176 protein-coding genes and 1 tRNA gene (1 of these 177 cut by a window edge) are annotated in these 230,686 nt (G+C 59.4%); 128 read left to right on the top strand and 49 right to left on the bottom strand.

Annotation, left to right across the window (positions count from 1 at the left end):
• The 10 genes from GT003_RS18620 to GT003_RS18575 form a co-directional block, all read left to right on the top strand.
• Positions 1 to 1,820, top strand: partial view of a glycoside hydrolase family 95 protein gene (locus tag GT003_RS18620; RefSeq protein ID WP_338045974.1) — the 3' portion only. 559 nt of this gene lie to the left of the window's left edge; the window shows 1,820 of its 2,379 coding nt (coding positions 560–2,379); its start codon lies beyond the left edge, outside the window; its stop codon occupies positions 1,818 to 1,820.
• Between the two features lie 368 nt (positions 1,821 to 2,188).
• Positions 2,189 to 4,498 carry a helix-turn-helix domain-containing protein gene (locus GT003_RS18615; RefSeq protein ID WP_161700535.1) on the top strand — a complete coding sequence of 770 codons (2,310 nt, stop codon included), beginning with the start codon at positions 2,189 to 2,191 and terminating at the stop codon, positions 4,496 to 4,498.
• 403 nt (positions 4,499 to 4,901) lie between these two features.
• On the top strand, positions 4,902 to 6,548 hold the full coding sequence (locus GT003_RS18610; RefSeq protein ID WP_161700533.1) for a type 2 periplasmic-binding domain-containing protein: 1,647 nt from the start codon (positions 4,902 to 4,904) through the stop codon (positions 6,546 to 6,548).
• A gap of 402 nt (positions 6,549 to 6,950) precedes the next feature.
• A complete protein-coding gene (locus GT003_RS18605; RefSeq protein ID WP_420831463.1) occupies positions 6,951 to 7,850 on the top strand; it encodes an ABC transporter permease in 900 nt (299 codons plus the stop codon).
• Between the two features lie 16 nt (positions 7,851 to 7,866).
• Positions 7,867 to 8,763, top strand: coding sequence for a carbohydrate ABC transporter permease (locus tag GT003_RS18600; protein WP_161700531.1), 897 nt, complete (start codon positions 7,867 to 7,869; stop codon positions 8,761 to 8,763).
• Positions 8,764 to 8,890: 127 nt separating this feature from the next.
• Entirely contained in the window at positions 8,891 to 10,600 is a 1,710-nt protein-coding gene (locus tag GT003_RS18595) for a type 2 periplasmic-binding domain-containing protein (RefSeq protein ID WP_239565955.1), read from the top strand.
• Between the two features lie 160 nt (positions 10,601 to 10,760).
• A complete protein-coding gene (locus GT003_RS18590; RefSeq protein WP_161700528.1) occupies positions 10,761 to 15,611 on the top strand; it encodes a X2-like carbohydrate binding domain-containing protein in 4,851 nt (1,616 codons plus the stop codon).
• Between the two features lie 103 nt (positions 15,612 to 15,714).
• Entirely contained in the window at positions 15,715 to 16,920 is a 1,206-nt protein-coding gene (locus GT003_RS18585; protein ID WP_161700526.1) for an SGNH/GDSL hydrolase family protein, read from the top strand.
• Between the two features lie 248 nt (positions 16,921 to 17,168).
• The gene (locus GT003_RS18580; protein ID WP_161700524.1) at positions 17,169 to 17,465 is read left to right on the top strand and encodes a hypothetical protein; all 297 of its coding nucleotides are present in this window, start codon (positions 17,169 to 17,171) and stop codon (positions 17,463 to 17,465) included.
• A 33-nt stretch (positions 17,466 to 17,498) separates the two neighbouring features.
• Positions 17,499 to 18,143 carry a peptide-methionine (S)-S-oxide reductase MsrA gene (locus tag GT003_RS18575; protein ID WP_161700522.1) on the top strand — a complete coding sequence of 215 codons (645 nt, stop codon included), beginning with the start codon at positions 17,499 to 17,501 and terminating at the stop codon, positions 18,141 to 18,143.
• 48 nt (positions 18,144 to 18,191) lie between these two features.
• On the opposite strand, the gene GT003_RS18570 is transcribed toward GT003_RS18575, so the two are convergent.
• The gene (locus GT003_RS18570; RefSeq protein ID WP_161700520.1) at positions 18,192 to 18,821 is read right to left on the bottom strand and encodes a YfbR-like 5'-deoxynucleotidase; all 630 of its coding nucleotides are present in this window, start codon (positions 18,819 to 18,821) and stop codon (positions 18,192 to 18,194) included.
• A 131-nt stretch (positions 18,822 to 18,952) separates the two neighbouring features.
• On the opposite strand from GT003_RS18570, the gene GT003_RS18565 reads away from it, so the two are divergent.
• The 3 genes from GT003_RS18565 to GT003_RS18555 all read left to right on the top strand — a co-directional run bounded on the left by GT003_RS18565 (position 18,953) and on the right by GT003_RS18555 (position 21,051).
• On the top strand, positions 18,953 to 19,555 hold the full coding sequence (locus tag GT003_RS18565; RefSeq protein ID WP_161700518.1) for an ankyrin repeat domain-containing protein: 603 nt from the start codon (positions 18,953 to 18,955) through the stop codon (positions 19,553 to 19,555).
• Positions 19,556 to 19,705: 150 nt separating this feature from the next.
• Positions 19,706 to 19,966, top strand: a complete 261-nt coding sequence (locus GT003_RS18560) for a cold-shock protein (RefSeq protein ID WP_161700516.1) — start codon at positions 19,706 to 19,708, stop codon at positions 19,964 to 19,966.
• 236 nt (positions 19,967 to 20,202) lie between these two features.
• Positions 20,203 to 21,051, top strand: a complete 849-nt coding sequence (locus GT003_RS18555; protein WP_161700514.1) for a hypothetical protein — start codon at positions 20,203 to 20,205, stop codon at positions 21,049 to 21,051.
• A gap of 60 nt (positions 21,052 to 21,111) precedes the next feature.
• On the opposite strand, the gene GT003_RS18550 is transcribed toward GT003_RS18555, so the two are convergent.
• Positions 21,112 to 21,507 (bottom strand): VOC family protein, encoded by a 396-nt coding sequence (locus GT003_RS18550; RefSeq protein ID WP_161700512.1) that lies wholly within the window; start codon positions 21,505 to 21,507, stop codon positions 21,112 to 21,114.
• 192 nt (positions 21,508 to 21,699) lie between these two features.
• On the opposite strand from GT003_RS18550, the gene GT003_RS18545 reads away from it, so the two are divergent.
• The 24 genes from GT003_RS18545 (at position 21,700) to GT003_RS18430 (ending at position 47,095) form a co-directional block, all read left to right on the top strand.
• Positions 21,700 to 21,921 (top strand): MerR family transcriptional regulator, encoded by a 222-nt coding sequence (locus GT003_RS18545; RefSeq protein ID WP_161700510.1) that lies wholly within the window; start codon positions 21,700 to 21,702, stop codon positions 21,919 to 21,921.
• A 108-nt stretch (positions 21,922 to 22,029) separates the two neighbouring features.
• Positions 22,030 to 22,749, top strand: a complete 720-nt coding sequence (locus GT003_RS18540; protein ID WP_161700508.1) for a PspA/IM30 family protein — start codon at positions 22,030 to 22,032, stop codon at positions 22,747 to 22,749.
• Complete coding sequence (locus GT003_RS18535) at positions 22,746 to 23,789, top strand: TFIIB-type zinc ribbon-containing protein (RefSeq protein WP_338045975.1); 1,044 nt, start codon at positions 22,746 to 22,748, stop codon at positions 23,787 to 23,789. Before GT003_RS18540 ends, GT003_RS18535 begins: the two co-directional genes overlap by 4 nt.
• Positions 23,786 to 24,589: a TPM domain-containing protein gene (locus GT003_RS18530; protein WP_161700506.1), complete on the top strand. Its 804-nt coding sequence runs from the start codon at positions 23,786 to 23,788 to the stop codon at positions 24,587 to 24,589. Before GT003_RS18535 ends, GT003_RS18530 begins: the two co-directional genes overlap by 4 nt.
• Before the next feature lie 56 nt (positions 24,590 to 24,645).
• Positions 24,646 to 25,665: an SPFH domain-containing protein gene (locus tag GT003_RS18525; protein WP_161700504.1), complete on the top strand. Its 1,020-nt coding sequence runs from the start codon at positions 24,646 to 24,648 to the stop codon at positions 25,663 to 25,665.
• Positions 25,666 to 25,964: 299 nt separating this feature from the next.
• Positions 25,965 to 26,765: a hypothetical protein gene (locus tag GT003_RS18520; protein WP_161700502.1), complete on the top strand. Its 801-nt coding sequence runs from the start codon at positions 25,965 to 25,967 to the stop codon at positions 26,763 to 26,765.
• A 28-nt stretch (positions 26,766 to 26,793) separates the two neighbouring features.
• Positions 26,794 to 27,450 (top strand): M48 family metallopeptidase, encoded by a 657-nt coding sequence (locus GT003_RS18515; protein ID WP_161700500.1) that lies wholly within the window; start codon positions 26,794 to 26,796, stop codon positions 27,448 to 27,450.
• Positions 27,451 to 27,743: 293 nt separating this feature from the next.
• The gene (locus GT003_RS18510; protein WP_161700498.1) at positions 27,744 to 29,063 is read left to right on the top strand and encodes an ABC transporter substrate-binding protein; all 1,320 of its coding nucleotides are present in this window, start codon (positions 27,744 to 27,746) and stop codon (positions 29,061 to 29,063) included.
• A 79-nt stretch (positions 29,064 to 29,142) separates the two neighbouring features.
• Entirely contained in the window at positions 29,143 to 30,072 is a 930-nt protein-coding gene (locus tag GT003_RS18505) for a carbohydrate ABC transporter permease (protein ID WP_161700496.1), read from the top strand.
• A 1-nt stretch (position 30,073) separates the two neighbouring features.
• Entirely contained in the window at positions 30,074 to 30,901 is an 828-nt protein-coding gene (locus tag GT003_RS18500) for a carbohydrate ABC transporter permease (RefSeq protein WP_161700494.1), read from the top strand.
• A 34-nt stretch (positions 30,902 to 30,935) separates the two neighbouring features.
• Positions 30,936 to 32,111 carry a trans-sulfuration enzyme family protein gene (locus tag GT003_RS18495; RefSeq protein ID WP_161700492.1) on the top strand — a complete coding sequence of 392 codons (1,176 nt, stop codon included), beginning with the start codon at positions 30,936 to 30,938 and terminating at the stop codon, positions 32,109 to 32,111.
• Between the two features lie 44 nt (positions 32,112 to 32,155).
• The gene (locus GT003_RS18490) at positions 32,156 to 32,833 is read left to right on the top strand and encodes a FadR/GntR family transcriptional regulator (RefSeq protein ID WP_338045976.1); all 678 of its coding nucleotides are present in this window, start codon (positions 32,156 to 32,158) and stop codon (positions 32,831 to 32,833) included.
• A 192-nt stretch (positions 32,834 to 33,025) separates the two neighbouring features.
• Positions 33,026 to 34,147 carry a macro domain-containing protein gene (locus GT003_RS18485; RefSeq protein WP_161700490.1) on the top strand — a complete coding sequence of 374 codons (1,122 nt, stop codon included), beginning with the start codon at positions 33,026 to 33,028 and terminating at the stop codon, positions 34,145 to 34,147.
• Positions 34,148 to 34,303: 156 nt separating this feature from the next.
• Complete coding sequence (locus tag GT003_RS18480) at positions 34,304 to 34,978, top strand: vWA domain-containing protein (protein ID WP_161700488.1); 675 nt, start codon at positions 34,304 to 34,306, stop codon at positions 34,976 to 34,978.
• A 185-nt stretch (positions 34,979 to 35,163) separates the two neighbouring features.
• Positions 35,164 to 35,235: transfer RNA gene (locus tag GT003_RS18475), tRNA-Lys, on the top strand.
• 302 nt (positions 35,236 to 35,537) lie between these two features.
• Positions 35,538 to 36,638: a glycosyltransferase gene (locus GT003_RS18470; protein WP_161700486.1), complete on the top strand. Its 1,101-nt coding sequence runs from the start codon at positions 35,538 to 35,540 to the stop codon at positions 36,636 to 36,638.
• Positions 36,635 to 37,252, top strand: a complete 618-nt coding sequence (locus GT003_RS18465) for a glycerol-3-phosphate acyltransferase (RefSeq protein ID WP_170312265.1) — start codon at positions 36,635 to 36,637, stop codon at positions 37,250 to 37,252. Before GT003_RS18470 ends, GT003_RS18465 begins: the two co-directional genes overlap by 4 nt.
• 583 nt (positions 37,253 to 37,835) lie before the next feature.
• A complete protein-coding gene (hflX, locus tag GT003_RS18460; protein WP_161700484.1) occupies positions 37,836 to 39,125 on the top strand; it encodes a GTPase HflX in 1,290 nt (429 codons plus the stop codon).
• 229 nt (positions 39,126 to 39,354) lie between these two features.
• Positions 39,355 to 40,530 (top strand): cation diffusion facilitator family transporter, encoded by a 1,176-nt coding sequence (locus GT003_RS18455; protein WP_239565956.1) that lies wholly within the window; start codon positions 39,355 to 39,357, stop codon positions 40,528 to 40,530.
• A gap of 687 nt (positions 40,531 to 41,217) precedes the next feature.
• The gene (locus tag GT003_RS18450) at positions 41,218 to 42,486 is read left to right on the top strand and encodes an extracellular solute-binding protein (RefSeq protein WP_239565957.1); all 1,269 of its coding nucleotides are present in this window, start codon (positions 41,218 to 41,220) and stop codon (positions 42,484 to 42,486) included.
• Positions 42,487 to 42,510: 24 nt separating this feature from the next.
• Entirely contained in the window at positions 42,511 to 44,337 is a 1,827-nt protein-coding gene (locus GT003_RS18445; protein WP_161700482.1) for an ABC transporter permease subunit, read from the top strand.
• Positions 44,337 to 45,503 carry an ABC transporter ATP-binding protein gene (locus GT003_RS18440; RefSeq protein WP_161700480.1) on the top strand — a complete coding sequence of 389 codons (1,167 nt, stop codon included), beginning with the start codon at positions 44,337 to 44,339 and terminating at the stop codon, positions 45,501 to 45,503. The genes GT003_RS18445 and GT003_RS18440 overlap by 1 nt, the downstream gene beginning before the upstream one ends.
• The gene (locus GT003_RS18435; RefSeq protein ID WP_161700477.1) at positions 45,475 to 46,233 is read left to right on the top strand and encodes a PHP-associated domain-containing protein; all 759 of its coding nucleotides are present in this window, start codon (positions 45,475 to 45,477) and stop codon (positions 46,231 to 46,233) included. Before GT003_RS18440 ends, GT003_RS18435 begins: the two co-directional genes overlap by 29 nt.
• A 19-nt stretch (positions 46,234 to 46,252) precedes the next feature.
• Complete coding sequence (locus GT003_RS18430) at positions 46,253 to 47,095, top strand: MurR/RpiR family transcriptional regulator (RefSeq protein WP_161700474.1); 843 nt, start codon at positions 46,253 to 46,255, stop codon at positions 47,093 to 47,095.
• A 233-nt stretch (positions 47,096 to 47,328) separates the two neighbouring features.
• On the opposite strand, the gene GT003_RS18425 is transcribed toward GT003_RS18430, so the two are convergent.
• Positions 47,329 to 47,454: a hypothetical protein gene (locus tag GT003_RS18425; RefSeq protein ID WP_428842602.1), complete on the bottom strand. Its 126-nt coding sequence runs from the start codon at positions 47,452 to 47,454 to the stop codon at positions 47,329 to 47,331.
• 234 nt (positions 47,455 to 47,688) lie between these two features.
• Positions 47,689 to 48,219, bottom strand: a complete 531-nt coding sequence (locus tag GT003_RS18420; protein ID WP_161700472.1) for an SEC-C metal-binding domain-containing protein — start codon at positions 48,217 to 48,219, stop codon at positions 47,689 to 47,691.
• Positions 48,220 to 48,401: 182 nt separating this feature from the next.
• Here GT003_RS18420 and GT003_RS18415 point away from each other — a divergent pair, with 182 nt between their 5' ends.
• The 6 genes from GT003_RS18415 to GT003_RS18390 all read left to right on the top strand — a co-directional run bounded on the left by GT003_RS18415 (position 48,402) and on the right by GT003_RS18390 (position 53,653).
• Positions 48,402 to 49,811 carry an MATE family efflux transporter gene (locus tag GT003_RS18415; protein WP_161700470.1) on the top strand — a complete coding sequence of 470 codons (1,410 nt, stop codon included), beginning with the start codon at positions 48,402 to 48,404 and terminating at the stop codon, positions 49,809 to 49,811.
• Positions 49,812 to 50,260: 449 nt separating this feature from the next.
• A complete protein-coding gene (locus GT003_RS18410; RefSeq protein WP_161700468.1) occupies positions 50,261 to 50,689 on the top strand; it encodes a YciI family protein in 429 nt (142 codons plus the stop codon).
• A gap of 2 nt (positions 50,690 to 50,691) precedes the next feature.
• On the top strand, positions 50,692 to 51,951 hold the full coding sequence (locus GT003_RS18405; protein WP_161700466.1) for an RNA polymerase sigma factor: 1,260 nt from the start codon (positions 50,692 to 50,694) through the stop codon (positions 51,949 to 51,951).
• Positions 51,952 to 52,341: 390 nt separating this feature from the next.
• A complete protein-coding gene (locus tag GT003_RS18400; RefSeq protein ID WP_161700464.1) occupies positions 52,342 to 52,776 on the top strand; it encodes a YciI family protein in 435 nt (144 codons plus the stop codon).
• A gap of 105 nt (positions 52,777 to 52,881) precedes the next feature.
• The gene (locus tag GT003_RS18395) at positions 52,882 to 53,289 is read left to right on the top strand and encodes a VOC family protein (protein ID WP_161700462.1); all 408 of its coding nucleotides are present in this window, start codon (positions 52,882 to 52,884) and stop codon (positions 53,287 to 53,289) included.
• A 22-nt stretch (positions 53,290 to 53,311) separates the two neighbouring features.
• On the top strand, positions 53,312 to 53,653 hold the full coding sequence (locus GT003_RS18390; protein WP_161700460.1) for a DUF1801 domain-containing protein: 342 nt from the start codon (positions 53,312 to 53,314) through the stop codon (positions 53,651 to 53,653).
• A gap of 101 nt (positions 53,654 to 53,754) precedes the next feature.
• Here the strand turns inward: GT003_RS18390 and GT003_RS18385 are convergent, their stop codons facing one another.
• The gene (locus tag GT003_RS18385) at positions 53,755 to 54,672 is read right to left on the bottom strand and encodes an aldo/keto reductase (RefSeq protein WP_161700458.1); all 918 of its coding nucleotides are present in this window, start codon (positions 54,670 to 54,672) and stop codon (positions 53,755 to 53,757) included.
• 404 nt (positions 54,673 to 55,076) lie between these two features.
• Between GT003_RS18385 and GT003_RS18380 the strand changes: the two genes are divergently transcribed.
• The 3 genes from GT003_RS18380 to GT003_RS18370 all read left to right on the top strand — a co-directional run bounded on the left by GT003_RS18380 (position 55,077) and on the right by GT003_RS18370 (position 58,533).
• A complete protein-coding gene (locus GT003_RS18380) occupies positions 55,077 to 56,447 on the top strand; it encodes an MATE family efflux transporter (RefSeq protein ID WP_338045981.1) in 1,371 nt (456 codons plus the stop codon).
• A gap of 418 nt (positions 56,448 to 56,865) precedes the next feature.
• A complete protein-coding gene (locus GT003_RS18375) occupies positions 56,866 to 57,297 on the top strand; it encodes a DUF1641 domain-containing protein (RefSeq protein ID WP_161700454.1) in 432 nt (143 codons plus the stop codon).
• 57 nt (positions 57,298 to 57,354) lie between these two features.
• Positions 57,355 to 58,533, top strand: coding sequence for an NAD(P)/FAD-dependent oxidoreductase (locus GT003_RS18370; RefSeq protein ID WP_161700452.1), 1,179 nt, complete (start codon positions 57,355 to 57,357; stop codon positions 58,531 to 58,533).
• Positions 58,534 to 58,881: 348 nt separating this feature from the next.
• Here the strand turns inward: GT003_RS18370 and GT003_RS18365 are convergent, their stop codons facing one another.
• Together GT003_RS18365 and GT003_RS18360 are read right to left on the bottom strand one after the other, a co-directional pair.
• Positions 58,882 to 62,637: a DUF7507 domain-containing protein gene (locus GT003_RS18365; RefSeq protein ID WP_161700450.1), complete on the bottom strand. Its 3,756-nt coding sequence runs from the start codon at positions 62,635 to 62,637 to the stop codon at positions 58,882 to 58,884.
• 195 nt (positions 62,638 to 62,832) lie between these two features.
• Positions 62,833 to 63,279 carry a DUF4395 domain-containing protein gene (locus GT003_RS18360; protein WP_161700448.1) on the bottom strand — a complete coding sequence of 149 codons (447 nt, stop codon included), beginning with the start codon at positions 63,277 to 63,279 and terminating at the stop codon, positions 62,833 to 62,835.
• Positions 63,280 to 63,508: 229 nt separating this feature from the next.
• Between GT003_RS18360 and GT003_RS18355 the strand changes: the two genes are divergently transcribed.
• Positions 63,509 to 64,360, top strand: a complete 852-nt coding sequence (locus GT003_RS18355) for a patatin-like phospholipase family protein (protein ID WP_161700446.1) — start codon at positions 63,509 to 63,511, stop codon at positions 64,358 to 64,360.
• Between the two features lie 108 nt (positions 64,361 to 64,468).
• Here GT003_RS18355 and GT003_RS18350 read toward each other — a convergent pair whose 3' ends face one another.
• Together GT003_RS18350 and GT003_RS18345 are read right to left on the bottom strand one after the other, a co-directional pair.
• Positions 64,469 to 65,329, bottom strand: coding sequence for a glycoside hydrolase family 5 protein (locus tag GT003_RS18350; RefSeq protein WP_161700444.1), 861 nt, complete (start codon positions 65,327 to 65,329; stop codon positions 64,469 to 64,471).
• Positions 65,330 to 66,129: 800 nt separating this feature from the next.
• Complete coding sequence (locus GT003_RS18345) at positions 66,130 to 67,740, bottom strand: alpha-amylase family protein (RefSeq protein WP_161700442.1); 1,611 nt, start codon at positions 67,738 to 67,740, stop codon at positions 66,130 to 66,132.
• A 161-nt stretch (positions 67,741 to 67,901) separates the two neighbouring features.
• Here GT003_RS18345 and GT003_RS18340 point away from each other — a divergent pair, with 161 nt between their 5' ends.
• The 6 genes from GT003_RS18340 (at position 67,902) to GT003_RS18315 (ending at position 75,249) form a co-directional block, all read left to right on the top strand.
• Complete coding sequence (locus GT003_RS18340; protein WP_161700440.1) at positions 67,902 to 68,867, top strand: helix-turn-helix domain-containing protein; 966 nt, start codon at positions 67,902 to 67,904, stop codon at positions 68,865 to 68,867.
• Positions 68,868 to 68,974: 107 nt separating this feature from the next.
• Positions 68,975 to 69,505: a cysteine hydrolase family protein gene (locus tag GT003_RS18335; RefSeq protein ID WP_161700438.1), complete on the top strand. Its 531-nt coding sequence runs from the start codon at positions 68,975 to 68,977 to the stop codon at positions 69,503 to 69,505.
• Positions 69,506 to 69,671: 166 nt separating this feature from the next.
• Positions 69,672 to 73,301: an Npt1/Npt2 family nucleotide transporter gene (locus GT003_RS18330; protein ID WP_161700436.1), complete on the top strand. Its 3,630-nt coding sequence runs from the start codon at positions 69,672 to 69,674 to the stop codon at positions 73,299 to 73,301.
• 128 nt (positions 73,302 to 73,429) lie between these two features.
• Entirely contained in the window at positions 73,430 to 74,311 is an 882-nt protein-coding gene (locus tag GT003_RS18325) for a sugar phosphate isomerase/epimerase family protein (RefSeq protein ID WP_161700434.1), read from the top strand.
• Between the two features lie 241 nt (positions 74,312 to 74,552).
• A complete protein-coding gene (locus tag GT003_RS18320) occupies positions 74,553 to 74,972 on the top strand; it encodes a VOC family protein (protein WP_161700432.1) in 420 nt (139 codons plus the stop codon).
• 130 nt (positions 74,973 to 75,102) lie between these two features.
• Positions 75,103 to 75,249 carry a hypothetical protein gene (locus GT003_RS18315; RefSeq protein WP_161700430.1) on the top strand — a complete coding sequence of 49 codons (147 nt, stop codon included), beginning with the start codon at positions 75,103 to 75,105 and terminating at the stop codon, positions 75,247 to 75,249.
• 128 nt (positions 75,250 to 75,377) lie between these two features.
• On the opposite strand, the gene GT003_RS18310 is transcribed toward GT003_RS18315, so the two are convergent.
• A complete protein-coding gene (locus GT003_RS18310; RefSeq protein ID WP_161700428.1) occupies positions 75,378 to 75,860 on the bottom strand; it encodes a GNAT family N-acetyltransferase in 483 nt (160 codons plus the stop codon).
• Positions 75,857 to 76,228 (bottom strand): winged helix-turn-helix transcriptional regulator, encoded by a 372-nt coding sequence (locus tag GT003_RS18305; RefSeq protein WP_161700426.1) that lies wholly within the window; start codon positions 76,226 to 76,228, stop codon positions 75,857 to 75,859. Before GT003_RS18305 ends, GT003_RS18310 begins: the two co-directional genes overlap by 4 nt.
• A gap of 140 nt (positions 76,229 to 76,368) precedes the next feature.
• On the opposite strand from GT003_RS18305, the gene GT003_RS18300 reads away from it, so the two are divergent.
• The 9 genes from GT003_RS18300 (at position 76,369) to GT003_RS33040 (ending at position 88,311) form a co-directional block, all read left to right on the top strand.
• Positions 76,369 to 76,722 carry a DoxX family protein gene (locus GT003_RS18300; protein WP_161700424.1) on the top strand — a complete coding sequence of 118 codons (354 nt, stop codon included), beginning with the start codon at positions 76,369 to 76,371 and terminating at the stop codon, positions 76,720 to 76,722.
• 146 nt (positions 76,723 to 76,868) lie between these two features.
• Entirely contained in the window at positions 76,869 to 77,603 is a 735-nt protein-coding gene (locus tag GT003_RS18295) for an HAD family hydrolase (protein WP_161700422.1), read from the top strand.
• Between the two features lie 594 nt (positions 77,604 to 78,197).
• On the top strand, positions 78,198 to 79,586 hold the full coding sequence (locus GT003_RS18290; RefSeq protein WP_161700591.1) for a polysaccharide deacetylase family protein: 1,389 nt from the start codon (positions 78,198 to 78,200) through the stop codon (positions 79,584 to 79,586).
• A 40-nt stretch (positions 79,587 to 79,626) separates the two neighbouring features.
• The gene (locus GT003_RS18285) at positions 79,627 to 81,063 is read left to right on the top strand and encodes a polysaccharide deacetylase family protein (protein WP_161700420.1); all 1,437 of its coding nucleotides are present in this window, start codon (positions 79,627 to 79,629) and stop codon (positions 81,061 to 81,063) included.
• A gap of 33 nt (positions 81,064 to 81,096) precedes the next feature.
• Positions 81,097 to 82,425: a nucleotide sugar dehydrogenase gene (locus GT003_RS18280; RefSeq protein WP_161700418.1), complete on the top strand. Its 1,329-nt coding sequence runs from the start codon at positions 81,097 to 81,099 to the stop codon at positions 82,423 to 82,425.
• A 69-nt stretch (positions 82,426 to 82,494) separates the two neighbouring features.
• Entirely contained in the window at positions 82,495 to 84,435 is a 1,941-nt protein-coding gene (locus GT003_RS18275) for a glycosyltransferase family 2 protein (RefSeq protein ID WP_420831460.1), read from the top strand.
• Between the two features lie 39 nt (positions 84,436 to 84,474).
• Positions 84,475 to 86,301: a polysaccharide deacetylase family protein gene (locus GT003_RS18270; RefSeq protein WP_161700415.1), complete on the top strand. Its 1,827-nt coding sequence runs from the start codon at positions 84,475 to 84,477 to the stop codon at positions 86,299 to 86,301.
• Between the two features lie 116 nt (positions 86,302 to 86,417).
• A complete protein-coding gene (locus GT003_RS18265; RefSeq protein ID WP_161700413.1) occupies positions 86,418 to 87,581 on the top strand; it encodes a glycoside hydrolase family 18 protein in 1,164 nt (387 codons plus the stop codon).
• Between the two features lie 16 nt (positions 87,582 to 87,597).
• Positions 87,598 to 88,311 carry a GNAT family N-acetyltransferase gene (locus GT003_RS33040; protein ID WP_346266595.1) on the top strand — a complete coding sequence of 238 codons (714 nt, stop codon included), beginning with the start codon at positions 87,598 to 87,600 and terminating at the stop codon, positions 88,309 to 88,311.
• Positions 88,312 to 88,428: 117 nt separating this feature from the next.
• Here the strand turns inward: GT003_RS33040 and GT003_RS18255 are convergent, their stop codons facing one another.
• The 3 genes from GT003_RS18255 to udk all read right to left on the bottom strand — a co-directional run bounded on the left by GT003_RS18255 (position 88,429) and on the right by udk (position 90,874).
• A complete protein-coding gene (locus GT003_RS18255; protein WP_161700587.1) occupies positions 88,429 to 88,839 on the bottom strand; it encodes a GNAT family N-acetyltransferase in 411 nt (136 codons plus the stop codon).
• An 861-nt stretch (positions 88,840 to 89,700) separates the two neighbouring features.
• Entirely contained in the window at positions 89,701 to 90,120 is a 420-nt protein-coding gene (locus tag GT003_RS18250; RefSeq protein WP_161700409.1) for an ester cyclase, read from the bottom strand.
• A gap of 136 nt (positions 90,121 to 90,256) precedes the next feature.
• Positions 90,257 to 90,874 (bottom strand): uridine kinase, encoded by a 618-nt coding sequence (gene udk / locus GT003_RS18245; protein ID WP_161700406.1) that lies wholly within the window; start codon positions 90,872 to 90,874, stop codon positions 90,257 to 90,259.
• Positions 90,875 to 91,217: 343 nt separating this feature from the next.
• On the opposite strand from udk, the gene GT003_RS18240 reads away from it, so the two are divergent.
• From GT003_RS18240 to htpG, 4 genes are all read left to right on the top strand, one after another.
• On the top strand, positions 91,218 to 92,141 hold the full coding sequence (locus GT003_RS18240) for an AraC family transcriptional regulator (protein WP_161700404.1): 924 nt from the start codon (positions 91,218 to 91,220) through the stop codon (positions 92,139 to 92,141).
• Positions 92,142 to 92,160: 19 nt separating this feature from the next.
• Positions 92,161 to 94,704: a discoidin domain-containing protein gene (locus GT003_RS18235; protein ID WP_161700402.1), complete on the top strand. Its 2,544-nt coding sequence runs from the start codon at positions 92,161 to 92,163 to the stop codon at positions 94,702 to 94,704.
• A gap of 480 nt (positions 94,705 to 95,184) precedes the next feature.
• Complete coding sequence (locus GT003_RS18230; protein ID WP_161700400.1) at positions 95,185 to 97,443, top strand: glycoside hydrolase family 76 protein; 2,259 nt, start codon at positions 95,185 to 95,187, stop codon at positions 97,441 to 97,443.
• 219 nt (positions 97,444 to 97,662) lie between these two features.
• Positions 97,663 to 99,555 (top strand): molecular chaperone HtpG, encoded by a 1,893-nt coding sequence (gene htpG / locus GT003_RS18225; protein WP_161700398.1) that lies wholly within the window; start codon positions 97,663 to 97,665, stop codon positions 99,553 to 99,555.
• 697 nt (positions 99,556 to 100,252) lie between these two features.
• Here htpG and GT003_RS18220 read toward each other — a convergent pair.
• Positions 100,253 to 100,534 carry an HIT family protein gene (locus GT003_RS18220; protein ID WP_420831461.1) on the bottom strand — a complete coding sequence of 94 codons (282 nt, stop codon included), beginning with the start codon at positions 100,532 to 100,534 and terminating at the stop codon, positions 100,253 to 100,255.
• Between the two features lie 258 nt (positions 100,535 to 100,792).
• On the opposite strand from GT003_RS18220, the gene GT003_RS18215 reads away from it, so the two are divergent.
• The 8 genes from GT003_RS18215 to GT003_RS18185 all read left to right on the top strand — a co-directional run bounded on the left by GT003_RS18215 (position 100,793) and on the right by GT003_RS18185 (position 107,208).
• Positions 100,793 to 101,461 (top strand): MgtC/SapB family protein, encoded by a 669-nt coding sequence (locus GT003_RS18215; protein ID WP_161700396.1) that lies wholly within the window; start codon positions 100,793 to 100,795, stop codon positions 101,459 to 101,461.
• Between the two features lie 141 nt (positions 101,462 to 101,602).
• On the top strand, positions 101,603 to 102,730 hold the full coding sequence (locus GT003_RS18210) for a phosphodiester glycosidase family protein (protein WP_161700394.1): 1,128 nt from the start codon (positions 101,603 to 101,605) through the stop codon (positions 102,728 to 102,730).
• 257 nt (positions 102,731 to 102,987) lie between these two features.
• Positions 102,988 to 103,770 (top strand): polysaccharide deacetylase family protein, encoded by a 783-nt coding sequence (locus GT003_RS18205; RefSeq protein ID WP_161700392.1) that lies wholly within the window; start codon positions 102,988 to 102,990, stop codon positions 103,768 to 103,770.
• 5 nt (positions 103,771 to 103,775) lie between these two features.
• On the top strand, positions 103,776 to 104,288 hold the full coding sequence (locus GT003_RS18200) for an acyl-CoA thioesterase (protein WP_161700390.1): 513 nt from the start codon (positions 103,776 to 103,778) through the stop codon (positions 104,286 to 104,288).
• A gap of 23 nt (positions 104,289 to 104,311) precedes the next feature.
• A complete protein-coding gene (locus tag GT003_RS32870; protein WP_275589176.1) occupies positions 104,312 to 104,446 on the top strand; it encodes a hypothetical protein in 135 nt (44 codons plus the stop codon).
• Positions 104,447 to 104,523: 77 nt separating this feature from the next.
• Positions 104,524 to 104,937: a hypothetical protein gene (locus GT003_RS18195; protein ID WP_161700388.1), complete on the top strand. Its 414-nt coding sequence runs from the start codon at positions 104,524 to 104,526 to the stop codon at positions 104,935 to 104,937.
• Between the two features lie 55 nt (positions 104,938 to 104,992).
• Positions 104,993 to 105,418 (top strand): PH domain-containing protein, encoded by a 426-nt coding sequence (locus tag GT003_RS18190; protein WP_161700386.1) that lies wholly within the window; start codon positions 104,993 to 104,995, stop codon positions 105,416 to 105,418.
• A 161-nt stretch (positions 105,419 to 105,579) separates the two neighbouring features.
• On the top strand, positions 105,580 to 107,208 hold the full coding sequence (locus GT003_RS18185) for a stalk domain-containing protein (protein ID WP_161700384.1): 1,629 nt from the start codon (positions 105,580 to 105,582) through the stop codon (positions 107,206 to 107,208).
• Between the two features lie 173 nt (positions 107,209 to 107,381).
• Here GT003_RS18185 and GT003_RS18180 read toward each other — a convergent pair whose 3' ends face one another.
• Complete coding sequence (locus tag GT003_RS18180; protein ID WP_161700382.1) at positions 107,382 to 108,230, bottom strand: AraC family transcriptional regulator; 849 nt, start codon at positions 108,228 to 108,230, stop codon at positions 107,382 to 107,384.
• Positions 108,231 to 108,358: 128 nt separating this feature from the next.
• Between GT003_RS18180 and GT003_RS18175 the strand changes: the two genes are divergently transcribed.
• From GT003_RS18175 to GT003_RS18140, 8 genes are all read left to right on the top strand, one after another.
• Positions 108,359 to 109,231 carry a fumarylacetoacetate hydrolase family protein gene (locus GT003_RS18175; protein WP_161700380.1) on the top strand — a complete coding sequence of 291 codons (873 nt, stop codon included), beginning with the start codon at positions 108,359 to 108,361 and terminating at the stop codon, positions 109,229 to 109,231.
• Positions 109,232 to 109,248: 17 nt separating this feature from the next.
• Complete coding sequence (locus GT003_RS18170; RefSeq protein WP_161700378.1) at positions 109,249 to 110,154, top strand: aldo/keto reductase; 906 nt, start codon at positions 109,249 to 109,251, stop codon at positions 110,152 to 110,154.
• Between the two features lie 626 nt (positions 110,155 to 110,780).
• Entirely contained in the window at positions 110,781 to 111,536 is a 756-nt protein-coding gene (locus GT003_RS18165; protein ID WP_161700376.1) for an RraA family protein, read from the top strand.
• Complete coding sequence (locus tag GT003_RS18160) at positions 111,529 to 113,553, top strand: DUF8034 domain-containing protein (protein ID WP_161700374.1); 2,025 nt, start codon at positions 111,529 to 111,531, stop codon at positions 113,551 to 113,553. Before GT003_RS18165 ends, GT003_RS18160 begins: the two co-directional genes overlap by 8 nt.
• Positions 113,546 to 114,304 carry a hypothetical protein gene (locus GT003_RS18155; protein WP_161700372.1) on the top strand — a complete coding sequence of 253 codons (759 nt, stop codon included), beginning with the start codon at positions 113,546 to 113,548 and terminating at the stop codon, positions 114,302 to 114,304. Before GT003_RS18160 ends, GT003_RS18155 begins: the two co-directional genes overlap by 8 nt.
• A 176-nt stretch (positions 114,305 to 114,480) precedes the next feature.
• Positions 114,481 to 114,846 (top strand): DUF2089 domain-containing protein, encoded by a 366-nt coding sequence (locus tag GT003_RS18150; RefSeq protein WP_161700370.1) that lies wholly within the window; start codon positions 114,481 to 114,483, stop codon positions 114,844 to 114,846.
• Positions 114,847 to 114,860: 14 nt separating this feature from the next.
• The gene (locus tag GT003_RS18145; RefSeq protein WP_161700368.1) at positions 114,861 to 115,283 is read left to right on the top strand and encodes an SHOCT-like domain-containing protein; all 423 of its coding nucleotides are present in this window, start codon (positions 114,861 to 114,863) and stop codon (positions 115,281 to 115,283) included.
• 6 nt (positions 115,284 to 115,289) lie between these two features.
• Positions 115,290 to 115,634, top strand: a complete 345-nt coding sequence (locus GT003_RS18140) for a hypothetical protein (protein ID WP_161700367.1) — start codon at positions 115,290 to 115,292, stop codon at positions 115,632 to 115,634.
• Between the two features lie 34 nt (positions 115,635 to 115,668).
• Here the strand turns inward: GT003_RS18140 and GT003_RS18135 are convergent, their stop codons facing one another.
• The 8 genes from GT003_RS18135 to GT003_RS18100 form a co-directional block, all read right to left on the bottom strand.
• Positions 115,669 to 116,181: a hypothetical protein gene (locus GT003_RS18135; protein ID WP_161700365.1), complete on the bottom strand. Its 513-nt coding sequence runs from the start codon at positions 116,179 to 116,181 to the stop codon at positions 115,669 to 115,671.
• Positions 116,182 to 116,229: 48 nt separating this feature from the next.
• A complete protein-coding gene (locus tag GT003_RS18130; protein ID WP_161700363.1) occupies positions 116,230 to 116,919 on the bottom strand; it encodes a response regulator transcription factor in 690 nt (229 codons plus the stop codon).
• A complete protein-coding gene (locus GT003_RS18125) occupies positions 116,916 to 118,580 on the bottom strand; it encodes a sensor histidine kinase (protein WP_161700361.1) in 1,665 nt (554 codons plus the stop codon). The genes GT003_RS18130 and GT003_RS18125 overlap by 4 nt, the downstream gene beginning before the upstream one ends.
• 159 nt (positions 118,581 to 118,739) lie before the next feature.
• The gene (locus GT003_RS18120) at positions 118,740 to 119,924 is read right to left on the bottom strand and encodes an FAD-dependent oxidoreductase (protein ID WP_239565958.1); all 1,185 of its coding nucleotides are present in this window, start codon (positions 119,922 to 119,924) and stop codon (positions 118,740 to 118,742) included.
• A 132-nt stretch (positions 119,925 to 120,056) separates the two neighbouring features.
• Entirely contained in the window at positions 120,057 to 121,169 is a 1,113-nt protein-coding gene (locus GT003_RS18115; protein ID WP_161700359.1) for a Ger(x)C family spore germination protein, read from the bottom strand.
• The gene (locus GT003_RS18110) at positions 121,166 to 122,548 is read right to left on the bottom strand and encodes a spore germination protein (protein ID WP_161700357.1); all 1,383 of its coding nucleotides are present in this window, start codon (positions 122,546 to 122,548) and stop codon (positions 121,166 to 121,168) included. The genes GT003_RS18115 and GT003_RS18110 overlap by 4 nt, the downstream gene beginning before the upstream one ends.
• Positions 122,541 to 123,620 (bottom strand): endospore germination permease, encoded by a 1,080-nt coding sequence (locus tag GT003_RS18105; protein WP_161700355.1) that lies wholly within the window; start codon positions 123,618 to 123,620, stop codon positions 122,541 to 122,543. Before GT003_RS18105 ends, GT003_RS18110 begins: the two co-directional genes overlap by 8 nt.
• A gap of 600 nt (positions 123,621 to 124,220) precedes the next feature.
• Positions 124,221 to 125,501: an MDR family MFS transporter gene (locus tag GT003_RS18100; RefSeq protein WP_161700353.1), complete on the bottom strand. Its 1,281-nt coding sequence runs from the start codon at positions 125,499 to 125,501 to the stop codon at positions 124,221 to 124,223.
• Between the two features lie 257 nt (positions 125,502 to 125,758).
• Between GT003_RS18100 and GT003_RS18095 the strand changes: the two genes are divergently transcribed.
• Positions 125,759 to 126,547: a polysaccharide deacetylase family protein gene (locus tag GT003_RS18095; RefSeq protein WP_161700351.1), complete on the top strand. Its 789-nt coding sequence runs from the start codon at positions 125,759 to 125,761 to the stop codon at positions 126,545 to 126,547.
• Positions 126,548 to 126,666: 119 nt separating this feature from the next.
• Here the strand turns inward: GT003_RS18095 and GT003_RS18090 are convergent, their stop codons facing one another.
• The 3 genes from GT003_RS18090 to GT003_RS18080 form a co-directional block, all read right to left on the bottom strand.
• Positions 126,667 to 127,173, bottom strand: coding sequence for a stalk domain-containing protein (locus GT003_RS18090; RefSeq protein WP_161700349.1), 507 nt, complete (start codon positions 127,171 to 127,173; stop codon positions 126,667 to 126,669).
• 415 nt (positions 127,174 to 127,588) lie between these two features.
• A complete protein-coding gene (locus GT003_RS18085) occupies positions 127,589 to 130,612 on the bottom strand; it encodes a DEAD/DEAH box helicase (protein WP_420831464.1) in 3,024 nt (1,007 codons plus the stop codon).
• A 65-nt stretch (positions 130,613 to 130,677) separates the two neighbouring features.
• The gene (locus GT003_RS18080; RefSeq protein ID WP_161700345.1) at positions 130,678 to 132,369 is read right to left on the bottom strand and encodes an SWIM zinc finger family protein; all 1,692 of its coding nucleotides are present in this window, start codon (positions 132,367 to 132,369) and stop codon (positions 130,678 to 130,680) included.
• Between the two features lie 208 nt (positions 132,370 to 132,577).
• On the opposite strand from GT003_RS18080, the gene GT003_RS18075 reads away from it, so the two are divergent.
• From GT003_RS18075 to GT003_RS18045, 7 genes are all read left to right on the top strand, one after another.
• Entirely contained in the window at positions 132,578 to 133,879 is a 1,302-nt protein-coding gene (locus GT003_RS18075; RefSeq protein ID WP_161700343.1) for an NCS2 family permease, read from the top strand.
• Between the two features lie 671 nt (positions 133,880 to 134,550).
• Positions 134,551 to 135,228, top strand: coding sequence for a ribonuclease H (rnhA, locus tag GT003_RS18070; RefSeq protein WP_161700583.1), 678 nt, complete (start codon positions 134,551 to 134,553; stop codon positions 135,226 to 135,228).
• Between the two features lie 350 nt (positions 135,229 to 135,578).
• On the top strand, positions 135,579 to 135,893 hold the full coding sequence (locus GT003_RS18065) for a thioredoxin family protein (protein WP_161700341.1): 315 nt from the start codon (positions 135,579 to 135,581) through the stop codon (positions 135,891 to 135,893).
• Between the two features lie 1,050 nt (positions 135,894 to 136,943).
• A complete protein-coding gene (locus tag GT003_RS18060; RefSeq protein ID WP_161700339.1) occupies positions 136,944 to 138,026 on the top strand; it encodes a glycoside hydrolase family 172 protein in 1,083 nt (360 codons plus the stop codon).
• A gap of 342 nt (positions 138,027 to 138,368) precedes the next feature.
• Positions 138,369 to 139,649, top strand: coding sequence for a M48 family metallopeptidase (locus tag GT003_RS18055; protein ID WP_161700337.1), 1,281 nt, complete (start codon positions 138,369 to 138,371; stop codon positions 139,647 to 139,649).
• Between the two features lies 1 nt (position 139,650).
• Complete coding sequence (locus GT003_RS18050) at positions 139,651 to 140,370, top strand: hypothetical protein (RefSeq protein ID WP_161700335.1); 720 nt, start codon at positions 139,651 to 139,653, stop codon at positions 140,368 to 140,370.
• A gap of 17 nt (positions 140,371 to 140,387) precedes the next feature.
• Positions 140,388 to 141,266, top strand: coding sequence for an ROK family protein (locus tag GT003_RS18045; protein WP_161700333.1), 879 nt, complete (start codon positions 140,388 to 140,390; stop codon positions 141,264 to 141,266).
• A gap of 761 nt (positions 141,267 to 142,027) precedes the next feature.
• Here GT003_RS18045 and GT003_RS18040 read toward each other — a convergent pair.
• Positions 142,028 to 144,385: an alpha-L-rhamnosidase-related protein gene (locus GT003_RS18040; protein WP_161700331.1), complete on the bottom strand. Its 2,358-nt coding sequence runs from the start codon at positions 144,383 to 144,385 to the stop codon at positions 142,028 to 142,030.
• 289 nt (positions 144,386 to 144,674) lie between these two features.
• Positions 144,675 to 145,727, bottom strand: a complete 1,053-nt coding sequence (locus tag GT003_RS18035) for a LacI family DNA-binding transcriptional regulator (protein WP_161700329.1) — start codon at positions 145,725 to 145,727, stop codon at positions 144,675 to 144,677.
• 453 nt (positions 145,728 to 146,180) lie between these two features.
• Here GT003_RS18035 and GT003_RS18030 point away from each other — a divergent pair, with 453 nt between their 5' ends.
• The 5 genes from GT003_RS18030 (at position 146,181) to GT003_RS18010 (ending at position 153,145) form a co-directional block, all read left to right on the top strand.
• Entirely contained in the window at positions 146,181 to 147,959 is a 1,779-nt protein-coding gene (locus tag GT003_RS18030; RefSeq protein ID WP_161700327.1) for a sensor histidine kinase, read from the top strand.
• Positions 147,934 to 149,370 carry a response regulator transcription factor gene (locus GT003_RS18025; RefSeq protein ID WP_161700325.1) on the top strand — a complete coding sequence of 479 codons (1,437 nt, stop codon included), beginning with the start codon at positions 147,934 to 147,936 and terminating at the stop codon, positions 149,368 to 149,370. The genes GT003_RS18030 and GT003_RS18025 overlap by 26 nt, the downstream gene beginning before the upstream one ends.
• Positions 149,371 to 149,510: 140 nt before the next feature.
• Complete coding sequence (locus tag GT003_RS18020) at positions 149,511 to 151,259, top strand: type 2 periplasmic-binding domain-containing protein (RefSeq protein WP_161700322.1); 1,749 nt, start codon at positions 149,511 to 149,513, stop codon at positions 151,257 to 151,259.
• A gap of 82 nt (positions 151,260 to 151,341) precedes the next feature.
• The gene (locus tag GT003_RS18015) at positions 151,342 to 152,238 is read left to right on the top strand and encodes an ABC transporter permease (RefSeq protein ID WP_161700320.1); all 897 of its coding nucleotides are present in this window, start codon (positions 151,342 to 151,344) and stop codon (positions 152,236 to 152,238) included.
• Between the two features lie 19 nt (positions 152,239 to 152,257).
• Entirely contained in the window at positions 152,258 to 153,145 is an 888-nt protein-coding gene (locus GT003_RS18010) for a carbohydrate ABC transporter permease (RefSeq protein WP_161700318.1), read from the top strand.
• An 886-nt stretch (positions 153,146 to 154,031) separates the two neighbouring features.
• Here GT003_RS18010 and GT003_RS18000 read toward each other — a convergent pair.
• Positions 154,032 to 156,932 (bottom strand): Ig-like domain-containing protein, encoded by a 2,901-nt coding sequence (locus GT003_RS18000; RefSeq protein ID WP_161700316.1) that lies wholly within the window; start codon positions 156,930 to 156,932, stop codon positions 154,032 to 154,034.
• Positions 156,933 to 157,286: 354 nt separating this feature from the next.
• Here GT003_RS18000 and GT003_RS17995 point away from each other — a divergent pair, with 354 nt between their 5' ends.
• Positions 157,287 to 157,832 (top strand): hypothetical protein, encoded by a 546-nt coding sequence (locus tag GT003_RS17995; protein ID WP_420831462.1) that lies wholly within the window; start codon positions 157,287 to 157,289, stop codon positions 157,830 to 157,832.
• Between the two features lie 190 nt (positions 157,833 to 158,022).
• Here GT003_RS17995 and GT003_RS17990 read toward each other — a convergent pair whose 3' ends face one another.
• Positions 158,023 to 158,271 (bottom strand): hypothetical protein, encoded by a 249-nt coding sequence (locus GT003_RS17990; protein ID WP_161700312.1) that lies wholly within the window; start codon positions 158,269 to 158,271, stop codon positions 158,023 to 158,025.
• 260 nt (positions 158,272 to 158,531) lie between these two features.
• Between GT003_RS17990 and GT003_RS17985 the strand changes: the two genes are divergently transcribed.
• From GT003_RS17985 to GT003_RS17955, 7 genes are all read left to right on the top strand, one after another.
• Positions 158,532 to 159,458 carry an AraC family transcriptional regulator gene (locus GT003_RS17985; RefSeq protein WP_161700310.1) on the top strand — a complete coding sequence of 309 codons (927 nt, stop codon included), beginning with the start codon at positions 158,532 to 158,534 and terminating at the stop codon, positions 159,456 to 159,458.
• A 58-nt stretch (positions 159,459 to 159,516) separates the two neighbouring features.
• On the top strand, positions 159,517 to 160,530 hold the full coding sequence (locus tag GT003_RS17980) for a phytanoyl-CoA dioxygenase family protein (RefSeq protein WP_161700308.1): 1,014 nt from the start codon (positions 159,517 to 159,519) through the stop codon (positions 160,528 to 160,530).
• Between the two features lie 537 nt (positions 160,531 to 161,067).
• A complete protein-coding gene (locus GT003_RS17975) occupies positions 161,068 to 162,264 on the top strand; it encodes a WD40/YVTN/BNR-like repeat-containing protein (RefSeq protein ID WP_161700306.1) in 1,197 nt (398 codons plus the stop codon).
• Between the two features lie 356 nt (positions 162,265 to 162,620).
• Positions 162,621 to 164,360, top strand: a complete 1,740-nt coding sequence (locus tag GT003_RS17970) for a methyl-accepting chemotaxis protein (protein WP_161700304.1) — start codon at positions 162,621 to 162,623, stop codon at positions 164,358 to 164,360.
• 57 nt (positions 164,361 to 164,417) lie between these two features.
• The gene (locus GT003_RS17965) at positions 164,418 to 164,798 is read left to right on the top strand and encodes a VOC family protein (protein WP_161700302.1); all 381 of its coding nucleotides are present in this window, start codon (positions 164,418 to 164,420) and stop codon (positions 164,796 to 164,798) included.
• 228 nt (positions 164,799 to 165,026) lie between these two features.
• A complete protein-coding gene (locus tag GT003_RS17960; protein WP_161700579.1) occupies positions 165,027 to 165,773 on the top strand; it encodes a MerR family transcriptional regulator in 747 nt (248 codons plus the stop codon).
• A 136-nt stretch (positions 165,774 to 165,909) separates the two neighbouring features.
• Entirely contained in the window at positions 165,910 to 166,716 is an 807-nt protein-coding gene (locus GT003_RS17955) for a TetR/AcrR family transcriptional regulator (RefSeq protein ID WP_161700300.1), read from the top strand.
• A 188-nt stretch (positions 166,717 to 166,904) separates the two neighbouring features.
• On the opposite strand, the gene GT003_RS17950 is transcribed toward GT003_RS17955, so the two are convergent.
• The 4 genes from GT003_RS17950 to GT003_RS17935 form a co-directional block, all read right to left on the bottom strand.
• Positions 166,905 to 168,236 carry an MFS transporter gene (locus tag GT003_RS17950; RefSeq protein WP_161700298.1) on the bottom strand — a complete coding sequence of 444 codons (1,332 nt, stop codon included), beginning with the start codon at positions 168,234 to 168,236 and terminating at the stop codon, positions 166,905 to 166,907.
• 33 nt (positions 168,237 to 168,269) lie between these two features.
• The gene (locus GT003_RS17945) at positions 168,270 to 168,710 is read right to left on the bottom strand and encodes a MarR family winged helix-turn-helix transcriptional regulator (protein ID WP_161700296.1); all 441 of its coding nucleotides are present in this window, start codon (positions 168,708 to 168,710) and stop codon (positions 168,270 to 168,272) included.
• 201 nt (positions 168,711 to 168,911) lie between these two features.
• Positions 168,912 to 169,712, bottom strand: coding sequence for an ABC transporter permease (locus GT003_RS17940; protein ID WP_161700295.1), 801 nt, complete (start codon positions 169,710 to 169,712; stop codon positions 168,912 to 168,914).
• Positions 169,709 to 170,599 (bottom strand): ATP-binding cassette domain-containing protein, encoded by an 891-nt coding sequence (locus GT003_RS17935; RefSeq protein WP_161700293.1) that lies wholly within the window; start codon positions 170,597 to 170,599, stop codon positions 169,709 to 169,711. The genes GT003_RS17940 and GT003_RS17935 overlap by 4 nt, the downstream gene beginning before the upstream one ends.
• A 288-nt stretch (positions 170,600 to 170,887) precedes the next feature.
• On the opposite strand from GT003_RS17935, the gene GT003_RS17930 reads away from it, so the two are divergent.
• From GT003_RS17930 to GT003_RS17910, 5 genes are all read left to right on the top strand, one after another.
• Positions 170,888 to 171,976: a LacI family DNA-binding transcriptional regulator gene (locus GT003_RS17930; protein ID WP_275589177.1), complete on the top strand. Its 1,089-nt coding sequence runs from the start codon at positions 170,888 to 170,890 to the stop codon at positions 171,974 to 171,976.
• 3 nt (positions 171,977 to 171,979) lie between these two features.
• On the top strand, positions 171,980 to 172,915 hold the full coding sequence (locus GT003_RS17925) for a carbohydrate ABC transporter permease (protein ID WP_161700289.1): 936 nt from the start codon (positions 171,980 to 171,982) through the stop codon (positions 172,913 to 172,915).
• A gap of 13 nt (positions 172,916 to 172,928) precedes the next feature.
• A complete protein-coding gene (locus GT003_RS17920; protein ID WP_161700287.1) occupies positions 172,929 to 173,753 on the top strand; it encodes a carbohydrate ABC transporter permease in 825 nt (274 codons plus the stop codon).
• Between the two features lie 214 nt (positions 173,754 to 173,967).
• The gene (locus GT003_RS17915; RefSeq protein WP_161700285.1) at positions 173,968 to 175,440 is read left to right on the top strand and encodes an ABC transporter substrate-binding protein; all 1,473 of its coding nucleotides are present in this window, start codon (positions 173,968 to 173,970) and stop codon (positions 175,438 to 175,440) included.
• A 26-nt stretch (positions 175,441 to 175,466) separates the two neighbouring features.
• Positions 175,467 to 176,807 (top strand): sulfatase family protein, encoded by a 1,341-nt coding sequence (locus GT003_RS17910; protein ID WP_161700283.1) that lies wholly within the window; start codon positions 175,467 to 175,469, stop codon positions 176,805 to 176,807.
• Positions 176,808 to 177,642: 835 nt separating this feature from the next.
• On the opposite strand, the gene GT003_RS17905 is transcribed toward GT003_RS17910, so the two are convergent.
• Positions 177,643 to 178,425, bottom strand: coding sequence for an AraC family transcriptional regulator (locus tag GT003_RS17905; RefSeq protein WP_161700277.1), 783 nt, complete (start codon positions 178,423 to 178,425; stop codon positions 177,643 to 177,645).
• 117 nt (positions 178,426 to 178,542) lie between these two features.
• Between GT003_RS17905 and GT003_RS17900 the strand changes: the two genes are divergently transcribed.
• Positions 178,543 to 180,804 carry an FAD-dependent oxidoreductase gene (locus tag GT003_RS17900; protein ID WP_161700275.1) on the top strand — a complete coding sequence of 754 codons (2,262 nt, stop codon included), beginning with the start codon at positions 178,543 to 178,545 and terminating at the stop codon, positions 180,802 to 180,804.
• A gap of 98 nt (positions 180,805 to 180,902) precedes the next feature.
• On the opposite strand, the gene GT003_RS17895 is transcribed toward GT003_RS17900, so the two are convergent.
• Positions 180,903 to 184,508, bottom strand: a complete 3,606-nt coding sequence (locus tag GT003_RS17895) for a DEAD/DEAH box helicase (RefSeq protein ID WP_161700273.1) — start codon at positions 184,506 to 184,508, stop codon at positions 180,903 to 180,905.
• A gap of 48 nt (positions 184,509 to 184,556) precedes the next feature.
• A complete protein-coding gene (locus GT003_RS17890) occupies positions 184,557 to 185,525 on the bottom strand; it encodes a helix-turn-helix domain-containing protein (RefSeq protein WP_161700271.1) in 969 nt (322 codons plus the stop codon).
• A gap of 189 nt (positions 185,526 to 185,714) precedes the next feature.
• On the opposite strand from GT003_RS17890, the gene GT003_RS17885 reads away from it, so the two are divergent.
• From GT003_RS17885 to GT003_RS17875, 3 genes are all read left to right on the top strand, one after another.
• Positions 185,715 to 186,581, top strand: a complete 867-nt coding sequence (locus GT003_RS17885; protein WP_161700269.1) for a phytanoyl-CoA dioxygenase family protein — start codon at positions 185,715 to 185,717, stop codon at positions 186,579 to 186,581.
• Positions 186,582 to 186,747: 166 nt separating this feature from the next.
• The gene (locus GT003_RS17880; RefSeq protein ID WP_161700267.1) at positions 186,748 to 187,233 is read left to right on the top strand and encodes an NUDIX domain-containing protein; all 486 of its coding nucleotides are present in this window, start codon (positions 186,748 to 186,750) and stop codon (positions 187,231 to 187,233) included.
• Between the two features lie 70 nt (positions 187,234 to 187,303).
• Positions 187,304 to 187,813, top strand: a complete 510-nt coding sequence (locus GT003_RS17875; protein WP_161700265.1) for a GrpB family protein — start codon at positions 187,304 to 187,306, stop codon at positions 187,811 to 187,813.
• Positions 187,814 to 187,981: 168 nt separating this feature from the next.
• Here GT003_RS17875 and GT003_RS17870 read toward each other — a convergent pair whose 3' ends face one another.
• From GT003_RS17870 to GT003_RS17860, 3 genes are all read right to left on the bottom strand, one after another.
• Entirely contained in the window at positions 187,982 to 189,055 is a 1,074-nt protein-coding gene (locus GT003_RS17870; RefSeq protein ID WP_239565959.1) for an LLM class flavin-dependent oxidoreductase, read from the bottom strand.
• Positions 189,056 to 189,699: 644 nt separating this feature from the next.
• Positions 189,700 to 190,542: an aldo/keto reductase gene (locus GT003_RS17865; RefSeq protein WP_161700263.1), complete on the bottom strand. Its 843-nt coding sequence runs from the start codon at positions 190,540 to 190,542 to the stop codon at positions 189,700 to 189,702.
• A 140-nt stretch (positions 190,543 to 190,682) separates the two neighbouring features.
• The gene (locus tag GT003_RS17860) at positions 190,683 to 191,930 is read right to left on the bottom strand and encodes an MFS transporter (protein ID WP_161700261.1); all 1,248 of its coding nucleotides are present in this window, start codon (positions 191,928 to 191,930) and stop codon (positions 190,683 to 190,685) included.
• A 145-nt stretch (positions 191,931 to 192,075) separates the two neighbouring features.
• Between GT003_RS17860 and GT003_RS17855 the strand changes: the two genes are divergently transcribed.
• Positions 192,076 to 192,477, top strand: a complete 402-nt coding sequence (locus tag GT003_RS17855; protein WP_161700259.1) for a winged helix-turn-helix transcriptional regulator — start codon at positions 192,076 to 192,078, stop codon at positions 192,475 to 192,477.
• Positions 192,478 to 193,062: 585 nt separating this feature from the next.
• Here the strand turns inward: GT003_RS17855 and GT003_RS17850 are convergent.
• Positions 193,063 to 196,365, bottom strand: coding sequence for a DUF5060 domain-containing protein (locus GT003_RS17850; protein WP_161700257.1), 3,303 nt, complete (start codon positions 196,363 to 196,365; stop codon positions 193,063 to 193,065).
• 411 nt (positions 196,366 to 196,776) lie between these two features.
• On the opposite strand from GT003_RS17850, the gene GT003_RS17845 reads away from it, so the two are divergent.
• The gene (locus GT003_RS17845) at positions 196,777 to 197,208 is read left to right on the top strand and encodes an SRPBCC family protein (RefSeq protein ID WP_161700256.1); all 432 of its coding nucleotides are present in this window, start codon (positions 196,777 to 196,779) and stop codon (positions 197,206 to 197,208) included.
• Positions 197,209 to 197,271: 63 nt separating this feature from the next.
• On the opposite strand, the gene GT003_RS32865 is transcribed toward GT003_RS17845, so the two are convergent.
• The 6 genes from GT003_RS32865 to GT003_RS17820 form a co-directional block, all read right to left on the bottom strand.
• Positions 197,272 to 197,406 (bottom strand): hypothetical protein, encoded by a 135-nt coding sequence (locus GT003_RS32865; RefSeq protein WP_275589178.1) that lies wholly within the window; start codon positions 197,404 to 197,406, stop codon positions 197,272 to 197,274.
• Between the two features lie 9 nt (positions 197,407 to 197,415).
• Positions 197,416 to 198,213, bottom strand: a complete 798-nt coding sequence (locus tag GT003_RS17840; protein ID WP_161700254.1) for a VOC family protein — start codon at positions 198,211 to 198,213, stop codon at positions 197,416 to 197,418.
• A 16-nt stretch (positions 198,214 to 198,229) separates the two neighbouring features.
• Positions 198,230 to 198,808, bottom strand: a complete 579-nt coding sequence (locus GT003_RS17835; RefSeq protein ID WP_161700252.1) for an NADPH-dependent FMN reductase — start codon at positions 198,806 to 198,808, stop codon at positions 198,230 to 198,232.
• Between the two features lie 162 nt (positions 198,809 to 198,970).
• Complete coding sequence (locus GT003_RS17830) at positions 198,971 to 199,642, bottom strand: response regulator (RefSeq protein ID WP_161700250.1); 672 nt, start codon at positions 199,640 to 199,642, stop codon at positions 198,971 to 198,973.
• A 20-nt stretch (positions 199,643 to 199,662) separates the two neighbouring features.
• Entirely contained in the window at positions 199,663 to 201,342 is a 1,680-nt protein-coding gene (locus tag GT003_RS17825) for a GAF domain-containing sensor histidine kinase (RefSeq protein WP_338045979.1), read from the bottom strand.
• Positions 201,343 to 201,432: 90 nt separating this feature from the next.
• Positions 201,433 to 202,287, bottom strand: coding sequence for a helix-turn-helix domain-containing protein (locus GT003_RS17820; RefSeq protein WP_161700248.1), 855 nt, complete (start codon positions 202,285 to 202,287; stop codon positions 201,433 to 201,435).
• A 194-nt stretch (positions 202,288 to 202,481) separates the two neighbouring features.
• On the opposite strand from GT003_RS17820, the gene GT003_RS17815 reads away from it, so the two are divergent.
• From GT003_RS17815 to GT003_RS17765, 11 genes are all read left to right on the top strand, one after another.
• The gene (locus GT003_RS17815) at positions 202,482 to 204,392 is read left to right on the top strand and encodes a beta-L-arabinofuranosidase domain-containing protein (protein ID WP_161700247.1); all 1,911 of its coding nucleotides are present in this window, start codon (positions 202,482 to 202,484) and stop codon (positions 204,390 to 204,392) included.
• A gap of 180 nt (positions 204,393 to 204,572) precedes the next feature.
• A complete protein-coding gene (gene coaW / locus GT003_RS17810) occupies positions 204,573 to 205,385 on the top strand; it encodes a type II pantothenate kinase (protein WP_161700245.1) in 813 nt (270 codons plus the stop codon).
• Between the two features lie 437 nt (positions 205,386 to 205,822).
• Entirely contained in the window at positions 205,823 to 207,607 is a 1,785-nt protein-coding gene (locus tag GT003_RS17805) for a glycoside hydrolase family 36 protein (RefSeq protein ID WP_161700243.1), read from the top strand.
• 207 nt (positions 207,608 to 207,814) lie between these two features.
• Positions 207,815 to 209,908, top strand: coding sequence for an alpha-galactosidase (locus tag GT003_RS17800; protein ID WP_161700241.1), 2,094 nt, complete (start codon positions 207,815 to 207,817; stop codon positions 209,906 to 209,908).
• Complete coding sequence (locus tag GT003_RS17795; protein WP_161700239.1) at positions 209,889 to 212,063, top strand: alpha-galactosidase; 2,175 nt, start codon at positions 209,889 to 209,891, stop codon at positions 212,061 to 212,063. Before GT003_RS17800 ends, GT003_RS17795 begins: the two co-directional genes overlap by 20 nt.
• Before the next feature lie 134 nt (positions 212,064 to 212,197).
• A complete protein-coding gene (gene melA, locus GT003_RS17790) occupies positions 212,198 to 213,712 on the top strand; it encodes an alpha-glucosidase/alpha-galactosidase (RefSeq protein ID WP_161700237.1) in 1,515 nt (504 codons plus the stop codon).
• Positions 213,713 to 213,728: 16 nt separating this feature from the next.
• Positions 213,729 to 215,069, top strand: coding sequence for an amidohydrolase family protein (locus GT003_RS17785; protein WP_161700235.1), 1,341 nt, complete (start codon positions 213,729 to 213,731; stop codon positions 215,067 to 215,069).
• Entirely contained in the window at positions 215,066 to 217,690 is a 2,625-nt protein-coding gene (locus GT003_RS17780) for a glycoside hydrolase family 38 N-terminal domain-containing protein (RefSeq protein WP_161700233.1), read from the top strand. The genes GT003_RS17785 and GT003_RS17780 overlap by 4 nt, the downstream gene beginning before the upstream one ends.
• Before the next feature lie 933 nt (positions 217,691 to 218,623).
• The gene (locus GT003_RS32550) at positions 218,624 to 221,893 is read left to right on the top strand and encodes a fibronectin type III domain-containing protein (protein WP_338045980.1); all 3,270 of its coding nucleotides are present in this window, start codon (positions 218,624 to 218,626) and stop codon (positions 221,891 to 221,893) included.
• A gap of 69 nt (positions 221,894 to 221,962) precedes the next feature.
• Complete coding sequence (locus tag GT003_RS32545; protein ID WP_239565960.1) at positions 221,963 to 225,211, top strand: fibronectin type III domain-containing protein; 3,249 nt, start codon at positions 221,963 to 221,965, stop codon at positions 225,209 to 225,211.
• Positions 225,212 to 225,423: 212 nt separating this feature from the next.
• Positions 225,424 to 225,732: a hypothetical protein gene (locus GT003_RS17765; RefSeq protein WP_161700231.1), complete on the top strand. Its 309-nt coding sequence runs from the start codon at positions 225,424 to 225,426 to the stop codon at positions 225,730 to 225,732.
• A 142-nt stretch (positions 225,733 to 225,874) separates the two neighbouring features.
• On the opposite strand, the gene GT003_RS17760 is transcribed toward GT003_RS17765, so the two are convergent.
• Entirely contained in the window at positions 225,875 to 226,699 is an 825-nt protein-coding gene (locus tag GT003_RS17760; protein WP_161700230.1) for an AraC family transcriptional regulator, read from the bottom strand.
• 190 nt (positions 226,700 to 226,889) lie between these two features.
• On the opposite strand from GT003_RS17760, the gene GT003_RS17755 reads away from it, so the two are divergent.
• The 3 genes from GT003_RS17755 to GT003_RS17745 all read left to right on the top strand — a co-directional run.
• Positions 226,890 to 227,987 (top strand): FG-GAP repeat domain-containing protein, encoded by a 1,098-nt coding sequence (locus GT003_RS17755; protein WP_161700228.1) that lies wholly within the window; start codon positions 226,890 to 226,892, stop codon positions 227,985 to 227,987.
• Between the two features lie 5 nt (positions 227,988 to 227,992).
• The gene (locus GT003_RS17750) at positions 227,993 to 229,060 is read left to right on the top strand and encodes a Gfo/Idh/MocA family oxidoreductase (protein ID WP_204798938.1); all 1,068 of its coding nucleotides are present in this window, start codon (positions 227,993 to 227,995) and stop codon (positions 229,058 to 229,060) included.
• A gap of 1,187 nt (positions 229,061 to 230,247) precedes the next feature.
• The coding region (locus tag GT003_RS17745) for a family 4 glycosyl hydrolase (RefSeq protein WP_487247391.1) at positions 230,248 to 230,686 on the top strand (439 nt) is incomplete at its 3' end.

Genomic DNA, 230,686 nt, shown 5'->3' with positions numbered 1-230,686 from the left:
AAGGCCGCACGGACAGCTTTGCCGTGCAAGCGGCGGGCGACGATGCGCTGGCTTTCGACGGCCATGCGACGGAAACGATGCACAGCGACGGCACTTGCGGCGTGCAAAGCCGAGGCGCGGTCAAAGTCGTCGCGAAGGGCGGCACGGTCGCGGCGGCCGATGGCGCGATCGTCGTGGAAGGGGCCGACGAAGCATGGATTTATTTGGCCGTCGAGACGGATTATCGCCAGCCTGAGGGAGACGAAGCATGGGCGCATGCCGCTGCCGGACGGACGGAACGAGCCGCGGCGCAAGGGTACGCGGCGATCCGCGAGGCGCATGTCGCCGACTATCGGTCGTTGTATGCGCGGGTCGAGGCCGACTTCGGCCGATCGGATGCCTCGGCGCTGCCGCTGAACGAGCGGATGCGCCTGCTTCGCGCAGGCGGAGAAGACCCGGAGCTGTTCGCGCTCTTCTTCCAATACGGCCGCTATCTGACGATCGCCGGCTCGCGCGCGGACTCGCGGCTGCCGATGCATCTGCAGGGGATGTGGAACGACGGCGAAGCGAACCGCATGGCGTGGAGCTGCGATTACCATCTCGACGTCAATACGGAAATGAACTATTACCCGACGGAAGCCGCGAATTTGGCGGAATGCCATGTTCCCTTGCTGCGCTATATCGAGCGGCTCGCGGAAGCGGGAAGGGGGACGGCGCGCGACTATTACGGCTGCGAAGGCTGGGCCGCGCATGTGTTCTCGAACGCGTGGGGCTTCACGGCGCCTGGCTGGCATTACTCGTGGGGACTTAACGTCACGGGCGGCTTGTGGATCGCGAACCAGCTTCGCGAGCATTACGAATACGGACGCGATGACGCGTTCCTGCGGGAGACGGCTTATCCGGTGCTGAAGGAAGCGGCGTTGTTCTACCTGGACTACATGACGGTGCATCCGCAGACCGGCTGGCTCGTGACCGGTCCGTCCAATTCTCCGGAAAACAGCTTCTATGTCGGCGGCCAAACGGACCGGTCCTATACTCTCTCGATGGGGTCGACGATGGATCAGTCGCTGATCCGCGACTTGTTCGCCTTCTGCCTGGAAGCCGGGGAACGGCTCGGCGTCGACGAACCGCTGGGGGAACGGCTCCGCGGGGCGATGGCCCTGCTACCGCCGCTGCAAGTGGGCGCGAAAGGCCAGCTGCAGGAGTGGCTCGAGGATTACGGCGAAGCGCAGCCGGATCACCGGCACTTGTCGCATCTGTACGGTCTGTATCCGGGCAGCCGGATTACGCCGCATGGCACGCCGGAGCTGAGCGAGGCGGCGCGCGTCACGCTGACGTCGCGGATGCGCGGCGAAGGGCTGGAGGACGTGGAGTTCACGCTCGCGCTGTTCGCGGCCAACTTCGCCCGTCTGCATGACGGGAATCGCGCCTATGACCAGCTGTCGTATCTGATCGGCGAGCTGTGCTTCGATAATTTGCTTACCTACTCCAAGGCGGGCATCGCCGGCGCGGAGACGAATATCTTCGTCGCCGATGGCAATTTCGGCGGCACGGCCGCGATCGCCGAGATGCTCCTGCAGAGCCATGCGGGCGAGATTCATTTGCTTCCGGCGCTGCCGAGGCAGTGGAACACAGGCCGAACGACGGGCCTGCGGGCGAAGGGCGGCGCCGAGGTCGACCTGCATTGGCAGGACGGCGAGCTGGCCGAAGCGACGATCCGCGCGTTCGCTCCGCTGCGGACGTCCGTTCGCTTCGGGAGCCGTACGGTCCCCCTCGAGCTGGAAGCCGGCGGCAGCCGGACGTTTACGGCCCGGGAATTCCAGGAAGCGAAGCTCGCTTAACGGGGCAGGCGCTGCTGCCGGTTGATCGCCGATTGGTCGACGCGCTCGTCATCGCGTCGCACTTCAGCGTCGTGCGCATGATGCTTGGCATGCCGACCGGAACGGCGCTCGAACCCATGGCGTAACCGACGGATCAATTCGGCAGAAGCGACAATGGACAACCGCTGGCGGAGACGCCGGCGGTTGTCTTTCCTTTTGCAATCCAGTCGTACGCCTGCATATCCTATTTCTAGGATACGGCATTCGGGAGAACGGGAGCCATCGCCCCGCGAAGAGGAACGGATTGTCGATTTCGCTCCAGCCCCGGGATTGCAAGCGGCCGAACAGACGATATAATGGATGAGAAACGGAAAGGACGGGGGCGACGCGTGAGCAGGCATTCCAGGATTTTTCGCAATTTCTTAATCTCTTATATCGTCATCCTGATCATTCCGAGCCTGGCGGGGTACATGTCTTATCGAACGTCGATCAACGTGACGCAGTCCATCTCGATCGAGAACAGCGTGACGCAGCTTCAGAAGAGCCAGCAGATGCTGGAGCGGCGGATGGCCGAGGTCGAAGGCTTTACGCGGCAGCTCGCGCTCAATCAGGACCTGTACGTGCTGATGAACGAGAAGCAGGGCAGCGACGACGGCAACGTCTACGGCATTTGGAAGATCATGAAGGAAGTCATGGTGTTCAGCCAAACGAATGATTTTCTCAAAAATTATTATATCTACCTGCGCAATTACAACGTCGTGCTGACGCCGGGCTCCGCGTATTTCAGGCCCGAGCATTATTACGAAAATGCGCATTATACGGATATGACGCTCCAGCAATGGAAGACGGACCTGCTCGGGAAGACGCACAGCCGGGAGGTTTTGCCGCTGAAACCCTTCGCCATGAACGGCACGCAAACCTCGGTCATCTCGTATATGCAATCGCTTCCACTCGACAGCTTCGGGGCGCAGGCGCCCGCGACGGTCGTCGTGCTGATCGACCAGAAGACGATCGCGAGCCTGCTGGCGGGGGTGAAAGACCGTTACGGCGGCTGGACGTACGTCAGCGATGCGCAGGGTCAGGCGGTCAGCATGCTCGGCATCGGCGAGGAAGAGATCAAGACGATGAACGGGGACGGCGGCATCGACAAGGCGAAGCAGAGCCAGTTCTACCACGACGATCTTGTCATCACCATTCGTTCGGCCTCCACCGGCTGGATCTACCGGGCGGGCATTCCGCGCAAAGCGCTGATGGAGAACGCGAACGACATCAAATACATCTCGTGGTCCGTCACCGGCGGCGCGCTGCTGATCGGCCTGATCGTCGGCTGGTTCCTCTCGCTGCGCAACAGCGCGCCGATCAATCGGCTGATGGGCATCGTGCGGGAGCAATTCGGCAAGGACGCGCCGATCGGCCGCAATGCCTACGACTTCCTGCAAGGCAACATCTCGACGATCATCACGAGCAACCAGGCGCTCGAGCAGGAGCTGAACCGGCAATTGCCGCTCATACGCGATGCCTTCTTGAAAAGGCTGACCGCGGGCGAGTTCCAGACGCGGGAGGAAATCCAGGCCGCTGCGGCGCAGGCCGGCACCGGCTTGACGCTGAACGACGGCGGCGTCGTGGGGATCCTGCACATACACGGCTACACCGGGCTCGATGCGGCCGAAACCGTCGAAATCCTGAACGAGCTCAGCGCCGCGCGGCTGCTTCTGAAGCAAAGCCTGCGCGACATCACCGGCGGGATTCTCACGACGGATCTCGGCTCCGACCGGGTGGTGGCGATCTTCCCGTCGTGCGAGGACGGGGAGACGGACATAGACCGGTCGGAGGTACAGGCGCTGCTCGAACCGTTCGCCGCCTCCATGTTCAGCGACTACAAAATCACGGTCACCGGCGCGTTCGGCGATCCGTTCGCCTCGGGCATGGAAGTGAGCCGCTCGTACGAGCAGGCGAAGGAAACGATGGGGTACGCCGATTACATCATGCAGCGCAAGGGCTTCCTCTGGTACGCGGATATCCGCCAGGAGAGCACGACGTATTATTATCCGCTCGACATGGAGCTGCGGCTCATCAGCACGATCCGCGCCGGCGAGGAAGAAGAAGCGAAGCGCATCGTGCAGTCGGTCCTGCAGCAAAATACCGAAGACCGCGAGCTGTCGCCGGAGATGGCGAACCAGCTGATCGGCGAGCTCAAGGGGACGCTCTTGAAGCTGCTCGACCAGAAGGCGTTCGCGGAGTCCGAGGGGTTCGAGGACGCGAAGGACCGGATCATGGATATCCAATTGACCGGTTCGCTCGATCTCATTCGCACCGGGCTGAACGGGATTATCGAGTCGATGTGCGGCATGATCACCAGCAAGAAGAACGACCTGCATATCCGCACGGTCGAAGGCATCAAGCAATTTATCGCCGAGCGTTATTCCGATGCCGAGCTGACGCTCTATCGAATCGCGGAGCAAGCGGAACGGCCGGAGAAATACATCTCGCAACTGTTCAAAGAAGTGACGGGCACGAACCTGTCCGACCATCTCGAGAAAGTCCGCATGGACCGCGCCGCGGAATTGCTCCAGGAAAAGTCGCTCACCGTCGACGAAATCGCCGTGCAGGTCGGCTACAACAGCTCCCACTCGTTCCGCCGCGCCTTCAAGCGCGTCATGGGTGTAGCCCCAAGCGCATACAGGCAATCATTCGATTAAAGGTTTGGAAAGTTCCGCTTAGGAACAAGGAAGCGCAGCTGCCGACAATCCTCCGCTCAGGCAAGCCGAGCGCGATCCAAAAAAGGATGAAGTCCCAGGTAACCCTGGCGCGCAAAAGGAAAGTCTGTCCCGCAAGGGACATCGTGCCAACGCCGCACCAAGGCAGGAGCGCCTCTGCAACGCAAACGTTCCCCAGGACGAAGTCAGCCAGGTAACCCGGGAGCGCCAAAAGTTAAGTCTGTCCCGTAAGGGACATCGTGCCACCCACCGAACCCGGGCAGGAGCATCTCTGCAACCACGAACGTTATCCCATCCGGGTGTCCAGAGGGTGGAACCCTTGGAATCCCCCTTTCCAAGGGGGACTTAGGGGGATAGTCCCCATTATTGAAAGGAGCCACAAAGCATGAAGCTGCGCGTTCTACTAGCTGTTCTTCTCATCGGCACACTCCTGAGCGCATGCGCCTCGTCGCCGCCCGAGGAACCTCCGGAGCAGTCGCAGCCGGTAGCGGGCGCGATCCCGATTACCGTCTTCGCGCAGCAGGACGTCGGACAAAATCTGCCGACGAACGCGTTCTCGAAGTATCTCGAGCAGACCTACGGCGTCGATTTCCGTTGGCAGACGATACCGTACGACGGGGCCAGGGAGAAACGGCAAATTTCGCTCGCAAGCGGCAGCTATGCTGATACGTATATTTTGACCGCGTACATCGACCAATTCTCGAAGGCGGAAGTGCTGCGCTACGGCAAACAGGGGATTTTCCTGCCGCTGAACGAGCTGATCGACCGATACGCGCCGCATATCAAAGCCGCCTTCGCGGAGAATGCCGCGCTTCGCGAGCTGAATACCGCGCCGGACGGGAATATCTACGGCCTCGTCAGCTACGCGGACTGCTTCCACTGTTCCTATCCGAACAAAATGTGGCTGAACGCGAAGTGGCTGGACAAGCTGGGGCTTGCGATGCCGAAGACGACGGCGGAGTTCAAGCGGGTGCTCGAAGCGTTCAAGACGCGGGATCCGAACGGCAACGGCGAGGCGGACGAGATTCCGCTCAGCGGGTCGACCGAGGAATTCGGCGTGCATATCGTGCCGTTCCTGATGAACGGGTTCATCTACGACGACGACCGCGATTATTTGACGCTCCAGGGCGGCCGGGTCGATTCGGCGGCGAACAAACCGGCGTGGAAGGAAGGCTTGGCTTACATCAAGTCGCTCTTCGACGAGGGCCTCATCGATCCCGGCGCCTTCACGCAGAACGCGGAAGCGTACAAGAAGCTCGGCGACAATGCCGGCGAGGAGATACTCGGGGCGGGCGCGGCGATGCACCCGGATATTTTCGTCGCGGGCGCCGCGACCGGCAGCCGTTCGCGCGACTACGCGCCGGTTCCGCCGCTTGCTGGCCCGCATGCCTCGTATGCCACGCATGACGAAGGCGGCATCGCGCCGGGAGCCAAGTTCGTCATTACGAACAAAGCGACGCCGGAAGCGCAGATCGCGCTGATCAAGATGATCGATTACATCTATACGCCGGACGGGCAAATGCATGCGGATTCCGGCGAAGAAGGCGTCGGCTGGCGCAGGCCGGAGCCGGGCGAGCAGGCGCTCGGCAAGGGCGTCCTGCCGAAGTACGCCGGCGTGGACGCGAAGCCGGGGCAGCAGCCGAACAATTCCGGTTGGATCGGAACCGGGCATTTCTACATGCCCAAGTCGTACCGGGACAGTTGGGTGCAGGGGACCGATATGTATGCGGCGGACGGATACGAACGCCGGCTGCAGGCGGCGACGCAGCTGTACGCGGGGAAGGAGCCCAAGGAGCTCTTCCCAGCGTGGGACGTCTGGGTAAGCGATGCCGACGCGCAGCAGGCGAGCGTGCTGGAGACGAACCTCAAGAATTACATCGATCAGAGCACGCTGCAATTCATCACCGGCGCCAAGAGCTTATTGGTCGATTGGGACAGCTACGTGCAAGGGCTGGATGAGATGGGGCTGCAAGCGTACCTGTCCATCATGCAGCAAGGGTATGACGTGTACGTCCAGCAGCACGACCGTTAGGCTTAAGCTGTTGGAAAAGCGAAAACGGCAATCGAAGCTGGATAGCCACCAAGCCACTAAGTCATTAAAGCTGGAATGTCATTATGACAGGAACCCCTATCGCTTCGGCGGCAGGGGTTCTTTTTGTGCCCTAATATGAAAGCCCTTACCGTACCTTTCATGAAAATAGCTGAAAATGGCCGTAAGACGGGCAATTGTCCCCCGCAAAACGGAGCAACTGTACGCTCGAAACCTCAAGTGTACCTGTTCCGGCAGCCGCCCGGAAGGCTATTATCGGTCATGTGGAAAGCGCTATCATGCATCATTGGCAACGACCTGGGAGGGATTGTTTTGAACGTTGAAATCGCGGTAGACCAACCGGCGAAGATGCCGGCCAAACGGACGAAGCGAAGCTTATCCGGCATGGCGGCGAGGAGCTTCAAGAAACACTGGCAGCTCTATATCATCGTTACGCCGCCGCTGTTGTACTTCTTTATTTTTAAGTATTACCCGATGCTGAACGCGGTCCTGGCATTCAAGGACTACAACGTCATCAAGGGGATCTGGGGCAGCCCGTGGGTCGGGATGAGGAACTTCAAACTCTTCTTCAACAATCCGATCTTCTGGGATCTCATTAAGAACACGGTGTATTTAAGCGGTTACTTGCTGCTGGCGGGTTTTCCGATCCCGATATTGCTCGCGCTCATGCTGAACGAGGTACGGGGCAACAAGTTCAAACGGCTGGTACAGCTCGTGACGTTCGCGCCGTATTTCATCTCCACGGTCGTCATGGTATCGATCATCATGCTGTTCCTGGCGCCTCGGCTCGGCTTCGTCAACGTCCTGCTGAATCACCTGGGGCTGGATTCGATCAACTTCCTCGGAGAGCCGGGCATGTTCCGTTCCATCTACGTCTGGTCGGACATCTGGCAGACGGCCGGGTATTCCGCGGTCATCTATCTGGCGGCGCTCGCGGGCATCGACCCGACCTTGTACGAAGCGGCGAAAGTGGACGGCGCGTCCCGGTTTCAGAAGATTTGGAACGTCGATCTGCCCGGTCTGCTTCCGACCATCGTCATCGTGCTCATCCTGAACGTGGGCAACATCATGGCGATCGGCTTCGAGAAGGTGTACCTGCTGCAAAATCCGCTCAACCTCGTCAATTCGAACATTATCTCGACGTACGTGTACAGCATCGGCCTCTTGAATGCCAATTACAGCTTCGCGACGGCGGTCGGCCTGTTCAATTCCGTCATCAACCTCGTGCTGCTCGTGCTGGTCAACAGTTTGGCCAAACGGTTTTCAAACAACAGTCTGTGGTAGAAGGAGCATGAAACGCATGACAACGATGAATCAAAAAATCAGGGAGTCGGCAGGCGACCGCGTATTCATGTACGGGATCTATATCATCCTGACGCTCGTGCTGCTCGCCGTCATCTACCCGCTCATCTATATTCTGAGCAGCTCCATCAGCAGCCCGTCGGCAGTCACGTCCGGCAAAGTGTGGCTGTGGCCGGTGGACATCTCGTTCAAAGGGTTCAAAACCTTGTTCAATACGCCCCAAATCATGACGGGCTACGGCAACTCGCTGTTCTACACGGCGATGGGCACGTTCATCAGCGTGGCGCTCACTGTCATGATCGCGTACCCGCTGTCCCGCAAGACGTTCTTCGGACGGAGCCCGATCATGATGATCATCACCTTCACGATGATTTTCAGCGGCGGCTTGATTCCGACGTATATGGTCGTCAAGAGCCTGCATCTGATCGACACCCGCTGGGCCTTGCTCATTCCGAACGCCATCTGGGTGTGGCAGATCATCATCGCAAGGTCGTTCTTCCAATCCTCCATTCCGGAGGAGCTGATCGAAGCGAGCGAGATCGACGGCTGCAGCGACCTGCGCTTCATGCGAAGCGTCGTCATCCCGCTGTCGAAACCGATCCTCGCGGTGCTCGTGCTCATGTACGCCGTCGGCCAGTGGAACGCCTACTTCGACGCGTTGATCTATCTGAAGTCGGCCAACCTGTTCCCGCTGCAGCTCGTGCTGCGAAGCATCATTATCCAGAACAACAGCACCGGCATCATGGACGCGATGAAGCAGGTCGAGCGCCAACAGCTGTCCGAGCTGCTCAAATACGCGCTGATCGTGGTCGCCACGCTGCCGGTGCTGATGATCTACCCGTTCGTGCAGCGTTACTTCGTGCAAGGGATGCTGGTCGGCTCGGTCAAAGGCTGACGCAGCCGACGGTTAACGGGACTAATCGCCGCAAGGCGCGGTCCTTGCAAGTCTTGAAAGGGGAGATAGGTATGTAGCGTGGGGGTTGGCGGCAGTCATTCATACAAACAAAAAGGGAGCGATCAAGTTGAAAAAGAGAATCGGAAGCGCAGTAGCCATCCTTGCTGCTTGCAGCATGATCCTGGCGGCTTGCGGAAGCAACGACGCGAACAATAATAAAGCGGGGAACGCGGGCAGCACGAACGCGAATGGCGGCAACACGACCCAAGCGGCGGACAACGGCGGCAACGCGCCGGCCAATGCCGAACCGACGCAAGTCAAAATCTTCTCCATCCAAGAGACGAACATCGACCTGCCGACGAACAAATTCACGGCTTTCGTGGAAGATAAATTCAACATGAAGATCAACTGGGAAATGAATCCGACGGATGGCGCGAAAGAAAAACGCCAAATCTCCCTCGCGAGCGGCGATTATCCGGACGCGTACATGCTGCCGGCGTACATCGACCAATTCTCCCAAGCGGACGTGCTGAAATACGGCAAGCAAGGCGTGCTGCTGCCGCTGAACGACCTGATCGACCAATACGCGCCGAACATCAAGAAAGCGATGGAAACCGATCCGGAGCTGAAAGGCTTCAACACCGCGCCGGACGGCAATATCTACGGCCTGGTTGCCTATTCGCAATGCTTCCACTGCTCGTACCCGAACAAAATGTGGCTGAACACCAAGTGGCTCGACAAGCTCGGCTTGAAGATGCCGACGACGACCGAGGAATTCAAGAAAGTGCTGGAAGCGTTCAAAACGCAGGATCCGAACGGCAACGGCAAAGCCGACGAAGTGCCGCTGAGCGGCTCCATCGAGGATTTCGGCGTGCGCGTCGTTCCGTTCCTGATGAACGGCTTCGTGTATGACGACGACCGCAACTACTTGAACCTGACGAACGGCAAAGTGGAATCCGCCGCCGTCAAGCCGGAATGGAAAGAAGGACTGACATACATCAAATCGCTGTACGACGAGAAGCTGATCGATCCGGGCGCCTTCACGCAAAACGCGGAAGCGTTCAAGAAAATCGGCGAGAGCGCGGATGCCCAAATTCTCGGCGCCGGCGCGGGCATGCACCCAGCCATCTTCGTCAACATCGACCAAGGCAACAAATATTCCAAGGACTACAATCCGGTAACGCCGCTCCAAGGACCGCATGCGCAGTACGCGACGCATGACGCAGGCGGCGTAGCGCCGGGCGCGAAATTCGTCATCACGAACAAAGCAAGCAAAGAAGCGCAAATCGCGCTCATCAAGCTGGTTGATTACATGTTCACGCCGGAAGGCGAAACGAACGGCGCATCGGGCATGGAAGGCATCGATTGGGAAAAACCGGGTCCGGACGACGTCGCACTCGGCGAAGGCGTGCAAGCGCAGTTCAAACCGATCCCTGCCAAAGAAGGCGAAGCCCCGCATAACGCAGGCTGGAGCGGCGTAGCCCATTTCTACATGCCGAAAGCCTACCGCGACAGCTTCGTGCAGGCAACGGATATCTACGATCCGACAGGCTACGAGCGCCGTCTGTACAACGCGACGCTGCTGTACCAAGGCCATGAGCCGAAGGAATTGTTCCCGGCTTGGTCCGTCTGGATCGATCCGGCCGAAATGGACGAAGCAAGCATGCTGCAAACGAACATCAAGAACTACATCGAGCAGAACGAGCTGCAATTCATTACGGGCAACAAAGACCTGAACAAGGATTGGGATTCGTATGTGAAAGGCTTGAAAGACCTGAAGCTGGACCGTTACCTCGAAATCCTGCAAAAAGCATACGACGCTTCTACCCAAAAGTAAGCGAATGAGAGCGCGGGGCGTTCTGGCAAGCCAGGACGCCTTTCGCTTGCCCGCTGAACCGTACAAGCGGCCGCGGCATCGCCGGGCTTCCGATTACGCATGACTTACCCATTCCCTTGAAGCACGCGCATTAAACAATCCCTGTGAAGGAGATGTTTAGATGATTCGCAATAATAATCGAAGCACGTCCAAACGCAAGCTTGTCCAAAAAATCGGCACGGGGCTCCTGCTGACCGCGGTCGCGGTCGCCCAATTCGGCTTCGTTCCGGCCAAGCACGTCGCCGAGGCGGCGGATAACGGCCTGGCGCTCAAGCCTTACATGGGCTGGAGCAGCTACAGCCTGCAAGTTTACGACGGTCCATCCGGCAACTGGGTCTCGGCCGCCAAGCTCAAGCAGCAGTCCGATGCCATGCACGAGAAGCTGCAATCGCACGGCTACGAGTACATAAACATCGATGCCGGCTGGAACGGCGACAACGACCAATACGGCCGGCCGATCCCGAGCACGACGCAGTATCCGGACGGATTGCAGGACGTCATCGACTACATTCACCATAACGGGCAGAAAGTCGGCATCTATATGATTCCGAGCCTCTCGCCGCAGGCGTACAAAGACAATTTGGAAATCTTCGGCACGGACGGCAAATGCCACATGAAGGATATCGCGCTGCCGAATCGGCAGGGCGACTATTGGGGCTTGGGCTACAAGATCGATTTCGAATCCCCGGAGTCCAAGGACTGCGCCCAGGCGTACGTCGATTCCGTCGTGGATATGATCGCCTCGTGGGGCATCGATTTCGTGAAGTTCGACAGCGTGACGCCGGGCTCCGGCCACAACGACTTGTCGATCGACGCGCGCGCGGACGTCGCGGCATGGTCCAAAGCGCTGTCGGAGCATAAAATCTGGTTCGAGCTGTCGTGGGCGCTCGACCATAACTACGCCGACTACTGGAAGAAATACGCGAACGGCTGGCGGGTCGACTGGGACGTGGAGTCGTACGATCCGAAGATCGGCATGACGCAATGGGAGAACATCGCGCGCCTGTTCCCGGATGCGGCGCTGTGGTGGCGCGATGCCGGACCTGGCGGCTGGAACGATTTCGACTCGCTTAACGTCGGCAACGGCGCGATGGACGGCTTGACCAAGGACGAACGGCAGAGCGCGATGACGCTGTGGGCGATGTCTTCGGCGCAGCTGTATACGGGCGACGACCTGACGAAGCTGGACAGCTACGGCTTGTCGCTGCTGACCAACGACGAGGTGATCGGCGTCAACCAAGCCGGCCATCCGGCGCATCCATTGTCCATGGCCACGACGAATCAAGTCTGGTACGCGAACAACGGCGACGGGACGTATACGGTCGCTTTGTTCAATCTCGGCGACAAGAAGGACGCCGATGTCAGCGTTGATTGGAGCGACATCGGCTTAAGCGGGGGGGCGACCGTACGCGATCTGTGGAGCCATACGGATCTCGGTTCGTTCGCGAAGGGCTTTACCGCGACGGAGCTTGGTTCGCATGCTTCCCGTCTGTTGAAAGTAACGGCGAACGGCGGCGCTTCCTCCGGCGTCAACGACGACGACACGGGCATGAGGTACACCGGCGATTGGACGCGCAACGGCGGCAAAGAAGTCGCGCCGAGCTCGCAGGATCTCGAGATCGCGCTGAGCGATTCATCCGTTCAAGGCTTGACCGTCGACGGGGATGAGGACGGCAGCACAGAGAACGGCGGATCGGACGACAATGGCGAAGAGAACGTCGAAGAGAACGGTGATGCGCCGAACGGCTCGGATGCGGTTGCGATGCTGGCGGAGGCTGGGCATACCGTGACGATCAACGATAATGATCCGGGGATCGTGTATACGGGCGATTGGCATCATAGCTTCGACCGCTCTTCTCTTGAGGATTGGAATCACGACGTGCATTTCGCGCAGGCTGACGGCTCGCAGTTGACGTATTCGTTTACGGGAACCGGCATCGATTACGTGACGGAGAAGGAAAAAGAGCAAGGCAGCATCGATTTCTATATTGATGATGCTTTCCAAGAGACGGTAGATACGCAAAAATCCGATCCGCGCGAAGTGCAGCAGACGGTCTACAGCGCGACTGGACTGACATCCGGACGGCACACGCTTAAGGCCGTCAAGCACACCGACGCGCCGAACGATTACATGTTGATCGACGCGTTGAAGGTCACGGCCGACACGCTGCTCGGCACGACGAGCGCGACGTTCGACAACGCGGCTCCCGCCGACGTGACGACGACGCTGCCATTCGGCGCGAGTTCGCTCGCGGGCATCAAGAACGGTGCGGCGACGCTCGTGAAGGATACGGATTACGCCGTGAGCGGCAGTACGGTCGCGATCAAGGCAGCTTACTTGTCCCAGCAGCCGCAGGGCGCCGCGAATCTGAGCTTCGCATTCGCAGGCGGGGACAGCCAGACGCTTGCGGTGACGATTACCGGACAAGCCGTGCGCAACAGCACGATCAGCCCGACCTCCGCGGCGTTCGACCTGAAGGTCACGAAGCAGGCGGACGTGACGACGACGCTGACGCTGAACGACAATGCGCTGAACAGCGTCTCGAACGGCGCTGCGGCGCTGACGGCCGGTACGGATTACGCGGTCAACGGCAGCGTTCTGACGATCAAGAAGGCTTACCTCGCCAAGCAAGCGGTCGGCTCGCTGCCGCTGACGATAACGTTCAGCGCGGGTCAGCCGCAAACGTTGACGATCGCGATATCCGATACGACCGCCGAAGGCCGCTACGCGAATATCAACAACGACGATCCGTCGATCCACTACGATGGCTCATGGACTCTCAGCCGCGGCCGGAAATTAGGCGATTATATGGACGACGTGCAGTTTGCCGAGAAGAACGGCGACTCGTTCTCGTATACCTTCCGCGGCACGGGCATCAAGGTGGTCACGGAGATGGACGAATCGCAAGGCGAGATGGACATCTTGGTGGACGGCGTGCTCAAAGCCACGGTCGACACGCATCATAACGGACGGCTTGCGCAGCAGACCGTCTATGAAATCAACGGCTTGTCCAACAGCCAACACACGATTAAGGCGATTAAGAAATCCGGCAGCTACATGCTGCTCGATATGCTGAAGGTTCGCATTCCGGATCTGATCGGCCCGACCGTCGCCGCGTTCGACAAGAATCCGGACGCGCAGGCCGACCTGACCGTCACGCTGCTCGAGAATGTCGGCAGCTTCCGAGGCATCACGAATGGAGCTGATGCGCTGACGGCCGGCACGGATTATACGGTCAGCGGCGACAAGGTCACGATCAACAAATCCTACCTGTCCACGCTGCCGGCATCCGGCGTCGCCAAGCTGACATTCAGCTTCGACGGCGACTTCTGGCAGGACGTTCACACGACGGCAACCGACGGAGATTACTATACGTATACGTTCCGCGGAACGGGCATCGAAGTGCTGTCGCCGAAGGGTCCTTCCCAAGGCGACGTTGAAATCTTCATTGACGGCGTGTCCAAGGGAACGGTTAACGCGAACGGCGCCGATCGGACCGTCGGGCAGCGCTTGTACGGCATTGACGGTCTCCCTGGCGGCGAGCATACGATCAAGGTCGTGAAGGTATCCGGCGATGAGATGTACGCCGATCGGCTGAACTTTATCGTGGCGGACAGCGGTACGACGACGGGCCCGGGTAGCTCTTATCCGCCGGTCACGGGCGGCACGGAAGTCATTAAAGGCGAAGTGAACGGCAGCGGAGGCACGGAAGGCGTGCTGCAGCTCGATATTACGCGGACGACCGCAAGCGACGGCACGAAGTCGGACAGCGTGACGCTCGGTTCGGATGCGGCGAAGGAAGCCATCGCGAAGCTGAAGGCGGCCGGAGCGAAGGCGGCGACGATCGTCGTGCCGGACGAGAAGGGCGTTACGTCGGCGACGAACGTGACGATTCCGAAGGAGTCGAGCCAGGCGCTCGCGGGCAGCGGCCTCGACTTGGGCATCGAGACCGCGAACGGCGGCATCGTGATTCCAAATGCTTCCTTGGCGGGTTATGATGGAGAAGCCGCGTTTACGTTTAAGCCGATTAAGGATGCGGCAGCGAAGGGTCAACTGGAAGACCGCGCCGGCGGAGCGGCGGTCGTGAAGCTTGCGACCGGCGGCAGCGAGGTGTCGATCGTCGGCCAGCCAGTGTCGATCGAGACGAACTTCCAAGGCCGCGCGGTAGATGTCATCGTGCCGGTGGATGCGGCGCTGCTCGCAGGCTTGCAGCCTGGACAGCTCGGCGTTTATATCGAGCATGGCGACGGCACCACGGAATACAAGACGGGCACGATCGTGGAATGGCAGGGCGGCAAAGGCTTGCGGTTCACGGTCGATAAATTCAGTACGTTCGCGGTCGTGAAGCATGACGCGGTTTCCAGCGGCAGCCATACGGCGTACATGAACGGCTTCGAAGGCGGCCTGTTCAAGCCGGCGAACAACCTTACCCGCGCCGAGATGGCCGCGATCCTGTCCCGGATCATTACGCGGGACGGAACGGGCGACGCCATCGCGTACCGCGACGTGAAGCCGGGCCATTGGGCGGCCGGCGCGATCGCGAAGGTCACGAAGCTCGGCTTGATGCAGGGCTTCGGAGACGGCGTGTTCAAGCCGGATCAGGCGATTACGCGCGCCGAGATGGCCAGCCTGGCGGCCGCGATCGCGAAGAGCGGCGCGAAAGACGGCGCCGGGTTCTCGGATACGCACGGCAGCTGGGCCGAGGCGGCCATCGCACAGGTGCAGGGCGCAGGCATTATCCGCGGTTATGCGGACGGCACGTTCCGTCCCGCCCATGCGGTGACGCGCGCCGAAGCGGCCGCGATCCTCAATCGCACGCTTGGCCGCGGTCCTCTCTATGGCGACGCGAAGCTGCCGTGGACCGACGTGAAGAGCGGATACTGGGCGTACGGCGATATCGCCGAGGCTTCGGTAAACCATTCGTACGCGGCAAGGTCCGAAGGCGGAGAGCAATTCGTGCCCGAGAAATAGGGGCGCGAAGCAGAGGCAGGCAATAAGCCATACGTAAGATTGAATACCGCAAGCCCTTTCGATTCGATCGAAAGGGCTTGCTCATGCGAAAGGACGTGGAGGCATGCTGCAAGACAGACATATCCGGATGCGGGAAGGCCTGCCGCGGTTTGCCGCCAAGCTGCTGCGCGGCGAAGCCGTGACGGCAGCCTACTTGGGCGGGTCGATTACGGAAGGGGCTGGCGCATCCCTGCAGGACGAGAAGAGCTGGCGGGCATTGAACGGGAAGTATCTGAGCGAACGTTATGCGGATTGCCGGTTTACCTTCATTAATGCCGGCGTGGGCGGTACGAATTCGACGTTCGGCGCCCATCGGCTGCAGGCGCATGCGCTTAGCCAAGGCGAGGTCGACCTGCTGTTCGTCGAGTTTAGCGTCAACGACGGCGAGGATCGCGAGGAATCGATCCGGGGCATGGAAGGCATCGTGCGCCAGTGCCGCCGCTTGTCGCCGGAGACGGAGCTCTGTTTCGTCTACACGGCAGCGGACAAGAACCTCTCGGACGAGCTGCCATTCAACATCGCGAATCACGAAGAAGTGGCGGAGCATTACGGCATTGCATCCCTTAATCTTGCCGGCGGCGTACGGGATTTGGTTCGTGCCAGCGTGGTCGCGTGGGCCGAGCTGGCGCCGGATCGCGTCCATCCGAACGACGAAGGACATGCGCTGTATGCCGCGTATGCGGAGCAGTTCATAGAGCAGGCCGTCGCGGCGGTCGCTAACGCCGTGAAGGAAGAAGAGACAAGCACGAGCCCGGTTCCGTCGGAGATTCCGAATGCCTCCGTAGTGCCGGCGCCGATGATCCGGGGCGATGTCCCGGTCGGTGAGCTTCCGCGGCCGCTCGACGCGCGCAATTACGAGTTCGCGACGATGAAGGACATCGGTCTCGACGTTGTCTCGGACGGCTTTGCGCCGGCCAGGCTCGGGCCGGACGATCCAATGATGAATTGGCGTTTTGCCACCGAGCATCTGGCTGCGGAAGGCAGCCGCGGGGAGAGCCTGTCATTCGCGCTCGAGGGCCGCCGGATCGGAATTCTCCTGCTGCACGGACCGGACAGCGGCGCGCTTGAATATTCGCTGGACGGGGGCAAGAACTTTACGCCGGTCGACCCGTTCGACGAATGGTGCCTGCTGGCCTACAGGCCGATTCAGGTATCGTTCCAGGAACAGCCGGAACGCCAACTACAACAGGTCATCGTCCGCTGCGCGGGCACGAAGGACGAGCGAAGCAAGGGCACGGGCATTCGGGTCATGAAGCTGCTCAGCTCTTAAGCAAATCCTATTTAACCCGGAAAACACCATTCTCGCCGGCCTGACCCGGCATTACCCGACCGCTTAAGGTCGGGTTTTTGCCGCTTAACGGCTGCTTGAATCCAGAATCGCCTATGCTTGACGGCTGCATGCGGGCCTCCGGCGAACAAGGCGCTCCTGCTGCGCCCTTCCTGACCGTGCTCGCGCACCCTTGGGCAACTGTAGTAGAATGAGGTCAACGCAAAACTACAAACGAAGAGGTGCCACGCATGGCTATTAGTTTCACGCGCTCCATCATCGCTCGGCTGGAGAAAGAAATCGCCGATCTTCAGGCGCTCGCGCTTGAACAAACCAAGAAACGCGATCAAGCGGCAGCCAAGATAAAACAGCTCCAGCGCGATCAGAAATTGAGCCAATCGATCAACGATTTGAACGGCAAGCTTGCGCGGGAGACGAAGCTGAAGAAGAGCATCGATGAGATCAACGGCCTGCTCGCCAAGTCGTCCAAGCAGCTGACGGAGAAGAAAGCGCAGCTGGCTCAGCACCGGCAGCAGGCAGCGGAATAATGTCATCCCGAATAGGACTTGGAGGAAGACACGATGACCGATAACAAGACGGCGAGCAGCCTTCATACGATTACGCTCGGCATGGGATGTTACTGGAGTCCGGAGGCGTTGTTCGGCGCGATGCCCGGCATAATCAGGACGCGCGTCGGTTTTGCCGGAGGTACAACCGACGAGCCGAGCTATCGCGATATGGGCGACCATACCGAGACGGTCGAGCTGACGTTCGATCCTGCCGCGGTCTCTTACGATGAACTGTTGGAGACGTTCTGGAACAACCATAAGCCGATGAATATCAACGGATATAAGGATCGGCAGTATCAGTCGCTCCTGCTCTATCGCGACGAAGCGCAGGAGAAAGCTTTCCGAAGGATCAAGAGCCGGCTGGAAGGCGGGAAGGAGAGCCTGGATACGGAGCTGTCGCCATTTCGGAGCTTCTATCCCGCGGAGTCCAGGCACCAGAAGTATTATCTGAAACGATTCCCGGACGCCGTTGCGAAGCTGAGCGCGATCTATCCGTCCGAGGAGGAGCTGCAGAACGCGACCTTGGCTGCCCGGCTGAACGGGGTGGCGAAGGGCTTCCTGAGCGTGGAGCGTCTGCAGGGCGAGATGAAGCAATGGGCGTTAAGCCCGGACGAGCTGAGCGAGATGCTTGCGCTGGTCCGCAGTATCCGTTGGTAACGGAATAAAAGACGCCGCCGGCCACGAGCTCGCGGGAGGGACGTCTTTTCAGGCCGCCAGTGCTTCTTCGGTTATTTGATGAATATCGATCGGGGATCTTGCGCCTTCGCTGACGAGGTCGGGGAGGATATGCTGCAGGAAGTAATCGACGCAATGAAGCTTGATTTGTTTGATTTTGATCAACGCGGACCGGTACATCACGATAAATTCTTTCTCCGTGTTGCCGGCTCGGAGCTCGGCGAAGGCTTCGTAGATTTGGTCCATTTTATCGGCGACTTCCAGGATTTGACCTTCTACGGACTGGTCTTTGCCCTCGCGCAGCTGTCTGCGGAAGATCGATTTGAACGTCTCCGGAATATGCTCGTCGATAAAGTGGGCGACCATGCCCTCCTCCACTTGCTGCAGCATCGCGCGGAGCTCAAGCGAATAATGCTTCACGGGCGTCTTGATGTCCCCGATAAAAATCTCGCCGTAATCATGGCTGCTCGTGATCTCGTACAGCTTCTTCCAATCCACCGTCACGCCGTTGCTTTCTTCGATATCCGCCAAGGTCTTCGCATATTGAACGACTTTCCAGGAGTGGGCGGATACGCTGTGCTCTTGGAATTTGAACTTGCCCGGGCAGCGAATAATTCGTTCCAGGTCGGTTAACGACTGAAAATACGTATGAATTCCCATAGGCTGATTTCCTCTCTGCGGTGAGTAGTAGTAACAGGCACACCTCTAGTATAAGACGGAATTGTTAGTGGATCGTTAACTGCAGGCCGTCCGCAATATTTAGCAAAATTGGCGAAGAGGGGATGAGCAGGATGACCGACGATACGTATGATCGCAACGGCTATTTTGCCGCTATCGAGCGAGGCGATATGGCTTCGGTCAGAAGCTACTTGGAACGCGGAATAGACGTCAACCTGCAGAATGCCGCGAAGGAAACCGGAATCTGCAAAGCAGCGGATAGAAACGATATCGATATGGTGAAACTATTGTTGGACTTGGGTGCCGACGCGAACATGGCAAGCGATCAAATCGATAAGACGCCGATCATGATCGCGAGCGTACAGGGCAATGCCGATATGGTGCGGTTGTTGATCGAACGGGCGGATCCCGATATGACGATCGTCAACGGCTATGGCGGAACGGCGTTAATCCCGGCGTGCGAGAGAGGCCATGTCGAAGTGGTCCGATTATTGCTCGAACGAACGGATGTCCAAGTGGATCACGTGAACAAACTGGGCTGGACGGCCTTATTGGAGGCCGTCATCTTGTCGGACGGAGGCGTCAGGCAGCAAGAAATCATTAAGCTGCTGCTTGCGCACGGGGCAAATAGGCAAATCGCGGATCGGGATCGCATAACGCCGATCGAACATGCGGCAAGACGGGGATTTACAGAAATTGTAGCCCTTTTGTCTTAGAAAGAAGGCGTGTACCCTCGCTAATTCGGCGATTTTGTGTTATAATAAAGCTATCGTATTGAGACGAAATGTCACATTCCGAAAGGGACGCGAAGCATCCTTTTTGACATGTGGCTTTTTTTATGAAGTTACCATAGGGAGGACTTGCAGATGTATTTTTCCCGTAAGAGACCCATAGAGGATTATCCGGTTGAGATGACTGCCATTTGGTCGTGTACCAAGGAAGGCTGCAACGGTTGGCTCCGGGACAGTTTTTCATTCGAGGATGTTCCGACCTGCATGCAATGCAAGTCACCTATGCAAAAAGGCATGAAAGAGCTTCCGATTCTGCATGAGTCGACGCAAAGCCGCAACACGGCCGTGAAGAACATGAAAGCCAAGAGCAATCCGCCCGAGTCCGAATCCGAATAAGTTCGGGGACGATCGCCTTTACGAACACCTGACAACCAGAAGCGACAACATTAGATCGATACCATCAGAAGCAAAACCAACAGAAGGGACACCATGCCGGTGTCCTTTTTTGTTTTATAGGCCAATTTGCAGCAGCGTGTAACAATCGGGAGTTCCGCTTCGTTTACAGATATAGCAGTCCGATTGTATCGGTTATAGGGATAACCCGGTTAGGAATGGTTAGGAAAGGGATTGGGATGATGGCCAATTATAAGACGAGAGTGACCCGGCTTCTCATTGGCGCAGCGACCGTATCGATCATGCTGGCGGGCTGCTCCCCCGGGGGGCAGAGCGAGAAGTCCCCGCTCGCTGCAGAGAAAGAGCCCGGGCAATCGAACGTTGAGCGCTCGTCGGGGGCGGCAGACGAGGCTGGCGGATCCGAACGAGAGGCAGTTGCGGAGCCGGTTGCTTCGCTGCCGGAGAAGGACATTTATTTGTACCCCGGATTAAACGACGATCCGCGCTTGAGGATCGGCCAGAAGCAGCAAACGATGGATTGGACCTATGCGACGCCAAGGCAGATCCTGCCGGTGCTCCAGGCGGAAGACTATGACGGGGATGGGGAAGAGGAGCTCGCCGCCATCGTGGATATCGGGTCGGGTACGGGCGTTAGCCTGGAGGAACTGCATGTCGTCGAATACCAAGGCGAGAGCCCGCCTGCGGGGCAAAGCTTCGCCGATCATGAATTTCTCTCCGAGGATTACTTGGAACAGCTGGGCAAGCTGATGCAGATCAAGACGACGAATCGGAACGGGGAGCTGTTCGGCCAACTGGCCATCGGCAGTCGGCGCTACGAGGTGAGCTTCAAGAATTATCAGGCGGACTACGGCGAAGCGAAGATCAAGGATAAGCTCGGTTACGGCAGCATAATCTATTTTCAGGCCGAGCAGCATAAGCTGACGTTCTCGGCTGCGATCGGAATCGTAATCGCCGGGAACGCGCAGCCCGAGTATTTCGGGGATGTGGAGGCCGATGTCGCCTATGCTTCGGGCGGCAAGTTTAAGCTGGAGAATCTTCGGTTTCAACCGCATGAAGCCAGTTCATAACAACGAGAAGCCCGACCGCACGCGGCCGGGCTTTCGTCTGCGCCGAACGGGCGCGGCAATCTATTTGGCTTTCAAATCCGGCTGGTGAATGCCGAAGGTATTGCCTTCCGTGTCGATGTAATACCCTTGCCAGGCCATCCCCGGCAATGCGTATTTGGCCAAAGCGAGCTTGCCTCCATGCGCAAGGATTTTGGCTTCCGTCGCATCGTAGTCCCCGACGCCCAGGGTACAGGCATACCCGTTCAGAGGCTGGCCTTGCTGCGGGGAAGGGCCTTTGCGCTGCATCAGAGCGCCGTTGATTCCCATCGCGCCCGGGTCGCCCGTTATCGCTCCCCAATAAGGCATGCCGGCATAACCGCTCCAATCCTCGTAGGTCCACCCGAATACCTCTCCGTAAAACGCCTTGGCACGCTCCATATCGTCGACGTGAATTTCGAAATGCACGACTTTTCCCATCATGGCCTCCAGATTTTAGACTTCGATTTATGATGCTATTCGTATCATTACCTTTTCAAGGAAATCTAAAAACGCCTTCGGCATTCAAAGGAGTCGACCATTCCGGTTTAGGAGAAAACCCGGATTTCTGCTATACTAGAAGTATAAAGCCAAAAACGGACTGTCTACGAGCAGGAAAGGTTGCGCCGAACGATGCAAGCATTTGAAGACTGGAATCAGAAAGTAAAGAAGACCTTTAACGCGACAAGCAACGAAGTCGTCTTGACCGTTACGGAAGCAGGGAACATGCTGGGTCTGTCGAAAGATCAAATGAAGACCTATGCGGACAAGAACAGCCTTACCAAAGTGCCGATCATGAGAAGCGTTCACCGGTACCTTCTATTGAAGAGCGAGATCGAGGCGTTAGTGAAGTAATCCCAACTGTCGGGCATGAGAAGCCAGCCGAATTCGGCTGGCTTTTTCCCTTTTCGAAAGTAAGGTAGAATAGGACGTAATGGCAGGCTTTGGAAAGGGGAGCTCGTAATGGGAATGCTGGCAAGGTTCAGGGACGTAATGAAAGCCAATATGCACGGGTTGCTGGACAAGGCGGACGATCCGGAGAGGGCCGTGAACGCGTACATGCAGCGCTTGTCTAGCGATCTGGGCGGCGTGAAAGCGGAGACGGCTTCGGTGCTGCTCGAGGTGGACAGAGCCAGGCGGGCCTTGGACGAATGCAGGGCCGAGATCAAGAAGCTGCAGCGCTATGCCGAGAAGTCGGCGGAGTCGGGCGATGATGATCGGGCGCTCCAATTTTTGGCAGCCAAATCAAAGCAAACCGAGCAGCTTGACGAGCTGCAGGTCGCGCACGACCGTGCTTCGGCAAAAGCGGCGTTGATGAAACAGATGCAGGATAAGCTCGTGTCCGATCTGTCGCAGCTGGAAGCGCGGCATGCGGAGCTGAAGGGCAAGATGGCGGAAGCCAAGACGCAGCAGCACGTTAACGGCGGCAATCGGGCCGCGGACAAGGCGAGCGCTTCTTTCGACGCGTTGGAAGAGAAGGCGAACCAGGCGTTAAACGAAGCGATGGCGCTCGCCGAGCTTAGGGGCGGGACCGAGGAAGACGATTTGGACGCATTGATCGCGCAGGCGCAGCTTGCCAAGGAAGCGGAGGGCTCGGGAGGTCGACCGGGCAGCGCCGAGGCCGCTCCGATCAGCGCAGAAGAGGAGCTTGCGGCAATCAAAGAGAGATTAAGGTCGAGGTGAGCGGCGTGGAGGCGGTTATCGAGTATAAGTGTCCCAATTGCGGCAGCGGCATGGTTTTCGATGCGGCTGCGGGCACATTGTCCTGCCCCGGCTGCGGCCGGCAGGATAATATCGAGCAAATGATGGATCCGCTGAAGAGCCAGACGTTCACGGAACAGGACGTGAAGGAGTACCATTGCACCAGCTGCGGCGCCGTCATCGTGACCGAACCGGAGACCAGCGCGACCTCATGCAGCTTTTGCGGCTCGGCCGTGGTGCTGAGCGATCGTCTGTCCGGCCAGTTTGCTCCCGTGATGGTGATTCCCTTCACGATTGCCAAGGAAGCGGCGATGAAGGCGTTCAAGAAATGGTGCAGGAACGGCCTGCTTACGCCTCGCGGCTTCATGTCGGCGGACCGGGTTACGGGCATTACCGGAATCTATGTCCCCTTCTGGTTATACGATCTGCATAACGACATCGAGGTGCAGGCGCAGGGAACCAAGGTCAGGATCTATACGCAAGGCGACTACAGAATTACGGAGACGCAGCATTACAGCATCTATCGCAAGATTCAAGTGGACTACGTCCGGCTGCCGCTGGACGCCTCGGAGAAAATGAACGACGCGCTGATGGATAAACTGGAGCCGTTCCCGTACGATCAGCTGAAGGCATTCAAGACGCCTTATCTGGCCGGCTATCTGGCGGAGAAATACAGCTACGACGACGAACAGCTATTTCCGCGGGCCAAAGAAAAAACCAGTGCCTACGTCGACGCCTTTATTTCTTCGACCGTATCCGGCTATACGAACGTCAGCTACATCGACAAGCAAGTGGATACGACCATGAAGCGGGCCGATTACGTGCTCCTTCCCGTATGGATGGTGAGGTACAACTTTAACCGGGCGGAGTATACGTTCGCCATGAATGGCCAGACGGGCAAAGTCGTAGGCAAGCCTCCGATCAGCAAGGCGAAGGTAGCGGCATGGTTTGCGGGGATATCCGCCGTGTCCTTCGTGGCATTAAAGATCGTCTCCTGGACGATGGGAGGCGGGTTCCTATGAGAAGACCGTTTACGTTGCTCGCTGCCCTCTTGATGTTCGTCGTCTGCGCGGCAGCCTTGGCGATTCCCGGCCATTCGGAAGCGGCCGAAGCCGGGAGCGAGACGAAGAATCTGATCTACGATAAAGCCAATCTACTCACGCAGCAGGAGTGGGATGAACTGAATGCATTGGCGAATCGGTACGGGGCCAAGAGAGAGACGGACATTATTATTCTTACATCCACCAACGCGGAGAACCAAGACGTCCAGCTGAAGACGGAGAATTTCTACGACGACCAGGCACCAGGATACGACAAGCCCCACGGCAATGCCGTCATTCTGACGATGGACATGAGGAATCGGGAGGTGTACTTGGCCGGCTTCGGCAAGGCGGAAACCGCCCTCGACGACAGCAGGCTGGATAAGATTCGCAGCAAAATGACGCCGGATCTGACGCGCGCCGAATATGCGAAGGCCTTTGAAAGGTACATTACGCTTTCTTACACCTACATGGGGTATAAGCCCGGCGTAAATCCGGATAATATCTTGTTTGCCCTGTGGTTCCAACTGGGGGCGGCCTTAATCATTGGCGGAATTATCGTCACGGTCATGGTCTACCGTTCCGGCGGCCGGGTAACCGTGAGCGGAGCAACGTACGAGAATCGAGGCACGTCGGGCGTATTGGAGCATGCGGACCAGTATATCCGGACGACGGTGACCAAGACCAAGATTCCGAAGAACAACGGCAGTGGCTCCAGAGGGGGCGGCGGAGGGACCACCGGCGGAGGTTCCTCGCATAGCGGAAGCAGAGGTTCGTTTTAGTCAAACGATATCGCGCGAACGAGTCGAATACGGAACATAGAAGGGATGGGAATGACATGGGGCTTTTCGGGAATCAATTCGCAAACGTGGTGGAATGGGAAGAGTTCAGAGACGATATGATTTTCTGGAAGTGGAGCAACCAGGAGATCAAGAAGGGCAGCAAGCTTATTATCCGCGCCGGGCAGGATGCCGTCTTCTTGAATAACGGCAAGGTCGAGGGGGTCTTCAAGGACGAAGGCTCGTTCAATGTCGATTCGGACATTATTCCGTTCCTGTCGACGCTGAAAGGGTTTAAGTTCGGATTCAACAGCGGGATGCGGGTCGAGGTGCTGTTCGTGAACACGAAGGAGTTTACCGTTCGCTGGGGCACGCAGAGTCCGATCCTGATCCCGACGCCGCAGCTTCCGGGCGGCATGCCGATTCGCGCCAACGGCACGTTCAACTTCAAGGTGAGCGATTACATGGCCCTGATCGATCAGATCGCGGGGATCAAACAAAGCTACTTGGTCGAGGATGTCAAAATCCGGATGACGGCCGTGCTGGATCAGCTCTTGATGAAGTGGATCAGCCGAGAAGGCAAGGACATGTTCAATTTGCAGGCGAACGCCTTCGATATCGCGAATGGCATTCGCGAGGATCTGGACATGCAAATGATGGACATCGGCATCGCGATCACGGGCTTCCAGGTCATGAGCTTCAATTATCCGCAGGAAATCCAGGATATGATCACGAAGACCGCTTCGCATGAGATGATCGGCAATCTGCAGAAGTACCAGCAGGTGAGCATGACGGACGGCATTGCATCCGGTAAAGTGCACGGTGGCGGCGCTGCCGCGGATATGGCCGGCATGATGATGGGCATGAACATGGCCAATGAAATGATGAAGAACATGAACCGCGGTCAGGATTCCGGCGGCGGCGAGCAGCGGCAATCCGAGGCGGATAAAGGTGCGGCTTCAACGGCGCCGTCGCCTTCGTCCGCGGAAGGCGGCAAGAAGCCGAACTTCTGTCCCAACTGCGGAGCCAAGAACGAAGGAGCGAATTTCTGCCCGAACTGCGGTCAGAAGCTGGGTTAGGCGAAGTTCGGCAAGGCTGAGGGAAATAGGGGGATGTGCTCCCCTCGCGAGCATGCTGCTGCGAGGATACGCCGCACGAGCCTACCAAACTAAGCAAGCAACCCGACCTCGCTTGGTCGGGTTGCTTTTTGCTTCTCACGTTTGGCGGTTCGGCGGACATCGACTATACTTCAGATTAGGATTCATTATAAATAGCCGCTCTACTCTCATAAAATATCGGAGTGATCCGATGCTGAAAATAGTATCCCTCGAAACGGTAAAGAGCGACTTAAAGGCATTCATACGCAGCAATTCCGACCGTGGATTCTTGCCCTACGGCGCTTGCGATCGGGTTTGCGCTGCCATGGATACATTGCTGGAAGAATCGATTCGTCATCACGCACGGCATCATCGAGCACTTGGACGGACCGGAAGCGGCTAAGCGGTATCGAACAGAGCATCTGAACGTGCTGGATATCAGAGTGATCGCGGTGGATCGGGCATTGTCGGATCATCGATATGATGAGGCGAAGGAACTCTGCGAAGCGGCGCTCGAGCAGGATAAGCCTTATGGCAGGCCAACTCCATGGGCGAAGTATCTGGAACAAATCTATGGAGAGCTTGGCGACAAAGAAAAGCAGCTCGAGATGATTCTCCTGATTTTAAAGCGTGGCGAAAGCTCGTATTACTCCAAATTAAGGACTTTTTACGAGTCGGACGGGACATGGGAGCAGCGTAAATCAGGTGTGCTTGATGAATTATCGAAAGTTTACGCGGCGAGTCAATTTGCGGGGCTGCTTGGCGGCGCAGGCGAGTGGCCGCGGCTGTTGAATGTGGTGAAGGACAATGCGATATTCATTGAGCATTACGGCAAGCAGCTGGCTTCGAGGTTTCCGGCGGAAACGTATATGATTTACGAGCATTACATTATGAACGAAGCCGCGGCGGCAACCGAACGACGAAAGTATAAAGGCGTATGCAAGCTGCTCAAAAGCTATTACAATGCAGGGGCTAGGGAAGAAGCGATGGCATTGATCCGGCACTTGATTGAGAAGTACCCGCGCCGCCCCGCGATGTTGGACGAGCTTGAATCCTTAAGCCGAAGGCTGGTTAAGAAATGACAATCAAATGGATGGGCGTATGGAGATCATGAAGATTCAACTCGAGCACCGAATCATCGAATGCCATGTCGCTTACGGACCTGGACGCAAGATTACGATTCATATCAATCCGACCGGACTTATTACGGTGAAGGCGCCTAACGGAACGATCGACGAACGGATCGAATCCGCGGCGAGACAGCATGGGGAATGGATCGAGAAGCAGCTCCGCGCGATCGAGAGAGCCCGCGAAGCGCAGCAGATCAGAGAGTACGACGACGAGGAGCGCAAATTCCTCCACCTGGGCAAATACTGCTTGCTGAGCGAGTTGATCGACACGGCGGCAGCGGATGAAGAAGAGCTGCGGCAGCGGCTCAAGAAGTTTTATTTCGCAAGCTGCAAGAAGATCGTGTCGGAACGCATCCCGATGTATCAGAAGCAGCTGAAGGTAACGCCGAAGTCGATCGAGATCGTCGAGTCCATCACCAAATGGGGCAGCTGCAGCTCGAATAAGCAGTTAACCTTCAATTACCGCCTGGCGATGGCGCCGATCGAGGTGATCGATTATGTCATCGTGCATGAGCTGTGCCACCTTACGCATATGAACCATGACCGGTCCTTCTGGAGACGCGTCGGCAGCGTCATGCCGGACTACAAGGAGAAGGAAGCCTTCTTGGCGCGGTACGGGCAGGCGATGACGCTTTAATGGGCTTAACCTTATGGAGCTCGCCTTTCAATGCGAACGCAATAATTGACGTGAAAAACAGCAGACCGGAATCCCTTCGCATGGGGGTTCCGGTTTTTGTTGTTGATGCGATCGGCGCTGCCTGGCGATTAGTCGAATAAAAAATAAAATTCAAAAAAGCAAGAAAATGGGATTGAAATATAAAGCGCTTTCATTTACAATCTACCTATCAGACAGGCAGAGCATATGCTTGGATGATGAGTGTATGCGCGGCAGTCAGTTTGACGGCTTGTAAAAAAAAGGAGGCTATTTCAATGGCGGCAAAAAAAGAGAAAAAAATGTTGCTTGGCGCGGTTGCAGGCGTACTGCTCGTGGGTGTTCTGGCGGGCTGCGGCGACAACGGCAACGGGGGAAGCAACGAAGGCTCAGGAAAGAAAGTCACGCTTCGCATGATCGAGAGCTTGACGAGCCCGGCCCGCACGGCGGTGCTACAAGAGATGATTGCCAAGTTCGAAACAGCCAATCCGAATATCAAGGTCGACCTGATCTCTCCTCCTTTTGACCAAGCCGACAACAAGATCAAAACGATTCTTGGCGCCAAAGAAGAGCTCGACGTATTGGAAGTGCGTGATTCCACCATATCCGAGTTTTCCAATAACGGCTATCTGGAGTCGCTGAACGATTACGTGAAAAGCTGGCCGGATTACGCGACCGTCGTCGACGTTGCCAAATCGGTCGCCTCGCTGAACGATAACGTGTATTTCGTTACGAACGGCATGTATCAGCGTCAGATGTTCTACCGCAAAGACTGGTTCCAAGAGAAGGGCATCCAGCCGCCGACGAACTATGAAGAGATGGTGGCAGCCGCGATTAAGCTGACGGATCCGAGCAAGAACCGTTACGGTTTTTCGTTCCGGGGCGGAGCGGGCGCGAACGGCGTTCCGGACGCGATGATTCAAAACTACAACTTCGACAACATCGATCATGACGATTCGAACTTCCTGAAAGACGGCAAGTCGATGTACTCGACGCCGGAAGCGAAGCAAGCGCTTGATTTGTATGTGAAACTGTATAAAGAAGGCTCGCCGAAGGACTCGATCAACTGGGGTTATCAAGAGCAGGTTCAAGCGTTTACGTCCGGCGTAACCGGCATCCTGCTGCAGGATCCGGATGCGATCCCGTCCTTAATGGAGAAAATGGACGTCAACACGATCGGCACGGCTCCGATGCCGAAGGGTCCAAGCGGCAAGTCGTTCACGGCGACGGGCGGCGCCGGCTGGGGTATCGCCAAAAACTCCAAGCACAAGGACGAAGCATTCAAACTGATCGCGTTCCTGTCGAGTCCGGAACAAAATACGTACTTCGCCACGAAGACGGCACTGATTCCGATTCATACTTCGGCTAGCAAAGATCCATTCTTCCAAACGGACATGTACAAAACGCTGCTCGATATGGCCAGCAAGCCGGACGAGTTCGTGAACCTGAAAGCAAACACGAAATACCCGGGTATCGGCCAATGGGGCCAAGTCGCGATGGAAAGCGGCCAATCGCTGCTGCTCGGCAAAGCGACGGAAGAAGATACCCTCAAGAAATGGGATCAGTTCTGGGCGGACCAAAAAGCGAACCTGAAGTAGAACAGGCATGCAAGAAGGACGATGGGTGGCGTAAAGCCACCCATCGTTACCATTTCTCGCGTAAAAGGTGGTGCGGTTCATGAACGATGATCGGCCTTCCGTTATAGGGCGATTGCAGGCGAGCTTCCGCAATTCTCCGCGTGGATTCATCTTTTTCTGTTTGCTGCCCACGCTGGTTCTGATGCTGGTGTTTACATACTATCCCTTCTTCCGCGGCATCGTGATGGCCTTCCAGAACTATCAGCTCTTCGATCTGACCAACGTGCACTACATCGGCCTCGATAACTTCAAGAACATGTTCGAGGACGCCAAGTTCAAGTTTGCCGCCGTCAACAGCGTGTACTGGGTGTTCATCTCCCTGATCGCGCAATTCACGATCGGGTTGTCGGTGGCGCTGTTGTTAAACAAGCGGTTCCGCGGGCGCGGTTTTTTTCAGGGCTTTGTCTTCTATCCCTGGGCGTTGTCCGGATTCCTGATCGGCTTGATCTGGAAATGGATGTTCAACTCGCAGATCGGCGTCATCAACGATTTGCTGCTGCGAAGCGGCATTATTCATGAGCGAATCGGCTTCTTGTCGGATCCGAACTGGGCCATGGCATCGGTTATCATCGCGAACGTGTGGTACGGCATCGCGTTCTTCGCGATCATGCTGCTGGCCGCGCTGCAATCCGTGCCGTCGGAGCTGTACGAAGCGGGGAGCATGGACGGCGCGAACGGAGCGCGCAAGCTGTTGAACATTACGCTGCCCTACATCATGCCGACGGTCATCACGACGACCCTGCTGCGCGCGATCTGGATCTTCAACGATCCGTCGATCATCTACGGGCTCACGAACGGCGGGCCTGCCGGTTCGACGCATATCCTGTCCTCGCTGATGCTCGACAAAATCATGTACAGCGGCGATTACGGCGCGGCGTCTGCGATCGGCATTCTGATGATCGGCATCCTGCTGCTGTATACGATCTTCTACTTAACCGTGACCAGAGCCGCGAAATTGGGGGACTTCTAATATGCAGAGGCACCTATTCAAAGGATCGAAGGCCGTCTTCCTGGCGCTGTACTTAATCGTGATGGTGTTTCCGCTCTACTGGATCGTCATTACGTCGCTCAAACCGCAGAAAGAAATCTTCTCCTTCCCGCTGAAATATTGGCCCACCCATCTAACCTTCCAGAACTACATCAACATCATCAAGATATCCAAATTCCACATCTACATCTTCAATAGCCTGCTCATTTCGATCAGCGCGGCCTTGGTCGTCGTCGTTATCGCGGTTTTGAGCGCCTATGTGCTGGCTAGGTTCAAATTCCGCGCCCATAAGCATGTCATGCTGGGATTTTTCCTGACCCAGATGCTGCCCGGGTTCGTGGCGCTAGCGCCGCTTTACCTGCTGATGTCGCGGCTCGACTTGATCAATACGCGCGCTTCGCTGATCTTAATGTACACCGTAGGCTTGATTCCGTTCTCGACGATCCTGCTCAAAGGGTTCTTCGAACGAATCCCGTCCAGCCTGGAAGAGGCCGCGATGATCGACGGCTGCTCCCGCTTGTCGGCGCTTATTCGCGTCATCATGCCGGTGATGCTGAACGGAATCGCGGCAACGTTTATTTTCGCCTTCGTGCAGAACTGGAACGAGCTGTTCATGGCGGTGCTGTTCATCGATGACGAATCGTTGAAAACGCTTCCCGTCGCGATGAACTCGTTCGTGATGAAGTTCGACGTCGATTGGGGCGCGATGTCGGCCGGCACCGTGCTGTCCGTTCTCCCGACCATCGCGTTGTTCGCCATCGCGCAGCGCTTCATCGTCGAAGGTCTGACGCAGGGAGCCGTCAAAGGATAACCGGGCTCGTACAACGAGGAAAGGGGCATAAACGATGACCGAGAAGAACGACCGGGAATGGCAGTATACATCGGCAGCTCACGATGCCGTCGACGAACGGCATCACGGTTCGATTAATATGCCGATCTACCAAACCAGCCTGTTCGCCTTCGAGACGTACGATAAATTCACCGCGGCCGGGCAGAACCAACAGAACCTTCATGTGTATTCGCGGGGAAATAACCCGACGGTACGGTACCTGGAGGATAAGCTGGCCGAGCTGGAGCAAGCGGAGATGGCGAAGTGTTTCGCTTCGGGCATGGCTGCAATATCGGCAGCGATTCTCTCGACGGTAAGAACCGGCGATCATATCGTCTGCATGGATCAGGCATACGGACCGACGCGAATGCTCGTCACCCAGTACCTTCAGCGGTTCGGCATTGAATCGACGCTCGTGGACGGACGATCCATAGACAACATTCGCTCGGCGATTCGCCCGGAGACGAAGCTGCTCTATCTGGAAAGTCCGACCTCGGGGATGTTCCAGCTGCAGGACTTGAAGGCCTGCGCGGAGCTGGCGAGCAGCCGTGGCATCGTAACCATTATCGACAACTCCTGGGCGACGCCGGTATTCCAGCGGCCCTTGGAGCTGGGCATCGATCTCGTCGTTCATTCCTGCACGAAGTATATCTCCGGGCAGAGCGACAGCGTCGCCGGCGTCGTGCTGGGCTCCGAGCGTCTGGTCAGCCGGATTGCCGAGGATGAGTATATGCTGTTCGGCGGCATTATGACGGCTGCTACCGCGGCGCAGATTACCCGCTGCCTGCGGACGCTGCCGCTGCGGATGGAACGGCATGAGCGCAGTGCCCTGAAGGTCGCGAATCATATGCTCGGCCAGCCGTACGTGGCGGGAGTCAACCATCCCGCGCTGTCTTCGCATCCGCAGCACGAGCTGGGCTTGCGGCAAATGAACGGCTCGAGCGGGCTGTTCTCGTTCGAATCGACGGAGTCGACGGAGAAGATGCGGGAATGGGCAAGCCGGCTGAAGTATTTCAAAATCGGAGTCAGCTGGGGCGGCTTCGAGTCGCTCGTCACGGTTAACCCCGCCGGCGCAAGCTGCAGGGCGGGTGCCCGCAGCTTGATTCGCCTGCATATCGGACTGGAGAGCGCCGACGATTTGATCGACGACTTGGATCAGACCTGGGCAGCCGTGCAAGATCTGAATTTGTAACCTGGGAAGCGGATTGGATTCGCGCAAACGAGGAGTGATGCGATGTGGCTAAAATCCAAAGACAGTCGATGCCTGAACTGGTCTCGCAGGAAATTCAGAACTATATTGAAGAAAAAGAGCTTCAAGAAGGAGATCGGCTTCCATCGGTCGAGGCGATGACGCAGATGTTCGGCGTCGGCCGCTCTTCGCTCCGCGAAGCGCTGCGTTACCTGGAGGCAACCGACGTCATCACCGTATCCAACGGAAAAGGAATCTATGTCCGCGACGTGGGCACGTACCGGTTTGCCGGCAAGATCAAAATCGAAAAAGAAAAGCGTTTCCTGCTCTCGATTCTTGACGTGCGCCGGGCGCTGGAGGGCAAAGCGGTCGAATTGGCGGCGGAGCGGATCACGCCGGCGCAAATCGACGAATTGACGGCGTGCTTGCAAGAATACAAGCTGCTGAAGGAAGCGGGGAAATCGACCTCCCAAATCGACTTGGCCTTCCACCGCGGCGTGATGAAGGCGGCTTCCAACCCGATCCTCTACAGCGTGCTCGAGTCGATATCGGCCATGTACGAGCTGTTCTTCAACGAACCGCTCGGCGACCGTAAGCTGTTCGACGATACCTACGAATTTCACCATACGATGTTCGCGGGCATTGCGGCACGCGACCCGGAACGGGCCTTGGCCGAATTCAACAAGATGATGAATCGCATCGAGACGATCATCAGGGATTATTGAGCGGAATTTCCGCCCGGCCAGTGAATCAAGCCGAACGAAACCGAACCATTCAGCCGAAAGCCAGCCGTGAAGGCTGGCTTTTCTGTATTCCAACATGCAGGTATCGGAGTGCTTCCTGCGCCTTGAATAGAAACCGGAATTTGATAGACTAGAGGTACAAGAAAAGAACATTCCGAAGGAGCGAACATCATCATGCCGTTTACCATCGTCCGCAACGATATCACCGCGATGCATGTCGATGCCATCGTTAATGCCGCGAACACATCGCTCCAGATGGGCGGCGGCGTATGCGGCGCCATCTTCCGGGCGGCCGGCGCTCGCGAGCTGCAGCAGGCGTGCGAGAGGATCGGCGGCTGCGAAGCTGGCCAAGCCGTCGCCACTTCGGGCTTCAAACTGCCTGCGACTTACATCATCCACACCCCTGGCCCGGTCTGGCGCGGCGGCAGCAAGGGAGAAGAGACGCTCCTGCGAGACTGTTATGGGAACGCGCTCCGGCTTGCCGCACAGCTCGGCTGTGAATCCGTCGCATTTCCCTTGATCTCGTCAGGGTTGTACGGGTATCCGAAGGCGGAAGCGCTGCGCATCGCATCCGGCGCGATCCAGGACTTCCTGCTTGGCAGCGATATGGACGTGTATCTCGCCGTATTCGACAAGGCGGCGGTCGAGGTAAGCGAGCAGCTGCTCGGCAGCGTGGAAGCGTTCATCGACGAGCATTACGTAAGCGAAACGGAAATGGTATCGAAGCGCCGCAGTCTCCTGGACGCGGAGCGACGTGCCATTCATGACGACCGGGACGAAGGCCGTCATGAAGAGGAAGCTGAAGCCGTAGAGGAAGCTGAAGCCAGGGCGGAAGAGGTAGATGCCAGGACGGAAGATGCGGAAGCCAGAGCGGAAGCGGCTATGTCGCCGCCAATGGTGGCGGGGTACAGTTCGCTTTCGCCGTTGTCCAACTTAGAAGAAGTCATCGAGCGGTTGGACGAGCCGTTTGCCCTGACGCTCCTGCGGCTCATCGATGCCAAGGGCCGATCGGACGTCGAGGTGTACAAGCGCGCGAATATCGACCGCAAGCTGTTTTCCAAAATCCGCAGCAACAGCTCCTACATGCCGAGCAAGAAAACCGCCATCGCCCTGGCGGTCGCGCTCGCGCTCGACTTAGCCGAGACCGCGGACCTGCTGGAGCGCGCGGGTTACGCGCTGTCCCGCAGCCAGAAGTTCGACGTCATTATCGAATACTTCATCCTTCAGGGCCAATATGACTTATTCGCCATTAACGAGGTCCTGTTCCATTACGATCAGCCGCTTCTTGGCTCATGAATCCCGGCATGGCTAGCCGCTATCCGCATTCCATCGCGACTTCGCCGCCGTCTTGAGGACATCCGGAGTCCAATGTCGCTCCCGAAGCGACCTCTTCGTGTCTGCGCGGCGGTATCCTTAATTCAGATCGAACGATACTGAATGGAGGAACTTAACATGAACACGAACTTGACGGAACTGGTATTTATTTTGGACAAAAGCGGCTCGATGAGCGGGCTGGAGGCCGATACGATCGGCGGATACAACGCGATGCTGGCCAAACAGAAGGCCGTGGAGGGCGAGGCGCGCATCACGACGGTGCTGTTCGACAATAACTACGAGCTGCTGCATGACCGAATCGATCTGCGGGCCGTATCGACGATCAGCGGGAAGGAATACGCGGTTGGCGGCTCGACGGCGCTGCTCGATGCCATCGGCGCCACGATCAACAAGATCGGCAATGCCCAGAAGCATACAGCGGAGGCTTACCGGGCTGACAAAGTGCTGGTCGTCATTACGACGGACGGCATGGAGAATGCAAGCCGCGAATACGACTACGGCAGGATCAAAGCCATGATCGAGCGGCAAACGAGCAAGCATGGCTGGGAGTTTATCTTCCTCGGCGCGAATATCGACGCGCCTGAAGTAGCCGGACGCTTCGGGATTGCGCCAAGCCGGGCGCAGAACTATCACGCCGACAGCGAGGGAACGCAGCTCAATTACGCGGTCGTGGCCGATGCGATATCGGATTTCCGCAAGCGCGGCGCATTGGCGGAGAATTGGAGCCAGCCCATCGAAGCGGACTTCGCGGGCCGCGGCGGTAGCCGGAACGTCCGCAAACCGAGAGCCTAGCTAGCGGATGGGATGCAGGAATTGCGTATCGTGCGATTGGCTATAGAGCCGCTTCCGATCAAGGATGCGGTTCTATAGCCGCATGCGCTCGGCCCGAAGGTAAACCTGCAGCATGCCGGCAACAATCCGAATTTGCGGGACAGGTTGATAATTAATGTCATTTGTATTATAATACTGAGTATTGCAGGTCCGTAGCTCAATGGCAGAGCAACCGGCTCTTAACCGGTAGGTTGTGGGTTCGACCCCCACCGGGCCTATATGATTATCCGAGATCCCTCGCTAGCGGAGTTCCGCGGCGGGGGATTTTTTGTTCTTTACTATTTTTTCAAATCGGCCTTCGCAAGCCCATGCGAACCTGCGCGAACCCGTACTGAAGCGCGCGAACCCCCCGGCCTTGCCAGGTCGGGGTTATTTGTATTCGGAGGCAAGATAGGCGGGGGCAGGTGGCAGCGGGGGAACTTACGGCTGTTTTTGTTCCCTGTGCTTACAAACCGTGGAAGTTTCTAGCAATATCTCTTAAGATAGATTCATATCCTAAAATTAGACAGGGGGTGGGGGTATGGATTTGCTGATCATGGGGCTGCTGGCGGCTGCGTGCGCCTCGGGTCTGGTCTTATTCCGCCGTAAAACGATTCCCGCAAGCCGTCATAACCCTCCGCCTTCTCCGGGAAAGCTGTCCGTCATCATCCCGGCAAGGAACGAAGAACGCAACCTCCCTCATCTGCTCGGCTCGCTTCGATCGCAGACGGTTCAACCGTTCGAAATTATCGTGGTGGACGACGGCTCCGAAGACGGGACGAGAGCCATCGCGGAGCGCTATGGCGTCAAGGTCTTGGCCGGCATGCCGCTCCCGCCGGGATGGACAGGCAAGAACTGGGCCGTGTGGAACGGCTACAAGCAAGCGTCCGGCGATCTGATCGCGTTCCTGGATGCGGATGTCCGGCTCGCGCCGCAGGCGCTGGCGTCGCTGATCGCGGCAAGAGAACGAGCGGGCGGCGTCGTATCCGTCGTTCCGTACCACCACGCGGAGAAGCCGTACGAGAAGCTGGCGCTGATACCGAATATTCTGGGCTTGTTCGCGTTTACGTCGCCGTTCGAGCGAACGAATCCGATGAAGGGGCTTTACGGCTCCTGCATCCTTGCGACCCGGAAAGATTACGAGACGGCGCAAGGGCATGAAGCCATCAAGTCCGAGCTGCTCGACGACCTGAATCTTGGCGCCAAGTTCATGGAAGCGGGCATTCCGGTCACGAATTTTATCGGCCGCGGCATGGTCGAATTCCGGATGTACCCCGGCGGGATCCGCAGCGAGGTCGAAGGCTTCGGCAAAGGAGCCGTGCTGAGCACGAGCAGGCTGGACCTGCGGACGACGCTGCTTGTCGCCGTGTGGCTGATCGGATTAATCGCAGCGGAGGCGGCGCCTTTCGTCCTTGCTGCTTCGTGGTCGCTGCCGCTTATTGCCGGATACGTGCTGTATACGGCACAAATGTATTATTTTGTACGCTATACCGGGCGCTTCGGCAGATGGATGCCCGCGCTTCATTTCCTGAGCACCGCGTTTTTCCTTTATATCATGCTGTATTCGTTATACCGGGTCTTGTTTCTGGGACGCGTCGCGTGGAAGGGCAGGCAAATCGAAGTGGGAGGCCGGAAACGTTGATCATCCTCGTGTGGACGCTGCTGTCGTTTCTGTCTGGTTCGCTGATGTTCTCGTATTGGCTCGGCCTGGCCGCCAATCATAACTTGAAAACGGTCGGCGACGGCAACCCCGGCGCGCTGAATCTGTGGCGGGCTGCAGGATATACGTACGGATTGGCCGGGATCGCGCTTGATTTTCTGAAAGGCTACGTGCCGGTGTTTTGGCTGGCCGCATCCGGTTCCTTGGGAGGGATGGGCATCTTGCTTCCGTCCGCCGCCGCCGTCCTGGGTCATGCGTTCTCGCCTTTCATGGGGGGCAGAGGCGGCAAAGCGATCGCGGTTACCTTCGGCGTATGGAGCGCGCTGACGGGATTCGCGGCTTCGCTGGTCTACGCCATCATTCTGGCGGTCCTGCTTGCGGGTTCCCGCCTGTTCACGAGGGGCAGGCCGACGACGTCCGATGCCGACGGCTTTCAAGTCGTGCTCGGGATGCTGCTGCTGTCGGTGTTCTTAGTCATCGCTCAGTATCCGCGCGCGATTCTCGCCTTCGGGCTGGTCAGTTTCCTGCTGCTTGCCTACACGCACCGCAGGGAGCTGCGCCGGTTCTTCGCGATCGCGGGCCGGCAGCGATCCTGAGCGGGGCATCGGTCGTCGCTTCCAGTTGTTTGCATTTCCGCTTGTCCGTATGTTAAGATGGCTTTACTTCAAACCGGAACGGAGGGTTACGTGTGATAGACTTTATCCGAGTTCGCACTTTGCGCGGCTAATTGAATAGCGCCCAAGGCTCTGCCTGCGTGCAGAGGACTCAGGATAGGTCTGTCCATTAAAGGTAACCCATGCACCATCCGACGCGAGAGGAACCAGAACCGGTAGGGTTCGGTTCCCGTGTTGCCTTTAAACATTCGTATAGCGCACCCGCGATTGCAAGCACCCGCCGTACAGCGGGCTTCTTTCGCCGTATGCGCTCCGAAGCGACCTGCCTCCCGGTGAATAGCAGGTGATGGATTGCGTTGCAATCGGCGATGATGGCCGATCGATGCAGTTTTCGCCGCCGATTCGAGACGGAAAGCCCAGCGGCTTTTCGTCCGGGAGAATCCGAGTTCCTCGCTTTCGTATCCGCGAAACGCACAGGCCCAAGCGCCCGTGCGTTTTTTTATGCTCATGACAAGCGATACTTATGACAAGCGACTATCGCCATCCACGAAGGAGGAATTCCCCTATGGAAGAACAACAAGCAGCCATCAATCATAAAGCCGTCATCGTCGGCGTGAACTTGAACGACAGACCGGATTTTGCGTACTCGATGGAAGAGCTGCGCAGCCTTGCCGAAGCCAACAACATCGAAGTCGTCGGCGAGCTGACGCAGAATGCATCCAAGATCAACGGTCCTCATTATCTGGGCACGGGTAAAATTCAAGAGTTGGCCGCGTACGCGGAGGGATTGGACGCTTCGACCGTCATCTTCAACGACGAGCTGTCGCCGTCCCAGCTCCGCAATCTGGAGGGCGCGCTGGATAAGCGGGTCATCGACCGGACGATTCTGATCCTCGATATTTTCGGCGATCGGGCGCAGACCCGAGAAGCGCAGCTGCAGGTAGAAGTGGCGCAGCTGCAATATATGCTTCCGCGGCTCGTGGGCCTGCGGGAATCGCTCGGCCGCCAAGGCGGCGGCTCGGGCTTGAAGAACCGGGGCGCGGGCGAGACGAAGCTCGAGCTCGACCGTCGCCGCATCGAGGAGCGGATCTCCGCGCTGCAGGAGGATCTGGAGAAGCTCGTCTCGCGGCGGCAGGTGCAGCGCAAGCAGCGGCTGAAAACCGGAGCCGCCGTCGTCTGTCTCGTCGGCTACACGAATGCGGGCAAATCCAGTCTCATGAACGCGATTCTCGACCGCTACATGCCCGACTCGAACAAACAGGTGCTGGCCAAAGACATGCTTTTCGCCACGCTCGAGACGTCGGTTCGGAGCATCGAGCTGCCGGATAACAAGGCGTTCCTGCTGACCGACACGGTCGGCTTCGTCAGTCAACTGCCGCATCATCTCGTCAAGGCTTTCCGCTCCACGCTGGAGGAGGTCGCCGAGGCGGACCTGCTGGTTCAGGTCGTCGATTACTCCAACCCGGAATACGAGCGTCTGATCGAAGTCACCAATGCGACGCTGAAGGAGCTCGGCGCGGGTCATATTCCGATGGTCTACGCGTACAACAAGACGGACCTGACCGGAGAACGCTACCCTCGGGCGGAAGACGACAGGGTGTATCTCTCCGTCAAGGAGGGAGCGGGTCTGGAAGAGCTGGTCACGCTGGTAAAGGATCGGATCTTCCAGGATTACGTCCAGTGCGAGGTCATCATTCCGTTCGCGGAGGGCCGGCTGGTCTCGTACTTCAATGCCAACGCCCATGTGCAGGCAACCGATTACGAGCCGAACGGCACCCGTCTCACGATGGAGTGCAGGAGAGCCGATTACGAGAAATATAAGCATTTGTTCGCGGAGCCTTTGGCGGCGGAATAAGTGACTAGCTGGCTGGCCGGGCGGTTATTCCATGGCAGGATGCGCTGCCGGTCCGGAAGTCCCGCCTGGCGATCTGCCGAGCGTCACGTTCCGGACGAAGGGGTAATAACGAACAAGAGGAGCTATGCCATGCCGGCATAGCTTCTTGCTATGTCAGCTGCACACCCTGGCCGGCGGCGATCTGTTAAGTTGTTGCTCCAATTCCCCGTATGCTACACTGATGAGAATAATGGCTCATAGCGGAAGTACGGCAGGGAGCCGCGGACGGCATAAGGATGCGGCGGCACGGGCGTCGATCGAAGCCGTGCCGCCTCTGCGTTCGCGCAAGGTGAAAGGGGAATCGCAGATGGGTCACTCCCGGCCTCGCGGGCATCATCGCGAGCATGAACATGATCACGAGCATGAACATGATCACGAGCAAGAACATGGTCACGAGCAAGATCATGGCCATGGACACGGCCACAGCCACAGCCATAATCATGGCGACGTTTTTCATACGCATGCGCCGATCGGCAAGATGAAGCTGGCGTTCTTTCTCAGCTTCGCGATACTGGCCGTCGAGGTTGTCGGGGGCATCATCTCCAACAGCCTGGCGCTGCTCTCCGACGCGGGTCATGTGCTGACTGATATCGCGGCGATCGGCCTGTCCTGGTATGCGATGAAGCAGTCGCTCAAGGCGCCTTCGGAAGGCTATACGTTCGGGTACCATCGTTCGGGCATCCTGGCGGCCTTCATCAATGCGCTGTCGCTGATCGTGATAGCGATCATTATTTTATGGGAGGCCGTCAGGCGGCTGCAGGCCCCCGAAGAAGTCGGCAGCACGTGGTTGTTCATCAGCGCCGGCGTCGGACTGATCCTGAATTTATACCTGGGATTCGGACTTGGGCTCAATAAGGAAGACAATATGAACGTCAGAAGCGCCGTGCTGCACATGGTAGGCGATGCGGCGGCTTCGGCGGGCGTTATCATCGGCGGACTGATCATTCATTTTACCGGGTGGTACGTCGTCGATCCCATCCTCAGCGTGGGTATCGCCGTGCTGATCGCCTTCGGCGCCTTCGGCATCGTGAAGCAAACCATCCATATCCTCATGGAAGCGACGCCGAAGGACGTGGAGCTGCGGAAAGTCGCGGAAGCGATCTGCTCCATACCGGGCATCCATGCCGTCCATGATTTGCATGTCTGGAGCATTACGAGCGGCCGCAACGCGCTCTCCTGCCACGTGACGCTGGATGCCGATATGACCATCGGCCAAAGCCAAACGCTGCTAAGGGAAATCGAGCACCGCCTGCTGCATCTGAACATCGGACACTGCACGGTTCAAATGGAGGACGATGGCCACCCGCATCCGGCCTCGATGTTATGCGATGGGTCGGAGCCGGGTCATGCGCATGAGCATGGATAGTAGTGGGGCGGAATGGCTATCGATTGTCGCGAGGGGTATGTAATGCAAAGGGCCTTGGAAACTGCTTGTTATAAGCGGGGTTCAAGGTTCTTTGTTTTGTCCGGCAGGACATGCGGCTTGCGTGCCGCAGTCTCCAATTAGGCGAGCATTCGTAGAAAATGAGCTGAGGGGCAAGGGGGAGAGGGGGCTTTTTCCGTGCCTAGGGGGCGGAATTGTGTAAATGAGCAGCTTTTGGCGCGCGAAAGTCGAGTTTGGATCGAAATTGTGCACCACAGCAGCATTTGGAGCAAGAAGTGCCGAGTTTGGGCCGGAATTGTGCAATACAGCAGCTTTTAGAGCACAAAGAGACGAAATGAGCCCGAAATTGTGCAATACAGCAGCTTTTGAAGCGCGAAGTGTCGAGTTTGGGCAGGAATTGTGCAATACAGCAGCTTTTAAAGCACAAAGAGACGAAATGAGCCCGGAATTGTGCACGTGCGGCAGCTTTTGGCGTACGAAAGCACATTGAGCCTCAGCAGAACCAAAATGAACAAAAACTATCATTTTATGAACGAATAATAGTTTTTTACCAAACCTCCACATAGGAGAAACATGCCGCTTACAATTCGGATTTATAGTCATGAAGGAGATGAAAAAACCATACCGATGCGGCCCTACGACGCCGATCGCCCAGGAGGATATCCAACCATGTTGAACCGCCTACATCAGAATAAGCCCGCGAAGACGGTGCTCGCGCTCGCTGCGGCAGCAATGATTATGACAGCATGCGGACAAAACGCCGATAACGGCAATGCTTCCGCAAACGGAGAGGCCAGCGCGAATGCGGGCACGAACGCGAACGGTCAAGCGGCAGGGAACGAAGCGGGCACCAATGCTGCCGCGGGTAACGGAAGCGGCAATACGACGGGCGCATCGGCGTCCGAGGAATCGGTCGACGCGCTGTACGCCAAGGCCAAAGAAGAAGGCAAGGTTATCGTCTACTCCACGTCCGGGCGCGCCAACGACGCCGCCGAGACCTTCATGAAGCAATACCCGGGCATAAAAGTCGAAGTGAGCAAGGTCAAGTCCGACGAGATGATGGATAAAGTCATGAAGGAACAGGATGCCGGCCAGTTCAATCCGGATGTCATCGTGACCAAAGAAGTCAGCGGCGCCGTCGAGGAAGAGATGGTGAAGCCTGGCCGTTACATCAAATACTTGCCGGAAGATATCGCGCCGAAGGTCGACGAGCCTTACCGCACGCAAGCGGAGGCTTACGCCAACTACGTGGAATTCCGGACGATTTTCTACAACGCGAAACATTACGAGAAAGCGCCCGTGAGCAACTGGTGGGATCTGACGACGCCGGAATTCAAAGGCAAGGTCTATACCGCCGATCCGCTCAGCTCGCCGGCGTTCATGGATTTGTTCACGACGATGGTCACGAACAGCGACGACATGGCAGCGGCGTACAAGGAAAAGTTCGGCAAGGACATCGAGCTGCACGGCACGGAGAACGCCGGCTATGAATACATACAGGAGCTGTTCGACAACGGCCTGATCGTGCTGAAGGGCAGCGACGACGTCCTGGATGCGATCGGCAAAGCGGACAGCGAGGCGGTCGGACTGGCCGTGTCGGGCGATGTCTCGAAGAACGAAGAGAACGGCTGGACGATTCAGCCGATCTACGATATCAAGCCGAAGACGGCCGTTCCCGATGCCGGTTACTTCTTCCTGGCGAACAAAGCCCCGCACGAAGCGGGCGCGAAGCTGTTCATCCGCTGGATGATGGGCGAGACGGACGCCAAGGGAGCGGGCCTGGATCCGTTCAACGAGGTAGGCTCGTGGGTGCCGCGCTCCGACGTGCAGACGAAGAACGACATTTCGTTCGAGTCGCTCAACCTGTGGCCCTTCGACGGCGAAGCGCTCTACAATGCCGCGCCGAAGGTGCGCGATTTCTGGATCAAGCAAAAGTAATTCACAGCAAGGGCGGAGAGAACAGTGGCGAAAGTAACGGCCCCGATCAGCCAGCGGCCGCGTTGGCAGAACATCATCTTGAATCGGCTGCGGAATCCCGTTCATCTGATCGGGGCCGCGGCCCTTCTCTTCTTATCGTACATGGTCATTTGGCCGGTGCTGCGCATCGCTTGGTCGACGTTTATTTGGCGTCGGCAGGACATGCGATTGACGGGCGAAGCGGATCCGGGGCACTTCACCCTCTACCATTGGATTCGCGTGCTGGCGAGCGACATGAGCTACTCGTTGTTCTACAAACCGCTTCTGAACTCCTTGGCCGTGGGCGCGACCGTGTCCGTGTTGTCGATGGCGATCGGCTGCGGACTTGCTTGGCTCGTGACGAGGACGGACATTCCGCTGAAGCGGACGATATCGTTCCTGGCGGTCATCCCCTATCTGCTGCCGGCGTGGATTCTATCCCAAGCTTGGCTGACGTTCTTCAAGAACGGCAAGATCGGCGGGACGCCGGGCATCCTGCAGTCGCTACTCCATGTGTCGATGCCGGATTGGCTGTCGTACGGCTTCGTGCCCATCGTCATCTCGTTGTCCATTCACGACAGCGTGTTTTTCTTCCTGATCGTCGGCGCCGCGCTGAGTTCGATGAACAGCCAGCTGGAGGAAGCGGCGAGCGTGGCGGGGGCGAGCAGGCTGACGATTCTCCGCAGAATCGTCATGCCGCTCGTGCTGCCGTCGATTCTGTCCGGCTTTATCCTGATCTTCACGAAGGCGATCAGTTCGTACGGCGTCCCGGCGCTGCTCGGCACGCCCGTTAATTTCTACATGATCTCGACCATGCTGTATTCCAGCATGCGTTCGAGGCTGACGACCGAGGCGAACGTGCTCAGCCTGACGCTCATGCTCATCTCCATGCTGGCGATCTATGTCAACCACCGCGCCATCGGGCGCAGGAAGAGCTTCGTCACCGTGACCGGCAAGGGCAGCGCGCGCACGCTGACGCCGCTCGGCTCGTGGAAATATCCGGTCGCGACGCTTGCTTCGCTGGGGATGGCGATGGTGGCCGTCGTTCCGCTGCTGGTACTGCTGGCGCAATCGTTCATGCTTAAGGAAGGCACATATAGTCTAAGTAATTTTACGACGCATTATTGGTGGGGAGGCTCCGACCCGGCTATCAACACGGGGGAGAAAGGCGCGATGCAGAATCCGATCTTCACGCTGGCGCTCAAAAATTCGCTCGCCATTGCCGGCATCGCGGCCATCGCGGCTGCCGTGGTCGGCGTGGCGCTCGGCTATGTCGTCGCGCGCGGCAGGTTGAGCTGGCTGGGACGGGCGGTCGACCAAGCGTCGTTCCTGCCCTATCTGATACCGGGCATCTCGCTGGCCGCGCTGTACATCTCGATCTTCGCCAAGCCGACGTTCTTCCTGCCAGCGCTGTACGGCACGATGACACTGCTCATTCTCATCACCGTCGTGAAGGAACTGCCGTTTACCGTCAAGGCCGGCAGCGCCTCGATGCTGCAGATCGGAACGGAGCTCGAGGAAGCCGCGCAGATCAGCGGCGCTTCGTGGCTGACGCGCTTCCGGCGAATTCTGCTTCCGCTGAATCGCAAGAATCTCGTATCGATGTTCCTGCTCGTGTTCATCGGCGCGATGAAGGAGATGGAGCTGATCATCCTGCTCGTCACGCCAAGGACGGAGACGCTGACGACGCTAACGTTCTATTACGCGGAGAAAGGCTACGAGCAGTTGACCAACGTCATACTCATGATCATTATTTTCATCGTCATGGCGGTATACGCCGCGGCGGTCAAGTTCGGCAAAGCGGATCTCACGCAAGGGATAGGAGGGCAATGATGACGGCAATCGAGTTGAACAATATCCAAGTTCGCCTGCAGCAGAAGCAAGTCCTTAACGGCATTGATCTTGTCATCGAGCAAGGGGATTTCATCACCTTCCTCGGTCCTTCCGGCTGCGGCAAGACGACGCTGCTGCGTACGATAGCGGGCCTGCAGCGGGCCGATGCCGGTTCGATCCGCATCGGCGGCCGGGAAGTCGCGAACGGGGAGAGGGCTTACCATATGGAACCGTCCAAGCGCGGCCTCGGTCTGGTGTTCCAAAGTTATGCGCTGTGGCCGCATATGACGGTATTCGAAAATGTCGCATTCGGTTTGCAGGTGCGGCGAATGAGCAAAGCGGATATCAAGCGGAGCGTTCAGGCGGCGCTCGAGAACATGCGCATTCCGGAGCTCGCGGGCCGGTATCCCGGCGAGCTGTCGGGCGGACAGCAGCAGCGCGTAGCGATCGCGCGCGCCATCGTCACGCAGCCGGAGATTCTGCTGCTCGACGAGCCGCTGTCCAACCTGGACGCGAAGCTGCGGGTGGAGATGCGCGCCGAGCTGAAGCGGCTGCACCAAGAGCTGCATACGACGATCATTTATGTCACGCATGACCAGCAGGAGGCGTTGTCGCTGTCGACGCGGGTCGCGGTTTTCTTCGGCGGCCGCATCGTGCAGACAGATAAGCCACGGCAGCTCTACAAGCACCCGGCCACGCTGCAGGTGGCCGATTTTATCGGTAATTCCGGCCTGTATATGAATCGCTTGGACGGCGTCATCGCGCACCATGGCGGACGCGCAAGCTTGAAGACTTCGGTGACCGCGATTCCCCTCGAGGGCTGCGGCCCTGAAGCGAACGACAAGAAGGTCGTCGTGACGATCAAGCCGGAAGAGATCCGCTTGTTCGAGCAGCAGGGGCCAGGCCTATTTCCGGTCACGGTCGAGGCCATATTCCCCTCCGGTTCGGAGACGCTCGTGCAGCTGCGCGCCGGAGCCGCGGCCATGGCCGCGCGCGTCATGGGCGATGCGGATTACGAGCCCGGGACCGCGCTTTATGCCGACCTGCGCAAGGAACACATGAATATTTACGACGAGCGGACGGGCGCCAGGCTCGAGAAGCTAATTCCACAATCGAACCTATCGGAGGAATCGCATCATGAAAATCGACTTACACTTTCACGTTAAACTGTCCAAGAAAACAAACTTCGAGCGGGAGCACTTCGACAGCATGATCGGCGAGGCGCGGGCCAATGGCCTGGATGCCATCACATTGACGGAGCATTTCAATACGCATCGGTTCGAGGACGTATACGGCACGCTGGATACGATGTATCCGTGCAACAATCACTACTACGACGCCGACGGCTTCCGAATCTTCACGGGCATGGAAGTCGACGTCGCCGAAGGCGGACATATCCTCGTCAGCGGGCCGAAGGATAAGCTGCTGGAGATTCGCGCGGCGCTGGATGACCACACGGCGCCTGATCGCTTCATCGGGCTGGCACGGCTGTTCGAACTGTGCGAGCCGCGCGGAATGCTGGTCATCGGCGGCCACCCGTTCCGCGAATCCAACCATCTCTACCATATCGATCATGAGCTGCTGCGCCGCTTCGATGCGTTCGACTTGAACGGGAAGGACCTGCACCAGATCGGCATCCAGGAAAATATCGCGAAAGTGCTGCAGCTGGGCGCGGAGCTTGGCGTTCCGGTCGTGGCGGGCAGCGACGCGCATCAGATGTTCCAGGTCGGCTGCGTGCACAACGCATTCGCCGGCCGCATCGAGACCGTCGCGGAACTGAAGGAAGCCATCCGCTCGGGTGCGTACAAGCGCGAGATTTCGCCATCGCTTCATCTGCAGGTGCGCGCCGCGAATATGGTGAAGAAGCTGCTCAAGCACAAGAAGGAAGTCGTCTAATCGTCAAGGGGGAACGGGAATGCACGCGGAATCGCTTTGGGACGGCCGAACCCTTACGAAGGGCCATCAGCGGATCGCCGATTATATCAGCAAGCATATGGACGATATCGTCTTCATGGTCGAAGAAGATCTGGCGCAAGCGTGCCAGGTCAGCATCTCGACCGTGTCGCGCTTCTGGGCGGTGGTCGGGGCGAAGAATCTAAAGGAGTTCAAGCAGCGGGTGAAGGACGAGGTGCTGCTGTCGCCGTCGCGCAAGCTGCAGTCCGCTTTCGAGAAGGTGACGGACGGTACGGCTGCCGCGTCGCATGTCATGGCGTCGGCCGATTACCTCCGTCAGACGGCGGAGAGGCTGGAGCAGGCCGGCTTCGAAGCGGCTGCCGGACTGCTGGGGACGGCGGGGACCGTTCATATCTATGGTCCGGGCTCCGCCGAGGGCCTCGCCGCGCTCATGGATTTTCGCTTGACTCGCTTCGGCGTGCCCTGCCGCCGGCTGACTCGCGGCGGACATGAGCTGTTCGATCAGCTCATCCATGTCCGCGGGGAAGACGCGATCGTCATCTTCGGTTTCGTATCCGAATCCCCGGAGATGGCGGTACTGCTCGAGTTCGCGAAGGAGCGCGGCTGCAGGAGCTTGTTGATTACCGATCTTGCGGTCAGCGGCATGCTGGGCCAAGCGGACGTATGCCTCTATACGGCCCGGGGCGAATTATGGGAATTCCACTCCATGGTCGCGCCGGTCGCCGTCATCGAGGCGCTCTTCGCCGCGGTCGGAAAGCAGCGGGAAGCGCAGGCGCTGCACAACGGCGAGGAGCTGCACCGGCTGCGCCGGCAATACCGGAGCGTACTGCCGAAGAACGTGTGAGGGCAGGGTACGGGCCGACATTTGCGGTATTACGGTTGCCGGTGACTTTCTTTGCGGTATGCGGGGGTCTATAGCTGGAGGAGTAGAAATTAGGCAGGGTCGCGGAGGCATGCCGAAGAGCCCGCATCCGGATATCCGGGCGCGGGCTCTTCGGCGCGCTGCGGCAGCGCGGTTAACGACTGCTACATCCTCAGCCAGCCGGAACTTGTAAGCCTTTCCTCCTGGTCGCGCTCTCAGGTGGATGCGGCCGGAGGCATGATGCCGGGCGACCCTTGAGCATCTTCCGCGTAACGGGCCAGCGCCTTGGACGCGGCTTCCGCCATGCGGCGCTTCAAATAGTCGCCCCGGATCACTTTCACGCGCAATCCGAGAAATCGGATCTTCGAGAGCAGGAATTCGGCTTCGTCCGCGGGGTAGGAGAAAAGGGATCTACTTGGTCGGCACGACCAGCAGATAGGTTCGGATGCAGCCAAGTCCAGTCCGAGGCACCCGGACCGTCAATAAAAAATGGGGCTTCCGGCAACCATGCCGAAGAGCCCCTATTCATGAAAGTAGCTTGAGTGATTCCGGCAGCTGCCGTGCCTGCGCGTTCGTTACTCGCCGTTCAAGGCGGCTATGGCACGCTCCACGAAAGGCGATAGGTCGGCGATCCGCTTGGACACGCTGCCCGCGGATACCTCGTAGCGCTTCGCGACTTCTGCTTTGGTGACTTCGCTGCGCCCCGTCAGCTGAGCGAGGCTGTATTCCAGCGCGGCGAACACGACGCCGGGCTTCGGCACGACGGGCTCCTGCTCGCGCGAATAAGCGAACCAGAGAAGAATCGTCGCGTTGATCTCGTCCCACGTAAAGCGTTCGGAGAGGTGCTGAACCAAAGTTCTAGCCATAATGCCATATTGGGAATTGGACCAGGACATTCGTTCGATGGCCCCGTACATGTCTTCGATCGTTTCCGGCACGGCGCCGTATAGGTCAGCCTCCGTGCGCGTCTCGGCGCCTGCCGCAGTCAAAACGCTGACGTTTGCCATGCGGGCTGCTTCGTCTTGAGGGAGGCAGCACTTCTTGTATTTCATACCGCTGCCGCAGGGACAGGGGGCGTTGCGGCCCACTTTTGCTTTCTTCGTCATCGGGTAAATCGCTCCTTTACGTTAATCATGGTAACAGAAAGGTTCCCCTGTCATCAATCATATGCCCAAAAAGACATAAATATTGGACAAGCGGAGAAGAGTGCGATATGGCATAATGATCGAAGGCAAGAAATGCGCAAACGTCAGTGTTCATCACGAGAACGAAGGAGATTGACCTTTTTATGAAGCTGGGGGAACTGCCGGGAGAAGCGATGCCAACCTGGAAAAAATTAAGTTTATTCGCGCTTACGTGGCCGATCCTGATCGACTCCATTCTGCGGATGCTGCTGGGCACAGCGGACGTGTTCATGCTAAGCCGCATATCCGATAACGTGGCCGGTGCCGTCGGGTTGGCCAATGAATTGATCGTGTTCTGCATTTTAATGTTCGGTTTCGTCGCGATCGGCACGAGCGTGGCGGTTACGCAGCATTTGGGCGCGGGGAAGAAGGAGACGGCCAGCCGGATCTCCGCATTGGCGATTACGCTGAACGTCGTCTTCGGCCTCTTCATCAGCCTCCTGATCGTGGCGTTCAGCAAGCAGCTGCTGGAGCTGCTCAACCTGGACCCGGCCCAAATCGCGATCGCGAACAAGTATTTGAAGCTCATCGGCGGGTTCATCTGGGTCGAAGCGATATCCTATGCGGTATCTTCGATTCTCCGCGCGAACGGCAGGACGCGTGACGTCATGTTCGTCACGCTCGGCGTCAACCTGCTCCACGTGGCAGGAAATTACATGCTGATCTTCGGGCATTTCGGCGCGCCGGAATGGGGCGTGACGGGAGCGGCCGTATCGACCATCGGCAGCCGGATCATCGGCATAATCGTGCTGATCGCGCTCATGTACCGCCGGATACCGAGCCCGATTCGGCTCAAGGATTACGTATCGTTCGACAAACGGCATATGCGTACGATTCTGGGGGTCGGGCTGCCGGCCGCAGGCGAGCATATCGCTTGGCAGTCCCAATACATGATGATCATGGTGTTCGTCAATATCATCGGACAGCAGGCGCTGAGCGCGCATATCTACGTGTACAATATCAGCATGTATTTCATGGCGATGTCCACGTCGATCGGCATGGCGACGGAGATCATGGTGGGTCATATGGTCGGCGCGGGCGAGAAGAAGGCGGCGTATCATCGGCTGCTGCGGAGTCTGCGCATCAGCATCATCCTGACGGCTGTCATCGTCGGAATCACCACCTTGTTCCGCTTCCAGCTCGTCGGCTTGTTTACCGACGATCCGAAGATCATCGGGATGGGGGCGGGCATCTTCCTCATCTCGCTCATCCTGGAGCCGGGGCGCGTCTTCAATATCGTCGTCATCAATTCGCTTCGGGCGGCAGGCGATGCGAAATTCCCGGTGCTCATGGGCGTATTCTCGATGTGGGGCGTCTGCGTGCCGCTGGCTTACTTCCTCGGCGTGCATCTGGGCTGGGGCTTGCCGGGCGTATGGATCGCCTTCACCGTCGACGAATGGCTCCGGGGCCTGATCATGCTGGCGCGCTGGAAGAGCGGCGTCTGGGCGAGAAAATCGTTCGTGGAGCCCGCCATCGTCGTGCGGGAGCCGATCGAGACGGTCATCAGCGCGTAGTCCGTCATGATCGTCGGACGTTGGCGCGGCACTCGGCACGAAGTAATGGGCCGAACGAATAGCCGAATGAGTAGGCGAACATGACGAATACACAAATGCACGAATAGCGAACAGTCAAATAAATAGAAACGAACAGCGGCAGTTTTGGGTGATGGGTTCCCGAAACTGTCTTTTTATTTTTCGTCACGGCACGGTATCCGCTCCCTTGACCAACCGCCTGGTTTGCAGGGGAAACCGTAGATTCATTGGGTCCGTCCATATTATAATTGCTATATCTTTACAGGGCGGAAGGCCGGTCGATCACACGACGAATGCCGTGCGAACAGCCTTAGGGTTGCGTATGTGCAAACCATCGCCGGATATTGTCGATATTGCGCCGCTTTGTTCGTCGTCCTTATGGGAGCTGTCGGAGTTAGAGGCTCACTACCGAAATCAGGAGGAAAAGAACGATGCGATTCATGATGGTCGTGAAAGCGACAAAGGATTCCGAGGCGGGCGTTATGCCGACGCAGGAACTGGTGGAAGCGATGACGCGGTACAATGAGGAACTGTCGAAGGCCGGCGTGCTGGTGGCGGCGGACGGCCTGCATCCGAGCTCGGACGCGATAAGAATCTCGTACCCCGAGCCGGGCGGAAAGCCCAAGGTGATCGACGGTCCGTTCGCGGAAACGAAGGAAATCATCGCCGGCTTTACGATGATCGAGGTGAAATCGCGCGAAGAGGCGATCGAATGGGCTTTGCGCATGCCGGATCCGCATGGCTTCGGCGAAGGGGAGATCGAGCTCCGCCAAATATTCGACTTCGCGGAAATCACGGCCGATCCGGAGCTTCAGGCCCGGGAGAACGCGATTCGCGAGCAGCTCGGCAGGGATAAATAAGCATGGCGCAGGCGATTGATGCGCACCGCACGGTCGAGGCGATCTGGCGGATCGAGTCGGCCAAGCTGATCGCCGGGCTGGCAAGAATGGTCCGCGACGTCGGCATGGCCGAGGATCTCGCCCAAGACGCGCTCGTCATCGCGCTGGAGCGCTGGCCCGTCAGCGGCATTCCGGACAAGCCCGGCGCCTGGCTGATGACGACGGCCAAGCGGCGCGCGATCGATCTGCTGCGCAGAAGCAAGACGCAAGTCCGCAAATATGAAGAGCTCGGCCGAACGGCGCCGACGTACGCCGAGGATGATCTGGAGCAGGTCATGGAGGACGGGCAGATCGGCGACGACCTGCTGCGCTTGATCTTCGCGACCTGCCACCCGATTCTCTCGCGGGAAGCGCGCGTCGCGCTCACGCTGCGCCTGCTCGGGGGACTCGCGACGGACGAGATCGCGAAGGCGTTCCTGGTCGCGGAGTCAACGATCGCGCAGCGAATCGTACGGGCGAAGCGGACGTTAAGCGCCGCGCAGGTGCCGCTGGAGGTGCCGGAAGGCGAAGCGCTTCGGGAGCGGCTGTCGGCCGTGCTCGAAGTCATCTATCTCATGTTCAACGAAGGGTATTCGGCCACCTCGGGCGGCCAGTGGATCCGTCCGCTGCTCTGCCAGGAAGCGCTGCGGCTGGGGCGCATGCTGGCGGAGATCGCTCCGGGGGAGTCCGAGGCGCACGGACTGGTGGCGCTGATGGAGATCCAATCGTCGCGGTTCAAGACACGGGTCGATGCGGCTGGGGATCCCGTGCTGCTGCTCGATCAGAATCGGGCGCGCTGGGATCACCTGCTGATCCGCCGCGGCTTGGCTGCGCTGGAGCGGGCCCGCAAGCTGGGCCGTCCGCTCGGTCCGTATGCGCTGCAAGCCGCGATCGCGGCCTGCCACGCGCAGGCAAGAACGGCGGACGAGACCGACTGGGTGCGCATCGCCGCGCTGTATGAAGCACTGTCCCGCGCGGCGCCGTCGCCCGTCGTCGAATTGAATCGCGCCGTGGCTGTCGCCATGGCCTTCGGTCCGTCGTTCGGCCTGCAGCTTGTCGATGCGCTGAGCGCCGAGCCGTCCTTGCGGGACTATTACCTGCTTCCGAGCGTGCGCGGCGATTTTCTCGTCAAGCTGGGCCGAAGCTCGGAAGCGCGCGCCGAATTCGAGCGCGCCGCTTCCTTGACGCGCAACGAGCGCGAGCAGGCACTCCTGCTGAAGCGTGCCGCCGAGTGCGGCGGGTGAGCATGGCGCGATACCGCGAGGGCGGTAGTCTCGGTTCGGGTGATGATGTGACGCCTAGGTGGCTGCATGCGCCACATGCCGCATGCAGCCATCCTGCACATGCGCATACGCCATCCTGCACATGCGCATACGCCATCCTGCACATGCGCATACGCCATCCTGCACATGCGCATACGCCATCCTGCACATGCGCATACGCCATCCTGCACAGCTTGCTTTGTACAATGCCGGTGCATTCGCCAAGCAAGAATTTCTCTCGACCATGTCGATTTCGTCCTTTCCCGTTCGTCGAAGAGTCAGATGGGCAATGAATAGGCGGCCAGGCAGCCATGGCTGCCGAATGACTGCCGATCCGATTGACCGGTCCGATCGAGAAATGGAGGAATTGCCATGAGGTTTATGTTGTTGGTCAAAGCGACGGGACACTCCGAAGCCGGCATCGAGCGGGGGGACGACTACGACTCCGCGTGGATGTCCTATCGCGAAGCGATCTCCGGCGCCGGCGTGCTGCTCGCGGATGAGCGGCTGCTGCCGAGCGCCAGCGGCGTGAAGATCTCGTACCCGGCTTCCGGCGGTCCGCCGGAAGTGACGGCAGGGCCCTTCGCCCGGGAGACGGAACCGGTCGCGCGCTGCGTGCTGATCGACGTCCGTACGGTGGACGAAGCGATAGCTTGGGCTTTGCGCATGCCGAATCCGAGCGGCTGCGGCGCGCGCGTCATCGAGGTCCGAGAGGCAGCCGAGGACGAATTCGCGCTGCGAGTCTTGCGGTCGCAGGTCTTCACGACCGATCTTGCGGATGGAATCGAGAGGTTCAGAAAGAAATAAAACTTTTTTCCGGGATCTGTCGATCTGCGATCGCGCCGTTCGTCGTAAGAGTAGAACCAACGAAAACGAACCAAGACGAAATCAAAACGAGAGAGGATGTTGAACATGGGAGCGCAATTAACGGCGTACGTGATGTCGGAGAATGCTAGAGAGCAAGCAGGGTTCTATGCGCAAGCGCTTGGCGGGGAGATTCTGTCCACGATGACGTTCGGGCAGATGCCGGGGACGCCGGAAGAGATGGGGGACAAAGTGATGCATCTGGCGATGACGGTGGCAGGCGGCAATATGCTGTTCTTCTCCGACTTTCCGCCGGGCGGCTATACGCGCAGCATCTCGTTAACGCTGACGTACGACGACGAATCGGAGGCTCGCGATGCGTTCGCCGCGCTGAGCGACGGCGGCGAAGTGAAGTATCCGCTGGCTTTGCAGCCATGGGGCGCGTATTACGGCGAAGTGCAGGACAAGTTCGGCGTCAGCTGGCAGATCGTGAAGCATACGGCATCCAACGAATAGCGAGCCAAGAGGAGCGATAGAGATGAACCAGGAAGTGACGGATTTTATCGACGCCGTGAAGGAGCCGTGGCAGCAAGAGCTTTGCGCCGGATTGCGCGAAGTCGTGCACGGAGCGGTACCGGAGGTGACGGAACGCCTCCAGTACAAGAAGCCGCATTTCCTCAAGAACGGCAAATACGCGGCCGTGATCAGCACGTCGAAGGACGCGGTCAGCTTCACGATCTTTGGCGCCGAGGGACTCTCCCTGCCGGATGGCCTGTTCGACGGTCCTTCCGAACGCAAGACGATCAAGCTGAAGAGAGGCCAAACGTTCGACGCTGCGCAATTATCCGCGCTCGTCGGTCAAGCGTCCTCGGCGTTGTAGGCGGAGGAGCGGGATACAACCAAAAAGGCAGCCCGCCGGTCATGGAAGATGACCGGAAGGGCTGCCTTTTTTTCAATTCTGTCCGAAGCGCGATCCGCAGCTTATGGCAGAATGTTACCCGCCGCGCGGTAGATCGCGTACCATTCTTCGCGCGTCAGGTGGATGTCGCTCGCGCGGATGCAATCTTTGATCCGCTCGATGCTCATCGTACCGGTGACCGGCTGCATCTTCGCCGGGTGGCGAAGCAGCCAAGCGATGGCGATGGTCGTATTGCTGACGTCGTATTTCTTGGCCACTTCGTCGATTGCGGCGTTCAGCTCCGGGAATTTCGGGTTGTCCAGGAAGACGCCCTCGAAGAATCCGAATTGGAACGGCGACCACGGCTGGATCGTGATGTCGTGCAGTCTGCAGTAATCCAGAATGCTGCCGTCGCGGTTAATGGCGGAATCGTTCTCCATGTTCACGTTGACGCCGTTCGAGATCATGTTGGCGTTCGTGATGCTGAGCTGCAGCTGGTTCGCGACGATCGGCTGCTTCACGAATTTCTTGAGCAGCGCGATTTGGTTCGGGTTCTGGTTGGACACGCCGAAGTGGCGAACTTTGCCCGAGCTCTCCAGCTTATCGAATGCTTCCGCGACTTCCTCCGGCTCCACCAATGCATCCGGACGGTGCAGCAGCAGGATGTCGAGGTAGTCGGTTCTCAGACGCTGCAGGATCTTGTCGACGGATTCCAGGATATGCTCCTTGGAGAAGTCGAACTGTCCTTGGCGAATGCCGCATTTGGATTGCAAAATGATGTTTTCGCGCACGGAGTCGCTCATATGGATGGCGTCCGCGAAGATTTCCTCGCATTTTCCGCCGCCGTAAATATCGGCATGATCAAAGAAGTTCGCGCCTTCCTCAAGCGCGGTTTGGACGAAACGCTCCGCGCCGGCTTTGTCCAGCGAATTAATGCGCATGCAGCCGACCGCGACTACGGGTACCTCCAAGTTGCTGGTTCCGAGCTTCATCGTTCTCATGATAACAATGCCTCCTGTTCATTCGGAAAGATGGTTTTGACCTGTGGCCGATTCGTGTAATCAAGCATGAATACGCTATGTATCCCCTTCAGATTGTGACATACTACTCGTCCCGTTTCAAGGCGGCGGAGGGCCTGAATAAAGATGAATTTATTATGGAGCAGCGCGTCTCTCCGACTTGTCTACCGCATCGCTCGAGCTCGGCGGGGGCCCGCAGCAGAGACATTGCCAGCAAACGGTCGCCCCGATTCTGTCGATCTTTGCTATAATAGGATCTGCAATTACTGTTGCCTTCATGAGCGAATGCCACTGTACGCTTGATCGAACGAGTGCCGCCAAGAAGGCGGAAGCTACATCAAATCCGACAAAAAGAATGTGATGACGTGGTTCAACCGGCCTATCGAATCCGGAAGCAGACCCTCCTTGCGAAGATACAAGCCGGCGTATCGGCCGACGATTACCGCCGGCTGCTTGCGCTGTTTCTGCCTATACTGATCGATCAGGCGTTCATCGTCTGCCTCAGTCTGGTGAACACGGCCATGATCAGCTCGGCGGGCGTATCGGCGATTAGCGCGGTCAACATGGTCGACTCGCTTAATATTTTTCTGATCAGCGTGTTCGTAGCCGTATCGACGGGCGGTACGGTCATCGTCGCGCAATACAAAGGGAGCGGGAACGGCCTGATGGTGTCCAAGGCGGCCGCCAGCTCCGTCGCGTCCGTGTCGCTGTTCGCGCTCGGCATCAGCCTCGTGATGATCGCGGCCCACGGTCCGGCGCTCCAGCTGCTGTTCGGGTCGGCCGCGCCGGATGTATTCGCCAATGCGAAGACGTATTTCATCGGCAGCTGCTCGTCCTTTGCCGGCATCGCGATGGTGGAGGCGGTGTGCGGCGCGCTGCGGGGCATCGGGCGTTCGCGGGTATCGCTCGTCCTTTCCCTGATCATGAACCTCTCGTACGTGCTGCTGAACATCCTGTTCATCAACGTGCTGGACATGGGCGTGCTCGGCATGAGCATTGCGATAAACGTGGCACGGTACGGGGCAGCGGCGTTCGCGCTGTACTATCTCGTCAAGATGGATGCGAACCTGCACCTGCGAATCAAGGATATCGTCTCCGTCAATTTCGCCATGCTGAAGAAAATCCTGTATGTCGGGCTACCGTTCGCGGCCGAGCAGATGTTCTTCAACGGAGGCAAGATCGTGACGCAAATCTTCATCGTCCACATGGGGACGAACGCGATCGCGGTTAACGCCATCGGCGGCTCCTTCGCCGGGCTGCTCCAAATACCGTCCGCCGCGCTGTCGCTTACGGCGATTACGGTCATCGGGCAGTGCATGGGACGGCAGAGCGTCGAGGAAGCACGGAAGTATACGCGGTTCTTTCTATGGATATCGTCCTTATTCTTATTGATTACGGCACTCATTATATTGCCGCTGTTCCATCCGCTCGTCAGCCTGTTCCATCCGCCGGACGAGATCGTGCACGATATTTTCGTGATCGTGCTCATCAATGCGATTGCCCAAGTCCCGCTTTGGTCGGCCAGCTTCATTATGCCGTCGGCGCTTCGGGCCGCTGGCGATTCGAAGTTCACGTCGATCGTATCGCTGCTGTCCATGTGGCTGTTCCGGATCGTGCTCGGCTATACGCTCGGCATCGTGCTGGACGGCGGCATCGTCGGCGTGTGGCTGGCCATGAACATCGAATGGGGCGTGCGCGGGTCGATCTTCCTGTGGCGCTTCCGCGGGAAGAAGTGGTACCAGCATCGATTGATTTAAACGAAGAGGTCAGCGAGGCGGCGAAATGCCGTCTCTTTTATTAATTGAAGAAGAGGAAGAATACGCTTCGATTGGGGGCGTTTTCATTTTGCTTAGAGCCGCTAACCTGCATGGCTGCTGCGCTGGGCAATTTTTCTTTGCATGATTAATTATTTTTATTGTGACAATAAAAATAATTTTATAAATAACCTATAGTCGAGGCGGCCAAAAAGCGATACAGTAGAGGAAGAAGAAAGGCTGCTTTCATCTTCGAAGCGTCTTGTGATTTATTTCACATTTCTCCCTTTTTTGCGATGGAATGCTTTACCGCGTTGCTCGTTTAATGGGATTAAGCCTCCCCTGCCGACCATCGGCGGCAAGGGGGTTCATTTTGCAAGATGATCGCAGCTGAGTGACTACATCTGAAGGAGGCAATACAATGAGTGAAACAATGGTAACGAACCTGGAGCAGCAGGATTCCGCATCGGCTCTTGCGAAATCGGACGTGCTTGATCAACTGCTGAAGCCGGAAGTGCAAGAAGCGTTGACGCAGCTGGTGGACCAACTGCCGAAACTGTCCGAAATGATGAACTTGATGACGAAAACGTACGAACTGGCGCAAAAAGTCGCTTCCGACCGCGTTCTGATCCAAGACACGGTAGGCGGCATTCAAGAAGTCGTCAAACCGCTGACGGAGAAAGTAAAAGGCTACGCATCCGCCGCGATCGAAGCAAGCGACCGCGCGGAGAACAGCGAGAACGTAATCGGCCTGTTCGGCATGATTAAGCTGATGAAAGATCCGGAGCTGCAGAAGATGCTTCGTTTTGGCCAAGCGTACCTCGATATTTTGGGCGAAAGAAAAAAAGGCTGATTGTTCCGAACGGATATCGACGAATCATACTAAGCGAAGCACGGAGGATGAGATCCCATGAGAAAAGAAATACTGATTCTAGGCGGCGGCTACGGCGGTTTGCTGAGCGCGCTGTCCGCACGCCAGCATCTGACGACCGAAGAAGCGGGTATCACGATCATTAACCGCGTCGGCTCACACCAAATCATTACTGAGCTTCACCGTCTTGCCGCTGGCAACGTAGCCGAGAAAGCCGTTGCTTTGCCGCTCGAGAAGCTGCTGAAAGGCAAATCCATCAACATCGTCGTCGGCGAAGTGCAAACGATCGACGTTGCGGGCAAGAAGGTCGCATTGAACGACGGTTCCTCGTACCGTTACGATAACCTGGTGCTTGCGCTGGGCAGCGAAACGAACTACTTCGGCATCCCGGGCTTGCAAGAAAACAGCCTGACGCTGAAATCCGTCGTTGACGCTAACCGCGTATTTAACCATGTGAAGGACCGCATCAAGGCTTATGCGGCAAGCAAAAACAAAGCGGACGCCACGTTCGTTATCGGCGGCGGCGGCTTGACCGGCGTCGAGCTGGTCGGCGAGCTTGCCGACGAGCTTCCGGCTATCTGCCGCGAATACGGCGTTAACTTCGCGGACGTATCGATCTCGCTGGTCGAGGCTATGCCTACGATCCTGCCGATCTTCTCGCCCGAGCTGATCCAGCGCGCGGTCGCGAGCTTGGAAGCACGCGGCGTGGAATTCCTGACAGGTCTTGCGATCACGGAAGTGAACGGCAACGTCGTTACGCTGAAGGACGGCAGAACGATCGAGACGAATACGCTCGTATGGACAGGCGGCGTTCAAGGCAGCACGCTGGTCGGCAACAGCGGCGTAGAAGTGAACCGCGGCCGTGCAACGGTCAACGAGTTCCTGCAATCCACTTCGCATCCCGAAGTGTTCCTGGCTGGCGACTGCGCGGTCGTATTCGCTCCGGAAGGCCGTCCGTACCCGCCGACTGCCCAACTGGCATGGCAAATGGGCGAGCTTGCGGGCGCGAACATCGCAGCATCGTATAAGGGCGCTGCAATGGGCACGTTCAACCCGGTATTCTCCGGCACGCTGGCAAGCCTTGGCCGCAAAGACGGCATCGGCGCAATCGGCGAAACCGGCATCGAGCTGAAAGGCACGCCTGCTTCCTTGATGAAGAAAGCCAGCAACGCGCGCTACCTGTCGCACATCAACGGCCTGTTCTCGCTCGCTTACTAAGCGAACGCCGAACAGTATTAGGCGCAGCTTATACTTGCTGCGCTGCCTATAGAAAGACACAGCCCCGGCTTATAATGAGCCGGGGCTGCTTGCCGTTCGAATCGATTTTCTTGTCCTCATACACGCGGCGCTGTGAATAGAACAAGGGCGATACGCGCGGTTTCACCCACTTATCAACAAAGTTATGCACAGTGCCAACAAGCGTAGAATCAAGGGAAATCGTCAATACAGCAATTTTTGTGCACATATCCACAGGTGAATTTGTACACAAGTGGACAGCTGATTTCATCCTGTGAAGAACGCTCTTTGGCAGGAACGTCCGCTCGTGTGCGGAGCATCGGCGGACGCTTATTCCTCTTCTTCGTTAATCAGGATCGTAACCGGATTGGACTGCACGACGCCAGGCACGCGCTGTCCGTTCGGGGCGACGTATTCGAACGTAAGACTCGCCGTGTTGACCGCAAGCAGATTGTGAGGCTCGCGGACGGCAGTCGCTTCGAACTTGACCGAGACGGAAGTCTTCGGCGCAATGAATCCGGCCGGGATGCCTATCGCCGGATTGGCCGTGGGCACGGGGCTGCCGCCGACCGTTACGCTCCCCGGCACGAATTCAAGTCCTTCCGGCAGGATATCGTGCAGCGTGGCCCTGTCGAAAGGCGTCGACCCCGGATTCGATACGGCGACGGTGAAGACGACCTTGCTGCCGACGAGCGCTTCGGTCACGTTGGCCGACTTGACGATCGTCGGCGGCGCGAGCACGGGAACCGTGACGACATTCGTGAATACCCGTTCGGTGAAGGCGCGGCCGTCGGGGAGGATGAATTCCAGCACCATATTGCCTTGGTTCACCAATACCCCCGAAGGGGGATAGAACTCGACCTTCAGTTGGAACGTAATGAGGTTCTCGATGTCCGGCAGCAGCGTGCCGAGGAAGGTGCCCGTAAATCGATTCGCCCCAGGCACGGGGAAGCCGTTCAGCGTTACGCTGTTCTCGACGAAGGAGGTTCCCTCCGGAAGAATGTCGAACCAGGTGGCCAGGGCATTGAAATTGCCGGTGTTGGTGACGGTCGTCGTATATTGCACGTTGTCGCCGACGAATGCGAAAGGATCAAGCGAGGCTTTCACCGCAACGACTACCGGCTGCGACACGATCACGGTAACCGTATTGGATATGGATGACTGTCCGATGCCTCCGCTGGTGTACGTAACGGTCGCGAAGTCGTCGATGATGCCATCCGGCGGCGGATCCGATACGATCAGCACGTCGAACGTCACGATTGCCGACCCTCCGGCCGGGACGGTGCCGATATTCACGCCTGACCTGATACTGCCGGCGACGGGGGCGCCGTTCACCCGCACGCTGCCCGGAACGAATTCTCCGCCCTCGGTTGCGGTATCGGAGACGATCGTGTTCAGCGAATCCGCGATTCCGATATTGGTCACGACGACGGTATAGGTGATGGTGTCGCCGATCAAGACGGAATTGCTCGATACGCTCTTCTCGGCGAGCAGCGTAAACTGCGGATTACGCACCTCGACGATGTTGGACGTCGTGCTGCCGGACAATGGCGGCCGTCCCGGCGGCGTATACGCGAAGGTGGCATTGGCTTGATTGATGTAGAATTGAGTCGGCGACGGAGCGGTAATCAGCACGTCATAGGATACGACGACGGTCCCGCCCGGCGGGATCGGGCCTACGGGAATGCCGGTCAGCGGACTTGTTCCCGGAGACAGCGCGCCGTCGGTTCGGACCGAGTTCGGAACGAAAGAACCGAGCGCGTACAGCGGGTCGAAGATGACGGCGCTAAGGTCGATATTGCCCGTATTGAGGGCGGATACCGAATAATTGACGACGTCTCCGACATTCGCGATTGCGACCCCGGCGCGCTTCACGAGCGTAAGGCCCGGCGCCACGACGGGAATCGTAACCGGATTGGAATTCGAAGACTGCGTCGCCGAACCGGAGGTGAACGACACCGTCGCTTGGTCCGTCAGCACGGCCGGATCCGGCAGGAATGCGACGACGATCTGGAACGTGACGAGCACGGTTGCGCCAGGCGCGAGCGTACCGATCGGAATGCCCGTCAAGGGGCTCGCGCCTGGAACGGGAATGCCGCCGACGGTGACGCTGCCCGTGACGAAGGTGGAACCGTTCGGTACGTTGTCCGTCAAGCTGACCGCCGTCAGCGCGGAGGCGTTGTTGTTCGTTACATTGACCGTGTATTGGACGACGTCCCCGACGACAGCGCTCGGCAGATTCGCGGATTTGACCGGCGTGAGCAGGGGCGAAGAGACCGGGATGACGACTTCGTTGGATGGGATGAAGCCGGGAATGGTGCGTCCATCGGGGAGTATAACCTCGAATGCCGTCCCGAAGCGATTGCGTACGACGCCCTCCGGAGGTACGGCCGTAACGAGCAGCTGATAGGTGATGGCCGTCGTCTGCACGAGATCCAGGACGCCGATATCGATGCCGAGATTCGGATTGTCGCTCGGCCGGTTGACGCCGTTGACGAACACGGTGCCCAGCACGAAGAGCGTGCCTGGCGGAAGCGGGTCGGTAACGAGGCCCGTCGCTTGGATATTGCCGACGTTCGTGATCGTAAGCGTGTACGTGATGGTATCCCCGACGAGGGCATTCGCCAGGTTGGCTTCCTTACGGACTGCCAGCAGCGGTAAGAATTCCGGAATATCGACGATGTTGGACGGAACGACGGTAGAGATAGGCGGTGCCTCCGGCGTCGGAACGAAGCTATAGGCGGCTGTGGCCTGGTTGCGCAGAATCGGCGGCATGGGAAGCGAGACGACGACCTCGTCGAACGTGACGGTGACGCTCATGCCTGCCAGAATAGTTCCAATCGGCACGCCTAAGACGGGGTCTGCTCCAGGCTGCTGCACGCCATTGATTCTAAAACTGCCCGGTACGAAATCCGCGCCGTCGATATCGGTGTCAAAGAACTGGACGGCAGTCGCGCTGACCAGTCCAGTATTCCGGATCACGGCCGTGTAGGTCACGACATCCCCGAGGACGGTAGCGGTCTTATTGGCGGACTTCTCCACCTGGACAAGCGGCTCCAGAATATCGATCTGAATGCCGATCCCGTCGACGAGGTATCCGTCTCCGTTCGTCGTCAGCCTAAAGACGGCACTCGTCTGGGAATTCAGCAGCGTGGGGGAAATCGTGACATTCGTAATGTCCCAGCCTTGCCGGCCGCCGACAATATTGGAGCCGGGCGCACCATTAATCTGATTGCGGGTGCCGAACGTGCCTGTCGTATCCAGTAGGCCGGCATCGTTGTTGATCTGGGAAGCGAAGAAGTTGTTGACGAAATTATTCGGTCCGGAGAGCGCGGTCAAGCTCGCCACCGTCGGACCGAATAGATACCGGTCGCCGTTCTTATTGGCGTCTCCCTCTTGCGCGCTGATCTGCGTCCTTCCGTTGAGGGCGCCGGCGAACGGCGTCGCGAAGCCCGTAAGAACGGTATCGACGGGCCCGGAGGTTGCTTGGATGACCGTGGCGCCTACCCGCAGCGACAGATTCCGGAGCGGTGCCGCCGGATCGCTGTAGAAGACGGCGAGCGTCCAGCCTGCATGATTGGACGTCGGGTCGGGGATGACGATCGTGCCGACGACGCTGCTCGTCGTATAGGTGCCTGCGCCGGATGCTGCGACGATGGAGGTCACTTCGGCCGATCGGACATAGGCCCGGGTCCCCGCGCTGAGCGTCACCTCCTGCGCGGTTGCCGGGACCGGCGAGATGCTAAAGGTGCCCATAGAGGTCGTGAATCCCACCGCATCGTTGATGAACGCGCTCAGATCGACGCCGTTGTTGATGTACGTGCCGCCCCAGATGAGCTCCGCATAGATGACGGTCGCGCCGGGGGGGAGCACAAGTACGGCTGAAGAGCTGTTAAGCAGGTAGCTACCGGTCGTTCCTGCCGGATAGGCGCCGAAGGTGAGGGCGGTGTTCGTCGTCACGAAGCCCCCGATGCTATCCACCGTACCCGGGACGCCAACGGCTTCGGATCGGCTAAGTCCGAGGGTGTTGCCCGTAAAAGTCGCACCGCCATTCTCATTGAGAAAGAAACGGTTTACGAAAGGCATTGTCGGTATCCTCCTTTGTCACAAATACTGATATCTATGCGTTCTAGGAGGAAATAGAATAGCCCTCTCGTTAGAGAGGGCCTTCAATTCGATACAGCTCGTCAAAAACAGCGGCAAGGGAATTCCTTCGGACCGCTGCCTTTCGCAACGCGTGGAGTGCCTCTGCCGGACTTCGATGGACGATCCGGAAAGGTCTCAGCGCAGCCGGCGCCGCGCATGGAACTGCTTATATTGAAAATACATGAAGCATCCCAGACAGAAGCCGCATAACGCGAGCACGACGGCCGCGGTCAGCATGCCGATGCTGATGTAGGTGAGCGCGTCGATGCCGAATGCGGCTCCGATCAGCGCGGCCGCCAGGAACAGAACGGCCAGCAGATTGTTGAACCTCAGCAGCTCGCGGCTCTCTGTCCTGGCGCTGGCGGGCAGCAAGGGAGACAGGACGCGAACGAACAGGTTGTACCGGACGCCGTACGTACGGCCGATGAGCTGCACGGCGAGCGGCAGGATAAGAATCCAGTACTGCTGGGCAGCGAGCGCTGCAATCACGCTCAGAAGTATGCCCAGTTGATTGGCGCGCACCCGGTGGAGCGGTATTTCGTCCACGCAGGCGTAGGGGTCGAGCTTGATGGGGTCCGCCATAAGAAGGCCTCCGTTCCGAATTCAAGTCTTATCGCAAGTATACACCTAATTCATAGCGTTTGGGTAGGAATAAGCGCGGTCGGATGCAGGTTTCCGCCAATGACCGCGCCTAGGATGCGCCTCGGTTATCCACTCCCTTCCAATCGGATTGACTCGTATGAAACGCATAGGTAAAATGACTGTAGCTAACAAGGCGGGATTGACGGTAAAAAGGGGCAGGAGCAAAGCGATGGAAGCGATCGGGCTAGTGTTGGAAGGCGGGGGCATGCGGGCCGTTTATACCGCGGGCGTGCTGGAATATTTTTTGGAGCAAAACGTGTTTTTTCCTTATATCGTCGGCGTGTCGGCGGGTGCCTGCGTAGCGACGAGTTATCTGTCCCGGCAGAAGGGGCGCAACAAAATCGTGAACGTCGACATGATTACGGACAAACGCTACATTTCGTGGCGGAACTATTTCCGGAAAGGCGAGATGTTCGGCATGGATTTTATTTTTGACGAGATCCCGAACAAGCTCGTCCCCTTCGATTACGGTGCCTTCTCCGCCAGTCAAGAGGAATTCGTGGCGGCAACGACGGACGTCGTGACGGGAGAAACGATCTTTTACCGGAAGAGCGATCCCGGATTCGACGTGCTTACCGTGCTGCGGGCGTCGAGCTCGCTCCCTTTTATCGCGCCGATCGTAAACTTCGACGGCAGGCAGCTGCTCGACGGCGGCATCTCCGATCCGATTCCGGTCCGGCAGGCGGAGAAGGACGGCTTCAAGCGCAATGTCGTGGTGTTGACGCGAGATACCGGCTACCGGAAGACACCGAATCGGTTCGCGTGGTTCGTACGGCGGATTTACGCCAAATTCCCGAAATTCATCGGTATCATGCTCCGGCGGCATCAAGTGTACAATGAACAGGTCGCGTACATTCGCGAGCAGGAATCCCAAGGAAACCTATTCGTCATCCGGCCCGAGAAGCCGCTGGAGGTTGGGCGGATGGAGAAGGACTCCGCGAAGCTGGACGCGCTGTATCTGCAAGGGTACGAGGATGCGAAGCGTCTGATGCCTTCGCTGAAAGCATGGTCGGGGCAGTAGTAGACGAGGCAGGGCGGAGTCAAAATAGAATGACTGCGATTCGAATGCTAGACGGTGCTTTTTGTCGCTGGAGCCGACGTGGAGACCGTCTTTTTGCTGTCCGCGGATTCAGTCCGGCAAGCCGCCTGGAATGGCTCGGCTCATCAGGTCGAGCGACTGTACGATACGCCGAATGAGCGGCCGCGAACGATGATAACCCCCGTGCGCGGCAGGCGTCCAGCCGAAGAATCCAGGGCAGCGAACCTCGACGTCCTCGGTAACCGCGGAACCATAATGCGCGTTCAACCCTTTGAGCGGATAGGCGAGAATATCGTCGCGGTCGTAGAAATTGACCCATTCTCCAATGCCGAGCGTACCTAGCCTTGCGGCAGGTACGGAGATGGGCATGCCGAAATGCTCGAAGCGCATCGTCCACAGCGCGATCGGGCTGCCCATCGTGTAGAAATGGGTCAGCGTTTCGCCGTTGACGAGCTTCGAGTTGCACGCGCGAATGAGCTCGGCCGACTTCGGCCGCATTTTACGATATTGCAGATCGTAGAAATAGTTGCTCGCGATGATCGTGCCGAGGCTGTGGGCGATGATGCACAGCGGCGCATCCGCCCCGGCGCGGCAGGAGAGTCTCCGGAGCTGCTGGGCGAACCGGGCATGGATGTCGTCGTAAATATAATCCTGCGGGCACGGGTCGGCGGTCTTCGGAATGGCTTGATAAGCGATCGCATCGCCGAGGTAGTTGACGACGAAGGAGCGGAGCTTCAGCGCGTCGTTCCCATGCAGCCGGTCCGCATCGGTCCTTCTCCACAGCCGGCGTTCCATCGCGTCCGTAATATCCCCCCAGTAAATACCCTCCACGATCAAGCTGACGTTCGGGTTCGCTTTGGCCATCGCTCGCTGCAGCCGTTCGGCCATCTCCTTGTGAAAATCCCAGGTTTGCTGTCCCATGCCATGCACGATCCCCACCGCTATTCGCATTCCGAAGCCTCCCGCGCTTGTCGTCTTCCCGTCTCCTATCCTATTCGGGCCGGCGGCGCGGATAGACGTCGTACGACAAAGAAGGACGGCAAACGCGATGGTTCAGAAATTTCCGATTCACTGGGACTTCGGATCGAGTTTTTCTTCTCGCCAGCGCCGGAGGTTCGAAAAAACTTGTGGGAAATCCTTCAAATTTGGCATAGAGATGCCGATAATCACACTCATATCGCACAAATGCACGAGGTGAAATCGAGTGTTCTTCATAAAATGCTTTTTTGCCGCGTTATCGGTCGTCGTCGGATTTTCCGCTGTGATGGTATTCGTTTACCGCTCGTTTAAGAATGGCGTATAGTTCTTCTTTGGGGGGACCTATCCTGCTCGATGCGTATTCGTGATTCGGATGCGTGTTTTTGGCATGGGAACCGCCGGCGGTGCGCGCGACTTACGCGGCTATGCGTAGTAGAAGCGGGAGGCGGGGAAGTATGTGTATATAGGCACTTATTTCGCCTGGAAAATCTCGAATTTTACAAAAACGTACTCGAATAGTTGCCTAGTTGCATCTATTTTGATTCGAACGCCGTTATCGCAGGGAATAAGTGCGGTTATGCACTTATTTAGTTTGAAGCTCGATAACGTGGGGCATTGCCCCAAGTGCCCCATCGCCTAAAGTACCCCAATCTCGCCCTCGTCCCAAAAGAAAAACGGCCCCATCCGCGCAGGAGGACGAATCCGAGATCCATCCATCCCGCCGCTTCAGGAGCCGCAGCCATACGAGTCTTCCTATTCAGAACGACGGGACGCTACAGCCACCAGCCGTTATCTTTCTCCTCCAACAATTCCGCATTCACGTCGTTCCATGCGAACGTCGTCTCTTGGCCGTTCAGCAGCCAGCGGCTCGGGCATGTATTGTGCAGCCAGTCGAGCGGTTCGGCCACAGGCAGCGGTTGAGCGGCAAGCTCGAACGCTTGGCGAATCGCCCGTTCCTGCTCCTTGGTCACGATGGACGGATCGGCCGAGACGAAGAGCGGCGTGCCGCTGCCGGCCAGTACGCGAAGCCATTGTTCGTTCAGCGACCAAGGCACGTCCTTCGTCAGTCCGAGGCAATCGGCGTCGTGGCTGTAGAAGGTGCCGTGCTGATGCATGCGAAACGCGAGCGTGTTCACGCCCATGTAGCGCGTGCGCTCCCACCATTTGCCGCTGGTGTCGTCGCCGGTCCGCTGGATGCCGAACAAGCCCGCCGACAGGTGGCTGAACGTGTTGCAGCCGATGATGTCGGCATGTCCCGATGCTTCCGCGATCGTACGGTACAGCGCAAGCGTGATTTCCGCCGTCGTGCGGGAGCGGTCGCGGAACGGCTGCTGCAGCGCGTTCGGCCGGGACTTCATCGTGAATCCCCACTGGCCGATCAAGTCGAACGAGGTGAAATCATGCTTTAGCAGGTCGATGCCCCAGCCGGCCATCGTTTCGACCGAGGCCCGAATATGCTGCAGCACGTCGGGCTGGCTCGGGTCGAGCACTTGTCCGCCGCTGCCGGCATAGCGCACCCACTCGGCGGGCACCTCCTCCGCCGTCAGCAGCGGGCGGCTCCAGATGCCGGGCTTGACGCCGATCTCCTTCATGTCGCCGATCAGGCGTTCCATGTCCGGGAACTTGGCGTTGCCGACCCAGGGGCCACCGTTGCACGCGCCGCCGCCGCTGACGAGCTGCCAGCCGTCGTCGATGACCATGTACGGCCGGTTCTCGGCATTCGAGGACAGCGAGGACATGAACCGCGAATCCGCCAATATCTCCTCGGTCGAGCTGTTGCCGTACGCATAATACCAGTTGTTGCCGCCGTAGACCGGCTGCTTCGGCATAATCGGATTTTCGCACATGAGCCTGCAGAAGCGCTGCGCCGCCGCAAACGCCGAATCGCCCTCCACGCCCGCGTCATGCAGCAGCTCGGCGACCGGCAGTTTGCGCGAGCCGAGGCGGACGCCTTCGCTGCCGTTCATGACATCGGCCGTGAACGTGACGCCGTCCGCGTCGATCTGCCAATGGCAGAAGGCATTCGGACCGGTTTTGACCCCGAAGCCTTCCGTGCGCCGTCCGTCGTGGCGAAGAAAATACCAAGGCAGGACGCGCTCCGGCACGATGCCGCGCCATTCCAGATCGCCGTAGCCGCGCTCCCAATGATCGCCGAGAATGAGCGAATGCCCGTCCGGTTTGAATGTATAGCGGAGCTTAATCAGCCGGACGGCTTCGTTCGGCGCCTCCAGCTCCAAGGCATGCGCGCCGCCGGAAGCGGTCAGGGATGCGGATACGCCAAGCGCCGTCCAACGGCCGGCTGTCTCCGCTTTCAGTTGTATCCAGCGCTCGTCCGTCCGAATCACCATGCCGTCCGGATCTCCGATATGAAATCTAGCTTCCATGATTGTTCCTCCTCTATAATAGAACCATATGATCCAGTATAGACGCCAAGAGCGATCCAATGAATAACATACCGGGTCATGGGCGGCATGAATAGTTAACCAACTGAGACATCGCGGACGGGCGGAAACGTGCGCGGATGACGGAAAGCAGGATCAGCGTCATGGATACGACGAGAACGGCGGGAACGGCAGATGCCAAGAATACGCCAGAAGCGATTAACGGGGGAAACGCCCAAAGCGAGCTGGACGCGTCCAAAACCGTCCGGCTGCTGCCGAATCGAAAAGCGGAAGCGTATTTCTACGGAGCGCAGACCGGAACCGTTCCGGAGGGATGGTCCTGCCGCAGGCATCTGCACCATATGATGTTCGAGCTGAACGTGGTGCTGGAGGGCATGCAGCTGGCCGAGGTCGGCGGGGCTTCGTACCGGCAGGGCAAGGACCATCTCGTCCTGGTGCCGCCCATGATGCTGCACTCGTATCGGGCCGAGGGGCCGTTCACTTTCTTCGTCATGCATGTGCAGGCCGACGACCCCATCTTCCTGAACAAGCTGAACCGCGCGAAGCTGCTCTTGATGCCGCCTGACCATGAGGTGAACCGGCTGCTGCTGCCGGAGATGCTGCGCGTCATGGAGCTCGCGGCAGAAGACGGAGCATCGAAGGCCAAGCTGTTCCGCTGCATCTACACGATCATGGACGTGCTCGAATCGTTCATCGACGAACACGAGGACCGCGGCGCCGGCACCGGGAACGACGTGCTGCCGATCCGCATCGCGCAGGCGATCGAGTCGCTCGTCGCGAACCGCCAAGCGGAGGAGGCCATCTCCTCGGGCTGGATGGAAGAGCTCGCGGCCCGGCTCGGCTTCAGCCGGCGCCACTGTTACCGCGTATTCCGGGACGCGTACAGTCTGTCGCCGCGCGAATACCTTGCCGTGCTGCGTCAGCAGGAAGCGATGCATCTGCTGACGGGCGGACTGCATCCCGTGGAAGAGGTGGCGCGGCGTATCGGTTACGACAACGTGCAGAGCTTTATCCGTCAGTTCGTCAAATGGACAGGCACGACGCCAGGCGCATTCCGCAAGCAGCGCTCCGGGGAAACCGTCTATTTGACGCCGCTCGAGCTGGAATAGAGGGTAGGGCAGAGCTTAAGTGTTTATGCGAAATACTGTAAAATCCAAGGTGCGCTAAGGCAATCAAAATGATAACCAATAAAACCTAATTACTTCGGAGGTGCATCATGAACCAAGCGAACCATACCGCATTGATCGTAATCGACGTTCAGAACGAAATGCTGGACGAGGCCAATCCCGTTTATAATTCGGCGGAGGTCATTCGGAATTTGCGAAGCTTGCTTTCGAAAGCGCGCTCTGAGGGCGTGCCGGTCATCTACGTCCAGCACGAGGAAGGGCCGGGCGGGTCGCTGGTTCCCGGAAGCGAGGCATGGGAGATTTATGCGGAGATCGGCCCCGAGGGCGGCGAGTTGATCGTCCCGAAGACGACGCCCGATGCTTTTCACGGAACGGTGCTCCACGAAGCGCTGCGAGCGCGCGGCATCAAGCATGTGGTGCTGACCGGCATGCAGACGGAGATATGCGTAGATACGACCTGCCGGAGAGCGTTCAGCCTGGGGTACGGCGTCACGCTCGTGACGGATGCGCACAGCACGTGGAGCTTGGGCGAACTGTCGGCGGAGCAAATCATTGCGCATCACAACCGGGCGCTGAGGTGGTTTGCGAAGATGCAGGACGCGAAGGACGTTTCATTTTAACTCCGTTCATCCAAGGATCGGGTCGTTAACGCCAATTATCATCCGAATAGTCCTAAGAGCCCGTGTCTAAGGAATCACTAATTCCGTCCTGCCGGAAGGGAAATCGTACCATCCCGGGGAATTATTAAAGGCATTAACCATGATGGAAACGGAGCGTTGCCGTAACATGAAACGTATATCGGGCAAGAGGCTTGGAGCCGCCCTCGGGCGGATATCGGCGGATGGGGACGAGTACCGCAAGGTCGCGCTGCTGTTCGCCTATCTGATGTTCGTCGTATCGGCGTCGACGGTGGGGCGAACGGCGGCGGATGCGCTGTTCCTCTCGCATTTCGATGCATCGGCGTTGTCCAAAATGTATCTTCCCCAGGCGGCCGCGCTCATCCTGACCGGCCTGATCTTTCAGCGATACAGTCCGCGGGCGCGCATCGACCGGCTGATCCTGGGACTGATCCCCGCGATCACGGCGCTCGTCGTCCTGACGCGAATCGGCGCGGGACTCGGACATAATTGGACGTTTCCGGTCATTTACGTGGCGTACGACGTGTTTAACTTCCTCATGATCGTCTGCTTCTGGCAGTTTGCGCCGTCGGTGCTCGATCAGCGGAAGGTCAAGCGTACCATCGGCCTCGTCGGGAGCGGCGGCATTACGGGCGGTATTTTGAGCGGATTCGGTCTCAAATTAATCGTACCGATCGTAGGTACGACGAATTTGATTTTTTTCTATGCCGGTCTGCAGCTGCTCGCGGCGGCGGCGGTCATTCTTCTCGTGCGGATGGTCGATAATCCGGGGGAGACGTTCTCGCAGACGGACAAGAAAGCGCAGGCGTCCGCGGCTTCGAAGTCGAAGAAGCGGCAGGCGAAGGACACGGAAAAGGAAGGACTCTTCGCTTCGGTGCCGCATTTGAAATATGTGGCGATCATGTCGGCAGCGCTCATTCTTGCGCTTACGTTCGTCGACTATCAGTTCAAAGTCATCTTAAGAGGCGAATTGCAAAACGAAGCCCTGGCCGGCTTCATGGGCAGCTTCTACGGCTGGGCCGGCTTGCTCGCGCTCTTCGTGCAGGTGTTCATCGCAGGGAGGCTGCTGACTCGCTTCGGGGTGATGGCGGCGATTCTCGTGTTCCCCGTCGTCCTGTTCGCAGGAAGCCTTGGCGTACTGCTCGTGCCGATGCTCGCTACGGCCGTCCTGGTGAAAGGCAGCGACAAGGTCGTCGGCGATACGATCAACGCGTCCGTCAACCAGCTGATCATGTTCCCGATTCCGCCCAAATGGCGCAACCGGGCGAAGAGCTTTCTCGACGGCATCGTCCGCAACGGCGCGAAGGGGGTCGCGGCCATCAGCTTGATCGCCTTGTCCCCGGTGCTGTCCGCGCAGCAGTTCAGCTATCTCATCCTGGCGCTGCTGGTCCTCTGCGTGGCCGCGGCCATCAAGGTCAAGGGCGCGTATCTGAAAACGCTGCTAGCTACCCTGCAGACGGACGGCGCGAAGCTGGACGGATCGGAGCTTGATTTCATGGATCCCGCAAGCCGCGGGCTGCTCGAAGCCGCCCTGCGGAGCCCGGACAAGCAGCAGGTGCTGTATTCGCTGCGGATTCTCCGCGACATGGAAGGCTTCGATCTGGCGCCTCACCTGCCGCATCTGCTTCGGCACCCGGCTCGCGAAGTCGTCGTCAAGATTCTGCAGCATGTGGAACGCGCGAAGCCTGCGGGCTTGGAGCCCGAGCTGTCCGCGCTTGCGCGCGATTCCCATGGCCAGGCCAGGCCGCAGGCGCTGCTGGCGCTTACCGCGTATGCAAGAGAAGAATATCTGGACGAGATCACGGGCTACTTGGAAGATTCGGATCTCGAGCTCAAGTCCTGCGCCATCGCAGGCTTGATCAAATATTACGGCATTGAAGGCATGTTCCTTGCCGTCGGTGCCTTGAAGCCGCTGCTCGAGAGCACGGACGAGGAAGAGCGGAGCGCCGTCGCAGGGCTGTTCGGCCGCATCGGCATCAAGGCGTTCTATAAGCCGCTTATTCCGCTGCTTCAGGATGCATCGCCTCGGGTCCTCCGTCTTGCGCTGCGGTCCGCCGAGGCGCTGCAGGTGCGCGAGCTTGTGCCGTACATCGTACCGCTGCTTCAGCACGGGGATACGCGGAAGAATGCGATCGATGCCTTGGCCGCGTACGACGAGAAGACGATCGTGCCGCTGCTGGAGCCGTATTTCGACGGGGATCATCCGGTCATGCATCTGCCCAAAGTATTCGAGCGGCTGGCGACGCCGGCTGCCTTCGATATGCTGCTGTCGCGGTATGCGAAGTCCGATTTCGAGCTTCGGAACAAGCTGCTTGAAGCGTTGATTCGCATGCAGCGCAGCGCGGGGCCTCCAGCCGATAAGCAGGTCGCCGTCATTGAAAGGCTCGCCGCGGCCGAGATGGAGCTGTACTGGCAGCTGTCGGAACGAATGAGCGGGCTGGGGATGGCGGAAGCGTATCATGATGCCGCGGAGGTTGCGGGTCAGGTGCAGGAACGCACGGTCTGGCGCATCTTCCAGCTGCTCGCGCTGGTCTACGATGCCGCGACGATTCAGGCGGTGTACGCGAACTGGTCGGAAGGCGACGCGCGCCAGCAGGCGAACGCGATGGAGGTCATGGACCAGCTGACGCACGGCCCGATCCGGATGGAGCTTGCCCGGATCATGACATCGTCCGGCGCGGCGGCGGTCGCCTCCCGCACGGAAGCGCAGCTGGCGGAACAGCTGGCATGGCTTGCGGCGCAGGGCGATGAGTGGCTCCGGCAGGTGATCGGCTTCGCCATGAATCCGGAGGGGTCGGATTCGTTGAAGGACCATATGGCACGCATCCGGATGCTGCGCGGTTTCTCGCTCTTCCAGGGGCTTACGAGCCGGGAGCTGTCGGCGCTTGCGGAGAAGCTGACGCCGGTGGAGGCAAAGCGCGGCGAGACCGTATTCCGTGCCGAGGATGACGGGAACTCGCTGTACTTGATCCGCGGCGGGCGCATCGGCATCTACCGGCGCGGCGAGAAGCTGAGCGAACGCGGCGTCGGCGAGTCCTTCGGCCAGTCCGGCGTGCTTATTCGCCGGGTGCGTTCGGCGGACGCCGTCGCCGAAGCGGACAGCTCGCTCTGGCGGCTGGACGCGGAAGATTTCTACGAGGTGATGTTCGACCGGTCGGTCATCGCGATCGAGATGATGAAGCTGCTCTCCCGCAGGCTGCGCACGGCGATTGCCGGCCAGAAGAAGCCGGAGAACGCGGCTGCCCTTGGCAGCGCCGGCGAAGGAGCCGAAGACGCGTCGCAAGCTGATGCAGCAGCCGCGGCAAAGGAGATCGCCGCAGCCGCTCAGGAAGCGGCTGCGGCTTCGACGAGCGACGGCGACGGCGCGGACTCGCTGCTGCGGCGCGTCTTGATTTTGCAGAAAATCGACCTGTTCGCGCATTTGTCCCATGAGGATATCGTGCGGCTGGCACAGATGGTCGACGAGGTGGAGTACGCCCCGGGCGAGGCGGTCTGCAAGGTCGGCGATTACGGCGACATGCTGTACGGCATCATCGAAGGCACCGTCCGCGTGCACCGCGGCGGCGAGACGCTCGCCAGCTTGGGCGAAGGCGACTGCTTCGGCGAGATGGCGATTATCGACAGCGGCCCGCGGTCGGCGGACTGCACGGCGACGGAGCATACGGTGCTGCTGCAATTGCACCGCGACCAAGTCTTCTCGCTCTGCTTTCAGAACATGGACGTGCTCCGCAGCATGCTGCAGGTCATGGGAAACCGGCTGAAGGGCATGATCGGCTAAGGAAATCATGGCAGTTGAGAAGGATATGAATGACAGGTAAGAAAGGCATGACTGGCATGGAAGGCGAGACGGATCGGCCAACGAAAACAGCTGCAATCGGGCGGTTATAAGAGAGGAAGAGCAACAGCATGTTCAAGTACAGCTATAATGCGCTCGTTTATTATGGGGAAGCTTTGCAGGCCAGCGCGGAGCGTCTGGCGCGCTTCGGCTATGACGCGATCGAGCTCGTCGGCGAGCCGAGCGACTATGATTTCGGCCAAGTACGGGCGATTGCCGCGGATACGGGGTTGAAGGTATCGTCGATCTGCTCGATTTTTAATGCGGAGCGGGATTTGGGTCATCCGGATGCATCCGTGCGGGCCAGGGCTGTCGCGTATGTGAAGGAAGTCGCGGACATGGCTGCCGGGATCGGCGCGCCGACGATCATTGCCGCGCCTGTCGCGAATATGCGGATCCGGGAGATCGGCAGCCGCGAGGACGAGTGGAAATGGGCGGTCGAGGGCATCCGCGAAGGCGGCGAATACGCGGCCTCGCTCGGCGTTAATCTGTGCATCGAGGCATGGAACCGGTTCGAGTCGTACATGCTGAACCGGCTGGACCAAGCCGAGGCGATGCGCCGCGAGGTGGGGCTTGCGAACGTCGGCATCATGGGCGACACGTTCCATATGAACATCGACGAGCACGACATCGCGGGGGCGATCCGGCAGAACGGGGATGCGCTTATCCACATCCACTTGGCGGACAGCAACCGTGCGGCACCGGGCGAGGGACATACGGATTTCGAGCCGATTCTGCGCGCCTTGCGGGACATCGGCTACGAGGGTTACCTGACCTTCGAGCTGCTGCCGGCGGCGGCGGATCCGTTCGGCGTCATGAAGCGCGGAGGCGGGCAGGCATTTTTCGATGCCTATACGGAGCAGGCGATAGCGCGTATCAAGGAAATCGAGCGGAAGCTGGCGGCGGAAGCGGGTTCGGAAGCCCGCAAGCGAATGCCCGCATCCTCTAAATAATCAAACGAAGGCCAGAATTCCCGGTTCGGGGGGTTCTGGCTTTGCTGTAGGAGACGGAGATATTTGCTGGCGTTCGAGGATCGAGACGTACTCTGAATGGAGGGACGCGGGTTTCTGGGCAAATAAGCGGCGCTGATTTTTTGGAGACGCTGTATGGTTATCGCTGTCGGATTCGTTTATAAACTGACATGGAAATGGAGGCATGCATGGTGAAGGAATTGGAAAAGGGAGCTGACAGCTGATGAAGACGAAACAAATCGGGAGTCTCTTTATTCCCGTTAACAATCTGGAACGGTCCATTGCGTTCTATACGGAGGCGCTGGGCCTTGTATGCCGGGGAATCGAGGATTGGGGCGGAGACAGCCGGGGTGCCACGCTCTTCTTCCAACCGCATCCCGAGGATGCGGCTTTGCTGAGCTTGGCGGAATTGAAGGAGCCGATCCCCGTGATGGCCTTCCCGAGCTTCAATATCAAATGCGCGGATGTCCGGGCACTTCATGCTGAACTGCAAGCGCGAGGCTGTCGTGTAAGCGACATCGAAACCTGGGATTCGGAATGGAATCATCATGTGCTGTTCGACGTATTCGATCCGGATGGGCATATGGTCGGTTTGGTCGAGATGGTTCCTATTGCTGCGGCAGCTGCTGTTGTTGAAAGCTGATGAAAGAACGCGAGATGACTAGGCACGGCCTGCAGGAAACCGGAGGAGGCTAACATGGAGAACGTGAAGTACCATTACCCTGTCGACGCCTCGCGGCATCCGCTGGAATTGTCGCCGGAACGGAATCATCATGGAACGCGAGCCGACCGAAGCCTCCCGAATCGCGGCGGATTTCCGCAGGCCGGAAGCATCGAAATACTGCATCTACAGCAACCGGCCCGTCTCCTATCCCAAAAATAAGGCGAAGTTGGGCAAGCTCAGCCTAACCGGCGGCTAAGGCCGCCATGACACGACGCGGGCGAGCAAGGAAGACGCGGTGGACGCGGCCATCGAGGCCTCGCATAAGCCGGAAATGGATGTGCTCATCGTGGCTCGGGTGCTTAGTTTTACGAACTGGCATTAGCGCTATCCGCGCTCCGCCAAGTCCTTCATATACCAGGCGTCGCACGCGAAATGCTCCGATCCGGCGAGCGGCGCCTCCAGCTGGACGAAGCCGTGCTTAACGTAGAAGCGATTGGCCGCCGCCATCGCGGTCAGCGTCTCCAGGTAACAGTGCCGATAATGCCGGCCGGCGAACGCCAAGGCGACGGCTAATAATTGCGCAGCGGCTCCCGTCCCTCTTGCGTGCGGCAGCAAATACATTTTCTGCAGCTCGCAGATCTCGCCGGATTCGGCAAACGGCGCGATCCCGCAACCGCCGACAACCGCTCCCTCCTCCTCGACGACCCAGTAATTGCATTCCTCTGTTGCATAGAAGGCGGATAGATGGCTCAAGCTCTCATCTTCCCAAGCCAGTCCGGCCCGATTAGCCCCGAATTCGATCAGGCAGCTTCGAATGATGCGTTCGACGGCAGCGTCGTCCCGGGGCTGTATTTCTCGGATTATCATAACTTGTACTCCTCCGATTCTTCAGGCGTTATCGACGCATCCTTCCCATACAGCTCCTCCAAATGCGCGATATGTTCCACGCCCCAGTCGTTCATCGCCTGCAGCACGGAGGCCATTCGCTGGCCGTAAGCCGAGATGGAGTATTCGACTTTGGGCGGAACTTGAGGATAAACCTCGCGATGGATGATATCGTGATATTCCAATTCTCTCAATTGCTGCGTGAGCATCTTTTTGGTGATGTCCGGGATGGCCTTCTGCAGCTCGCTGAATCGCATCGTGCCGTTCGCGAACAGGCGAAGCAGGATTACGGGCTTCCATTTCCCGACGAGGATGTCTAATGCCGTTTCGAATTTGCAATATGCCGTCATGGACGATGCGCGCTCCTTTATTCGTCTAAGGTATCGTTCCGTATACTAGGTATGATTAAAGTGCCTACTTCCCAATAAGGCTCCCGCGAAATAGTATAGGCCTAGATAAGGAGAAGCACAAACAGGGGAGCGGGCGGACGATGAATATCGCGTTATGGATCGTGCAGGGAATCGCATGCGCAGGGTTTGTTTTCTCGGGGTGGATGAAGGCGTTTCGGCATGAGAAAGCAGCGGCGTCCTGGCCTTGGGCGAAAGACGTTCCTAGAGGGTTGGTAGTCTTCATTGGCCTCGCGGAGCTGGTCGGAGCGGTTGGATTGATCGTGCCTGAAGCGGCGAATCTCGCACCGGCGCTGACGCCGATCGCCGCCATCGGATTGGCTGCCATTGTTCTCTTGGGTGCCCTATTCCATGTGAAGCGCAAAGAGTATACGGATATCGGCGTGAATATCGTGTTCTTGGCGCTAGCTTTATTCATCGCGATCGGACGTCTGTAGGTCGGGAGAAGACACGTCATTTCAAGGAAACGGCCGCTGATTGAATGAGGCAGACGTTGTTGAAGCGGCCATGATGGCGTATAGTGTTGGGGAGACGGGCCGAGGTCCGTCGATCACGATAACCATACGCAGGAGAACCGATTGCAATGAGACAAGCCGATAAACGACAAGCGATATTTTTCGACGTGGACGATACGTTGTATGATCATTTGATTCCGTTCCGCAAGGCGGTCGAGCAGGTGGCGGGGCCGCTGGGCTCGCTGGAAGGTTTTCCGTTCGAGAAAGCATATCACCGTCTGCGCTACCACAGCGACATGCTGTCGCTTGCGCTCGGCGGTGCGGGAGCCATGGAGGAGGGCGCCGCGACGGAAGCGATGCGGGTGCGCCGATTCCGGCTGACGCTGGCCGAATTCGGCTTCGCGCTATCGGATGCCGAGGCGGAGGCCATGCAGGCGGCTTATATCGGGTGCCAATACGACATTACCCTGTTCGAGGGCGCCAGAGCTCTCTTGGAAGAGCTGGTCCGCCAAGGGTGGATCGTCGGTCTGATCACGAACGGCGCGCCGGCGCACCAGCGAAGCAAGATCGAAGCGATGCAGTTGGATGAGCTGATCCCGCGCGAACGGCAGTTGATCTCCGGCGCGCTGGGCTGGGACAAGCCGGACCGGCGCGTATTCCAATACGCGAACGAGCTGACGGATACCGAACCGGCGAACAGCGTCTATGTCGGCGATTCGTGGCGCAACGATGTCATCGGCGCCGCCGAAGCCGGATGGACCGTCATTTGGTTCAATCACCGAGGGGCGGAGCGGGAGAGCGAGCATGAGCCGGCTTACGTGGTGGAAAGCTTCGCGGAGCTGAGGAATCTGTTCTTGCACTGATACCGGCATGACCTTGACAGGGTCCATATTGGGTGACGATTTGGCAAACATAGAGGCGCGGCCAGCTGATCCATCAGCTGGCCGCGCCCTTTCTTTACATCGCTTTAATTTTTTTCGACAAAAACCGCACCTCTTTCAAAGTTTCTGCGTCCATATAAAGGCGGCAAGTTTTTTCCTGCAGAATATAGGTAATTTGGCTTGTGTAAAGAAGCGTGAATCTACTGAATGACGTGGATTCACCGGTTCTTCGCGCTCTTGTTTTGTCGAATTATTAACTTTTATTTACATATTTCCGACATATTTTTCGGAGATAACCCCTTTGCTAGATATGCGGAACCGAATTTGAACGTTGAAACCGATTTGGCGGATTTCATTGCCACATATAGTCGCAATGTGGGTAATGGTAGATAGCTTAATTTAGAATGCGAGAACGGACAGAATGGACGAATAGGAAGTCCGCCCTGAGAAGGCTTATTAATTTAGAGCAGAGGAGATTGGTCATTGCGTCTAAGGAAAACCGGATGGAAGTCGAGCCGTGTCCAGGCAGTCGGCAAACGGGTTGCGGCAAGCGGCATCGCGGTGCTGACCGCAGGCATGCTCGCGAGCTGCGGAATATTCGGCGGCAGCCAGCCCGCCGCGGAGGATAGCGGGACGAAAGCGCCGGCGAAGGTCGTACGCTACGACGGCGCCATGAGCAGGGCGCTCACCTTCGTCTACACGGCACGCAAGGAGTTGTCCCTGACATTCAACGGCATGGGCGATGCCGAGACGATGAAGCGGCTGCTGGACCAATTGGATACGTACGGCATCAAGGCTACGTTCTTTCTGCCGGGCATGCGTGTTGCCGAGGAGCCGGATATCGCGAAGGCGATAGCGGCTAGAGGGCATGAAGTCGAGAACAACACGCTAAATCGCCTGGACATGAGCAAGCTGCCTTACGATCAGATTTACAACGAGATCAAGCTAAGCAGCGACGTCATCCGGAAGCAGACGGGTGTCACGCCACGATACTTGCGGACGAAATCGGGCGATTATTCGGACGACGTTCGATTAGCGGCTGCGCAACTGGGGATGGAGGCTGTCGTCAGCTACAATATCAATCCGAAGGACAGGCAGATGCAGAGCGCGGCCGAGATCGGAAGTTACATCGAGCGTTTCATGATGCGGGGCGGCATCATTAACCTGGATACGGACGTTAATCCGCAAGTGGTCGACGCGATTCCGCTCATTGCCGCCGCGGCGAAGGACATCGGTTATAAGCTGATTCCGCTGCAGGAGCTCATCCGAAACGGAGGAGAGCGCAAGCCGCTGCAGGACATTCCAGGCTGGAATGCGGCGAAGATAAATCCCGATTACAAGAACGCGGCCTATAAGTTGGTTTATCGCAAGGACGGGTTGCAGACGAAGCAGATCGCGCTCACCTTCGACGACTGGGGGAGCGACCGCACCATCACGAAGATCCTTGATATTCTGGCTGCGGAGAACGTGAAGGCGACCTTTTTCCTGCGGGCGAAGGGGACGGAAAGCAATCCCAATCTGGCGAGGGCGATGGTGGAGGGCGGCCATGACGTGGCGAACCACTCGTACAGCCATCCCGTCGTCACGACGTTATCGCCCCAAGCGCTTCAGGAAGATATCGTCAAGGCGCATCAAGTAATCACGGAAGCGATTCAGCAAAAACCGACGATGCTGTTTCGTCCGCCGACAGGGGTCATTGACGATCGGACAGGCAAGGTGATCGCGGCGACGGGCTATCCCGTGATCGCGATGTACGAAGTGACGACGCTGGATTGGGACGCGAAGAACAGCGCGGCCGATATCGTCAAGGGCATTATGAAGCAAACGACGAGCGGCAGCGTTATTCTGCTGCATATGCTGGACGACATCCATACCATCGAGGCGCTGCCGAAAGCGATCGAACAGCTTAAGCAGAAGGGGTTTGACTTTGTAAAAATGGCAGACCTCATCGGACTTCAACGCTAACCAATATCATGAGATTCGTTATCCAACAAGAGGTGGCTGTATGAGATTACCGAAGACCGTCATCGTGCTGCTTGCGGTTATCCTGCTCGCGGGGTGCGGGAATGCACCTTCAAGCGCCATGAACGCCAATCAGCACGCGAACCCGACCACGAGACCGCAAGATTTAGAAGGCAGCAAATTCGAAACCATGGTCTACACCACGAAACGCGAGTTGTCCCTTACCTTCGACGGTATGGCAGATAAAGGCACGATGGAACGGATCTTGAACGAGCTGGACAAGTATGGAATAAAAGCGACGTTCTTCCTGCCGGGCATGCGCGTGGCCGAGGAGCCGGATATCGCGAACGAGATTCGAGCGCGAGGGCACGAGATCGAGAGCAATACGCTGAACAGGGAAGACGTGAGCCAGCTGACGTATGCGCAGATCCTGAAGGATTTGAAGCTCAGCATGGGGGTCATCCAACAAAAGACGGGGACGGCTCCCCAATACGTCAGGGCTGTAAACGGCTCCTCGAACGAGGATCTGCGCGTAGCCGCCGCGGTGGACGGACTGGATGCCGTCGTAGGCAGCAGCTTGTACCTGCATAATTGGAAGAGCGAGACCGACCTCCAGAAGCGCAATTACATTCGAAAATACATCAATCGCGGCGGCATTATCGCCATCGACACCGAGGAGAACGCAACCATCGATGCCTCGATCGACCTCATCGCCAAAGGAGCGCGCGATGTCGGCTATTCGTTCGTCACGATCGACAAGCTGATCCATGACGGCGGCGAGCGCAAGCCGCTGGAGCAAATTCCGGGCTACGACGCAGCCCGGGTCAACTCCGATTACGGCGAGGCCGCCTACCGCGTTTTCGTGAACAAGGAAGGCGATACCAAGAAGGAGGTATCCCTGACCTTCGATGATTGGGGAACGGATTATACCGTGACCAAGATTCTGGACACGCTGGACGCGTACAAGGTGAAGGCATCGTTCTTCCTGCGCGCGGACGGCGTGGAGAAGAATCCGAATCTGGCACGCGCAATCGTAGAACAAGGGCATGACGTAGCGAATCATACGTACTCTCATCCGGTTATCACGACGGTCACGTCGGAGGCGCTCCAGGAGGAGATCGTCAAGGCGCACCGGATCATTACGGAAGCCATACAAGAGAAACCGACGATGCTGTTCCGGCCGCCGACAGGCGATTTCGATGCCCGAACGCTGAAGGCCGTCGGAGCAACGGGCTATCATGACGTTGCGATCTTCGACGTGACGCCGGATGACTACGTGAAGAGCCGAAGCGCTGCCCAGATCGCTCAAACCGTGAAGGAGCAGACAGCGAACGGAAGCGTCGTTTTATTGCATCTCTTGGACGATATTCAGACCATTCAAGCCCTTCCGATCATTATCAAAGAGCTGCGTTCGGAGGGCTATACGTTCGTGCGAATGTCGGAGCTGATGGGTCTGCCCGGCACGACTGCGCCATCCTAACGGACTGCATCCTTAACCAAAGGGGTTGATCGAATGAATACGACGAGCAAGGAGCTTTACGACCGCATCACGGACCGACTGGAACCGCTGGCCGTTATCGGCCTTGGTTACGTGGGCCTGCCGATTGCGTTGGCCTTTGCCAAGAAAGTGAACGTCATCGGCTTCGACGTGAGCGAACGGAAGATTCAGGAGCTGCGCAGGGGTGTCGACGCGACCGGAGATATCGGCGGCGATGCCGTTCGCGAGAGCGAGGTCGTATTCACGTGCGATCCGGATCGGCTGGATGAGGCGCGCTGCTTCATCGTCGCCGTGCCGACGCCCGTCATGGGCGGCAACGTGCCCGATCTTGGCTATGTCCAGGAGGCAAGCCGGCTGGTAGGCACGAAGCTGAGAAAGGGCGCCGTCGTCGTCTACGAATCGACGGTTTATCCCGGCGTCACCGAAGACGTGTGTATCCCGATTCTCGAAGAGGAATCCGGTTTGCGCTGCGGCGCCGATTTCAAGGTCGGCTACTCGCCGGAGCGGATCAATCCCGGGGATAAGGAGCATCGGCTGGAGAGTATCGTCAAGATCGTCTCCGGCATGGACGAGGAGACGCTGGACACGGTCGCGGGCCTGTACGAGCTCATCATCGAAGCCGGCGTCTACCGCGCGGAGAGCATCCGCGTGGCCGAAGCCGCGAAGGTGATCGAGAACGCGCAGCGCGACATCAATATCGCGTTCATGAACGAACTGTCGATGCTGTTCAACGGCATGGGCATCGATACGAAGTCCGTGCTGCGGGCGGCGGGCACGAAGTGGAATTTCCTCCCGTTCACGCCGGGTCTGGTCGGCGGCCACTGCATCGGCATCGACCCCTACTATTTGACGTATAAGGCAGAGGATACGGGCTACCGCTCCAAAATCATTTTGGCCGGCAGGCATGTGAACGAGGGCATGGGCAAGTATATCGCCCAGCAGATCATCAAGGTGCTGGTGAGGCTCAAGCTGAACCTCGCGAACGTGCGGGTGGGCTTTCTCGGCCTGTCGTATAAGGAAGACAGCTCCGACATCCGGAATACGAAGGTGAAGGATATCATTCAAGAGCTGAGGGAGTACGGCATCGCGCCGATTGTCGGCGATCCTTACGTGGACAAAGGGACGGCGTACCGCGAGCATGGAATCGAGCTGTCGGACATGGAAGAGATGAAGAACCTGGACGCCGTCGTCGTCGCGGTACCGCATACGCCGTTCAGAGAGATGGATATCGCGGATTTCGAATTGCTCTTCGACCGCGACGCCGCGAAGATTATGATCGATATCAAAGGCATCTATGACAAAAGCACTTACGAAAGCAGCGGGTTCCACTACTGGAGTCTATGAGGCAGGCAGGCGGCCGATTGACGGCAATGCCGTCAACCTGGGCTTCGGGGAGGAGGCAGACGAGCCATCGTGTTCAAACGAAAGAAGAAAAACATCGTCGAGGTGCTGTCCGTTCCGCGTAACGACAGGCGTACCCTCTCGAACGTGCCGGATCCCGAGAAAATCCGGATGCAGGCCGATCGCAGGGGCGAGAAAGCAAACAAGAGCGACAAAGGCGGCAATGGAGCCGCTGGCTCCCGTAATTACAACGGCGGACAGGAAAACAAAGCCGAGGCCTGGGGCAATGAGACGCGGGATGCCGCCGAGCTCGAGCGTCTGCGGCTGCTCAGCCTGCGTTACATGGCGGATTTCGAGGTCATAATGACCGGTCCGCGGCAGACGAAACGGACGGCTTACCGGGGCAAGGCGGTCGATATTTCGTCGACGGGTATCCTCGTGGCGTTGGCGCCCGGAGAGGATCGGTATGCCGCCGGCCAAATCGTAAACCTGCGCTTCCACATTCCGCCGGGCACGATGCCGGAAGGCTTCGAGTCGGCGGTCAGGCTGGATGCGGCCCTCGTCCGGACGTTCGTCCGGGAGCAGGACGGCCAGGAGCAGCTGATGCTGGCGTTCGAGTTCGCCAAGCCGCTGACCGATTATTTGCAGCGCAAACGATGGGGCTATTCGGTATATGCCGCAAGCGGCGCGCTGTTCGCGGCGGTATGCCTCATCATGCTGCTGCGCGTGGAGAGCTTGATCTACTTCAAGTATAACTTCTTGCTGTATCTGTACAGCCTGACGGCGGCAGCGTTCCTGCTGTCACGGTATTTGTTCGGGGCGCTGTACCGGGAAGTGCCGGTCAATCGGCATTATACGCCGGGCGTCTCGATCATCATTCCGTGCTTCAACGAGCAGGAATGGATTCACCGTACGATTCTCAGCTGCGTCAATCAAGACTATCCGACGGATAAGCTGGAAATCATCGTCGTGGATGACAAGTCGCTCGATAACTCCGCCGCTCGCATCGAAGAGGTCATTGCCCTCATTCATCAAGAAGCGGAACGTTATGCCACGAAGGACCGCGTGAAGTTCCACATCCTGGAGGAGAACGGCGGCAAGCGCGTCGCGCTCGTCAAGGGCGTGGAGATGGCCAAGCATAATCTGGTCGTCTTCGTCGATTCCGACAGCTTCCTGGAGCCGACGGCCATACGGCGGCTCGTTCAGCCGTTCCAGGATCCCCGCATGGGCGGGGTTGCCGGGCGAACCGACGTGGAGAACAAATACACGAATACGATTACGAAGCTGCAAACCGTGCGGTATTACATCGCTTTCCGGATCATGAAGGCGGCGGAGTCGTATTTCGACAGCGTCACCTGCTTGTCGGGTCCGTTGTCCTGTTATCGCAAGGACTTGATCCTGAAGCATAAGGAAGCGTGGCTGAATCAGAAGTTTCTGGGACAGCCCGCAACGTTCGGCGACGATCGCAGCATGACGAACTTCATTCTTCGGACGCATCGCACCGGTTATCAGGATTCGGCGATCTGCTCGACGATCGTGCCGTCGGACACGGGCGTCTTCCTGCGGCAGCAGATGCGGTGGAAGCGTTCGTGGCTGCGCGAGTCGCTGCGTGCCGGCGGGTTCATTTGGCGGAAGGAGCCGTTCATGGCGCTGTTCTTCTATGTCGGCCTCGTCGTGCCGATCGCGGCGCCGGTCATCGTGGCCTATAACCTCGGTTACGTGCCGCTCGTGCATCATGTGTTTCCGGGGACGTTCCTGATGGGGCTCCTGATGATGGCGCTTCTGATGAGCTTGGCGCATCTCTTGTTCCGCAAGAGCAGGCTGTGGCTGTTCGGCCTCGTGTTCTGCATCTTCTACGAGCTGGTGCTGCTGTGGCAGATGCCCGTCGCGTGGGTCACCTTCTGGAAGTCGACCTGGGGAACGCGCGAGACGCCGCAGGATATCGAAGCCCGCGAGCGCAAGGAAGCGCGGAAGAACAAAAATAAAAAGAATCGAATCGGATTGGGGCAGTAACGCCGGCCGCCGGAAGATTCATGGTGGGGGGGAGCGGCGATGGCGATCTCGGATCGGGATCCAGCGCAGAATGTTCGCCGGAAAAATCGCTTCAAGCGGATTAAAACCGTCGTGCAGGCCGTCGTCCTGCTCGGCGTGGCGATGCTGATCTACCGGGCCGTATGGGGCACGGCTACGTATGCGGAGCCGGATAAGCGCACGTGGAACAGCGATCATGGCTTCGTTGCGCTGTCGTATTTCGGCGTCGGCCGTTCGGGCACGCCGAAGCTGATCGCCAAGAACGAGCTGAACAGCCAGCTGAAGGCACTGCACAATCAAGGCTATCGGACGATATCGCAGCAGGATATTCTCGACTACTACGGTTCGGGAAAGCCGCTGCCGGACAAGGCGCTGTTCCTCTCGTTCGAGGACGGACGCAACGATTCGGCGCTGTTCGCGGAGCCGATGCTGGAGAAGTACAATTTCAAGGCGACGTTCCTGTCGTACGCGGGCAAGCTGGGCAACGGGGACAATAAGTTCGTGCAGGCGAAGGAAATGCTGAAGCTGCGCAAATCGGGCTTCTGGGAGCTCGGCAGCAACGGTTATCGTTTGTCGTACATCAACGTGTTCGACAACGACGGCAGCTTCCTCGGCCAGAAGACCGAGAAGGAATTGAAGAACAAGAGCGAGGTTGCGTATTACAACCACTACCTGATGGATTTCGTCCGGGACGAGAATATGATTCCGACGGAAGACCGCGGGCAGATGGAGGCGCGGATCGGGCTGGATTACAAGCTGATGAGGGACGTTTATACGGACAAGCTTGGCTACGTGCCGGGCCTGTATATGATCATGCATGCGAACTCGCTCGGCGGGGGCATGAACCGGCTCGTGACGGATGCCAACGAGAAGGAGATCGAAGCGCTGTTCCGGCTGCATTTTGCGCGGGAAGGCGGGGCCTTCAACGGCAAGAGCGGGAGCGTGTACGATCTGACGCGGGTGCAGTCGCAGCCGTACTGGTCGACCAATCACCTGCTGATGGCTATCGGCAACGACAGCGGGCAGAAGATGACGTTCGTGCAGGGCGAGAAATCGCGCGCCGCGGATTGGACTGCTCTATCGGGCGCCGCGGAATTCGACGAGAACGAGATCGTGCTGACTTCGCCGGCAGGAGCGGAAGGAATGGCCTACTTGAAGGGCAGCGACGGGTATGGCGACGTGTCGCTAACCGCCAAGCTGACGGGTAACGTTGTCGGCAAACAGAGCCTCTATCTGAGGTACGACCGCGAGAAAGATGCATTCGTTCGCGTCGCGCTTGCGGATAACGAGATTGCCGTGGAGCAGAAGAAGCCGGGACAAGCCGTGGAGCGGCTGTTCGGGGCGAAGCTGAGCGACGTGACCTGGGACGACGAAGATCTTGCGCTCAGCAAGGCGGCGGTGTACACGAAGGCGCAGACGGCAGCGGGACTGGAGCCGCATACGAGCATTCCGGCCAATATCGCAAAGTCGCGCCGTATTGGCGTCGAGCTTGCCGGCGGGAAGCTGAGACTGAAGGTGGACGGCAAGACGCTGCTTGGCGGAAGAGCGATCGACGCTTCGATCGCGCAGGGCGGCGTGGCGCTGTCATCGGAAGCGAGCAAGCAGAATGAGAAGGACGACATCTATGACGGACGTTTCGTCGACGTGACGGTGAAATCGCTCGGCAGCGATGGCGGCAGTGACGGCGCCAGTGGAGCCGACAGTCACGGAAGCGGCAGTAGTGACGGCAGCGGCGATCGCGAAGCCAAGCTGCTGTACCGCAATACGAACGAAGGGCTGCAAGGGATGATTAGCGGCGTTAAGCATGGGTTTAACCGGGTCGTGGATTGGTTTATCGATACGTTCTAGGTCGGCGCATGGCCGGATCGTTACCTGTTCGAAAATGCGAGGAAGGTGGATTCGTCCACGATTGGCGGTGCATGGATAAGTTTCATGCCTTTAATTCTTGGCGGGGAGGACATGGGATGTCCGATGTACGGCGAGGCAGGAAATACCGCCGCGGGAGGAAGACGGCGTGGACTTGGTGGGTCATCGCGGCTGCCTTGGTCACGGTTGTCCTCTTCGTTGCGCTGGCGAACGGAGGCTTGGGCCGCGGCAAGTCCAGGAATGAACTGCCTGCCGGGAACGCAGCGGATCTACCGCTCACCCTATCTGCCTGGATCGTGGATTGGCAATGGGAAGCGGGCGTGGCGGATCTGGAGGCGGTCGCTTCCGGTTTGAACGGCGGCGTGCAGGCGTTTGCGGCTTATTTCGGCGCGGACGCGAGCCTCTATTATACGAATGAGGATCAGAAGGCATGGCCGGAAGTGCTTGCCGCCGCGAAGCGAGCCGTGAACGGGCGGACGCTGCTGACGGTCGTGAATGACCGATACGAGACGGATGGCTCCTCGGGAGAACAGAAGGATCCCGCGCTGATCACGGAGCTGATGGCGTCGGAATCGAGCCGCGGCAAGCATATGAGCGAGCTGCTGGAAGCGGTCGCCGCCAAGGGATTCGATGGGCTCGAGCTTGATTACGAGCGCGTGCCAAACGGAGCTTGGGAGACGTACGGCAGGTTCATCGGCGACCTCTACGGGCGGCTTCATGCTGAGGGCAAGACGCTGCGCGTCGTGCTGGAGTCGAGGGCTCCCCTCGAGAAGCTGAACTTGCCGGCGGGACCGGACTACGTGATGATGGCGTATAACCTCTACGGCGGCTTCAGCGGCCCGGGCCCGAAGGCCGATGCGGCGTTTATCTCACAGCTGGCGGCGCGCATGGAATCCCTTCCGGGCGACAATGCAATCGCGTTGTCGCTCGGCGGCTTCGATTGGACGGCGGATAAGCAGGCCGTGAGCGTGACGGAGGTTCAGGCGGCGGAATTGGCGAAGGGCGGGAGCGCAGAGCCGGCAAGCCGCGACGATGCAAGCGGCAGCCTGCACTTCCGCTATACGGACGGTGCGGGCATAACGCACACCGTCTGGTATGCCGACGCGGAGACGCTGAAGCGCTGGATCGGCGCTGCCCGGAGCGCCGGCGTGCACGACATCGCGCTGTGGCGGCTCGGCGGGCTGTCGGAGGAGATGCGCGAGTGGGTCAAGGGGCTGCGGAATTCGTCTATCGAAGCAGCGAAGGCTTCAACGCCTCCGTGAACGCCGAAGAGTTGCGATGCGACCGAAAGGGGCAGCCGCACGCCGCTTAATGATCAGATTTTTGCATAATGTGCAACAATTTCGGCCGATAATCCACGCGGTATTCGAATTCATGCATGAAATGCAAAATCCAGGCGCAATACGAGCCGGAAACGGCTCCATAAGGCGGGAAAACTTGCACTCCGTGCAACAATTCCCGGTTTATGGGCGCATGAAGAGCGAAAATGCTGCATGCCGTGCAACAATGCGGCTTGGGGCTCTCCAAGCGCGAAGGACGCAGGCAGCGCCAGGCCTTCTTCCCTGTATCAAAACCTTCCCCGCAGGGTATAGAATAATAGAATCGGGTTTTATATCGCGCTGGAGGTGGAGCTGCATGAACGGGAACGAAGAACCAATCCGTCCGGAGGACGTGCCGGCAGAGGATATTATCGCGCAGAGACAAGGCAATGGCTACATTTTAAAGGGCGTCGGCGGCCAAATCGGCGAGATTACGTACAGGCTGGTCGACGTGGACACGTGGATTTTGGACCATACGTACGTCGATCCGCAATACCGCGGCGGCAATTTGGCGAAGCAACTGCTGAACCTCGTCGTCGACGATGCGCGCGAGAAGGGCCGCAAGATTATCCCGGCCTGCGCCTATGCGCTTGCCCAGTTCAAGCGCAATCCGGAGTATGCGGACGTATGGGAGAAAACCGAGAAGGAAGCGAATTACTCCGATCATTCCTGACTCGGGCACGCGCACGCTGCATTTGAAGGATGAAAAGAATAAAAGCGCCGGAAGGAGAGCCAAGGCTGTCCATTCGGCGCTTTTTTGCTGCGCTCTGATTGTGCTTCGTTATGTTTGTTAAGCGATCGCTTTGATGAACAAGATCTCGAGCGGCTCGCCCGGAAGCAGCAGGCATCCCGCATCCGCATACCCCAGCTTCCTGTAAAAATGCTGCGCCCCCTCGTTGGCGAGCGTAGACGTCATCACCAGCTTGAAACCATGCTCCAGCATCTCATTCTCCCAGTGCAGCACAACCTGCTTCCCGGTGCCCTTGCCTCGGTACGGCTCATCGATCCATAACATGTTCATGAACGGAGTATTATCCCAGAAGTAACCGTAACGCATCCAGCCGATGCGAGTCCCATCGTCATGAAGAAGCATATAGATTTCGCCGGCTTGGATTTTGCTCCGGATGAGCCGCTCCGCGAGATGGCGGTCGCGCTCCCGGATGTAGTCGTAATCGGATTCGGATGCTGCGGCGATGTTCATGACGATTCCCCTCCGTGTAGCTATTTTGCACCTTGTTCTGCCCTTATGAAGTGGTAATCGACCGAACCGTGCAGATGATCCGGCCCGGTCCCGCCAGATTCGCAGGCCGTCGCGATGAATAACCGTCAATAGCTGAAAGGAAAACGGCCATACGATCGTGCACATCAGTCTGGGCGCGTGTTCGATTCGGTCTTCGCCATGGTCCAGCAGGAGATGCGGGTTGAAGGCGGCCGCGGGTACCAGCTTCTCCAAGGCGCGCACGGCGTCCGCATAGAGCTCGGCGTCCGTGACTTCCGGGACGAGCAGCCGGCCAGCGAGAAGCCGATAAGCGCCGGGTACCGGGCCGAGGTAGGGGTTAGTCGCCGGCGAGAGGACGCTGAACTGGATGTAGCGGAACGGGCGGACGTCGATCTCGGACAAGGCGAGATGGATCGCGATGCAGATATCGGGCGGCAGGGTACGCGCTTCGTTCAGCGCATCATCCTCCACGTAGAGGATGTAGTCGATGTCGCTGCTGCCCGGGATGACGCCTCCCTTGACGGCCGAGCCTTGAACGATCAGCCCGACGAAGGATTCTCCAAGCTGTTGAAGCATGATTTCACGGACGGAATCATTAATGCGGTTAACGGCGTTGGCTAGTTCCATGAGCGGCACCTCGCAGGTTTCAGGATAACCAAATTACGTCATTGTCCCAAATTATGGAACGGCCGTCAACGAGAAAAAGACAGCCGGAGGGCATGAACTTCGCCTCCGATCGCTAGACGGTGTCTACCGATCGGGGGGACGGTTCGTCCTCGGCTGCCTTTCTCCATTCTAACCTGCCTATTCAACTCCCAATTCAATTCATGGCAACGCATGCAATTACTGCGCATTCCGCTCCAGCTGAACCCGGATGCCCTCGCGGTCGATCTGCATCCAATACTCCGCGATCTTGCCGTCCGCCACGCGATAGACGGCGCTGGCGATTTCAATAACGGGCTTGCCCGTCGGCTGGAAGCCTTCTGCCGCGCCGACATGGTTCCCGATCTGCCTCCAGCGTACGTAGACGCGATCGTCCTGGGCGATCAGCTCTTCCACGACGAGACGGAACGGGCCGAAGGCGTCCTGCATCTCGCGGACATGCGCCGCGTATTCGGCGGGAGAACGCTCGACGGTTGTTTCGTTCTCGGCCGTCACCTGGTGGGCCAGTACGCGATCAGCCATATATCGATGAGCTTCGTCGGGGTTCGCTCCCGATCGCACCCGTTCGAAAAATCCCCGTACCACTTCCGCTGCATGCATGCTGCCAGCCTCCTTGTTAGGGATCGTTGTCGCGATTCAATTTCCATCGTTATCAATAAAATGAATCCATCCCGGCCTGTCTCAATGTCCGTGTCTCTCAATCTCGCCGGGGCAGAGAACCGGCTCCGCTGGCCTGCTAGCTCTGTTTCAAATACTTCTCCGTCAGCGTCGTAAGCAGCTCGATTCCGATCTGATTCTCGCCGCCCTCGGGAATAATGATGTCGGCGTATTTCTTGGACGGTTCGATGAAGGCTTCGTGCATCGGCTTCACTGAGGTCAAGTACTGCTGATGGATCGACTGGATCGTCCGTCCGCGCTCTTCGATATCCCGCAGGACGCGGCGAAGGATGCGGACGTCGGGGTCGGTATCCACGAACACCTTGATGTTCAGCAGCCGCCGCAGGTTCTCGTCCGACAGCACGTGCAGTCCTTCGAGAATGACGATCGGATGCGGGAAAAGCTCGAGCGTCTTGTCCGTGGAGCGGGCATGAACGGTGAAATCGTAGACGGGCGCCTGCGCGGGCTTGCCGTCCTTCAGCGTCTTGAGATGCTCGATCAGCAGCTCGTTGTCGAACACGAGCGGGTGGTCGTAATTCAATGCCTCCCGTTCCGTCATGGACAGATGCGAGTGGTCTTTATAGTAATTATCCTGCGAAATAAACGTCACTTGACTCGTGCCGAGCTGGTCGATGACGGAGCGCGCGACGGTCGTTTTGCCGGAGCCGGTGCCCCCGGCGATACCGATAATGAGCATGGGATAAAGCAGCCTCCTTGGCGGTGTTCAATCCCCGTATTGTAGCATAATCCGCCCCCTGATTTCATCCCGGCGAAATCATGTACTTTTTGTCAGATGGAAGCGACCTGGAAGATGCAGCCGGTTTTGTTCCGATCGACCGCATTAAATGTCCCGAACGACATGCCATTCGAGAGTTAAACAGAAAACGGAAGTAGGCTTACAAGAATAATGTCCAGTCGAGGCAAGGTGCGATTAAGAATGGGAACCTGTCCAAATCACCTTGCGGCATGTCCGATTTCGCGTCGCCAAGTATGCGCTTTCATTTTATAATGGAAGGGAATGGGAAGGGGGCGTATCGGCCATGCGCATGAAATTTCAAGCCAGTCTGTATTTGAAGGACCCCAAGTCGCTTCCCGTCTACGTGGAGCGCAAGGTCCACCGCATCGAGGATTTGCCGCCCGTTCACGAGCATGCGTTCTATGAGCTGGTCTATATCGTTCATGGCCATGCGTCCCACTATTTCGAGAATAAATATTACCCGCTGCACGGAGGTGATGTGCTGCTCGTTCGTCCCGGCCAGTTCCACACGTACGTGCTGGAGCAGGGCGAGTCGTTCGAGCTGGTGAACTGTTTGTTTATGCCGGAGCTCTTCGAACGGGAATGGTTGAAAGCCGTCGACCCCAAAGGCCAAATCGAGTCGTTCCTGATGCATCCGTTCCTGAAGCGCGAGGATGAATTCCATCCCCGGATATCGCTGGAGCTTCGCGATGCCAGGCGGGTGGAGCGGCTGCTGGAGGAAATGCTGGACGAGCAGAAGGAGGCAAGGGAAGGGCACGCCACCATACAGCGCCTGAAGCTGTTCGAGCTGCTGCATCTGCTCCTCCGCTGCCAGAACGAGGCGATGGGCAGAGCCAAGCAGACTTCGTCGACGAAGCGTTCCGATTCCCGCGATCTTATCGTGCGGCGAATCCACCAGTTCCTGATCGAGAACCCGGAGCAAAAGCAGGGCATGGAGCTGCTGGCCGGCCAATTCGGCGTCAGCGTCCGTCATCTGAACCGGCTGTTCAAGCAGGACACGGGCAAAACGATGCTGGAAATGCTGCATTACGTCCGCATCGAGCGGGCGAAGGAACTGCTGATGCATACGAGCGACAGGGTCGTCGACATCGCGGCGCGAATCGGCTACGAAGACGCGTCTTTCTTCACGAGGCTGTTCATGCGCAAGGTAAGATGCTCCCCGGCGAAATACCGCGAGGAGATGCAGCACCGATCCGAGCACCGATAAACGAAACGGAGGTTGGATAATGAAGATCGCGACAACGAAACAGGTATCAGGATTTATTGCCGCCTGCATGCTGGCATCCCTTATAACCCCGACGGCGGAAGCGATGAAGACGAAGAGCACGGGCATCTCCGCAAGCAGCGTCACGTCGGGACTGCCGGCATCCAACGCGGCGAACGGCAATATTTTCGATTTCTTCTCCAGCACGGGCCATGGCGGGACCGTCAGCGCGAACGAATGGCTGCAGCTGGATCTCGGGCAGAAGCAGTACGGCATCAGCCGCGTGCGTCTGTATCCGCGCGAGGGCGGTTACGCCTTCCCGGTCGACTTCAGCATCCAATACAGCGACAGCAGCTCGGGTCCGTGGACGACGGCGCCGGGCTCCAGCCGGACCGCGTTCGCGAATCCGGGCTTCAAGCAGGTCGTCGTCGACTTCAGCTCGGCGGTCGATGCCCGTTATATCCGGCTGAACGCCACGAAGCTCGGCACCGACAACTTCGGCAACGCCTATCTGCAGATTGCGGAGATGACGACGGAGCAAGCGACGACCGCCGGCGATCAGCGCGTGACGCCAAGCTCCGTGTCGCCGTCCACCGAGCAGGCGACGATGGAAGCGACGAAGACGATCAACAATTCCGCCGCCGACTTCTGGACGTCGGCCGTGCATGCCGGCAGCGCGGCAACGGAGAGCCTGCAGCTGAACTATACCAAGAAATACGGGTTCTCGAAGCTGGTCCTGACGCCGCGTTCGAGCGGCGAGGCGTTCCCGGTCGACTTCAAGCTGCAGTACAGCGCGGACGGCAGCAGCTTCACGGACATTCCTGGCCAAAGCTATACGAACTATCCGGCTCCGGGAGCGACGCCGCAGACGTTCTCCTTCGCGCCGCTCAAGGCGAAGGCGCTGCGCGTCGTCGCGACCAAGCTCGGCAAGGACTCCTTCAATAATTACTACTTCCAGCTGGCGGAGGCGGCCGCGTATTCCGGCACGCCGTTCTCGACGGACGCAGGCGGAGACTTCGACCAAAACTGGAACAACATGTGGCAGCAGTTCGGCGCCGTGGACGACGGCACGGACGCGGTGTACAAGTTCGGCAACGAACCGACGTATTTCGAATGGATGGCCCGCAAGCTTATGTGGAGCACCGAGGCAAGCTACAAGAGCGACCTGAAGCAGAAGGTGCGCGACCACGCGCAAAGCTCCGACGGCTTCTTATGGTCGTGGGCGGACAATCCGCGCTGGCCGAGCGGCAACTCCCTGCATATCGCCAATAATCCGCTATACATCCTATCGGCATGGCGGATCGCGGTGTGGGATGATCCGGGCTTCCTGGATGCGGTCGACAGCAACTCGAACTATGCGGGCGGCGATATCTCGAATGGCAAGACCGTCTGGCAGAAGGTGCAGGACGCGATGGCCTTCCTGAAGTCCGCGAGCATGAACGGGTCGAACGGCCTCATCGTGATCAATAACGGCGAGAGCGAAGGCACGACGTCGGGGACGACGGGGCATCCTACGAATTATTGGGATAACCTCCGCTTCGGTTATAAGGACCCTTACGTGAACCTGTATTTCTATGCCGCGTGCAAGGCGATGAGCGAGCTGTACGCCATGAAGGGGAACGCGACGGAGGCGGCGAACTATGCGACGCTGGCAGCCACGGTCAAGACCAACTTCAACGCCGCGTTCTGGGACAGCACGAAGAAGCGTTACGTCTCGACCATCGACATCAATAACACGACGCGGGATTTCGGCCTTGTGTTCCTGAATACGGAAGCGCTGGCTTACGGCCTAGCCGACAGCACGACGAAAGCGAACGACATCTTCAGCTGGCTGGACGGCACGCGGACGATATCCGGCGATACGTCGACCGGCAGCGATATCTACTACTACACCGTCGCGCCTCGTTCCAATACGCTCGCCATCGAAAGCACGGGCAGTCCGTACTGGTGGCAGGATCCGGGCGGCATCGCGGTCACGGCGTCCGGCGGCTGGGATCAGCACTTGGAGAACGGCGGGTTTATTTTCTACACCGAGTTCTACGACATCTTGGCGCGGGCGCAGTATAAAGGCATCGACAATGCTTACGCGCGGATGAAAACGGTGGCGAGCGAATACGCGATCGATGAGCTTCGCCGCGATCCGAACAACGGCTACGGCGCGGCATGGCGCATCGGCGTGACCGGCGAGTTCCCGGAATCCGGCCTCGTGCCGGCAGCCTTCCTCTATACCGTGGCGGGTATCGACGCCTCGAAGGACGGTTTGACCATCGCGCCGAACATCCCGACGGGGATGACGACGGCGACGGTGAACCCGCTGTCGTACCGCGGCCGTGAGTACGCCATTCAAGTGTGGGACGATCGCGTGGAGATCACGACGCCGAACAGCGGCACGCCGACCGTGACGTATCTCGTCGGCAACCTGGCCGCGAGCACGACGTACACGATCGACAAGCTGAACATCGCGGCGGGCACGACGAGCACGCGCACGGCGACGACGGACGCGAACGGCAAGCTGACGGTGACCGAGGCGCTGACGAACGCGACGAAGATAACGGTTCGCCGGTAATCGGATGCTGAGGGTGCCCCGGGTGGGTGTGTCTGAAACGGTCATGCTTTTTTAGCTGAAAATAGGAAGGAGCTTACCGGAAACGGGCAAGCTCCTTTCTTTATTGCAGCCTCTCGGAGCCGGGCGGCGGAGTTCCACAGGCCAGTGTAAGGGTGGGGCAGGGAGGCCGGTTGGGCCTGGAAAGTTGCATGAAAAGCACAAATCTGGGTTCCGGGAGGCTCCCCGCGCGTGCTGATCCGCCTATTCGCACCGCCAACAAAAATCGCACACAAAAAACAAATCCAGCCCACTTTGAAAACGCTTACCATTGCAGTACGATGGCCTTGTTCGCTCGTTATCGGGATCGCGGACAAGAGCGGGCGTTTTGTGAGAGGTGCTTGCCATGATCACATCGGAAGGAGGAGGAGGCTGGGAATCCCGGACGGGATTCTCCTCAGCATGCTGCACGATAACCTCATTAACGCAAGGGAGTGTTGATTGATGTCCATTATCGGCAATAGGTTGTTCAAGCTTAAGAAGACCGTTGGCAAGCTCGTTCTTGCCGCCGCCATTGCAGCACCCGCCCTCATCGGACTGTCTCCGTCGCCGGCAGCCGCTTTTACGAACACGGACGCGGATACGGCGATGAACGCGTTTATCAGCTCCTATTGGATGAGCAGTCAGAATCAATTCGCCATCGATACGACGAAATCGGCGAAAGAGGAATTTTGGAAACAGGCCTTGATGATGGAGGTGCTCGAAGACGCCTATGACCGGACGGCGAGACAGGGAGCGCCGAGCTCCACGTATTACAACTACATTGTCAGCCTGGCCAATTCCATTCTGGCGCAGTACGGCAACGACTGGACGTACGTGGCCACGCTGACGGACGATCCCATGTGGATGACGATGGCGTTCCTGCGCGCCCATGCGATCACCGGCACCGCGGGCTACCTGACGGCGGCCAAGAACACCTTCGACGGCGTATGGACGGCTGCGTACGACACGACGCTCGGCGGCGGCATCTGGTGGGATTACGCCAAAACCGCGAAGAACACGTGCAATAACATGCCGGCGGCCATCGCGGCGGTCATGCTGTCCGGCGCGCTCAGCGATACGAGCTACCTGACCAAGGCGCAGAATCTCTACGCTTGGGAGAAGAACCGGCTGTTCCTGAACGGCCGCGTCATGGACAACCTGCACAGCGATAACGTCACCATCGACAGCTGGGAGTTTACGTACAACCAGGGAGCTTTCATCGGCGCTGCGCATTACCTGTACAAAGCGACGAATACGGCTTCCTATCTGCAGGATGCCATCGCGGCCGCGGACTATTCGTACCATCACATTACGGATACCAATTACGTCCTGACCTATGATGCCGAGGATGGCGTCGAAGCGGGAGCGGGCTTCAAGGGCATTTTCGCCCGCTACATGAACTTGCTGATCAATCAAGACGGCCAGAGCCAATACGCGCCGTGGATGAATCTCAATGCCAGCACCGTCTGGAACAACCGCCGCACGTCCGACAATCTGACCTATAAAGACTGGTCCGTCAAGGCGCCGAGCACGACGATCAAGTCCTTCGGAAGCTCCACGGGCGTATCCCAGCTGCAGAACACGATTCCCGCCAGCGGATCGATTACCAAATCGCCCGCGCCGGCGGCGACGACGACGGTCAACCTGTCGTCCTACTTCAACGAAGACGCGTACAGCACGGATGCGAGTCCGGGCAGCTTCAGCTGGAGCGGCGGGTCCTATGCGTATCCCTCCGAGCAAGTGGGCGGCAGCGTGAACTTCGAAGGCACGCCGTACAACTTCGGGCCGACGAGCGACGGCAGCTGCAACGGAACCGTCAACACGGAGTGCAACGCCGTCAAAGCCGTCGGCCAAACCATCGCGCTCCCGTCCGGCAAATACACCGAAGTGCGCATTCTGGCCGCAGCGACCTACGGCAGCCAGATCGCGAAGGAAATCAAGCTGAACTACAGCACGAGCGGCAGCGTGCCGAATCAGGCGAACATCGTAATGGCGGACTGGGCGGCGAGCGATACGACCGGCCAGAAGGTCGCGAAGACATTCACGTCGACGCATACCTCCGCGGGCGATAATCCGGGAACGGCTTGGATGTATGCTTACTACCTGCGCGCGACGCCGAACTGGACCCTCACGGGCATCACGCTGCCGAATATCCCGAACGTCAATATTTTCGCCATTACGCTCGTATCCGCCCAGCAAGCGGACTTAACGCCGTATTACAACGAGGATGGATGGGCAAGCGACGCGAGCGCGGGCAACAATGGCTTCGGCGGGGATGCCGGCTACGGCTATTCGTCGGACGTGCTCAATCTGAGCCCGACCTATAGCGGCATCAAGTATACGCTGGGGACGGCGGCGAACAACCAGAACAACGAGATCAAGGGAACGGGCCAGACGATAGCGCTCCCGCCGAATCTCTATTCGTCCATCAAGCTGCTCGGATCCAGCTCGCACGGCGATAAGACCGGCAGTTTCACCGTGAACTATTCGGACGGCAGCACGAGCGCTATCAGCGTGGCCATGCAGGACTGGGCCTTGCCGGGCACGACGGCGAACGCCGTGCAGACGATGCCGCGCGCGCATATCGGCGGTTCCATAGGCACGGGCTCGTTCTATGTGTTCGGGTACAGCTTGACGCCGACGGCCGGGAAGACCGTGAAGAGCATCACGCTGCCCGCCAATTCGGATATGCACGTATATGCCGTCTCGCTAGTGCCTTGATCGATATTATCGCAAGACGCTCAGCCTGAAGCTTAGCCTGCCGCGCCCGATCTAGGCGCGGCAGGTTTTTTGCGAAACGAGCAGCGTCAACGATATTTCTGCTATTTCTGCGTCTTCGGACTTGAGCCCGTACCCGGAAGTATGCTATAAAAAGAGTAGCGTTAGCACTCCGATCATCAGAGTGCTAACAATATTCATTCGGGGAGGCTTTCCGTTACCATGGTGAAGCAAGAGTTCAAGGCAGAGTCCAAGCGACTGCTGGAAATGATGATCAACTCCATTTATACGCAACGCGAGATTTTCCTGCGGGAGCTGATCTCCAACGCGAGCGACGCTATCGATAAAATCTACTATAAGGCGCTGACCGACGAGAGCATCGCGTTCAACGCGGCCGACTACTACGTTAAAATCACGGCCAATAAAGAAGGCCGCACCTTGACGATCGCGGATACCGGGATCGGCATGACGCAGGAGGACCTGGAGAACAACCTCGGCATCATCGCGAAGAGCGGCTCGCTGGCCTTCAAGAAAGAGAACGAGAGCAAGGACGGCCACAATATCATCGGCCAATTCGGCGTCGGCTTCTATGCGGCGTTCATGGTGGCTGACCGCGTGACGGTCACGAGCCGCGCGCTGGGCAGCGCGGAAGCGTTCAAATGGGAATCCGAAGGCGCGGACGGCTACACGATCGTTCCGGCCGAGAAAGCTGCCGTCGGCACCGAGATCGTGCTTCATATCAAGCCGAACACCGAAGACGACAATTACGACGAGTTCCTCGAGGAATACCGTCTTCGCTCCATCATCAAGAAATATTCCGATTTCATCCGTTACCCGATCAAGATGGACGTGACGGGGCAGCGCCCGAAGGCCGAAGCGGCCGAAGGCGAAGCGCCGGAATTCGAATCGTACGTGGAAGAACAGACGGTCAATAGCATGGTGCCGATCTGGCGCAAGAACAAAAGCGAGCTGACCGATGCCGACTACGAGCAGTTCTACAACGAGAAACGCTACGGCTTCGACAAGCCGCTCAAGCATATCCATATCAGCGCGGACGGCGCGGTCGTCTACCGGGCCATCCTGTACATTCCCGAGAATACGCCATTCGACTACTACACGAAGGAATACGAGAAGGGGCTCGAGCTGTACTCCAACGGCGTGCTGATCATGGACAAGTGCGGCGACCTGCTGCCGGACTATTTCAGCTTCGTGAAAGGGATGGTCGACTCCGAGGACCTGTCGCTGAACATCTCCCGGGAGATGCTGCAGCATGACCGCCAGCTGACCCTGATCGCGAAGAACATCAAGAATAAGGTCAAGAGCACGCTGCTTAGCCTGCTGAAGGACGAGCGCGACAAGTACGAGAAGTTCTACAAGTCGTTCGGCCGCCAGTTGAAGTTCGGCGTGTACGGCGACTACGGCATGAACAAGGACGTGCTGCAGGATCTGCTGCTGTTCCACTCCTCCAAGGAGAACAAGCTGGTGTCGCTGGACGAATACATCTCGCGCATGCCGGAAGACCAGAAGTTTATCTACTATGCGGCGGGCAGCTCCATCGAGCGCATCGAGAAGCTTCCGCAGACGGAGATGGTGGCGGACAAAGGTTACGAGATTCTCTACCTGACCGACGACATCGACGAATTCGCGCTGAAGTCGATCATGAGCTACAAGGAGAAGCAGTTCAAATCCGTATCGAGCGGCGATCTGGGCATCGAGCCGGATGCAGATGCCGACAAGCCGGAAGAAGAAGCGGCGGGAAGTAAAGAGCTGTTCGAGCAAATGCAGACGCTGCTGAGCGGCAAGGTCACGAAGGTCAAGGCGTCCAAGCGCCTGAAGAGCCATCCGGTCTGCCTCACGAGCGAGGGCGAATTGTCCATCGAGATGGAGAAAATCCTGAGCGCGATGCCGAACAACGACGGCGTGCAAGCGGAGAAGGTGCTCGAGATCAACGTGAACCATCCCGTGTTCCAGTCGCTTAAGGAAGCGGCGGAGAAGGACAACGAGAAGCTGAACCTATACACGCAGCTGCTGTACAACCAGGCGCTGCTGATCGAAGGTCTGCCGATCCAGGATCCGGTGGCATTCACGAACGATATTTGCAAAGTGATGGTGTAAGACGATATAGGAAAGAGCGATCGAGCAGTCTCCGGGAAACCGGGGACTGCTCTTTTGTTTTGCGCCGGATCCGTGCCGCGTATGCTTAGAAGACGCTGGCGAATTGGCGTTTGTCGTAATGGCGCCGTTTTGGCGCCATTGATTGCACGGTTCGATGCCCGCGGGGACGTTGGCGCACCGCTGCGCTCGCTTGTTTTATGACGGTATGTTCGCTCGTTCTCGTATGAGGCAGCAGGCGAGGAGATGGGCAGGGAGGCTGACATATAGGGAGATTGGGCTGTGCGCGGAGCCCCCTATATTGAAAAGTTGCAGAGAATGCAAAAATTGCGTGCGGCTAGCGTCGAGTTTGACGGGAAAGTTGTATGAAGTGCATAAAAGTATGCGCGAAACGAAGGAAATCGTCTCATGAGCGTCATAATGATGCAGAATGTGCAACAATGCCGGTTAGGATCGCGGAATCGCGTGGAATTTTTGCAGAATGTGCAAAAATTCTAAAATAAGTTGCTCCTGGCGAGGAAGGTAAACTGTTTCGGCAGCAGTAAGCACCGCGCTTGCCCGCCCTAACCAACGCGGCAATCCGCTTGGCGTTAGCCTAGGCGACTCGCTTGACGCTAGCGGGCAGCAAGCATTCACGCTTGGCCGTTCCGCGCCGGTGCGGGCGTACTCCGGCGGCTGATATACACTCCCCGGATGCGCTTCAGTCTGCGAGGTCTCGCAACGCAAGCATTGCGACGAGCTTGGCCCTCGTCTCCGCAAGCCGCTGCTCCGCGCCATGCGGTTCAAGCGGCTCGCTCCAGGAGAAGCCGTCGCCGTCATACCGGGGGATGAGGTGCATGTGATAATGGCCGAGGTCGTTGAAGCGGCCGCCGTTCTGGCAGATCGTGATGCCGTCCGGCCGGAAGGTCTGCTTGAGCAGCGCCGACAGCAATTTGGATGCATCCATAATGGCATAGGCCGTCGCATCGTCGGTCTCCTCCACATCCAGGACATGCCGCTTGGGCAGGATTGAACGGAGCGATGTCGAGCACGCAGGCCACATGATCATTTTCATGCACGACGTTGACGTTCGGCTCGAGGCCGTTGGCGATGCGGCAGCCTAGGCATTCCATAGGGATGCACCTTCCTTATCAAATTAATCAAGATTATGTACGGCAAGGTTACGGCGGTTTCGATCGAGCAAAGGCGTTTGAATCCTGCCCGATTGGCGTACATATAGAAGATGAAGGGAGGCAGGCATATGGAGTATGAACTGCTGCTTCGGATCGCCGTTGCGGGCGCATGCGGTCTGTTGATCGGTTGGGAGCGGAAGAGCCGGATGAAGGAGGCGGGCATTCGGACGCACTTCGTCGCGGCGGTCGGAGCGGCGCTCATGATGGCGATCTCCAAGTACGGGTTCCGCGATCTGCAGGGCGACACCGGCATCGCGCTGGACCCTTCCCGAATTGCGGCGCAGGTCGTGAGCGGCGTCGGATTTCTCGGAGCGGGCATGATCTTCATGCAGCGGCAAACGATCAAAGGACTGACGACGGCGGCGGGGTTATGGGTAACGGCCGGCATCGGGATGGCGATCGGCGCGGATCTGTACGTGCTCGGCATTGGCGTGACGGTGCTCATTCTAGCCGGGCAAAAGCTGCTGCACAGCGGGTTCGGCTGGGTGACCGGGCCAAGGGGCGAACAGCTGACCATCGGGCTGGCCGACGAAGACGGCGCCGTTGAGGCGCTGCAGGCTGCCCTCCATTCGGCCGGCGCCGTCGTGCTGCAGTTTCATGCAGAGAAGCTGCGGGGCGGGGATGGCCAATTGCTGCAGCTGGACATGATCGTCAAGGTCTCCTCGGCAGGCGGCGCGGCGAAGCTGCTGCCGATTATCCAACGGGTGCCGCAGGTGCTGCGGGTGGAGACGCAGTAGGGGACGAGGCGCCGGACTGCCAGTATTTGCACGACGCATTTTCAGCTTCTCTTAAGCTAGCGGGCGTATAGTTGTTGGAAGCAACGGGGCGTTAGCGCTGCCGTTCGTTTGCGCGACTATGCTTGGCTAAAGGAGAAGAGCATGAACACACGACATGAGGCCTCATTCGAGCCTAATTATAAGCGACAACCGAAATTCAAGAAGAAAACGAGCGCCTTCCGAAAGTGGAGGAGGCGAATATCGATAGCTTTTGCCAGTCTGCTTGTCGTCATGCTGGGCGCCGGCGGATGGTTCTATCTCACGCCGTCGGGTTCGGACATCCGCTACATGATGGCGGACACGCTGATCTCGAGCCAGCATCGCTATTTGGCCAAATACCTCATCGGGCAGGAGGAGCTGAACGACCGGGTGGCCGAGTACATGAAGCGGTTCGACGAGATGGGCGAGATCAAGGACGAGCATAACGTGGCGCTGGCCTCGCATCCCGCGAGCGACGTGCAGATCGAGCAGATCTCGACCGCGAAATTCAAAGGCTTCATCATGTACGTCCACGATCCCAAAATGATCCGCGTAGCCACGACGAGCGTCGTCGGATCCGGAGAAACCGTGCTCAGCATGGTCAAGCGCACCGGCGCGATCGCCGGCGTCAACGGCGGCGCGTTCGACGATCCGGAATGGGACGGCAACGGCTTCAAGCCGGCAGGTATCGTCATGTCCGGCGGCAAGGTGCTTTATAAAGGCGACGGCATGTCCGCCCCCGTTAACGTCGTCGGCATCGACAGGGACGGCCTGATGGTAGCCGGACGCTACAAGCCCTCGCAGCTGCTGGATATGGGCGTCACCGACGCGGTCACGTTCCAGCCGAAGTTCATCGTCAACGGCAAAGGCCTGATCAAGAACCAAGCCGACGGCTGGGGCATCGCGCCCCGCACCGTGATGGCGCAGCAGAAGGACGGCACGATCATGTTCGTCGTGATCGACGGCCGCCAGCCCGGCTATTCCGTAGGCGCGACGCTCTACGATATCCAGAAGATTTTGCTGCAGAAGGGCGCGGTCACGGCCGCGAATCTCGACGGCGGTTCCTCCACCGTGCTGGTGAAGGACGACCAGGTCGTCAACAAGCCGTCCAGCAAATACGGCATGCGCTACCTGCCGTCCGCGTTTCTCGTGTTCGACCATCCGGAGCAGTTCGATTCGGGCAATATTTGGGACGGCATCGATATGCAGCATTTCGATTCGTCGCAGCCGCGGGCCAACACGGCTTCCTAACCGGTTAACGCAATTATTTTCTTAGTCCCCATTTACCGAAGAGCGTCCTTAGGGCGCTCTTTTTTACGTTCGGTTTGCTTTGGGCCGCCAAGTTGGCTTTCATCACGTTCCAATATTTCCATATTCGTTCACGTCTTTAAATAACCCTTCTTCCCCCCGATCGCCGAATGGCATAAAACGCCGCTTTCATCCGCATAGTAAAGAGGATTGCACCGTTTTGCCAATAGCTTTGCCAAAGCACCAAGGGGGGAACCGATATGCGGCATTTATCGATTCGGTTGTTGGCCGTCGCGCTCTGCGTCTGCATCCTGTGCGGATTCCAGGCGCCGCGCAAGGACCGGCATTTCTACGAAAGCCGGGGCGATATCATATGGGAGCTGCCGCTCGAGCGCAAGGAGCTGGCGCTAACGTTCGACGACGGGCCGGACCCGGAGACGACGATTCAAATTCTCGACCTGCTGAAGCAGTACCGGGCCAAAGCGACGTTCTTCGTCATCGGCTTCCGCGTGCAGAAATATCCCGACATCATCAAGCGGGAAATCGCGGAAGGGCATGAAGTCGCCAATCATACGTACAATCACGTTTATTTCTCCAAAGGAATCAAGCGGAACACGATTCAAGAGGAGATCGAGCGGACGGACCGGTCGCTGATCGACTTGACCGGCAGGAAGCCGCATCTGTTCCGTCCGCCCGGCGGGTTTTACAGCGACGCCACCATCGACGTTGCCCGCAGGCTCGGCTATACGACCGTCCTGTGGTCCTGGCATCAGGATACCGAGGATTGGCGCAGCCCCGGGGTGCGGCACATCGTGAACAAAGTGCTGAAGAACGCGCGAAGCGGCGACATCGTGCTGCTGCACGACTATATCTCGGGCTCCGTCCATACGGTAAAAGCGCTGAAGATCATTCTGCCGGAGCTGGAGCGGCAGGGCTACCGTCTGGTGACCGTTTCCGAGCTGATTCAGGATAAAACAGGAGAATTGCTGCCTTCATCGAAATCATCTTTTAGGGAATCTCCATCTTCTAAGAGAGTGAAGTGAACGAAATGGAAAGCAAATTCATACGCGAAACGCGCTGCTTCAAGGTGCTTCGCGTATTTCCGACCGACGTCAATAATCACAATACGCTGTTCGGCGGCAAGCTGATGTCCTATATCGACGACATTGCTTCGATCTCCGTAGCGAAGCTGTGCCGGGGCACGGCGGTGACGGCCTCGACCGACTCCGTCGACTTCCTGAGTCCCATCCGGCCAAGCGACTCCGTCTCGCTGGAATCCTTCATCACGCATACCGGGACGAGCTCCATGGAGGTGTTCGTCAAGGTCATCCGGGAGGATATGAAAAGCGGCGATCGCAAAATCGCGGCCACCGCGTTCCTGACCTTCGTCGCGCTCGACGAGGACAATCACCCCATTCCCGTGCCGCAGGTCGTTCCGGAATCGGAAGAGGAGAAGAAGCTGTTCGAGACGGCGGAATATCGGACGCAATTTCGGAAGCACCGGCGGGAGGAGAGCAAGAAGTTCGCGGATTATTTAGTGACGGCGTATCCATGGGAATAGGGGATGTCTAGGCGCCAAAGGTAATGAGGGCAGACGAGGAGGCTGGCAAAGTCGGCGGCCGATACGTCCATATCGTGCTTCCCTCCCTTCGGGAAGGCAGCAGCAGGCTTGACCACGCGGTCGAGCCTTTTTGCATTTCCCGCGGCGGGCAGTCGTAATTCGCAAACGGCGTCATAGGTTTATAACGATAACCCATCTCCGATAGGGAATCCCATTCAACCGAGGGGGTATAGCCATGCAGCGATTTTCCGAAGTGCTGCGATCGCTCCGCAAGTGGTTCGAGACGTTCAGCTGGTATTCGGCGGTCCGGCAGTTCGACCTGCACCTGCTGTTCGGCGGCCTGAGCGTGCTCATGTTGAAAGAGCTGCTGTACCAGATTCTTCCGTTTTCGAGCTATCACGGGCTGAACGTCGTCTTCTTTACGATTCCGTTGTCTTCGCTTGCCTATCTGGCGTTCTTGGCCGGCGTCTGGCTGACGCTGTCCTCGGCGAACGTCAAGTATACGCCTTTTGGGCTCTGGGGGTACGCGTTCGTCTATTTGTACCCGTTCACGAACATGTCGCTTTCTTCCCTGCTTACGCCAATCGTCTACGTGCTGCTCGGCTTCGCGTTATTCAGGTATACGATGTCCGCTTATGCGAAGAGATAGCGCGCGATGAGCGGCGTCGCCTCATTAGCATCAAATACGATCGCGGAGGGCGAGCATGGGACTGTTAAACGGGTTATTGGGCAATTATTCGGAGGTTTCCATTCAGGAGCTTGAGCAGCAATACGGAGCTTATATGATGCCGCAAGAGAAAGCGCAGATGGGCTTCAAATTAGTGCGGGACATGTTCATCGTCACGGATGAGCGCATCATCCTGATCGATCATCAGGGCGTGACCGGCAAGAAAACCAGAGTGGCTTCGATTCACCTGGACTCGATTTACGAGGTGACCATGGAGACGGCCGGTACGGGATTCGACGACAGCGAGCTGACGATCCACTACATCGCTTCGCCCTACTATAAAGCCAGTCAGTTGCATACCGCTTCCTACAAATTCGAGTTCGGCAAGAAATTCAACGTGCAGCCCATCTACGTCGCGTTCGTGACGATCGCGCATCGGAACGGCAAACGATTAAACGCTTAGTCGGCGGCCACCCGGAACGGGTGGTTTTTTTATGGGCGGGGGGGCGTGAAACATGCCGATTGCGTACTGGACGGAGATCTTACGACATGGTAAATTTTACTAGGTTAACTAAATCCGCAGTAGGATAAATAGCGGTTCTTAAAGGGGAGTGTAGTCATTTCATGAGTCCATATCTTGGTTCGTCATTGTCTCGCGCGATCGCCTACGGGATCGGAGGCATGCTGCTGCTAGGCGCGCTCGGGCTGCCAGCGGTGGAGGCGGCGCCGTCCTCGTCCGTCCAAACCGTCAAGCCGGCGCAGAGCGACGCGGAGATCGCCGTCGTGTTGGATCGGCAGCCACTCAAGCTCAGTGCGCCTCCTATTCTCGTCCAAGGCAATCTGATGTTCCCGGCGAAAGCCATTTTTGACGCTGTCGGCACCGCGCTGCGCATCCAGACCGGACATGTGTATGCCGGCAGCGGACCGGCTCAGATCGAAGGCAAGCTAGGCTCGAAATACGCCGTGAAGGGCAAACAGACGATTCCGATGCCGGCGCCTCCGACCCTTCAGAACGGGCGTCTGTACGTCCCGGCCAAATTCGTGTCGCTCGTGCTGGACAAGTCAATCGCGTACGGGACTGCCGGCGGCAAGAAGACGGCGACGATCGGCTATACGGAGGATCAGATGCACGGATTCGCGCGCCTGCTGTTCGAAGCGGCCCGGAACGGGGATGCAGCCGTGATCGAGAAAATGCTGAGCCGGGGCGTGGACGTCAATGTCATGCTCGTGAAGGAATATTTGCAAAATACGGCCTTGGATTACGCGGTGCTGAACGACCATGCGAAGGCGGCGAAGGTCTTGCTCGAGCATGGCGGCACGTTCGATAAACAGCGGACGTTCCAGGTGCTGATGTCGCATAACGCGCAGCTGATGGAAGAACTGCTGAAGCACGGCGTGGATCCCAACATGCAGATGCCGAATTTCAATTCCTCCCTGCTGGCTGTTGCTTGCAACAGCATCCACTCCATGAACCCGGACGGCACGGCAGCGATCATCCATCCCAGCCCGCAGCTTGTGAAGCTCCTTCTCGATTATGGCGGCGACCCGACGAATGACGATTCGCTGACCAACGCGATCCAAGCCAACAGCCGCGAGATCGTGCAGCTTCTCGTTCGTCACGGCGCCGATCCGTACCGGGAGGACTCCTTGGGCTCGACGCCGTATGAACGTGCCGTCATGAGCGGCGCCACCAGCTTCTTTATCTTGGATCCGGACAGCGGAACGGCGGGGAACAATCTTGTTCCGATGCTGTCGGTTCAATACGGCGACGGCAAGCCGGTCTCGGAGGGTACCATAACCATGGTTGGAACCGGCAGCCAGGGCAGCATCGACAAGAGCTTCTTTTGGCAGAGCGAGGTCGTCAACCTGGACGTGCCTGACGGCGAGTACCGCATACCGAATATCAGGCGCCCCGGCGCCGTGTATCTCTTCCCGGACAAACGGCTTCAAGTCGACAGGGGCACTGCGTTTCCGCTGAGTATCCGGCTGCCGGAACTGAACGTCAGCGTCACGATCGCGAACGCGGGCAAGAACCAAACCTACGGCGTCGCGTTCTTATATAACGCGGACGGCACCAATGTCTTGACGGCAGTGGAGGTCGTGAACGGGAAGATCGGCATGTATCTGCCCCCGGGTACGTATCGGCTTACCGAATACAGTGCGGGCGATACGGTATACAAGCTGTCGGGCGATACGGTGATCGCGGTAACGGAGAATGGAGGCCGTCAAGATCTTGCCGTCACGATGTCGTAGACGGCTGGCGTTCTTGCGCAGCGAGCTGGTCGTGGGCGCTTGAATTTCCAGGATGCTCTAGAGGATAGATTACGATCACCATGTACATCAATTGCAGACGATAACGAGGCAGCCGATGTCGGCTGCCTTTTCATGTTACGACGGCATGCAGAGCTTTGATGGAGCCAAGAGAGTCAAACCTCGGCGTTCCCTCCGGTAAACCCCGCCCGATAAGCCGTCGGCGTCATGCCTGCCGCGAGGCGGAAGCGTTCGATAAAATAGCTCGGCTTCGCAAAGCCGGCCTCCAGCGCGATCTGCTTCACCGGCTTGGTCGTCGTGATCAGCATCTGCTTGGACAATTCGATACGCTGCTCGTTCAGGTAGACGAGCGGCGGCACGCCCATCGCTTCGTGAAAGCTGCGGCTGAAGTAGGCGGGACTCAGTCCGCTGAATGCGGCGAGCTTGCCGAGCGGCAGCCGCTTGCTGCAATTCGTGCGCATGTATTCCGCGGTTCGCCGCATATTTTGCTCCAAGCTGCGCGTGCTCGGCGCATTCAGGTCGCCTGCTCCGAGCATCACCTCCGCGATGATTTCGTAGAGCAGCGCCGCTTTCTTCGGTACGCTCGGCACGCTGCTCAGCCCGGCCAGCCGCCACAGCTCCCGAATCAACCCCTCCAGCCGCTCATGCTCCTCGAACGAGAAGACCCATACGTCACCCATGCTTTTATCGCCGAACATCGCCTGCAGTCCCTCGCCGCCGAAGAGAATCCACCAGACCTCCCACGGCTCCCGGCTGTCCGAACCGAAGCGCTGCACCTGGTGCGGCGAGCAGAGAAAGCCTGTGCCCGGCAGCAGCTCCAGCGTCTCGTTCTCCGTCTTGAGCCAGCCGCGCCCGCGCACCACGAGATGCAGATTGTACATAAGCGGGGGGTAGAGCGTTCCGTTCACGAGATGGCCCGTCTCTTCGAAAATATGTCCGATCGCGATGGGGTAGCCGGGAAAGCGGTCAAAATCCGGTTTGGCCACGTAACGTGCTTCATACATCTCTATCAGCTCCGCAAAATAATGGTGTCGATCGCAAAAACGCGATATCTAATCCGATTAAATTCTATTATATAGTGAGAAAGTGGTATTCGGAATAGCAAAATCGACATACTTGGGATGGTGACAACATGAGAGTGGCACGAGCGGCGGCGAATCCCGGAGGGGACGCGGTTTTTGCGGCGATTACCGACGATGGGGACATGTACCGTCTGCCGGTGGACTCGTTTCCGGCTTTGCTGGAAGCAGCGCGCGGCGAGGGAGAGTCGCCTCAGGCATGGATAACGGCACGATTAGACGGACAACGCCCGTTCGGTAAATACGATGAGCGCATGACGCAGCTGCCGGTCGCGCCGGCGGAAGTATGGGCGGCAGGGGTGACCTACGAACGCAGCCGCAGCGCGCGGTCGGAAGCGGTCGGAGGCGCAGCGAAGTCCGAGCCGACGATCTACGACAAGGTGTACGAGGCGGAACGGCCGGAGCTGTTCTTCAAGTCCACGGCTTCGCGCCTTGCAGCGCCCGGCGGACAAGTTCGGCTGCGGAGCGATTCCAACTCGCAAGTGCCGGAGCCGGAGCTCGTCCTGGTGCTCGATCGGGAAGGAAAAATCGCCGGCTACACGGCGGGCAACGACATGAGCGCGCGGGATATCGAGAAGGACAACGCCCTCTATATTCCGCAGGCAAAAATCTGGAACGGCTCCTGCTCGATCGGTCCGGCAATCCGCCTGGCCGACCCGGAAGAAAACCCGTACGAATGGACGATTCGGGCCCGTATCGTGAGAGGCGATGCGGCCGTATGGGAAGCGGATGCCTCCGTGGGACAGCTGAAGCGAAAGCTGACGGAGCTGGCGGAGTACTTGTTCCGCGACAACGTGTTCGAGGACGGTACCTGCTTGTTCACCGGCACCTGCATCGTGCCGCCGGAACCGTTCACGCTGGCAAGCGGCGACCGCATCGAGATCACGATCGATCGCATCGGGACGCTCGTTAACGAAGTGAAATAGAAAGGGGCTAAAACATCGTGGAATATACCACATTCGGCAAGACCGGACTTCGCGTTTCCAAGCTGGGGCTTGGCGGCGCGCCGCTCGGCGGCGGCTTCGAGAACACGACCGAGGCGGAGATGGAGCGCACCGTTCACGAGGCGATCGACCTCGGCATTACCTTCATCGACACGGCGCCGCTGTATGGAAGCGGCAAGTCGGAGGAGCGGATCGGCAATGCGCTTCGCGGCGGCCGGCGGGAGAAGGTCGTCTTGTCGACCAAAGCCGTGCGTGCTGATCTGCCCCACGACTACGCGAGCACGATCGCTTCCGTAGAGGGCAGCTTGAAGCGGCTGCGGACGGATTACGTCGACCTCCTGCAGATCCACGACTTGGAGAAGCAGCCCTACGAGCTCATCATGAACGAGACGCTTCCCGCGCTGCAGAAGCTTCGGTCCGACGGCAAGATCCGCAATATCGGCTTCAGCACGCGCGTCCTGCCGCTCATGAAGCGTTACATGGAGACGGACCAGTTCGACGCGATCCAATTTTATGCCCGCTACATGCTGGTCGACTTCTCCGCGGCGGACGAGATCCTGCCGCTGGCAAGAGCGAAGAACATGGGCGTCATCAACGGCAGTGTGCTCGGCATGGGCCTGCTCGCCGAATCACCGGCCGAGTTCCTGGGCCAGGACATGATCGACGCGGCCGCGGAGCGGATGGAGAAGCTGAAGTTCCTGCGCCGCACCGAGCCGAAGGGGCTCATCGAGCCGGGCTATCGCTTCAGCCTGCAAAATCCCGATATTCACGTTACCCTGACGGGTGCTGCGACCAGCAGCTTCATTCGGGCCAACGCCGCCTTCTGCGACGGCCAAGGCTTGGATCCGAAGGATCACGAGCGCGTGCTGCAGCTGTTCAAAGGCGCGCCGTCCTTGTTCAAGTAGGCTAACTAGCCAACGTGCCATGCTTCCGAGAGTCGATAGGTAAGAAATAGATGCAAATATGCACTTAATTCCATCAAAATCGCTCTGAAATTGTAAATAGGTGCAAATCTGCAACTAATCAACCAACACGAGGCTCTTTCAAACAGTAATGGGTCGAAATAAGTGCATATTTGCACTTATTTCCCCCAATATCCATTCGCGTGTAAAAATAAGTGCAGAATCGCACTTATTCCGACAAGTAAGCAGGCCAAAGGCTGCCAACCGCACGGCATCTCGTGCGAGGTGCGGCGGTGCGTGCGGCACGGAAGGCTGCTGACCCGCAGCCATCTCTAAGAACCCAGGTGTCCGCAACTAAGGACCGAAGTGTCCGCAGGGCCAGCCTAAGAACCAAAGTGTCCGCAACTAAGCGCGGACACCAGATACGTCGGAACGACGAAGAGAGCAAAAAAAAGTGGCCGTAGGCCGGTATGGAGACGGAGTCTCGCCTTTGTAACCGGAAATCAACCTCTACATGTTTTATCAAATCATAGATTTCCGAGGTACAACAGCGAGCGCAGTCCCATACCGGCCGAAGGCCATGCCTGCAGCTCCATCAAACTACAGCGAAACTTAAAGGAGTGTCCCTAATGACGTATATCGTAAAAAACACCGCAACCATCAGCGACGAGCTGCTCGAAGAACTGAAGCTCGTCAGCGTCAGCACCGCGTCCCATACGCTCGTCGAGATGGGCTACCGCAACGCCTACATGCAAGGCATCATGCCGCTCGCCTTCCCGGACGACCAGCAGAGCGCGGTCGGCCGCGCCGTGACGCTGCGCTTCATCCCGCTGCGCGAGGATCTCGTGAAGCAGCAGTACGAGTCCGACAAGCTGGAGGAGTCGCCGCACCGGACGTCGCTGGAGTCCATGACGAAGAACGACGTGCTCGTCATCGACACGGGCAGCCACATGGAGACGGGCGTCATCGGGGATATTTTCACCCGCCGCGTGCGGTACCTGGGCGGCCAGGCGATCATCGTCGACGGCTGTATCCGCGACCTGCAGCGCGTAAAAGACGTCAACTTCCCGGTCTACGCCAAAGGCGTGCACGGCGGGGCGATTCCGCGCTCGCTCATGTCCGTCGGCTTCAACGAACCGATCCGCTGCGGCGGCGTGTCCGTCGTGCCGGGCGATATCATTCTGGCCGACCGTGACGGCGTCGTCGCGATTCCGCCGCAGTGCGTGGAAGAGATCGTGAAGATCGCCCGCGCCCACGACGAGCTGGAAGAGCGCTGGATCAAGATGAAGCTGGACGAAGGCGCATCGCTGCACACGCACTATCCGCCGAACGCCGAAGCGAAGATCGAATTCGAGAACTGGAAGAAGGAGAACGGCTATGCTTAAGCTCCGCGGCGAGCATCCTTTCTACGAACCGCCCAAGTGGGCGCTCCTCGAGCGCCGTTTGATCGATCTCATGAACGAGGCGGTCGAACCGCTGATGGCGCGCTACGTCCGTCCGGACGGGTCGATTCTGTGGCCGGCGTCCGATGCCCATACCGGAATCGACGCGCTGGACGACATGTACGAGAGCTTTTTCAATTGGCCGTTATTCTACGTATTAGGCGGCCACGAGAAGTTCAAGTCGCTCTCCAAGCACGAGTTCGAGGCCATCACCAAGCAGTTCGCGAAGTACGACACCGGCACCGGCCACAAGATGATCGAGAACGAATACGAGCAGGGCTACGATTGGTTCCATCAGGGCGAAGGCTATACGTTCTTTTACCATATGGGCATGATGGATCCGCAGGATCCGAAGATCCGGGAGCGCGCCATGCGCTTCGCCGGACTGTTCCTGAACGAGGACCCGGAGGTCGTCAACTACGACGAGGAGCATCGGATCATTCCGTATCCGCATTCGGGGAGCAAGGGCGCGACGGACCGGAACATCGAGCAAAACCGCAAGGGCTGGCACTACGCGGAGTGGATGCGTTTCTACGGCCTGCATTTCCAGGACGTCCCGGGCGTCACCACGATCGACGACACGAGGACCGAAGCGGGCGCGCTGGCGCTCGGCAACGCCGTCGCGGACCGGATGGCGCGCGGCGACGTGCCGCTCAACCTGCTCGCGACGAGCATGGTGACCAATGCCTATCTGCACACGGGCGATCCGAAGTACAAGTCATGGGTGAAGACTTACGTCGATGCATGGATCGAGCGTTCGCGGGAAAACGGCGGCATGATCCCCGACAACATCGGGCTGACGGGCAAGATCGGCGAGCATAACGGGGGCAAATGGTACGGCGGCTGGTACGGCTGGACATGGCCGCACGGCTGGGTCAGCATCGGTCAAGGCGTCGGCGTCGCGGCGCAGAACGCGATGCTGCTCGAGCGGGATCCGTCCTACGCGGAATTCCTGCGCACGCAGCTCGCGAAGATGAACGAGCAGGCGGAGGTCGTGGACGGCACGCGCTTCATCCCTTACAAGTTCGGCGATCCGGGCTGGTACGGCTTCGACATGCAGATGAACAACGTGCTCTTCGAGGACCGCACGAAGTCGGTCGCGTTCCGCAAGGAGGACAAATCGGTGCTCTGGAAGGACGGCTGGTTCGAGTTCCAGCCGATGGACCCCGTGTATCCGACGCATCTGTGGTACATGTCCATGGAGGAGAAGGACCGCGAGCTGCTGAAGTCGCTGCGGAATTACGCCGAGCCGGATTGGGACCATATCCGCTATTACCGGGCGAAGGACCAGGCCGGACATGATTATGCGTGGGTCTCGTACCTGGAAGGCGAATATCCGAACTATCCGGAAGAAATCCTGACCTACAACTTGTCGCAGATCTATCAGCGTCTGCACTTCATGCGGACGGACACGGAGAATCCGGCGGGCTACAAGGACGATTACATTCAGATCCGCAACCCGATCACGCTGGAGGGCTTGCTGCAGCTGACGCTCGGCGCGCCTTCACCGCTGTACAACGGCGGATTGTTAACCTCCCGCCTGCGTTACTTCGACGCGGACGTCAAGCGTCCGGGCTTGCCGCAGGACGTCGCGGCGCTCGTCAGCTCGCTGACGGCGGACCGCACGGTCGTGGAGCTCGTGAACCTGAATGCGACGGAGACCCGCAATGTCATCCTGCAAGCCGGGGCTTTCGGCGAGCATCAGTTTACGGGCGTGACTTACACCGTGACGGGAGCCGCCCAGGATGACGGCAGCAAGCTGTCCGGTTCGACGACGATGGAGAAAATGCCAAGCGGGCTCTTCGTGCCGCCGGCCGTGGAGCGGGAAGCGGACGTGGACGACAAATGGCTGCAGTTGGAGCTGCTGCCGGGCTGCCGGATTACGCTTGCGCTCGGCATGACGCGTTTCGCGAACGATCCTTCCTACCTCGAACCCTGGGAGGCGGCAGCCAATGGCTAAGCCGGATACCCGGTTCATGGGCGTCTCCGCGATCAAGCAGGGCAGGGAGGAGGCTTTCCTCCCTGCGCTCGAGGCCGTCCGAGGGGAGCTGCGAACGCAGCTGGTATCGATGGGCGCCGCTGCCTGCAGCCTATTTCGGCTGGGGCGCTATCTATTCTTGTACGCGGAGCTGCCGGAACAACAGAGCGGCGGTCCAAACGCAACGGCAGCAGGGACGGCACTGCCTCAATCGGCCGAGCCGGACTCCGCTCTCCTGCAGGCTGAGCGCCTATGGGACATGACCGGGCTCCGACCGCTGCTGGACGCGTGGCCTTCCCTGCAGGCGGAAGCATCGTTCGTGCTGCGAATGAACGATATTTTCCACGACGACGTCCCTATGGACGACGTCCCATGGCGGCGGCCGGATTGGAAGCCGGCGCAGCGCCACGGCAAGCTCGCACGGCTGAAGCCGGCCATGTACAGCAGCTACGTCTACCTGCATTATCAGCTGCAGGAAGAGCTGCCGCGCAAGTTCAACAAGTACTACATGATCGGCAGCTTCGGCGCGTATATTTTCTCGTACGCCGAGTCGCCGGGCTTGGTAGAGCCGTCCCGCGCGGGGCTGCTGGATTCCAAGCAGACGCCTTCGGACTGGCCGGCCGCGATGCTCCCGCATTTCGAGCCATGGGGCCCGGAGGTTTCGGAAGAGGAGCAGCTATGGCGCGACCTGCAGCCGTTGTTCCATTTCGGGGACCCCGGCGAACGGGAATAGAAGAAAAGGCAGTTTGGATCACGCTTCGATGCGTGCCGAGCTGCCTTTTTGCTTTTGATGGATGACAGTAAGTTAAATCAATATAATTAATAACAAAATTAAAATAGTTAATATTATACGTATACAAATTAAATTTGTTGATTTATAATTTAATAAAAGAAAGAAAGGGGAGGCATATGAAATATCCTATCCTCACGCAGTGTCCGGTATGCGACCATCAGTTGCACGCCGTCAAGCTGGAATGCGGGCATTGCCGGACGACGATCGAGAACAAGTTTGAATTATCGAAGTTGGCGCTGCTTTCGCCTGAACAGCTCCATTTTGTAATTACCTTTCTAGTGAGCAGGGGCAACATCAAGGAAGTGGAGAAAGAACTCGGCATCTCTTACCCGACGGTGCGCGGCAAGCTCAACGATATCATTGCATCCCTCGGATACGACGCGCAGAAGAAGCCGGAAGCCGATGAGCGGAAGGTCATCTCCATGCTGGAGAACGGCGAAATCACCGCGGATGAAGCGCTCAAAATGTTAAAGGGTGAATAAGGAGGAGGAAGACGATGAAAGAAGAAATCGGCAGAGTACTGTCCATGTTGCAGGAAGGCAAAATCGATTCAGACAAGGCTTCGGAGTTAATTAACGCGTTGAAGCAAACGGCTCCCGCATCGCAAGCCGCGCGGACAATGGGGAAACCCGACTATTCCAAGCAACCGTCATCGACATCCGGCGCGTATTTGAACAAAACGCTGAAAGTACGGGTTAATTCCCAAGACAACGAGAGCATCAACATCAACGTGCCGATGAAACTGGTGAAGGCCGTTCTCGGGGCGGGGCACAGCATAGCGTCCAATATTCCGCAGGCTGCGAACTATGTGAAGGATATCGATATCGCGTTGCTGATCGATGCTATCGAAAACGAGCTTGACGGGCAAATCGTCGACATTCGCTCCGGTGAAGAGACCATCACCGTCGTGATCGAGTAACGGGCCATGATAGTCGTGAAGGTGAAGAGCCAGGACCACGCGTTTGCGATTCCGGTCCCTTATGTCGTATTACGCCTAGGGAGCGGCATCCTGACCTCCGGCTTATTCCGGCGCAAAATGAGAGGCTGGCTGAACATGGACGGCATGCATGCGGGCGATGAATCGAGCCTGGCGCCGAATTTCGGCTCGGTAGGCAGCCGGTTCGGGAAGGAACTGCTGCTGTCGATTGTCGAAAACCGAAGCACGAAGCAGGCGCTCAGGCAGCTCATCAACGAGCTGCAGCGCTGCAAAGGAACGGTTCTGGTCGATGTGCAGGCTGGGGACGGCACGAAAGTGTGGATCAGGTTGTAGGGCCTAGCTGCTGTAAGCTGCGACTTCTGCCTTATTAAAGGCTTCTCGCGGCCTTGACCTTCCCGCCCGGCTTCCATACGGAGAGGATGAACAGCACGATCAAGGAGATCGACTGCAGCAGGATGCCGATCCACAGCCAAGTATGATTCACCGTGAACCCCGGCTCCGCCCACGCATTCATGACCGGCGCTTCGGAGAGCCGAACGCCGCGAAGCGTCCATGCATGCAGCCCGACGAAGCCGATGGCGATCGTGACGAGCGTGAGCACTTCCTTGGCGATCAGCCAATAGTAGCGGAACAGGCCCCAGGAGGTGAGCACCGACAGCAGGATGCCGGTCACCGTCGTGCCGATCGTCGAAGCCCTTACGCTCGTATCGGCCAGCAGGTGCATGACGTCGTAACAGGTTCGCAGGGTAGCCGCGCTGTCCGTCATCGAGGCCGTCAGGGCCAGGATGATGAACGTCGCTTGGCCGCCGAGCATGATGGAAGCGAAGATCAGATGAAGCAGCAGCAAAATGCGCCGTCGTTGCAGGGTAAGCTTACTCATGCGGCAGCCTCCTTTCCGAATGTGAAGTACGGTTTATGATTAAGATGGTTAAACGTTAAATCGATAGCCGACGCCCCAGATCGTCTCCACGTATCTCGGCTTGGACGGATCGGGCTCGATCTTCTCGCGCAGCTTGCCGATATGCACGGTTACGGTGGCGTAATCGCCGAGCGCGTCTTGGCCCCAGATGCGTTCGAACAGCTCTTCCTTCCGGAACGCCCGGTTCGGATGCTGCGCGAGGAACAGGAGCAGCTCGTATTCTTTGGCCGTAAACGGAACTTCCGCCTCGTTCACGAATACCCGGCGCGCCTGGCGGTCGATCCGTATGCCATGAAGCCGCAGCTCGTCCCGCCGCCATTCGCCGCCCCCGACGAGACGGTCGTAGCGGGCCAGATGCGCTTTCACGCGGGCAACGAGCTCGCCCAGGCCGAAGGGCTTAAGGATATAATCGTCCGCGCCGAGTCCGAAGCCGCGGATTTTGTCCACTTCTTCCTTCTTCGCCGAGACGATCAGGATCGGTACGTTGCTCGCCGCCCGGATCTGCCTGCACACCTCGTAGCCGTCCATGCCGGGGAGCATCAAATCGAGCAGAATCAGGTCGTACCGCTGCCGCAGCGCCATCTCCAGTCCCTGTTCGCCGCGTTCGGCGATGTCTGCCGCCAAGCCGCTCGCTTCCAAATAATCATGCTGGACCTCGGCGATGACGGGATCGTCTTCGATGATCAATATCCGCTTCATCGGGCATCTCCTTTCCGCGCAGCCGATCCCGGAGCCGGCGGCAGCTCGATCGCGATCGTCGTGCCCGTACTTGCCGCCGATCGGTACGCGCGGACCGAACCTCCGTGCTCGTCCACGATTTGTTTCACGATCGCGAGGCCCAGTCCGCTGCTGCCCGCATCCGCGCGCCGGGCCGGCTCCGCCCGGAAGAAGCGGTCGAATACGTAAGGCAGCGCTTCTTCCGGAATGCCGGTGCCGTTGTCCGTCACCCGGACGGCGACGCTTCCTCCGGCCGTTCGCGCCAGCGCGAACCGAAGCGTCCGCGGTTCGGCAATCATCGATTTGAGACTGTTGTCGACGATGTTTTGGATCGCCCGGTGCAGCTTCTCCCGGTCCGCCATAACCATGGCCTGCGCTTCGGCTCGGGCGTTCGCCTGTTCCTCGGTTCGTGCCTCGGTTCGTTCCTCGGTTCGTGCCTCGGTTCGTTCTTCGGTTCGTTCTTCGGTTCGTTCTTCGACTCGGGTTTCCGTTCCTGCTCCAGTCCGTGAATCAGCCCCTGCCTCGTACGACAAATCATCCCCGGCGATTAAATCGACTTGTACGCCGCTTATGCGCGGGTCCAGCCGGAGCTCGCCGACGACCTGTCGGAGATATTCGTTCATATCCAGCCGTTCGAAATGAAAGGGAAGCTTGCCGATGTCGAGCGTGGAATAGAGCAGCAGCTCCTCGATCATGCGGTTCATGCCGGCGGTCTTGCCGCCGATCATGGCCACGTACTTGCGCCGTTTCTCCTCCGTGTCCGCGACGCCGTCTTGAAGGCAGTCCACGCAGCCTTGAATGGCCGTAATCGGCGTCTTCAGATCATGGGAGATATGGGCGAGCAGTTCCTTCCGGTTCTGCTCCAGCTCCATCCCTTCGCTGAGCGAGTCCCTCAGCCGGATGCGCATTTCTTCGAAAGCGGCACCGAGGCGCCCGATCTCGTCCTGCCGCTCCAGTCGCACGGATCGGTCCAAGTCGCCCTCGCGGATTCGTTCCGCGGCGGCTTTGAGCGCGTAGAGCGGCTTGATGATGCTGCGCGAGACGAGGAACGTGAGGATGCCGTTCGTCAGCGCCAGCGCGCCGATGAGCAGGAGGAGCGCGGTCGGGACGAATTTGCGGAAGAATTTCGCCACCGGTTCCATGTCCGACGCGATGATCAACGCGCCCGCCGATCCGTCGGCCGCTTGGAAGGCGATGCGCTCCAAGCCGCTGCCGACGGGAGGTCCGGGGCCCCAGCCATGATTGCTGCCGGTTTGTTCCGCCTCGCTTGAACGGCTCGCGATCTCATCCGCGTCGAGGCCGGGAGAGGCGTAGACGGCCTGCCCGCCCGACAGGATGACGATCCCGGCCTTCACGGCGGCAAGCTCCGCTTCCGTCTCTGCGAGGAAGGTCGGATCGTTTAGCAGGCTGGGGTCATGTCCGGCAATGAACCGCAAGCCCGAAGCAAGCTCGGTTCGCCCGCCGAACAGCTCGCGGATCGCGCCGAACGGACCGGATCGCTGCTGCGCGGATCCATGGATGGCGCCGGGCGCCATGTCCCGCATATAGATGCCCGCAGTCATCATGACCGCGAGTCCGAACAGCAGGGCGGGGATGGCGATCATCGCGACATGGGAGAGGTACAGTTTTTTTCGAATGGACATAAGAGCGCTCCTTTCTTCCCATTGTAGCCGGCGTCCGTAAACAAACGATAACGGATGTCTAAAAAAAGAATAAAATAGCGCCGGCCGGCGGCTCGAAATGAAAGAAGGCCGCATGGCTGCGCTTCATAGCGCCTCGCCAAACGGCCATTTCGATTCGACTTAGTGTGCAGACTGGGCATGGTACCGTTCGAAGAGCGCCTTCAGCCGTGCCGCCGCGTCGTCGGCGAAGATCAGCTCGAGGTTGTCCTGCGATTGCTGTGCCGAATGCGACGAATAGGCGTACATCTGCTCTTCATAGACCTCGATCGCCTTGTCGATATCGCCGTGTTCGACGATCGCGAGCGCCAGCCTCGCGGCATCGAGCATCGCCAGATTCACGCCTTCGCCGGCAAACGGAGACATCAGGTGCGCCGCGTCGCCGATCAGCGTGACGCCGGATCTTCGCGTCCACCGCAGGCCGACGGGCAGCATGTAGATGCGCCTTGGCAGGAGCGTATCCTCCGCGTACCGGATATAGTTCTTCAGCGAATCGTCCCAATCTTCGAAATGCGCCAGCAGCCGCTCTTTGGCTTCCGCCGGCCGATCGAACGCAATCCCGCAGGTCTGAAGCCAATCGCGTTCGACGCGCAGGCTGGCGTAGACCTTGACGAAGCCGTTGCCGTTCAACTGTCCAAGAATGGCTTTATGGTCGCCGAGACCGAACATTTTGCCGCGGGCGTTGAAGGCCGCGAGATCGGGATGCGCTTTGGCGTCGACTTGGAGCTCGATCATGCTGAGACCGCTGTACGCGGGCTCGGCCTTCGTCAGCAGCGGGCGGATTCTGGAGAAAGCGCCGTCCGCGCCGACCGCCAGATCGACGGTATCGATCAAGCCGTTCTCGAAGCGGAGCTCATGCGTTCCGTCGGCCTGAGGAACGGCTTGAAGCAGTTTATGGCCGAAGCGGACCGTCTCGGGATCAAGGGCGTTCAGCAGCAGCTCGCACAACGTGCCGCGATCGATCTCCGGACGGTCTCCCGGCTGATCGGCTTCCGCGATTTCATCCATGTAGACACGGCCGCTTTTGTCGAAGAGCCGGAAATCCTCTCCTTCATAACGGGCAAGGGCTTGGAATTGCTCGTACAGCCCGGCTTCCTTAAGCGCCAGCTGCCCGGAATCTTCGTGGATGTCCAGCGAGCCGCCGCGCGCGGCATTCTTGTCGACCGGCTCGCGTTCGTAGACGACGGCCGGAATGCCGTTCTTCTGCAGAATCAGGGCCAGCGTCAGTCCGCCTGGACCTCCTCCTATAATAGCGATGCGTTGTTGCCTATCTGCTAATGATGCTGTTGTTGAAGCGTTCATGGTCATATCTATTCATCTCCTCGGTAGTTTGCGTCTGCATGACGAGCGGCGAAGCATAACGAATGAGCTGCCTCTATCATGTCAGGCGAAGATGAACGGATGATGAACGACGCTTCGACTTCATTCGGTTGCATTTGGCTAATCCCGCAGCTCGAACATGTTCGTAGCCATCAGTTTGATTTTGACATGCAGTTCAAGCCCGGGGATGCTATCATCGACGGCGAGTCCTTTGCGATACCAGACTTCGTTCAAGGAGTAAATATCGACGGATCGTTTCTTCCCGATCTCGTAGGTTTGCATGATTTCGTTCTCGACGTTCTTCTTCAGCAGCGCATTGATCTCGGTCAGTCCAAGCCGCTTCTTCTGTTCCCGAAGGGATGCGCTCATCGTGATGGACAGTTTGACGATTCGCTTGCCGTCCTTGTAAGCCGGCGTTTTCTTGACCTTGTTGTTCTTGACCGCCGCGGTTCCGATGAACATGCCTTGGTCGTCCTTGAAGGGGAGGATGCCGCGCAGCGTCTTCTCCTTCAGCCATTTCACGCCGCTCGCTTCTTCGCGGTTGAACCTTGCTTCGCTCTTGCCGTGCCGAAGCGCGACCAGGCCGTTCACAATCGGCAGCGTAAACGGCTTGCCGTCCTTATCCCAGTTCTCGGTAAGCTTGACGTGATCGACGAGCGCCGTCTCGAACGGTTCCCTCGAAGATCGGACGAACTTCTGGTACGTCTCCGGCTCGAAGGACGACTGCATCTGTTTATACAGGAGGTTCGGCTGATAATACATGGTGTTGATCGAGGAGCTGCCGGTGATGGGTTTCGTGCTGAGCACTTTCGCCAGGTCATCGCTCGTCGCGAATACCCAGGGCGTGTAGCGCTGATCGCGCGTTCGCATCAGCTCGTCGTGAATATCGAAGAAGCCTCTGGCAAGCATGCGATCGCTGAAGATAAAAGCTTTGTTCTGCGTCCAATCCATCCGCATCTGGCTTTCCTTCTGCAGGTCGAACGCGGCCATCCCGATGCTGGGGCCTTCTCCCTTCCCGACGACGATCGGATTGGGCGTGCTGCCGCTCCCTTCTTGCTTGGACATGGAGGCCAGCTCATTGATTTGCGCGTAGATCAGGTACTTGCCGTCGACGTAATCGATGCCGATCATATTGACGAAGTTAAAATATTGAATGTTTTTGACGTCCCAGCAACCGCAGAGGGATACGAGCATGCAGCCGACCGCTGCAGCCTTCCAGGCTTGTTTCATCATGATTCGTCCTTCATCCTCGTATCGTCCTGCAAATGGAGGTTCTGCGCGCGCTTGCGTATCCGATCCGCCGGTTTCTTCAGCAGCGCCCCCGTAATGTCCGCCCAAGACGGAGGCGACAGCGGGGAGAGGTAGGGGACGCCGAACGACTTGAGGTCGGATAAATAAGCGACGACGAAGAAGACGGCCATGAAGAACCCGAACATCCCGAGAATCGAGGAGACGATCAAGATGAGAATGCGGATGATCGACACGACGCCGCTCAGCGTCGGATTCACGAGCGTGTAGCCGGCGATGACCGTGGTCGCGGCGACGACGGTGACCGTAGGGGACGTAATGCCCGCCCGGATGGCGGCATCGCCCACGATGATGCCGCCGACGACGGTGACCGTCGGCCCGACCGACTTCGGGAGCCGCAGGCCGGCTTCCTTGAACAACTCGAACAAGACGAGGACGGCAAGCGCCTCGAAGGGAACCGAGGTCGGCAGCCCGATGCGGTTCGTCGCGATCGTCGCCAGCAGCGGCAGCGGAATCTGCTCGAAATTAAAGCCGGTCAACGCGACGTAGAATCCGGGCAGGAACAGCGCCAAGTACCAGCCGAACAGGCGGATGATCCGCTGGAACGAGCTGATGATCGAGCGATAATAGCCGTCTTCCGGCGACTTGACGAGCGAGGTCAGCGTAATGGGCGCAATGATAGCCAGCGGCGAGCCGTCCAGCAGGATCGCGAACCTGCCGCCGGTCAGGTACTCCGAAGCAAAATCGGGCCGCCCGGTATTGTCGATCAGCGGGACCACGCACAAGCTCTTGTCCGAGAGGGCCTCCTCCAGCTGCGAGCTCGTGATGAGGGCGTCGAGTTGGATTTTCCGGAGTCTCGCCCGAGCCTCGTCGACGGCGCCCTTGTTCGCGATGTCCTGGATATAGAGCAGGCATACCTGGGTCTGGCTCCTGACGCCGATCGTAAAGGATTCCACCTTGAGCGTCGGCGTTAACAGCCGTTTGCGGATCAGCGCGACGTTGATTGCGAGGCTCTCGGTAAATCCGTCGCGCGCTCCCTTCGAGGACGTCTCCGTGACGGACTCTTCCGGGGATCTTTGGGGCGGATCCGCGACGTATTGCACGTAACAGCAGGCGGCTTCCGAATCGAAGAGGAGCAGGTCCCCGTTGAATACGAGCGAGGAGAGCTGGCTTTTCCAGGCCGACGTCAAGGTCACGGGATGCTGTCGCCATACGTCCTTGCCGGAAAGGCTCAATTCATTGATTTGCTCCCGGTTGGACATGCCTTGGCAGAAAACGAACAGAAAGCCGCCGGTCGGCTCGAACGTGACGTCCCCGCAGCCCTCGAACAGTGTTCGGATATCGGTTTCGCTTAGGTTAGCCACTTGGTTTCACCGCCTTCTTGTTCTTTCCCGCCCAAATGCAAATCAAGAGCACGATGCTGGTAGCGCCGCAGATGAGGCTGGAGCTCGTATAATACATTTTCACATGCTCGTGGAACTTGACGTCCGACAGCTTGATCTGATTGACGACAAAGAGGAACAGGGTAATCAGAATGAGCAAAATCTCGGGATGACGCCATTTCTTCACCCACAGCGTGCGAATGATATGGATCGCCAGCGATATTCGGATGAACGAGCCGGCTAACCATTGATAGATGGACAAGAAGTCGGTCTGACTCAGCATGCTGCCGATGGAAGCCATGCGCCACTGCTCGTAGGCCGGGTATCGCAGCAGCTCGGCTTCAAACGGACCGAACATGGCGATGATGCCCGATAGAGGACCGAGCGTCAGCTCGATCAAAATCAGAACGACCGGAAGCATGCTCTTGCCGGACAACTTCCCTTTGATATCGTCCTTCAGGAAGAGCACGAGGAAGATCTCCGTGATCCCCGAAGCGGTATACCAAGCGCCTTTCGTGATCGCTTGCGCCGAATTTTTGAATACGGGGAACAGGTAGCTGTAATCCTTGACTCCGAAGTCCACGATCATGACATAGAAGCCGAACAGCACGATCCAAGGGAGCAGCATGCCGTTGGTGATCGCGATGGCGGCCAGTCCCTTCCTTGCCGTGTAATAGCAGATGCCGAGCAGGCAAATGCCGACCACTGACGGCGGGGTGTAGGTCAGGTAGGTCGTATTCGACCACACGATCGTATCCCGTATGCTGATGCTCGCTTGGGCCGAGAAGTAGACGGTGAACAGAAGGGTGAACGGGAGCCACAGGAGCGCGCTTTTCTTATCCACCCACGTGGACAGGGAAGAAGGAATGCGGTTGTAAATATAGACGCATAACAGCCCTAGAAGCACGGAGGGAACGATGGCGGCCAAGACGGAGATCCAAGCGTCGCGCTTCGCGGTATCCAGCAGGATCGGTATCATAATGACGTGGTTGGAGATTCCGATAAACGTAACCAGCAGCGCAGCCAACTGGAAGGCATTGATTTTAGTCGTCATGGCATCCGATACTCCTTTCGCATGCAACGTGGTTAAGTTTTCCAAAGCAGCGAAATTTATTCATGCCCGTCCGGCGGCAAGCGCGGGAGGCGCGGAGGAGGGAGGGGATTCGGAGGCGGGTGGACCGTTCATAGGGTAAGCGTACCTATGCCGGAAAGAAAGATCTGGTAGTGAATGACAATCACGCCTGCAGAACGGGCCTTCAGCTTATGGAGCCGGTTCGAGCGATGCATGAAGAAATAAGTGCAAAAATGCAACTAATTCGCTCCCAGATGGCCTCATAACGCCAAATAAGTGCAAATATGCATCTATTCCCCCTCGTATTGGCAGGCGCTTGGACACAAACCGCGAAATAGTTGCATAAACGCACTTATTTGCGCGCAGGAATCGATTTTCTCTGAAATAAGTGCATATATGCACTTATTTTAGATTTCAGTGTACAAGTCAGAGGGATGTTTATTGACGCCATTCATTAAGTTCTAGGTCGCCATGGCGGGCATCAAAAAGAGCAGCCCGGCGTCCGCGATTGCGGTGCCGGGCTGCTCGTGAGGGCCATGGATGAATGGGAAGTTGGTGCGCCTTGCGCCAAGCCGTCTTTGCCTAGGCGGCCTCTGTCTTGCGCGGAGGCTCCTCCAGCCGATTGAACATGACGTTATAGATGCCGGCCGACAGCACGGCCAGCAGCGCAAGCAGCGCGAACGTCCATTGGAAACCGATCCAGCCGGTAAGCGGGATAGACATCGGCGCGATGGTGCGGCCGAGCGTGAAGCGCAGGCTTGCCGCCGCGAAATACTGCCCGCGCATTTCCTCCGGCGCGAGCCGCGCGATGAACGCCTGCTGCGGTCCGGCGGACATAAGCTCCGCGAGCGTGAAGACGGCGATCGCTGCCGTGAAGCCCCAGAACGTCGACATGCTGCTGAACAGCATCATGCCGGCTGCATAGAAGAGCGCGCCGCCGATGAACACGTATCTGTCGCGGTACGTCGCCATCCATTTGGTCACGATAACGGTGAAGATGGCGACGAACAGGCCGTTCTCCGAAACGATGAGGCCGAACAGCTGCTGGCCGGTCATCGTCAGGTCCCAGTCGCGGAACGAGAAGATCGTGGTCTGCGCGACCGTTTCCTTCAGAAAGACCGGGAACAGCAGATCCAGCTGCATGAACGTCTGCGCCAGCAGCACGCCGGCGATGCTGAACAGCAGGAATACGCGGTCCGTGGCGATGACCCGGTAATCGCGCAGCTGCGCGGTGATGAAGCCATACCAGGGCGTGCCGTCCTTCGTCCGGTGCCGTTCGGCGACGATCGCGGGGCGCGTCTCGCCGAGTCGGCGGCTCATGACGAGCGTAAGCGCCGCGCACACGGCTGCCGCCACGCCAAGCACGGCGTACGGATTGTCCGAATATAGGAGCGATCCGAGCAGCGGGCCGACGACGACAGCCATGTTGGCGGCCGTATAGAAGATGGCGAACACGTTGGATTGATCTTTCTCGTTCACGACGTCCGCGACCATCGCTTGGCTTGCGGGCCAATACAAGGAGCCGAACAGGCTCGCTAGCGTGAAGCTGGCGAAGCCTGCCATGGGCAGGTCGACCCAAGGCGAAGCCGCGATGGCGAACAGTCCGTAACCGAGCGCTTGTCCGCCGGCCGCGATCACCATCATTCGCTTGCGGCCGAACCGATCCGCGCAGTAGCCGCCGACCAGGTTAGCCAGTACGGACAGCAGCTGCGACAGGACGAGCAGCACGCCGGTCCAGCCTTTGCCGAATGCGGCCGTAAAATAAATCGATAAAAACGGGAAGAAGGTCCAAAATATAACGTTGAACGCCGCTTCGCCGCCGAGGCGGATTTTCAGGTTGATATCCCAATCTCTGATTCTCATGGTTGATTTAAGTTCCTCTTGTTGTAGATTATGCGGCCCATTGGATGAGCTTCATTATTATACACGCTGGGGTATATCCGGGGAACAGCAGGGCTTTATCGCAGCAATGCTTTAGCGGAGCCTTTTGGAGCGGGTTAACGGAGTTGAAAACCATCTGGAAAGCTTCTGAACCCCATGGAAAAAGTAACAGTGGCCTCGTTTCGCGCTCCTGTCGTAAAATAAACGTACGAAGAAGCAAAGACAGCGGGGGAACGGCAATGAACAAACGCAAAATTCTAGTCTTGTGCGCCACGCTGCTGTTTATGGCCGCGTCGCTCTCCATGACGGTCGATCAGCTGCTGCAGTTTAAACGTACGACGGCCGTATTCGCGTCATCGCCAGCCGGGGCGGTGCGCATTCCGGTGCTCTGCTATCATTCGATCGCGGACAACGGAGCCGGAAATGAATATGTCGTTTCGCCGGAGAAATTCCGTCAGGAAATGGCTTGGCTGCACGATCAAGGTTACCGCAGCCTATCGATGGAGGAATTTGGCGCGATGCTGTCCGGGCAGGCATCGTCGGATGGCAAGGAAGTATTGATAACGTTCGACGACGGGTACAAGAATAATTATACGGCCGCGCTGCCCATACTGGAGCAATACGGCTTTCAAGCGACGGAATTCCTCGTCACCAGTTGGGTCGGCGGTAAGGACTATTTGACCTGGGATCAGGTCAAGACGATGCAGGCGGCGGGCTGGGACATCATGGCGCACACGCAGACGCATCCGTATCTGCCGCTGCATACGGCCAAGACGCAGCGGGATGAGCTGGAAGGATCCAAGGTGGCAATCGAGCGCAACCTCGGCACGAAGGCGACCGCAGTCGCCTATCCGTACGGCCTGCGCAGCGAAGAAACGATGCGTCTCGCCAAGCAGAGCGGTTACGTCTATGCGTTCACGTTCGATGACGGATGGACCACGGGCGAGCAGAATCCGTATTTATTGAAGCGATTGTTTATTTCGGGGGATCAAGACCTGGCGGACTTTGAGCGCAAAATGCATGCATAACGCATAGGTTCGAGGTTCAAGTCGCTTATGAGCGAACCCCATAACGAAGAAAGAGGCCGACGGGAATTCCCGTCGGCCTCTTTATATGAGTTGCAATAGGATTGCAGTAGGATTGTCGTTTATTTGCCCATCATTTTAGTCAACGTAACGGACCAGTCGAGCATGCTGTAATCGAGATCCCAGCCGAGCTGCATGGACACGGGACGAAGCGGCACCATGATGCGGCCGTCGTCGTTCATAATGACCTTCGAACCGAGCGCGATGCCCACGCCGTTAACGTCCATTTTCTCGCGGCCCATCCAGATCTTCAGCACGTCGTCGCCGATGTTGACCATGGTCGCCCCGGACATATCGTCCCACGAAACCTTAGCGCCGACGCCTTCGGCCAATGCGCGTACCGGTACGTAGAATACGCCGTGCCACAGCATGGGAGCCGTATCCATGTGCTTCATGGTTCCGTCGAGATTCAGCATGGTGTCATTCGCTTTCAGCTGGACGACATACTCTTTCAACGGAGCGGATGGCATCGCGTCATCCGTCGTCGGAATGGAATCGGCATACGCCATTGCAGGGGTCAGAAGGCTCAGGGCAAGCACGGTCGGAAGGATCAACTTTTTCGTTTTCAATTACGTCACGCTCCTTGGTCGGATATGGGTGGGCCTAACTCGTACTGCAGGAATAACGGAGTGAAGCGGAGCGCAATGTTGGATCCATGAGAGGAAATTAACCTTCTGAGCTGCAGATTGATCCAAATCGCCTATTTGCATGGCGGAAGCTGGGTATTGAGGACGTGTTTGCCATGTATTATGATGTTACCCAGGTGAATTTGGCCTGAATCAATGACTTGCTTATTAGGTCTTTACAAAATAAAAAGGATGGCAGCTGGGCCATCCTGAAGGGTTAACGGGGTTGATCATGTAGGTGGTTAACCGGTAGGTTCGTGAATGCGCGAATGGGGATAGGCAGCTTTTCGCGTGTGCTTGGGGCGGAAAGCGCCTGGAAAGCTGACCGAGAGGCAGCTGCACGGAGTGCATCCGCTCCTTAGTCCGACCACTCGCGCCGCAGCGTGAAGAGGTCGCGCAGCGCATCCGTCGACATTTCCGTGATCCAGCCTTCCGAGCTGGTAATAACATCGTCGCTCAGCTGCTGCTTGCTTTCGAGCATCTCGTCGATGCGCTCCTCCAGCGTGCCGAGCGAGATGAACTTGTGCACCTGCACGTCGCGCGTCTGGCCCATCCGGTATGCCCGGTCCGTCGCCTGGTTCTCCACCGCCGGATTCCACCAACGGTCGAAGTGGAACACGTGGTTGGCCGCGGTCAGATTGAGGCCGACGCCGCCAGCCTTGATGGACAGGATGAAGATGTTCGGCTGCTCCGCTGCCGGCATGCTGCGGGACTGGAATTCGTCGATCATCCGGTCGCGCGCCGTCTTGGACGTGCCGCCGTGCAGGTAGAGCACGGGCTCCCCGGTTTCCCGGGCCAGCACGCGCTGCAGCATCTGCCCCATGCCGATGTACTGGGTGAAAATCAAACACCGCTCGCCTTCCTCGCGCAGCTCCTTCACCATGTCGAGCAGCCGCTCCAGCTTGGCGGACCGGCTGATGAGGGCAGCCGATTCGGCTGCGGCCTCGTCCTCGTCGTCAGGCCATGGAACCGCCTCTTTGGTAAGGAGCACGGGATGGTCGCACAGCTGCTTCAACTGCGTGAGCGCGGAGAGGATGGCGCCTTTGCGCTGCATGCCCTCCAGCTTCTTCACGTTCTCCATAAGCTCGCTGACGGTCTGCTCGTACAGCGCGCTCTGCTCGGCGGTGAGGTGGATGTACGTCTTCATCTCGTTCTTTTCCGGCAGGTCCAATTGGATCGAAGGATCCTTCTTCTTGCGCCGCAGCATGAACGGCTTGACGAGCCGCTGCAGCTCCTGCGTCCGCTCCGCGTCGCGTTCCCTTTCGATCGCCTGGGCGAACTGCTCGCCGAACGCGCGGGCGCTGCCGAGATAGCCCGGATTCGTAAAATCGTAAATCGACCACAGCTCCGACAGTCGGTTTTCGATCGGCGTACCCGTCAGCGCGATGCGGTGACTCGCCGGAAAGCTCTTGACCGCGGCCGCCTGTTTCGTGCCGGCGTTCTTGATGTTCTGCGCCTCGTCGAGGCAGATCGCCGACCAGCTGCAGCTGCTCAGCATCTCCTGATCCAGCGTCGCGGTGGCGTAGGAGGTGAGCACGAGATCGGCTTCCCCGGCTTCCGCGAAGAAGGCTTCGCCGCTCAGCCGCTTGCTGCTGTAGTGGAGCAGGATGCGCAGCGACGGCGCGAAGCGTCGAATCTCCTTCTGCCAGTTGCCGAGCACGGAGGTCGGACAGATCAGCAGCGAAGGCCGGCGCTCGCCGGCTGCCGCGCCTTCGGAGACATGCAGCAAATACGTAATGAATTGGATCGTCTTGCCGAGCCCCATGTCGTCGGCCAAGCAGGCGCCGAGCCCGAAGCGCCGCAGGAAGGCGAGCCAGGCGAACCCGTCGCGCTGGTAGCTGCGCAGCTCCGCATGCAGCGACGCGGGGACTTCGATGGCCGGCCATTCCCCGCCGGAGAGCTGCTCCATCAGCTTCGAGAGATGGGCGTTCAGCTCGACCTCGACAGCGATGTCCGCTTCCTCGTGCTCTTGTTCATTCCCCTCCGGCTGGCCGTTCCGGCCGGCGATTGCCGCCGTGCGGAAGGCTTCGCCGGTCTGCCTCCGCAGATGGAGCTGAAGCACGTCCTGGAAGGAAAGGCCCTTCTGCGGATTGATGCCCGCCATCGCTTTGCGGATCTGCGCCAGCAAGGAGGGATCGAGCGGCACCCATTGGCCGCGGAACTTCACGAGCCGCTCGCCGCGGGCGACCAGCTCCTTGAACTCGTCCTCGCTCAGATCGACGTCGCCGATGGAAAACCGCCAGTCGAAGTCGATGAGCGCATCGAGGCCGAAGAAGGATTTTTGGCCGCCGCTTGCGCCTTCGCCCGTCGCGGCCGCGCCTTCGCCGGGGCGGATCTTCGCGCGGACGCGCGGCTTCTTCCGGCTGGCTTCCTCCCACCAGCCGGGGAGCAGCACCTGCCAGCCGGCGGCGAGCAGCCGCGGGCTGTCGACGGTCAGGAACTGCCACGCGGCCTCGTCCGTCAGCGGGGCGTTCAGCGCATCGGCGGGACTGCCGGCCAGGCGGTCCGCCGGCAGGCTCGCCTGCATATGCGCGAGCCAGGACGCGGAGCGCTCGCGCACGTGCGGCGTCCAGCCGGAGGGCCATGTCCCGAAGGCTTCGCCGTCCATGGCCAGCCGAACCGGCACGAGCTTCGCCGGTTCGAGCTTGTCCTGCAGCATCAGCGCGAGGCGCCAGCCGCCTTCGGCGTCCTCGGGCTCCGACAGCTGCAGGAGCGGCCGGAACGGCAGGGTGTCGGCTTTCCAGCCGGCGGCGACGAGCCAGGCGCGCTCGTCCATGCCCGCGGCGGCAGCGGCGCGGTCGCGCGCGAAGAGCATCGGGAAGTCGCGGCGCAGATCGCCCGCGGTTTCTTCCGTGCCGTAATAGCGCTGGAACACGGCGGCGGAGAACGTCGCCTGCAGGCCTTCGGCGAAGCCGGCGGAACGATCGCCGTCCTCGTCCGCTCCCGCAGTCTCGCCCTCCCAATCGCCGTCGTTATCGCCGCCGTTCATGGCGCCTCCCGCCGCACGGCCGCTGCCGAGCAGCGCCCGCAGCGCTTTGCACGTCCGCGCGTCGAGCGCTTCCGGGTCCCAGGTCCAGCGGAGCTTGCCGGCCCGGAAGGCCGCGAAGCTCGGCATGAATTTTCTCTCCTCGATGCAGGCTTGCAGCCCCGGCGCGAGCGACACGAGGCGAGCGGCGTCGCCTTCGAACCGCCAATCGATATGCGCCATCAGCAGGCTTCGCTCCGCGAAGAACGGAATGACCATCTCGGCCGGCAGCACGACCAGCTCCAGCTCGTCCTGCAATTTCTCGATATCGAGCTCCGTTCCGTAGAAGGAAGGCTCATGCCAAGCGAACAGCCGCTGCTTCACTAGCAGGCCGCTCGCATAACCGGAAGCGGGCATGGCGCCGTAGATCAGAGCATCGCCTTGCTCCGACAAGCTTATTTGGATCGTTAACGTATCGGTGCTCATGCCAGCAGGCCTCCTTTGCGCAGTTCTTCCTGCAGGGCGCGAAGCCGGCTGTTCCGGCTGGCGAAGGCGGAGAAGAACTGCTCCCAGCGCTCCTCGCGCTTCAGGCGCACGTACAGCTTGGCCAGCCGCTTGAGCAGCTTGACCGCCGCCCTGTAGCCGTCGCGGTTCTTCTGCAGCACGTACCTTTCCACGGCTTGATGATAGAAAGGCAGCAGCAGCTCGGGCGCTTCCTTCTCGATCGGCTTCAGCACGCTGACGCGGAAGGAGAGCGGCTCGTTATCGCCGCACATTTGATAATCGATCCAGCGTGCCCACTCGCCGTGCGCGACCAGCGCTTCCTCGTAGATGACGCGGGAGAAGGGCAGCATCGACGTCAGCGTGCGCCACATGGCGGGGAGTGCTTCGGGCAGCTGCTCCACGACGACAGACCAGCAGTCGCCGTAAGGCGCCAGATCCTCGCCGCGGAAGCCGACGAGCAGCGGGCCGGTCTTCGCCAGCCAATCGCGCAGCCGTTCCCACTGCTCCGCCCGGTTCATGACATCCAGCAGCGGCATGAGATGCTCGGCCTTCACCATGAGCTTATTGCCGCCCTCGGCAAGCAGGCTGAACGCCTCCCCGTCGCGTGCCAGATAGATCCACAGCAAGCACTGCGCAAGCGTCCAGTTCAGCAGCGACAGAGACGCGCCGAGTTCCTGACGCGCGGCTTGCAGCTTGCGCAGCTCTTCTTCGTACATCGGCTTGCTGCCAACCGAACGGGGGCCGAGCCAGTTCAGCCAGAACGCCCGGTAGAGCGGAGCGAAGCCGTTCAACGTTTTATCCTCCGTCAGCATCCGGTCCCGCAGCCAATCCGCCGTATCCAGCAGGCGGCTCCAATACGCCGAGTCCTCGGAAGAGATGGCCAGCTCGTCCGAGAGCAAGCGTCTCGCCTGCATGAGCAGTCCGTCAAGCGCTAGCTGGGTATGGTAGCCCATGAACAGCCCGGATTGGCGCCAATCCGCCTGAGCCGGCTTTACCATCTGCTCGAGCACGAACAGTATCGCATGGAGCTGGAACAGCTGCTCCAACGCATACGGCAGCTCCGGTCGCATCGCTTGCAGGTCGGCCATCAAGTCGGTGACCTCCTGCGCGGTGCGGATCGTCATCTGGAGCGGGCCTCTTCGCAGGCGGAATCGTTCATGCCACTCCGCCACGGGGAGCTCGGTCAGCTCCTGCTCCGTCAGCGTCGGGCGGGATGGGCGCTGCGCGGGCGCGCTCATGCGGGCTTGCCTTTCCGCGCTTTTCGCCGCTACGGCTGCCGCCGTTTTGGCCGCGCTCGTTTGCGCTCCTTGCTGCGATGCCTGATTCATGCCCCGTACCGTCATGCGCGCATTGACCAGCGCCTGTATCGGCCGTCCGCACATCTCCGCGTACCGCAGCAGTGCCGCGACGATATGATGGCAGGTACGGTCCAGCGGACAAGAGCAGGCGCTTCGGCCCAAATCCCCGAGATCCACGGAAATATGGCAAAGCCGGTTGTCCTGCACGCTCGCGTCCAGCAGTTGCCCGTCTTCCCGCGGCGCAAGCGACTCCACGCGTCCTTGTTTATAATATTGAAAACCGCGAATGATCGTCAGTTCATCGAAATGCGCGGCAACGCCCTCAAGCAGCGAGCGCCACCCCGCGTCGTCCAGCGAATAGTCCGTTTCCATGCGTCGTCGACTCCCAATCCCGTAGTCGGTCAAGTATAAACTTCGCCATCTATTATACCAGTTCTTCCGGGCCGGAGCCCCCTGATGCCGGCTTAATTTTCGGCCGCCGATCCCGGTTCTTCCAAGAGGGATGACATTTTCCTGAATAGGGGAAAATAGGGGCATTACCGGCAGGGGCCGATCCCGTGCCAACGGGAGGATTACGCGCATGGACAAGCTCTTCAAGCTGCAAGACAGGGGCACCACGGTCGGGACGGAAATCATGGCCGGCATCACGACGTTCCTGACGATGGTCTACATCGTCATCGTCAATCCCGGCATTCTGAGCAAGACGGGCATGGATTTTCACGGCGTCTTTATCGCCACCGTGCTGGCCAGCATCGTCGCGACGCTGATCATGGGGGTGTTCGCCAATTATCCGATCGCGCTCGCGCCGGGCATGGGTTTGAATGCGTACTTTGCGTTCACGGTCGTTTCCCCGGATGACGGCGTGACGTGGCAGATTGCGCTCGGCGCCGTGTTCGTCGCGGGATTAATCTTCATCCTGTTGTCGCTGGCGGCATTCCGCTATATGCTCCTGAACGCGATACCGCCGAGTCTGAAGCATGCCATCACGGCCGGCATCGGGCTGTTCATCACTTTTATCGGCCTGCAAAATGCGGGCATTATCGTCGATTCTCCATCCACGCTGCTGACGCTCGGCGACCTGACCCGGCCGATGACGGCGCTCACGATGGTCGGCCTCTTCGTATCGCTGATCCTGATGGCTTACCGGGTGAGGGGTTATCTGTTCGTCGGCATGCTCGTGACCGCGGTCATCGCGCTGATCATGGGACAGATGGATATGCCTTCGAATATCGTCGCGATGCCGAGCGGCCTGGACCATACGGCCTTCCAGCTGGATATCGGAGGCGTGTTCCGAAAAGGCCTCTATGCCGTCATCTTCACGTTCCTGCTCATCACGCTGTTCGATACGACGGGGACGATGCTCGGCGTCGCGGAGCAGGCCGGGCTGCTGAAGGACGGCAAGTTCCCGCGCTCCCAGGGCGCGCTGCTGGCGGATGCGATAGGAACCTCGGCCGGAGCGCTGCTCGGCACGAGTCCGACCTCCGCCTACATCGAATCGAGCGCCGGCGTCGCGATCGGCGGACGGACGGGGCTGACGGCGGTCGTCGTCTGCGTGCTTCTGGCGCTCACGTTGTTCTTCTCGCCCGTCGTCGCCGTGCTTTCGGGCGTCCCCGCCATTACGGCGCCGGCGCTCATCATCGTCGGCTTCCTCATGCTGGACGTCATGCGGCGGATCGAATGGAACGAGCTGGAGGAGGCGTTCCCCGCGTTCCTGATCGTCGTGCTCATGCCGCTCACGTACAGCATCGCGACGGGGATCGGCATCGGGTTCATCGCGTATCCGCTGCTGAAGCTGCTGCGGGGGAAGGCCCAAGACGTGCATCCGGTGTTTTATTTGTTCGCGGTGCTCTTTTTCATTCAAATCGTCTTCTTCACCCATTGACCAGGGAGCCCATGCAGCCGAGGGAGCTGAGGGGAGCGGGGGAATTGTGCAGAGCAGCAGCAATCTGAGCTTCCCGCGTCCCGAATACGGGGAAATTGTGCAGAACAGCAGCATTTCGAGCCTCCGGCGCTCCAAATCCGGTGAAATTGTGCAGAGCAGCAGAATTTCGAGTCTCCGGCGCCCCAATCACGGTGAAATTGTGCAGTATAGCAGAATTTGGAGTCTCCCGCGCTCAAAACCGGTGAACGCTCCAAATCCGGTAAAATTGTGCAGAACAGCAGAACTCTGAGTCTCATGTATCTCAAATCCGGTGGAATTGTGCAGAACTGCAGAAATTCGAGCCTCCCGAGCTCCAAATCCGGTGAAATTGTGCAGAACAGCAGAATTTCGAGTCTCCCGCCTCAAAACCAGTGAAATTGTGCAGAACAGCAGCTTTCTGAGCATTTCGCGTCCCAGTCACGGTGAAATTCTGCAGAGCTGCAGAATTTGAGTTTCCTGTGACCCAATCACGGTGAATTGTGCAGCGCAGCAGAATTGGAGCCTCGCGCCCTACCCGGGCTTTCCCAAGCCAAAATTTTGCCCGTGTGGAGGGTTTTGCGGGCTGCTCGTCGAAACGTTCTAATCCCATCCGAACGCGGACGGGAAGAATGACGCAGAAGAAGGTGCGGATTATGGCCAAGGGGAAATTTTACGTTGTCTGGGTCGGCCGCCAGCCGGGGGTCTATACGAGCTGGGGCGAATGCCAGGAACAGATCAATAAGTTCGACGATGCCAAATTCAAATCGTACGAAAGCCGGTCGGAAGCGGAAGAAGCGTACCGCGGCGGTTGGAAGAAGCACTGGGGGCAGGGAGGAGCCGGGGCCAAAAGCGCCTCGGGCGCCTCGAAGACCGGAAGCGGGCAATTCCGCCGTAAGACCGCGGGGTCCGAGGAGGAGCCGGGCGAGATCGATTACGACAGCTTGTCCGTGGACGTCGGGACGAGCGGCAATCCGGGTCCGGTCGAATACAAAGGCGTGGATACGCGTACGGGCGAAGTGATTTTCGCGGTGGGTCCCGTGAAGAAGGGCACGAACAATCTCGGCGAGTTTCTCGCCATCGTGCACGCGCTGGCCTTGCTCAAGCAGCAAGGAAGCAGCAAGACGGTGTACAGCGATTCCATGAATGCGCTCAAATGGGTCAAGCAGAAGAACGTCTCCACCACGCTGCCGCGCGACGCGTCGACGGAAGAGATCTGGGGCATGGTCGATCGCGCGGTCCGCTGGCTGCAGACGAACACGTACAGCAACAAAGTGCTGAAGTGGCAGACGAAGCTGTGGGGCGAAATCAAGGCGGATTACGGACGGAAGTAGCGGAAGCAGCGGAAATATGTTGGATACGCCGCTTCACGCGCCTCGACTCCTTTACGGGTTAATCCATTCATCGCATTAATCGTTAACGATATTTAGAGGATAAAAGCTAGCGCAGCGGAACAGCGGAATCTTACAGCACTCCTTATTGGCCCTTATTGGCAGCTAAAACGCTTGTCGACCGTTAGAGAAAAGTGTAACTTTGAACGAAGGCGCGAGCCGCATTTATGGGATGATTCATGATGATCGCAATCATTGCATCGCAGTGGGACTTCGGTTCGAATGGAACAAGGCGGAAGATCGCTGATTTCGTTACCGAATAAGCAGATATACGGAAAGGCGGTGCCGGCGAGATGGCCCTGGAGGAACAAACAGAGCGGGAATGGCTGGGGCGGGCCAAATTGCCGCATGAAGCGGTGTTCTTCTTCACGCCGCTATGCGGCACTTGCAAGGTGGGGCTGCGCATGCTGGAGATCGTGCAGGCTGCGGGCGTCGACTTGCCGATTGTCCAAATCAACATCAACTTCGCTCCCGCTCTGCGAGATGGCTGGCGAGTCGCAAGCGTGCCGGCGCTCGTGCTCGTGCGGGACGGCGAACCGGTGCAAACCGAATATGCCATGCAGTCGGTGGATTCGCTGTATCGGCTGTTGAAGGCGTTCACCCCGTAGTTGACGGGGGAGCGCTTTTTTGTATTGCAGTTGGTTTGCCGGATCGGCGCCGGCAAATAGTTCCTGTTCGCTGCGGAAGGCGTCTCGGCAGCCTGCTCGTATGGTTCGTAGGCGTCTTTGCAATCGCCCTCCGGTTTGACCGACCATAATAGATGCAAATGTGCACTTATTTTCCCGCGAAATCAATATTGGAATGGAATAAGTGCAATTATGCACTTATTTTCTTAATAATCTGCCGCAATAATTCAAAACCGGCCGATTAGTTGCAGAATTGCATCTATTTTTGATTTTCGGGCGATTTCATTAAAAATAAGTGCAGATTTGCACTTATTTTTTATGGAAAGTTTACGCAGCACAAGCCGACTTTGTGTTAGGAATGACTGCAGCAGCAGCCCGGCTCATTCCCGCGGCCGACCGTTCAAGGTGAGTCGCTTTGGCTCACCTCCTCCGGCGCTCCGCTACCGGCACACCACCCCGGGCCCACCGCTCCCGGTCCGCGCCTCTGATCCGCCGCTCACGGTGCGCCGCCCCCTGGTCTGCCGCCTCGGCCCACCGTCCGCCGCCCCGACCTACCGCCTTTGGTCCACCGCCCCCGGCACACCACTCCGGACCCACCGCTTCCGCCGCGTCCGCCGCCCCGAACTACCGCCCCCGGTCCGCCACTCCCGGCCGTCCACCCCCGGTCCGCCGCCGCCTCTGGCCTGCGGCTCCTGGCCCGCCCCCGGTCCGCGCCTTTGGTCCGCCGCCTCGATCCGCCGCCTCGGTCCGCCGCCTTCAGCCCGCCGCCCCCGAACTACCGCCCCCGGTCCGCCACTCCCGGCCCTCGGCCTCCAGCACGCCGCTCACGGCTCATCACTTCCGGCGCTCAGCTCATCAGCCGTGCAACTAACCGTTTTCGCCGCCCCAGCGCTCCACCCATACGCCACCTAAGCCCTATTTTCGCCGGAATTCCTCGAAAAGTCGTTGACATGCCCTGCCCGGCAGGATAGCATAGGTCCCATATTCACCCATTAAAGCGGTTTCATTCAGAGCTGAGAAGGAGAGAGAACGATGGTTGGTTTCAACGGTTTGGATATGGGCATGGGCAATCTGGCGAGGCTGTCGGACGCGAAGAGCCGTTCGATCAGCGCGGAGAACTTCACGGGCGAAGCGGGCAAAGGCGGCATGGCCACCGAGGGAACCGGCGCAGGCTGCGCGCGCGATCTGGGTCTAGGCTGGAAAGTCTCGCCTTCCGTCGCTATAGAGGCAGGCGAGACGTTCACGATGGCGGACATCGAAGGTCCCGGCGCCATTCAACATATTTGGCTGACGAGCGCCCCGAACGTATGGCGCAACTTTATTCTGCGCATCTACTGGGACGGCGAGGAGACGCCTTCCGTCGAAGCGCCGATCGGCGATTTCTTCTGCAACGGCTGGCAGGAGCGCTGCAACGTCAATTCGTTCCCGGTCGCGGTCAACCCGGCAGGGGGCATGAACTGCTACTGGCAGATGCCGTTCCGCAAGTCGGCGCGTTTTACCATGGAGAACGCTTCGCCGGAGAAAGCCGTGCTCTATTACCAAATCGACTATACGCTGACGGAAGTGCCTGCCGACATGGCCTACTTCCACGCGCAGTGGCGCCGCACGAATCCCGTGCCGTACAAGGACGTCCATACGCTGCTCGACGGCGTACAGGGCAAAGGCCATTACGTCGGCTGCTATCTGGCTTGGCAGGTGAACAACACCGGCTGGTGGGGCGAGGGCGAAATCAAATTCTTCCTCGACGACGATAAGGAGTTCCCGACAATCTGCGGCACGGGCACGGAGGATTATTTCGGCGGCGCGTGGAACTGGGAGCATCCGCAGGGCGAATACGGCACGTATTCCACGCCGTTCCTCGGCATGCATCAGGTCATCAAGCCGGACGGGCTGTACCGCAGCCAGCAGCGCTTCGGCATGTACCGCTGGCATGTGCAGGATCCGATCCGCTTCGAATCCGGCCTGCGCGTGACGATCCAGGATCTCGGCTGGCGCTCCGGCGGCCGTTACCTCCCGCAGCAAAGCGACATCGCTTCGACGGTCTTCTGGTACCAAACGGAGCCGCATGCGGCATTCCCGGAGCTGCCGGGCAACGACGAGCGCGAAGTCATCTAACCGCGGCACGTTCAGCGACTTGCGCGTTCCATCGTGTCGCATAGGGCTTGTGTGACGCAGTCCGCCTGATAGTCCGCCATGCGCCGGCCTAAGTCGACGCGAGGGTTCGTCCTTTGTCTTCGCCATGGCTGGACTATGTCGATGCGAGGGTTCGTTCCGCGTTCTGGCCATGCACCGGGCATCGGCAGGCAGAACCTCTCGTACCGCGACCGATCCTGCTGCGCGGCACCATCCGATTCGAGCGTTCCGCGGCCGCCGCCGCGCGGGCGCTCGTTTCTGTTTCCAGGGGGAAACATGCTATGATTAGCTTAACCCAAACCTTGGAAAACAGGAGATGTTGGCATGCCGGTGCGCGCGCGCTTTTCAAAGAAATGGCTGCTGTTGCTGCTGCTGTACGCAATCCTTGCGGCGGCTTACGTATGGTACACCTCGCCGAATAACGTGCCTGCCGCCTACAAAGGCACGGCTGCGGATCCCGCGACGTATTTCACCTCGCAGCAGTTGAAGGACAGCGAAGTGCTGAACCCGATCCGCAACTGGATCTTCTTCACAAGCATCCCTTGGGAGTGGCTGATCTATCTGTTCCTGCTCTCCGGCGGGCTCGCCCGGTATTGGCGCGATGCGCTCGAACGGAGCGGACTGCCGCTCGTCATCCGTTTCCCGCTGTTCGTTCTGCTGGTGGACTTGGCTTCCTTCGTGCTGTATTTGCCCCTGCGGATTTTCAGCTATTGGCTGTCCAAGCACTACGGCATCACGACGCAGCCGGCGGCGGGCTGGATTCGGGACAAACTCGTGTCCTTCGGCGTCGGCTACTTGACGATGCTCGCGGTGTCGATCGTCGCGTTCTGGATTCTGTCGCGGCGCGGCCGTTGGTGGCTGAAGCTGTGGCTCGTCTCCGTGCCGTTCACCGTGTTCATGATGTACGTGGAGCCGGTCATCATCGACCCGTTGTACAATCATTTTACGACGTTGTCCGACCCGCAGCTGGAGGCCAAAATCCTAGACCTTGCCGCCAAAGCGGATATCCCCGCGGACCGGGTGTACGAGGCCGACATGTCCAAGAAAACGAACGCGATCAACGCCTACGTGACGGGGATCGGCTCCTCGCTCCGCATCGTGCTGTGGGATACGACGCTGAAGCAGCTGACGGAGCCGGAGATTCTGCTCATCATGGCGCACGAGATGGGCCATTACGCCATGCACCATCTCGAATGGAGCGCCGTCGGCGCCGTCGGTTCCTCGCTCGCCGTCATCTGGCTGGGCGGCGGGATCTACGTCTGGTGCCTGCGCCGATGGGGCGAAGGGTGGGGCATCCGCAGCCGGTCCGACATGACGGCTCTCCCGTTGCTGCTGCTCATCATGGCGGTGCTTTCCGTCGTCTCGCTGCCGGTCAGCAACGCCGTATCCCGCCATGCGGAATCGTCGGCGGACGCCTACGCCATGAAGCTGCTGAACACTTCGGAAGGCGAGGTGTCCATGCAGCAGAAGACGGGCGTCATTACGCTGAGCGACGTCAATCCGCCGCTGCTCGTGCGCTGGTTCCGGGACGACCATCCGAGCGATATGGAGCGCATCATCGCCGCGATGGATTTCGCCAAGTCCCATGGGCAGGCGGGATCCTAGCATGACGGATAACGGAGAACGCAAGCGCGTGTCGCTCTACTTGCTTGCTGGGCTTGCGACGGCGCCGCAATTCATGGAGAGCTTTCGCGTCGCCTTGCATGATATAATAGCGCGAGAAGGCTTCGGCGTGAGAACGTCGCAGCTGCTGTTTCCTTACGGCGACTGGAGTCGCCGCGCCATTCCCCAGCTGTGGGAAATCAGCCGCGACATGCGGCTTGGCGCAGGCAGGTTCGGCCGCTCCATCGGGGGCGGCCGGGCGGTGGACAGGATCGGTTCCGGCTGGACGCCGGGGCCCGGCCCCGGAGACCGCATCGTGCTGGTCGGCCACAGCGGCGGCGGCGTCGCCGCCGTCCATGCCGCCTGGCAGCTGATGGACCTGATCGGCGGACCGCCGAGTCCGGTCGTCATGATCGGCTCGCCGCGCTGCCGCATTCCGGAGGAATTGCGGGAATCGGTGCTGTTCGTATACGCAGGCGGGGCGCAGCAGGATCCGGGCCGGCCAGGCCGATCGGCCGATGCCGTTGCCCGGCTGGGCACGTTCGGCGGCGGCTGGCTGCGCAAGGCGGACAAGCATGCGCCGCCGTTCAGCGGCGGCGTGCCGATCATCGGGAAACACGCGGATTATTTTCGCGAGCGGGAGCCTTATGTGAATGAGCTTGGATTGACGAATCAGCGGCTTACGCTGGACGTCGTCTGGCCATGGTTGAGAGAGAGAATCTAGAGGAGGACGAGTGAGGCATGCGTATTGGAGCAATTGAAGCCGGCGGCACGAAGTTCGTTTGCGGCATCGGCAACGAGAATGGCGAGATTTTGGATCGAGTGAGTTTTCCGACGGAGCGTCCCGAAGCGACGCTGGCGAACGTCGTCGCCTATTTCCGCGATAAGGAAGTCGAAGCGATCGGGATCGGTTCCTTCGGGCCGCTCGACATCGATCCGGCGAGTCCGACATACGGCTACGTCACGACGACGCCGAAGCCGGGCTGGGGCAACTATCCGTTCCTGCCCGAGCTGCGCAAGACGTTCGACGTGCCATTCGGTTGGGACACGGACGTGAACGCGGCGGCGCTCGGCGAAGCAACGTGGGGCGCTGCATCAGGCCTCGACAGCTGCCTGTATTATACGATCGGCACAGGCGTCGGCGTAGGCGTTTATACGGAGGGCAAGCTGGTTCACGGCCTGGTTCATCCCGAGGGCGGACATGTATTGACGCGCCGGCATCCGGAAGATACCTACGAAGGCTTCTGCCCGTACCACGGCGACTGCCTGGAAGGCATGGCGGCAGGCCCTGCGCTCGAAGGCCGCTGGAAGGTGAAAGGCAGCGAACTCGGCGTCGATCACCCGGCTTGGGAGATCGAGGCGTTCTATATCGGACAGGCGGTTGCAAGCGCAGTATTGCTGATGTCGCCGAAGAAAGTCATTCTTGGCGGCGGCGTCATGCACCAGATGCAGCTGTTCCCGCTGATCCGCGAACAAGTTCGCAAGAACTTGAACGGCTACGTCAGCGCGGAAGCCCTGCTTGCCGGCATCGACGACTACATCGTGCCGCCGGGTCTCGGCGACAATGCCGGCCTCAGCGGCTCGTTGGCGCTTGGTCTTCGCGCGCTTGGCGCGAAGTAAGGTAGATAAGCAAGACGTGCAGGTGCAGGCTGTCCATAGACAAGCGAAGCTCGCAAGCAATGCGCACAGCCAAAAGCAATTAAAACAACCAAATAACCAAACCAACCACAAGCAACCAGTCCACGCGAAATTCGTTTCGCAGCGGGCTGGTTGTTTTCTCGTAGGCGCAGATATGCGATGCTCATAACGTTTCAAGCCTTCAAGGATGTTCGGCCTAAGAACAACAGAGGCATCCAAGCTTCAGACGTTGCGATGGCGTATAACGGCGATGGCGTATAACGGGGAAGGGGAATAACGAAGTCAGCGTGTGAATAACAACGTCCATTTCCGCCGAACGAATACCCGGCGATGCCAACGCGTGAACTTGCCAGGGCGCCTTTTACCGGGCACGGAGAGCGAATTCGGACTTGGGCGGAGGTCTAACGGTTGTCAGCGCTGCTATTCTTCGAAAAATGCGGCGGAAGCAGCTCTAACGTCTATGGCTGGCGTTATTTAGAGCGAATAGGCCGATTCGCACGGAGTAATCTCCGATTAAGCTTGCTGGCAATCGTTACGTCTTGAAAATGGCCATTTTACGTAGATTAGCCATTCCTACAACCGTTAGCCTTCCGCGGTTAAAGTGAATTCCAGTGATCAAGACGATATCCGTCTGCATCGGCGATCAGCGGCTTCATGGCCCGTACATGCCTTCCGACGCCAAAAAACCACCACTCCCGAACGCGCAGCGCGCCCGAAAGGGTGGTTTCCCTCGTGAATCGGTCCTATTCTTCGCCCACCAGCTGCTTGCCGCTGCGGTTCTCGACGCTGACGGCCATGGTCGGCGGCACTTTCAGGCGGTAATAGATCGTGTCGTTCTCCACGCGCCAGCTGAGCGCGATGTCGCCGACCGGCGTCGGCATCATGCCGCTGCAGGAGGTCAGCCCATTATCCGTGAAAACGACGTCCAGCGTGCCTTGATCCCGGTTCAGCGACTGGATGCCCAGGGCATCGCGGTAAAGCGCGCGCACCACATGCGAGGCGAAACCGTGATTGCAGCTTGCCTGCGTGCCGTTATGCTCCCACAGCGTGCCCGTGCGGAAGGCCATTTTGCCGAAGAACGCCTTGATCTCCTCCAGCAGTTGGGCGGACGGGCCGTGGCGCGACAGCAGCTCCATCCGCAGGTAGTAACCGACGAAGGCATTGGCCGGATGAACGTCGCGAATGTCCGCCACGTAGGGCTCGTCCGCATTCCGCGACGGGCTGAAATCCCGCATCAGGCTCTCGAACCACGCCGGCAGCTCCTCCGCGTCCGCGATGCCGAAGTAGGCCGCGTAATACTGGCAGACCTCCGTGCGGTGATCCGTGATTTCGATTTCGCCTTGCTCGTCCTCGATCGCCTGATCCACGAAGAAGGTCCCGTCGAAGGAATGCTCGCGCACCGTTTGTTTGACGGCCGCCGCTTCCTCCGCGTATGCTTCCTCGCCGTAGATCCGCCCGGCCGCCGCCAAAGCCGCCGCATAGAGCATGTTGGTCGGGTAATTGATGCCGCTAATGAATTCGTTGGCCTTCGACCATTCGATGAACACCCAGCTCTCGAGGTTCTCCAGCAGCCCGAATTCGTTGCGGAAGCCCGCGAAATAGCGGAACAGCGCGTCCACCCGCGGGCGCAGCGCCGCGATCGTAGCTTCATCGCCGCCGCGATCGCGGAACTCCTCCAGCTGCAGCACGAACCAAAGCGCCCAGTTCGGAATGAACACCCCGTCGTTGTGATCGGCGGGATAACACATCGGTATCATGCCTTCCGGGAGGAAGGCAAACGAATCCGGCAGCAAGTAGTTCTCGAAGAAGTTACGTTCGATGATGGAATCGCCCGTCAGATCGGCCTCCACCCTGGCGGTGAAGAAGCTGTCGCACAGCCAGCCGGCCCGCTCGCGGGACGGACAGTCCATGAAGACGTCGACGGCGTTCTGCCGGAACGACTCGCGCGCCGCTTCGAAGACGGCGTTCAGCGTGTCGTCCGAGCTGGCGAAGAGACCACGGTCCGCGTACGGGTTGGCGTATTCCCGGATGGACGAGCCCGTTATCAGGCAGCCGCCCTCCAGTACGAGCACCTTTAAGTATTGCAGCGTATACGGCTCGAGGCTTTCGAGGGAGTAGGTTCCCGGTTCGCAGCTTGCATAGATCACGTTGGCGACGTCCAAGCGAAGATGGTCGACATCGCCGTCTTCCGTGAGGATCTCGTCGAACGTCAGCGCGATCCGGGATTTCTCCGATACGGTCCATTCCAGGCCGACGAATCCCGTCAGGTTGCGGCCGAAGGCGAACAGAGCCGCTTCCCCTGCTTGAAGCGGCAGCGACTGCCCTTCATAGCGTTTCGTTTCCCGGCTCCAGCCGGTCATCGCCAGCTTGCCGATCTCGTCGGTCGGCAGCAGCGCAAGCTCCTCGACCCTGTAGCCTTTGAAAGCAGGGCCGACCCCGGTCAACGAGCGGTCGCGCCAAGGAGGCGCCGGCGAATCGGATACGGCGAAATTCCCCGTGGCCAGGATGTCCGTCGGCAGGGCGACCTCGAAGCGGGGGTAGCCGACGCGGCGGGGCAGCAGCTGCTTCTCCGCCTGCAGCTCCCACGGTGCCGGCGCGGCGGGCAGCGCCTCCGAGCTCCGCCAATCATGCACGCCCGGCGTGAATTCGTAGGCCTCGATGAAGGCGCGCTGGAAGCTGTAGCGCTGCACCCGGCGAACGCGCTCGGGCAGCACGAAGACGTCGAACGGATGCCCTTCGCTGCCGGTGGCCGCTTCGATCCGTCCGCCCTGCTCGATCTCTGCCTGCACGAAGGACGGCTGATCCAGCACGTAGAAGCTGTTTACGTTATAGCCGGCCGTCTCGATCGCCACGTGATTCTCGCCGCTGCTTAAGTACGGCGCTAGATTCCATTCGTCGACGCGGTAATAACCGTGCGGACCTGTCGCCGGACCGTGCCCGCAGAATAGACCGTTGACGAATACGCGGTAGCGGGACGAAGCCGTTACGCGCACGAGCGCGGGCGATTGTCGGTCGGACATGAACCGGGCCTTGATACCGCAGGTGACATTCATTGATTCGGCCAGGCCTGACGGCCAAAGCGGAAGCGCTTCTTGAAACACATGAACCCCTCCAATTCGGAATGAATACAACCATCGTACGCCCGCTTTCCCTGCGGTGCAAGGAGAATCGGGACAAGCTCCGGCAGCAGGGCTGCCGGAGCTTGTGCGGTAAGAAGAAGCAAGCGCCTTATCAGTGACGGGAATGCGCTAGAATCAAAGACATTCCCTAACGCGAGACGAGACAGCCGTTGCACCGGGATGCAGGCGACGATCTTCTAATGTGCATCTTAAGGTGCAACTTAAGTCATTCGATTGATCCATGCCGACTCGATGCGCCAAGGCAAGCCGATCAAGACTTGGGCTTCGCCCCGCAGCTGGAACGAATGATCAGCTCCGAAGCGATGACGACGTTCTGCGCGCTGCGGTCCTTCTTGCGGGTCAGCACCTTATGCAGCAGCTTGGCGCCCTCTTTGCCGATTTCGTAGAGATCCGTCGTGGAGGACGTAATGTTGTATTTCTGAGCGAGCTCGGTATTCTCGAAGCTGATCAGCGCGAGATCGTTCGGAACGCTCAGCCCGTTCTCCCGGGCGTATTCCAAGACGCCGACGGCTTGGATGTCGCGCCCGGAGACGACGGCCGTCGGCGTCTCCTTGAGCGATAAGAAGCTGCTCGCGGCGCGGTAGCCGCTGTGCTCCTTCTCGTCGCCGATGAAGACGTAATCTTCCCGGTATTTGATACCGGCTTCCTGCAGCGCGTCGCGGTACCCTTCAAGCCGGTCCTCGCACACGAGGAATTCCAGCGGGCCGGGGCTGATGAACGCGATCCGCGAATGGCCGAGCCCCAGCATATGTTTCGTGTTGCGGTAGCCGATGTCGTAATTGTCGACGTCGACGGAATTGATCTGGTTCTTGCGATCGTTGGTGCCGACGATGACCATCGGGAATTGATGCTCGGAGAGCTCCTCGATGACCGACGAGTCGTGGCTCGGCAGCGCGATGAGCACGCCGTCCATGGCGCGCTCGCGCATCAGCTTCACGAGCTTCGGCGTCTTCGCCTTGTGGCCGAGATTGTCCCAGGCGATCAGCAGGTTGTAGTCCCGCTGGTCAAGCACGTCCCCGATGCCCTGCAGCAGATCGGAGAATACGCTGTTCCCCGAGAAGGAGAAGAAGTCGGACGCCGGGTGGGGGGTGAATAGGCAAATATTGTTCGTCTTGCGCGTGACGAGACCGCGTGCGGCGGAGTTCGGCTGGTAGTTGAGGCGCTTGATGACCTCGAAAATGCGTTCCTTCGTTTCTTGGGCGACGGGAGCAGTACCGTTGAAGGCGAACGACACGGTGGAGATGGATACACCGGCTTCGCGGGCGATATCTTTAATGGTGACGCTGCGGTCGGATTTTTTCATAGTCGCACCCTCTAAAAACGTTTTATACGATAAAAGTATCACACCCTCTCTTTAGCGTCAATGAGGGGATTTTTTTCGTGAAAGCGGCGGTATAGCAGGAATGTAAGCGCTATTAATGTTTGTTGACCTGTTCCCCGCGAGATCGGGTGGATATTCTTGCATATAAAACGTTTTAAGGCATTTCCCTCATGTATTTTACCGCGTCGGCATGGATAGTCGCCGAGAACGGGTCGTATGCCCGACCTCGGCTGGACCGCGTTCAGATCGGCGGCGCGCCGAACGGAGGACAAGCGTATTTTGATTGCCGTCCCAGCAGAGGGTATGTTACATTTCCAAGTAAAAGTAAGGGGACAGGCCTGGCGGAGCATCCGCCGGATACCCGCGCGCGCCAAGCTGCGCTTGTCCTTCCCGCTGACGCGCCTTACCGAGAAAGCCCTTTCAGGAGGAAACCCCATGAAGCTTGCCGCTCGCGACCGTTTTCCTTTTACCCGTTCCGTCAAAAGCCGCATGATCGCCATTTTGCTCTTGAGCTCGATCCTGCCGCTGGCTTTGCTCGGATTCGTCTCGTATTCTTCCTTTCACTCCTTCTTGCAGCATACGCTCACGAGCGGCATTCAACAGAATGTCGACAAGGAGCTGACGGGCATCGACAACATCCTGAAGAACCTGAATTTCGCTTCCCAGCAGCTGGCGCTGGACGGCGTCATGGTGAAAGACATCCAGCGTTATATGACGTCGGACGATATCTTCCAGAAGCAGGAGAGCATGAAGAATATCCAGGACCGCATGGCGCTGATCAATTATTCCAGCCCTCATGTCGGCATCATAACGATCCTGGACGGCAATCGGCAAATGCTATTCCAAAACTATCCGTCCAACGAGCGCATCGACCTGAACCGTTTCCCGCTGCTGGTCGAGGCCAAAGGCGTCTCCTACCAGGCGCCGCATCTGTCGGTCGACAAGTACGGCAGCGTCACGGATCCCCCGGTCATCTCGGTGTCGCGCAAAGTGACGGATTATCAGGATAGGGACCTGTCCTTCTATGTTTATATCGAGAGCAACTTCCAGTCGATGAAGCAGCTGTTTCAGATGCAGCAGTACGGGGAGGTGGCCGCGCACCTGCTCTTGAACGACGGCAACCGCGTCTTGTACAGCGAGAACGATGCCTTGTATGCCCCGGGCAGCGTGTACCCCGCGAACGGCGAAGGCGGGAAGGCCGCGGGCGGCATGCGCTTCATCGCGGCGAGCGAGCAGGGCTGGCAGCTGGTCGTGCTGCTGCGAGGGGATGCGTTCAAGGCGGAGATGACCTCCTGGCTGGTCAAATTCGGGACGATCGGCTTGTTCTCGCTGGCGCTCGGCTTCTTGCTGGCCATCATTGCCTGGCGCACGATCTATCGGCCGCTCCAAACGTTCCGGAGGGAAATCGAGTGGATGGGCGACAGCCGGATCATCCGTCCGCGAAGGCTGATGAAGCTGATCGAATTCGACGATCTGCTCGGCCGGTTTTACCGGATGCGGGACAGGGTGTTCGCGCTCCTCGAGGAGATCGAATGGCGGGAGCGCGCCCGCAGCCGCATCGAGGTCGAGAAGCTGCGCTACCAGATCAATCCCCATTTTATCCATAACACGCTCAACACGGTTCAGGTCATCGCCAAGGTTCACAAGCAGGAAGAGATCGTCCTGTTGGTCACGTATTTCACGCGGATTCTGCATTACAACCTGGGCAAGGAAGGCGTCTTCGTCCATGTGAAGGACGAGATCAATAACCTGCGCGATTATCTGGCCCTCCAGCAAATCCGCTACGGTCACGCTTTTCAGGTGGAGTTGGACATCGATCCCGCCGCCGAGGAGAATACGCTGCCGCGGTTCGTGCTGCAGCCGCTCGTCGAGAACGCGCTCTATCATGGCTTCCGCAACGAAGACGGGGTCATCTCCGTCGCGATCGTCCGCGAAACGGACGGAGGCATCCGCATCGACGTATCGGATAACGGGATCGGGATGACGGAAGAGACGGTGGCCGCCCTGCTGCAGGAGCAGCCTTCCGGTGAGGGTCGCAAATCCGGCATGGGGATCGGGCTAGCGTTCGCGCACCGGCTTATTCGGACCTATTACGGCGAGCAGCGGGGCTTAAGCATTCACAGCCGGGTCGGCGAGGGCACGCGATTGACGATTCAAATACCCGCACAACCACTGGAGGGAATGGAACATGATTCGGACCTTGCTGGTCGATGACGAACCGATCGTTCGCAAAGGCCTGCTGCATATCATGCCATGGGAACGTCATGGCATGACCGTCGTCGCCGACGTAGGCAGCGGGGAGAAGGCGCTGGAATGGCTGACGCGGGAGAAGATCGACCTGCTGGTCACGGATTTGACGATGCCGGGCATGTCGGGCTTCGATCTGATCCAGGAAGTGCAGGTCAAATTTCCCTCGGTGGGCGCGGCGATCCTCACCTGCCATCAGGAATTTCATTACGTGCAGGAAGCGCTGCGGATGGGGGCGCTCGATTATATCGTCAAGACCGAGCTGGACGAGGAGAAGCTGGACAGGCTGTTCGGCCGGATCGCGGAGCGCGTGCGGGAGAAGCAGGTCCGCGAAGCGGAAGCGGCCCCGCAGCCCGCGCCCGGCGGGAGGGACGGCGTGCTCTTCGTCGGCCTCGCGGCGGACTGCTCCTTGAACGAGCTGTACGCGGTGCCTTGGATCACGGAACGGATGCCTTATCGGGTGGCCGATGCGAATCCGAGCTGGTTCGTCGACAGCGCGGGCGGCGGCAAATGGCCGGCCGACGCGCGGAGCCTGCTGCCCGCGGACAGGTGGGTCATCGTGTTCCTGCATCATTTGGCCATGAAGGACCGGCTTCGCGAATTGCTTCCGATCTACGTCCGCAAGCATGTGTTCTATCTGGCGGATCTCAAGGAAGGCGCACCGGCGCTGCATGATTCGCTTCGGGACGTCATGCTGCACGAGGATCATGCCGGGGGAACGGATTGGCGGAGCGCGTGGGAAAGCTTCGAGTGGACGTGCGAGGATCACGCGTGGCGGGAGCTGATCGAACGCATACAGAAGCAGCGGCCCGAGCCGGCCGACTTATGCGAGGTCATGTACCGGACGATGCGGTCGTGGCAGGGCATCAAGCGTTTCGGCGACGCGGCCCGGTATCTGGAGTCCGCGCGCGCGCTGCGAACGTGGTCCGACTGGAAGCGCTGGCTGGACGGGCTCCGCCGCGGCTTGTCGCGGGCAATCGAGGAGGCCGGCGTCGGCCAGGACAACGCGGTCCGCATCCTGAAATCGATCCATCAAGTCCAGCAGCGGCTCCGGGAAGGCGTGACGCAGGAAGAAGCGGCGGCGGCCATCCATTTCAGCCGCGGGTATTTCAGCGATTGCTTCAAGCGCACGGTTGGCTCGACGTTCAACGAATTCATGCGGGAATTGCGAATCGACTGGGCGAAGATGTGGCTCGTGGGGACGGAGCTAAGCATCGGGGAGATTTCCCAGCGCTGCGGCTTTGCCGACGAACCGTATTTCCGCAAGCTGTTCCGTGACGAAACGGGCTATTCGCCCAAGGATTACCGGCGGCTCCCGGCCGTATCGGCCGAATTCGAGCTCGCCTACCTCGGCCGCAAATTGCAGGGACAAATGTAGGCCGGCCTGCGAAAAATGTAACGCGAAAAGCGCCCCAGATGACATTCTTCCGTCAACTGCGGCGCTTTTTCCATTCTGCGCGCCACACCTTCGCGTTATGATGGGGATGCAAACGACGAGAAGAGAGGGGCTCAACCGCAATGGCAATGAATAAAAAGTGGACCGTGCTCGCGCTGGCATCTATGCTCACGATCATGAGCGCTTGCAGCAGCAACAACGGCGCCAATAACGGGAACGAGGCCGGCGGCAATAAAGAGGCCGCGACGAACGCAAACGCGGGCGGGAACAACGCGGCAGCGCCCGCCGATACCGCCGAGAAGCCGGATCCGTTCGGCAAATACCCGGAGACCGTCGAATTCACGACCGTCCGCCCGATCGGCAACAATCCGCAATTTCCCGACGGACAGTCTTACGAAGAGAACGACTACAACACGTTCATGCAAGATCAGCTGAACGTGAAGCCCAAGTTCGTCTGGACGGCGCCGCAGGACGGCTTCGCTTACAAGAAGAAGCTGGAGCTCGCGATCAACGGGAACGATATTCCCGACATCTTCGAAATCACCGGCACGCCGACCGATATTCAAGCGACGCTCAAGCGCCTCGTGGACGCGGATATGATCGAGGACCTGACGTCCGCCTACGAGGATTATGCATCTCCGCTCGTCAAGGACAGCTTCGCCAATCAGGGTAATCAAGTACTCGATCTGTTCAAGATCGACGGCAAGCAGTACGCCATGCCGCAGCAGACCAGCCTGGAGAACTTTAACTTCGTCTGGATTCGCGACGATTGGCGCAAGAAGCTGAACCTGCCGGAGCCGAAGACGATGGACGACGTGCTGGCGATCGGCAAGGCGTTCAAGGAGAAGGATCCGTTCGGCGGAGGCAAGACCGTTCCGTTCGCCATGCAGATGGAATCGGAGCCGGCGGGATTGTTCGGACCCGGGTTCCTCTTCGACCAATTCGAAGCCTATCCGCGCCTGTTCTATAAGGATGCGAGCAGCAATATCGCGTACGGCGGCATTCAGCCGGGCATCAAGGACGCGCTGAAAATCATGTCCCAAATGTACAAGGACGGTCTGCTCGAGAAGGACTTCGCGCTGAAGGATACGGGCAAGCTTCAAGAGCTCTTGGCCAGCGGCCGCGCGGGCATCGTCGGACAAGCCTGGTGGGGCGTATGGTATCCGCTCTTCATGACGCTGCAGAACGTGCCGGACGCGGATTGGAAGCCTTATGCCATTCCGGCGAAGACGAACGGCAAGATCAACTTCGGCACGACGCTGCCCGTCGGCGACGTGATCGTGGTGAAGAAAGGCTTCGAGCATCCGGAACTGCCGGTCAAATGGCTGAACGTCTATAATGAGAACCGCAAGGGCGAGTTTTTCTTGAAGCTGTCGCAGGAAACGTTCAAGGACGCCAACGACAAAGCGCCGATTCTGTGGGGCTTGACCATCGCGCCGGGCGACGAAATTCTGAATTCGGCCAAGCAAATCGTCGGCGCCGTGAAAGGCGAGATCGATGCGGCTACCCTGCCGTTCACGAACAAGGACGCGTTCAACAACATCAAGCAGTACATCGACGAGCTGCAGGATCAGCCGCAGGCGCCGAGCAAGAACATGCTGCAGTGGCAAAATACCCGCAGCTGGTACGATGCGATGGGCGGAGCTTCCGGCTACGAATTGAACGTCGTGTACTCGGCGTTCGACGGGCAGACGCCGACGATGGAGAAGAAGCTGACGGCGCTGAACGATCTGCAGATGAAGGCGTACCATTCCATCATCATGAAATCGACCGACATCGACGCCGACTTCGATAAGTTCGTCAGCGACTGGAAAGCGCAGGGCGGGGATCAGATCATCACGGAGATCACCGAAGCGCTGGCAAACAAATAACAGGCAGCACAAGAGGGCGCTGAGCGAGACTCGGCGCCTTTCCTTATCAGCCTGGAAAAACGGATAAACGGAGGTCTTCCCAATGCTGCGTAAATGGTCGGAACAACTCCATTTCAACTTGATGCTGCTGCCGGGCATGCTGCTCGTGCTCGTCTTCTCGGTATGGCCGATGGGCGGTATCATCCTGGCGTTCAAGCATTTCATTCCGACTAAAGGAATCTGGGGTTCGGGCTGGGTGGGCTGGGACAATTACGCCCTGCTCTTCGAGACGCCGGTCGCGAAGCAGGTGTTCACCAATACCGTCGTGATCGCGCTCATGAAGATGGCGTTCGGCTTCTTCATCCCGATCGCGTTCGCCTTAATGCTGAACGAGCTTCGGGTCCGTTGGTTCAAGCGGACGGTGCAGACGGTCGTGTACCTGCCTCACTTCCTGTCCTGGGTGTTGATCGCGGGTATCCTTCGCGACTTATTCGCCGTCGACGGCATCTTCAACCAGCTGTTAAGCAAGTATTTCGGCGTCGAGCCGATCATGTTTCTCGGCGAACACTTCTGGTTCCGGACGATTATCGTCAGCTCCGATATTTGGAAGGAATTCGGCTTCGGCACCATCATTTATTTGGCGGCATTAACGGCGATCAATCCCGCGCTCTACGAAGCGGCGGAGATGGACGGGGCGAGCCGGATGGAGAAGCTTCGGTACATTACGCTGCCGGGCATCGCCGCGACGATCGTGCTGGTCGGCACGCTCAGCCTGCAGAACGTCCTGAACGCCGGCTTCGACCAAATCTTCAACCTGTATAATGCGCTTGTCTACGATTCCTCGGACATTATCGACACCTACGTGTACCGGGCCGGCTTGGAAGAAGGGCATTTCGAGATCGCGACGGCCATCGGGCTGATGAAGTCGGCCATCAGCTTCGTGCTTATCGTCATCTCGTACTTCCTCGCGAGCAGGTTCGCCAATTACCGGATTTTCTGATGACGAGGAGGAGCTTCTTATGGTAAGGAATGTAACCCCGGGAGCCAAAGCCGCAGATATCGCTCTGCTGGTCCTGCTTGCGCTCGCAGCGTTCACCTGTATCTTTCCGATCGTGCACAATCTCGCGATCTCGTTCAGCATGCCCGCGAAGGCCGAAGGCGGCTTCGTGACCGTCTATCCGCGCGGCTTCACGGTTGCCGCGTACACGAAGCTGTTCGAGGATACGACGTTTTTCCAGACCTTCTTCGTCTCCGTGAAACGCGTGGCGCTCACGACGTTCCTGAGCTTCTTCATCTCGCTGCTGATGGCGTATCCGCTGTCCCGGACGAACAGGGAATTCAAGCTGCGCAACGCCTACATGTGGCTGCTCGTCTTCGTCATGATGTTCAACGGCGGCTTGATTCCGTTCTATCTCATCGTCAAGCAGCTGGGGCTCATGAACTCGTTCTGGGTGCTCGTGCTGCCGATGATCATCAACGTCTACAACGTCATTCTGATCGTGAACTATTTCCGGACGATCCCCAAGGAGCTGGACGAATGCGCGTCGATGGACGGCGCAGGCCCATGGTACAAAGTGTTCCGCATCTACATGCCGCTCGCGATGCCGGTCTTGGCGACGACGACGCTGTTCCTGCTCGTCACGGTGTGGAACGAATTCATGCTGGGCATGATCTTCATGCGCAGCATCGAGCACGCGCCGCTTCAAACCTACATGCAGCAGCTCGTCGTCCGCATCGATCCGACGCTGCTCAAGTCGGTGGACGACGTCAAGCGAATGGCCAGCGTATCGGACAAGACGCTCGGCGCGGCCAAAATCTTCGTCTCGATGTTCCCGATCATGGCCATGTATCCGTTCCTGCAGCGTTACTTCATTTCGGGGATTACGCTCGGTTCGGTGAAGGAATAGCAGCGACGTCTCTTTCTGCTCGGCCCGACTGCTCATCTGACTGCTCATCTGACTGCACGACCGACTGGTCAGCCGACTGGTCAGCCGACTGGTCGACTGACTGCTCAGCCGACTGCTCAGCCGATGAGGCATACCCTCGTAGGATGCCGCCGGCATCTACCTGCCAAAGCAGAACAGCTGCCGCGCGGAGGCCGCCAAATTGGCGTATGGGCAGGCTGCAGGCGAACGGAGCGATAGCACTAGAAAGAAGCCGAATGGCCGCAAGGGCCGTTCGGCTTCGGGTCGTAGAGGACCGCTGCATGCTAAGCGGGTTCAGCGAGCAGCGGTAGCTGCCGATCGTTCAACGTGAATCCAGACTGACGCCTCGCCTAACGGTTGCCAGCAGCGCTATTTGTCTCAAAAGACGACTAAATAAACGCTAACGCTTGTGACAGACGTTATTTGGCGTAGAGGAGCCCGTTTTGCATCGATAATCTCGGAATAAGCTTCCTGACAAGCGTTAGCGATATAAAATCGTCATTTCGAGCCGATTAGCGTTCCGTACAAGCGTTAGACGTTGCAGGGTGTTAGGTTTATGGCGCAAGAATGACGTTAATGGCTGGCGTGCTGGCAAGGCCTGCACGGCTTACATGGCTTACATGGCTTACATGGCTTACATGGCTTACATGGCTTACATGGCTTACATGACGTGCCATCGCTATCTTGCATGGTTTGCAGCTTAATGGCTAGCATGGCTTGCATTTCTTGGATAGCATGACTTGCAGGCTAGCATGGGGCAAGCCTGCAGCCTAATAGTGTTTCGCGATAGTTGATTCTCTCGCCATTTCGAAGCCGAACCGCCGCTACGCTAGGGCCGTTCGGCTTCTTCATTACGTAAAGGAGCATCCTAGAAGCCGTCGTTCTTCCCGTTGTCGGGGGTCAGCTTCCATAACCGGAGAAGCGCGACCGTTGCTTCCGCTCTCGTCGCTTGTTCGCCCGGCATGAATCGATTGCCTTCCCGGCCTTCGAGCACGCCATGCAGGGCAGCCGAGTGAATGAAGCCTCGTGCCCAAGCCGGAATGCCGGCATTGTCGGCAAAGGAGGTTTGCTGAGCGACGCCGGTCTGCCAATTCATCGCCCTTGCAATCATCGCGGCCATCTCCGTACGGCTCACCGTCTGATTGGGCCGGAATGCACCGTCCGCATAGCCTTTGACGATGCCGTTGTTTACGGCTGCGGCGATCGTTTCTTTTGCCCAATCCGGAATTTTTGCACGGTCGCCGAATGACAGCGCAGGCGTATCCTTATCCGTTACGGGTGCTGTCCCGAGCGCGCGGAGCAGCATCACCGTAAATTCGGCGCGGGTAATTTTCTCGTTCGGCCGGAAGAAAGCCGATGAATCGCCTTGCACCACCCCGTTGACCACCGCTTCGCAGATTTGGGTTTCCGCCCAATGGCCGGTTATGTCGGTAAACGTGCATGTCGGAGGGTTCGGATCAACGATGACGATCGAACGGCGGACGTTCAGCGTATACGTTCGGACCGTGCCATTCGCTGCTTTCACGGCAATCTCGATCTTGTTGTCGCCTTCGGCAAGACGTACCGTTTTGTCGCCGCTTGAAGCTTCGCCTTGAATGGTTACGGCGGCGTTCGCATCGGCTGCAGCAGCTTGGACCACGATTCGTTCTTCGGACGTATCAGCCTTATAATCGGTTGTTCCAGCGGCGAACGTCGGCGTTAACGCAAGCTCTTGACCATCGGCCTTCGCCGTAAGCGACCTAAGATCGGCATTCCCGGATAAATAACCGCCCGGAGCGCTTGCCGTTTCCCTGCGAATCGTAAACGATACGGGAACGGATGCGGCGCTCATGTTGCCAACGGCATCCTTCGTCCTAGCGCTTACGGTGTGCGCGCCTTCGGCCAACGCGGTGCCCGGCGTCAACGTCCAATCGCCATCGGCCTCTGCCGTCGTCGTTCCAGAATCGGTTCCGTCTAGGATAACGGTTACCGCGGTATTCCCCTCCGCCGTGCCGCTGACGGTTGGCGTGGTATCGGTCGTCGACTCTCCGGCAGCCGGAGCGGTAATGACGGGTACGCCCGGCAGCGTCTGATCAACGGTGAATGTGATGGCCGCGGATGCGGAGCTCGTATTGCCTGCGGCATCCGTAGCCCGCGTGCTCACCGTGTGCGTGCCGTCGGCAAGCGCGGTGCCCGGCGTCCATGTCCAGCCTCCGCCGCTCGCAGCCGTCGTCGTACCTGCATCGGCGCCGTCCAGAACGATCGTTACCGTGGAGTTCGCCTCCGCCATGCCGCTGACGGTCGGCGTTGCGTCGCTCATCGATTGGCCTTCATCGGGACTGGCGACGTCAGGCGCGGCCGGAGCCTTCGCATCCTCGACATCGAAGGTGAAGGATTGCGTCTTCTCATGGCTGGATACGGTATCCTTTACGGAGAGCCGTATCGTGTAAGTCCCCGTTGTATAACTGCTCTTTTCGAGCGTGACCGGAAAGCGGAACGATTGGTTCCCGCCTGTGGCATCGGCGGCATATACATCCTGTGTTATGGTAACGTTCACAGCATTCGCGATGGAATAGCTTACTTCCAATGGCTCCCCGATGCTGCCGTCGCGCATGGAACCGGAAATTTCAAGCTGATTACCGCCCGGCTCATTGGAATACACCGTCGATGGCGGGAGCGGGTCTGCGCTTACGATTGGATAGAAGGCAAGCAAATACGGATAACCGATCCCTTCCCGAATGCCCCAGACCGTTGGATCCCAGCCGGAGTAGGTTCCCCATTGCTTCATGGCGTCCGAAGTGACGGCCCCGTCCATACCGGCTTCGGAACCGATCGTCCGCAGCGCGGGATTGTCGCTTAGATTCCAATACGAATCACTTATGGCGCCTGGAAATAACATATCTTTGTCACCGATCAGTCCGCCGATGGAACCGCCGGCCCCGGCTGGATTCACGGTGCCCGCAGCGAAACTATTCCTAACGTCTCCAGAGCCTAATTCGCCCAGCAGTCCGCCGACATGGCTGCTCGCCGCACCGGTCACGCGGCCGGTCGAATAACTGTTCGCGATCGTATCATTTTGGTTGTAGGCGACAAGCCCTCCTACAGTTCCATAATTTAAGGCGTTAGATACATCACCGGTTGCCAGGCTGCTGTCGATCGTTCCGGATTGAAAATATCCGACGAGCCCGCCTGCGTATTGACTGGTAACATCCAGCCGGACGTGAGCGTCGCTGTTCGTAAGCGTGCCCTGCGATAATTGACCGACCAAGCCGCCGGCAACATAACTGCCGCCGCTTATCGTGCCCGTTGCTGAACAATGGTCAATGGTGTTCAAATACGCTGTGACGCCGACAAGCGTGCCTGCCTGGGCGTTCACGTTGGTTGAAGTAACATCCGCATCCTCCAGCCGTACGTGTTCGAGCGTTCCCGAGCCATCGATATAACCGAATAGTCCGATATAGGTCAAGGACGATTGGATGGTCAGCCCGCGAATCGTATAATCGGCTCCGTCGAAATTACCGCTGAACGAATCGCCGTAGTCTGTTCCGATCGGCTGCCATGCGCTGTAAGCGGTCAGATCGATATCTGCCTGAAGCTTGTAGCTTGCCGTCTTATTGTCCCGGACATGGTCCATATCCTCCGCGGTCAGCACGATATAGGGATTCGATGGCGTCCCGTCTCCCCCGCCGGCAAACGAATAAGCGGCCGCCTGGACCGGCGAGGGCATCCCCCAAAGCCAGGGTCCTAGAACGAGCAGCGCCGTAAGCACGAGCATAATTCTTCTTTGCATGTCATGTCCTTCCTTTCGCAGAGGCGAAATTCGCACAAAAAAACCGCGACTCTCGCGGATTCGATATTATGATTTCACTGCTGGCAGCTAGTAGAAATCCACCTCCTTGCAGCAAGCTTCTGTCTGAATATGTATAAAATTAGCATTTTTTGTCGGCGAAATGAATAGGTCGAATTCCGCTACTTTCAATTACTTTGTATCCAACTTTGTCGTATTCGTCATGCCGCTTATCCGGCGACAGGGCAAACGCGCCGATTTATCCGCATTACGGGCCTGTTTTCATGGAGCATTTCAATCGGCGGCGATTAATGGGTATACTGCATATAAACGATGGAGTACGAGGAGGAATGCGCAGTGAACCGAATCGCCGGTTCCGTTCCGTTCGGCTACGAGCCGCCGGCTAACAGTCGCAAAGGAACGATGGTCGTCTACGATACGTTTCAGCATATGGAGGACAAGGCGCTGGCGCTTGCCGCGGCGACGGCGGAGAAGCGCGGCTTCGCCAAGCTGGTGCTGTATCCGCTGCATGAAGAGACGGTGCGGCGCATGACGAAGGAGCCCGTGCTTCCGTATCATAAACGGCTGGACCGCCTGCATGACTGGAAACGCAGCTACGAGGAAGAGCGCGGCCGCGGGTCGATTCCGGTCGCCGTCGAGGGATTGGAGGGGAAAAGGAAGAAGTATACGCCGATGGAAGCGGCACTCCGGCATTTGGCGGAGGTCTATCCTTCGCCGTTGTTTCTGTACTTGACCCCGGAGACGGCGAACCTCTTCGCGTCGTTCTCCTCTTTCGAGGAATGGATCGTCAAGCTGCGCCTGCTGCTGGCGTCCGCGCCGGAGCGCCTGCATCCGAAGCTGGAGAAGTATCGGCATCGCTGGGATCTGGCGGACGAGACGTAACTCCATCGGAGCGGCGATAAGCGAATTGGAGTGAAAGGTGTTCGTCTTCCTGTGAATAAGCGCAACAAAACCGGCCTTCTGCCTAGACATGAGTCGCAGCGGAAGCCGGTTTTTTGTTGCGGAACGATGGGTTGATCATGCGGACGCGAAAGGGAGGAAGGAAAAGAGGGGAAGAAGGGGAGAGCTGGCGTTAGGCGGCCGTTCGGCGCGGGACGTCTTGCCGTACCGGGGCGCCGCGCTCTGCTATGGCGCGAAGCTCGTTCAACAGCTCGTTCAGCTCGCGGCGGAGGGCGTGAAGCTCGCGGGCGCTGCGATTTTGCAGGCGGTCCATTTCGGCGGGGGAAAGTTGATTTTGCCTCACTTGATAGATCAGCTTGTTGGTCATCGTGTCGCTGTCGCTGATGCGCGGGGTATAGGCGATGCTTGAGGAAGCCGGCATAATTATCATCTCCTGGTCGAAGGTTGTTCTCAGTATAAGGGCCGAAGATTAACGGCGTGTATGATCCGCGTTAACGAATTGTCAGCGTTTGGAATCGCGATGCAAGCGTCGGAAAGAGGGGGAGGTCTGGTCTGCCGGTGACGCAAACGAAAGATCGATAGCAGCGGGAGACGCAGGTGTGGTTTAATCGAAATAACGACGCCGAACATCGGCTGCGGGGTTGAACGACGTTTGAGCATCGTAGGAAAGGGAGTGGCAGCATGCATTCGGAGTGGCCGTATATCCACTTGGCCGGAGACCTGCTCGTCCGGGCTGGCCTTACGCTCGGTCCGCGCGCGATTACCGATTACGAGCTGGTTTATTTCCAAGGCGGCTCGGATACGGTTTACGAGACGCGGGGCCGTGCCTATACGCTCGACCGGCCGGGCTTCGTCTTCACGCGGCCCGGGGAGCGCCATCGCTACCGTTTCGATCCGGTCAAACACGTGCGGCATGCGTTCGTCCACTTCGACTGGGCATCGTTCGAGGAGCCTGACGGCCCGATGGCACCGCTTCTGCGGGCGGATTGGCTGCCCATCGGCGCGGATCGGTTCGGCGAGGCCGCGATGAAGCGGCTGCTTGCCGTTGCGAATGAACAGGGCCCGCGCTGGGAAGCGCGCATGGCAGCTTTGCTCGCGGCGCTGCTGGAGGAGCTGTGCCATGCCGCCGCCGGACCGGCGGCCGACGCGCGGGAAGCCGGCATGCTGCCGCTTCCGATCGTCCGGGCGCTGGCCTACATGGACGACCATCTGGGCGAGGGCGTCACGGTGGAGGCGATCGCCCGCCGGTCGGGCTGGTCGCATGCGCACTTTACCCGCGTCTTCGCCGCCTGCGTCGGCATGTCCCCGAAGCGGGCGCTCATGGAGCGGCGGGTCGCGCGCGCGGAGCAGCTCATGCTGGAGGGGCGGCTGGCGATCAAAGAGATCGCGTACGAGCTCGGCTTCGCGGACGTGCATCATTTCTCCCGCGCTTATAAAGCCGCAAGGGGGTATACGGCGACCGCCTATATCGCCAAGTGCCAGGATCCGCTCTTCCGCAACACCGCTTCCGCCGCCGCGGATCCCGATACCCCTTATCCGCTGAACCGCTACGTCATCGTGAACGAGGAGATCAAAAACATTCACCGATCGTCCGTTTCCCGGCATTGAGCGCGGGGCGTCCGGAAGCGCACAATGAAGGCAGACGGATGCAAAGGGGACGATCGGCATGGGCAACGCCTATTATCCGCGCTCGAATTGGCGCGAGGACAAATATTTGGTCAGCGTGAAAGACTATGCTTTCTATCATAAGGAAGGCTATGTTATCATCCGGGGGCTGCTCGCCGGCGAAGCGCTCGAAGAGATCTACGCGTACACGGAGGAGAAGCGCATCGAGAGCCGCCGCCGCGCCGAGGCGATGCCGAAGCAGGACGGCGAGCCGGATTACCTGACGGTCATGTTCGACGAGCAGGTGCGCGTGCACATGCTTTCGCGGACGGAGCCCGTCGCCGAGCGGACGCTGCTGAACCCGCGCATCCTGGACGTGGCCGAGGCGCTGGTCGGTCCGGACGTTTACGCGCTGCAGGACATGTTCTTCATGAATCCGCCGGGCATGGGCGGCCAAGGCTGGCACCAAGATTCCTGCTACATCAAGACGCATCCCGATACGCTGCTGGGAGCTTGGGTGGCGCTGGAACCGGTGGACGAGGAGAACGGATGCCTATGGATCGTGCCGGGCTCCCATAACGAGCCGGTTTATCCGCCGAAGGAGGTCGGCGGCGGCCGGGTTCACGCCCAGGAAGCGTTCGCCGACCTGGATTACGTGCATAACGTCAGCCATCCCGACGACGAGATCAACACGCTGTCCAAGGTGGCCGCGGAGAACTATCCGCCCCCGATTCCGGTGCCGCTGCAGCCGGGAGACGTGCTGTTCTTCCATTCGCATCTGTTTCACCGCTCTCACGCCAACGCTTCCAAGGACCGCTACCGGCGCTCCTGCGTCCTGCACTATTGCAACGCTCGCTCGTATATCCCTTGGGATCACGACGGGTACGAGGGCGATGCCGGCAATTACAAGCAAATCCTGGCGCGCGGCCGGACGCATATGCCGTATGCGTCGCCGATCTTCGGCACGCCCGTGCAGCTAAACGAGGACGGAGACTCCGAGGCCGCGCCGGTGACAATGATGGGCATGGACAACGGCATGATGATGCCTGTCGCAGTGCGCAAGGGCGGCGAGTAAGGCGAGCATGCGATTGCTGGCCGCGGGTTTTTATTGCAGCCTGCTTGGAGCGGCGAGAAAGGAAGTTCTGTCGTCGCGCGTGCGGTGTTTATCGGTAAGCATGGGGTTGCGAATATGAAAATTCGGAATGCGGAACAAGAGGGAGAAGGGTAAGGCTGAGAGGAATGCGATTCCGTATTATTCACGGATATGGACTTCGTGAACGTCCGATAGAGCGGTGATAACCAATAAAGCATGGGCTATCGGCATGGACGATGAATTCTCGCATGATGTTGGCGGAGAATAGTGAATGGTTGTGTAAGAATATGCAAATTTTATTTCCGTAATGGAATTCTCAATAAGCAGAGGCGGATGAGCGGGGCCGGATAGGACCTGCGATCATCCGCCTCTAATTCATTCTATCGGAACATACAATTCAAGGATGGGGAGAAGCTAGAGGATGGCGGAATTTTCCGAGGCGCGCGGTCGTTATGCAACCTCGCGGTTTGGCCGAACGTCGGAGAAAGAAGATAGAGAAGCGCTGGACGAGGGTAATACATGAACGAGGTGATGACGATGATAAGGAAGAAAATGTCCGGCTTTGCGCTCTCCGCGCTGCTGGCATCGGCAGCGCTGTCGGGCTTCGGCACGGAATCGGCGGCTTCTGCGGCCGCGGCAGGGAGCGCGCCGAACGCAGCGGCGGCCTGCCGCACGGATAATCACGGTTTGGCCTTGAAGGCGATGAAGGACACATCGGACCCTTACCTGGGGTCGATTCAGTTCTTGAGCACGAATATCGGCCGCGCTGCCGGGAACGGGTTCATGATCGGAACTTCCGATGCCGGCTGCCACTGGCAGTCCATTTATAACACGGGCAAGCTCAATTTTACCCAGATGAATTTTCTGAGCAATTCCAAAGGCTACGTCTTGGCCCAGGTCGCTTACGGCAAGCCGAACACGCTGCTGAAGACGACGGACGGCGGCGCGAGCTATACGTGGATACCGACGGGGCAGCACCCGTACGACCGTATTCAGTTTTTGAACGAGCAGACGGGCTTCGGGTATACGCGGGCCTTCACGTACAAGACGACGAACGGCGGCAAGAGCTGGAGCAAGCTGCCGACGCCGCCGAATACGCGCTACGCGCATTTCATGACGGAGCAGAAGGGCTGGGCGATCGTCGTTCTTGCGACGGGCGGCTATGAAGTGAAGCGCACGCTTGACGGCGGCAAGACGTGGAGCGATTCGCTGAAGGTGAAGACGGCGTCGAACTTCGGAGGGATGATCCACGGTACGGACAGCGCCGATGTGTGGGTGCTCCTGTACGGGGAATCCGGCATGTCGCAGACGTCGTATTCCGTCTACCATACGGCGGATGCCGGCGCGCACTGGAAGCAGGTCATCTCGCGTCCTACGGCCGGCGGCGGTCCGGCGCCGGGACCGGTCGTGCCAAGCGGCAAGCTGGCCGGTCCAGCGGGCAGACCGACGGATATGGCGGTCGTGGGACGCCAAGCCGCTTTCCTCATCGCGGGGAGCGGGGCGCTCGACGCGCTTCAGTTCGGCCGTTCCCTGGACGACGGCAAGACGTGGTCCAATCTGCCGGGCGCGGCGCCAGGATATGACGGCAAGCTGTCGTTCCCTTCGGCGAAGTCCGGGTATCTGGCCGTCACGAGCTTCGAGCGGCCTGCCGTCTACAAGACGGCGGACAGCGGGAAGACGTGGAAGAAAGTATTCTCGCTGCCGGCTTCGCAATAACGGGGCCATTCGCCTGTAATCGCTTGCAATAGAAACTCGTTCTTCAAGCAAAAGGAGCCTTCGAGGCCGCGGCATTTCCGCAGTTTCGAAGGCTTTTTGTCATGGCGTCCGCCGACAGCTTCCGCCGAGCCAATCGGAACGTCCCCGATTCTTCCGGCGCGGTTCCTTCCAGCTTGGCTGCCGGACGGCTTCGCCCACCAACTGCACGAGGCCGTTGCGCCTAGCGGCTGGCTGCCCGGATGCTGCGGACGGCGAAATTTCTCTTGCCGCGTCCTTAGTTGCGATGTCAGAAAGGCTAATAAATAGTCGAAAAATGTCGATAAAAAAGGTAACTGAATCGGAGGAGTGACGTAGATTTGAAATCGGGCTTTATCTTGTTCAGCGTCGGAAGAAAGTTGTTTTTATCCTTTTTGCTGCTTATTGTTCTAATCGGGTTCTTGGGTATCGCGTCCCTGAGGTCGGAGGAGCGGATGGCGGGCAAGTCGGACGAGATCACGACCAATTGGATGACCGGCGTCGAGATCGCGAATCACCTGAACTATTTGACGGAGCACATGCTGACGCTGCAGTTCAAGATCATGACGGACGCGGACCAGTCGCAAAAGCAAGCTTTCCGGAAGGAGGCCGACGACACGCTTAAAGTCGTCGACGACAAGTGGACGACGTACGCGGCCACGTACGCGAACGCCGAAGACAAAGCCGTCGCGGAGGAACTCCAGCGCCATTGGAAGCAGTTCAAGATCGTATTCGAGCAAGCCGCCGCGCTCGGCAAGCAAATCGATCTGATTCAAGGCGCCAACGGCAAGGGGAGCGAGGTCCGATCGCTCATGGCGCAATCGGAGAAAATATTCGACGACATGCAGGAGGATATGAACCGGCTCGTCGGGTTTAATCACGATGGCGCGGTAGGGGCCGTCAAGGAAAGCCGGGACATTTACGATGGCGCGAGAGCATCGTCGTTCTGGGTGATGGCGGCGGCGCTTATTATCGCGATCTCGCTCGCCGTGCTGCTGAACAGGCTGATCTCGAGACCGATCAAGCAGGTATCGCTGGCGCTGCGCGCCGTCTCCGAAGGCGATCTGACCGCGCCGGCCATGGCGACCAAGCGGAAGGACGAGATCGGTGCCCTGATTCAGTCGCTTAACGTCATGACGGCGAGCTTGAAGAGCCTGATCGTCCGCGTATCCCAAGCCTCCCAGACGGTAGCGGCTTCGTCGGAGGAGCTCTTGGCCAGCTCCGAGCAGAATGCGGAAGCCACGAAGCATGTCGCGGAAGCCGCGCAGGCGATGGCCGACGGCTCGGGCAGCCAGCTCCACAGCGCGGTCGAGACGAGCAGGGCGATGGAGGAAATGGCAGCGGGGATTCAGCGGATCGCGGAGACGTCCTCCGCCGTATCCGAATTGACGCAGCAGTCCGGCCAGCTCGCGGAACGCGGCAATCAAGCCATCGCCTCGGCCATGGAGAAAATGGATGCCATCAGTCGTTCCGTGGAACAAACGGGATCGGAAATCAAGCTGCTGGAATCCCATTCCGGACAAATCGGCGACATCGTCGAGCTGATCGGGGGCATCGCTTCCCAGACGAATCTGCTGGCGCTGAACGCCTCCATCGAAGCGGCGCGCGCAGGCGAGCACGGCCGCGGCTTCGCCGTCGTCGCGGGCGAGGTCAGGAAGCTGTCGGAGCAATCCGCGGAGTCCGTGCAGAACATCGCGGAAGTGATCGCCCTTATCCAAGAAGATACGCTGAAGGCCGTACGGACGATGGACCGGAGTCTAGCCGAGGTGCGTCTGGGATTGCAGGCGGTTGCAGATGCCGAGGAGTCGTTCCGGCGAATCGCCATGGCAGCCGGCCATGTGTCGGAGATGGTACAGGAAGTCGCGGCATCCTCGCAGCAGATGGCGGCCGGCTCCGAGCAGGTATCGGCATCGGTGCACGACATGAGCGCCGTCGCGAAGCAAGCGACGGAATCGACGCAATCGGTGGCGGCCACGACGGAAGAGCAGCTCGCCTCCGTCCAGGAGATCACGGCTGCCGCGCAGACGCTCAGCGCGATCGCCGTGGAGCTCTCCGATACGATCTCCAAAGTAAAAGTGTAAGCCGCGCCGCGCCCGTCATGGTATAATAAGGCCAAAAAAGGGCGGTGCACATTCACGATGATTCGCCACGAAGGTATTCATCATGCGAGCTTGATCGTTACGGATCTAGACCGGGCCAAGCGCTTCTATGAATCGGTTATCGGATTGCGGGAAATCGAACGGCCGGCGTTCGACTTTCCCGGCGCCTGGTACGGAATCGGCAGCGGCGGGCAGCAATTGCACTTGATCGTGCATCCAGGCGAGACGGCGAGAAGCGGCGGCATCGATACCCGCGACGGGCACTTCGCGATCCGCGTAGCCGACTTCGACGAGACGATTGCTTGGCTGGACCGATGCGGCATCGAGCATCGGGACAACCGGAACAGCATTACGGGCTTCGCGCAGATTTTTCTGCTGGATCCCGACCGCAACGTGATCGAATTGAATGCCGCGCGGTGATCGCCGCCGGCAAGGCGTACGCGGCGCGGAAGCAAGCGGCGGATAGCGCGAATGGGCAGCCAGGCAGGCGGCCGGCTATAGGCACGGCATCTAAGGTCGAGCATCCCCTGGCGGGACGCTCGGCTTTTTTCGTCGCCGCGATCGGCTATCGTCTGCTCTCTAAGAAAGCGTGTTGACTCTCCTCTTAGGGGAGGCTGTAGAGTACGGATTGAAAGGAGCGGCAACGTGATGCGATATTCGGTCAAAGAACTGTCGGCGCTGTCCGGGGTTACGATCAAGACGCTGCATCATTATCACAAGCTCGGCCTGCTGCCGCCCGGCGAGATCAGCGAAGCGGGCTACAGATATTACGGGATGAAAGAGCTTGAGCGGCTGCAGCGAATCTTGTTCTACAAGACGCTCGATTTTCCGCTGGCGCAAATTAAGGAGCTGCTGGCGGAGGAGCGCGACTCCGATACGGTGCTGCGCCGTCAGCGCATGCTGCTGCTGGGGCGCAAGCAGCGGCTGGAGACGGTGATCCGCACGTTGTCGAACACCTTGGAATCCACGAGGAGAGGCGAAGTGATGCAAGTGAGCGACATGTTCGAAGGGTTCGGGAGCGAGGCGGAATGGAAAGCGGCGCTGGCGGAGCAGCGGGATTACCTGAAGGCGAACTACGGCGTGGAGCTGACCGAATCGTTGCCCGAACCGGCAGCGTTGAACGAACAAGCGCAGGAGGCGGCGCGTTTCATGTCCGAGATGGCGGAGCTGCTTCGTTCCGGCGCGAAGCATCGCGATCCGCGGGTGCGGGAGCTGATCGGCGGCCATCTGGCATTCATGCAAGCGCATGGGCACGCAGCTGCTCCGGATGAATTTGCCGCGCAGACGCGGTTCTTCCTGGAGGACGAATTTCATCTGCAGATGCTGGAGAGTCAACAGACCGGACTGGCGTATTATCTTCACGCCTGCGCGGCGTCTTATGCGGCGGGTAGCTGAGAGGGCTATGGGTATGGCCTAACGTCTAGCCCGGGTCCTCGCCCGAGGCGCCGTTGTTCCGGCATGAACGACTATGCTATACTGTTTATGACGTATACAATTAAGCGGCTAGTACGAATAGTGAGGGATAGGGCGCATGACGAACCGCAACGAGAACGAGGATGAGGCGCTTAAGGGACTGCCGAACGGCGTCGCCTTAAGCTGGGGCATCGTCAAGCAAGGGAAGCGCGGACCCAAGGGCGAGCTGAGCATCAAGCAAATCGTCGATGCCGCCGTCGCGATCGCCGACCGGGACGGGCTGCAGGCCGTGTCCATGAGCCGCGTCGCCCAATCGCTCGGGTATACGACGATGTCGCTGTACCGTTATATCACGAGCAAAGACGATCTCTTGCTGCTGATGCAGGAAGCGGTGAGCGACGTTCCGATTCCGGCGGCGGACTCGGGCCAGCATTGGCGGGACGGACTGCGCGAATACGTGGGACTGTGCGTACGGGTCTTCGTCGACCATCCGTGGTACGGGGATATTCCGATTACGGGCATTCCCGTGACGCCGAACATCATGGCGATGATCGATTGGGTGCTGCGCACGCTGAGACCGCTTCAGCTGGACGACTTCGAGAAGATGTCCATTCTGCTGCTGCTCAGCAGCTATGCCCGATCCATCGGTCTGATCCAGCGCGACATGGCCAAGGCGATGCGGGCAGGCAAGAGCGCGGAAGACTTCGGCGGCTTGTCCTTCAGCCCGGCGCTGAAGCAGCTCGTGAAGCCCGAGCGTTTTCCGGACTTGTATCCCGTCGTCATGTCGGGGATCTATGCGGGCGAACGGGAGGCGGAGAGTACGGTCGGCAACGATTTGGACTTCGGCTTGGAACGGGTATTGGACGGCGTCGAGTCCTACTTGGAACGGCGGCAGAGACCGCCCGGCGATACGCCGGCTCCGTGACGGCGGGCATAACGCTCGGAAATAACGACAGCGGCTCATCCGGTTGGATGGAGCCGCTGTTTGCGTCTGTATGATCATTTGCGTCCAAGCGTTGAAGCCATGACGGAGCGGTGACGAAGCCGAAAGCGATGCGATGACGATGCCATCCGAAGCGATGACGAAGCCATGACGAAGCCGAGTTCATGCGGTCAGCCGGGCTGGACCTCTGCGCGGCCTGCCGTTCGCGTATACCATAACGCTACGGCCAGAGAGAGCAGGCAGACCGCGAGCAGCGTGCGGTACACGTTCTCGTACGCCAGGCCGAGCGGGCTATTCTTCTGCAGCGTCAGTATCATGCCGCAGACCGCCACGGAGATCGAGCCTCCGAAGAACTGAATGAGCTGCATGAGTCCCATCCCCGAACCGATCATCTGCTTCGGCAGGATGCGCGACGTCTCGTTATTTAACGAAGACAGGGTCGCGGAGAAAGAGGGCGAGAAGAACAGATAGCCGCATAGCACGACGAGCGGCGAAACTTCCACGGCAAACGAGAAGATGGCAAGCACGCTGGCCAGTACGACGTGACCGATAAGCAGGAACCGGATATTCCCGTAACGATCGATCCATCTTCCCACGAAACGGCCCGACAATGCCGACAATATGGCTCCAGGCGCGATCGTCAGCCCGATCGTCATCGTCGATTCGCCGGCTAGATTAGCCAGCGCGAGCGGCATGAGGAACAGATTGCCCATGTTCAATACCAACACGCAGAACCCGACCGCCGTGAGCTTCCGATAGTCGCGTTTGGCGAACAGCGCCGGATTAATGAAGGTCTCATTCTTGACCGTTCGCAAGTACCAAGCATGTACGGCAAACGATAGAAGACTGCCGATCGACCAGAGCAAGGAACGCTGCATGACGGCGATTAGCAAGGTTCCGGCATTGACGACCGTTAATATCGCCCCGAGCGCGTCGAAGCGGATGGGTCTCGGTTCTTCCTTGGGCAGCAGCCGCATCAGCACGGGAAGCACCAGAAGAATGAGGCATGTGACGGCGAACAATCCGTTAAATCCGACATACTCGGTGATCGCGCCGCCGATGATGGGGCCGAACCCGAACGCCATCGCGCTGCCCGTCGAAATCATCGTAATGGCCCTTCCCCGGCGCTCGTAAGGGATGTAACGGCTTGCCATCACGATCCCCAGTCCGGACATCGTTCCCGCGCCTGCCGATTGCAGAATACGGACGGCCAGCAGCGTGTTGAAGTCGTGCGCGAAGATCCCGATCGCCGAAGAGAGACCCAATATCGTCAAACCGACCAGCAGCAGCCTGCGCAAAGGCAGGCTGTCCGATAAGCGGCTGTAAATGACCGTCGATAAGGCGTATCCGATGGAGTAGCTTGAAATAATCCACGAGCCCATGTCGGCCGTGATATGAAACGTTTCAATAATCCCGGGAATGGATACGTTAAACATCGTGGTATTCATCAGGACGATGAATACGCCGAACATCCAGACCGGCATGACGGTTCTATCATTCATGTTGTCATTCCCATCCCATCTTTGAGCAGGCGGTCAGCGTTTGAGATGCTTATCCGCGTTGTGACTTAATTTTGCAAGCGTTCGTCTCAAGAACTGCACTTCTTCTTCCGATAGCCCATCGACCGCGATGGCCTGTATCCGCTCGTCGATCGGGTTCAAGCGCGCCGCGAGTTCCTTTCCTGCCCCGGTCAGATAGACCAGGGACGACCTTCCATCGTTCGGGTGTGGAGATCGTTGGACGAATCCCCTCTGTTCTAATATAGCCAATATTCGCGTGACGTTCGCTTGGTCTTTTCCGACGCCGAGCGTCAGCTCCTTGATGCTGATCCCGTCCTGCTCGTCCAGCCTCTTCACTAGGCACCATTGCTCGCTCGTGATGCCCGAGGGGCTGAATTCCTGGTTGAAAAGCAGGTTCAAGTTTCGCAGCGTCTTGGTGAGGATAAAACCGACCGCATCATCGAGTTTGATTATCATCGCCTCCCTGGATTACGGGCTCCCTGGAAGGTACCGTGCAATCTTTGTATGTTATAACATGTATATCGGAGCATGTAAATAAGAGCGCGGAAGCCTCCATCGGGCGAAACGCATAAAGAAAGACGGCCGGCTCTCCGCGAGCCGGCCGTCCTTTGTTGCGTTACTGAAGCTGCGCGCAGGCGGCCATGGCACCGCAATGCGCTATCTATGGCCGGCCTTGCGGCGGAACGAGGCGACGCTCCACAGCAGCGCGAGCAGCAGAATGCCGACGCACCAGGCGGCTGCCAGCCAGGCATGATGCCCGATCGGCGAGCCGGTCAGCAGGCTGCGGATCGTCTCGATAACCGGCGTGATCGGCTGATGGTTCGCCACTCCCTGCAGCCATCGCGGCATCGTCGCCGTGGGGACGAACGCGCTGGAGAGGTACGGGAGGAAGAGCAGGATGAAGCCGTACCCCGACGCTGCGGAGGGCGAGCCCGCGACCAGCCCGATCGCCGCGAACAGCCAGGTCAGGGCGAGAATGAACAAGGCGATGATGCCGATGGCGGCGAGCCATTCCAGGAAGCCGGCGGAGGTTCGGAAGCCGACGAGAAACGCGACGCCGATGACGACGCCGGTCGCCAGCAGATTGCGGGCGAGGCTGGCGGCGACATGGCCGGTAATGACGCTGAGGCTGCGAATCGGCAGCGTCCGGAATCGGTCGATAATGCCGTTCGTCATATCCTGCGAGACGTCGACCGCCGTGCTGGACGAACCGAAGCCGGCGCAGAGCAGGATGATGCCGGGAACGACGTAATTGACGTAATCGCCTCCCGGATCGATCGCGCCGCCAAACACGTACGTGAACAAGAGCATCAGCATGACCGGCAGGACGATGGCCATGATCAGCGCCTCCGTGTTGCGAAGGCTTAGACGGATGCTGCGCCCGACGAAGACGGCGTTGGTGATGGCGAGCGACGTCTTGCGGGCCGGAACGGACTGAACGGTCTGAACGGTTTTCATCGCAAAACCCCCTCGAATGGTTTGGCTTCGGTCAAGGCGACGAATACGTCGTCCAAGCTCGGCTTGCGCAGGCGGATTCGCGTCTCCGGCGAAACCTTGCCGGCGAGTTCGTTGAGCGTTCTCCGAATGTCCTGCAGGCTTCCATCCGTTGCATAGGCGGCGAGGAGCTCTTCGTCGTCGCCCAGCAGCTCGATTCGTTCTTCGCCGATGCGGGACTTGAGCTCCTGCGCGGTGCCTTCCGCGGCGATGCGGCCGCCGGCAATGATCGCGATGCGGTCCGCGAGCTGATCGGCCTCCTCCAGATATTGCGTCGTGAGGAAGATCGTGATGCCCTCGTCCCGCAGCTCCGTAATTTGCTTCCAGAGCGCGCGGCGGCTGACGGTATCGAGTCCCGTCGTCGGCTCGTCGAGGAACAGCACGGGCCGGCGCGCGACGAGGCTGACTGCCAGATCGAGCCTGCGCCGCATGCCGCCGGAGTAGGTTTTGACCAGCTTGCCCGCGCTGGCTTCCAGGTCGAACAGCCGCAGGAGTTCCGATGTTCTTGCGCGGGCCCCGGAGGAGGAGAAACCGGAGAGCCTGCAGATCATGTGCAGGTTCTCCCTTGCGGTCAGCATTCCGTCGACAGCGGCGAATTGACCCGTGAGGCTGATGGACATTTTGACGGCATCCCGTTCCGACGCAATGTCGTGGCCGTTCACGGCGGCCTTGCCTTCATCGGGCTTCGTCAGCGTGGAGAGGATGTTGATCAAGGTCGTCTTGCCGGCGCCGTTCGGCCCGAGCAGGGCGAAGATCGTGCCGGCCGGAACGTCCAGATCGATGCCGTCCAGCACGGTTTGCTGGCCGTAGGTTTTGCGCAAACCTCGAATGGTGATGGCGGTATTCTTCAAGGGGAGTCGCTCCTTTTCGAATAACTGTATAATATATAAACAGTTTATTATGATAACAGTATATTATGCACACAGTAAATGCGCAACGGTTTTTTGGGGCAGCTTCGGAAGGAATTCGCTTGGCTTGTACCTCGCGATCTCCGGCGAATCGATAAGGTGGGCGATCTGGTTACGCCGGGCTTGCACGCATGGACAACTTTACGATTCATAAATGGTGTTGACGTAAGCCGAAGGGGTTGCTACAATAAACCTCAGTAAAGGACTCGGCATTATCAATAACATACTTAGTTGACCGGCCAACCGGAGACACGCGATTCAAGCGATGTCTCCTTTTTTGCGTTTACCGGTACTGTACCGGAAGCGTACCGCAGTGCCGAGCGAGGAGAGAACAAGATGAATATTCGCAAAATAGCCGAGATGTGCGACGTGTCGGTATCGACCGTGTCGCGCATTCTGAACAACAAGCCGGACGTCAACGCGGAGACGCGGGAGAAAGTCATCCGGTTCATGAACGAGCACGGGTTCAGGCCCACCGTGGTGACGAACCGGCAGGAAACGGTCGGCATCGTGACGCCGGTCGTGTCGTTTCCGGAATACATGGGAGAGCTGATGAACGGCATCATGGAGAAAGCCTATTCGCTCGGTCTCTACCTGACGCTGGTCCCTTACGAGGGCAGGGCGTTCAAGGACGCCGGCTCCGCTGCGCATTTTTGCCGCTCCAACGGGTTCAAGGGTCTGATCGCGATCAATCCGCCGCTGCAATCGTCCCTGCCGCAGGCGCTCGTCGCGGGCGGTATCCCGCATGTCGTCGTGGCGGCGTCTTATCCGAACTCGGACGTCTCCTGGGTCGACGTCGACAATGCCGACGGCTGCAGACAGGCCGTGCGGCATCTGCTCGAATTGGGCCACCGGCGAATCGCGCTGCTTCATGCGCCCGTCGCGCATCCGTGCGAAGCGGACCGGGTTCGGGGCTATTACGAAGCGATGCGGCTAGGGGGGATCGAGGTGGGCTCCGGCTGGGTGCAGGAGCTGGACGCGAACCGCGAGCCGGTCAAGGACACCGTCCGGAAAATGCTGCAGGAAGCCAAGCCCACGGCCGTCTTCTGCTCGACCTACCGCGGCACGCTGGCCGTCAGCGGCGGCCTGCAGGAGCTGGGGCTGCGCATCCCGGAGGATATCGCCGTCGCGGGCTTCGGCGATTACGACGTATCGCCGCTCATGAATCCGCCGATGACGACGGTTCATCAGCCGATCGCGGACATCGGACGAATGGCCGTCACCGTCTTCGATAAGCTGCTGCGGCAGGAAGACTACGCCCGCATTCAGACGTTGCTGCCGGCGCGCTTGATCGTGCGCGCCTCCACGAAGGGGGAATGAGACATGTCAACCGCTTCATTGAGCGAAGGCGCAAAGCCGAAAAAGCTCGGTTTGTTAAGGAAAATATGGCGCGTTCGGCAAGCGTATTTCTTCCTCATCCCTGTCTTCGCCGTGCTCGGCACGTTCAAATACGGACCGCTCGTCGTCGCCGTGCAGAAGTCGTTCTTCGATTGGAACGGCGCGAACGTCGATCGGTTCGTCGGCTTCGCGAATTATGCCAAGGTGCTGCACGATGCGTCGTTCCGGGGCTCGATCGGCCACGCGCTCGCGCTTACGGCCGGCGCGCTGGCCGAGACGCTGACGCTTCCGCTGCTGGCTGCCGTGCTTGTCTTCCATATCCGGCGCAGGCGGCTCGCGGAATGGGTCCGCGTGCTGTTCATCGTGCCGCTGATCGTGCCCGCGCTGGTCGTCATCAAGATCTGGACCTGGGTGTACGCCAGCCAGAACGGCATCCTGAACAGCCTGCTCGAGCTGGTCGGCCTGGACGGCTGGACGCATGCTTGGCTCGGCGAGAGCGGCACTTCGCTCTGGGCGCTCGTCCTCTACAATTTTCCTTGGATCGGCGGTATCTACTTCCTGATTTACTTGGCGGGACTGCTGAACATCAAGGCGGAGCTCTTCGAGAGCGGCAGCCTGGACGGCATGGGCGTCTGGCAGCGATTCCGTTACTTGGAGCTGCCGCTCATCCGCGGCCAGATCCGGCTCGTCGCGCTGCTGGTCGTCATCGGGCAGCTGCAGAACTTCGAGCTTCCGCTGATCCTGACCGGCGGCGGTCCCGGCGAATCGTCGCTGACGCCGGCGCTCTATCTGTACGACCGGGCCTTCACCTATAACGAGATGGGGTATGCGTCGGCGCTCGGCATGGTGCTGTGCGTCGGCATCCTCATCGTGACGCAGGCGATCCAGAAGGTATTCAAATCTTCCGAGACATCGGGTTAGGAGGCGGGCGCGCATGAAGATCAGAACGAATCTCCGGACGGCGGCGCATTATGCCGTCGTGTCGGTGCTGCTGCTAGCCACCCTGTTCCCGTTCTATATGACGTTAATCAATTCGTGGAAGCACCGCAGGGACTTATACGAGCATTTCTGGGGCTGGCCGACGCATTTCTATGCCGACAATTACGCAACCGCCGCCCGCTATTTGCTGCCGTACATGCTGAATTCGGTCATCGTCGCCGGCGGCATCGTGCTGGTGGTGCTCATCCTGTCATCGATGGCGGCTTTCTCCTTCGCGGCGTACGACTTTCCGGGCAAAGGGCTGCTGTACGTGCTGGTCATCATGATGATGATGATTCCGGGCTTCCTGCTGCTCGTGCCGCAGTTCGTGCTCGTGAAAGGCATGGGGCTGCTCGACTCGTACGCCGGCCAAATCTTCCCGCCGGCCGCCGTAGGCTCGGCCATGGGGACGATGCTGATCCGGGAGTTCCTGGCGGGACTGCCCGCCGGCTTATTCGAGTCGGCGCAGCTCGACGGGGCCGGCTCGTGGCGGATCTACAGCCGAATCGCGCTCCCGCTGGCGAAGCCGATCCTGTCGGTCGTCGGCATTCTGACGGCCATCAGCGGCTGGAACAACTACATCTGGCCGCTTGTCATCATCTCCGACGAGAAGCTGAAGCCGGTCATTCTGGTGCTCGGCACCATATCCGGCACGATCGAGCAGGGAATGGGGCTGCAGCTGGCCGGGTACGCGTTTGCCTCCCTGCCGTTTCTCGTCCTGTTCCTGTTCGCGACCAAGCCGTTTATCTCGGGTCTCACGTCGGGAGCTATAAAAGGTTAAGAGGCAGCAGACGATCCGATTTCGAGCAGGAGGTGACCCTATTGCTTCCGTAAGCGGGGAGCAGCACGCGCTTGAGCCGATGAAATACGCAACTCAATACGAACAAGACTCAATACCTACTAAGAACGAGACGCAGCACCTACTAAGAACAAGATTCAATACCTACTAAGAACGAAACGCAGCAACTACTAAGAACGATAGGAGAGATTCATCCATGTCATTCCTTTCATTGAAACGCATGCAAAAGCCGGCGGTCCTCGCCCTCGGAGCGGCCCTGCTCGCGGGCTGCTCGAACAACGCGGCGCCAGCCGGCCAGGCGGACCCGGGCGGCGGCAGCGAGGCCAACGGCTCGGGAAAAGCCAAGCCCGTCATCCAGTTCACGACCAGCAAGAGCAAGATCGAGGACGACAACAAATTCTACGAGAAGCTCGTCGGCGACTACAACGCCAACCCGAACGCCAAGGCCGAAGTGAAGCTGACGCTCGCCAACTGGGGCGATGACGGAACCGCCCAGCGTACTTGGGTGACGACGCAGCTGATCGGCAACAATGCGCCGGACCTGTTCCAATCCAAGTACCTGTGGTCGCAGGAGGATTACGGCAAAGGACTCGTCGCCGAGCTGACCGGCGATCTCGCGCAGCCGAATCCATACGCCGACGGCGCGGACTGGCGCGGTACGCTGTCCGATACCGTCATGGCCAATATGTTCGTGCCCGGCACCGACAAGTTCGCGGGCATTCCCACGTACTCCGCCACGATCCGGTTGTTCTACAACAAGGACCTGTTCGACAAGGCTGGCGTCACGGCGCTGCCGGAGACATGGAACGATTTTCTGGCCGCGCAGGACCTCATCTTGAAGTCGGGCGTGACGCCGATGGCGATCGGCTTCGCCAAGCAGGGCGGCGACCGGCCGGACTGGATGCTGCGGTATTTGTCCGACCAGACGGTCGAGCAGCTGGTGCCGAAGATGGACCTGGACGGCAACAAGCTGGTCGGCTCCAACGAGATCGTCGCGGCGATTGACGGCGGCCTGCTCGACTTCGCCAAGGAACCGTGGAAGGACGTATTTCCGATTCTGAAGGATTGGACCCGTTTCTGGCCCAAAGGGTTCAACGGCGTCACCGTGGACGACGCGGCCGAGATGTTCCTGCGCGGCGACGCGGCGATGATTCTCGCCACCCCGGACTTCACCAAGCAGCTGGAGGGCATGAATTACGGCGTCATGCGGGTGCCGCATCTCACGAAGGAGAATCATCCGATGGCCGAGAACAAGTATTACGAGGTGGCTTCCGGCAATCCGGACGGCGTCTACGTCATGCCGAAGACGATCTCGGCGGAGAAGAAAGCGGGCGCCGTCGATTTCCTGATGTACTTGACCTCGCCGTCGGTGCAGAAGGCAATCGCCGAGCAGCTGTTCCGGGTGCCGGTGCTGAAGAATGCCGATCTCCCCGAGAATATCAAGCAATTCCTGGCGGTCAACGAACCGTTCAAGATGAACCTGTTCGGGCCGGCGTTCAGCAAGAACCTGTACGACACGTTCGGAAAAGACGGGCAGCTGTATCTCGACGGATCGATGTCCTTGGACGCCTTTCTCGGTAAAATGAACGGCGTAGCGAAGCAGGAGGCGGACGCGCTCAAGCAGTCTCAGGGCTGGAACGAGGCGAACGGCTACGGAACCAAAAAATAACGGCAATGCGGCAAAAGGAGCGGCTTATGAGCACCAATCGAAAAAGACCGAACGTCATCGTGTTTTTCACCGACCAACAGCGCTGGGACACCACCGGCATCCACGGCAATCCGCTCGGCTTGACGCCGAATTTCGACCGCATGGCGCAGGAAGGCACGCACGCGGCGCATTCCTTCACCTGCCAGCCCGTGTGCGGCCCCGCGCGTTCCTGCCTGCAGACCGGCAAACACGCGACGTCGACGGGCAGCTACCGCAACGGCATCCCCCTCGCGGAAGGCAACGTAACGCTGGCCGAGCATTTCGCGGGGGCCGGTTACCGCACCGGCTACATCGGCAAATGGCATCTCGCGGACGAGGAGCCGGTTCCGGCCGGCAAGCGGGGCGGCTACGATTATTGGCTCGCGTCCAATACGCTTGAATTCTCGTCGGACAGCTACGACACCGTGATGTACGACGGGAATAATCAAGCGGTGAAGCTGCCGGGCTACCGGGTGGACGCGATGACGGACGCGGCGATCCGGTTTATCGACGGGAACCAGGACGATCCGTTCTTCCTCTTCCTGTCGTACATCGAACCGCATCATCAGAATCACCTGGACAATTACCCGGCTCCCGTCGGCTACGAAGGCCTGTATGCGGGACGGTGGACGCCGCCGGACTTGGCCGCGCTCGGAGGCACCGCCGCGCAGCATCTCGGCGGATATTACGGCATGGTCAAGCGGCTCGACGAGGCCCTCGGACGGCTGAACGATGCGCTGCGGAGCCTGGGACTTGCCGAGGATACCGTGATTCTGTTCACGTCCGATCACGGCTGCCATTTCAAAACCCGCAACGCGGAGTACAAACGCTCCTGCCACGACAGCTCGATCCGCGTGCCTACGGCGCTCATCGGTCCGGGATTCAGCGGAGGCGGCAGGCTGAAACGGCTCGTCAGCCTCGTCGATCTGCCGCCGACGCTGCTCGACGCGGCATCCATTCCGGTGCCGGATGAGATGGAAGGCCGCTCGCTGCTCCGGGAGCTCCGGGGCGAGGCGGACGACGAGCCGAACGACGTGTTCGTGCAGATCAGCGAAACGCAGGTAGGCCGGGCGCTGCGCACGCCGCGCTGGAAGTACAGCGTGTCGGCGCCGGGCAAGAACGGATGGGACGAAGCGGCATCGGATACGTACCGCGAGGAATTTCTGTACGATCTGGAGGCCGACCCGCACGAGCTGGCGAACCTGATCGGGCTGGACAGCTACAACGAAGTGACCGCCGGGCTGCGGGAACGGCTGCTGGAACGCATTCGGGAGGTGGAGGGCGCTTCTCCCGTTATCGAGCTGGCGGAGAGCAGGCCCTCGGGGCAGCGGCGTGCTTCTCTGCGCTAGCCGGCGTGGCGGCAGCCGGTGCGGGCTGCGCACGGGAGGGCTGGAATCGTTGGATTCCAGCCCTTTTCGGCATTCCGGGAAGTTAATCATCGCGCTGCTGGTTGCCAATGCATGCCGGTGCCGTCATATTTGCGAGAATGAACGTAGCAGCACCTCTCAGCAGACGTAACGATTGTACGGATCGCTATTCGGCTCAAAATGCCCATTCTAGAACGCTAACGGTTACCAGGAGGCTTATTGCATCATTTTTCCATTAAATCCATGCCTATGCGCCAAATAACCTCCGTGACAATCGTTAGCGTTTTATAAGCAGCGATTTTCGCGAAATAGCAACGCTGACAATCGTTAGGCGTCAGGGTGAAATTACGTTGAACGAGAGACGGCCGGAGCCTGGCGCGGTCTAGAATTGCGTGCGGGTGTAAGGAGCAGCAGCCGGGCACGGTCGGGTGTTAGGATCATGTAAGTGTCAGTTACAGGTGCCGAGCACGAGGGGCCGGGTGCCGGGAGCAGGTGCCAGGCGTGGCGCGATCTGGTGTTGCGTGCGGGTGTAAGGAGCAGCAGCCGGGCACGGTCGGGTGTTAGGATGATGTAAGTGTCAGTTACAGGTGCCGAGCACGAGGGGCCGGGTGCCGGGAGCAGGTGCCAGGCGTGGCGCGATCTGGTGTTGGGTGCGGGTGTAGGGAGTAGCAGCCGGGTACGGTCGGGTGTTAGGTGCAGGTGCAGGATGTAAGTGTCAGTTACAGGGGCCGAGCACGGGGGCCGGGTACTCGTGCATGGTACCGGGCACGGTACTGGGTGCCGACTGCCGCGCGTCGCCCTTCGCGCGGCGCAGCGCTCACAGCCGATGATGCTCGCGGTAACGGGAAGGGCGCATGCCCGTTGCCCGCATGAAGCTACGGCTGAGCGAGAAGCCGTTCTCGTAGCCGCACGATAAGGCGATCCGGTCGAGCGTCCAGTCCGTGGTGAGAAGCAGCTTCCGTGCTTCGGCGATGCGCAGCGACAGCAGGAACTGCTGCGGTGCGATGCCGTACGCACGCTGGAAGCGGCGGGTGAACTGGACCGGCGTCAAGCCGCCGCGCGCGGCGGCTTCGCCAAGCGCGGACTTCGCGCCGACATGCGTCCGCAGCCAGGCAACGGCCGTATCCATCTCGGCATCGGAGGGCGGTGAAGTTTCTTCGCGCTTGCCGGCCGCCTCCAAGCATTGCAGCCAAATATCCGCCCCGTAGTGCGCGCCGTACGGACCCCAATCGGCGGCTTCGTGCAGCGGCAGCGCCTTGAGCCGTGCCAGATCATGATGCAGCCTCGCGGCATCGGCGATGCGCACCCTGCCCTGCGGCAGGCGGGATACGTCGTCCGTCCTCAGATTGAAGCTGATGAACGCGAAGGAAAGCGGTTCGATCACCTCCCGCTCGAAGCGGACACGCGGCGGGCAGACGACGACGTCGCCGGCTTCGGCCGTCCCTTCGCTGCGCTGAATTCGATATCGGAACGAGCCGGCTTCCACCGCGAACATCACCCACTTGTCGTAGGTATCTTCCGCGAGCTGAAACGTTTCTTTGCGATGCCAATACGTCCATTCGGTATCATCTGGAAAAGGGTAGGGCCATGTCTCCTGCATATCGGCACCTCGCATGAAAGTAAAGGTATGGCATGAGAAAATACAGCCATTCCATAGTAGTTCCCTTCATTGTAGCATGAAATTAAAGTCTTATTCCTACTAGTGGAGGGGTTTCGGATGTTGGAGCAAACTGTAAAAACGGATATCGTCGTCATCGGCGGCGGATTGGCCGGCGTATGCGCGGCGGTAGCTGCGGCAAGGCTCGGCCAAACGGTCTCTCTCGTGCAGAACCGGCCGGTGCTCGGCGGCAATTCGAGCAGCGAGGTTCGCGTGTGGGTATGCGGCGCGACGGCGCACGGCAATAACCGGTTCGCCCGCGAGACGGGCATCATGGGCGAGATGTTCGTGGAGAACCAGTATCGGAACATGGAGGGGAATCCGTATTTTTGGGACCTCGTCGTACTGGAAACCGTCAAAGCCGAGCCTAACATTCAGCTGTTCCTGAACACGGACGTGCATGAAGTGGAGGCGGAAGGTCCGGCGGAAGACCGGCTGATCAAATCCGTTACCGGTTGGATGATGGGCTCGGAGCGGCGGATCCGCTTCGAAGGCGAACAGATTCTGGACTGCACCGGCGACGGGCTGGTCGGTTTCCTGGCCGGGGCGAAATACCGGATCGGTCGGGAAGCGAAGGCCGAATTCAATGAGGACTGGGCACCTGAGGCAGAGGACGGCATTACGCTGGGCAGCACGATTTTGTTCTATTCGAAGGATGTCGGCCGTCCGGTCAAATACGTTCCGCCTTCTTTTGCCAAGGATATCACGCAGACGAGCATTCCGATCCGGCGGGTCATCCGCAGCGGAGATTCCGGCTGCCACTACTGGTGGATCGAATGGGGCGGCGAGCTGGACACGGTGCACGAGAACGAGCGCATCCGCGACGAGCTGTGGTCCGTCATTTACGGCATCTGGGATTATATCAAGAACTCGGGCCAATTCGAAGCGGACAACATGACCTTGGAATGGGTCGGCTCGGTTCCGGGCAAGCGGGAATACCGCCGTTTCGTCGGCGACTACATCCTGAATCAAAACGACATCGTCGAACAGCGGCCGTTCGAGGACCGGGTCGCGTTCGGCGGCTGGTCGATCGACCTACATCCGCCGCAGGGCATGTATGCCAGCGAGGACGGCTCGAAGCATTTCCATTCGGACGGCAATTATTCCGTTCCGTTCCGTTCGCTCTATTCCGCGAACGTGCGCAATCTGCTGTTCGCCGGACGCAATATTAGCGCGTCGCACGTGGCGTTCGGCACTACCCGCGTCATGGCGACCTGCGCCGTGATCGGCGAAGCGGCCGGGACGGGGGCCGCGCTGTGCGTGCAGAAGGGCATTACGCCGAGAACGCTGCATGCGGAGCATCTGCAGGAGCTGCAGCAAACGCTGCTTCGGCAGGACGCCTCGGTTATCGGACTGCGCAGCGAAGACGCGGAGGACTTGGCGCGGCGGGCTTCGGTCGACGCCTCGAGCGCGCTGACGCTGGAGCAATGGCCGCTGGAAGGGGAAGCAGGAACGACGGCCGCGTACGTACTGGAGAAGCCGATCGGCATGATCGTGCCGGTCGACCCGAGACTGGATACCGTGGAGCTGCTCGTCGACGCGGACGAGGACACGGAGCTTGTCGTCGAACTGTGGGAGACGGGCCGCGAGGAGAATTACATCCCGCATCGCTTCGTGTCCAGGCACAGCTGCCGCGTAGCCGCCGGAGAGAAACGGTGGGCCGCCATCGACGCGAGCGGGGCGCAGCTGCCCGCGGCGCCGTGCAACGCGTTCCTCGTCGTTCGCGAGAATCCGTCGCTGCGCCTGCATGCCGCGGAAGGGAACGTTTTCGGCCTGCTGGGCTTCGAATACCACGGCGCGATGCCGTTCGAGAAACACGACGAGGAGAGCCAGCGCGTCACGAAATGGCGCCCCGGGAATTTCCGGCGCAAACCGTTCTGCATCAAGCTGTCCCCGGGCACGGATGCGTATTCGGCCGCCAAAGCGATCGATGGCTTCACGCGTCCGTTCGGCGGACCGCATCTGTGGATGTCGGCGGCGGTCGGCGGCGGACAGGAAGCTTGGCTGCGCCTGCAGTGGACGGCTCCCGTCAACATGCGGTCCATCCACTTGACGTTCAACGACGACGTCAACGAGGATCTGATCAACCTGCATCACCATACGACGCCGTTCCCCGTCCTGCCGGAGCTGGTCAAGGATTGCCGGATCGAGGCGCTGGTCGGTGACGAATGGACCGTGCTGGAGCGGATCGCAGACAACCGCCGGCGCAAAAGAGTCGTGCAACTTCCGGCCGCCGTTGCCGCCTCCGCGATTCGGGTCGCGGTCGAAGCGACCAACGGCTCGCCTTTCGCGCAGCTGATCGAGATTCGGGTGTACGGGTAAAGCGACGCTGCATCTCCAGACTGGCACCGCGAAAAAAAGCCACTGCAACCACGTTAATTATTCATGTGGTTGCATTGGCTTTTTGCTTTCATAAGGGTTCAGCTCAGCATGAGCAGCTCCTTGATTTCATCCTCGGTCAGCAGGGCGAGCGGCTCCTCGCCGGGACGAACGACTTCGTCGATGAGGTTTTTCTTGCGTTCTTGGAGCTCCACCATTTTGTCTTCGACGGTACCCTCGGCAACGAGTCGGATGACCTGCACGACGTTCTTCTGCCCGATGCGATGCGCGCGGTCCATGGCTTGCTGCTCGACGGCCGGATTCCACCACAAATCATAGAGAATGACGGTGTCCGCGCCGGTCAGGTTGAGGCCCGTGCCGCCTGCTTTGAGCGAGATCAGGAACAGGTCGCCTTCGCCGGCGTTGAACCGGTCGCTCAGCTCGATGCGCGCGCTCGGCGGCGTGCTGCCGTCCAAGTAGAAATAGGGAACCTCCCGCCGGATGAGCTCCGAGCGGATCAGCTTCAGCATCTCGACGAACTGCGAGAACACGAGCATCCGCCGACCTGCCGCGCGGCATTCTTCGATGAGGTCCAGCAGCTGTTCGAACTTGCCCGAGCTGCCCGCGTAGTCGTCGACGAACAGCGCGGGATGGCAGCACAGCTGGCGAAGCCGCGTGAGGCCGGCCAGGATACGGATGCGATTCTTGTTCAGCGTATCCTTGTCCAGATGCTCGAGTGCCTCGACCCGCAGCTTCGCGAGGTACGCGGCGTACAGCCGTTTCTGTTCCGGCAGCAGCGCGGACGCCTGGACCGACTCGATCTTCGGCGGAAGCTCCTGCAGCACGTCGGCTTTCACCCGGCGCAGGAGGAAAGGGCGCGCGCGCTTCGCGATCGTCTCCCGAGCGAGCTCGCCGAACGCCTTTCGGCCCGGGAACAGATCCGGCGAGACGGCGTCGAACAGGGACCACAGCTCCTCGAGCCGGTTCTCGACCGGCGTGCCCGTGAGCGCGAAGCGATTGCGGGCCTGCAGCAGCTTCACGCTCTGCGCCGTCTGCGTCGCATAGTTCTTGAACGCCTGCGCTTCGTCGAGAATCAGCGTGTGGAACGACAGCGCCGCATAATCGACGACGTCACGCCGCAGCAGCGGGTAAGACGTAATCAGAACGTCGGCAGAAGATTGGCCGGCGAGAATGGCATCCCGTTCCGCTTTTGTCCCGTCCACGACGGCCGCCCGAATATGCGGCGCGAACTTGCGTATCTCGTTGCGCCAATTGTAAGTCAGCGAAGCCGGCGCCACGATGATGGCGGGCAGCCGCTCCTCGCGAATGCTCGGCAGCATGGACGAGAGGAAAGCGATGGCTTGCACCGTTTTGCCGAGGCCCATGTCGTCCGCGAGAATGCCCCCGAACCCGTAATGCGCCAGCGTGCGCAGCCATTGGTAGCCGTAGGCCTGGTAGTCCCGCAGCGGATGGCGCAGCCCGTCCGGCTCGGGGAAATCAAGATTTTCCGGATTGCGCAGGTTATCGAGCAGCCGCCGGAAAGCCTTGTCCAGCTTGACCGTGCCTCCCTGCCGGGGGGCGTCGATCAGGTGCAGGCCGCGGAACAGCGGGATGTGAATGCCCGAGGCGCGCAGGTCCTTGACCGTGATCCGGCCTTCGTTGATGAACCGGATGACTTCTTTCATCTCGTCGCTGTCCAGCGGCAGGAGCGCTCCGGTCGGCAGGCGGTGGTAGGTTCTTTTCTCGTCGATGGACTTCAGGATCGCCTTGATCTCCGATTCCGGAATGCCTTCGATGTCGAACTTGACGTCCAGCCAGTTGCTGCGTTCGTTCAGCGTGAGCATGACGTTCGGCGGCGTGCTGCCGAGATGGATGCGCGTCCGGACCGCGGAGGTGGCGTGAACGGTCAAGAGCTTCTCCAGCTGCGGCACGACGTGGAAGAGAAACCGGTACTCCCGTTCCTCGTCCCCCAGAAAATACCCCGCCTCCGTCTTCGCCATCGCCGCTCCCTCCATCAAGGCGAGGATCCGGCGTTCCTTCTCGCCGTCCCGCACGAGAATCGGGCCGCTGCTGCGGGCCTCGTGCTCCGTCTCGAGCGGATTGATCACGAGGTCGCCGTAATGGAATTCGAGCGCCGCGAGCAGCCGGTCGCGCACGCGGTCGAGATACAGCTTCGCCCGCAGGGGGCGCTGCGTAATCCGTTCGGCCACGGAATCGGCGATGCGAACGCTGCCTAGCTTCAGCAGGCCCGGCATGACCCGATCCATGAACGGCTCGATCTGCGCCGGCGGAAGCGGAAGCTGCCCGGGCTCGACCGAGCGATCGAGCAGTTCTTGCAGCTCCAGCAGCCGCGCGCAAGCTTCGGGCGTCTCCCGCAGCAGCTTGCCTTCGGCGAGGACGAGTCCGTAGGCGTCCAGGATGGTCATATCCGACAGCCCCTGCACGCGCAGCCGGCAGCCGGTTCCTTCGGTTTCTTCTTCGAGCTCGAAATGCAGCGGCAGCCGCTCGTCCGCGACCGCGACGGTCGCGTAGACGACCTTATCCAGCTCCATCACCGCGGAAGGCGCTCCGCACAGGGCGATGAGGAACGGTTCCCACGCCGCGGGCGGGACAGGCAGCATCCGCTCCCCGCTGAGGGGAGCGGCATAAGCGGCATGGATGCCGCCTGTTTCGCGGTATAGGCGCTCTTGCCGTTCCATGGCGACGAGCTGCTCCAACACGGCATAGTCCGCTGGCTGAAAGCAGTGCAACCGCGGGTCGTACGCGACCGACTTGGAAATGTCATAAGGCTCGCCCTCCGCAATGCACTGCAGGAAGGCGCGAATGTCCGGCACGATCACCGGCCGCTTCGCGCCGGCCCGAATCTCGACGCCGAGCATCCGTTTCCCGCGGCTGTACGTGAACGGCTTGCAGACGAACGTCAGGTCTAGCGGCGCGCGCGTATCGAACCGCGTCCGCGACGCGGGAACCGAGCGCCGCTCCGCCAGCGGCGAGAACATCGCGAGCAGCCCTTGGGCCAGCCCGTTCGCGCGCTCGGTTTCCCTGCTGCGCGCGCGGTCATCGCGTTCGGCGTCGCGTTCATCGCCGCGACCGTCTCCCTCGAAGCGGCGGCTGCCGGATCCGGCAGCCGGCCCATGCCGATCATCGTCGCCGTCGTCCCCGCGATCGGCAATCGCGCTGCTGCCGGCGAGGCGCTTCGAACCGCCCATGCCGGCGTTCCCGCCGCCGCGGCGCCCGGCGAGACCGCTCGAACCGGCATGGTCCAGGTCCGCGGCCTCATCGCCGCGATGGCTGCCTCGTTCGGCCGTGCCGGCTATTCCGTTCTTGCCGGAAGCTCTCGCTTTCTTCGCTGTCTTCCCGGCGGTTCCGATCGCAGCTCGCCCCTGTCTAAGAGCAGGCGAATTCGGCGCCCGGCCAGCTTGCTGGGCGTCGTGAATGAGCAGCAGCACCGCGGCGATGTGGGAGCAGTATTTGTCGTAGGAGGACAGCGAGGGGCAGGTGCATTTGGCGGAGACGTCGCCGTCATCGTCGATCCGCAGCGTAACTTCGAAGCTCTCCTGCAGCTTGACGGAAGCTTCGCATCTACCGGCGTCAACGTCGTAATACGTCACGGCGACTTTGCCGCTGCGAAATGCGGCCTCGCCCCTTTTGTATGACAGCTGACCGCACATCGATTGAATGGCGGCCAACGTTAACGGGTGGTTCATGCGGCGGTCAGCCTCCTTGTGAATGTATTCCTGTTAGCGGCATGGCGCTCATGCCCGCGCATCTCTCGACGCTTGCCTGCGATAGTCGGACGGGGTGAATCCCGTGAAGCGCTTGAAAAAAATGCTGAACGTATGAATGGACGAGAAATACAGCTCCTCCGCGATTTGCGTCACCGGCTTATCCGAGGCGCGGAGTTCGAATTTGGCCTTGTCGAGGCAAAGGCTGCGCATGTATTCGCCGACCGGCATGCCGATCGCGCTCTTGAACTCGCGCGCGAGATGGGAGCGGCTGATCGGGATGGACCGGGCGATCGTTTCAATATCGTGATCGTAGCGGATTTCGCCGTGCAGCCGGTTCATGACCGCGATGACGGCGCTGCCGAGCGGGTTCGGGAGCGCGTCCGTCCGCTGCGCGGCGCCGTCGTGAAACAACCGCGACACGGTCACGAGCAGCTGCAGGAACAGCCCCTCCGCCATCTGAAAGCTGAGCCGGCGGCGCAGGCGCACCTCGGTCAGCAGCTGCCTGAAGATCGTTTGGACCGCGCCGTCTTCGTCCCGTACGACGCGCCCTGCGCCGAGCTGATAGAAATCCGGCTGCAGCGCCTTCATCCACTCCAGCTTGAAGCCCATATAGATGAGGCGGAACGGTCCATCCTTGCCCGCAAGTCCGTAGTGCGTCTCGCCCGGCTTGGTCAGCCACAAGTCGCCGGCTTGAATGGGATAACGCGTCTTGTCGATCTGGTACTGTCCGTGACCCTCGTCCAGATAGCACAGCTCGAAATGGTCATGGTAATGCGACGTGGTCGCCCAATTCGGCATCAGCTGCTCGCCGATATAATAGAGATTGCTCGATTGCGCGTCGAACGGCAGCTCCGCGCGATATTCAAGCTCGTTCTCGACGAGCAGCGGCAGATGCGGCGCCTGGTCGCGGTAAGGCGGCGCGTCGGCGCTCCCCGTTATCGGAGTGCTCCCTGCGCGCCTTGCATTTCCTGAGCTTCTTGCGTTCGGCAAGGTCATCCTTGTTCGGCCTCCACGTCGTTCTAGGTGCCTTCAGTATACCGTGCCGTCGTGCGGTTTGAAAGCGCAGAGAGGGTCAAAAGCTTTAAATTTCTGCTTGAATACAGCAAAGACGGCCTTCGCTTCTGCCTCTAAAATGATAATTAACGGCGCATGACCAATCGATAAGAAAGCTTGAGGTGCGAAAGGATGACGACGATGCAAAAGCAAGTGAACGCGGCTTGCCTGCCGACGCCGGAGGATGTGGCGTTCTTCGATCGGAACGGCTACTGGCTGTCCCCGGTCATTTTCTCGGAGGAAGAGCTGGCGGCGATCAAGAATCATCAAGACCGAATCTACCGCGCGGAATTCGAGACGGGGCGCGAGCCGGTCTGCAACTGGCTGGAGGGCGTGGACAATCCGCGTTCGCTGCGCAAAACCGACAACTCGCACTGGTCCGACTCCGTCCTCCGAGGCGTGGCGACGAACCCTACGATCGGGGAGATCGCGGGCAGGCTCATGCATGCGGACCAGATCCGGCTGTGGCATGATCAGCTGCTGTACAAACCGGGCAGAGGAGCGGGTCGCGAGACGGCGAACGTCGGCTGGCATCAGGATTTTGCTTACTGGCAGTGCGCGAAGGAGCCGACGCTGATTACGGCGTGGGTTGCTTTTACCGACGTCGACCTCACCAACGGCTGCATGCAGATGGTGCCGCGCAGCCATCAGTGGGGCCTGCTCAAGATGAGCGACTTCTTCGAGCAAAATATCGAGAAGCAGCAGGCGGACATGGACATTCCGGAGGACGAGCAATTCACGACGGTGCCGATCGTCATGAAAGCCGGCCAAGTCAGCTTCCACCACGCGCTGACCATTCACGGCAGCGGTCCCAATGCGACGGACGAGGCGCGCCGTTCGATGGCGGTCCACTTGATGACGGGAGCTACCCGTTATGCCCAAAGTCCGAAGGGCGACCTGCATTTTAATGCCCGTTTCATGCAGGGCCGCGACGGCGAGTTGTTCGACGGGGACGCCTTTCCGGTGCTGTACCGTGCCGCCGCCGGCGAAGGCCAATAAGTATAAAGCCGTGCAGTTTCCCGCAATCGGGGGCTGCGCGGTTTTTTAGTGCGGGTTTCGAGGTAATAATGACGTATAGGCGGGAATTGATGAAGAAACAGCGAACAGGTATTTATTTTGGGCCAAGCATCATAGTATGCTCTTAAATAAGAATGGAGGCGGGCGCATGAGAACGGTATGTTCGGCCGGAGGGCTGATCGTGAAGGACGATTCGGTGCTGCTTGTGAAGATCGCGCATGGAGCCAATAAAGATTATTGGATGCTGCCTGGCGGACTGGTAGACGAAGGCGAATCGGCGGAGCAGGCTGCCGTGCGGGAGGTTCGGGAAGAGGCGGGCATACAAGCGGAACCGCTTCGCCTGATCGGCGTCAGGACCGGGACGAAAGAAACGGAAGAAGGCCCCGAGCTCGGCATTCATTTGGTTTATGAAATGGCATGGACGGAGGGGGAGGCGGAGGCCGATCTCTCCGAGGTGACGGACGCCCGGTTCCGGCCGATCGACGAGGTGCTCGACGACGAATGGACGATTAATTTGACCAAGGAGTGTCTCCGATCCTATCTTCGGGCTGCGCCCGGTTCCGGCTTGACGAAGCTGCCAGAGCGAATCGAAACGAGAAATAAGTATATCGATTACCACTTGTATACGCTGTAGGATCGCGTTGAAGGAGCGGTCTAGTCCGTTTTCTTATTAAGTTCGGCATGGGCTGAGGGGAGCGGGGACGATGGGCGGAGAGGTTGTCGTGCTGGCGTACGATCCCGAATGGGCGAGGCAGTTCGAGCTTCTGAAAGCCTACGTGCAGCCGGCATTAAGCGATCTGGCGGTCGGCATCGAGCATGTCGGAAGCACGTCCGTGCCGGGTTTGGCGGCAAAGCCGATCGTGGATATCGATGTCACCCTGGCCGCGCCGGCGGATGTGCGAACCGCGGTCGGACGTCTTGCCGAACTCGGCTATGTGCATGAGGGTGATCTAGGCATGGCCGGGCGCGAGGCGTTCATTCCTCCTGCGGGCCTGCCCTGGCATCATCTCTACGCATACGCGGCGGATCATCCGGAATACCGCCGGCATCTATTGTTTCGGGACTATTTGCGAAGCCATCCGGAGGAGGTGCAAGCGTACGGCGAGCTCAAGAGGCGGCTGGTGGAGCGGTTTCGTCACAACCGCGCGGCCTATTCGGAAGCGAAGGGTGAATTCGTGAGCGAAAGGTTGCGGCGTGCGGGGTGGGAGGGCTAGGAGAGTGACGATCTTTGCGGTAGTTATGGTAGTTGACCGCCAACCGCTGACCGTAAACCATGATCTGGCAACCTACGTTTCCAGCCTCGTTCTTAATCGTATTGACTATTTAGGGCATGAAAAAGGGGCGTTCCGGCCAGATTTGGCTCGGGGACACCCCTTTTGTCGTTATACCGTGCCCTCAACTCGGGCCAGTTCCGCCAGAACCAGCGGCTTCACCTTCGTGCCGAGCAGTTCGATGGCATGCAGCACGTCCTTATGCGGCATCGTGCCGACGTTCACGTGCAGGAAGAAGCGCGTGATGCCCAGGTTCTTGCGCAGCAGGACGATCTTCTCCGCGACCGTCTCCGGGTCGCCGAGATAGAGCGCGCCCCGCAGGCTGCGGGCCTCGTCGTAGGTGGCGCGGGAGTAGGGCTGGCCCCAGCCGCGCTCGCTTCCGATCTTGGTCATTTGCGCCTGCGTCGGCTTGAAGAACAGCTCGGCCGTCTCTTCGGTAGAATCGCCGACAAACCCATGGGAATGGGTAGCGATGGGCAGCTTGTCCGGGTCGTGGCCGGCCTGCGCGGCCGCGCGCTTATAGAGCTCGACGAGCGGCGCGAACTTCTCCGGCATGCCGCCGATGATCGCGAAGGCGATCGGCAGTCCCAGCAGGCCCGCGCGAATCGCGGACTGCGCGTTGCCGCCGCTGGCGATCCAGACCGGAAGCGGATCCTGCACGGAGCGCGGGTAGACGCCGAGATTGTCGATGGCGGGACGGTGTCCGCCGCGCCAGCTGACTTTCTCCGAAGCGCGGATGGCGAGCAGCAGCTCGAGGTTCTCCTCGAACAGCTCGTCGTAATCTTCCAGGCTGTAGCCGAACAACGGGAAAGATTCGATGAACGATCCCCGGCCGGCCATGATCTCGGCGCGCCCGTTCGAGATGCCGTCCAAGGTGGAGAACGCCTGGTAGACGCGCACCGGATCATCGGAAGAAAGCACGGTGACGGCGCTCGTCAGCCGGATCCGCGTCGTCATGCCAGCCGCGGCAGCCAAGACGACCGCGGGCGCGGTGCCCGCATAATCGGGGCGGTGATGTTCTCCGATGCCGTAGACGTCCAAGCCGGCCTGATCGGCGACCACGATCTCTTCCACGGCCCGTCGCAGCCGTTCGGCATGGGTGATGACCGCTCCCGTCTCCGGATCCGGCGTCGTTTCCAGAAACGTGCTGATTCCAATCTCCATCGGTTTTGCCAATTCAGCCATTCTTGTTGCCCCCTTCGTTTCCTCTAGTGTACGCAATAACGGCCCGATTCTCAATTACAGGGGGCGGGAGCGGTCGAGCTGCTACGCAGAAGAGCCGCGCTGGGATAAAGAAGGGCGATTGGGGGCGCTTGCGCTCGCCGCGTAACTTCACAGTAACCCTGCGAGACAGGATTCCGCTTCAACCGCCGAGCTTGCTGCGCGATTTCGCGATAGAAACCTAACGGTTGTCAGCGGTGCTATTTCACGTAAATCGCTGCTTATAAAACTCTAACGGTTGTCACAGTTGTTATTTAGCGCATAGGCGTTGATTTAGACGGTAAAATGTCGTAATAAGCTCCCTGGCAACTGTTAGCGATAGAAAATGGGCGTTTTGAGCCGATTAGTCTTCCTCACAACCGTTAGCCGCAGCAGGGCTTGGTTACGTTCATTTCCGCAAGCCGCAGCAGGGGCTCGGTTAAATTCATTTCCGCAAGCGCTGCTCTACTGTTCGGCCATGGACAATCAGTAAACCATGGACAATCCGCGAGTGTTGTTCTTCGTTGTTCTTCGTTGTTCTCTCCGAAGAAAGCGAGCGCAGCCCGTCATTCGGGCCGCGCTCGCTTTATAGCGGGCTAGACGTGTTACGCGTGCCACCCGCCATCGGCTTAGAAATCGAAGTTGTCCGGATCCGGGCCGACGCGGCGATTCTCGTTCAGCGCATCGATTAGAGCCATGTCTTCGCTCGTCAGCTCGAAGTCGTAAATGGCGGCGTTTTCGATGATACGATGCTCTTTCGTGGACTTCGGAATGGTGACGATCCCATTCTGAATATCCCATCGAAGGATGACTTGCGCGACGGACTTGCCGTATTTGGCGCCGATCTCCCGCAGCGTCTCGTTGTCCAGCAGCTCGCCCTGCATAAGCGGGGACCAAGCTTCCAGCTGAATGCCCTGCTCCTGCGTGAAGCGCAGCAGTTCTTTCTGGCTCAGGCGGGGGTGCAGCTCCACTTGGTTGACCATCGGCTTGATCGTCGCCTCCTGCATCAGCTCTTCAAGATGATGGATGTGGAAGTTGCTGACTCCGATCGCTTTCACGCGGCCTTCCTTATAGAGCGTCTCCAGCGCGAGCCAGGTTTCTTTGAATTTGCCTTTCACGGGCCAATGAACGAGGTACAAATCCAAGCTCTCCAATCCGAGCTTGCTCAAGGAAGCTTCGTAAGCGGCAATCGTCGACTCGTAGCCTTGGTCCGCATTCCATACCTTGGACGTGACGAACAGATCCGCTCTGCGCAGTCCGTTCTCCTGCAGCGCTTCGCGGATGCCGCGGCCGACGCCTTGCTCATTGCCGTAGATGGCGGCGGTATCGATGCTGCGGTAACCGTGCTTGATGGCGGCCTTCACCGCTTCGACGAGCTCTTCGCCTTTTTGGACTTTGAATACGCCGAGGCCGAAGCTGGGCATACGTACGCCATTGTGGAGCGTAACGGTATCTTGCAAGTGATTTTTCATCGTATAAACATCCTCTCGTGTTGGCATGCCAATCGTGTTTCTGTTTGTTTGGTGTCTTCATTACTGTTTGTTGATTTAGATTTGGAATTAGAGTGTCCTTCGATTTATGCTTTCCGTAGATCGGCCTGTTAAAAGACTGCTTACGCCTTTTGAAGCCGCGCCTCGGCGTTATCCGTCACTTCAGATGGACTGTTTGCCTGACTCTCCTTGCTATCCTTGCGTTCCAACAGCTTCGCCCATGCCGTCAGCGCGACAGCTGCAGCCACCATCAAGGCGCCGATCCACGTCGTATGAATGAGGCCGATGGAATCGGTTATGAGACCGCCCAAGTAGGCGCCAAGCGCGATGCCGGCATTGAACGCGGCAATGTTGACGGCCGATGCGACGTCCTTCGCTTTCGGAGCGAACCGCTCGGCCAATAGCACGACGTAGACCTGAAGGCCGGGCACGTTCATGAAGGCGAACAAGCCCATGAAGAATATCGTGATCAGCCCGGCAATCATATACGGCGCTGTAAACGACAAGACGAGTAGGACGATGGCCTGCAGGGCAAACATATAGAGCAGCGCCTTCGCGGGGTTGCGGTTCGCCGCCTTACCTCCGATTAGATTGCCGATCGCGATGGCGATTCCATACATAAGCAGGATGAGGGCAACCGTGCTTTCCTTAAATCCCGTTACTTCGTGAAGCAGCGGGGACAGGTAGGTGAACACGACGAACGTACCGCCGTAGCCGAGCGCCGTCATCAGGAAGACGAGCAGCAGCCGGCCGTTCGTTACGAGCTTGACCTGGTCGCCGAGACGAATCCGCGCGCCCCGGCGCAGGCCGGACGGCATCAGCGTCAGGTTGGCGATGAACGCCACGACGCCGATCGCGACGATGGCGAAGAACGCCGCCCGCCAGCCGATCTGCTGGCCGATGAACGTGCCGATCGGCACCCCGGTGACCGTAGCGACGGTCAATCCGGAGAACATGATGGAAATCGCGCTCGCCCGGCGATTTTCCGGTACGAGGTCGGCTGCCAGCGTGGAGCCGATGGACATGAAGATCCCGTGCGAGAATGCCGCGATAACCCGGGCAGTGAGCAGGACGGCAATGCCGCTGGCCGTTGCCGCGAGCAGATTGCCTCCGATGAACACGACCATGATCCACAGCAGGAGCGTTTTGCGCGGGACCTGCGAGGTCAGGGACGTCAAGACCGGAGCGCCGACGGTCACGCCGAGCGCATAGAGCGTCACCGTCAATCCTGCGGCCGTGATGGATATATGCAAATCCTCTGCGATGAGCGGAAGCAGGCCGACGCTGATGAATTCCGTCGTGCCGATCGCAAAGGCGCTGATCGCCAAAGCCAATAAAGCCAACGTGCTGTTGTTTCGTGGGGCAGTCATGATTCTCCTCCTCTATAGCGTTTGTTTGCGGTGACCGGCCGGTGAATGCTATTATACGTGCTAGGGTTAATGGTGAGTAGTACGTACTTTTCCGTGCTATAGGCACTAAAAAGTAACTTTTGCACCACGCGAAGGAGGAGCGGACATGGCGGACGAAACGACCGGGAGGAAGAAGTACAATATCTCCGTGGAGGCCACGCTCGAGGTCATCGGCGGCAAGTGGAAATGCGTTATTCTCTGCCACTTGACCCATGGAAAACGGCGGACGAGCGACCTGAAGCGGCTGATGCCGAGCATTACGCAGAAGATGCTGATCCAGCAGCTTCGCGAGCTCGAAGAGGACGGCATCGTGAATCGGAACGTCTACAATCAGGTGCCGCCGAAGGTCGAGTACGAACTGAGCGATTACGGCCGCAGCCTGGAAGTCGTGCTGAATATGCTGTGCGACTGGGGCGAAAAACATATTATCAAGGAGTATGGGGATAAGGCCGCCGTTCTGGAGGATAATATTCTTAACGACTTGGGCAAAGAGCCGGTGCACGGGTAATATCGGCGGCAGGAACGAGCGTTGGCCGAGTTGTGCTGTCGCGTGCGTTTTGAGGATAGGCTTGGTCATAGGCAATTATTTATTTTCAACTCTAACAGGGGTATTCCAAGGAGCCATCAGGCTCGGGGATACCTCTTTGTCATGTATCATTCCAAGACTCGTGGGAGTTGCTCCAGGTTAAACGCGGTCGGAGGTAGGTGGCCGTCTTCAAGGGACTCGTAATGCTATCGCACAAACCTGATGGTTAATGTTGAGTGAGACTGCCAAAGATGCACCAAGGGTATAATTACGGGGCTCGGGAGGGTAGATAGGCCCGGAAAGTTGCACGAAAGGCATAAATTCAGAGCTCTAAAGGTTAGTTGAAGCTGAAAAGTTGCACGAAAGGCATAAATTCGGAGCTCAGGAGGGTAACTGGGCCTGAAAAGCTGCTCCAAAGGCATAAATTCAGAGTTCCCAAGGGCAGATAGGCCTGAAAAGTTGCGCGAAAGAAATAATTTCAGAGCACCAGAAGGCAGTTGAGGCAAAAAAGCTGCGCGAAAAGAGGAACAAAGAAACGCCGCCCGTCATACGGGCGGCGCCTTCGATTTATTGATCGGCACTTAAGGAGAAGTCGTCGAGATAGATATCGCCGACGATTCCATTCACATACAACAGTACCCGAACCTTGACCGTGCCGGCAGGAGCGATCTTCGAGCCGTGAAGGTTCTCGAAGCCGGACGTCGTCGCGTCGAAGTCCTTCAGCCATTCTTCCGACAGCTGCGCGCCGCCGGCGTCGTAGAAGACCAGCTTCGCCTGCAGTTTGCCGTCGCCGCCGGTTTTGTTCACCTGCACGTAGCCATCGAGCGTATAGGATTTGCCGGGTGCGGCCAACGCATCCTGATAGACGGAGAACCACTGCGCATCGGTCGTAAGAATACGCATCGCGGCGATGCCGGAGCGCTTCGTTTGGTCCGTCCATTGGCAGAGCCATTCTTTCTCGCAGGACCAAATGGCCGTTTTCCAGGAATCGTTATGGTCGTCGAAGCCGGGGTTAAGCAGCAGATTCCCTTGCGGTTCCTCCGGTAGCTGGATGCCTGGGCCGTAGCCTCTCACGGAGAAGTCATCGAGATGAATGACCGCGTTCAAGCCTTCGATATAGACATATACGCGCACCTTGGCCGTATTCGCCGGGGCTTCGATCGCGCCGTAGACGTTGTCGTAACCAAGTGTCGTGCCGTTGTAGACCTTCACGGTCTTATCGTCCAGGATGCTGTCGACCGCGTTCAGGAATTGCAGCCTGACCTTGACCGTCGTGCCGTTGTTCACGGAGATATTCGCATAGCTGTCCAGCATGTACGTATTCCCGGCAATCGCCGGAGCGGAAGCGGATGCGACGCCGAACCAAGCTCCGGTATCCCCGCTGATCCGCAAGGAAGCATCGCCGGATTTCTTCTCGGCCGTATCCCCCGCGCAGTATTGCGCCTGCTCGCAATTCCAGTTCGCCGGCATGCCGTCCGTCAGCGTCTCGAAGCCCGGATTGCTCAGCAAATTATCGGTCATGTTCGGACTCTCGGTGGTCGCCGTGACCGGATTGCTGGCAGGGGACAGATTGAGCGCCGCATCCTCGGCCTTCACCGTATACGAATAGCTTTGGCCTGGCCGCAGGTCTTTGTCTTGGAACGCTGTTCCCGTCGTCGTCCCGACCAACGTCGTTCCCCGATAGATCAGATAGCGGACGACGCCGATCGCGTCCGTAGAAGCGGTCCAGGAGAGATCGACCGTATTGATGCCGACCGCCCCAATCGTCAGGTTGCCCGGAGCAGCAGGTGCCGAAGCATCGGCCGCTTTCGTGCGAACCGCAAGCTTCGCTTTGTCCGATTGGTTCCCTGCTTCGTCTTTGGCCCGGACGATATACGTATACTCGGTGCCAGCCTGGAGCGCAGTGTCGCGGAACCCGTGCGCCAGTCCGCTGACCGAGCCGACGAGATCCTTATCGCGATAGATGTCGTAGCCCGTAACGGCGACGTTATCGGTGGCGGCATTCCAGGATAGGTCGATGACGTTCTCCGTTTGGAAAAGAGAAGCGAGCTGGGCCGGCGCGGACGGATCCTGTTTGTCCTTGTCCGGCTTGCCTTGCAGCGCCGCCTTGACCGCGATGTCCCGGTTGAACGCAGGAACGTTCAGCTTTAAACCCTGCGCGTTCGCGGTTACGGTCTGCTTGGCGATCGTCGTCCCCGCGTACGTATCGTAAAATTCGACCGCGTACTTGCCCGGCGTCAAGTTCGGCACAGTCAGCTGCATGCCGGCGATGCTTGTGCCGCTGCCGGCGTCGTACGTTGCCTGCGGATCGTTGATCCATAGCAGCGCCCGCGATCGGTTTTGGAACGCGCCGGCCTTTGTGCCGTTGCTCTGAGACCCGTAGTCCACGAACGGCATATTGACCAGATATTCTTCTTCCGGCTGAAGGAAGCGGGCCAGACTCTGATACTGCTTCTTATACGGCTGCGGCATGTTGAAGCCGTTCTCGAACGTCCACCATACGTTCGAACCGGCGGCACCCGAACGGAAGAGCGGCGCCCATACGCCATCATGAATATAGTTGGGGAGCTCGGCGTCCGTGCTGACGTCGTTGCCCGTCTTGCCCGCCTCGCCAATGAATATCGGACGGTTTCCGAATTCTCGAAGCCCATTCAAATTCGCTTCCCAAAGCTCGGTAATATGCGAATCCTCCGCATATAAGTGCATATTGACGGCATCGAGCGTCCGCAGACCCTGCCAGGAGGTTTGGGTAGCGTGCTGCTCGACGTGATCCTTCCAAGCGAAGCTCGTCGTCGTCGGGTGTTTGTAGAAGTCCCAGCTTTTCCAGTAGCCATCCAGCGCGGCATGCCAGCTGTCGCGAATATCGGCCGGCGTGTCCACGCGGTTATCGGATTCGTTCCAATACTCCAGCATTCCGAGGGATGTGCTGTAGCCCCAACGCGCGAATACATAGCGCAGCAGCTGCTTCTGATAGGCAATCGCATCCGGATTGTACCAGAAATCCGTATCGTTCTCCTTCCACTGGGAAGTGCCGCCGTTGTCGCTGTTGTAGGCGTGGTAAGCCCAGTCGTACCAGAAGTCGCCGAAGCTGTTCAGCGTCAGCATGACGTACAGGCCGTTCGCCCGGGCCGTCTCCATCAAGGCATCCATGCGGGCCATATTGTCCAGGTTGTAATTGCCGATGCCTTTATACGTCATCGTAATGCCGTTCTGCGTCGTGGAGGCCGGGCCGTATTCCGGGGAATAATTCGACCACCAGGCCGTCAGCCAGACGCGGATCAGGTTCATGTCCGCTGCTTTATATTCGGGCATGGCCGCCAGCGTTTCGGCCGGAGTGCCCCAAGCGTAATTCGTGCCGAGGAGCGTGATTTGCTTCCCGAAGCTGTCGACGAAGCGATCGCCCGATACGCCCATGAAGCCGCGGCCGGCATCGGGCTTCTTGGCGTCGAACTTCAGCTTATCGGAACGCGATACGCCGCTTGCGTCCTTGACCGTAAGGACGAGCTCATGCTTGCCCTGCTGGCGCGGCGAATAGCGAACCGTCCAGTTCGGCGAGGAATCGGAAGCGTAGAATGCCGGCACGACCTCAACCTGGCCGGAAGGCGTCGTGATCTCCGCCTCGGCGTCCACGATGTCCGGATCGAACGGATTGCTGTACGCCGTTTCCAAGTTGAAATTGACTTCCACCTTGCCGTACTGCGCGGGCTTGGCCGTGTTCAGCGTCACGTTCTTAATCGGCGTACCTTGCCCCGGTTTGGCGGAAGCGCTTACAGATTCGGCCTGCGCGGCGCCGCTGCCGACCGCCGTAAGCAGCAGGCTCAAGACCAGCGCCAAACACACCTGCTTCCAATGCATCGTTCGTTTCTTCATTAATCGATACCTCCCGCGATAGTGTTGCATGTGAGGCCGCTGCGGATTCTAAGAGGCGCCTTTCCTGTCCTCTTCCTCATTTTGCGTTGGCCGGGAGGCGCCAACAACCATAGAGAGTAGTGATTATAGCCCTACAACGGCAATGACCTGGGTTTATTCCAAGTCATGCGAGAGGGCTTCAAGCGGCGTGCCGAATTTAATCCTCAGCCGATACTGGAGTCGTGAGGTTACATCGGCCTTTTTTATGGATGCATTTGCGCAGCTAGTGGCGGAAGTTCCGAAGAAGGCTGAAGGAGCATCGGCAGCAGTCGTTGTTCAGTGCTCGCGGTCTTCTTGCAGGTCCTCGCGAGCGTATCGCGGACATGCTATGATGAGGAATATCGGAAATTGGAAAAAGAGGAGCGAGTACGTATGTACAATGTAACAAGCATGAAGATTTTAAAACCCGCGGCGGACGTATTCGAGGCATTCGTCGATCCCGAGCGTATCGGAAACTTCTGGTTCTCTTCCAGCACGGCGCGGTGGGAGGCGGGGAAGACGATCGGACTGCGTTACGTCGAGTATAACGCCGAATTGGAGATCCATGTGCTGGAGATCGAAGCGAACTCGGCCATCGTGTACCGCTGGGGCGGGGAGGACAATGTCGTAACGATGAAATTTCGCGCGGTCGATCCGGACACGACGATTGTAGAGGTGACCGAGTCCGGGTTTCGCGAAGACGACCCGAAGCTAATGGCCAAGATGCTCGACAACAAAGAGGGCTGGGTATTCATGCTGACCTGCTTGAAAGGGTACTTGGAGTTTGGGGTTAGCGGGCTTCGGGGCGGGCTTGTGCATGGCTAGGCCGATGCATGGCTAAATAAAGAAAAGGAATGCCGCGCCATGAGGATGAGCGCGGCATTCCTTTTAAGCATGGTCGATATTAAGCGCCACCCACTCTTTCGGCGTCGGCACGAAATCCAGCCTGCGGTGCCGGCCCGCCACCCGCGCGGCGAACGCCAGCTCGTTGCCGTCCGGGTCGTTGAAGTACAGCGACGCCACCGTTCCGCCTTAATCATGCTCATCGCTCTCTTCCATGGCAGGATGCGGCGCGGCGAGCGCCAAGGTGAAGCGATAGCCGTACGCGCTGAAATGCAGCGTATCGCTCATGTTCTTGTCGCCCGAGGTCGAATAAGGAATGCCCTGCCGGCCGAGGGCCGACCGAACGTCCTCCATGTAAGCCATGCCGGCCGCGCCGAAGACGACGTGCAGGTTCGGCGGCAGCGCCTGCAAGGCGATCGGAATCCAGCGGCGCTTCGTGGAAGTCGCGATGACGTGGGCCGTGCCTCCGATCACGAAATTGAACGTATCCGACTCGTCTCTCGTCTGCAGCCCGAGCGTGCGCTTGAGCCATTCCCGAAACGAGACGACGTCGTCGGCAGGCATTCCGGCTTCGCGGAGGTAGAGAATCCGGAGCGGGCCGAATGGCTGAACGACGTCGCTCCGAATGTACGAATGGGCGATCAGCTCGAGCAAATTCCCGTCTCCGTCGCGAAAGTAAACGCTCCGCCCGTTCTCGAATGTCGTTTCCTCTTGGCCGTCGGGCCACTGCAACAGCGGGATCCCCCTTTGCCGGAGGAAGCGCACGCTGTCGTCGAACGCGGAGTAGGGCACCTCGAAGGCGAAATGCGCCGGCGACAGCGGCAGAGCCGCCTCCTCGAAGGTCAGCGTGCAGCGCTCCGTCAGCCGATAACGAATCGTATCGTCCGATTCGTCGATGGCCTGAAGCCCGAGCATCCCCCCATAAAACTGTTTAACGCCCTGAATGGATACGGTCTTCAACCGTAAATCGGCGAAATGGGTAATCATCCGGTTCGCCGCCCCTTTAACCGGCGTCCGCCACGGCAGGCTTCCCTTGTCCGCGGACCAGCTGGGCGAGCGCGAGGAACGAGCCGAGCACGCGGTGGATGCGGTCGTCGATTTCCTGCCCGACCTCGTAGGCATCCTGCGACGCGGATTCGAACCATTTGCGCTGCGAGCCGCCGATCGACAGCCATTCCGGCGAATTGATGCCATGCAGGTTGCGGATGACGGCTTGCAGCTGCTGCAGCGAGCTGACGCCGACCGCGCCGCCGGCGGAGCTGACGGACAGCACCGGCTTGCCGCCGAAATGCTCCTGTCCGAGATGGTCGATCGCGTTCTTCAGCACGCCGCTCATGCTGCCGTGATATTCCGGCGAGGAGAGCACGATGGCGTCGGCTTCGCGCAGCAGGCGCTTCAGCTGGGCGAGTCCTTCGTGGCTGTCATGGGATTCATCCGGCGAGTAGAAGGGAAGCGGGGTACGGTACAGGTCGAACAGCACGGCCGAATGCCCTTTCTGCTCCGCGATGCGCACCAAATATTCCGTGAGCTGCGTGCTCGTGGCCGACTTGCGGTTGCTGCCAGCGATCATGACGATTTTCATGAGCATTCATCCTTTCGAATTGGGAAATGGCGTTGCTTTCCATAAATTCATCTTACGGCACAGGGCGGCAGCGACGCGTCGGCGGGAAGGATGAGGCGCAACGAAAAAACGTCCAGCCTTTTGGCTGAACGCGGCTGCAACTTTAGTCGTAGAGAATCGCGGTTAATCGCCGAATCCTTGTTTGACGGCATAGATGGCGGCTTGCGTCCGATCGGTCAAGCCGAGCTTGTCGAGCAGATGGCTGACATGGGTTTTGACCGTTTTCTCGGTAATGAAGAGCGCCTCGCCGATCTCCTTATTGCTCCGTCCGCGCGCGATGAGCCGGAGCACCTCCATCTCCTTGGGAGTCAGCTGTCCGTAAGACCCCTCCGCCGGCGAGCCGACGGCAGCGCCTGCAACCGGTTGCGCTTCCGGCGAGGCGACCAGGCTCATCAGCAGCCCCGCCGCCTCCGAATGCAGCTCGACCTTGCCGTCATGCACCCGTTTGATCGCCATCACGAGCTCCTCGGGTCCGATATCCTTGAGCAGATAGCCTCTCGCGCCGGCCCGAATGGCGGGCAGCACGTGATCCTGATCAGAGAACGACGTCAGGACGATGACCTTGACCTCCGGATAAGCCAGCTTGAGCCGCTTCGTCGTCTCGATGCCGTTCAATACGGGCATGTTCAAATCCATGAGGACGACGTCCGGCCGAAGCGCTTCGGCCCGTTCGATCGTCTCCTCGCCGTTCGCGGCTTCCCCGACCAGCTCGATATCCGGCTGGGTCGCCAGAAACACCTGCAGCCCTCTGCGGACCATCGCGTGGTCGTCGGCCAGCAGCAATCTAATTGCCATGGACGATCACCTCCTCTTGATTACTCGTTTGCCGGCAGCGGGATCGCGGCTTCGACCGTCGTTCCGCCCCTGTAGACGCTTGCGAGCGCGAAACGGCCGCCGAGCGCTTCCGCCCGCTCGCGCATCGTCGCCATGCCGAAGGAGGGAGCGCCCTCCGCGGGCCGTTTCTTCTTCGCGATGCCCCGGCCTTGGTCGGCGATCTTCAGCACCGCTTGCCGCGCCTCGATCCGCAGCGAGACCATCGCATCCGCGGTTCCGGCATGCTTGCTTACATTGTTCAGCGCCTCTTGCCCGATTCGCCACAGCGCTTCCTCGACGTGCCGCGGCAGCTCGCATACGTCGGTCACCTCGGCATGCACGCGCAGCTTCAGCTTCTCGCCGTAGACCTGAAGCGCCGTAACGAGGCCTGCCTCAAGGCCGGCGGGACGGAGCTGCATGATGAGCGCGCGCATCTCCTTGAGCGCCGATTGGGAGAGGGCCTGCATGTCCCCGACCGACTGCAGCGCCGCGTCGGGCTGGCTTCCCTTGAGCAGGCTCTCCACGCCTTTGGCCGTCATCGAAAGCGAGAACAGCATCTGGCAGACGGAGTCATGCAAATCGCGGGCGAGCCGATTGCGCTCCGCGAGGCGCGCGAGCTCCCGCCGATGCTCCTCCAGCCTGGCGCTCTCGAAGGCCATCGCGATATGCTCGGCGAGCGCCTCCAGCACCTCGTTGTCGACGGGCTCTTCCGCCCGCCCCATTGCGTCGTTCCCGATAACGAGCATGCTGCCGGGCGCCAGGCCGGCGAGCGGGATCGGCACCGCCTGCGCGATCGACAGCCGGGCCGGCGCCAAGCCGCGCAGCTCGCGCCGGCCGGCCAGCTCCGAAGCTTGCTCCGGCGTCGCGACGGCAGGGCGCCGGGCGCGGGCGGCCTCGCGCAGCCAATTGGCCGCCTGCAGGGGCAGCCGGGCATACGGCAGCGTCGTGCGTCCTTGCGCATGGACGGCCTGGAGGATCAGCTCGTCGCCGGTCGTCTCCAGCAAAGCCGCGAACGGCCATTCGAAATGCTCGCCGACCAGACGAAGCGCGAGCTCCGAGAGCCGCCCCGGCTCCGTTCCCGCGCTGACGGCCATGCCGAGCGAACGGCTGTAGTCGCCCAAGCGGGCGAACAGCTCGGCTCGGCGCCGTTCGGCGGCATACAGCCGCATGCGGTCCACGGCGCTGCCGATTTGGAACGCCACCGCCTGCAGCAGCGCGAGCTCCTCGTTCGAGAAATGCGTCTTGAAGGGCGAGGCGACATTCAGCACCCCGAATTTGCGGTCGCCGGAGCGCAGAGGGACGGTGGCATGGTGGGTGATGCCCTGCGTGTCGCCCCAGCCGCGCGACACCGCGTCCTCCAATCGTTTGCAGTTCAGAATATTAACGGCATTATTCAAACGGTTATCCCAGAACCGATCGAGGCACCAGCACGTTCCGCTGCACATCGGCGCTTTATTGTCGTGCAGCAGCCCCGGCGGCAGGCCCCGGTCGGCGACGCGCTCGTAATTCATCCGCCTGTCCGTCAAGAAGATCCATCCGGCCTGCAGGCCGGTCAGCTCCAGCAGCTTCTCCAGCACCGTCCCCAGCATGAGCGTCAGGTCGTTCGATTGGTTCAGCGTTTCGGCGATGATTTTGAGCGTGAGCAGCTCCTGTACGTGAGGATCGTGGTTCGTCATCGTCATGTCTCCTTTGCTCCTAGGTTCGGGATGACGAGGCTCGAGTCCTCGTCGTCTGGCCGTCCGACACGCATATTCGAGCCCGGGCGGCGTCCGCTACGTCCGAAACCGCTGCCGGAACGCCTTCGGCTTCGTCCCCGTATGCTTGCCGAAGCAGCGCACGAAATACGAGAACGTCGCGAATCCCGTTGCCTCGGCGATCGAGCCTATCGGCTCTCCCGTATGGATCAGCAGCTGTTTGGCCTGCTCGATCCGGTAGCGGGTCAAGTAGTCGAGCGGCGTGCAGCCGAACGCTTTCTTCATGCAGAGCGCGATGTAGTTGGCGTGAAAATGCAGCTGCTCCGACAGCTCTTTATAGCTGACCTGTTCCCGATAGCTGCGGCGCAGGAACGCGGCGGCTTCGTCGGCCAGCGCGAGCTGCGCGTCCTTGGCGGCCGCGCTGCCTTCCTCCTGCAGCTGGAACAACAGCTGCTGAAACACCCCTTGCTGCTTGAAGCGGGCGCCGGCATCCGCCGCGGCCTTCAGCCGCTGCAGCTCCTCCAGCCATTCGTACATCGTTTCCCTCGCGGGCAGCTCGCCCGATCGCGGGACATGAAAGACGAACGTCTCGATTTGCAAATAGGGTTGGGAATGGAGCGGGTCCGTATAGGGCTCCCGTTCCGTGACTTCGCTCCAACTGCCGAGCGTCTGGAAATGCAGCCAATGGAAATGCGTCTCCTCGCCGCACGGCTTCGACGTCCGATGGGAGCGGTCCGGCCTTAAGATCGCGAAATGGCCGGCGGGAACGGTCAGTTCGAGTCCGTCTTCCTCGAGAAACAGGCAGCCGCGCGTCGTCACGAGCAGGTCGAACACGCCGATGCCGGAACGGTCGGCATGCCTGTCGCCCGCAGAGTAGGCATCCTTGCCGGATGTGATGTAATGCGGCATGGGCGGGGAAGTGAATCGGAACATTTCGCGGCGGCCCCTTTCGGCGGATTGTCCCCTAAGTATAAGGAATTGGCGACATTATTGCTAGAACGCAAATCTGCGATTGATGTTGTAATCCGTCACGATTACGTTGTCATCGGCTATCGGTCGCCATCCGCCCCCCATGGTATATTCGGGACATGTCATGCCAATCGAACGCAAGGGAGACGACCATTATTATGGAGACGACGACGAAGAAGCAGGCGCGGGCAGCGTTCCGGGAGCTTCCGCTCGGGGCGGTCAAGCCGGCGGGCTGGCTGCGCAATCAGCTGCGCATTCAAGCGGACGGGTTCACGGGACATCTGGAAGAGCATTGGGGCGACGTCGGTCCGGACAACGGCTGGATCGGAGGCAAAGGCGAGAGCTGGGAGCGCGGGCCTTATTATCTGGACGGCTTGCTGCCGCTCGCCTACGTGCTGGACGACGAGAAGCTGATCGCCAAGGCGCAGCGCTGGATCGAATGGTCGCTGAACAGCCAGCGGGCGGACGGGAACTTCGGCCCGCAGGGTCCGATTCAAACCGTCAATAACGACTTGGACAAACAGCAGGACTGGTGGCACTATACGATCATGCTGAAAGTGTTCACCCAATACGAGGAAGCGACGGGCGATCCGCGGGTCGTTCCGTTCATGCTCAAGTTCTTCGGATTCCTGCGCGGCGCGATCGAGCAGTATCCGATGCGGGGCTGGGCCAAGGCGCGCGGCGCGGACCTCGTGCTGTCCATTCAATGGCTGTACCGCAAGACGGGCGACGAATCGCTGCTGGCGCTCGCGAACATCGCGGCAGAGCAGACGACGGACTGGACGGACGTGTTCCACGACTTCCCGTATTGGCGCAAGGTCGAGGAGTGGGACTGGACGACGCATGTCGTCAACGTGGCCATGGGGATCAAGACGCCGGGCATCCGCTACGAGCTGAGCGGGGCGGAGGTCGAGCGCGACGCGGTCCATCGGGGAATCGACAGCCTGATGACGTATCACGGACAGGCGCACGGGATGTTTTCCGGGGACGAGTGGCTGTCCGGCACGAGCCCGAGCCAAGGCGTCGAGCTGTGCGCCGTCGTGGAATACATGTTCTCGATGGAGCATCTGACCCGGGTATTCGGCGAAGGGCGATTCGGCGATATCTTGGAGAAGGTGGCATTCAACGCGCTGCCGGCCACGATCTCGAAGGACTGGACCTCGCATCAATACGACCAGCAGGTGAACCAAGTGATCTGCAATGTCGCGCCACGCAGCTGGAGCAACGACGAAGAGGCGAACCTGTTCGGATTGGAGCCGAACTTCGGCTGCTGCACGGCCAACATGCATCAGGGCTGGCCCAAATTCGCGTCCCATCTGTGGATGGGCGACGGCAGCGGCGGACTGGCGGCCGTGTCTTACGCGCCGAGCACGGTGACGGCCAAGGTGGGCGGCGGCGCATCCGCGACGATCCGGGTAAGCGGCGAATATCCGTTCCGCGAGACGGTCGCCATCGACGTGGAGCTCGACCGCGCGAGCGAAGCGTTCGCTGTCTCGCTGCGTATCCCGGCGTGGTGCGATGCGCCGGCGTTGACGCTTAACGGCGCTGAATTAACGCTTAACGTCCTTAACGGCTATGCCAAGATCGAGCGCGAGTGGAAGAACGGCGACCGCCTGTCGCTGACGCTGCCGATGCAAGCCAAGACGACTTCGCGCAATCTCTATGCGGTGAGCGTCGAGCGGGGGCCGCTCGTGTACGTGCTGCCCGTTCAAGAGAACTGGCAGCTGCTGCAGAAGCGGGAGAAATTTCACGATTGGGAGATCCTGCCAGGCTCGCAGTGGAAATACGGCCTGCTGGCGGACAGCGCATACGAAGTCGGCGAGTCCGACGTGCCGTATCAGCCGTTCGACGCGAAGCATGCGCCGGTGAAGCTGCAGGTCTCGGGCAAGCTCGTCCGCAAATGGAAAATGGAGGGCAACAGCGCGGGCACGCCGCCGCTCTATCCGAACGTCGAAGGGCAGGAGACGACGGCGCTGACGCTTGTCCCCTATGGCAGCGCGCGCCTGCGCATCGGCGAATTCCCGCTGATCGGCGAACGCGGGAAAGCGTGGAAGAAGAAGCTGGAATAGCGTCATCCATGAAGCCGCGACGGTCATAGACCTTCGCGGTATTCCCGTTGTTTCGGGGCGGACGGACACACCGGGGGGAGCCGATGAGTTTGACGGCCTTTTCGCCGGGCATATACTATACTAAAGGAAGCGAGAATGACATTGCGGCTATGGCGCGATGGGAAAGCGTGGCGGTCAGTCATGAGAAAGATCGGAATCGATGCAGGCGGAACGTTGATCAAGCTCGCCTCCATGGACGAGCGAGGTTCGCTCGAGCTCCGGAAAGTGCCCGTTCGCGAGATGAGCGCGATCGCGGCGTGGTTGAACGGCGAAGAGGATGCGCGGATCGTCGTGACCGGCGGCCGGAGCGCGCAGCTGAAGGCGCAGATGAACAAGGACGTGCCGGACATGGCGGAATTCATGGCAACCATGAGAGGCGCCTCTTACCTGCTTCGGGAGCAAGCTTTCGGAGCGGACGCTTACGTGCTGACGAACGTCGGAACGGGCACCTCGATTCACCGCGTCGAACCCGAGGGGCACGCGCGAATCGGCGGCACCGGCGTCGGCGGCGGCACGCTGATGGGGTTGTCCAGGCTGTTGACCGGAATAGCGGACTTCGAGACGATCGTCGCTTCGGCGAAGTCGGGTACGCGCGGCAGCGTCGACCTGAAGGTGAGCGATATTTACGCCGGCTCGGAGCCTCCGATTCCGGGGGAGTTAACGGCAAGCAATTTCGCCAAACTATTCCTGCGCGAGCACATGGACGATATCGCGCAAGAAGACTTGATTGCCTCCGTCATGGGATTGGTGGGGGAAACGGTCGCGACGACGAGCGTCTTGGCCGCCGGACAGAACGGAATCTCGAACATCGTGTATATCGGATCGTCGTTCATTCGGAACGAGCCGCTGAGGGACGTCGTGCGGGCCTATACCGTGCTGCGGGGAGGCGTGCCGTACTTTCCGGATAACGGGGAATATTGCGGGGCGATCGGGGCTTTGTTGAGCGGGAAATAGGGACTTTTAATTCGATACTTGCATGAGCCAATGAAGGCGGCATCCCATGGTCTGATCGGACCGAGGGCCGCCTTTTTGGGTTTGCTGCTAAGCAGGCTTTGCGTCGAACGAGGAAAAAATGGTTGTAAGTATCAGTGACACATAATAGTATTAGGTAAACGGTTAACAGATACCCGACGAATGGAGACCTTCTTCTATCGAAGCATTTGCTCCTGCAATGCGACCTGCTTAGGCCCCGCATGCCGCCTTCTAGGGTCATCGTCGAGCGAACGGGCGCAAGCCGCGGACGTTCAGTGCGCCTTGGTCGAGCATCCATAACGGGAAGCTTCGGCCTATTTGCATTGTGAGGCAGCGCAGCCGGAATTCATCCCAACTTAAATTCATCCCAACCTAAATTCATCGCAACCAAAATTCATCGTTCAGAGGTGCTGAGGGACATGGTTCAGACGTTAAGCGAAATCATCGGCGGCAAGGCGTTCACGTTCAAATGCGAGGACGATATCGAACTCGCCGCGGAAAGCCGGGAAGAGGGCGGGATCCGCTATATCATGCTTCGCATGCAATCGGATACACCGAAGCTTCCGGCCTTCTCCGCGGAGTGGGTACAGGCGTTCAACGATATTCAAGCGCGCTTCACCGGCCACTACTGGGCGGACCGGTATATCATTCCGAACTGGTACGGCGGCATGAACATGGCGCCGCACAACGGCTCGCCGGTCTACGCGCTGTACAGCGCGGGCGGCGAGAACCGCGTGACGGTGAGCGTATCCGATACGAGGACGCGCACGCACATGGTGGCGGATATCGAAGAGGGTGCCTCGACAATGCCGTTCACGGTCAAGCTCATGCCGGAGCCCGGGTACGAAACGACGGATTACCGCATCGAACTGCGGATCGACGAGCGTCCCGTACCGATCTACGAATCTCTTCGCGACTTGTCCGACTGGTGGTCGGAGCAAGAGGGCTGCCGTCCGCTGCCGGCACCCGATGCCGCGCGCCTTCCCTGCTATTCCACCTGGTATGCGTACCATCACCGGATCGACGCCGAGAAGCTGGTCCACGAGGCGAAGCTGGCACGCGAGCTCGGCTGCGGCACCGTCATCCTCGACTTCGGCTGGCAGATCGATCGGCCGGGCGAGACCGACCCCGCCTTCGGACAGTGGGAGATCGCGGCAGACAAGTTTCCGGATATGGCGTCCACGGTGCGGACGATTCAAGCGCTCGGCCTCAAGATCATGGTGTGGTTCTCCGTCCCCCACATTAACCGGTCGAACCCGTTGTACGAGCAATTCAGCGGCTTCGTGCTGGATCCGGACGAGGATCAGCCGCAGGCGCTCGATCCGAGGTATCCGGCGGTGCGCGATTATTTGGTCGGCCGCTACGTCCGGGCGCTGGAAGAATGGAACATCGACGGCTTCAAGCTGGATTTCGTCGATCATTTCTCGCGGTACCTGGATTTCGCCGACAGGAAGAGCAGGCTGCGCAGCGACCCTGCGCATGATACGCCGAGCCTCGACTTGGCCGTCGACAAGCTGCTGTCGGCCATTACGAGCCGCTTGACCGCGCTGAAGCCGGACATCATGCTGGAATTCCGCCAAAATTATACCGGGCCGCGGATGCGCGCGTACGGGAATATTTTCAGGGCGATGGACTGCGCGCTCGGCTCGCACACCAACCGCTTCCGCACGGCGGATATCCGCATGCTCGCGGGCGACTCCGTCGTGCACTCGGATATGTTCGCGTGGCATCCGGACGAGTCGCCGGAATCCGCGGCGCAGCAGTTCATCGGCGTGCTGCACGCGGTGCCGCAGATCTCCGTCCGCCTCGCGGAGCTGAGCGAGCCGCATGCCAGGATGCTGAAGTTCTATACCGCCTTCTGGCTCGAGCACCGCGACGCGCTGCAATTCGGCCGCTTCATGCCGGAGTCGCCGGAGAACCTGTACCCCGCCATCACCTGCCAGACGCCGGATAAGCAAGTCACGACGGCTTATAATCGCATCGTCGTGAAGGTCGCGGAGGAAGCGCGTACGCTCGTGCTGGTTAACGGCTCGCATGATGCTTACGTGGCGGCGGATTTCGGCGATGAAGCGCAGTGGGACATCCTCGTGCAGAACTGCATGGGCGATGTCGTGGCGAGCGAAGTCCGCACGTTGTCCGGAGTCGCTTCGATCGCGGTGCCGCGCTCCGGGGTCGTCACGGCGGTAAGGCAGGCCGGCGGGTAGACGGGGACGCCTGCGGGAGTCCCGAAATTTCGCGATCGGCGAGCGGGCAGCCGCAGCTTGGCCGGATTCCGTATCCCCGCCGGCATGGTCCTAGTTTCATACATTTACGTCTTAGAATTGGACTACAGCGGGCGGGAAGCGCTGGCCTATAATCAAAGTGCATCGGAAGGATCGATCGCGAGACGGGAATAAGAAGGGAGATCGAGCATGAGCTGGACGCTTGAAACCGAAGATATGCAGCTGACGGTGGAAGCCGGGCCCCATGCGCCGAGAATCGTCTGGGCGGCGGGGCGCCGGGGCTGGAACTGGGCATCGCGGGGGACGGATCTGCTGCTGCCGCGCAGGCTCGCGGTCGGCGAGAGCCACTATCCGCCGGAATGGACGTATCGGCATGCGGAGCTGGAGCGGCTTCCGGACGGAGACCGGCTGACGCTTACTTATAAAGCCAGGAAATTCGATATCACGCTGACGTCGGTCTGGACGTCGCGTCCCGGTCCCGGACCGGTGCAGCACGGAATGGCGATCGGGAACCGCACGGGCCGCAGCATCATGATTTACGATCCGCAGTCGCTCGATGTTGAATTTTCGGCGGGGCAGGATGAAGCGGAAGTATTTTACGTGTCGAAGGATCGTCTTGCCCCGAGGGTGATCTCGTTCCAAAACCGGATCGGGACTTACTTGGAAGCGCTTACGGACCGTTACCACGCCGATGTGTGGACGACCGTCGACAGCGACGACACCGGCTATGTGCCCCTCGTGATGCTGCACGCCGGCAAGTCGCACGGGCTCTACGTCGGCTGGGAGTGGAACGAAGGCCGTATCCATGTCGCCGGACGCAACAGGGTGGATGGCCTGTACGCCGCGGTATCCGCGGGCATGCACGGGGATTTCTGCACGGAGCTTCCGGACGGGGAAACGTTCGAGGTGCCGAACGCGTTCATCGGCGCATTCGAGGGCAGCCTCGACGACGGTTCGAACCGACTGCGCAAATGGCTGTTCAACCATATGATGCCGGAAGCCAACCGGACGAACGAGCATATTCCGTACGTGCAATGGAATGCCTTCTGGAACACGGGCGAGCCGGCCGGCAGCTGGAATCCGGTGGAGGCCAAGTATTATCCGATGGTCGACTCGGTCGCGGAGGTCGGCATCGAGGAGATTACGATCGACGTCGGCTGGTGGCAGAAGCCCGGCGATTTCCGGGCGAGCGAAGAACGCTGGCCCCAGGGCATGGATGCCGCGTCGCGCTACGCGCATGACCGGGGCATGCTGTTCACGCTGTATTTTGCCTTCCTAGACGGCTGGTCCGAACATCCGCTGGCGCTGAGCTCGAAGGGACCGACCGGCCATCCCGATTGGTTCGTGCACCGCTGGGTGGCGGACGTGGGCATCGACGAATGCCGGGATTTCCTCAAGAACGTGCTGCTGCAGCGGTTGAACGAATACGACGTGGACACGTTCCGCTCGGATCTCAGCCCCATTGCCCGCAGCAAGGCGAAAGGGAATACGCACCAAGGCTGCCACGACGGTCCTTATTGGGCGCAGAAAGGTTTTCTGCACATCGTCGACCATCTGCTCGCGAACAAGCCGGGGCTGCGGTTCCAGAACTGCAACTGCGGCGGCGCGTTCAAGGGCTACGCGCTCATGAAGCGTTCCACGGCCGTGCAGGTAACCGATATTTACACCGCGCTCGACGTGCGGCAGGCCGTGTGGGATTCCGTCTACGTGCTGCCGCTCATGCAGCTCCTGACCCAGTTCGGCGACGTCGCTTCCGGCGGCAAAAGCGCGAGCGACTCGTATCGGTTCCGCACCTACCTCATCGGCGCCCCGTCGGCCCACTTCGAGCTGCCGAGCGAGATGCCGCCGGAGGAAGCGGCGACGCTGAAGCGCCTGGTCGGCGTGTACAAGGAGCGGGTGCGACCGCTCGTGCGGCATGCCGACATCTACCATGTGCTGCCGCGTCCGGACGGCGTGAACTGGGACGGTCTTCAGTTATACGATCCCGTTCGGGGACGCGGGATGCTGACCGTGTTCCGGCCGGATAACGAAGGGCCGGAAATCTTCGTGCCGCTCCAAGGGCTCGACCCTAGCGCGTATTACGACATCGATTACGATGACGCGTCGCTGCCGCCCGCGCGGACGCTCGGAAGCGAGCTGATGGAGCGCGGACTGCGCGTGCATCTGGCGGAGAAGTTCAGCGCGGAATGGGTGTTCTATCGGTTGGCCGGCAGCGGCGAAAACGAAGGCGAAGACGAAGGCGCAGGCAAAGGGGGCGGGGCGAATGAATCCGATGGCGAATAGCGAGCAAGAATGGACGTTGGCCACCGCGGATACGGCGCTTGCGCTGGCCGTCCGGGAAGATCGGCTGTACCTCGTCTCGCTTAAAGGGCCGGCCGGTAACGATTGGACGACCCGGTCCGCGGCGGAAGTGAAGCTGCCAAGCAGGCTGGCTGCCGGTTACGTGCGCCGCGCGCCGGAGTGGGCGTTCCGGTCCGCGGCCTGGGAGACGATCGGCTCGGGAGGCACGGAGCTGACGCTGCGGTTTCATGACGCGGCCAGCGGTACCGCGCTGAGCTCCGTATGGACGGCGCATGCCGGCCCGGGGCCGGTGCAGCATCGGCTGGTCGTCGAGAATATGACGGAACTGCCGATTCTGCTGTACGAGCCGGAATCGCTGGACATCGTCGTCGGCGCCGATGAAGACATGGATGTCTTCTATGTACATAAGGACAGAGCCGCGGCAACGATCATGTCCTACATGCGCTCCGGCTACGGAACCTATCTCGAACCGCTGCGCGACCGGTACGCCATGGATATATGGACGAAACCGGACGACGACGATACCGGCTTCATCCCGCTCGTCATGCTGCATGCCCGCAGCGGCCGCGGGCTGTACGTCGGCTGGGCATGGAACCATGGGCGCATCGCGGTTCGGGGAACGGCGGGCGAAGCTGCCGGAGAGACTGCAAGCGATGCCTTGCTAGGAACGGCGACCGGAGAAGGACGCGGAGCTAAGCTAGGAACGGCAAATGAAGACGCGCGAGCTTCGGCTCGCGGGGCGGCGGGATCCGCTCCCGTCCAGGCCGAGATCCGCGCCGGCATGTTCGACGATTTCTGCGCCGAGATCGCGCCTCGGACGTCCTTCGGGCTGCCCGCCGCGTTCATCGGCGCTTTCGACGGCGACATCGACGACGGCAGCAACCGGCTGCGGAAGTGGCTGTTCCGGCACATGATGCCGGAGATCAACCGGACGAACGAGAACCTGCCGTACGTCGCGTGGAATGCCTTTTACAATACCGCGACCCACGAGGGTTCCTGGGTATGCAAGGAAGACCGCTTCTATCCGATGGTCGATGCCGTCGCCAAGATCGGCGTCGAGGAAGTCGCCGTCGACGTCGGCTGGTGGGAGGGCTACGGCGATTGGCGGAGCAGCGCGGCGAATTGGCCGCAGGGCATGCGTGCGGCTTCGGATTACGCGCATGAACGGGGATTGGCTTTCGGGCTGTACTTCACGCTGACGAACGGGGAATCGCTCCATCCGGAAGCGCTGACCTCCGAAGGAGAGAACGGGAAGCCGGGCTGGTTCGTCGATAACCTGAAGGCCGACCTCGGCGTGCCGGAATGCAGCGCGTTCGTCGGTTCCCAGCTGGAACGCAGGTTCGACGACTACGGCGTGGACGTCCTGCGTACCGACTACGAGCCGATCGTCACCCGCAAGGCGGACGGGAATAAGCATCGGGGCTGCAACGATGCCGCCTATTGGGCGGAAGAAGCGTTTCTGAAGCTGCTTGACCGGTTCGAGGACGAACGGCCGGGCTTCCGTTACCAGAACTGCTCCGGGGGCGGGGCGCTCAAAGGCTACGCCGTCATGAAGCGGTCGAGCACCGTGCAGACGACGGATTACTTCGAGGCGGTCAACGTGCGCCGGGCCGTATGGGATTCGGTGTACTGTTTTCCGCTCATGCAGCTGCTGACGCAGTTCGGGGACATCGCGTCCGGCGGCATCGTCGGCTCGGCCGGGTACCGGTTCCGCACGTATTTGATGGGAGCGCCGTCAATGCACGTAGAGCTCCCGACGGAGATGTCGGAGTCGGACCGGGCAACGCTGGCGCGGCTGATCGCGGCATACAAGGAGAAGGTGCGGCCGCTTGTCCGCCGCGCAAACGTGTATCATAATCTCCCGCGGCCGGACGGCGTCTCGTGGGATGGGCTGGAGCTGTACGATCCGGAGACGGGCAAAGGGCTGACGATGGTGTTCAAGCCGGACTGCGAAGAGGATGAGCGAATCATTCGGTGGAAAGGGCTGGAGCCGGAGGCCGAATATGCGGTCGCGTTCGAGGATGGCACCAATCCGCCGGCGCGCATGACGGGCGCGGAGCTGATGGCTTCCGGGTTGAACATGCGGCTGGAAGGACGCTTCGTGGCGGAGTGGGTTTTCATCGAACGGACGAACTGATGGACGGAATGGACAAAATCGACGCGAGGCGGCTCAAGGCGCCGCAGAACGGCAGCACATTCCGCGGCAGCTGCCGAGGCGGCGTTTGACGCGCCTAGATCGAACGATTACGCATTTAAGGAGGGCAATCATTTATGGCGTTTAAAATCGCTTTTGTCGGGGCGGGCAGCGTCGGCTTCACTCGTGGCCTACTGCGGGATCTGCTGTCGGTGCCGGAGTTCGCCGATATCGAGGTGGCGTTCACGGACATTAACGAGTCGCAGCTCGACATGGTCACGCAGCTCTGCCAGCGGGATATCCGCGAGAACGGGCTAGCCATCGACATCCAATCGACGCTCGACCGCAGGGAGGCGCTCGCGGGCGCGAAATACGTGTTCACCGTCGTGCGAATCGGCGGACTGGAAGCTTTTGCATCGGATATCGACATCCCGCTTCGCTACGGCGTCGACCAATGCGTCGGCGATACGCTCTGCACCGGCGGCCTCATGTACGCGCAGCGCGGCATCGCCGAGATGCTGAACATATGCAAGGACATTCGCGAAGTGGCGCATCCGGACTGCCTGCTGCTCAATTACGCCAATCCGATGGCGATGCTGACATGGGCATGCAACAAGTACGGCGGCGTGCGGACGGTCGGCCTGTGCCACGGCGTGCAGGGCGACACGCGGCAGGTCGCGGAGGTGCTGGGGCTCGGGAAGGAGGACATCGACGTCGTCTGCGCGGGCATCAATCATCAGACCTGGTTCGTGTCCGTCAAGCACCGGGGCGAGGATATGACCGGCAAGCTGCTCGAGGCGTTCGAGAATCATCCCGTCTACCGCGATACCGAGAAGGTGCGCATCGATCTGCTGCGTCGGTTCGGGTATTTCAGCACGGAATCGAACGGTCATGACAGCGAGTATGTCCCTTGGTACCGCAAACGGCCGGACGATATCGGCAATTGGATCGATCTCAGCGTCTGGATCAACGGCGAGACGGGCGGTTATCTCCGGGTATGCACGGAAGGCCGCGATTGGTTCAAGACGGACTTTCCGAACTGGCTGGCCGCGCCGCCGTTCCGCTACGCGCCTGAGGAGCGCGGCGAGGAGCACGGCTCCTATATTATCGAAGGCTTGGAGACGGGCCGCGTCTACCGCGGACATTTCAACGTGCCGAATAACGGCATCATTACGAACTTGCCGGACGATGCCATCATCGAGGCGCCGGGCTATGTGGACCGTAACGGCATCGGCATGCCGGTCGTAGGGGACATCCCGCTCGGCTGCGCGGCGGTGTGCAATGCGAGCATCTCGGTGCAGCGGCTCGGCGTGGAAGCGGCGGTGCGCGGGGACGATCTGCTGCTGCGGCAGGCGATGCTGATGGATCCGCTGACGGGCGCCGTGTGCAATCCGCCTGAGGTGTGGCAGATGGCCGACGAGCTGCTCGTCGCGCAGGAGCGGTGGCTGCCGCAATACGGTACCGCGATCGCGGAAGCGAAGGAACGGCTTGCTTCGGGCAAGAAAGTACCGACGCGCGACGGGTACCGCGGCGCGGCCCGATTGAAGACGAAGACGGTCGAGGAGCAGAAGGCCGACCGCGAAGCCGCGAACCGCAATGCGGGCGAGGCGGATAAAGCGAAGGAAAAGAAGGCCGCGGCAGGCCAAGGATAAGGGAGGATGGAGAGCGATGGCAAAGGAACTGTACGCCGAACTGCGGGCTTACCTCGACACGGTACCCGTCATTAACACGCATGACCATCATATCGGCAGCGGCGGCAAGGTAACGAATCCGTTCGGCCTGTACCTCGGCTACCTGCATTCCGATCTCGACGTCGCCTCCGGGCTGGAGGATCGGGCGTTCGCCCGGCTGATGAACAACGGCGACGCGCCGATCGGGCAGAAGTGGGAAGCGTTCGCCAAAGTGCTGCCGAAGGTAAAGCATACGGCTTACTACCGGTACTTCATGGCCGGCCTTACGCATTGCTGGGGCGTGACGGAGCTGACGGAGTCGAACTTCCGCATGCTGATGGAGCGTTCCTCCGAGCGCGATACGGTTTGGCATGACCGCATCATGGCGGAAGCCGGCATCCGCGCATCCGTCGTGGACATATCCGGTTACGAGGATTTCCGCAACATTATGAACGGCAAGGTGCAGGGCATCTCGGACAACGCGAAGTTCGCCGTCCCCCTGCCGGAGCTGCATCTGATTCTCAGCATCGTATCGCTGCAAAAGCTGTCTCCGTATGCCAAGGGGCCGATGCGCGAGCTCGACGATTTCATGGCCGCCTTCGACGGGTACCTCGATCAAGCGGTGCAGTTCGGCGCCGTCTGCCTCAAGGACCAGTCGGCGTACCGGCGCGCGCTGGATTACGAGATGCACAGCAAGCCGGACATCGAGCGGATCTTCACGCGGCTGATCCAGTATCCGCGCGAAGCGCTGTCCTACGTGGAGACGAAGCCGATCGACGACTGGCTGTTCAGCGAATACGCCCGCCGGGGCGCGAAACGCGGCTTGCCGCTCCAGCTGCACACGGGTCATATGGCGGGCACCCGCAACGACGTGCGTAAGGCCAATGCGGCGCTGCTCATCCCGTTCCTGGAGACGCATCCCGACGTCAAGGTCGGCCTGTTCCACGGCAACTGGCCGTACATGGACGAATACCTGTTCATCGGCAAAAACTATCCGAACGTCTGGCTCGACCTCTGCTGGTGCCATATCATTGATCCGGACTATACGGTGGAACTGATGAAGCGCGCGCTCAAAATCCTTCCGTACAACAAAGTGCTCGCCTTCGGCGCGGATGCCTTCACGACCGAGCTGACCTACGGCTACCTCGTGGCGGCCCGCGACAACGTCGCGCGCGCGCTGTCGGAGCTGGTCGAGGAGGGCTGGCTGTCGCTGAACGACGCGAAGACGGTTGCCGAGGATTGGTTCTTCAACAATCCGAACGAATTTTTCGGCTTCAAGCCGGAAGCGGGCATGGCGGACAGAGATCACGCAGCGGGCAAAGGAGAGACAGCGGTATGAAGACGTTTCACCTGATCTGCAACGCGCATCTCGACCCTGTCTGGCTGTGGGAATGGGAGGAGGGCGCGGCGGAAGCCGTCTCCACCTTCCGGGTGGCGGCCGACCTGTGCGAACGGTTCGAGGGCTTCGTCTTCAACCATAACGAGGTCACCTTGTACAAATGGGTGGAGGAATTCGAGCCCGCGCTGTTCGCGCGCATTCAACGCCTGGTCGCGGACGGCCGGTGGCATATCATGGGCGGCTGGTACCTGCAGCCCGACTGCAACATGCCGAGCGCGGAGTCGTTCGTCCGGCAGATGCTGCTGGGGCGGCGGTATTTTGCGGAGAAGTTCGGCGTCACGCCGACGGCGGCGATCAACTTCGATTCGTTCGGCCACAGCCGCGGATTGGTTCAAATCATGAAGAAGGCCGGCTATGACGCCTATATCTTCTGCCGTCCGATTCCGTCGCAGCTGGAGCTGGAAGGGGATGACTTCGTCTGGGTCGGCTACGACGGCTCGGAAATCACGGCGCACCGGGCCGTCGACATGTACGGCTCGCATCGCGGCCAAGCGGCGCAGAAAGCAAGCCAAGGACTGGAGAAGTTTGCGGACAGGGACGTCGCGGCGATGCTCTGGGGCGTCGGCAATCACGGCGGCGGCCCGTCGTACGAGGACCTCAAGGACCTGGAGGCGCTGATCGCCGAGACGGACGATGCGCTCATCGTTCATTCCACGCCGGAGGCTTATTTCGCCGAATTGCGCGAGACGGGCAGGGAACTGCCCCGCCGGGCGGCGGATATGAATCCCCATGCCGTCGGCTGTTACACGTCGCAGATTCGCATCAAGCAGAAGCATCGGCTTCTGGAGAACGAGATTTACATGGCCGAGAAAATGCTGACGCATGCGGCGTTGGCCAGCCTAGCTCCGGGCCCGGCGAGGGAAGGGGAGCCTGCCGGTGCAATCGCTGCCGGCGTATCCATGGAGGCTGCCGCCGAAGCGGCTGCGGCTCTGGCTCTTGCATCCCCGGTTGGTCCGGGGCCAACGGATGCGATAATGGCTTCCGCCCCGACGTTCCGTTACCCCGCCGCCGAATTACAGGACGCCTTATGCGACTTGATGGTCAGCCAGTTTCATGACGTCCTGCCAGGGTCGTCGATCCAGCCGGTCGAGGAAGCGTCGCTACGCCTGCTCGATCATGGCTTGGAGATCGTATCGCGGCTCAAGGCGCGGGCATTCTTCGCCTTGGCCGCCGGGCAGCCGGCCGCCGCGGAGGGCGAGATCCCGATTCTCGTCTACAATCCCCATCCGCATGCCGTCGAGGGAATCTGGGAATGCGAGTTCCAGCTGCCGGACCAGAACTGGAACGAGGAGTTTACGATGCCGTACGTGTACCGCGCCGGCGAACCCGTTCCTTCCCAGGCGGAGCAGGAGCTCAGCAACCTCAACCTCGACTGGCGCAAGCGCGTTGCCTTTCAAGCGCGTCTCGAGCCCGGCATCATGAACCGCTTCTACGTGCGGCTCGTCACGCTGCCGAAGAAGCCGGCACCGGCGCTTGAGGCCCGGGACGGCATCATCGCGTTTCGCAGCGCGGAGCTAGCGGTCGATATCAACTGCGCAACGGGTCTCGTTGACCGCTATGCGGCGGACGGCGTCGAGTTCTTGAAGCCGGGCGCGTTCGCGCCCCTCGTCATCGCGGACAGCGACGATGCGTGGGGTATGGAGGTGCAGAGCTTCCGCGACCTGGCGGGTCGCTTCGAGCTGATGCGGCCGGAAGACGGCACGCGTTTCTCCGGCATTGCGGAGGGGGAGCTTCCATCGGTGCGCGTCATCGAAGATGGCCCTGCGCGGACGGTCGTAGAAGCCCTGTTCCGCTACAATCACTCGTTCCTCGTGCAGACCTACAAGCTGCCGAAGCAAGGGACGGAGCTCGAAGTTCAGGTACGGGTCATCTGGAACGAGAAGAGCCGCATGCTGAAGCTGTCCGTTCCGACGCTGCTGGAGGCAGGCGCCTATTTCGGCCAAGTGGCCGGCGGCAACGACCGTCTGCCGGAAGGCGGACTCGAAGCGGTCGCGCAGAAGTGGACCGCGGCCTACGACGCCGCGTCGGACCTGGCCTTCAGCTGTATCAACGACGGCATTTACGGGTCGGACTACGACGCCGGGGAGATCCGTTTATCGCTGCTGCGCTCGCCAGGCTTCTCCGGTCACCCGATCAACGATCGGACGGTCATGCCGCAGGACCGCTATTCCAATCGCATCGACCAAGGCGAGCGGCTGTACCGGTTCTGGTTCGGCGGCGGCGCGGGACGCGCCAAGCTGGCGGAGCTCGACCGCCGTGCGCTGGAACGGGGCGAGAAGCCGTTCGTGCTGTCGTTCTTCCCGCCGGGCGCGGGAACGGCCGCGGCGCCGCTCGCCGAGCTGACGGGCGAGGCCGTCGTCATGACGGCGTTCAAGAAGGCCGAGGAAGGCGCGGGCTTCGTCGTCCGTCTCTATAATCCGACTGCGGAGGAGCAGGAGACGGAGCTTCGCATTCCGTCGATCGGCCTGTCGGAGCGGCAGCGGCTCGGCGCGTTCGAGATCAGGACGCTGCTCGTCGATGAGCGGCGCGGGCTTGTAACGGAGACATCGCTTATGGCCTAGCGGCTCGAGTGCCGGGCAAGCCGTCCTGGCATGGCCCGAACAGGGTCGCATCGCCTTACGGGCTTGAGTCCGAATTACGCGGCTCTGGGTACCGGTTCGGCACTGGCCCGGAATGTCGGGACGGCTTGCCATGGTGCCTGCCGCCGGATTTTATGTGAAGTTTGGCTTGGAATTGTGCGATAACGCAGCTCTCAGAGCTCTATAAGTCGAAGATGGGGCGGAATTGTGCGATAACGCAGCTTTCAGAGCTCGAGTAGCCGAAGCTGTGACCAAATTGTGCAATAGAACTGCTTCGGGAGCTCGAGTAGCCGAAGTTGACCCGGAATTATGCGATAGAGCATCTTTCAGAGCTCTATGAGTCGAAGATGGGGCGAAATTGTGCAATAGCCCAGCATTGGGAGTCCAATAAGCCCAAGTTGGCCCGGAATTGTGCGATAGAGCAGCTTTGGGAGCTCTAAAAGACGAAGAGGAGGCGGAATTGTGCAATAGAGCAGCTTTGGGAGGTCAATAAGCCGAAGTTGTCCCGAAATTGTGCGCTAGCGCAGCTTTAGGTGGTCAATAAGCCGAAGTTGCCCGAAATTGTGCGCTAGCGCAGCTTTGGGAGGTCAATAAGCCGAAGTTGGCTCGAAATTGTGCGCTAGCGCAGCTTTAGGAGCTTGAACAGCTGAAGGGTCACCGCTTTTAGTTTGTTTTGTGCATGGCGCCCAACAACCGCCGGGCGACGTGCAAACAGAGGCCGCATTCAAGCAGGATAGGCAGCGTTGTCAACGGCAAGGTACTGCCGATTTTACATGGATCAACGAATACGACGGCAAAGGAGGTGATGCCCTACAGGCATCCGACGCCGCGCAAGCGGCGCAGAATCGGCTATTAGGCAGGGGCTTGACGGCGATTCGAAAGGTTTTACCAGAGGAAGAGGAGGGATTTAGTAACGTGATTGCTGCCAACCGCATATCCGCATCAACGCTAACCCGTTTGCTAGCGTTGTTTGCCATCGCCTTCGGAGCCCTTATGACGGTCTTGGTCTGGGCGCCGAGCTTGGCGAACGCATCGAACACGACGTATTACGTCAACAACCAGCCGGGCTCGAACTGCAGCGATTCCGGTTCCGGCACTTCGACCGGGCAGCCGTTCTGTTCGTTCACGCCGATCAACAACATCGGCACCTTCGGCGCGGGGGACCAAATCCTGCTCGCCCGCGGCGCGACGTTCAATCAGCAGATGGTCGTAACGGGCTCCGGCAATTCGGGCAGCTGGATTACGATCGGCGCGTACGGCTCCGGCGCCGACCCGAAGATTATCCGCAACGGCGTCGAATCCGACCGGGGCATTCGGCTGAATAACCCGGATTACTGGCGCATCCAGAACCTCGAGGTCGGTTACGCCGGCGTCGGCATCCTGGTGACGTTCACGTCTTCCGGTCACCAGGGGCTCGAATTCCGCAATCTGTACCTGCATCACATCACCGGCATCCACGGCAATTCCGGCAGCGGCTCGCAGAACGGCGGCGACTACGTCATGAACTCGGCGGGCATCGACATCACGGCGAACGGCGCCCAGAAGACGGAGGATCACTGGAACGGTCCGGTCATCAACAACGTGCTGTTCGATTATATCGAAGGCGCGCACAATCTGGACACGATCGCGATCGACTTCCTCGGCGGCGGACTATCGTACGTCGGTCCTGGCGACCTGCGCCATGACGCGGCGACGAACGTCGTCATGAACCATTTGTACTTCCATGATAACGACGCGAACGGCATGGGCAACGTTTGCGGCGAAAGCCTGGCGCTTAATGCGACCGATGGCCTGACGCTCATGAACTCGGTATTCGACCATGCGAACAGCTGCCCGGCACCGACGGGAACCGCGGCGATCTACACCGGATTCCTGAACAACGCGAACTTCTTCAATAACATTATGAAGAACATGCCGAACACGAACTCGCCGGACCAAGTGTCGATCGACTACGAGGCGATCGTGTCGAACTTCAAGGTCAACAACAACTTCTTCGGCTACAATGCAGGCGCGGGCCCATCCATTCTCGCCTTCAATTCCTACATTGGCAGCGTCATTCCGAACAGGCTGGACAATTTGAGCATCGAAGGCAACGTGATGATGAACAACGGGCAGGGCTCCATACGCATCGCGGGGAGTGGGCTGAATCCGACGGGACGCATCGGCGACAACCTGTACCATGATTCCACGTTCATCTACACCGAAACCGGCGGCACGGCTAGCAGCATGACCGTGGCCAATAACCGTTACATTCCGACCGAGTCCGACCTCTACTCGTCGAGCTATCAGTTCGGCGGCACGCAGGGCGGAAACAGTTGGTCGTATCAAAGCTACAGCGGCTCCTCATGGTCCAATCTTGCTTACTACGACGCTTCCGCCAAGTCGTGGCAGCCGAGCTCCGGCACGGCCGTGCCGAACGTGCGGCAGTTCGAGCAGACGCCGGGCACGAGCGGCAAGATCGCCCGCGCGTGGACCGCGCCGTCTTCCGGCACGATCAGCATCCGCGGACGGTTGCTGAAGTCGGATCTCGCCGGCGGCGACGGCATTACGGCGCGCATCACGAAGAACGGGACGCGCATCTGGCCGGCAAGCGGCGACCAATCGATCGCGTACAACGACAAAGTCGGCGTGGAGCAGGTGCTCGACAACCTGTCCGTCACGGCAGGCGACGTCATCCGCTTCGAGGTGGACGGCAGCGCGAACAACGCGAACGACGCGACGAGCTGGTCGCCTTCGATCGCGTACACCGCGTTCGGCGGCATTCCCGCCGCGCCATCCGGCCTTACGGCTACGGCCGGCAACGGGCAGGCGACGCTGTCGTGGAACGCGGTCAGCGGCGCTTCGAGCTACACGCTCAAGCGGGGCACGTCTTCCGGCTCTTACGGCACGACGGTCGCGACCAACGTCAGCGGGGCGAGCTATACGGATACGGGCCTGACGAACGGTACGACGTATTATTACGTCGTCACGGCGGTCAACGGCAGCGGCTCGAGCAGCAATTCGACGGAAGCATCGGCGACGCCGAGCTCCGGCGCGGCGACGTACGCGGCCCAGTGGAACTTCAATTCGCCGGGCGACTTGGAAGGCTGGAGCCTGCAGAACGATGTCTCCGGCTCCGTCTCGAACGGATCGCTTCATGTGAACATGGTCGGCAGCGATCCGTACATCGTGTCGCCCAATAATATCGCGGCATCGGCTTCGAACAACGGCCATGTATATCTCAACATGCAGAACAATTCGGGCGCGACCTGGGGCGAAATTTTCTTCACGACGAACGGCTCGCCCGGGTTCGATCAGACCAAATCGCGTACGTTCACCATCGCGCCGAACAGCGGCTATACCGTCTACGACATCGACATGAGCGGCGTGTCCGGCTGGTCGGGCACGATCAAGCAGCTTCGCGTCGACGTCGCGGCCAGCTCGAGCAGCGTCGACTTCGACTACATCAAGCTCGGCGGCGTCGGCGGGGGCGGCGGAACGGTGCCAAGCGCGCCGACGGGACTGTCGGCATCCGCGGGCAATACGCAGGCCGGCTTAAGCTGGAATGCCGTCAGCGGGGCGACGAGCTATACGATTAAGCGCGGCACGACGTCCGGGACCTACGGCACGACAGTCGCGACCGGCGTCACGGGCACGACGTATACGGATACGGGCCTGACGAACGGAACGACGTACTACTATGTCGTCACCGCGGTCAACGGCAGCGGCTCGAGCACCGATTCCAGTCCGGCTTCGGCGACGCCTTCCTCGGGTTCCTCCTCGTACGCGGCGGAATGGAATTTCGATACGGCCAGCAATTTCGAGGGCTGGAGCATGCAGAACGACGTCTCGGGCACGGTCTCCGGCGGTTCCATGCATGTTTCCATGACGGGCGGCGGCGATCCGTATATCGTGTCGCCGAACAATATCGGCGTCGCTGCGGGCAGCAACAAGCATGTCTATATTCGGATGCAGAACAATACGGGCGCGACCATCATGCAGCTGTTCTACACGACGAATGCGGATTCCGTCATTACGGAGGGCAAATCGGTGCTGTTCAACGTGACGGCCAACAGCGGCTACACGTTGTACGACGTCGATATGTCCGTCGTAAGCGGATGGACGGGAACGATCAAGCAGCTGCGCCTCGACTATTTCACGACGAGCGGCAGCACCGACATCGATTCGATCAAGATCGGCAGCTAGACTGGCTTTGCCGGGCCGGGACTCCCCGGTCCGGCCTCCAATTCCATGAATTTCGAGGAGGCCCTAATAATGACGATCGTTCAACCCAAGCTGCCGCGCCGCGCGTGGCTGGCGCTGCTGACCGTATTCCTGCTGGCCGTGACCAGCGTGGCGGTATCGCCGAAGCCGGCGGCTGCATCCAATACGACCTATTACGTCAACAATCAATCCGGATCGGGCTGCAGCGACTCCGGTTCAGGCACGTCGACGCAGCCGTTCTGTTCGTTCACGCCGATCAATAACATCGGCACGTTCGGCGCGGGCGACCAAATCCTGCTTGCCCGCGGCGCCACGTTCAACCAGCAGATGGTCGTGGCCGGCGCCGGTAATTCCGGCAACTGGATCACGATCGGCGCTTACGGGTCCGGGGCACGGCCGAAGATCATCCGGAACGGCAGCGAGTCCGACCGCGGCATTCGGCTGACCAATCCGGACTACTGGCGCATCCAGGATCTCGAAGTCGGCTATGCCGGCACGGGCATCTTGGTTACGTTCCTGACTTCCGGCCACCAAGGACTGGAATTCAAGAACCTGTACTTCCACCACATCTCCGGTATCCACGGCCAATCCGGCAGCGGCAACCAGACGACCGGGGACTCCATCAGTACGTCCTCGGGCATCGTCATTACAGCGAGCAGCGCGAGGTCGGAGGATCCGTGGAACGGACCGGTCATCAACAACATGCTGTTCGACTACATCGAGGGCGCGCATAACCAAGATACCGTGACCATCGATTTCCTCGGCGGCGGCTACACGTACGTCGGTCCGGGGGTCACGCGCCACGACGCGGCCACGAACGTCATCATGAACCACCTTTACATTCATGACCACGACGCGAACGGCATGGGCAGCTACTGCGGCGACAGCATGGCGCTGAACGGCGTGAAGAACCTGACGCTCATGAACTCGATCTTCGACGAGGCGGGCGGCTGCGCGTCCCCGAGCGGCACGGCGGCGATCTATACCGCGTTCACGTACGATTCGAACTTCTTCAATAACCTGATGATCAACATGCCGAACACGGGCTCGCCCGACCAAGTCGGCATCGACTACGAGCACAGCGTGAACGGTCTGCACGTCAACAACAACTATTTCGGCAACAACGCGGGCTGGGGCCCTTCGATTCTAGCCTTCAACTCGTACATCGGCTCGGTTATTCCAAACCAATTGTTCAACTTGGAGATCAACGGCAACGTCATGAAAGGCAACGGCGGCGGTTCCGTCCGGATCTCGGGCAGCGGCGTCACGCCGACGGGCTCGATCCAGAATAACCTGTCCAGCGACAGTCCGTTCATCTACACGGACACCGGCGGCACGTCAAGCGGCATGACCGTCTCGAACAACAAGACGCTTTCGTCTTCGGACATCTACCATGCCGGCTACCAATTCAGCGGCACGCAAGGCGGCAGCAACTGGTCCTACCAATCCTATAACGGCTCGTCCTGGTCGAACCTCGCGTATTACGACTCCGCGGCAAAGGCGTGGCAGACGAATTCGTCTACGGCCGTGCCGAACGTGAAGCAGTTCGATCAGACGCCGGGCACGAGCGGCAAAATCGCCCGCGCCTGGACCGCGCCGTCGAGCGGCACGATCAGCATCCGCGGACGCGTGCTGAAATCCGACATCTCCGGAGGAGACGGCATCACTACGCGCATTACGAAGAACGGCACGCGCATCTGGCCGTCCGGCGGCGACCAGTCGATCGGCTACAACGATCTCGTGGGAGCCGAGCAGGCATTGGACAGCATCTCGGTCAGCGCGGGCGACGTCATCCGCTTCGAGGTGGACGGCAGCGGCAACAACACGGCGGATGCGGCAAGCTGGGCGCCGGCGATCGCGTACACGGCATTCGGGGGCGGAGGCAGCCTTCCTTCGACGCCGACAGGCCTGTCGGCAAGCGGCGGCAACGGCCAGGTAGCCTTGGGCTGGAGCGCCGCATCCGGCGCGACGAGCTACAATGTCAAGCGCAGCACGTCCTCGGGCGGCTCGTTCAGCAACGTGGCGACGGGCGTGACGTCCACGAGCTACACGGATACGGGCGTCACGAACGGCACGACGTACTATTACGTCGTCAGCGCGGTCAATAGCATCGGGGAAAGCGGCAATTCCAGCCAAGCTTCGGCGACCCCGTCCTCGAGCGGCACGAGCTATGCGGCCGAATGGAATTACGATACCGCGAGCAATTTCGAAGGCTGGTCCATGGCGAACGACGTGACCGGTACCGTCTCGGGCGGCTCGCTGCATGTCACCATGACGGGCGGCGATCCGTACATCATCTCGCCGAATAATGTCGGCGTCAGCGCGGCCAATAACCACATCTACGTGCGCGCGCAGAACAACACGAGCTCGACGAGCATGCAGATTTACTTCCAGAATACCGGCGACGGCGGATTTACCGAAGCGCATTCCAAGACGTTCACGATTAATGCGAACAGCGGCTACACGACGTACGACGTCGATATGACCGGCGTGTCCGGCTGGACGGGAACGATCAAGCAGCTGCGGGTCGACGCGTTCTCCGGCAGCGGCAGCATCGATTTCGATTCCATCAAAATCGGTGGTTCGGGCGGCGGGGGCACCGTGCCGAGCGCGCCGACAGGCTTGACCGCGACCGGCGGCAACGCGCAGGCCTCGCTCAGCTGGAGCGCCGTCTCCGGGGCGACGAGCTACAACGTCAAACGCAGCACGACATCCGGCGGCTCGTACACGAACGTCGCGACGGGCGTGACGTCGACGAGTTACACGAATACGGGGCTGACGAACGGCACGACGTATTACTACGTGGTCAGCGCGGTCAACAGCGCCGGCGAGGGCACCAACTCTTCGCAGGCGTCCGCGACGCCTTCTTCCGGCAGCAGCTACGCGGCCGAATGGAACTTCGACACTGCCGGCAATTTCGAGGGCTGGGCGATGCAGAATGACGTCTCCGGCACCGTCTCGGGCGGCTCACTTCACGTCAGCATGACGGGCGGCTCCGACCCGTATATTCTCTCGCCGGGCAGCATCGGTGTGAGCGCGAGCAACGGCCACCTGTATCTGCGCCTGCAGAACAACACGAGCTCCACGAATCTGCAGGTGTATTTCCAAAACACGGGCGACAGCGGCTTTACCGAAGCGCACTCCAAGACGTTCTCTATTAACGCGAATAGCGGCTACACGACCTATGACATTGATATGAGCAGCGTATCCGGCTGGACGGGAACGATCAAGCAGCTCCGCATCGACGAGTATTCCACGAGCGGCAGCATCGATTTCGATTCCGTCAAGATCGGGAATTAAGGGAAGCGCGTAAGCAGGGGCAGCTCCGAGAGGGGCTGTCTTTCTGCTGCTTGAAGCGGGAGCGACCGAAGGCGAGGAGCCGCGGCAAACGAAAGCGAAACGGACGGAACGAGGCGAAGTGACAGGATGGCGGAAAGCCGAATGGAATGCCTGTCGAAGTTGTGTCCGATTTGTTACAATATGGAATGACACATCTTGAGGAGGCGTTCGCATTGTCCGGTTCACAAGCAATGAAATGGCTGACAGGCGTATTCGAGCTGATTTTGGCCATTCCGATTCTCGGCGGCTTGATCGTCGTCGGGAGCAGCTACGGCGTTCTCGGGATCATGCTGCTGCTTCACATCCTGACGCTCGTGATGTCAGCGATGAGCAAAGAAGCCAAATACGGCTCCATCCTAGGGATTATCACATCCGTGCTGGGTTGGATTCCGTTCGTGGGCTGGTTTTTTCACTTGGTCTCCGCGATTCTGCTCATGGTCTCGGCGGCCCAGCGCGGCGGCAGGACAGGCTCTTCGATGTAATCCCGTTCTCGATCAATTGCATATTTGCCGGCCACGAACAAGGGGCTGCCCGCGTCATCAGACGTCCGGGCAGCCCCTTTGTTATAAGCGCTGATGCTTCATTTATGGGATACACGCTTCATTCATGAGGTTCATGCTTCGTTTATGCGATAAAATGTTTCTTTCGAAACTCCGCCGGCGTCATCGAGGACAGCCCTTTGAACCACTGCGCGAAGTACTGCATGGACGAGAACTGCAGACGCTCGGAGATGGCCTGCAGCGACGAGTTCGTATGCTTCAGCTCCGTGGATGCGTAGAAGAGGCGCTGGTGCTGGACGAATTGATTGACCGTCATATTCATATGGCGCAGGAACATGCGGGAGAGGTGGCGCTCGCTCACGTAGCAGGCCTCGGCGATCTCCGCCACGGTCGGATTACGGTAGAAATGCTGCTGGATGTAGAGTACCGCATTCTGAAGCAAAAGCGTGGGCTGCCCGTGCTGGTTGAGCGGCTGGGCGGGGGAAGCGGGGATCACGGATTGCAGCCGGGATTCCAGCACCTTCCACACCATTTCGATGAGGCGCATGTTGCCGAGCAGCCGATTGCCGATGCTGGCATCGACCGCCGGGCTGCCGATGCTCTCGAAGATCGAGAGCAAGTCCCCGCTGGAGAAACTGAAAGGGGCATAGATACGCGAGAGCGGCTCCCAGTGAGGCGGGAATTTCAAATCCAGAAAAACGTAATACAGCCCGAGGGGCGACGTTTTGTCCGAATATTGGGCGTGCATCTCTTGAGGAGGAGCCATGTAGACGATGCCGGGATACAGCTCCATTTCCCCGTTCTCCAGTTGATTGCGGCCGATCCCCTCGGTGATGAAATGGATCTCGTATTGATCATGCTTATGGGGGGCGATGTTCCATTCGGAATCCGGCGTAATTCGCCCCGCGCCCATGATTGTGATCTCGATGCCTTCGTAATTCACCCGCATTCGGCTCGACCTCCGATTCGTTCGGCAGCTCTTGGCGCTGGCGCAATATTAGACAGTCCAAGTATAGCAATTGAAAGAGCTTCCATCTAGTCTGTATTTCGTACTAATGTGTCTGTGTATTGGCTATAAGCGCCCCCGCGATTCCTCTAAAATGAAGGCGAAACCAACAATTCCATAGGAGGGTTCACCTTTGCCTACCCGTTTTCGCAAGGTCAAAATCGATGATACGGCCTACGAGGCCTGCAGCGTATTCGATGTCAACAACGACGGCGTACTGGATATTGTAAGCGGTGCCTTTTGGTACGAAGGACCGGATTTTCAGAAAAAGCACCCGATTTGCGAAGTGCAGGCGATCGGCGGCTACCATGACGATTTCAGCGATTTTCCGATGGACGTGGACGGGGACGGATGGACCGATATTATCACGGCCTCCTACTGGAGCCCGACCGTGCGCTGGCGCAAAAACCCCGGCGTGACCGGCGAAGAATGGCAGACGTTCGATATCGGACCGAGCGTCTGCAACGAGACGGTCCGCTTCTTCGATATCGACGGCTGCGGCATCCCGGAGATTTTCTCGAACGCGGTGCATGATCCGCAGCAGTACTTCAAATTGATCGTCGACGAGAACGGCCGCGGAACCGGACAGTTCGAGACGATCGTCATCGGCGAGTCGGCGGCGATGCACGGCATGGGCTTCGCGGACATCAACGGCGACGGCCGCACGGACATCATCCTCGCGAACGGCTGGCTGGAGCAGCCGGAGGACCCGTCGCAGCGTCCATGGAAATTTCATGCCGAATTCGACATGGGCCTCGCCAGCGTGCCGATGCTGGGACATGACGTCAACGGCGACGGCCTGATGGACATCATCGTCGGGCAGGGTCACGATTACGGACTGCACTGGCTGGAGCAGCGCATCGACGAGAACGGCGCGCGGTCGTGGATCAAGCACGAGATCGACATGACGGCCTCCCAATTCCACGACATGCAGATGGTCGACATCGACGGCGACGGCGAGCTGGAGCTGGTGACGGGCAAGCGATATCGCGCCCACAACGACGGCGACCCCGGCGCTTTCGACGACATCGGGATCTACTACTACAAGATTCGCGACGGCGCATTCGAGAAACACATCATCGATTACGGTCCGGCGGGAGAAGCGTCGGGCTGCGGCATTTATTTCTGGGTGCAGGATATCACGGGGAACGGCTTCCCCGACATCGTGGCGCCGGGCAAGGACGGACTTTATCTGTTCGAAAATCTAGGCAATGACGAGAAGGAGGCGTAATCAGCGTGGGTAAATTAAAAATCGGATTCATCGGTTCCGGCTTCATGGGCCAAAACGCGCATTTGTTCAACTACGCGATGCTGGAGGAGGAGTGCGAGGTCGTCGCCCTGGCGGAACCGCGCGCGGAGCTGGCGAAAAAGGTCGCTGCCCGCTACGGCATCTCCCGCATCTATGCGAACCATACGGAGCTGCTCGCGAATGAGCAATTGGACGCGGTCATTGCCTCCCAGCCTTTTCAGCGGCACGCGATCCTCATCCCGGACATCCTCCGCGCGGGCGTGCCCGTGTTCACGGAGAAGCCGCTGACGCTGTCGGTGGAAGCGGGCGAGCGTCTCGTCAAGCTCGGTCAAGAAACCGGCGCGCTGCACGTCGTTGGTTATCACAAGCGTTCCGACCCGGCCGTCGAGTATGCCAAGGCGCTCATCGACGAATGGCAGGCAAGCGGCGAGTTCGGCAAGCTGAACTACGTTCGCGTTTCGATGCCTCCCGGCAATTGGGTGGGCGGCGCGGACAACGCGCTCTGGACCGACGAGCCGACGGGCGCGACCGAGTGGGAGCCGCAGCCGGTGCCGGGCATGACCGAAGAGGAGACGGGCAGCTACGACTGGTTCGTCAACTTCTACATTCATCAGATCAACGCGATTCGTTACATGCTGGGCGAGCCGTATAAGCTCGTGTATGCTGCCCGCTCTGGAGCTTTGCTGGTCGGTGAGAGCGACAGCGGCAAATGCGTCACGCTGGAGATGGGCACGTACGTCACCTCGACGGATTGGCAGGAAAGCATCCTCGTCACCTTCGAGAAGGGGTTTATCAAAATCGAGCTTCCAGCGCCGCTGGCCCGCCAGCGCGCCGGAAAGGTCACCGTTTTCCGCGACAACGGCGGCACGCCGACCTTCACGGAGCCGGTGCTGCCGAACCAAGGCGCGATGCGCAAGCAGGCCATCAATTTCCTGGCTGCGGTGCGCGGCGAACGTCCGGCGCCTTGTACGGCCGAAGAAGCGCTGGAGGACCTCAAGATCGCCCGCGACTATGTCTTGTTCATGTCGAAGTACAAGGAAGAGTCGAAGGTGTAAAGCGCGCCGCATCCGGCTGGCCCGCTGACGGACAGCGAAGCGGTAGATCGGCAGCGAAGCGGCAGATGGCGATTGAAAAGTAATATTTGCGACGCAATCCAGCCGACAGTTGCTCGCTTGGCAACGATGCAGCAAACAGGCAGCAGAGCATCGGTAAGCAACGCTCGGCAGCCAAGCAAGCGCTGCGGTAAGGCAGCGAATTAACTAGCAGGCATTAACGTGGCTAACAGGCAGCGGCATGAAGCATTAATTCCGTAAAAATCTTAACGCGCCGAAGAAGCGGATGCCAGCTGCGGTCGGCATACAGATCATTACCGCTGGCGATTGCTGTACGTCATACGATGCGCAGCGACGAATTAGCCGAACTGGAAGCAGGCGTTGGAAGGAAGTAGGCGATGGCGTATCGCCCGCCGCACGGCACCTTGCCAAGAGATCGAGAACAGTAGCGATAAACCGCTTGAGTCACGCAGCTTCCGACAGTCGCGAAGCATAAAGAACAAAGGCCGGCGAGTGCACAAGTCGAGCTGCCCAGAACGACCGCCGCCAAACCGCTTGCCGGCAGGAATAAGTGCAAAAATGCAACTAATCGGCGCTCAAATCACTGAATACGAGAAATAAGTGCAGATCTGCACTTATTACATCGGTAATCGAGGTCCAGAGACGAAAATCCTTGGAATAGGTGCACATTTGCACCTATTTGGTCAGGGAGGTCAGTTTCTTCGAAAAATAAGTGCATATTTGCACTTAATTTCTCTTAATTACTCTTATTGCTCTTAATTTCTCTTATTTACTCTTTATCCCCTTTAGGGGGTTGAACCAATTGGTCTCACAGCATTTCGTAGCAGGCAGGGCAAGCGGACTACGGTCGCTCTCGGCCGACGAGGCCGGAGCATAGCGCAGCGTGCAACGAAAGTGAGTCTTCCACAACAGTCAGCTCTCCTACCCTGCAACGCCCCCTGCCGGGGGAAGTTCTGCAGGCCATGCTTTAAAAAGCCCCGGCGGGGGCAGGGGCCCGGAGGAGGTACGGAGTCGGAGATCGCCTTTGCAGTCGGAATTCCACCTTTACATGTCTTGGGAGATGAGAGAATTCCGAACTGCAACAGCGAACGCAGGCCCGTACCGCCGCAGGGCACCCGCGCCCCCGCCATCCGCTTTTTCAAACCATTCCAAAGAACGGGGTGTTACTTATGAGAAGAGTCGCCATCATCGGAGCCGGCAGCGTCGTGTTCTGCAAAACGCTGATCCTGGACATCATGGCCACGGAAGTGCTGGAAGAAACCGAATTCGTCCTCATGGCGCCGTCGACGACCAAGACAACGCATGTCAAAAGCTACATCGACCGCGTCATCGCGCAGAACAACCTCAAAGCCCGCGTCTCCATCACGACCGACCGCCGCGAAGCGCTCGCGGGCGCGAACTACGTCATCTGCTCGTTCCAAATCGGCGGCTTGACCGCGTTCGAGCTGGACTACAAGATTCCGCTCAAGTACGGCGTCGACCAATGCATCGGCGACACGCTCGGCCCGGGCGGCGTCTTCCGCGCCCTGCGCAGCATCCCGGTCATCCTGGACGTGGCGCGCGACATGGAGGAGCTGTGCCCCAAGGCGATCCTGCTCAACTACGTCA

Origin of the sequence: Paenibacillus sacheonensis (assembly GCF_009909195.1) — a bacterium.
Taxonomy (GTDB): Bacteria; Bacillota; Bacilli; order Paenibacillales; family Paenibacillaceae; genus Paenibacillus_Z; species Paenibacillus_Z sacheonensis.
Note: the sequence above shows the minus strand (reverse complement) of the source record. Positions and strands in the feature narration are given on the sequence as shown.

Excerpts from the sequence above, each read along its gene's own strand:
- GT003_RS18610 (WP_161700533.1), top strand. The coding sequence starts at position 4,902 with ATGAAGCTGCGCGTTCTACTAGCTGTTCTTCTCATCGGCACACTCCTG.
- GT003_RS18605 (WP_420831463.1), top strand. The coding sequence starts at position 6,951 with ATGGCGGCGAGGAGCTTCAAGAAACACTGGCAGCTCTATATCATCGTT.
- GT003_RS18600 (WP_161700531.1), top strand. The coding sequence starts at position 7,867 with ATGACAACGATGAATCAAAAAATCAGGGAGTCGGCAGGCGACCGCGTA.
- GT003_RS18590 (WP_161700528.1), top strand. The coding sequence starts at position 10,761 with ATGATTCGCAATAATAATCGAAGCACGTCCAAACGCAAGCTTGTCCAA.
- GT003_RS18585 (WP_161700526.1), top strand. The coding sequence starts at position 15,715 with ATGCTGCAAGACAGACATATCCGGATGCGGGAAGGCCTGCCGCGGTTT.
- GT003_RS18580 (WP_161700524.1), top strand. The coding sequence starts at position 17,169 with ATGGCTATTAGTTTCACGCGCTCCATCATCGCTCGGCTGGAGAAAGAA.
- GT003_RS18575 (WP_161700522.1), top strand. The coding sequence starts at position 17,499 with ATGACCGATAACAAGACGGCGAGCAGCCTTCATACGATTACGCTCGGC.
- GT003_RS18570 (WP_161700520.1), bottom strand. The coding sequence starts at position 18,821 with ATGGGAATTCATACGTATTTTCAGTCGTTAACCGACCTGGAACGAATT.
- GT003_RS18565 (WP_161700518.1), top strand. The coding sequence starts at position 18,953 with ATGACCGACGATACGTATGATCGCAACGGCTATTTTGCCGCTATCGAG.
- GT003_RS18560 (WP_161700516.1), top strand. The coding sequence starts at position 19,706 with ATGTATTTTTCCCGTAAGAGACCCATAGAGGATTATCCGGTTGAGATG.
- GT003_RS18555 (WP_161700514.1), top strand. The coding sequence starts at position 20,203 with ATGATGGCCAATTATAAGACGAGAGTGACCCGGCTTCTCATTGGCGCA.
- GT003_RS18550 (WP_161700512.1), bottom strand. The coding sequence starts at position 21,507 with ATGGGAAAAGTCGTGCATTTCGAAATTCACGTCGACGATATGGAGCGT.
- GT003_RS18545 (WP_161700510.1), top strand. The coding sequence starts at position 21,700 with ATGCAAGCATTTGAAGACTGGAATCAGAAAGTAAAGAAGACCTTTAAC.
- GT003_RS18540 (WP_161700508.1), top strand. The coding sequence starts at position 22,030 with ATGGGAATGCTGGCAAGGTTCAGGGACGTAATGAAAGCCAATATGCAC.
- GT003_RS18530 (WP_161700506.1), top strand. The coding sequence starts at position 23,786 with ATGAGAAGACCGTTTACGTTGCTCGCTGCCCTCTTGATGTTCGTCGTC.
- GT003_RS18525 (WP_161700504.1), top strand. The coding sequence starts at position 24,646 with ATGGGGCTTTTCGGGAATCAATTCGCAAACGTGGTGGAATGGGAAGAG.
- GT003_RS18515 (WP_161700500.1), top strand. The coding sequence starts at position 26,794 with ATGAAGATTCAACTCGAGCACCGAATCATCGAATGCCATGTCGCTTAC.
- GT003_RS18510 (WP_161700498.1), top strand. The coding sequence starts at position 27,744 with ATGGCGGCAAAAAAAGAGAAAAAAATGTTGCTTGGCGCGGTTGCAGGC.
- GT003_RS18505 (WP_161700496.1), top strand. The coding sequence starts at position 29,143 with ATGAACGATGATCGGCCTTCCGTTATAGGGCGATTGCAGGCGAGCTTC.
- GT003_RS18500 (WP_161700494.1), top strand. The coding sequence starts at position 30,074 with ATGCAGAGGCACCTATTCAAAGGATCGAAGGCCGTCTTCCTGGCGCTG.
- GT003_RS18495 (WP_161700492.1), top strand. The coding sequence starts at position 30,936 with ATGACCGAGAAGAACGACCGGGAATGGCAGTATACATCGGCAGCTCAC.
- GT003_RS18485 (WP_161700490.1), top strand. The coding sequence starts at position 33,026 with ATGCCGTTTACCATCGTCCGCAACGATATCACCGCGATGCATGTCGAT.
- GT003_RS18480 (WP_161700488.1), top strand. The coding sequence starts at position 34,304 with ATGAACACGAACTTGACGGAACTGGTATTTATTTTGGACAAAAGCGGC.
- GT003_RS18470 (WP_161700486.1), top strand. The coding sequence starts at position 35,538 with ATGGATTTGCTGATCATGGGGCTGCTGGCGGCTGCGTGCGCCTCGGGT.
- hflX (WP_161700484.1), top strand. The coding sequence starts at position 37,836 with ATGGAAGAACAACAAGCAGCCATCAATCATAAAGCCGTCATCGTCGGC.
- GT003_RS18455 (WP_239565956.1), top strand. The coding sequence starts at position 39,355 with ATGGCTCATAGCGGAAGTACGGCAGGGAGCCGCGGACGGCATAAGGAT.
- GT003_RS18450 (WP_239565957.1), top strand. The coding sequence starts at position 41,218 with ATGTTGAACCGCCTACATCAGAATAAGCCCGCGAAGACGGTGCTCGCG.
- GT003_RS18440 (WP_161700480.1), top strand. The coding sequence starts at position 44,337 with ATGACGGCAATCGAGTTGAACAATATCCAAGTTCGCCTGCAGCAGAAG.
- GT003_RS18435 (WP_161700477.1), top strand. The coding sequence starts at position 45,475 with ATGAAAATCGACTTACACTTTCACGTTAAACTGTCCAAGAAAACAAAC.
- GT003_RS18430 (WP_161700474.1), top strand. The coding sequence starts at position 46,253 with ATGCACGCGGAATCGCTTTGGGACGGCCGAACCCTTACGAAGGGCCAT.
- GT003_RS18420 (WP_161700472.1), bottom strand. The coding sequence starts at position 48,219 with ATGACGAAGAAAGCAAAAGTGGGCCGCAACGCCCCCTGTCCCTGCGGC.
- GT003_RS18415 (WP_161700470.1), top strand. The coding sequence starts at position 48,402 with ATGAAGCTGGGGGAACTGCCGGGAGAAGCGATGCCAACCTGGAAAAAA.
- GT003_RS18410 (WP_161700468.1), top strand. The coding sequence starts at position 50,261 with ATGCGATTCATGATGGTCGTGAAAGCGACAAAGGATTCCGAGGCGGGC.
- GT003_RS18405 (WP_161700466.1), top strand. The coding sequence starts at position 50,692 with ATGGCGCAGGCGATTGATGCGCACCGCACGGTCGAGGCGATCTGGCGG.
- GT003_RS18400 (WP_161700464.1), top strand. The coding sequence starts at position 52,342 with ATGAGGTTTATGTTGTTGGTCAAAGCGACGGGACACTCCGAAGCCGGC.
- GT003_RS18395 (WP_161700462.1), top strand. The coding sequence starts at position 52,882 with ATGGGAGCGCAATTAACGGCGTACGTGATGTCGGAGAATGCTAGAGAG.
- GT003_RS18390 (WP_161700460.1), top strand. The coding sequence starts at position 53,312 with ATGAACCAGGAAGTGACGGATTTTATCGACGCCGTGAAGGAGCCGTGG.
- GT003_RS18385 (WP_161700458.1), bottom strand. The coding sequence starts at position 54,672 with ATGAGAACGATGAAGCTCGGAACCAGCAACTTGGAGGTACCCGTAGTC.
- GT003_RS18375 (WP_161700454.1), top strand. The coding sequence starts at position 56,866 with ATGAGTGAAACAATGGTAACGAACCTGGAGCAGCAGGATTCCGCATCG.
- GT003_RS18370 (WP_161700452.1), top strand. The coding sequence starts at position 57,355 with ATGAGAAAAGAAATACTGATTCTAGGCGGCGGCTACGGCGGTTTGCTG.
- GT003_RS18365 (WP_161700450.1), bottom strand. The coding sequence starts at position 62,637 with ATGCCTTTCGTAAACCGTTTCTTTCTCAATGAGAATGGCGGTGCGACT.
- GT003_RS18360 (WP_161700448.1), bottom strand. The coding sequence starts at position 63,279 with ATGGCGGACCCCATCAAGCTCGACCCCTACGCCTGCGTGGACGAAATA.
- GT003_RS18355 (WP_161700446.1), top strand. The coding sequence starts at position 63,509 with ATGGAAGCGATCGGGCTAGTGTTGGAAGGCGGGGGCATGCGGGCCGTT.
- GT003_RS18350 (WP_161700444.1), bottom strand. The coding sequence starts at position 65,329 with ATGCGAATAGCGGTGGGGATCGTGCATGGCATGGGACAGCAAACCTGG.
- GT003_RS18345 (WP_161700442.1), bottom strand. The coding sequence starts at position 67,740 with ATGGAAGCTAGATTTCATATCGGAGATCCGGACGGCATGGTGATTCGG.
- GT003_RS18340 (WP_161700440.1), top strand. The coding sequence starts at position 67,902 with ATGGATACGACGAGAACGGCGGGAACGGCAGATGCCAAGAATACGCCA.
- GT003_RS18335 (WP_161700438.1), top strand. The coding sequence starts at position 68,975 with ATGAACCAAGCGAACCATACCGCATTGATCGTAATCGACGTTCAGAAC.
- GT003_RS18330 (WP_161700436.1), top strand. The coding sequence starts at position 69,672 with ATGAAACGTATATCGGGCAAGAGGCTTGGAGCCGCCCTCGGGCGGATA.
- GT003_RS18325 (WP_161700434.1), top strand. The coding sequence starts at position 73,430 with ATGTTCAAGTACAGCTATAATGCGCTCGTTTATTATGGGGAAGCTTTG.
- GT003_RS18320 (WP_161700432.1), top strand. The coding sequence starts at position 74,553 with ATGAAGACGAAACAAATCGGGAGTCTCTTTATTCCCGTTAACAATCTG.
- GT003_RS18315 (WP_161700430.1), top strand. The coding sequence starts at position 75,103 with ATGGAACGCGAGCCGACCGAAGCCTCCCGAATCGCGGCGGATTTCCGC.
- GT003_RS18310 (WP_161700428.1), bottom strand. The coding sequence starts at position 75,860 with ATGATAATCCGAGAAATACAGCCCCGGGACGACGCTGCCGTCGAACGC.
- GT003_RS18305 (WP_161700426.1), bottom strand. The coding sequence starts at position 76,228 with ATGACGGCATATTGCAAATTCGAAACGGCATTAGACATCCTCGTCGGG.
- GT003_RS18300 (WP_161700424.1), top strand. The coding sequence starts at position 76,369 with ATGAATATCGCGTTATGGATCGTGCAGGGAATCGCATGCGCAGGGTTT.
- GT003_RS18295 (WP_161700422.1), top strand. The coding sequence starts at position 76,869 with ATGAGACAAGCCGATAAACGACAAGCGATATTTTTCGACGTGGACGAT.
- GT003_RS18290 (WP_161700591.1), top strand. The coding sequence starts at position 78,198 with ATGCTCGCGAGCTGCGGAATATTCGGCGGCAGCCAGCCCGCCGCGGAG.
- GT003_RS18285 (WP_161700420.1), top strand. The coding sequence starts at position 79,627 with ATGAGATTACCGAAGACCGTCATCGTGCTGCTTGCGGTTATCCTGCTC.
- GT003_RS18280 (WP_161700418.1), top strand. The coding sequence starts at position 81,097 with ATGAATACGACGAGCAAGGAGCTTTACGACCGCATCACGGACCGACTG.
- GT003_RS18270 (WP_161700415.1), top strand. The coding sequence starts at position 84,475 with ATGGCGATCTCGGATCGGGATCCAGCGCAGAATGTTCGCCGGAAAAAT.
- GT003_RS18265 (WP_161700413.1), top strand. The coding sequence starts at position 86,418 with ATGTCCGATGTACGGCGAGGCAGGAAATACCGCCGCGGGAGGAAGACG.
- GT003_RS33040 (WP_346266595.1), top strand. The coding sequence starts at position 87,598 with ATGCGACCGAAAGGGGCAGCCGCACGCCGCTTAATGATCAGATTTTTG.
- GT003_RS18255 (WP_161700587.1), bottom strand. The coding sequence starts at position 88,839 with ATGAACATCGCCGCAGCATCCGAATCCGATTACGACTACATCCGGGAG.
- GT003_RS18250 (WP_161700409.1), bottom strand. The coding sequence starts at position 90,120 with ATGCATGCAGCGGAAGTGGTACGGGGATTTTTCGAACGGGTGCGATCG.
- udk (WP_161700406.1), bottom strand. The coding sequence starts at position 90,874 with ATGCTCATTATCGGTATCGCCGGGGGCACCGGCTCCGGCAAAACGACC.
- GT003_RS18240 (WP_161700404.1), top strand. The coding sequence starts at position 91,218 with ATGCGCATGAAATTTCAAGCCAGTCTGTATTTGAAGGACCCCAAGTCG.
- GT003_RS18235 (WP_161700402.1), top strand. The coding sequence starts at position 92,161 with ATGAAGATCGCGACAACGAAACAGGTATCAGGATTTATTGCCGCCTGC.
- GT003_RS18230 (WP_161700400.1), top strand. The coding sequence starts at position 95,185 with ATGTCCATTATCGGCAATAGGTTGTTCAAGCTTAAGAAGACCGTTGGC.
- htpG (WP_161700398.1), top strand. The coding sequence starts at position 97,663 with ATGGTGAAGCAAGAGTTCAAGGCAGAGTCCAAGCGACTGCTGGAAATG.
- GT003_RS18215 (WP_161700396.1), top strand. The coding sequence starts at position 100,793 with ATGGAGTATGAACTGCTGCTTCGGATCGCCGTTGCGGGCGCATGCGGT.
- GT003_RS18210 (WP_161700394.1), top strand. The coding sequence starts at position 101,603 with ATGAACACACGACATGAGGCCTCATTCGAGCCTAATTATAAGCGACAA.
- GT003_RS18205 (WP_161700392.1), top strand. The coding sequence starts at position 102,988 with ATGCGGCATTTATCGATTCGGTTGTTGGCCGTCGCGCTCTGCGTCTGC.
- GT003_RS18200 (WP_161700390.1), top strand. The coding sequence starts at position 103,776 with ATGGAAAGCAAATTCATACGCGAAACGCGCTGCTTCAAGGTGCTTCGC.
- GT003_RS32870 (WP_275589176.1), top strand. The coding sequence starts at position 104,312 with ATGAGGGCAGACGAGGAGGCTGGCAAAGTCGGCGGCCGATACGTCCAT.
- GT003_RS18195 (WP_161700388.1), top strand. The coding sequence starts at position 104,524 with ATGCAGCGATTTTCCGAAGTGCTGCGATCGCTCCGCAAGTGGTTCGAG.
- GT003_RS18190 (WP_161700386.1), top strand. The coding sequence starts at position 104,993 with ATGGGACTGTTAAACGGGTTATTGGGCAATTATTCGGAGGTTTCCATT.
- GT003_RS18185 (WP_161700384.1), top strand. The coding sequence starts at position 105,580 with ATGAGTCCATATCTTGGTTCGTCATTGTCTCGCGCGATCGCCTACGGG.
- GT003_RS18180 (WP_161700382.1), bottom strand. The coding sequence starts at position 108,230 with ATGTATGAAGCACGTTACGTGGCCAAACCGGATTTTGACCGCTTTCCC.
- GT003_RS18175 (WP_161700380.1), top strand. The coding sequence starts at position 108,359 with ATGAGAGTGGCACGAGCGGCGGCGAATCCCGGAGGGGACGCGGTTTTT.
- GT003_RS18165 (WP_161700376.1), top strand. The coding sequence starts at position 110,781 with ATGACGTATATCGTAAAAAACACCGCAACCATCAGCGACGAGCTGCTC.
- GT003_RS18160 (WP_161700374.1), top strand. The coding sequence starts at position 111,529 with ATGCTTAAGCTCCGCGGCGAGCATCCTTTCTACGAACCGCCCAAGTGG.
- GT003_RS18155 (WP_161700372.1), top strand. The coding sequence starts at position 113,546 with ATGGCTAAGCCGGATACCCGGTTCATGGGCGTCTCCGCGATCAAGCAG.
- GT003_RS18150 (WP_161700370.1), top strand. The coding sequence starts at position 114,481 with ATGAAATATCCTATCCTCACGCAGTGTCCGGTATGCGACCATCAGTTG.
- GT003_RS18145 (WP_161700368.1), top strand. The coding sequence starts at position 114,861 with ATGAAAGAAGAAATCGGCAGAGTACTGTCCATGTTGCAGGAAGGCAAA.
- GT003_RS18140 (WP_161700367.1), top strand. The coding sequence starts at position 115,290 with ATGATAGTCGTGAAGGTGAAGAGCCAGGACCACGCGTTTGCGATTCCG.
- GT003_RS18135 (WP_161700365.1), bottom strand. The coding sequence starts at position 116,181 with ATGAGTAAGCTTACCCTGCAACGACGGCGCATTTTGCTGCTGCTTCAT.
- GT003_RS18130 (WP_161700363.1), bottom strand. The coding sequence starts at position 116,919 with ATGAAGCGGATATTGATCATCGAAGACGATCCCGTCATCGCCGAGGTC.
- GT003_RS18125 (WP_161700361.1), bottom strand. The coding sequence starts at position 118,580 with ATGTCCATTCGAAAAAAACTGTACCTCTCCCATGTCGCGATGATCGCC.
- GT003_RS18120 (WP_239565958.1), bottom strand. The coding sequence starts at position 119,924 with ATGACCATGAACGCTTCAACAACAGCATCATTAGCAGATAGGCAACAA.
- GT003_RS18115 (WP_161700359.1), bottom strand. The coding sequence starts at position 121,169 with ATGATGAAACAAGCCTGGAAGGCTGCAGCGGTCGGCTGCATGCTCGTA.
- GT003_RS18105 (WP_161700355.1), bottom strand. The coding sequence starts at position 123,620 with ATGACGACTAAAATCAATGCCTTCCAGTTGGCTGCGCTGCTGGTTACG.
- GT003_RS18100 (WP_161700353.1), bottom strand. The coding sequence starts at position 125,501 with ATGAGAATCAGAGATTGGGATATCAACCTGAAAATCCGCCTCGGCGGC.
- GT003_RS18095 (WP_161700351.1), top strand. The coding sequence starts at position 125,759 with ATGAACAAACGCAAAATTCTAGTCTTGTGCGCCACGCTGCTGTTTATG.
- GT003_RS18085 (WP_420831464.1), bottom strand. The coding sequence starts at position 130,612 with ATGCCCGCTTCCGGTTATGCGAGCGGCCTGCTAGTGAAGCAGCGGCTG.
- GT003_RS18080 (WP_161700345.1), bottom strand. The coding sequence starts at position 132,369 with ATGGAAACGGACTATTCGCTGGACGACGCGGGGTGGCGCTCGCTGCTT.
- GT003_RS18075 (WP_161700343.1), top strand. The coding sequence starts at position 132,578 with ATGGACAAGCTCTTCAAGCTGCAAGACAGGGGCACCACGGTCGGGACG.
- rnhA (WP_161700583.1), top strand. The coding sequence starts at position 134,551 with ATGGCCAAGGGGAAATTTTACGTTGTCTGGGTCGGCCGCCAGCCGGGG.
- GT003_RS18065 (WP_161700341.1), top strand. The coding sequence starts at position 135,579 with ATGGCCCTGGAGGAACAAACAGAGCGGGAATGGCTGGGGCGGGCCAAA.
- GT003_RS18060 (WP_161700339.1), top strand. The coding sequence starts at position 136,944 with ATGGTTGGTTTCAACGGTTTGGATATGGGCATGGGCAATCTGGCGAGG.
- GT003_RS18055 (WP_161700337.1), top strand. The coding sequence starts at position 138,369 with ATGCCGGTGCGCGCGCGCTTTTCAAAGAAATGGCTGCTGTTGCTGCTG.
- GT003_RS18050 (WP_161700335.1), top strand. The coding sequence starts at position 139,651 with ATGACGGATAACGGAGAACGCAAGCGCGTGTCGCTCTACTTGCTTGCT.
- GT003_RS18045 (WP_161700333.1), top strand. The coding sequence starts at position 140,388 with ATGCGTATTGGAGCAATTGAAGCCGGCGGCACGAAGTTCGTTTGCGGC.
- GT003_RS18035 (WP_161700329.1), bottom strand. The coding sequence starts at position 145,727 with ATGAAAAAATCCGACCGCAGCGTCACCATTAAAGATATCGCCCGCGAA.
- GT003_RS18030 (WP_161700327.1), top strand. The coding sequence starts at position 146,181 with ATGAAGCTTGCCGCTCGCGACCGTTTTCCTTTTACCCGTTCCGTCAAA.
- GT003_RS18025 (WP_161700325.1), top strand. The coding sequence starts at position 147,934 with ATGATTCGGACCTTGCTGGTCGATGACGAACCGATCGTTCGCAAAGGC.
- GT003_RS18020 (WP_161700322.1), top strand. The coding sequence starts at position 149,511 with ATGGCAATGAATAAAAAGTGGACCGTGCTCGCGCTGGCATCTATGCTC.
- GT003_RS18015 (WP_161700320.1), top strand. The coding sequence starts at position 151,342 with ATGCTGCGTAAATGGTCGGAACAACTCCATTTCAACTTGATGCTGCTG.
- GT003_RS18010 (WP_161700318.1), top strand. The coding sequence starts at position 152,258 with ATGGTAAGGAATGTAACCCCGGGAGCCAAAGCCGCAGATATCGCTCTG.
- GT003_RS18000 (WP_161700316.1), bottom strand. The coding sequence starts at position 156,932 with ATGCAAAGAAGAATTATGCTCGTGCTTACGGCGCTGCTCGTTCTAGGA.
- GT003_RS17990 (WP_161700312.1), bottom strand. The coding sequence starts at position 158,271 with ATGCCGGCTTCCTCAAGCATCGCCTATACCCCGCGCATCAGCGACAGC.
- GT003_RS17985 (WP_161700310.1), top strand. The coding sequence starts at position 158,532 with ATGCATTCGGAGTGGCCGTATATCCACTTGGCCGGAGACCTGCTCGTC.
- GT003_RS17980 (WP_161700308.1), top strand. The coding sequence starts at position 159,517 with ATGGGCAACGCCTATTATCCGCGCTCGAATTGGCGCGAGGACAAATAT.
- GT003_RS17975 (WP_161700306.1), top strand. The coding sequence starts at position 161,068 with ATGAACGAGGTGATGACGATGATAAGGAAGAAAATGTCCGGCTTTGCG.
- GT003_RS17965 (WP_161700302.1), top strand. The coding sequence starts at position 164,418 with ATGATTCGCCACGAAGGTATTCATCATGCGAGCTTGATCGTTACGGAT.
- GT003_RS17960 (WP_161700579.1), top strand. The coding sequence starts at position 165,027 with ATGCGATATTCGGTCAAAGAACTGTCGGCGCTGTCCGGGGTTACGATC.
- GT003_RS17955 (WP_161700300.1), top strand. The coding sequence starts at position 165,910 with ATGACGAACCGCAACGAGAACGAGGATGAGGCGCTTAAGGGACTGCCG.
- GT003_RS17950 (WP_161700298.1), bottom strand. The coding sequence starts at position 168,236 with ATGAATGATAGAACCGTCATGCCGGTCTGGATGTTCGGCGTATTCATC.
- GT003_RS17945 (WP_161700296.1), bottom strand. The coding sequence starts at position 168,710 with ATGATAATCAAACTCGATGATGCGGTCGGTTTTATCCTCACCAAGACG.
- GT003_RS17940 (WP_161700295.1), bottom strand. The coding sequence starts at position 169,712 with ATGAAAACCGTTCAGACCGTTCAGTCCGTTCCGGCCCGCAAGACGTCG.
- GT003_RS17925 (WP_161700289.1), top strand. The coding sequence starts at position 171,980 with ATGTCAACCGCTTCATTGAGCGAAGGCGCAAAGCCGAAAAAGCTCGGT.
- GT003_RS17920 (WP_161700287.1), top strand. The coding sequence starts at position 172,929 with ATGAAGATCAGAACGAATCTCCGGACGGCGGCGCATTATGCCGTCGTG.
- GT003_RS17915 (WP_161700285.1), top strand. The coding sequence starts at position 173,968 with ATGTCATTCCTTTCATTGAAACGCATGCAAAAGCCGGCGGTCCTCGCC.
- GT003_RS17910 (WP_161700283.1), top strand. The coding sequence starts at position 175,467 with ATGAGCACCAATCGAAAAAGACCGAACGTCATCGTGTTTTTCACCGAC.
- GT003_RS17905 (WP_161700277.1), bottom strand. The coding sequence starts at position 178,425 with ATGCAGGAGACATGGCCCTACCCTTTTCCAGATGATACCGAATGGACG.
- GT003_RS17900 (WP_161700275.1), top strand. The coding sequence starts at position 178,543 with ATGTTGGAGCAAACTGTAAAAACGGATATCGTCGTCATCGGCGGCGGA.
- GT003_RS17895 (WP_161700273.1), bottom strand. The coding sequence starts at position 184,508 with ATGAACCACCCGTTAACGTTGGCCGCCATTCAATCGATGTGCGGTCAG.
- GT003_RS17890 (WP_161700271.1), bottom strand. The coding sequence starts at position 185,525 with ATGACCTTGCCGAACGCAAGAAGCTCAGGAAATGCAAGGCGCGCAGGG.
- GT003_RS17885 (WP_161700269.1), top strand. The coding sequence starts at position 185,715 with ATGACGACGATGCAAAAGCAAGTGAACGCGGCTTGCCTGCCGACGCCG.
- GT003_RS17880 (WP_161700267.1), top strand. The coding sequence starts at position 186,748 with ATGAGAACGGTATGTTCGGCCGGAGGGCTGATCGTGAAGGACGATTCG.
- GT003_RS17875 (WP_161700265.1), top strand. The coding sequence starts at position 187,304 with ATGGGCGGAGAGGTTGTCGTGCTGGCGTACGATCCCGAATGGGCGAGG.
- GT003_RS17870 (WP_239565959.1), bottom strand. The coding sequence starts at position 189,055 with ATGGCTGAATTGGCAAAACCGATGGAGATTGGAATCAGCACGTTTCTG.
- GT003_RS17865 (WP_161700263.1), bottom strand. The coding sequence starts at position 190,542 with ATGAAAAATCACTTGCAAGATACCGTTACGCTCCACAATGGCGTACGT.
- GT003_RS17860 (WP_161700261.1), bottom strand. The coding sequence starts at position 191,930 with ATGACTGCCCCACGAAACAACAGCACGTTGGCTTTATTGGCTTTGGCG.
- GT003_RS17855 (WP_161700259.1), top strand. The coding sequence starts at position 192,076 with ATGGCGGACGAAACGACCGGGAGGAAGAAGTACAATATCTCCGTGGAG.
- GT003_RS17850 (WP_161700257.1), bottom strand. The coding sequence starts at position 196,365 with ATGAAGAAACGAACGATGCATTGGAAGCAGGTGTGTTTGGCGCTGGTC.
- GT003_RS17845 (WP_161700256.1), top strand. The coding sequence starts at position 196,777 with ATGTACAATGTAACAAGCATGAAGATTTTAAAACCCGCGGCGGACGTA.
- GT003_RS17840 (WP_161700254.1), bottom strand. The coding sequence starts at position 198,213 with ATGATTACCCATTTCGCCGATTTACGGTTGAAGACCGTATCCATTCAG.
- GT003_RS17835 (WP_161700252.1), bottom strand. The coding sequence starts at position 198,808 with ATGAAAATCGTCATGATCGCTGGCAGCAACCGCAAGTCGGCCACGAGC.
- GT003_RS17830 (WP_161700250.1), bottom strand. The coding sequence starts at position 199,642 with ATGGCAATTAGATTGCTGCTGGCCGACGACCACGCGATGGTCCGCAGA.
- GT003_RS17825 (WP_338045979.1), bottom strand. The coding sequence starts at position 201,342 with ATGACGATGACGAACCACGATCCTCACGTACAGGAGCTGCTCACGCTC.
- GT003_RS17820 (WP_161700248.1), bottom strand. The coding sequence starts at position 202,287 with ATGTTCCGATTCACTTCCCCGCCCATGCCGCATTACATCACATCCGGC.
- GT003_RS17815 (WP_161700247.1), top strand. The coding sequence starts at position 202,482 with ATGGAGACGACGACGAAGAAGCAGGCGCGGGCAGCGTTCCGGGAGCTT.
- coaW (WP_161700245.1), top strand. The coding sequence starts at position 204,573 with ATGAGAAAGATCGGAATCGATGCAGGCGGAACGTTGATCAAGCTCGCC.
- GT003_RS17805 (WP_161700243.1), top strand. The coding sequence starts at position 205,823 with ATGGTTCAGACGTTAAGCGAAATCATCGGCGGCAAGGCGTTCACGTTC.
- GT003_RS17800 (WP_161700241.1), top strand. The coding sequence starts at position 207,815 with ATGAGCTGGACGCTTGAAACCGAAGATATGCAGCTGACGGTGGAAGCC.
- GT003_RS17795 (WP_161700239.1), top strand. The coding sequence starts at position 209,889 with ATGAATCCGATGGCGAATAGCGAGCAAGAATGGACGTTGGCCACCGCG.
- melA (WP_161700237.1), top strand. The coding sequence starts at position 212,198 with ATGGCGTTTAAAATCGCTTTTGTCGGGGCGGGCAGCGTCGGCTTCACT.
- GT003_RS17785 (WP_161700235.1), top strand. The coding sequence starts at position 213,729 with ATGGCAAAGGAACTGTACGCCGAACTGCGGGCTTACCTCGACACGGTA.
- GT003_RS17780 (WP_161700233.1), top strand. The coding sequence starts at position 215,066 with ATGAAGACGTTTCACCTGATCTGCAACGCGCATCTCGACCCTGTCTGG.
- GT003_RS32545 (WP_239565960.1), top strand. The coding sequence starts at position 221,963 with ATGACGATCGTTCAACCCAAGCTGCCGCGCCGCGCGTGGCTGGCGCTG.
- GT003_RS17760 (WP_161700230.1), bottom strand. The coding sequence starts at position 226,699 with ATGCGGGTGAATTACGAAGGCATCGAGATCACAATCATGGGCGCGGGG.